General features: G+C 58.2%; 219 protein-coding genes (2 of these 219 cut by a window edge). 144 read left to right on the top strand and 75 right to left on the bottom strand.

The window, feature by feature from the left end:
• The 4 genes in view from B9Z40_RS04790 to B9Z40_RS04775 are tightly spaced (at most 34 nt apart) and all read left to right on the top strand, a layout consistent with a single transcriptional unit that may run on beyond the window.
• Positions 1-779, top strand: partial view of a tripartite tricarboxylate transporter substrate binding protein gene (locus tag B9Z40_RS04790; protein WP_100172923.1) — the 3' portion only. Its footprint begins 193 nt before the window's first position; only the last 779 of its 972 coding nucleotides appear in the window; its start codon lies beyond the left edge, outside the window; its stop codon occupies positions 777-779.
• A gap of 15 nt (positions 780-794) precedes the next feature.
• Entirely contained in the window at positions 795-1,583 is a 789-nt protein-coding gene (locus tag B9Z40_RS04785; protein ID WP_100172126.1) for a class II aldolase/adducin family protein, read from the top strand.
• Between the two features lie 34 nt (positions 1,584-1,617).
• On the top strand, positions 1,618-2,598 hold the full coding sequence (locus B9Z40_RS04780) for a tripartite tricarboxylate transporter substrate binding protein (RefSeq protein WP_100172125.1): 981 nt from the start codon (positions 1,618-1,620) through the stop codon (positions 2,596-2,598).
• A gap of 25 nt (positions 2,599-2,623) precedes the next feature.
• Positions 2,624-3,625, top strand: a complete 1,002-nt coding sequence (locus B9Z40_RS04775; RefSeq protein ID WP_233204786.1) for a D-2-hydroxyacid dehydrogenase — start codon at positions 2,624-2,626, stop codon at positions 3,623-3,625.
• 16 nt (positions 3,626-3,641) lie between these two features.
• On the opposite strand, the gene B9Z40_RS04770 is transcribed toward B9Z40_RS04775, so the two are convergent.
• Positions 3,642-4,118 carry a YqaA family protein gene (locus B9Z40_RS04770; protein WP_100172123.1) on the bottom strand — a complete coding sequence of 159 codons (477 nt, stop codon included), beginning with the start codon at positions 4,116-4,118 and terminating at the stop codon, positions 3,642-3,644.
• A gap of 153 nt (positions 4,119-4,271) precedes the next feature.
• Between B9Z40_RS04770 and dusB the strand changes: the two genes are divergently transcribed.
• Genes dusB through B9Z40_RS04750 form a run of 4 tightly spaced genes read left to right on the top strand, consistent with a single transcriptional unit; the run spans position 4,272 to position 8,401 of the window.
• Entirely contained in the window at positions 4,272-5,303 is a 1,032-nt protein-coding gene (gene dusB, locus B9Z40_RS04765) for a tRNA dihydrouridine synthase DusB (protein ID WP_100172122.1), read from the top strand.
• Complete coding sequence (locus B9Z40_RS04760; protein ID WP_100172922.1) at positions 5,300-5,539, top strand: Fis family transcriptional regulator; 240 nt, start codon at positions 5,300-5,302, stop codon at positions 5,537-5,539. Before dusB ends, B9Z40_RS04760 begins: the two co-directional genes overlap by 4 nt.
• 20 nt (positions 5,540-5,559) lie before the next feature.
• Positions 5,560-7,146: a bifunctional phosphoribosylaminoimidazolecarboxamide formyltransferase/IMP cyclohydrolase gene (purH, locus tag B9Z40_RS04755; RefSeq protein WP_100172121.1), complete on the top strand. Its 1,587-nt coding sequence runs from the start codon at positions 5,560-5,562 to the stop codon at positions 7,144-7,146.
• A 10-nt stretch (positions 7,147-7,156) separates the two neighbouring features.
• Positions 7,157-8,401: a DEAD/DEAH box helicase gene (locus tag B9Z40_RS04750; RefSeq protein WP_100172120.1), complete on the top strand. Its 1,245-nt coding sequence runs from the start codon at positions 7,157-7,159 to the stop codon at positions 8,399-8,401.
• On the opposite strand, the gene B9Z40_RS04745 is transcribed toward B9Z40_RS04750, so the two are convergent.
• The 5 genes from B9Z40_RS04745 to B9Z40_RS04725 all read right to left on the bottom strand — a co-directional run bounded on the left by B9Z40_RS04745 (position 8,398) and on the right by B9Z40_RS04725 (position 15,017).
• Positions 8,398-9,717, bottom strand: coding sequence for a TRAP transporter large permease subunit (locus tag B9Z40_RS04745; RefSeq protein WP_100172119.1), 1,320 nt, complete (start codon positions 9,715-9,717; stop codon positions 8,398-8,400). The genes B9Z40_RS04750 and B9Z40_RS04745 overlap by 4 nt on opposite strands.
• A gap of 43 nt (positions 9,718-9,760) precedes the next feature.
• On the bottom strand, positions 9,761-10,288 hold the full coding sequence (locus tag B9Z40_RS04740) for a TRAP transporter small permease (RefSeq protein WP_233204785.1): 528 nt from the start codon (positions 10,286-10,288) through the stop codon (positions 9,761-9,763).
• Complete coding sequence (dctP, locus tag B9Z40_RS04735; RefSeq protein ID WP_100172118.1) at positions 10,288-11,256, bottom strand: TRAP transporter substrate-binding protein DctP; 969 nt, start codon at positions 11,254-11,256, stop codon at positions 10,288-10,290. The genes B9Z40_RS04740 and dctP overlap by 1 nt, the downstream gene beginning before the upstream one ends.
• Before the next feature lie 72 nt (positions 11,257-11,328).
• Positions 11,329-12,873, bottom strand: a complete 1,545-nt coding sequence (locus B9Z40_RS04730; protein WP_100172117.1) for an indolepyruvate oxidoreductase subunit beta family protein — start codon at positions 12,871-12,873, stop codon at positions 11,329-11,331.
• Positions 12,870-15,017, bottom strand: coding sequence for an indolepyruvate ferredoxin oxidoreductase subunit alpha (locus tag B9Z40_RS04725; protein ID WP_100172116.1), 2,148 nt, complete (start codon positions 15,015-15,017; stop codon positions 12,870-12,872). Before B9Z40_RS04725 ends, B9Z40_RS04730 begins: the two co-directional genes overlap by 4 nt.
• 162 nt (positions 15,018-15,179) lie before the next feature.
• Between B9Z40_RS04725 and B9Z40_RS04720 the strand changes: the two genes are divergently transcribed.
• Positions 15,180-16,094 (top strand): LysR family transcriptional regulator, encoded by a 915-nt coding sequence (locus B9Z40_RS04720; protein ID WP_100172115.1) that lies wholly within the window; start codon positions 15,180-15,182, stop codon positions 16,092-16,094.
• Positions 16,095-16,146: 52 nt separating this feature from the next.
• Here the strand turns inward: B9Z40_RS04720 and B9Z40_RS04715 are convergent, their stop codons facing one another.
• The 5 genes from B9Z40_RS04715 to B9Z40_RS04695 all read right to left on the bottom strand — a co-directional run bounded on the left by B9Z40_RS04715 (position 16,147) and on the right by B9Z40_RS04695 (position 20,302).
• Positions 16,147-16,485, bottom strand: a complete 339-nt coding sequence (locus B9Z40_RS04715) for a DUF6172 family protein (protein WP_100172114.1) — start codon at positions 16,483-16,485, stop codon at positions 16,147-16,149.
• Between the two features lie 104 nt (positions 16,486-16,589).
• A complete protein-coding gene (locus B9Z40_RS04710) occupies positions 16,590-17,576 on the bottom strand; it encodes a tripartite tricarboxylate transporter substrate binding protein (RefSeq protein WP_100172113.1) in 987 nt (328 codons plus the stop codon).
• A complete protein-coding gene (locus tag B9Z40_RS04705) occupies positions 17,573-18,037 on the bottom strand; it encodes a hypothetical protein (RefSeq protein ID WP_100172112.1) in 465 nt (154 codons plus the stop codon). Before B9Z40_RS04705 ends, B9Z40_RS04710 begins: the two co-directional genes overlap by 4 nt.
• An 8-nt stretch (positions 18,038-18,045) precedes the next feature.
• Positions 18,046-19,341 (bottom strand): glutamate-1-semialdehyde 2,1-aminomutase, encoded by a 1,296-nt coding sequence (hemL, locus tag B9Z40_RS04700; protein ID WP_100172111.1) that lies wholly within the window; start codon positions 19,339-19,341, stop codon positions 18,046-18,048.
• A 16-nt stretch (positions 19,342-19,357) separates the two neighbouring features.
• A complete protein-coding gene (locus tag B9Z40_RS04695) occupies positions 19,358-20,302 on the bottom strand; it encodes a bifunctional hydroxymethylpyrimidine kinase/phosphomethylpyrimidine kinase (protein ID WP_100172920.1) in 945 nt (314 codons plus the stop codon).
• Between the two features lie 104 nt (positions 20,303-20,406).
• Between B9Z40_RS04695 and B9Z40_RS04690 the strand changes: the two genes are divergently transcribed.
• Complete coding sequence (locus B9Z40_RS04690; RefSeq protein WP_019427587.1) at positions 20,407-20,577, top strand: rubredoxin; 171 nt, start codon at positions 20,407-20,409, stop codon at positions 20,575-20,577.
• Here the strand turns inward: B9Z40_RS04690 and B9Z40_RS04685 are convergent, their stop codons facing one another.
• The gene (locus tag B9Z40_RS04685; protein ID WP_100172919.1) at positions 20,578-22,053 is read right to left on the bottom strand and encodes a deoxyribodipyrimidine photo-lyase; all 1,476 of its coding nucleotides are present in this window, start codon (positions 22,051-22,053) and stop codon (positions 20,578-20,580) included. It lies immediately after the preceding gene.
• A 96-nt stretch (positions 22,054-22,149) separates the two neighbouring features.
• On the opposite strand from B9Z40_RS04685, the gene B9Z40_RS04680 reads away from it, so the two are divergent.
• The 6 genes from B9Z40_RS04680 to B9Z40_RS04655 are packed head-to-tail and all read left to right on the top strand — an operon-like array spanning position 22,150 to position 26,718.
• Positions 22,150-22,749: a YqgE/AlgH family protein gene (locus B9Z40_RS04680; protein ID WP_100172110.1), complete on the top strand. Its 600-nt coding sequence runs from the start codon at positions 22,150-22,152 to the stop codon at positions 22,747-22,749.
• Positions 22,746-23,162 (top strand): Holliday junction resolvase RuvX, encoded by a 417-nt coding sequence (gene ruvX / locus B9Z40_RS04675; RefSeq protein WP_100172109.1) that lies wholly within the window; start codon positions 22,746-22,748, stop codon positions 23,160-23,162. The genes B9Z40_RS04680 and ruvX overlap by 4 nt, the downstream gene beginning before the upstream one ends.
• Positions 23,159-23,659 (top strand): bifunctional pyr operon transcriptional regulator/uracil phosphoribosyltransferase PyrR, encoded by a 501-nt coding sequence (gene pyrR, locus B9Z40_RS04670; RefSeq protein WP_100172108.1) that lies wholly within the window; start codon positions 23,159-23,161, stop codon positions 23,657-23,659. The genes ruvX and pyrR overlap by 4 nt, the downstream gene beginning before the upstream one ends.
• A 16-nt stretch (positions 23,660-23,675) precedes the next feature.
• Positions 23,676-24,641 carry an aspartate carbamoyltransferase catalytic subunit gene (locus tag B9Z40_RS04665; RefSeq protein ID WP_100172107.1) on the top strand — a complete coding sequence of 322 codons (966 nt, stop codon included), beginning with the start codon at positions 23,676-23,678 and terminating at the stop codon, positions 24,639-24,641.
• 10 nt (positions 24,642-24,651) lie between these two features.
• A complete protein-coding gene (locus B9Z40_RS04660) occupies positions 24,652-25,947 on the top strand; it encodes a dihydroorotase (RefSeq protein WP_100172106.1) in 1,296 nt (431 codons plus the stop codon).
• A gap of 27 nt (positions 25,948-25,974) precedes the next feature.
• Positions 25,975-26,718, top strand: a complete 744-nt coding sequence (locus tag B9Z40_RS04655; RefSeq protein ID WP_100172105.1) for a 1-acyl-sn-glycerol-3-phosphate acyltransferase — start codon at positions 25,975-25,977, stop codon at positions 26,716-26,718.
• Positions 26,719-26,741: 23 nt separating this feature from the next.
• Here B9Z40_RS04655 and B9Z40_RS04650 read toward each other — a convergent pair whose 3' ends face one another.
• Both B9Z40_RS04650 and B9Z40_RS04645 read right to left on the bottom strand, forming a co-directional pair.
• Positions 26,742-27,143 carry a surface-adhesin E family protein gene (locus B9Z40_RS04650; protein ID WP_100172104.1) on the bottom strand — a complete coding sequence of 134 codons (402 nt, stop codon included), beginning with the start codon at positions 27,141-27,143 and terminating at the stop codon, positions 26,742-26,744.
• Between the two features lie 61 nt (positions 27,144-27,204).
• A complete protein-coding gene (locus B9Z40_RS04645) occupies positions 27,205-28,188 on the bottom strand; it encodes a polyprenyl synthetase family protein (RefSeq protein WP_100172103.1) in 984 nt (327 codons plus the stop codon).
• Positions 28,189-28,404: 216 nt separating this feature from the next.
• Here B9Z40_RS04645 and rplU point away from each other — a divergent pair, with 216 nt between their 5' ends.
• The 4 genes from rplU to proB all read left to right on the top strand — a co-directional run bounded on the left by rplU (position 28,405) and on the right by proB (position 31,411).
• The gene (rplU, locus tag B9Z40_RS04640) at positions 28,405-28,716 is read left to right on the top strand and encodes a 50S ribosomal protein L21 (protein ID WP_019426390.1); all 312 of its coding nucleotides are present in this window, start codon (positions 28,405-28,407) and stop codon (positions 28,714-28,716) included.
• Between the two features lie 12 nt (positions 28,717-28,728).
• Complete coding sequence (gene rpmA, locus B9Z40_RS04635; RefSeq protein ID WP_019430604.1) at positions 28,729-28,989, top strand: 50S ribosomal protein L27; 261 nt, start codon at positions 28,729-28,731, stop codon at positions 28,987-28,989.
• 103 nt (positions 28,990-29,092) lie between these two features.
• Positions 29,093-30,217: an Obg family GTPase CgtA gene (cgtA, locus tag B9Z40_RS04630; RefSeq protein WP_100172102.1), complete on the top strand. Its 1,125-nt coding sequence runs from the start codon at positions 29,093-29,095 to the stop codon at positions 30,215-30,217.
• Positions 30,218-30,274: 57 nt separating this feature from the next.
• Positions 30,275-31,411 (top strand): glutamate 5-kinase, encoded by a 1,137-nt coding sequence (gene proB / locus B9Z40_RS04625; protein ID WP_100172101.1) that lies wholly within the window; start codon positions 30,275-30,277, stop codon positions 31,409-31,411.
• A gap of 36 nt (positions 31,412-31,447) precedes the next feature.
• On the opposite strand, the gene B9Z40_RS04620 is transcribed toward proB, so the two are convergent.
• Positions 31,448-32,074, bottom strand: a complete 627-nt coding sequence (locus B9Z40_RS04620; protein ID WP_100172100.1) for an RNA pyrophosphohydrolase — start codon at positions 32,072-32,074, stop codon at positions 31,448-31,450.
• Positions 32,075-32,173: 99 nt separating this feature from the next.
• On the opposite strand from B9Z40_RS04620, the gene B9Z40_RS04615 reads away from it, so the two are divergent.
• Entirely contained in the window at positions 32,174-33,919 is a 1,746-nt protein-coding gene (locus B9Z40_RS04615; protein ID WP_100172099.1) for a proline--tRNA ligase, read from the top strand.
• Between the two features lie 33 nt (positions 33,920-33,952).
• Here B9Z40_RS04615 and B9Z40_RS04610 read toward each other — a convergent pair whose 3' ends face one another.
• Positions 33,953-34,387, bottom strand: coding sequence for a DUF1841 family protein (locus tag B9Z40_RS04610; protein ID WP_199172527.1), 435 nt, complete (start codon positions 34,385-34,387; stop codon positions 33,953-33,955).
• 310 nt (positions 34,388-34,697) lie between these two features.
• On the opposite strand from B9Z40_RS04610, the gene pcaF reads away from it, so the two are divergent.
• On the top strand, positions 34,698-35,900 hold the full coding sequence (pcaF, locus tag B9Z40_RS04605; RefSeq protein ID WP_100172098.1) for a 3-oxoadipyl-CoA thiolase: 1,203 nt from the start codon (positions 34,698-34,700) through the stop codon (positions 35,898-35,900).
• A 28-nt stretch (positions 35,901-35,928) separates the two neighbouring features.
• Positions 35,929-36,801, top strand: coding sequence for an amidohydrolase family protein (locus B9Z40_RS04600; RefSeq protein ID WP_199172526.1), 873 nt, complete (start codon positions 35,929-35,931; stop codon positions 36,799-36,801).
• 11 nt (positions 36,802-36,812) lie between these two features.
• Here the strand turns inward: B9Z40_RS04600 and B9Z40_RS04595 are convergent, their stop codons facing one another.
• Together B9Z40_RS04595 and B9Z40_RS04590 are read right to left on the bottom strand one after the other, a co-directional pair.
• Complete coding sequence (locus B9Z40_RS04595; protein ID WP_100172096.1) at positions 36,813-37,223, bottom strand: hypothetical protein; 411 nt, start codon at positions 37,221-37,223, stop codon at positions 36,813-36,815.
• The gene (locus tag B9Z40_RS04590; protein ID WP_100172095.1) at positions 37,220-38,611 is read right to left on the bottom strand and encodes an acyclic terpene utilization AtuA family protein; all 1,392 of its coding nucleotides are present in this window, start codon (positions 38,609-38,611) and stop codon (positions 37,220-37,222) included. Before B9Z40_RS04590 ends, B9Z40_RS04595 begins: the two co-directional genes overlap by 4 nt.
• Before the next feature lie 164 nt (positions 38,612-38,775).
• Between B9Z40_RS04590 and B9Z40_RS04585 the strand changes: the two genes are divergently transcribed.
• The 7 genes from B9Z40_RS04585 to B9Z40_RS04555 all read left to right on the top strand — a co-directional run bounded on the left by B9Z40_RS04585 (position 38,776) and on the right by B9Z40_RS04555 (position 46,732).
• Positions 38,776-39,651, top strand: a complete 876-nt coding sequence (locus B9Z40_RS04585; protein ID WP_100172917.1) for a branched-chain amino acid ABC transporter permease — start codon at positions 38,776-38,778, stop codon at positions 39,649-39,651.
• A gap of 9 nt (positions 39,652-39,660) precedes the next feature.
• Positions 39,661-40,737: a branched-chain amino acid ABC transporter permease gene (locus tag B9Z40_RS04580; RefSeq protein WP_100172094.1), complete on the top strand. Its 1,077-nt coding sequence runs from the start codon at positions 39,661-39,663 to the stop codon at positions 40,735-40,737.
• The gene (locus B9Z40_RS04575; protein ID WP_100172093.1) at positions 40,734-41,564 is read left to right on the top strand and encodes an ABC transporter ATP-binding protein; all 831 of its coding nucleotides are present in this window, start codon (positions 40,734-40,736) and stop codon (positions 41,562-41,564) included. The genes B9Z40_RS04580 and B9Z40_RS04575 overlap by 4 nt, the downstream gene beginning before the upstream one ends.
• Positions 41,561-42,349 (top strand): ABC transporter ATP-binding protein, encoded by a 789-nt coding sequence (locus B9Z40_RS04570; protein ID WP_100172092.1) that lies wholly within the window; start codon positions 41,561-41,563, stop codon positions 42,347-42,349. The genes B9Z40_RS04575 and B9Z40_RS04570 overlap by 4 nt, the downstream gene beginning before the upstream one ends.
• Positions 42,350-42,352: 3 nt before the next feature.
• Positions 42,353-44,209 carry a long-chain fatty acid--CoA ligase gene (locus B9Z40_RS04565; protein WP_100172091.1) on the top strand — a complete coding sequence of 619 codons (1,857 nt, stop codon included), beginning with the start codon at positions 42,353-42,355 and terminating at the stop codon, positions 44,207-44,209.
• Positions 44,210-44,245: 36 nt separating this feature from the next.
• Positions 44,246-45,412, top strand: a complete 1,167-nt coding sequence (locus tag B9Z40_RS04560; RefSeq protein ID WP_100172090.1) for an ABC transporter substrate-binding protein — start codon at positions 44,246-44,248, stop codon at positions 45,410-45,412.
• A 372-nt stretch (positions 45,413-45,784) separates the two neighbouring features.
• Positions 45,785-46,732 carry a TerC family protein gene (locus B9Z40_RS04555; protein WP_100172089.1) on the top strand — a complete coding sequence of 316 codons (948 nt, stop codon included), beginning with the start codon at positions 45,785-45,787 and terminating at the stop codon, positions 46,730-46,732.
• 57 nt (positions 46,733-46,789) lie between these two features.
• On the opposite strand, the gene B9Z40_RS04550 is transcribed toward B9Z40_RS04555, so the two are convergent.
• The 10 genes from B9Z40_RS04550 to B9Z40_RS04505 all read right to left on the bottom strand — a co-directional run bounded on the left by B9Z40_RS04550 (position 46,790) and on the right by B9Z40_RS04505 (position 58,613).
• The gene (locus B9Z40_RS04550) at positions 46,790-47,683 is read right to left on the bottom strand and encodes a LysR family transcriptional regulator (RefSeq protein ID WP_100172088.1); all 894 of its coding nucleotides are present in this window, start codon (positions 47,681-47,683) and stop codon (positions 46,790-46,792) included.
• Between the two features lie 191 nt (positions 47,684-47,874).
• Positions 47,875-49,032 carry an acyl-CoA dehydrogenase family protein gene (locus B9Z40_RS04545; RefSeq protein ID WP_100172916.1) on the bottom strand — a complete coding sequence of 386 codons (1,158 nt, stop codon included), beginning with the start codon at positions 49,030-49,032 and terminating at the stop codon, positions 47,875-47,877.
• The gene (locus B9Z40_RS04540; protein ID WP_233204784.1) at positions 49,029-51,023 is read right to left on the bottom strand and encodes a biotin carboxylase N-terminal domain-containing protein; all 1,995 of its coding nucleotides are present in this window, start codon (positions 51,021-51,023) and stop codon (positions 49,029-49,031) included. The genes B9Z40_RS04545 and B9Z40_RS04540 overlap by 4 nt, the downstream gene beginning before the upstream one ends.
• A complete protein-coding gene (locus tag B9Z40_RS04535) occupies positions 51,020-51,823 on the bottom strand; it encodes an enoyl-CoA hydratase/isomerase family protein (RefSeq protein WP_100172087.1) in 804 nt (267 codons plus the stop codon). Before B9Z40_RS04535 ends, B9Z40_RS04540 begins: the two co-directional genes overlap by 4 nt.
• Positions 51,820-52,992 (bottom strand): acyl-CoA dehydrogenase family protein, encoded by a 1,173-nt coding sequence (locus B9Z40_RS04530; RefSeq protein WP_100172086.1) that lies wholly within the window; start codon positions 52,990-52,992, stop codon positions 51,820-51,822. The genes B9Z40_RS04535 and B9Z40_RS04530 overlap by 4 nt, the downstream gene beginning before the upstream one ends.
• Positions 52,993-53,014: 22 nt before the next feature.
• A complete protein-coding gene (locus tag B9Z40_RS04525) occupies positions 53,015-54,154 on the bottom strand; it encodes a DNA alkylation repair protein (protein WP_100172085.1) in 1,140 nt (379 codons plus the stop codon).
• A 10-nt stretch (positions 54,155-54,164) separates the two neighbouring features.
• Complete coding sequence (locus B9Z40_RS04520; protein ID WP_100172084.1) at positions 54,165-55,787, bottom strand: acyl-CoA carboxylase subunit beta; 1,623 nt, start codon at positions 55,785-55,787, stop codon at positions 54,165-54,167.
• Positions 55,784-56,677, bottom strand: a complete 894-nt coding sequence (locus B9Z40_RS04515) for an SDR family oxidoreductase (protein ID WP_100172083.1) — start codon at positions 56,675-56,677, stop codon at positions 55,784-55,786. The genes B9Z40_RS04520 and B9Z40_RS04515 overlap by 4 nt, the downstream gene beginning before the upstream one ends.
• A complete protein-coding gene (locus B9Z40_RS04510; protein WP_100172082.1) occupies positions 56,674-57,372 on the bottom strand; it encodes a TetR/AcrR family transcriptional regulator in 699 nt (232 codons plus the stop codon). Before B9Z40_RS04510 ends, B9Z40_RS04515 begins: the two co-directional genes overlap by 4 nt.
• 77 nt (positions 57,373-57,449) lie before the next feature.
• Complete coding sequence (locus B9Z40_RS04505; RefSeq protein ID WP_100172081.1) at positions 57,450-58,613, bottom strand: acyl-CoA dehydrogenase family protein; 1,164 nt, start codon at positions 58,611-58,613, stop codon at positions 57,450-57,452.
• Between the two features lie 123 nt (positions 58,614-58,736).
• Here B9Z40_RS04505 and B9Z40_RS04500 point away from each other — a divergent pair, with 123 nt between their 5' ends.
• The 4 genes from B9Z40_RS04500 to B9Z40_RS04485 all read left to right on the top strand — a co-directional run bounded on the left by B9Z40_RS04500 (position 58,737) and on the right by B9Z40_RS04485 (position 63,003).
• A complete protein-coding gene (locus B9Z40_RS04500; protein ID WP_100172913.1) occupies positions 58,737-59,942 on the top strand; it encodes an acetyl-CoA C-acetyltransferase in 1,206 nt (401 codons plus the stop codon).
• Between the two features lie 22 nt (positions 59,943-59,964).
• Positions 59,965-62,118 carry a 3-hydroxyacyl-CoA dehydrogenase NAD-binding domain-containing protein gene (locus B9Z40_RS04495; protein WP_100172914.1) on the top strand — a complete coding sequence of 718 codons (2,154 nt, stop codon included), beginning with the start codon at positions 59,965-59,967 and terminating at the stop codon, positions 62,116-62,118.
• Between the two features lie 176 nt (positions 62,119-62,294).
• Entirely contained in the window at positions 62,295-62,672 is a 378-nt protein-coding gene (locus tag B9Z40_RS04490) for a type II toxin-antitoxin system RelE/ParE family toxin (protein WP_100172080.1), read from the top strand.
• Entirely contained in the window at positions 62,662-63,003 is a 342-nt protein-coding gene (locus tag B9Z40_RS04485; RefSeq protein ID WP_100172079.1) for a DNA-binding transcriptional regulator, read from the top strand. Before B9Z40_RS04490 ends, B9Z40_RS04485 begins: the two co-directional genes overlap by 11 nt.
• 819 nt (positions 63,004-63,822) lie before the next feature.
• On the opposite strand, the gene B9Z40_RS04480 is transcribed toward B9Z40_RS04485, so the two are convergent.
• A complete protein-coding gene (locus B9Z40_RS04480; protein WP_100172078.1) occupies positions 63,823-66,792 on the bottom strand; it encodes a DEAD/DEAH box helicase family protein in 2,970 nt (989 codons plus the stop codon).
• Positions 66,789-68,954: a site-specific DNA-methyltransferase gene (locus B9Z40_RS04475; RefSeq protein WP_100172077.1), complete on the bottom strand. Its 2,166-nt coding sequence runs from the start codon at positions 68,952-68,954 to the stop codon at positions 66,789-66,791. Before B9Z40_RS04475 ends, B9Z40_RS04480 begins: the two co-directional genes overlap by 4 nt.
• 102 nt (positions 68,955-69,056) lie before the next feature.
• On the opposite strand from B9Z40_RS04475, the gene B9Z40_RS04470 reads away from it, so the two are divergent.
• The gene (locus B9Z40_RS04470) at positions 69,057-69,470 is read left to right on the top strand and encodes a transcriptional regulator (RefSeq protein ID WP_100172076.1); all 414 of its coding nucleotides are present in this window, start codon (positions 69,057-69,059) and stop codon (positions 69,468-69,470) included.
• Between the two features lie 88 nt (positions 69,471-69,558).
• On the opposite strand, the gene B9Z40_RS04465 is transcribed toward B9Z40_RS04470, so the two are convergent.
• Genes B9Z40_RS04465 through B9Z40_RS04440 form a run of 6 tightly spaced genes read right to left on the bottom strand, consistent with a single transcriptional unit; the run spans position 69,559 to position 75,696 of the window.
• Positions 69,559-70,521, bottom strand: a complete 963-nt coding sequence (locus B9Z40_RS04465) for a DMT family transporter (protein ID WP_100172075.1) — start codon at positions 70,519-70,521, stop codon at positions 69,559-69,561.
• Positions 70,522-70,539: 18 nt separating this feature from the next.
• The gene (locus B9Z40_RS04460) at positions 70,540-71,178 is read right to left on the bottom strand and encodes a trimeric intracellular cation channel family protein (protein WP_100172074.1); all 639 of its coding nucleotides are present in this window, start codon (positions 71,176-71,178) and stop codon (positions 70,540-70,542) included.
• Between the two features lie 11 nt (positions 71,179-71,189).
• The gene (locus B9Z40_RS04455; RefSeq protein ID WP_100172073.1) at positions 71,190-72,509 is read right to left on the bottom strand and encodes a DASH family cryptochrome; all 1,320 of its coding nucleotides are present in this window, start codon (positions 72,507-72,509) and stop codon (positions 71,190-71,192) included.
• A 4-nt stretch (positions 72,510-72,513) separates the two neighbouring features.
• Positions 72,514-74,112, bottom strand: a complete 1,599-nt coding sequence (locus tag B9Z40_RS04450) for a cryptochrome/deoxyribodipyrimidine photo-lyase family protein (protein WP_100172072.1) — start codon at positions 74,110-74,112, stop codon at positions 72,514-72,516.
• The gene (locus B9Z40_RS04445) at positions 74,109-74,675 is read right to left on the bottom strand and encodes a hypothetical protein (RefSeq protein WP_100172071.1); all 567 of its coding nucleotides are present in this window, start codon (positions 74,673-74,675) and stop codon (positions 74,109-74,111) included. The genes B9Z40_RS04450 and B9Z40_RS04445 overlap by 4 nt, the downstream gene beginning before the upstream one ends.
• A gap of 22 nt (positions 74,676-74,697) precedes the next feature.
• Positions 74,698-75,696, bottom strand: a complete 999-nt coding sequence (locus tag B9Z40_RS04440) for a MerR family transcriptional regulator (RefSeq protein WP_100172070.1) — start codon at positions 75,694-75,696, stop codon at positions 74,698-74,700.
• Between the two features lie 124 nt (positions 75,697-75,820).
• Here B9Z40_RS04440 and B9Z40_RS04435 point away from each other — a divergent pair, with 124 nt between their 5' ends.
• From B9Z40_RS04435 to sixA, 5 genes are all read left to right on the top strand, one after another.
• On the top strand, positions 75,821-76,315 hold the full coding sequence (locus tag B9Z40_RS04435) for an Rrf2 family transcriptional regulator (protein WP_100172912.1): 495 nt from the start codon (positions 75,821-75,823) through the stop codon (positions 76,313-76,315).
• 115 nt (positions 76,316-76,430) lie between these two features.
• Entirely contained in the window at positions 76,431-77,276 is an 846-nt protein-coding gene (locus B9Z40_RS04430; RefSeq protein ID WP_100172069.1) for a GNAT family N-acetyltransferase, read from the top strand.
• Positions 77,276-78,196 (top strand): UDP-2,3-diacylglucosamine diphosphatase, encoded by a 921-nt coding sequence (locus B9Z40_RS04425; RefSeq protein WP_233204783.1) that lies wholly within the window; start codon positions 77,276-77,278, stop codon positions 78,194-78,196. The genes B9Z40_RS04430 and B9Z40_RS04425 overlap by 1 nt, the downstream gene beginning before the upstream one ends.
• Before the next feature lie 175 nt (positions 78,197-78,371).
• Complete coding sequence (gene ppk1 / locus B9Z40_RS04420; RefSeq protein WP_100172068.1) at positions 78,372-80,456, top strand: polyphosphate kinase 1; 2,085 nt, start codon at positions 78,372-78,374, stop codon at positions 80,454-80,456.
• Between the two features lie 5 nt (positions 80,457-80,461).
• Positions 80,462-80,923 carry a phosphohistidine phosphatase SixA gene (gene sixA, locus B9Z40_RS04415; protein WP_100172067.1) on the top strand — a complete coding sequence of 154 codons (462 nt, stop codon included), beginning with the start codon at positions 80,462-80,464 and terminating at the stop codon, positions 80,921-80,923.
• Between the two features lie 3 nt (positions 80,924-80,926).
• Here sixA and B9Z40_RS04410 read toward each other — a convergent pair whose 3' ends face one another.
• From B9Z40_RS04410 to B9Z40_RS04390, 5 genes are all read right to left on the bottom strand, one after another.
• The gene (locus B9Z40_RS04410; protein WP_100172066.1) at positions 80,927-81,427 is read right to left on the bottom strand and encodes a hypothetical protein; all 501 of its coding nucleotides are present in this window, start codon (positions 81,425-81,427) and stop codon (positions 80,927-80,929) included.
• Positions 81,428-81,546: 119 nt separating this feature from the next.
• Positions 81,547-83,049 carry a Ppx/GppA phosphatase family protein gene (locus B9Z40_RS04405; protein ID WP_100172065.1) on the bottom strand — a complete coding sequence of 501 codons (1,503 nt, stop codon included), beginning with the start codon at positions 83,047-83,049 and terminating at the stop codon, positions 81,547-81,549.
• Positions 83,050-83,178: 129 nt separating this feature from the next.
• Positions 83,179-83,511: a helix-turn-helix transcriptional regulator gene (locus B9Z40_RS04400; RefSeq protein WP_100172910.1), complete on the bottom strand. Its 333-nt coding sequence runs from the start codon at positions 83,509-83,511 to the stop codon at positions 83,179-83,181.
• Between the two features lie 23 nt (positions 83,512-83,534).
• Positions 83,535-84,785 carry an organoarsenical effux MFS transporter ArsJ gene (gene arsJ / locus B9Z40_RS04395; protein WP_100172064.1) on the bottom strand — a complete coding sequence of 417 codons (1,251 nt, stop codon included), beginning with the start codon at positions 84,783-84,785 and terminating at the stop codon, positions 83,535-83,537.
• Position 84,786: 1 nt separating this feature from the next.
• A complete protein-coding gene (locus B9Z40_RS04390; protein ID WP_100172063.1) occupies positions 84,787-85,830 on the bottom strand; it encodes an ArsJ-associated glyceraldehyde-3-phosphate dehydrogenase in 1,044 nt (347 codons plus the stop codon).
• Positions 85,831-86,007: 177 nt separating this feature from the next.
• Between B9Z40_RS04390 and B9Z40_RS04385 the strand changes: the two genes are divergently transcribed.
• The 10 genes from B9Z40_RS04385 (at position 86,008) to lplT (ending at position 97,656) form a co-directional block, all read left to right on the top strand.
• Positions 86,008-88,233 (top strand): PhoX family phosphatase, encoded by a 2,226-nt coding sequence (locus B9Z40_RS04385; RefSeq protein ID WP_100172062.1) that lies wholly within the window; start codon positions 86,008-86,010, stop codon positions 88,231-88,233.
• Positions 88,234-88,398: 165 nt separating this feature from the next.
• Positions 88,399-89,418, top strand: coding sequence for a phosphate ABC transporter substrate-binding protein PstS (gene pstS / locus B9Z40_RS04380; RefSeq protein ID WP_100172061.1), 1,020 nt, complete (start codon positions 88,399-88,401; stop codon positions 89,416-89,418).
• A gap of 82 nt (positions 89,419-89,500) precedes the next feature.
• Complete coding sequence (gene pstC, locus B9Z40_RS04375; RefSeq protein WP_369823398.1) at positions 89,501-90,478, top strand: phosphate ABC transporter permease subunit PstC; 978 nt, start codon at positions 89,501-89,503, stop codon at positions 90,476-90,478.
• 7 nt (positions 90,479-90,485) lie between these two features.
• Entirely contained in the window at positions 90,486-91,340 is an 855-nt protein-coding gene (gene pstA / locus B9Z40_RS04370; protein ID WP_100172909.1) for a phosphate ABC transporter permease PstA, read from the top strand.
• A gap of 59 nt (positions 91,341-91,399) precedes the next feature.
• On the top strand, positions 91,400-92,173 hold the full coding sequence (gene pstB, locus B9Z40_RS04365; protein WP_100172059.1) for a phosphate ABC transporter ATP-binding protein PstB: 774 nt from the start codon (positions 91,400-91,402) through the stop codon (positions 92,171-92,173).
• 13 nt (positions 92,174-92,186) lie between these two features.
• Positions 92,187-92,885 carry a phosphate signaling complex protein PhoU gene (gene phoU, locus B9Z40_RS04360; protein ID WP_100172058.1) on the top strand — a complete coding sequence of 233 codons (699 nt, stop codon included), beginning with the start codon at positions 92,187-92,189 and terminating at the stop codon, positions 92,883-92,885.
• Positions 92,882-93,577 carry a phosphate regulon transcriptional regulator PhoB gene (phoB, locus tag B9Z40_RS04355; protein ID WP_100172057.1) on the top strand — a complete coding sequence of 232 codons (696 nt, stop codon included), beginning with the start codon at positions 92,882-92,884 and terminating at the stop codon, positions 93,575-93,577. Before phoU ends, phoB begins: the two co-directional genes overlap by 4 nt.
• A 12-nt stretch (positions 93,578-93,589) precedes the next feature.
• Complete coding sequence (gene phoR, locus B9Z40_RS04350) at positions 93,590-94,915, top strand: phosphate regulon sensor histidine kinase PhoR (protein WP_100172056.1); 1,326 nt, start codon at positions 93,590-93,592, stop codon at positions 94,913-94,915.
• A gap of 85 nt (positions 94,916-95,000) precedes the next feature.
• On the top strand, positions 95,001-96,446 hold the full coding sequence (locus tag B9Z40_RS04345) for a UDP-glucose/GDP-mannose dehydrogenase family protein (RefSeq protein ID WP_100172055.1): 1,446 nt from the start codon (positions 95,001-95,003) through the stop codon (positions 96,444-96,446).
• Positions 96,439-97,656 (top strand): lysophospholipid transporter LplT, encoded by a 1,218-nt coding sequence (gene lplT / locus B9Z40_RS04340; protein ID WP_100172054.1) that lies wholly within the window; start codon positions 96,439-96,441, stop codon positions 97,654-97,656. Before B9Z40_RS04345 ends, lplT begins: the two co-directional genes overlap by 8 nt.
• Positions 97,657-97,664: 8 nt before the next feature.
• Here the strand turns inward: lplT and B9Z40_RS04335 are convergent, their stop codons facing one another.
• Entirely contained in the window at positions 97,665-98,855 is a 1,191-nt protein-coding gene (locus B9Z40_RS04335; RefSeq protein ID WP_233204782.1) for a glycosyltransferase family 1 protein, read from the bottom strand.
• Positions 98,856-99,016: 161 nt separating this feature from the next.
• Here B9Z40_RS04335 and B9Z40_RS04330 point away from each other — a divergent pair, with 161 nt between their 5' ends.
• Positions 99,017-99,625 (top strand): hypothetical protein, encoded by a 609-nt coding sequence (locus B9Z40_RS04330; protein ID WP_100172053.1) that lies wholly within the window; start codon positions 99,017-99,019, stop codon positions 99,623-99,625.
• A gap of 49 nt (positions 99,626-99,674) precedes the next feature.
• Here B9Z40_RS04330 and B9Z40_RS04325 read toward each other — a convergent pair whose 3' ends face one another.
• Positions 99,675-101,306 carry an aminotransferase class III-fold pyridoxal phosphate-dependent enzyme gene (locus B9Z40_RS04325; protein WP_199172489.1) on the bottom strand — a complete coding sequence of 544 codons (1,632 nt, stop codon included), beginning with the start codon at positions 101,304-101,306 and terminating at the stop codon, positions 99,675-99,677.
• Between the two features lie 53 nt (positions 101,307-101,359).
• On the opposite strand from B9Z40_RS04325, the gene asd reads away from it, so the two are divergent.
• Positions 101,360-102,241: an archaetidylserine decarboxylase gene (gene asd / locus B9Z40_RS04320; protein ID WP_233204781.1), complete on the top strand. Its 882-nt coding sequence runs from the start codon at positions 101,360-101,362 to the stop codon at positions 102,239-102,241.
• 72 nt (positions 102,242-102,313) lie between these two features.
• Here asd and ppk2 read toward each other — a convergent pair whose 3' ends face one another.
• On the bottom strand, positions 102,314-103,216 hold the full coding sequence (gene ppk2 / locus B9Z40_RS04315; RefSeq protein ID WP_100172906.1) for a polyphosphate kinase 2: 903 nt from the start codon (positions 103,214-103,216) through the stop codon (positions 102,314-102,316).
• A 156-nt stretch (positions 103,217-103,372) separates the two neighbouring features.
• Between ppk2 and B9Z40_RS04310 the strand changes: the two genes are divergently transcribed.
• From B9Z40_RS04310 to B9Z40_RS04290, 4 genes are all read left to right on the top strand, one after another.
• Positions 103,373-104,470 (top strand): magnesium transporter CorA family protein, encoded by a 1,098-nt coding sequence (locus B9Z40_RS04310; RefSeq protein ID WP_100172051.1) that lies wholly within the window; start codon positions 103,373-103,375, stop codon positions 104,468-104,470.
• 128 nt (positions 104,471-104,598) lie between these two features.
• Positions 104,599-105,483, top strand: coding sequence for a sterol desaturase family protein (locus B9Z40_RS04305; protein WP_100172050.1), 885 nt, complete (start codon positions 104,599-104,601; stop codon positions 105,481-105,483).
• 230 nt (positions 105,484-105,713) lie between these two features.
• Positions 105,714-106,313, top strand: a complete 600-nt coding sequence (locus B9Z40_RS04300) for a cytochrome b/b6 domain-containing protein (RefSeq protein WP_233204780.1) — start codon at positions 105,714-105,716, stop codon at positions 106,311-106,313.
• 759 nt (positions 106,314-107,072) lie between these two features.
• Positions 107,073-107,528 carry a MaoC family dehydratase gene (locus B9Z40_RS04290; protein WP_100172905.1) on the top strand — a complete coding sequence of 152 codons (456 nt, stop codon included), beginning with the start codon at positions 107,073-107,075 and terminating at the stop codon, positions 107,526-107,528.
• On the opposite strand, the gene trmL is transcribed toward B9Z40_RS04290, so the two are convergent.
• Positions 107,519-107,998 carry a tRNA (uridine(34)/cytosine(34)/5-carboxymethylaminomethyluridine(34)-2'-O)-methyltransferase TrmL gene (trmL, locus tag B9Z40_RS04285; RefSeq protein ID WP_100172048.1) on the bottom strand — a complete coding sequence of 160 codons (480 nt, stop codon included), beginning with the start codon at positions 107,996-107,998 and terminating at the stop codon, positions 107,519-107,521. The two genes, B9Z40_RS04290 and trmL, sit on opposite strands and share 10 nt — an antisense overlap.
• 20 nt (positions 107,999-108,018) lie before the next feature.
• Complete coding sequence (locus tag B9Z40_RS04280; RefSeq protein WP_100172047.1) at positions 108,019-108,765, bottom strand: ComF family protein; 747 nt, start codon at positions 108,763-108,765, stop codon at positions 108,019-108,021.
• Positions 108,766-108,852: 87 nt separating this feature from the next.
• Between B9Z40_RS04280 and B9Z40_RS04275 the strand changes: the two genes are divergently transcribed.
• The 8 genes from B9Z40_RS04275 (at position 108,853) to B9Z40_RS04245 (ending at position 115,136) form a co-directional block, all read left to right on the top strand.
• Positions 108,853-109,767: a biotin synthase gene (locus B9Z40_RS04275; RefSeq protein ID WP_100172904.1), complete on the top strand. Its 915-nt coding sequence runs from the start codon at positions 108,853-108,855 to the stop codon at positions 109,765-109,767.
• A gap of 95 nt (positions 109,768-109,862) precedes the next feature.
• Positions 109,863-110,339 carry a DUF2244 domain-containing protein gene (locus B9Z40_RS04270; RefSeq protein ID WP_100172046.1) on the top strand — a complete coding sequence of 159 codons (477 nt, stop codon included), beginning with the start codon at positions 109,863-109,865 and terminating at the stop codon, positions 110,337-110,339.
• A gap of 77 nt (positions 110,340-110,416) precedes the next feature.
• The gene (gene coxB / locus B9Z40_RS04265) at positions 110,417-111,589 is read left to right on the top strand and encodes a cytochrome c oxidase subunit II (RefSeq protein WP_100172045.1); all 1,173 of its coding nucleotides are present in this window, start codon (positions 110,417-110,419) and stop codon (positions 111,587-111,589) included.
• A 32-nt stretch (positions 111,590-111,621) separates the two neighbouring features.
• Positions 111,622-113,238 (top strand): cytochrome c oxidase subunit I, encoded by a 1,617-nt coding sequence (gene ctaD, locus B9Z40_RS04260; RefSeq protein WP_100172044.1) that lies wholly within the window; start codon positions 111,622-111,624, stop codon positions 113,236-113,238.
• 11 nt (positions 113,239-113,249) lie between these two features.
• On the top strand, positions 113,250-113,360 hold the full coding sequence (locus B9Z40_RS17325) for a cytochrome oxidase small assembly protein (RefSeq protein ID WP_233204779.1): 111 nt from the start codon (positions 113,250-113,252) through the stop codon (positions 113,358-113,360).
• Positions 113,361-113,370: 10 nt separating this feature from the next.
• Positions 113,371-114,000, top strand: coding sequence for a cytochrome c oxidase assembly protein (locus tag B9Z40_RS04255; protein ID WP_100172043.1), 630 nt, complete (start codon positions 113,371-113,373; stop codon positions 113,998-114,000).
• Entirely contained in the window at positions 113,997-114,212 is a 216-nt protein-coding gene (locus B9Z40_RS04250; RefSeq protein ID WP_100172042.1) for a DUF2970 domain-containing protein, read from the top strand. The genes B9Z40_RS04255 and B9Z40_RS04250 overlap by 4 nt, the downstream gene beginning before the upstream one ends.
• Positions 114,213-114,254: 42 nt before the next feature.
• Positions 114,255-115,136, top strand: coding sequence for a cytochrome c oxidase subunit 3 (locus B9Z40_RS04245; protein ID WP_100172041.1), 882 nt, complete (start codon positions 114,255-114,257; stop codon positions 115,134-115,136).
• Positions 115,137-115,268: 132 nt separating this feature from the next.
• Here B9Z40_RS04245 and B9Z40_RS04240 read toward each other — a convergent pair whose 3' ends face one another.
• Complete coding sequence (locus B9Z40_RS04240; protein WP_199172488.1) at positions 115,269-115,502, bottom strand: twin transmembrane helix small protein; 234 nt, start codon at positions 115,500-115,502, stop codon at positions 115,269-115,271.
• A gap of 14 nt (positions 115,503-115,516) precedes the next feature.
• Between B9Z40_RS04240 and B9Z40_RS04235 the strand changes: the two genes are divergently transcribed.
• From B9Z40_RS04235 to B9Z40_RS04215, 5 genes are read left to right on the top strand one after another with little or no spacing between them, the layout of a single operon-like run.
• Positions 115,517-116,260 carry an SURF1 family protein gene (locus B9Z40_RS04235; protein ID WP_100172039.1) on the top strand — a complete coding sequence of 248 codons (744 nt, stop codon included), beginning with the start codon at positions 115,517-115,519 and terminating at the stop codon, positions 116,258-116,260.
• The gene (locus tag B9Z40_RS04230) at positions 116,211-116,924 is read left to right on the top strand and encodes a hypothetical protein (RefSeq protein ID WP_100172038.1); all 714 of its coding nucleotides are present in this window, start codon (positions 116,211-116,213) and stop codon (positions 116,922-116,924) included. The genes B9Z40_RS04235 and B9Z40_RS04230 overlap by 50 nt, the downstream gene beginning before the upstream one ends.
• Positions 116,925-116,927: 3 nt before the next feature.
• The gene (locus B9Z40_RS04225; RefSeq protein WP_100172037.1) at positions 116,928-118,058 is read left to right on the top strand and encodes a heme A synthase; all 1,131 of its coding nucleotides are present in this window, start codon (positions 116,928-116,930) and stop codon (positions 118,056-118,058) included.
• On the top strand, positions 118,055-118,951 hold the full coding sequence (cyoE, locus tag B9Z40_RS04220; protein ID WP_100172036.1) for a heme o synthase: 897 nt from the start codon (positions 118,055-118,057) through the stop codon (positions 118,949-118,951). The genes B9Z40_RS04225 and cyoE overlap by 4 nt, the downstream gene beginning before the upstream one ends.
• A gap of 9 nt (positions 118,952-118,960) precedes the next feature.
• Positions 118,961-119,566 (top strand): SCO family protein, encoded by a 606-nt coding sequence (locus B9Z40_RS04215; RefSeq protein ID WP_100172035.1) that lies wholly within the window; start codon positions 118,961-118,963, stop codon positions 119,564-119,566.
• A 101-nt stretch (positions 119,567-119,667) separates the two neighbouring features.
• Here B9Z40_RS04215 and B9Z40_RS04210 read toward each other — a convergent pair whose 3' ends face one another.
• From B9Z40_RS04210 to ftsY, 3 genes are all read right to left on the bottom strand, one after another.
• Entirely contained in the window at positions 119,668-120,660 is a 993-nt protein-coding gene (locus B9Z40_RS04210) for a tripartite tricarboxylate transporter substrate binding protein (RefSeq protein ID WP_100172034.1), read from the bottom strand.
• A gap of 109 nt (positions 120,661-120,769) precedes the next feature.
• On the bottom strand, positions 120,770-121,702 hold the full coding sequence (gene rpoH / locus B9Z40_RS04205; protein WP_100172033.1) for an RNA polymerase sigma factor RpoH: 933 nt from the start codon (positions 121,700-121,702) through the stop codon (positions 120,770-120,772).
• 171 nt (positions 121,703-121,873) lie between these two features.
• A complete protein-coding gene (gene ftsY, locus B9Z40_RS04200) occupies positions 121,874-122,911 on the bottom strand; it encodes a signal recognition particle-docking protein FtsY (protein ID WP_100172903.1) in 1,038 nt (345 codons plus the stop codon).
• Between the two features lie 28 nt (positions 122,912-122,939).
• Between ftsY and B9Z40_RS04195 the strand changes: the two genes are divergently transcribed.
• From B9Z40_RS04195 to coaD, 5 genes are all read left to right on the top strand, one after another.
• On the top strand, positions 122,940-124,388 hold the full coding sequence (locus tag B9Z40_RS04195) for a pitrilysin family protein (protein ID WP_100172032.1): 1,449 nt from the start codon (positions 122,940-122,942) through the stop codon (positions 124,386-124,388).
• 14 nt (positions 124,389-124,402) lie between these two features.
• Entirely contained in the window at positions 124,403-125,800 is a 1,398-nt protein-coding gene (locus B9Z40_RS04190; protein WP_100172031.1) for a pitrilysin family protein, read from the top strand.
• A 187-nt stretch (positions 125,801-125,987) separates the two neighbouring features.
• Complete coding sequence (locus B9Z40_RS04185) at positions 125,988-126,302, top strand: hypothetical protein (RefSeq protein ID WP_100172030.1); 315 nt, start codon at positions 125,988-125,990, stop codon at positions 126,300-126,302.
• Between the two features lie 147 nt (positions 126,303-126,449).
• Complete coding sequence (rsmD, locus tag B9Z40_RS04180) at positions 126,450-127,187, top strand: 16S rRNA (guanine(966)-N(2))-methyltransferase RsmD (RefSeq protein WP_100172029.1); 738 nt, start codon at positions 126,450-126,452, stop codon at positions 127,185-127,187.
• Positions 127,184-127,690 (top strand): pantetheine-phosphate adenylyltransferase, encoded by a 507-nt coding sequence (coaD, locus tag B9Z40_RS04175; RefSeq protein WP_100172028.1) that lies wholly within the window; start codon positions 127,184-127,186, stop codon positions 127,688-127,690. Before rsmD ends, coaD begins: the two co-directional genes overlap by 4 nt.
• 12 nt (positions 127,691-127,702) lie before the next feature.
• Here coaD and recJ read toward each other — a convergent pair whose 3' ends face one another.
• The 3 genes from recJ to B9Z40_RS04160 are packed head-to-tail and all read right to left on the bottom strand — an operon-like array spanning position 127,703 to position 131,164.
• The gene (recJ, locus tag B9Z40_RS04170; protein ID WP_100172027.1) at positions 127,703-129,412 is read right to left on the bottom strand and encodes a single-stranded-DNA-specific exonuclease RecJ; all 1,710 of its coding nucleotides are present in this window, start codon (positions 129,410-129,412) and stop codon (positions 127,703-127,705) included.
• A gap of 19 nt (positions 129,413-129,431) precedes the next feature.
• Positions 129,432-130,400 (bottom strand): hypothetical protein, encoded by a 969-nt coding sequence (locus B9Z40_RS04165; protein WP_100172902.1) that lies wholly within the window; start codon positions 130,398-130,400, stop codon positions 129,432-129,434.
• 56 nt (positions 130,401-130,456) lie between these two features.
• Positions 130,457-131,164 carry a DUF2076 family protein gene (locus B9Z40_RS04160; protein WP_100172026.1) on the bottom strand — a complete coding sequence of 236 codons (708 nt, stop codon included), beginning with the start codon at positions 131,162-131,164 and terminating at the stop codon, positions 130,457-130,459.
• Between the two features lie 131 nt (positions 131,165-131,295).
• On the opposite strand from B9Z40_RS04160, the gene B9Z40_RS04155 reads away from it, so the two are divergent.
• Genes B9Z40_RS04155 through B9Z40_RS04145 form a run of 3 tightly spaced genes read left to right on the top strand, consistent with a single transcriptional unit; the run spans position 131,296 to position 134,310 of the window.
• Positions 131,296-132,480 (top strand): MFS transporter, encoded by a 1,185-nt coding sequence (locus B9Z40_RS04155; RefSeq protein ID WP_158238054.1) that lies wholly within the window; start codon positions 131,296-131,298, stop codon positions 132,478-132,480.
• An 18-nt stretch (positions 132,481-132,498) separates the two neighbouring features.
• The gene (locus B9Z40_RS04150) at positions 132,499-132,966 is read left to right on the top strand and encodes a CoA-binding protein (protein ID WP_100172024.1); all 468 of its coding nucleotides are present in this window, start codon (positions 132,499-132,501) and stop codon (positions 132,964-132,966) included.
• 60 nt (positions 132,967-133,026) lie between these two features.
• A complete protein-coding gene (locus tag B9Z40_RS04145) occupies positions 133,027-134,310 on the top strand; it encodes an O-acetylhomoserine aminocarboxypropyltransferase/cysteine synthase family protein (RefSeq protein ID WP_100172023.1) in 1,284 nt (427 codons plus the stop codon).
• A gap of 55 nt (positions 134,311-134,365) precedes the next feature.
• Here B9Z40_RS04145 and B9Z40_RS04140 read toward each other — a convergent pair whose 3' ends face one another.
• Positions 134,366-135,208 carry a phosphatase PAP2 family protein gene (locus B9Z40_RS04140; RefSeq protein WP_233204777.1) on the bottom strand — a complete coding sequence of 281 codons (843 nt, stop codon included), beginning with the start codon at positions 135,206-135,208 and terminating at the stop codon, positions 134,366-134,368.
• Between the two features lie 112 nt (positions 135,209-135,320).
• Entirely contained in the window at positions 135,321-136,532 is a 1,212-nt protein-coding gene (nhaA, locus tag B9Z40_RS04135) for a Na+/H+ antiporter NhaA (protein ID WP_100172021.1), read from the bottom strand.
• A 90-nt stretch (positions 136,533-136,622) separates the two neighbouring features.
• Between nhaA and B9Z40_RS04130 the strand changes: the two genes are divergently transcribed.
• The 10 genes from B9Z40_RS04130 (at position 136,623) to B9Z40_RS04085 (ending at position 146,839) form a co-directional block, all read left to right on the top strand.
• A complete protein-coding gene (locus B9Z40_RS04130; RefSeq protein WP_100172020.1) occupies positions 136,623-137,891 on the top strand; it encodes a lipoprotein-releasing ABC transporter permease subunit in 1,269 nt (422 codons plus the stop codon).
• Positions 137,884-138,582 carry a lipoprotein-releasing ABC transporter ATP-binding protein LolD gene (lolD, locus tag B9Z40_RS04125; protein WP_100172019.1) on the top strand — a complete coding sequence of 233 codons (699 nt, stop codon included), beginning with the start codon at positions 137,884-137,886 and terminating at the stop codon, positions 138,580-138,582. Before B9Z40_RS04130 ends, lolD begins: the two co-directional genes overlap by 8 nt.
• 15 nt (positions 138,583-138,597) lie before the next feature.
• Positions 138,598-139,428 (top strand): TatD family hydrolase, encoded by an 831-nt coding sequence (locus tag B9Z40_RS04120; protein ID WP_100172018.1) that lies wholly within the window; start codon positions 138,598-138,600, stop codon positions 139,426-139,428.
• Between the two features lie 11 nt (positions 139,429-139,439).
• Positions 139,440-140,210, top strand: coding sequence for a spermidine synthase (locus B9Z40_RS04115; protein ID WP_100172017.1), 771 nt, complete (start codon positions 139,440-139,442; stop codon positions 140,208-140,210).
• A 147-nt stretch (positions 140,211-140,357) separates the two neighbouring features.
• On the top strand, positions 140,358-140,846 hold the full coding sequence (locus B9Z40_RS04110; RefSeq protein ID WP_100172016.1) for a tripartite tricarboxylate transporter TctB family protein: 489 nt from the start codon (positions 140,358-140,360) through the stop codon (positions 140,844-140,846).
• 13 nt (positions 140,847-140,859) lie between these two features.
• Positions 140,860-142,371 carry a tripartite tricarboxylate transporter permease gene (locus B9Z40_RS04105; protein ID WP_100172015.1) on the top strand — a complete coding sequence of 504 codons (1,512 nt, stop codon included), beginning with the start codon at positions 140,860-140,862 and terminating at the stop codon, positions 142,369-142,371.
• Between the two features lie 151 nt (positions 142,372-142,522).
• Entirely contained in the window at positions 142,523-143,497 is a 975-nt protein-coding gene (locus tag B9Z40_RS04100) for a tripartite tricarboxylate transporter substrate binding protein (RefSeq protein WP_100172014.1), read from the top strand.
• 1 nt (position 143,498) lies between these two features.
• Positions 143,499-145,121, top strand: coding sequence for a gamma-glutamyltransferase family protein (locus B9Z40_RS04095; protein WP_100172013.1), 1,623 nt, complete (start codon positions 143,499-143,501; stop codon positions 145,119-145,121).
• Positions 145,121-146,020, top strand: coding sequence for a DMT family transporter (locus tag B9Z40_RS04090; RefSeq protein WP_100172012.1), 900 nt, complete (start codon positions 145,121-145,123; stop codon positions 146,018-146,020). The genes B9Z40_RS04095 and B9Z40_RS04090 overlap by 1 nt, the downstream gene beginning before the upstream one ends.
• A gap of 18 nt (positions 146,021-146,038) precedes the next feature.
• Entirely contained in the window at positions 146,039-146,839 is an 801-nt protein-coding gene (locus B9Z40_RS04085) for an SDR family oxidoreductase (RefSeq protein ID WP_100172011.1), read from the top strand.
• 16 nt (positions 146,840-146,855) lie between these two features.
• Here B9Z40_RS04085 and B9Z40_RS04080 read toward each other — a convergent pair whose 3' ends face one another.
• Positions 146,856-148,181 carry an NAD(P)/FAD-dependent oxidoreductase gene (locus B9Z40_RS04080; RefSeq protein ID WP_100172010.1) on the bottom strand — a complete coding sequence of 442 codons (1,326 nt, stop codon included), beginning with the start codon at positions 148,179-148,181 and terminating at the stop codon, positions 146,856-146,858.
• Between the two features lie 910 nt (positions 148,182-149,091).
• Here B9Z40_RS04080 and B9Z40_RS04075 point away from each other — a divergent pair.
• Genes B9Z40_RS04075 through hemP form a run of 7 tightly spaced genes read left to right on the top strand, consistent with a single transcriptional unit; the run spans position 149,092 to position 155,226 of the window.
• Positions 149,092-151,362 (top strand): TonB-dependent siderophore receptor, encoded by a 2,271-nt coding sequence (locus B9Z40_RS04075; RefSeq protein ID WP_100172009.1) that lies wholly within the window; start codon positions 149,092-149,094, stop codon positions 151,360-151,362.
• 9 nt (positions 151,363-151,371) lie between these two features.
• Positions 151,372-152,058 carry a Fe2+-dependent dioxygenase gene (locus B9Z40_RS04070; protein WP_100172008.1) on the top strand — a complete coding sequence of 229 codons (687 nt, stop codon included), beginning with the start codon at positions 151,372-151,374 and terminating at the stop codon, positions 152,056-152,058.
• An 11-nt stretch (positions 152,059-152,069) separates the two neighbouring features.
• Positions 152,070-153,176, top strand: a complete 1,107-nt coding sequence (locus B9Z40_RS04065) for an alpha-hydroxy acid oxidase (RefSeq protein WP_100172901.1) — start codon at positions 152,070-152,072, stop codon at positions 153,174-153,176.
• 2 nt (positions 153,177-153,178) lie between these two features.
• Positions 153,179-153,889, top strand: a complete 711-nt coding sequence (locus tag B9Z40_RS04060) for an energy transducer TonB (RefSeq protein WP_100172007.1) — start codon at positions 153,179-153,181, stop codon at positions 153,887-153,889.
• Between the two features lie 35 nt (positions 153,890-153,924).
• A complete protein-coding gene (locus tag B9Z40_RS04055; protein WP_100172006.1) occupies positions 153,925-154,623 on the top strand; it encodes a MotA/TolQ/ExbB proton channel family protein in 699 nt (232 codons plus the stop codon).
• Positions 154,613-155,026: a biopolymer transporter ExbD gene (locus B9Z40_RS04050; RefSeq protein ID WP_100172005.1), complete on the top strand. Its 414-nt coding sequence runs from the start codon at positions 154,613-154,615 to the stop codon at positions 155,024-155,026. The genes B9Z40_RS04055 and B9Z40_RS04050 overlap by 11 nt, the downstream gene beginning before the upstream one ends.
• Positions 155,023-155,226, top strand: a complete 204-nt coding sequence (gene hemP, locus B9Z40_RS04045) for a hemin uptake protein HemP (protein WP_100172004.1) — start codon at positions 155,023-155,025, stop codon at positions 155,224-155,226. The genes B9Z40_RS04050 and hemP overlap by 4 nt, the downstream gene beginning before the upstream one ends.
• A 326-nt stretch (positions 155,227-155,552) precedes the next feature.
• Here hemP and B9Z40_RS04040 read toward each other — a convergent pair whose 3' ends face one another.
• Positions 155,553-156,452 (bottom strand): DMT family transporter, encoded by a 900-nt coding sequence (locus tag B9Z40_RS04040; protein WP_100172003.1) that lies wholly within the window; start codon positions 156,450-156,452, stop codon positions 155,553-155,555.
• A gap of 122 nt (positions 156,453-156,574) precedes the next feature.
• Here B9Z40_RS04040 and B9Z40_RS04035 point away from each other — a divergent pair, with 122 nt between their 5' ends.
• Complete coding sequence (locus tag B9Z40_RS04035; protein ID WP_100172002.1) at positions 156,575-157,558, top strand: quinone oxidoreductase; 984 nt, start codon at positions 156,575-156,577, stop codon at positions 157,556-157,558.
• A gap of 155 nt (positions 157,559-157,713) precedes the next feature.
• On the opposite strand, the gene B9Z40_RS04030 is transcribed toward B9Z40_RS04035, so the two are convergent.
• The 4 genes from B9Z40_RS04030 to B9Z40_RS04015 form a co-directional block, all read right to left on the bottom strand.
• Positions 157,714-158,862 (bottom strand): aminotransferase class V-fold PLP-dependent enzyme, encoded by a 1,149-nt coding sequence (locus B9Z40_RS04030; RefSeq protein ID WP_100172001.1) that lies wholly within the window; start codon positions 158,860-158,862, stop codon positions 157,714-157,716.
• A gap of 160 nt (positions 158,863-159,022) precedes the next feature.
• Positions 159,023-159,538 carry a signal peptidase II gene (lspA, locus tag B9Z40_RS04025; protein WP_100172000.1) on the bottom strand — a complete coding sequence of 172 codons (516 nt, stop codon included), beginning with the start codon at positions 159,536-159,538 and terminating at the stop codon, positions 159,023-159,025.
• Between the two features lie 28 nt (positions 159,539-159,566).
• Complete coding sequence (gene ileS / locus B9Z40_RS04020) at positions 159,567-162,473, bottom strand: isoleucine--tRNA ligase (protein ID WP_100171999.1); 2,907 nt, start codon at positions 162,471-162,473, stop codon at positions 159,567-159,569.
• 131 nt (positions 162,474-162,604) lie between these two features.
• A complete protein-coding gene (locus tag B9Z40_RS04015) occupies positions 162,605-163,642 on the bottom strand; it encodes a bifunctional riboflavin kinase/FAD synthetase (RefSeq protein WP_100171998.1) in 1,038 nt (345 codons plus the stop codon).
• 184 nt (positions 163,643-163,826) lie between these two features.
• On the opposite strand from B9Z40_RS04015, the gene B9Z40_RS04010 reads away from it, so the two are divergent.
• The 4 genes from B9Z40_RS04010 (at position 163,827) to B9Z40_RS03995 (ending at position 166,031) form a co-directional block, all read left to right on the top strand.
• Positions 163,827-164,384 carry an HNH endonuclease gene (locus B9Z40_RS04010; protein ID WP_100171997.1) on the top strand — a complete coding sequence of 186 codons (558 nt, stop codon included), beginning with the start codon at positions 163,827-163,829 and terminating at the stop codon, positions 164,382-164,384.
• A gap of 131 nt (positions 164,385-164,515) precedes the next feature.
• Complete coding sequence (locus B9Z40_RS04005) at positions 164,516-165,418, top strand: DNA ligase (RefSeq protein WP_233204776.1); 903 nt, start codon at positions 164,516-164,518, stop codon at positions 165,416-165,418.
• Between the two features lie 63 nt (positions 165,419-165,481).
• Complete coding sequence (locus tag B9Z40_RS04000; RefSeq protein WP_100171995.1) at positions 165,482-165,769, top strand: BrnT family toxin; 288 nt, start codon at positions 165,482-165,484, stop codon at positions 165,767-165,769.
• Entirely contained in the window at positions 165,738-166,031 is a 294-nt protein-coding gene (locus B9Z40_RS03995) for a BrnA antitoxin family protein (RefSeq protein WP_100171994.1), read from the top strand. The genes B9Z40_RS04000 and B9Z40_RS03995 overlap by 32 nt, the downstream gene beginning before the upstream one ends.
• 205 nt (positions 166,032-166,236) lie before the next feature.
• Here B9Z40_RS03995 and B9Z40_RS03990 read toward each other — a convergent pair whose 3' ends face one another.
• Positions 166,237-167,352, bottom strand: a complete 1,116-nt coding sequence (locus B9Z40_RS03990; RefSeq protein WP_100171993.1) for an acyl-CoA dehydrogenase family protein — start codon at positions 167,350-167,352, stop codon at positions 166,237-166,239.
• Positions 167,353-167,362: 10 nt separating this feature from the next.
• A complete protein-coding gene (locus B9Z40_RS03985; protein ID WP_100171992.1) occupies positions 167,363-168,544 on the bottom strand; it encodes an acyl-CoA dehydrogenase family protein in 1,182 nt (393 codons plus the stop codon).
• 119 nt (positions 168,545-168,663) lie between these two features.
• On the opposite strand from B9Z40_RS03985, the gene purN reads away from it, so the two are divergent.
• Positions 168,664-169,266, top strand: a complete 603-nt coding sequence (gene purN / locus B9Z40_RS03980) for a phosphoribosylglycinamide formyltransferase (RefSeq protein WP_100171991.1) — start codon at positions 168,664-168,666, stop codon at positions 169,264-169,266.
• On the opposite strand, the gene B9Z40_RS03975 is transcribed toward purN, so the two are convergent.
• On the bottom strand, positions 169,236-169,472 hold the full coding sequence (locus tag B9Z40_RS03975) for a DUF1653 domain-containing protein (protein WP_100171990.1): 237 nt from the start codon (positions 169,470-169,472) through the stop codon (positions 169,236-169,238). The two genes, purN and B9Z40_RS03975, sit on opposite strands and share 31 nt — an antisense overlap.
• A gap of 54 nt (positions 169,473-169,526) precedes the next feature.
• Between B9Z40_RS03975 and B9Z40_RS03970 the strand changes: the two genes are divergently transcribed.
• Together B9Z40_RS03970 and B9Z40_RS03965 are read left to right on the top strand one after the other, a co-directional pair.
• On the top strand, positions 169,527-170,825 hold the full coding sequence (locus B9Z40_RS03970) for an RsmB/NOP family class I SAM-dependent RNA methyltransferase (protein WP_100171989.1): 1,299 nt from the start codon (positions 169,527-169,529) through the stop codon (positions 170,823-170,825).
• 111 nt (positions 170,826-170,936) lie between these two features.
• Positions 170,937-172,148, top strand: a complete 1,212-nt coding sequence (locus tag B9Z40_RS03965) for a fatty acid desaturase (RefSeq protein WP_100171988.1) — start codon at positions 170,937-170,939, stop codon at positions 172,146-172,148.
• Positions 172,149-172,248: 100 nt separating this feature from the next.
• Here the strand turns inward: B9Z40_RS03965 and rpmG are convergent, their stop codons facing one another.
• The 3 genes from rpmG to trxB all read right to left on the bottom strand — a co-directional run bounded on the left by rpmG (position 172,249) and on the right by trxB (position 173,819).
• On the bottom strand, positions 172,249-172,419 hold the full coding sequence (gene rpmG, locus B9Z40_RS03960) for a 50S ribosomal protein L33 (protein WP_006298735.1): 171 nt from the start codon (positions 172,417-172,419) through the stop codon (positions 172,249-172,251).
• 26 nt (positions 172,420-172,445) lie between these two features.
• Entirely contained in the window at positions 172,446-172,679 is a 234-nt protein-coding gene (gene rpmB, locus B9Z40_RS03955) for a 50S ribosomal protein L28 (RefSeq protein WP_019430503.1), read from the bottom strand.
• 180 nt (positions 172,680-172,859) lie between these two features.
• Positions 172,860-173,819, bottom strand: coding sequence for a thioredoxin-disulfide reductase (gene trxB / locus B9Z40_RS03950; RefSeq protein ID WP_100171987.1), 960 nt, complete (start codon positions 173,817-173,819; stop codon positions 172,860-172,862).
• A gap of 165 nt (positions 173,820-173,984) precedes the next feature.
• Here trxB and B9Z40_RS03945 point away from each other — a divergent pair, with 165 nt between their 5' ends.
• The 7 genes from B9Z40_RS03945 to B9Z40_RS03915 all read left to right on the top strand — a co-directional run bounded on the left by B9Z40_RS03945 (position 173,985) and on the right by B9Z40_RS03915 (position 182,113).
• Positions 173,985-176,387 (top strand): DNA translocase FtsK, encoded by a 2,403-nt coding sequence (locus B9Z40_RS03945; protein ID WP_100171986.1) that lies wholly within the window; start codon positions 173,985-173,987, stop codon positions 176,385-176,387.
• Positions 176,388-176,392: 5 nt separating this feature from the next.
• A complete protein-coding gene (gene lolA, locus B9Z40_RS03940) occupies positions 176,393-177,079 on the top strand; it encodes an outer membrane lipoprotein chaperone LolA (protein WP_100171985.1) in 687 nt (228 codons plus the stop codon).
• A gap of 16 nt (positions 177,080-177,095) precedes the next feature.
• Entirely contained in the window at positions 177,096-178,394 is a 1,299-nt protein-coding gene (locus B9Z40_RS03935) for a replication-associated recombination protein A (protein ID WP_100172900.1), read from the top strand.
• A 186-nt stretch (positions 178,395-178,580) separates the two neighbouring features.
• Entirely contained in the window at positions 178,581-179,510 is a 930-nt protein-coding gene (locus B9Z40_RS03930; RefSeq protein ID WP_100171984.1) for a branched-chain amino acid ABC transporter permease, read from the top strand.
• A gap of 11 nt (positions 179,511-179,521) precedes the next feature.
• Positions 179,522-180,598 (top strand): branched-chain amino acid ABC transporter permease, encoded by a 1,077-nt coding sequence (locus B9Z40_RS03925; RefSeq protein ID WP_100171983.1) that lies wholly within the window; start codon positions 179,522-179,524, stop codon positions 180,596-180,598.
• An 11-nt stretch (positions 180,599-180,609) separates the two neighbouring features.
• Positions 180,610-181,395, top strand: a complete 786-nt coding sequence (locus tag B9Z40_RS03920) for an ABC transporter ATP-binding protein (protein ID WP_233204775.1) — start codon at positions 180,610-180,612, stop codon at positions 181,393-181,395.
• Between the two features lies 1 nt (position 181,396).
• A complete protein-coding gene (locus B9Z40_RS03915; protein ID WP_100171981.1) occupies positions 181,397-182,113 on the top strand; it encodes an ABC transporter ATP-binding protein in 717 nt (238 codons plus the stop codon).
• A 65-nt stretch (positions 182,114-182,178) separates the two neighbouring features.
• Here B9Z40_RS03915 and B9Z40_RS03910 read toward each other — a convergent pair whose 3' ends face one another.
• Positions 182,179-183,144: a tripartite tricarboxylate transporter substrate binding protein gene (locus B9Z40_RS03910; RefSeq protein ID WP_100171980.1), complete on the bottom strand. Its 966-nt coding sequence runs from the start codon at positions 183,142-183,144 to the stop codon at positions 182,179-182,181.
• A gap of 130 nt (positions 183,145-183,274) precedes the next feature.
• The gene (locus B9Z40_RS03905) at positions 183,275-184,315 is read right to left on the bottom strand and encodes a CDP-6-deoxy-delta-3,4-glucoseen reductase (protein ID WP_100171979.1); all 1,041 of its coding nucleotides are present in this window, start codon (positions 184,313-184,315) and stop codon (positions 183,275-183,277) included.
• A gap of 47 nt (positions 184,316-184,362) precedes the next feature.
• Here B9Z40_RS03905 and B9Z40_RS03900 point away from each other — a divergent pair, with 47 nt between their 5' ends.
• Together B9Z40_RS03900 and B9Z40_RS03895 are read left to right on the top strand one after the other, a co-directional pair.
• The gene (locus tag B9Z40_RS03900; protein ID WP_100171978.1) at positions 184,363-185,325 is read left to right on the top strand and encodes an NAD-dependent epimerase/dehydratase family protein; all 963 of its coding nucleotides are present in this window, start codon (positions 184,363-184,365) and stop codon (positions 185,323-185,325) included.
• A gap of 7 nt (positions 185,326-185,332) precedes the next feature.
• Positions 185,333-185,737 carry an RNA-binding S4 domain-containing protein gene (locus tag B9Z40_RS03895; protein WP_100171977.1) on the top strand — a complete coding sequence of 135 codons (405 nt, stop codon included), beginning with the start codon at positions 185,333-185,335 and terminating at the stop codon, positions 185,735-185,737.
• 16 nt (positions 185,738-185,753) lie between these two features.
• Here B9Z40_RS03895 and bchC (B9Z40_RS03890) read toward each other — a convergent pair whose 3' ends face one another.
• On the bottom strand, positions 185,754-186,704 hold the full coding sequence (bchC, locus tag B9Z40_RS03890) for a chlorophyll synthesis pathway protein BchC (protein WP_100171976.1): 951 nt from the start codon (positions 186,702-186,704) through the stop codon (positions 185,754-185,756).
• Between the two features lie 148 nt (positions 186,705-186,852).
• Here bchC (B9Z40_RS03890) and B9Z40_RS03885 point away from each other — a divergent pair, with 148 nt between their 5' ends.
• The 16 genes from B9Z40_RS03885 (at position 186,853) to B9Z40_RS03810 (ending at position 202,022) form a co-directional block, all read left to right on the top strand.
• A complete protein-coding gene (locus B9Z40_RS03885; protein WP_100171975.1) occupies positions 186,853-187,791 on the top strand; it encodes an alpha/beta fold hydrolase in 939 nt (312 codons plus the stop codon).
• Between the two features lie 144 nt (positions 187,792-187,935).
• Positions 187,936-188,883, top strand: a complete 948-nt coding sequence (locus B9Z40_RS03880; RefSeq protein ID WP_100171974.1) for a polyprenyl synthetase family protein — start codon at positions 187,936-187,938, stop codon at positions 188,881-188,883.
• Positions 188,880-190,067 (top strand): methyltransferase, encoded by a 1,188-nt coding sequence (locus tag B9Z40_RS03875; RefSeq protein WP_100171973.1) that lies wholly within the window; start codon positions 188,880-188,882, stop codon positions 190,065-190,067. The genes B9Z40_RS03880 and B9Z40_RS03875 overlap by 4 nt, the downstream gene beginning before the upstream one ends.
• A gap of 60 nt (positions 190,068-190,127) precedes the next feature.
• Positions 190,128-191,081 (top strand): chlorophyll synthesis pathway protein BchC, encoded by a 954-nt coding sequence (bchC, locus tag B9Z40_RS03870; protein WP_100171972.1) that lies wholly within the window; start codon positions 190,128-190,130, stop codon positions 191,079-191,081.
• Positions 191,078-192,088, top strand: coding sequence for a chlorophyllide a reductase iron protein subunit X (locus B9Z40_RS03865; RefSeq protein ID WP_100171971.1), 1,011 nt, complete (start codon positions 191,078-191,080; stop codon positions 192,086-192,088). Before bchC (B9Z40_RS03870) ends, B9Z40_RS03865 begins: the two co-directional genes overlap by 4 nt.
• 4 nt (positions 192,089-192,092) lie before the next feature.
• The gene (gene bchY / locus B9Z40_RS03860) at positions 192,093-193,658 is read left to right on the top strand and encodes a chlorophyllide a reductase subunit Y (RefSeq protein WP_100171970.1); all 1,566 of its coding nucleotides are present in this window, start codon (positions 192,093-192,095) and stop codon (positions 193,656-193,658) included.
• The gene (bchZ, locus tag B9Z40_RS03855; protein ID WP_100171969.1) at positions 193,658-195,124 is read left to right on the top strand and encodes a chlorophyllide a reductase subunit Z; all 1,467 of its coding nucleotides are present in this window, start codon (positions 193,658-193,660) and stop codon (positions 195,122-195,124) included. Before bchY ends, bchZ begins: the two co-directional genes overlap by 1 nt.
• Before the next feature lie 147 nt (positions 195,125-195,271).
• Entirely contained in the window at positions 195,272-195,415 is a 144-nt protein-coding gene (gene pufB, locus B9Z40_RS03850) for a light-harvesting antenna LH1, beta subunit (RefSeq protein WP_100171968.1), read from the top strand.
• A 23-nt stretch (positions 195,416-195,438) separates the two neighbouring features.
• On the top strand, positions 195,439-195,663 hold the full coding sequence (locus tag B9Z40_RS03845) for a hypothetical protein (protein WP_100171967.1): 225 nt from the start codon (positions 195,439-195,441) through the stop codon (positions 195,661-195,663).
• A 14-nt stretch (positions 195,664-195,677) separates the two neighbouring features.
• A complete protein-coding gene (locus B9Z40_RS03840; RefSeq protein ID WP_100171966.1) occupies positions 195,678-195,872 on the top strand; it encodes a light-harvesting protein in 195 nt (64 codons plus the stop codon).
• A 119-nt stretch (positions 195,873-195,991) separates the two neighbouring features.
• Positions 195,992-196,819, top strand: coding sequence for a photosynthetic reaction center subunit L (pufL, locus tag B9Z40_RS03835; protein WP_100171965.1), 828 nt, complete (start codon positions 195,992-195,994; stop codon positions 196,817-196,819).
• Positions 196,820-196,838: 19 nt separating this feature from the next.
• On the top strand, positions 196,839-197,813 hold the full coding sequence (pufM, locus tag B9Z40_RS03830; RefSeq protein ID WP_100171964.1) for a photosynthetic reaction center subunit M: 975 nt from the start codon (positions 196,839-196,841) through the stop codon (positions 197,811-197,813).
• On the top strand, positions 197,810-198,829 hold the full coding sequence (gene pufC, locus B9Z40_RS03825; protein ID WP_100171963.1) for a photosynthetic reaction center cytochrome PufC: 1,020 nt from the start codon (positions 197,810-197,812) through the stop codon (positions 198,827-198,829). Before pufM ends, pufC begins: the two co-directional genes overlap by 4 nt.
• 415 nt (positions 198,830-199,244) lie before the next feature.
• Positions 199,245-199,604, top strand: coding sequence for a hypothetical protein (locus B9Z40_RS17320; RefSeq protein ID WP_233204774.1), 360 nt, complete (start codon positions 199,245-199,247; stop codon positions 199,602-199,604).
• Entirely contained in the window at positions 199,597-201,150 is a 1,554-nt protein-coding gene (crtD, locus tag B9Z40_RS03815; protein ID WP_100171961.1) for a 1-hydroxycarotenoid 3,4-desaturase CrtD, read from the top strand. The genes B9Z40_RS17320 and crtD overlap by 8 nt, the downstream gene beginning before the upstream one ends.
• Before the next feature lie 20 nt (positions 201,151-201,170).
• Positions 201,171-202,022 carry a carotenoid 1,2-hydratase gene (locus tag B9Z40_RS03810; protein WP_233204773.1) on the top strand — a complete coding sequence of 284 codons (852 nt, stop codon included), beginning with the start codon at positions 201,171-201,173 and terminating at the stop codon, positions 202,020-202,022.
• A gap of 15 nt (positions 202,023-202,037) precedes the next feature.
• Here B9Z40_RS03810 and B9Z40_RS03805 read toward each other — a convergent pair whose 3' ends face one another.
• The 3 genes from B9Z40_RS03805 to B9Z40_RS03795 form a co-directional block, all read right to left on the bottom strand.
• Positions 202,038-202,982 (bottom strand): B12-binding domain-containing protein, encoded by a 945-nt coding sequence (locus B9Z40_RS03805; RefSeq protein ID WP_143473921.1) that lies wholly within the window; start codon positions 202,980-202,982, stop codon positions 202,038-202,040.
• A gap of 79 nt (positions 202,983-203,061) precedes the next feature.
• A complete protein-coding gene (gene ppsR, locus B9Z40_RS03800) occupies positions 203,062-204,459 on the bottom strand; it encodes a transcriptional regulator PpsR (RefSeq protein ID WP_100171959.1) in 1,398 nt (465 codons plus the stop codon).
• A gap of 84 nt (positions 204,460-204,543) precedes the next feature.
• Positions 204,544-205,395, bottom strand: coding sequence for a B12-binding domain-containing protein (locus B9Z40_RS03795; protein WP_100171958.1), 852 nt, complete (start codon positions 205,393-205,395; stop codon positions 204,544-204,546).
• Between the two features lie 148 nt (positions 205,396-205,543).
• Here B9Z40_RS03795 and bchF point away from each other — a divergent pair, with 148 nt between their 5' ends.
• From bchF to B9Z40_RS03710, 17 genes are read left to right on the top strand one after another with little or no spacing between them, the layout of a single operon-like run.
• Positions 205,544-206,047 (top strand): 2-vinyl bacteriochlorophyllide hydratase, encoded by a 504-nt coding sequence (bchF, locus tag B9Z40_RS03790; protein ID WP_100171957.1) that lies wholly within the window; start codon positions 205,544-205,546, stop codon positions 206,045-206,047.
• Positions 206,044-207,333 (top strand): ferredoxin:protochlorophyllide reductase (ATP-dependent) subunit N, encoded by a 1,290-nt coding sequence (locus tag B9Z40_RS03785; protein ID WP_100171956.1) that lies wholly within the window; start codon positions 206,044-206,046, stop codon positions 207,331-207,333. The genes bchF and B9Z40_RS03785 overlap by 4 nt, the downstream gene beginning before the upstream one ends.
• Before the next feature lie 13 nt (positions 207,334-207,346).
• A complete protein-coding gene (gene bchB / locus B9Z40_RS03780; RefSeq protein WP_100171955.1) occupies positions 207,347-208,930 on the top strand; it encodes a ferredoxin:protochlorophyllide reductase (ATP-dependent) subunit B in 1,584 nt (527 codons plus the stop codon).
• Entirely contained in the window at positions 208,899-212,696 is a 3,798-nt protein-coding gene (locus B9Z40_RS03775; protein WP_100171954.1) for a magnesium chelatase subunit H, read from the top strand. Before bchB ends, B9Z40_RS03775 begins: the two co-directional genes overlap by 32 nt.
• Positions 212,693-213,601: a ferredoxin:protochlorophyllide reductase (ATP-dependent) iron-sulfur ATP-binding protein gene (gene bchL / locus B9Z40_RS03770; protein ID WP_100171953.1), complete on the top strand. Its 909-nt coding sequence runs from the start codon at positions 212,693-212,695 to the stop codon at positions 213,599-213,601. The genes B9Z40_RS03775 and bchL overlap by 4 nt, the downstream gene beginning before the upstream one ends.
• Positions 213,602-213,612: 11 nt before the next feature.
• Positions 213,613-214,311, top strand: a complete 699-nt coding sequence (gene bchM / locus B9Z40_RS03765; protein WP_100171952.1) for a magnesium protoporphyrin IX methyltransferase — start codon at positions 213,613-213,615, stop codon at positions 214,309-214,311.
• Positions 214,308-215,744 carry a BCD family MFS transporter gene (locus tag B9Z40_RS03760; protein WP_100171951.1) on the top strand — a complete coding sequence of 479 codons (1,437 nt, stop codon included), beginning with the start codon at positions 214,308-214,310 and terminating at the stop codon, positions 215,742-215,744. Before bchM ends, B9Z40_RS03760 begins: the two co-directional genes overlap by 4 nt.
• 21 nt (positions 215,745-215,765) lie before the next feature.
• Complete coding sequence (puhA, locus tag B9Z40_RS03755; protein WP_100172898.1) at positions 215,766-216,527, top strand: photosynthetic reaction center subunit H; 762 nt, start codon at positions 215,766-215,768, stop codon at positions 216,525-216,527.
• A gap of 51 nt (positions 216,528-216,578) precedes the next feature.
• Entirely contained in the window at positions 216,579-217,250 is a 672-nt protein-coding gene (gene puhB, locus B9Z40_RS03750; protein WP_100171950.1) for a photosynthetic complex putative assembly protein PuhB, read from the top strand.
• A complete protein-coding gene (gene puhC, locus B9Z40_RS03745; RefSeq protein ID WP_100171949.1) occupies positions 217,247-217,717 on the top strand; it encodes a photosynthetic complex assembly protein PuhC in 471 nt (156 codons plus the stop codon). Before puhB ends, puhC begins: the two co-directional genes overlap by 4 nt.
• Positions 217,718-217,757: 40 nt before the next feature.
• Positions 217,758-218,834: a magnesium-protoporphyrin IX monomethyl ester (oxidative) cyclase gene (gene acsF, locus B9Z40_RS03740; RefSeq protein ID WP_100171948.1), complete on the top strand. Its 1,077-nt coding sequence runs from the start codon at positions 217,758-217,760 to the stop codon at positions 218,832-218,834.
• 23 nt (positions 218,835-218,857) lie between these two features.
• Entirely contained in the window at positions 218,858-219,664 is an 807-nt protein-coding gene (gene puhE / locus B9Z40_RS03735) for a putative photosynthetic complex assembly protein PuhE (protein WP_100171947.1), read from the top strand.
• Between the two features lie 19 nt (positions 219,665-219,683).
• Positions 219,684-221,267: a phytoene desaturase gene (locus tag B9Z40_RS03730; protein ID WP_100171946.1), complete on the top strand. Its 1,584-nt coding sequence runs from the start codon at positions 219,684-219,686 to the stop codon at positions 221,265-221,267.
• Positions 221,248-222,333: a phytoene/squalene synthase family protein gene (locus B9Z40_RS03725; protein WP_100171945.1), complete on the top strand. Its 1,086-nt coding sequence runs from the start codon at positions 221,248-221,250 to the stop codon at positions 222,331-222,333. The genes B9Z40_RS03730 and B9Z40_RS03725 overlap by 20 nt, the downstream gene beginning before the upstream one ends.
• A gap of 9 nt (positions 222,334-222,342) precedes the next feature.
• Positions 222,343-222,531 carry a hypothetical protein gene (locus tag B9Z40_RS03720; protein WP_100171944.1) on the top strand — a complete coding sequence of 63 codons (189 nt, stop codon included), beginning with the start codon at positions 222,343-222,345 and terminating at the stop codon, positions 222,529-222,531.
• The gene (locus B9Z40_RS03715) at positions 222,521-222,973 is read left to right on the top strand and encodes a DUF2269 family protein (RefSeq protein ID WP_100171943.1); all 453 of its coding nucleotides are present in this window, start codon (positions 222,521-222,523) and stop codon (positions 222,971-222,973) included. The genes B9Z40_RS03720 and B9Z40_RS03715 overlap by 11 nt, the downstream gene beginning before the upstream one ends.
• 16 nt (positions 222,974-222,989) lie before the next feature.
• The gene (locus B9Z40_RS03710) at positions 222,990-223,931 is read left to right on the top strand and encodes a short-chain dehydrogenase/reductase (RefSeq protein WP_100171942.1); all 942 of its coding nucleotides are present in this window, start codon (positions 222,990-222,992) and stop codon (positions 223,929-223,931) included.
• An 11-nt stretch (positions 223,932-223,942) separates the two neighbouring features.
• Here B9Z40_RS03710 and B9Z40_RS03705 read toward each other — a convergent pair whose 3' ends face one another.
• The gene (locus tag B9Z40_RS03705; protein WP_100171941.1) at positions 223,943-225,865 is read right to left on the bottom strand and encodes a VWA domain-containing protein; all 1,923 of its coding nucleotides are present in this window, start codon (positions 225,863-225,865) and stop codon (positions 223,943-223,945) included.
• Positions 225,866-225,874: 9 nt separating this feature from the next.
• Positions 225,875-225,904, bottom strand: the final stretch of a protein-coding gene (gene bchI, locus B9Z40_RS03700; RefSeq protein WP_100171940.1) for a magnesium chelatase ATPase subunit I. 1,011 nt of this gene lie beyond the right edge of the window; 30 of the gene's 1,041 nt are visible here — the last part of the coding sequence; the start codon falls outside the window, past its right edge; its stop codon occupies positions 225,875-225,877.

Here is a 225,904-nt window from a genome sequence, read left to right as displayed (position 1 = left end):
AAAACAAGGCCGGTGCCGGCTCCAGCATTGCGGCAGAAAACGTGGCCAAGGCAGCGCCAGATGGGTACAGCGTTTTGTTGGCCAGCCCCAGCAGCATCTCGGTCAACCCGGCACTCAACGCCAAGTTGAACTACACCCCGAAAGATTTGGTGCCGGTCACCAAAGTCACCGCTTCGCCTTTGGTCATTGCGGTCAATCCCTCACTGGGCATCAATTCGGTGCAAGATTTGATTGCGCGGGCCAAACAGTCACCCGGCAAGATCAACTACGCCACGTCGGGCAACGGCTCTGCACCCCATTTGGGTGCGGCCTTGTTCACCCAATTGACGGGTGTGGACATGGTGCACATCCCTTTTCGTGGGGGTTCGCCCGCCATCCAGTCGGTCATTGCCGGAGACACTCAAGTGACCTTTGGTACACCCCCATCGGTCTTGCCCATGATCCAGGCAGGTCGCTTGAAAGGTTTGGCCGTCAGCACCAAAAACAGCACGACATTGGTGCCCGGTTTGCCAGGCATGCAAGAGGCCAAACTGCCCGAATACGCCATTGAATTTTGGTATGGCCTCTTTGTGCCGGTGGGCACGCCGCCGGCTGTGATCAAAAAGATTTTTGACGCCACCCAATCGGCCATGGCACAACCGTCTGTGAAAGCCGCCTTGGCCCGAGAAGGCACCGACGTGGCTTTGTCCAACTCGCCAGAGAACTTCGCGGCCTTTTTGACCGAAGATGCCAAATTCTGGGTGAACCTGGTCAAGAGCGCAGGTGTCAAACTAGACTGACTTACAGGAGCTGTCATGCTTGAAAACGGATATTTGAAGATCGAGTCGATGCAAGCCCGCTGCACACCCGCAGAGTGGCAAGCGCGCGTGGACTTGGCGGCGTGTTACCGCTTGGTGGCGATCTATGGCATGTCGGACATGATGGCCAACCACATCTCTTCTCGTGTGCCGGGCGAAGATGGTGCTTTTCTCATCAATCCCTACGGCATGATGTACGAGGAAATCACAGCGTCCAGCTTGATCAAGATTGACCACGACGGCAACATCTTGTCCAAGCCCGATTTTGGCGATCTGAATTACGGCATCAACAAGGCCGGCTACGTGATTCACAGTGCGGTGCATGCGGCCCGACCCGAAGTCGATTGCGTCATCCACACGCACAGTTGGGCCTCGATGGCCGTGTCGTCACTTGAATGCGGCCTGTTACCCATCACCCAAACGGCCATGCGGTTTTTGAAGATCGGTTACCACGACTACCAAGGTGTGGTGCTCGATCTGACCGAGCAGGCCTCGCTGGTGCAAGACTTGGGGCAGGGCGAAGCCCTTATTTTGCGAAATCACGGCGTTTTGACGGTGGGGCGCAGTGTGGGTGAAGCCTTCAACTGGATGCACCGCTTGGAACTGGCGTGCCATGCCCAACTGGCGGCCATGGCTTGCAACACACCTCTCGTCAAGGTTGCGCCCGAAGTTTTGGAAGAGACCTGGAACAACTACCAGCCCAGCACCCGCAGGCCCTATGGCCTCATGGAGTGGCCAGCCTTGCTCCGTAAGCTGGACCGCATGGACCCCAGTTACAAAACCTGAACACATTGCTTCTTGTCTCTAACGAAAGACCCGTATGACGTCTTCTTCGCGTTGGTGGGTGGCCACCCTCTCGGCCATGGCCATGGCAATGGCCATGCCTTCTTGGGCGCAGGCGCAGGTGTACCCCCAAAAACCGGTCAAAGTGGTCGTGGCCTTCACGGCAGGCGGCACCACCGACATCTTGGCGCGGACCGTCACGCAGCAGTTGTCCGAAAAACTCAAGCAGCCTTTTGTCATCGACAACAAGCCTGGTGCGGGGGGCAACTTGGGCACCGAGCTGGTGGTCCGCTCTGCGCCGGATGGGTACACCTTGATTGTCAATTCTGTGGGGCCCATTGCGGTCAACCCCACCTTGTATGGCAAGCTGCCCTACAACCCCTTGACCGATCTGGTGCCGATTGTTCAGATTGCGGATGTGCCCAATGTCTTGGTCATCCACCCTTCGGTGCCCGCCAACACCATGGAAGAGCTGATCGCTTACGCCAAGGCCAATCCAGGCAAGCTCAACTACGGTTCAACCGGCATCGGCACCTCGTCCCATTTGTCCAGCTTCATGCTGTCCAAGCGGGTGGGTTTTGAGGCGACCCACATTCCCTACAAAGGTGCTGATGCCTTGAAGGATTTGTTGGCAGGCCGCATCCAGTTCATGTTTGCAACGATCCCATCGGTGATGCCACACATCGCGGCGGGCAAGCTCAAACCGATGGCGGTCAGCTCACTCAAGCGTTCGCGTTCCATGCCTGATGTGCCCACCGTGGTCGAAAAAGGCTTCCCTCAATTTGAGGCTGGATCGTGGTTTGGTTTTTTTGCGCCCAAGGGCACACCAGAAGTTGTGATCAGCATGGTGAACAAAGCCGTCAACGACATCTTGCAAGTGCCCGCCATCGAGCAGCAAATGATTGCCCAGGGCGCAGACCCTGCGGGCGGCACGCCAGCTCAGTTTGGCCAATTCGTTCAGCGTGAGCATGACAAGTGGCGCCTCATCGTGCGCGAGTCGGGTGCCAAAGCCGAGTGATGAAGTGCGCCGACAGGTCCAATCCATGAGCAGCCCCTTGCGAATCCTCATGTCCCGGCAGTCCATTGACCTCTTGGGGGCATCGGTCTCGGCTGCGATGGGGCAGTTTCCCTTTGAGTTGATCTCCTTAGAAGAAGCCGTGGCTGCGCAACGCACCGATGCCGATGTGGCCTTCATTTCGCGTGAGGTCACGGGCACCTCGACCAAGCACGAAATTCACCCCGCCTTGGAACAGGTCTACACACTGCTTCGCCAGTCTGCTGATTTGCAATGGGTGCACATCCATTCGGCCGGCGCCGATCGTCAGATTTACCTCGACCTTTTGGCCAGAGGCGTCCAGGTGTCCACCTCTTCCGGGGCCAATGCCCAAGTCGTGGCCACCGTGGCTTTGGCGGGTATCTTGGCGCTGGCCCGGCGTTTTCCGCAGCTTTGGGCTGAGCAGCGAGACCGGCAGTGGATCCCCATGATGGGTGAGCGCATGCCACGGGACTTGCCGGGGCAGACGGCGACCATTGTCGGCTGGGGCCCCATTGGACAAAAGCTGGGCAGTTTGCTGCAGGCCTTGGGCATGAACGTGCAGGCCGTGCGCCAGCAAGCGCATACCAAGACAGAGGCCGAAAGCGTTGCAATGGTCTCGTTTGAGGATTGGCAGCAGGTTTTGCCCAAAACAGATTGGCTGGTCTTGGCTTGCCCCTTGACCCTCAAAACCCGCCAATTGGTCAATGCCGGGGCCTTGGCTTTGCTGCCCCCCGGAGCCCATTTGGTGAACGTGGCGCGGGGTGAAGTGGTGGACGAACTGGCTTTGGTTGCGGCTTTGCAAAGTGGACGGCTGGGCGGCGCTTTTTTGGATGTTTTCGCCCACGAGCCTTTGCCCGTTGATTCACCTCTGTGGGCCATGCCGCAGGTCATGGTCACACCCCATGCAGCGGGTCACTCCGATGGCAATGAAACCAGAGTGGGGCAGATATTTTTGGACAATTTGCGCTGCTGGACGACAGGTTTGCCCTTGCGCAACAAGGTGGCCTGAGCTTTTGCTGGCCGCATCAAAACTGCCCCGGAAACACCCACAGCAGACTGGCCGTCATGACCACGTAGCGGCCAAACTTCCCGATGGCCATGTACATCGTGCACGGCCAAAATGGCATTTTTAACCAGCCTGCCACGGCACACAGAGGGTCGCCCACGCCAGGCAACCAACTGAGCAGGCAGGCCTTGGGGCCCAACTTTTCCAACCAGACCAAGGCGCGGTGGTGATGGCCCGATGCACCCCTGTGCTTGACCGCCTTGTGTGTACCCCAGCCCATACACCAGCTGAACATACCGCCCAATGTGTTGCCCGCGGTGGCCACCAAGACCGCTGGCCAAAACAACTCGGGGTTGAGTTTGACCAAACCAAACAGCACCGGTTCAGAGCCCATGGGCAGCAAGGTGGCTGAAATGAAGGCGACCACAAACACCGTGCTCAAGCCATGTTGCGGCAGCGCCAGCCATTGCAGCAGTTGATCCATCCAGATGTCCATCGAGCCAGTTTAGCGCCAGTCAGGCCGCAACCCTTTGGTGTCGCCCTGCAAGGGGTTTTGCCTAGCACAGTCCCAGCTGGTTTGCTGAATTATTAAGCAATTACAATCGTGCCTCCTCTACAGGCTCCCCCAAAAAAAGCGCTCTTCCCAGTCATGCAGATTGGCCCATACCTATTGCCCAACAATTTGTTTGTTGCCCCCATGGCGGGGGTGACGGATCGGCCTTTCCGTCAGTTGTGCAGGCAGTTTGGTGCGGGTTATGCCGTGAGCGAGATGGTGACCTCGCGTCCTGATTTGTGGGCCTCGCTCAAAACTTCGCGCCGTGCCAACCACGACGGTGAACCCGGCCCGATTGCGGTGCAAATTGCCGGCACTGAAGCCCAAATGATGGCCGACGCTGCCCGGTACAACATCGATCGGGGCGCACAGATCATTGACATCAACATGGGCTGCCCGGCCAAAAAAGTCTGCAACAAATGGGCCGGCTCGGCTTTGATGCAAGACGAACCGCTGGCGCTGGAGATCATCGGTGCTGTGGTTGAAGCGGCATTGCCCCACGGCGTGCCCGTCACACTCAAAATGCGCACTGGCTGGTGTGACGCTGAAAAGAACGCCCTGAACCTGGCCCGCGCCGCAGAAAGCGCCGGGGTGCAGATGGTCACCGTGCACGGCCGCACACGCGAGCAAGGTTACAAAGGCTTCGCCGAATACGACACCGTGGCAGCCGTCAAGGCGGCCCTGAACATCCCGGTGGTGGCCAATGGCGACATCGATTCGCCAGAGAAAGCCCGCGATGTGCTGAAGTTCACCGGAGCCGACGCCGTGATGGTGGGCCGCGCCGCGCAGGGCAGCCCCTGGATCTTTCGCGAGATGGGCCACTTTTTGGCGACGGGCGAACACTTGGCCGCGCCACTGGTGGCCGAGGTGCGCCGCGCCTTGCTGGAGCACCTGCAAGACCATTACAGCTTGTACGGCGAATACACCGGTGTGCGCTCCGCGCGCAAGCACATCGGCTGGTACGTGCGTGCACTGCCCGGTGGCGAAACTTTCCGTGAACACATGAACACCCTGGACACCGCGCAGCTGCAACTGGCGGCGGTGGCCGATTTCCTGGATGGCCTGGCCAACCAGATGGACCGCTTGCCCGTACAGCGTGCACAGCCGGTTTTGGAGACATGGCCATGAGCGAACCCCAATCGATAGAAAACTGCATCCGCAATAACCTGGAAACTTATTTCCGTGACCTGGACGGCACCGACCCGGCAGGCCTTTACGACATGTTGGTCAAGTTGGTCGAAAAACCCTTGCTGGACGTGGTGATGACCCAGTCGGGCCAAAACCAGTCGCGTGCTGCCGAATGGCTGGGCCTGAACCGCAACACCTTGCGCAAGAAGTTGCTTGAACATGATTTGCTGAAATGAATTTTGAAGAAAGTATCCCTATGAGAGCCCTGATTTCCGTCTCTGACAAAACCGGCATCGTCGACCTGGCGAAAGAACTGCATGCCTTGGGCGTGAGCCTGATCTCCACCGGTGGCACCGCGAAACTGCTTGCCGAACAAGGCCTGCCCGTGACCGAAGTGGCCGAAGTCACCCAGTTCCCTGAAATGCTGGACGGCCGCGTCAAGACCCTGCACCCCAAGGTGCACGGCGGCTTGCTGGCGCGTCGGGACACGCCCGAGCACATGGCGGCTTTGAAGGCACACAACATCGACACGATTGATCTGTTGATCGTCAACCTGTATCCGTTTGAAGCCACCGTGGCAAAGCCTGGTTGCACACTGGCTGACGCGATCGAGAACATCGACATTGGTGGCCCCGCCATGGTGCGCTCTGCCGCCAAGAACTGGAAAGACGTGGGCATCGTCACCGACGCCAGCCAATACGCGGACGTGATTGCCGAGTTGAAAACCAATGGCAAGCTGAGCGACAAACTGCGCTTTGCTTTGTCTGTGGCCGCGTTCAACCGCATCAGCCAATACGACGGCGCGATCAGCAACTACCTCTCAAGCGTGAACTTTGAAGCTGAAAAACTCAGCGAAGAATACGTGCCCGAGCGCGCCCAGTTCAGCGGTCAATTCAACGAGCAATATGTCAAAGTGCAAGACCTGCGCTACGGCGAAAACAGCCACCAGCAAGCCGCCTGGTATCGCGACTTGGCCCCAGAAGCTGGTTCGCTCGCCACTGGCGTGCAGTTGCAAGGCAAGGAACTGTCCTACAACAACATCGCCGACGCAGACGCTGCGTGGGAATGTGTGAAGAGCTTTGATACCACCGCTTGCGTGATCGTCAAACATGCCAACCCTTGCGGCGTCGCTGTGGGTGCAAACCCGCTCGAGGCCTATAGCAAAGCCTTCCAAACCGACCCCACCAGCGCGTTTGGCGGCATCATCGCCTTTAACCGCCCTGTGGACAAAGCTGCGGCTGAGGCCGTGAGCAAACAGTTTGTCGAAGTGTTGATGGCTCCTGACTTCAGTGCCGAAGCGCTGGAAGTGTTCAAGAGCAAAGTGAATGTGCGCTTGATGAAAATCGCCTTGCCCGCCAACTATGGCGACGTGCGCAACGCGCTCGAAACCAAGCGCGTGGGCTCAGGCCTGTTGCTGCAAAGCGCTGACAACCACGAGTTGGCTTTGGCCGATTTGAAAATCGTCACCGTCAAACAACCCACGCCAGAAGATTTGAACGACTTGTTGTTCGCGTGGAAAGTGGCCAAGTTCGTCAAGTCCAACGCCATCGTGTTCTGCAAAAACGGCATGACCATGGGCGTGGGCGCAGGCCAAATGAGCCGCTTGGATTCTGCCCGCATCGCCAGCATCAAGGCTGAAGCGGCCAAGCTCAGCCTGCAACACACCGTGGTCGCCAGCGACGCGTTCTTCCCCTTCCGCGACGGCCTCGACGTGGTGGTGGATGCAGGCGCAACCTGCGTGGCCCAGCCTGGTGGCTCGATGCGCGACCAAGAAGTCATCGACGCCGCCAACGAGCGCGGCGTAGCGATGGTGTTCACCGGTGTGCGTCACTTCCGTCATTGATAGGACTGTTTTGAACTTTGACCAACTCGGTTTGACCCCCGCGCTCTTGCGCGCTGTGGGTGACATGGGCTTGTACGCGCCCACCCCCATCCAGGCCGAGGCCATTCCGGCCGTCCTGAAATCGGCCGATGTGTGGGCCACTGCGCCCACCGGCTCGGGCAAGACGCTGGCCTTTGCGCTCCCTCTTTTGCAGCACTTGCTGGCCGCGCCGCGCCAGACCAATTTCCGCCGTCCTGTGCGTACGCTGGTGTTGGTGCCTACGCGCGAACTGGCGGTGCAAGTGGGTGATGTGCTGGCTAACCTCGCCTACAAGTTACCCCAGTCGCTCAAGGTGATCACCGTGTTTGGTGGCGTCTCGGTCAACCCCCAAATGATGGCGCTGCGTGGCGGTGCCGACATCGTGGTGGCCACACCCGGCCGCTTGCTCGACTTGATCGACCAAAACGCTGTGCGCCTGGCCGATGTGCAGCACCTGGTGCTGGACGAAGCCGACCGCTTGCTTGACTTGGGCTTTGCCGACGAGTTGCAACGCGTGCTGGCACTGCTGCCTGCTCAGCGCCAGACGCTGCTGTTTTCTGCCACGTTTGCGCCCGAGGTGGAAGCGCTGGCGGCCAAGTTGCTGAGCGATCCGGTGCGCATCACGGTAGAGGCCTTTGAAGGCCACAAACCCGACATCACCCAACGCGCCATCGCCGTCGACGAGAAAAGCCGAACCGCTTTGCTGCGCCACTTGATCAACGAAAACGGCTGGAAGCAGGTGCTGGTCTTTGTGGCCACCCGCTACGCCTGCGAGCATGTGGCGAACAAGCTCTACAAAGCAGGTGTTTTTGCTACGCCTTTCCATGGCGAGATGAGCCAAGGCGCACGCCAAGAAGTGCTCAGCGAATTCAAAGCCGGACGCTGGGATGTGGTGGTCACCACCGACTTGGCCTCACGCGGCATCGACATCGCCATGCTGCCCGTGGTGGTGAATTACGACCTGCCGCGCTCAGCCACCGATTACACCCACCGCATTGGCCGCACGGGCAGGGCGGGTGCGCATGGCGACGCGGTTAGCTTTGTGACCGCCGCTGCGCTCGCGCACTGGCAGCTTATCCAGAAGCGAGAAAGCTTGGAACTGCCTTTGGAGCAAGTGCCAGGCTTTGAGCAAACCGAAACACCGCCACCACCGTCGCCCGGCAATGGGGGCATCAAGGGTTCAAGGCCGAGCAAGAAGGATAAATTGCGGGCGGCCGTTGCAAAAGACGGGCCTTAAGCCATCCAGCCTGGCAACCAAGTGGCGATACCCGGCACCATGAACACGGCGGCCAGCAGCACCAAACTCATGACCACATAAGGCGTCACCGCCAAGAAGATGTGAGCCATGGTGACCGATGGGGGCGCGACGCCGCGCATGGTCATGAGCAGCAAACCGTGAGGGGGTAAGAGCAGCCCCAATTGCATGCAGATTAAAAACAGCACGCCAAACCAGACCGGGTCGATGCCCAAGGTGTTTACGATGGGCATGAAGATGGGCAAGGTGATCATCATCATGCTGACCTGGTCCACAAAGATGCCCAGAAAGATCAGCAGTAGCATCATGCCCATCAGAATCTGGTTGGCTGACAGGCCGTGGCCAGTGATGAATTGGACCAACCCAGAGCTGGCACCGGAAAAAGACAAAATCTGCGCGAAGGTGGTGGCGCCAAGGATGATGAACAAGATCATGCCGGAGATGCCTGCTGTGCCTTTGAGGGCTTTGATGACCGCCTCCCAACGCAGCACACGGTAAAGCGCGGCCAAGAACATGGTGGCAAACGCGCCCAGCGCGGCACATTCTGTCGGGGTGGCCCAGCCTGCGGCCAAGGCGCCTACCACCACGCCAAAAATCGACAGCGTGGGCAGAACATAAGCAAACAACAAATGCCAGCGCGCCCAGCCATGGTGCTGTTCGGCCTCGGTGTCGGCTGGGGCCAAGTGCGGACTTATGCGCACACGCACAATGATCCAAACCACAAAGGCCACTGACAACAAAATGCCTGGCACTACGCCGCCCAGCAGCAGCTTGGAAATGGAAATGCCCGAAAGTGAACCCAACAATACCGTGAGGGCCGAAGGAGGGATCAGCATGTCCACCGCGCCAATGGCCATGATGGGGCCTGTGGCGATGGTGGGGTGGTATCCGCGTGCCAGCATGACGGGCAGCATGAGCGAACCCAGCATGGCCGTGGTGGCAATGGTGGAGCCCGAGATGGCCGAGAACACCGTGCCCGCCACCACGGCGACCACTGCCAGGCGTCCCGGTACGCGCACGATGAGTCTCTCTACGCCTTCAATCACTTTGAGGGCCAGACCGGTGTGGAAAAGAATTTCCCCCATCAACACAAACAGCGGAATGGGCGTGAGCGCAAAGGCAGTGACCGAACTCACGCTGTTGCGCATCAGCTGCACCAAACCAGGCTCGCCGCCCATGTAAAGCATAGCCCCGATGATGTTGACGCCCAAAAAAGTCAGGGCTACGGGCATGCCCATGAACAGCAGCAAAGTCGAGCCGCCCAACATCAACCAGGCCGCTATTTGCCAACTGCTCATGTAAAGACTCCAGACGAGAAAATTAAAAACATTTGAAACCTGTTCAAGCTGCGCTCACGGCATCCTGTCGTGGACCGCGTACAGCGTGCAGCAGTCGGTGCATTCGAAACATCATCTCGATGGACAGCAGCACAAAGACAACAGGCAATGGGGCCATAGACCACCACTCGGGTGTGACCAAGGTCTTGATGCTCAGCGAGCCCGCTGCATAACTGGCCCAAGTGGCCTGCGCACCGTACCAGGCCAGTACCAAACAACACATCAGGCCGAGCACATCGCCCACCCATTCCAGCGCCCAGGCGGCGCGCGGTGGAATGGCCTGCAAAAAAATGTCCACCCGGATGTGCTGACCCTGGCGCAGCAACCAAGGAGCAACGCACATGGTGATCAAGTACAGCATCAGTTCAGACACCTCGTTGCTCCAGGATAACCCCAGCGGCATGCCCGGGATGGCCAGGTTGCGCAGTGCCACGTCGGCCACGATGATGAGCATCATGGCCAACAGCAGCAGGCAGCCAAACAGGGCCAGTGTGGACATCCACCGGCCAAACCGTTCGGACAGGGCGTTCATCATTTCGAGAACAAAGACTTGAAGCGCGCAGCCACTTCAGGGCTTTGTTTGGATGCACCGGCCCAGCCAATGTCGTAAGCCTTGTCCCGAAATGCCTTGCTGGTGGCCGCATCAAAGCTGATGGTTTGAATGCCGGCTTTAGCCTGACGGGCGATTTCTTCTGCTGAATACTTTGCCCAGAAGGTGTTTTCTGCTTCCAGGGCCAGCAACTGCTTTTGCAGGTAGTTGCGCTGCGCATCGGTGAGTTTTTTGTAGGCGGGCAGGTTCATGATTAGCGAGACTTCGGCGTCGTAGAAGCCCGGGTCGATGCGGAACTTGGTTTTTTCATGCCAGTTGAAGTCAAAAATGCCGCCAATGGGCCAGCCATAACCATCCACCACACCGCGCTCCAAGGCTGTGTAGACCTCGCCCGGCGGTGTGGTGATCACGTTGGCGTTCAGGGCCTGAAAGAAGTCGCGGTACACAGGCGTGATGCGGATTTTTTGACCCGCCAGGTCGGGCTTGTCGACTTTCTTGTTTGTGTAGATGTGGAAGGGCTGGTTCTCCACCATGCGCGCCAGGTACTGCATGTTGCCTTTTTCATTCCAGACCTTGTTGATGGCATCGAACGCTCCGTTTTTGCGCTGCTCGGCCACCGGAATCTGGGTCAGCTTCAGAAAGTCGGCTTCGGGCATGACGTTGGTGTAGAAAGCGCCCGTGTTCAAGGCCATGTCGACCACGCCGGTCTTGACCGCGTTGCCCAGCTCAAACGAAGGAATGGCGCGTGGCCCGCCGATGAAGTTGATTTGTAAAACTCCTTTGCCTTCAGCATTGACCTTGTTGATCCAAGGCTGTAGCCGCTGAACATAGATACCGTTTTCGGCAAAGCCGCTGATCAAGCGCAAAGTGACTTCTTGCGCCAAGGTGGCCGAACTGGCGCCGAGTGCCAGAACCAGTGCTGTGGCCTGGGTGAGTAAACGTCTTTTCATGGGCTAGTCTCCTTTTGGGTTGCGGGTCTGTGGGGAATTTGAAGGGTAGTCGTATATGCCACTGTGTGGGCGTCACCCAGGTGCCAGTTGCTGCACGGCCTGATCAAGCGCCTTGCCACTGTCGTCGGCCAAGGCTGCTTTAAGCAAAGCGCTCAGCCGATTGGCCGCATCTGGCAGTTGCTGCAGGCGAGGCAAAGTGGTCATGAGTTTTTCAAAATGCCGCCAGCCTCGAGCATGGGTGTCGCCATAACCTTTGACCAGTTGCTGGCCGCGCAGCACCTCCAAGGCCAGGTCCGCGTGTCCAGGCAACAGGTTCATGGCGTTCGCCCACCAGGCTTCGATGCGTTGTTGCTCTATTTGGTAGCGCAAGGACACCGGACGAATCCGGCGCAGGCTGGCCACACCGTACAGCAGCAAAAATCCGCGCAGGGAGCTGGTTTGCACCACGCGGCCTTTTTGTGTGAAACGGCCGACCACGGCGCGGGCAGTCTTGGAGCCTAGCAACCAGCGGCCCAAGCCCGCAGGCAGGGTGTCGGCAATTTCTTCCAAGCGCGGGTGCATGAACTCGTGGATGTCGATCAACTGTTTCTCGCTCAGGCTCACTTCCTGGCTGACGCGTGCAAAACGTGAGCGGCGGGTTTTTAAATCGGCCACACGCACCGTGTCCTCGTAAGACATCCACAGGGCCAAGTGCCGAGCGCCTTCGCGCAGGATCTCGTCGGCCAAAGCCGCTGCCAGCGAAGCCGACACCAAGGCTTGTGCCATGTCCTGCAAACGCCTCGCATACAGGGCGGCGTAAGCCACATCCTGGTAATCGGCCAGACGCGTCAAACCCGAGGCGATGACCTCGTGCGACGCGGGGGCGAACGCGCCTTCCAGACTTTGCGCCAGGTCCTGCAACTTGGGGCCGACTTGGCGGTGCAAAGGCAAAGCCACAGGGGTGGCATCGGCCACGCTGTACGTGCCCGGCTGCAGCACCTGCATGGCCGCATCAAAGCCAGCGGCAAAAGCCTTCAGGCTGGTTTTGACGCCCACGCCACTGCGCTCAATGGTGGCTTCGAATTGCGCCCTTGAAAACGGAAGGCGCTGGCTTGCCGCCAGCGCGCCATACAAAGCGGGCGCAATCAAGCTGCCGGTTTGTTCGGCCAGTTGGGCAAAGTCGGCGCTGATGAATTGCCGTGCGGCGGCTTGCGCCCCCATCAACAGTTTGGCTTCGTCTACACGCCCATCGCCCATGGCGGTGCGCTCGGTCATGGAATAGACGCGGTGAGAGGACGCGATGAAGGTGGTTTTGTGGGGGTCCACCAGCCCGCGTTGCAGGGCGCGACCAGCCTCCATCAATTCTGACGCCAGCACGATGTCGACTTCACCCGGAAACGGGCTCAGCGCCATCACGGGCATTTGCCCTGAAGGCGATGCCGATTGCGGGTACATCTCGATGTAATAGATGGTGGCGCCGGTGCGCTGCGCCACGCCAGGCACCGAGGTGGTCTGGGCCCAGTGGCCGTTCTGTTCAGCCAGGTCGACCAGCCAGTCCGCCAGCACGCCGCCGCCTTCGCCGCCCATGGCCAAAATGGCCAGGCTGATGATGCTTGGGGTTGGGGCGTTGTCGGTCATGCGGCAATGCCCTCCAGGCGACGTTCAATGCGGTTTTGCAGCCAGCCAATCACACGTTCGCGCAGGCCTTGTTTGAAGCGGTCCCAAGCGTTCGGGTTGTTGATGATCTCAGCCCGGTAAAACGACGGGCAAAGCTTCGCAGCGTGCGCGACCTCGCCGCACAAACCGCAGCCCACACAGCTGTCGGCCACGGCCGCTACCGGGTCCTGGCGCAGCGGGTCGGGGTTGGGTTTGATGCTGAGCGAGGGGCAGCCCGACAAGCGAATGCAGGAGTGGTCGCCGGTGCAGGTGTCGGGGTCGATGCCAAAGCGCTCGCGCACCACGCGCTCACCTTTTTGGATGCGCTGGCGAATCAGTGGTTTGACGCGGCGCTGGCGGTTGAGCATGCATTCACTTTGCGCCACGATGACCTTGGGGCCTTGTTGTTTCGTGGTCAGGGCGTCACGCAAGGCCTGGCGCATTTGGTCCAGGCTGTAGGTGTTGGTGACCGTCTTGACCCATTCCACGCCCACGCCGCGCACGGCTTTTTCAATCGGGTTGTTGGTGTTGCGGATCGGGTTGATGGCCTTGGACGACAGCACGTCCTGCCCGCCCGTGGCGGCCGAGTAACCGTTGTCCACCACCAGCAGCAAGTTGTCGGACTGGTTGAACACCGCATTGCCCACGCCGCTGGTCAGGCCGTTGTGCCAGAAACCACCGTCGCCCATGATCGATACGGTGCGTTTGCTGGTCTCGCTGGTGTTAAAGGCCGAAGCGCCCGCCCAGCCCAGGCCATAGCCCATGGTGGTGGCACCAATGTTGAAGGGCGGCAGGATCGAAAACAAGTGGCAGCCGATGTCACAACTCACATGGTGTTGGCCCAGCTCTTTCTCGATCATTTTGATGGCCGTGAAGATGGGCCGTTCGGGGCAACCGGTACAAAACGAGGGTGGGCGAGGGTGCACCTGGGCCACTGCTTCGCTGATCGCCAGTTGGTTGCTCGCATGCACGGCGGGCACCGTTGCTGGCAGCAGGTGCGCCGCGTATTGCGCGATGAACGCCCGGATGCCTTTCAGCAACACCCCGCCGGTGTATTCGCCGCCCATGGGCAGTACGTCTTTGCCGTGGATTTGGGTGTTCAAACCCGCTTTGTGCAAGATGCTGTGGATGTTTTGCTCAATGAAGTCGGGCTGGCCTTCTTCCACCACCAGCAAGCCGCGCTTGCCTGTGCAAAAGCGTTTGAATTCATCGTCGACCAGGGGGTAGGTGATGTTCAGCACATACAACGGAACATCGGTCTTCCCGAAGTCATCGGCCAGGCCCAGCAACTGCAGTGCACGCACCACGCCGTTGTACAGGCCGCCTTGCATGACGATGCCAAAGTCTTGCGCGTCTTCAGAAAAGAATTCGTTGAGCTGGTGTTCCTGAATGAACTTGACTGCAGCGGGCCAGCGCGTGTGGGTTTTTTCTTGCTCGTGCAGGTAACTGGCGGGCGGCAGCACGATGCGGTTGACATCGCGCTTGGGGTTTTCGATGGCGTCTTTGAGCGTGAAGCTGGGCCGCACGTTGTCGCGTGTGGGAAAGCGGCCATGCACATGGCAGGCACGGATGCGCAACTCCAGCATCACCGGCGTGTTGCTGGCCTCGGACAGCTCAAAACCTTTTTCCACTGCATGCACGATGCTGGGCAGGTTGGGGCGCGGGTCGATCAGCCAGACCTGCGACTTCATGGCAAAAGCGTGTGAGCGCTCTTGCATGATGCTCGAGCCTTCGCCATAGTCCTCGCCCACGATCAACATGGCGCCGCCCGTGACCCCGCCCGACGCCAAGTTAGCCAGCGCGTCAGACGCCACATTGGTGCCCACCGTGGATTTGAAAGTGACCGCGCCGCGCAGGGGGTAGTTGACCGAGGCGGCCAAGGTGGCGGCTGCCGTGGCCTCTGAGGCGCTGTGCTCGAAATGCACCCCCAACTCTTGCAGGATGTCGTTGGCGTCGGTCAGCACGTCCATCAGGTGTGAGATCGGCGCACCTTGGTAGCCCGCCACATACGATACGCCCGACTGCAGCAAGGCTTTGGTGACGGCCAGAATGCCTTCGCCGTGGAACTCGTCGCCATCGCCCAAGCGAAGTTTCTGGACCTCTTGCACAAACGAGCGTTCAGCCATGCCCAAAACCTTTCATGGGGGCATGCCCCGTGGTGTTGCCAAATTTAATGAAGCCAATTTAGGCCAGCCGAGGCCTTGCTGCAAATGGATTCTTCCAATGCGCTACATTGACGTTGTGAATAATTGGTAACAACCCTTATTCATGTGAACCATGGGCAAAACATGAATTTCCGACAACTCGACTTGAACCTTTTACGCGTGTTGGTGGCCATCCACCGCACCCGATCTGTCACGGCCGCAGGCAAGGCGCTGGCCTTGTCGCAGCCCGCCACCAGCAATGCGCTGGCGCGTCTGCGTGAATTTTTTGGCGATGACTTGTTTGTGCGCTCACCCGTCGGGCTGCAGCCCACCCGCTTGTGTGAGCAGCTTGCACCCGCCATGCAGTCTCAGTTGCTTGCAATGGAAAGTCTGGTGCTCAACCACCAGCCGTTTGAAGCTTTGAGTAGCCAGCGCCATTGGCGACTGTCTTTGTCTGATTTGGGCGAAATCCTGTTTTTGCCGGGTCTGGCGGCCGCCTTGCGCAGTGAATCGCCTCAGGCTTCTTTGTCCAATATTTCAGTGGATGCCGCCCAGGTGGCCTCGGCGTTGGAGGCGCGTGACATCGACATTGCGATTGGCATCTTGAAGCCACAGCACCGGGGCATTCGCTCCCAGTTGCTGTTCAAGGAACGTTACATGGCCATTTCATCGCAAGATTGGTCACCCACACCCCGTGGACGGGGCAATACGCTGAGCCTGGCGCAGTTGGCGCAAGCCCGGTTTGTCGTGGTGTCGCCCACGGCCACGTTTCACGGTAGCGTTGAAAAAATGCTAACAGCCATGAAACTGCAAGACCGCATTCTGGTCAGGCCCAGGCACTTTGGGGCCATTGCCGTGCTGGCGCAGAGCACCGATTTGCTGTGCATCGTGCCCGAGATGTACGCCCGCGACCTCAGCCAGCGCTTGCAGCTGCAAATGTGGACGATTGAAGATGCGCCTGTCTATGAGGTGAATCTGGTCTGGCACGCCAGCACCGACCAAGAGGCCGATCAGCAATGGATGAGGGGGGCGGTCAAGCGGCTGTTCAGCAGGGCTTGAGGTTCAAACGGCGGCCAGCCATGGCTAGCTGGCGGGGTGGGTGGTCTAGGCTTCAGTGAGGTTCAGACAGGTCGTCGCCCATGTCTGGACCGCCCTCGTCCAAATGGTTGCGCAGCACGCGCACACCGTGCTTGCTCAAAATCTCCACGTACACGGCGGTGGCCCCGGTTTTAGCAGCAGCGTCCACCGCTTCGATCACACCGCTCACGCGCACCACTTCGGCGGTATCGGCGGTCAGGCCCACTTTGCAGTCAAAGTCCCAAAAGTCCACGCCCTTGGGCACGTCGCGGTTGCGCTCGCGCTTGAAGTATTTGCGGATCTCGTGTTTAACAGCTTCAAGCACACGGTCGGGGTGCTTGCCTTCGGCTTGCAGGGGAAAATTCTTTTTCATGGTTTGTCCAGGAGAGAGGCAAGCGCCCGGTCCGGACGTGAATGCAAGGGCGGATTATCGCTGGTTTGGGGGCGTGGCCTGAAAGGCATCATGGCCTCAAGGTGTCAATCTGCCTGTATTTTGGCATCGCGCACGATGCTGCCCATGTGCTTGTATTCGCTGCTCACGGCTTTGGCGAAGTCAGCCATTGAGGCGGGAGCTGCCACGCATTCGGCCGCCAGCAATCGCTCGCGCAAGGCGGGCAGGGCCAGCACCGCGTTGATCTGCCCATTGAGTTTTTCAACGATGGCGCTGGGCACGCCCGCCGGGGCAAAAATGCCAAAACGCGAGCTGAAGTTGGCCGAAGCCAAACCCAGCTCCGCCAGCGTGGGCACGCCAGGCAACGCGTCCAGCCTGGCTGCAGCGCCCACGGCCAGGGCGCGCAAACGGCCTTCTTTGATGTGCTGCAGCACCACGCCCGAGGCGTTGGTCGAGAGCACTTCAAACTGCCCACTGAGGGCATCGGTGATTTGTTGACCGCCGCCTTTGTAGGGCACATGGGTGATGTGCACCTGCGCGCTGCTGCGGATGTTCTCCAGCATCAAGTGGCCCAGCGAGCCCGAGCCCGAAGTCGCCCAGCGCAAGGCATCGGGTTGCTGTTTGGCGCGAGCCAAGAGGGCCTTGAAGTCGCCTTGGGCCAGGGCCGGTGTGGCCGCGATCAGAACAGGCGAGTACATCACGCTGGCCACAGGCGTGAGGTCTTTCGTGGCGTCGTAAGGCAAGTTGCCCAAGTGGGGGCTGAGTGTGAGAGGCGACAAGGCCGTGAACACCAGGGTGTGGCCGTCGGGCGCGGATTTGGCAACCAAATTGACCGCGAGCGAACCGCCTGCCCCCGCGCGGTTGTCGACTAGCACGGGCACGCCCAGCCGCGTGCTAAGTTGCTCGGCCAGGGCGCGTGCCACCATGTCGCTCACACCGCCAGGCGGGTAAGCGACGATCAGCTTGATGGGCTTGGCGGGCCAGGAAGGGCTTTGCGCCCATGATGGCCAAACCGCGCTGCCCATGATGGCCGCTAGCCCTGCGCGACGACTCAGCCCGTGTGTCTGTGTCATGGCAGTCTGAATTTGAGCTGAAAGCTCAACGCGCCATAAAGCCGGTCTTTGAGTGGCGGCACCAAGGCCACATTCAGGCCCCAATGGCCGCTTTCTAAGCTGGCGGTCGGGATGACGGCCGGAAACCAGCCGCCGTTGAACGCCTTGGGGTAGCCATTAAAAACCCCACCCACCACGCCGAGCTTGACCGGGCCCAAATGCCAGGGCTGGTAATAGGCCCCGACGTAGCTGGAATGGGCGCTGTCGCTGTTGATGAAGCGCCCGGCGGTGACGCTCCAGGCGTCATCCAGCTTGTATTCAAAGCCCAGCCCTGGGTTGGCATTGCGCAAACCTTTGTTGGTGTCAAAGTGCGCCGAGTAAAACCCGGCGTTGACCCAAAGGCGGCTGGCATCGAAGTCGGCGCGGGCAGGCGAGCTCAGGCTGGCCATGACCCCACACAGCGCACAAACCAAGTGTTTCATGGGCTGGATCAAAGTGTTTTGAACACGTCGCCTGCCACGCGCACGGTCTCGGCAATGTCGGCTTCGGTGTGCGCAGCGCTGACAAAACCGGCCTCGTACAAAGCAGGTGCGATGTACACACCGCCGTCTAGCAGGCCGTGGAACAACTTGTTGAACTTGGGGCTGTCGCTGGTCATGACCTGGGCGTAGTTTTGCGCCAACTCGGGCAGCAAGAAGAAACCAAACATGCCGCCTTGGCAGTCAGCGCTGAAAGGCACGCCAGCTTGAGCGGCAGCGCCTTTGAGGCCATCGACCAGGCTTTGGGTGCGGGCGCTCAGCGCTTCAAAAAAGCCGGGTTTGGCGATCTCGCGCAAGGTGGTCAGGCCACAGGCCGTGGCCACCGGGTTGCCACTCAGCGTGCCCGCTTGGTAGACCGGGCCGGTCGGCGCGAGCTGACGCATGATTTCCCGTGGTCCGCCAAAGGCTGCGAGGGGCATTCCGCCGCCAATCACTTTGCCCAATACCGTCATGTCGGGTTTGAAGCCGGGGATCAATTGGGCATAAACGCTTTGTGCGGAACCGAGGGCGACACGGAAACCCGACATGACTTCGTCAAACACCAGCAGCGCGCCGTATTCGCTGCACAGCTCGCGGCAGCGTTTCATGAAGGGCACGCTGGCGCGTACAAAGTTCATGTTGCCTGCAATCGGCTCGATCATCACGCAGGCCAGTTCCTTGCCGTGCAGGGCAAAGGCTTCTTCGAGTGCAGCGATGTTGTTGTACTCCAGTACCAGGGTGTCGCGAACCACTTCGGGCGGCACGCCTGCGCTGGTGGGGTTGCCAAAGGTGGCCAGACCAGAACCTGCCTTGACCAGCAGCGCATCGGCGTGGCCGTGGTAGCAGCCTTCAAACTTGATGAACTTGCTGCGACCTGTGGCGCCGCGAGCCAAGCGCAGGGCGCTCATGCCCGCTTCGGTGCCCGAGCTGACCAAGCGCACCATTTCCATCGAGGGGACGTGTTTGAGGATTTCTTCGGCCAGTTCGATCTCGCGTTCGGTGGGGGCACCAAACGAGAAACCATCCAGCGCTGCTTTCTGCACAGCCTCGAGCACGGCGGGGTGGCCGTGGCCCAGGATCATGGGGCCCCAAGAGCCGATGTAGTCGATGTATTTTTGGCCGTTGGCGTCCCAGAAGTAAGCGCCTTGGGCGCGTTGAACAAAGCGGGGTGTGCCGCCCACGGCGCGAAAGGCGCGCACGGGTGAGTTGACGCCACCGGGGATCACTTGGGCAGCGCGGTCAAAAAGGGCTTGGTTGCGGTCGGTCATGGGTTTGTCTCCGGCTTCAATGTTTGGTTTCGTTGAAAGGCATTTCAAAATAATCGGGTCCCGGGCGTGTTTCCGGGTCCGCTTCATCGTCGGTTTCCGCGTCTTCTGGCAAGGCCCAAAACAAGCGGTCTGGAATGACTTGGCCCATGCCCGGCCGAAAGCCCTCGTCCAGGCACCGGTCGAGGTAATGCAGGGCTTCGCTGCTGGCTTCGGGCAAATCCATACCCGTGGCCAAGAGGGCAGACAGCGCAGCGGTCAAGGTGTCTCCAGCGCCCGCAAAAACAGCTTCAATGCGCTCGAATTTTTCGTGGGCCAGCACGGTCTCTGGCGAAGCCAAGACGTTGTCGATGTGTTGCTCGGGCAAGGGCAGCCCAGTCACCAGGGTGTAGGGCACGCCCAGCTCGGCCGCAGCTTTGGCAATGTCGCGTGGGCCAGGGTTGCGCTCGCCTGTCCATTCGGGCAAAAGCCAGCGGCGCAAGGTGCTGTGGTGCCCTACCAAAACGCTGGTTTGTGGCAGCATCAGTTCGCGAAAAGCATCCAGATAGGCGTCAATCTTGTCTTCTTCCCACCACGACAAGTTGGGCATGTAGGCCACCACGGGCACACCGTCGTAGTCATCGGCCAACTCGGCGATGGTGGCCAGGTTTTCTGGGGTGCCCACAAAGCCCACTTTGATGACCTGAACGGGGACGTCCTCGGCCACGGCACGGGCTTGGTCGTGCACAGCTTCTGCGTCGAGGGGGTAAAAATCGGTGATGCCGCTGGTGTCGCGCACATAACTGCCGGTGCAGACCGGCATGCAGTGCGCCCCGACCGAGGCCATGGCCGTGGCATCGCAGGTCAGGCCACCCGCACCACTGGGGTCATTGGCGTTGAAAGACAACACACAAGCCAAGCCATCAGACCCTTCGGCATCAAGGTCTTCGGTTTCGGTTGCGTTGTCGGGGAGTTGTGCGGTCATGAAAGGCAGGTTGAAGAAGGGCTTCAGTCGGTCTTCAGCAGGGCGTTCGGCGGTGCCCGATACAATCAAATCATTCTATTCGACTCTCTGATTGCGATACTGTGATGGAACACAAAACTTGGATGTGCCTGATTTGCGGCTGGATTTACGACGAAGCCGAGGGCGACCCCGAACACGGCATTGCCCCTGGCACCAAGTGGGAAGACGTGCCCATGAACTGGACATGCCCTGAGTGCGCAGCCCGCAAAGAAGATTTCGAGATGGTCGCCATCTGATCAGTCTGCGTTTTTCTTGACCACCGCATACCGGGCCAGCGTTTTCTCGCGGGCTTGGGCGTGGTCAACGATGGGGGCAGGGTAGGTCTTGCCGATCACCACCCCTGCCGCTTGCAATTCCATGGGCTTGGCCAGCCAAGGCGCGTGCAACGCGGCCGTAGGCAACTTTGCCAATTCGGGCACATAGCGGCGGATGAATTTGCCCTCTGGGTCAAACTTTTCGCTTTGGCTGATGGGGTTGAAGATGCGAAAGTAAGGTTGCGCGTCGCAGCCGCTGGAGCTGGCCCACTGCCAGCCGCCATTGTTGGCTGACAGGTCAAAGTCGTTCAGGTGGGTGGCGAAGTACTTTTCGCCCCAGCGCCAGTCAATGCCCAAATCTTTCACCAAAAAGCTAGCCACCACCATGCGCAGGCGGTTGTGCATATAGCCGGTTTGGTTGATCTGGCGCATGGCCGCGTCAACCAAGGGGTAACCGGTGCGGGCCTGGCACCAGGCGTCAAACAGCTTGTGCGCGTGTGGACCGTGCTCCCAATGGATTGCGTCGTAGTCAGGCTTGAAGCTTTTGCCTTGGCCCACATGCGCGAAGTTGTGCAGCACCTGCACATAAAAATCGCGCCAAATCAGTTCTGACAACCACACACTGGCCCCCACACTGCCGGCCAACATGCGCGGTTGTGCCTCGCGTGCCAGTTGCCGGATCGACACCGTGCCAAAGCGCAAATGCACGCTCAAATAACTGGGCCCCTTGACCGCCGGGAAGTTGCGCGTGTCTTCGTATTGGTCAATCCGGGTCAAAAAGTCTTGCAGCAAGGCCTGTGCGCCCGACTCGCCCGTGGGGATCTTCAGAGCTTGCAGGTTGGTGGGTTCAAAGCCCATGTCTTGCAAGCTGGGCACGGGCATGGCCAAGTCGGCCGGGCGCGGGGCCAAGCGCTGAGCCAGTGGGTCTGTCTCGAAAGCCTGCAGGTCTTCAGGGGTGACCTTTTTCAGCCAAGCGTTTTTGTAGGGCGTGAAGACGCTGAAGGGCTTGGCCATTTGCGTCAGCACCTCGTGGCGCTCAAACACCACATGGTCCTTGAAGGTGTGCAGCACGATGCCGTGGTCGGCCAAGTGGCCGCGCACCTGGATGTCGCGGGCCAGTGCCAGGGGCTCGTCGTCGTGGTTGGCAAAAACCACCTGGGCTTCCAGGTGCTGGGCCAGCTTGACGATTTTGTCTTTGGCCACGCCGTGGCGCACGATCAGCCCTGCTTGGGGGTGATTCGCCAACGCTCGCAAGCGGGTGTCCAATTCGACCAGTGACTCGCGGATGAACTCGACCCGCCGGTCAGCGCGGGGCAGCGCATCCAGGATCTCGGTGTCGAACACAAACACCACATGCACCCGCTGGCAGTGTTTCAAGGCGTGAAAGAGGGCGGCATTGTCGGTCACCCGCAAGTCGCGGCGCAGCCAAACCAGGCCACAAGAAAAAGAGGGTTCCATGGCAGTGCGAGGTTCCGTGGGCATCGTGGCCCCGTCAAGGTGGTGAGGATGCTGGCGGTCGGTCATCGGCTCAAGCCAGACCGCTAAAATCAGCGTATGACAGATTGTGCCTCTATCGACCTCAAGCATCATTTCCTGATCGCCATGCCCGGGTTGGAAGATGAGACATTTGCCCGCAGTGTGATTTACATGTGTGAACACAGCGAACGCGGTGCCATGGGTTTGATCATCAACAAGCCTGCCGACATCAGCATGCGCCTGCTGTTTGACAAAGTGGAGCTGCCCCTGCGCCGGGAAGACCTGATGAACATTGCCGTGTCAAACGGCGGCCCATTGCAGACCGAACGTGGTTTTGTCCTGCACGACCCGATCCAGTTGGACAAACCTCCAGAAGAAGGGGGCTCGGTCTACGCCTCCACACTCACCGTGCCGGGTGGGCTGGAGATGACCACATCGCGCGATGTGCTGGAAGCCTTGTCCTCGGGGGCCGGACCCCGCCGGGTGCTGATCACCTTGGGTTACGCCTCGTGGGGCGAAGGTCAGCTCGAATCCGAGTTGGGTGAAAACACCTGGCTCACGGTGCCCGCCTCGGCTGATGTGATTTTTGATGTGCCCATGGCCGAGCGCTATGACCGCGCGTTGGACCTGTTGGGCCTCAAAAGCTGGATGCTCTCGCCAGAAGCGGGGCATGCATGAGCGCTTTGCCAGACAACACCGTCCCTGCTTCGCAACAGACTTTCTTGGCGTTTGACTACGGACTCAAGCGCACTGGCGTAGCCGTGGGCAACCGCTTGATAAAAAGCGCCACCCCGCAAGGCACGATTGCGGCCGAGGGCGATGCCCGTTTTGAGCACATCGCCAAACGAATCAAAGAGTGGCAGCCCGACGCGCTGGTGATCGGCGTGCCCCTCCACCCCGACGGGGGCGAGCACGAAAACACTTTGCGCGCACGCAAGTTCGGTCGTCAGTTGCGCGGCCGTTTTGGCCTGTCGGTGTACGAGGTGGACGAGCGCTACACCACGACCGAAGCCCATTCTTATGGCGCGAAGGATGCCGATGCGGCAGCAGCTGCGATCATTCTGGACCAATTTTTAAGGAACCTGCCATGAGTGCTTTGGCTTTGGATGCAGAGGCCCTGTACCAGGAACTGTTGCGCGGCGTGCGCAGCTTGTGCCAGGCCAACACCCGATTGGTGGGCATCACGTCGGGGGGCGCCTGGCTGGCCGAGCGCTTGCAGCGCGACTTGGGTCTGTCCGGTGAATCGGGTCAGGTGTCTTCGGTCATGCACCGCGATGACTTTGCCCAGCGTGGCTTGTCGGCGGGTGGGCAGACCAGCTTGCCCTTTGAGGTCGATGGTGCCGACCTCCTGATCCTTGACGACGTTCTCTATACCGGCCGCACCATCCGTGCAGTGCTCAACGAAATTTTTGACTACGGCCGCCCCGCCCGTGTGCAACTGGCCGTATTGGTCGACCGGGGTGGCCGTCAGCTGCCCGTCCAGGCCGACTACGCTGCTGCCCGTGTGGCTCTGCCCGAGACGCAATCGCTGGCGCTGGCCCGAGACGCGGCGGGCCGTTTCAGTTTTGACGTGGAGAACAAAGCCTGACTGAGGTGAGAACAACATGCTCTACAAACGCAACAACCCCCAACTCAACAAAAACGGCGAGCTGATTCACCTGCTCTCCACCGAAGGTTTGTCCAAGGACATTCTCACGCACATCCTCGACACCGCGTCGAGCTTTGTCAGCGTGAGCGACCGCGAAGTCAAAAAGGTGCCGCTTTTGCGCGGTAAGAGCGTGTTCAACCTTTTCTTTGAGAACAGCACCCGCACCCGCACCACCTTCGACATCGCCGCCACGCGCCTGTCGGCCGACGTTTATACGCTCGATATTGCGCGCTCTTCGGCCAGCAAGGGCGAATCCCTGCTCGACACCATCGCCAACCTGAGCGCGATGGCCGCCGACATCTTTGTGGTGCGCCACAGCGAGTCGGGCGCGCCCTATTTGATCGCGCAACACGTCGCGCCCCATGTGCATGTGGTCAATGCCGGTGATGGGCGTCACGCCCACCCCACCCAGGCGCTGCTGGACATGTACACCATCCGGCACTACAAAAAAGATTTTTCCAACCTCACCGTGGCCATCGTGGGCGATGTGCTGCACTCGCGTGTGGCCCGCTCGGACATCCACGCGCTCACCACGCTCGGCTGCGCCGAAGTGCGTGTGGTCGGCCCCAAAACGCTGGTGCCCGCCGACATGGCCCAGATGGGCGTGCGCGTCTTCAACAACCTCGAAGAGGGCATCAAGGGCTGCGATGTGGTCATCATGCTGCGCCTGCAAAACGAGCGCATGAGCGGCGCGCTGCTGCCCTCCAGCCAAGAATACTTCGAGAGCTTTGGCCTCACGCCCGAGAAGCTGCAACTGGCCAAGCCCGATGCCATCGTCATGCACCCCGGCCCGATCAACCGAGGGGTTGAAATCGACTCGGCGGTGGTCGACGGTCAGCAAAGCGTGATCCTGCCGCAGGTGACCTTCGGCATCGCCGTGCGCATGGCGGTGATGAGCATCGTCGCGGGCAACGAGGCATAAGGACAAGAACATGAAGATCCTGATTCAAAATGGCCGCGTCATCGACCCCGCCAGCGGCTTTGACCAAACCGCCGATGTGGCGATTGCGGCTGGGCGTATCGTGGCCATGGGCCAAGCGCCTGCCGACTTCACGCCCAACCGCGTGATCGACGCTAAAGGCTGCATCGTGGCCCCCGGCCTGGTGGACCTGGCAGCGCGTTTGCGCGAACCTGGGCAAGAACACGCCGGCATGCTCGAGAGCGAAATGGCCGCCGCCGTGGCCGGTGGGGTGACCAGCTTGGTCTGCTCGCCCGACACGGACCCGGTGCTCGATGAGCCAGGCTTGGTCGAGATGCTGCGCTACCGCGCCGAAAAACTGCACCAGGCCCGCGTGCTGCCTTTGGGTGCACTCACGGTTGGGCTCAAGGGCGATGTGTTGACCGAAATGGGCCAACTCACAGCCGCCGGTTGTGTGGGTTTTTCTCAGGCCGAGGTGCCGATCCCCAGCACGCAGGTGCTGCAACGCGCCCTGCAATACGCCAGCACCTTCGGGTTCACGGTCTGGTTGCGCCCGCAAGATCTGCACCTGGGCAAAGGTGTGGCCGCCAGCGGCCCACTGGCCACACGCATGGGTTTGTCCGGCGTGTCGGTGGCTGCCGAGACGATTGCCTTGCACACGATTTTTGAGTTGGTGCGCAGCACCCGAACCCGCGTGCACCTGTGCCGCATCAGCAGCGCCCAAGGTGTGGATTTGGTGCGCCAAGCCAAGGCCGAGGGCTTGCCTGTGACGGCCGATGTGAGCATCAACTCGCTGCACCTGACCGATGCCGACATGGGTTACTTTGACAGCCGTGCGCGCCTCACGCCCGTGTTGCGCCAGCAGCGCGACCGCGATGCCCTGCGCACAGGCCTGGCCGACGGTACGCTGGACGCACTCGTGTCTGACCACACGCCGGTAGACGCCGACGCCAAGGCCTTGCCTTTTGCCGAAGCCGAGCCCGGTGCCACAGGTCTTGAGTTGCTGTGGAGTCTGGCCCTCAAGTGGGGTCAGGAATCGGGCGTGGCGTTGCCGCAAGTGCTCTCGCGCATCACGGCCGATCCGGCCCGTGTGTTGGGCACGGCCTTGGGCCCTTTGCAAGACTCGGTCGGCCATCTGGCCTTGGGCGGCGTGGCCGATGTGTGTGTTTTGTCCACAGAAGGCCATTGGCCTGTGACGGCAGCGTCTTTGCGCAGCCAAGGCAAGAGCACGCCTTTTTCAGGCTATGAGCTGCCAGGCCGGGTGTTGCTCACGGTGGTGGGCGGTCAAGTGGCATTCGAAGCCCCGTGATTGCTCTGTCGTAGCGTGTTGCTCAGCATGAGTTCTTTCAAAGCCATCTGGAAATTCCTGCGAGGCCTTTGGCATGTCTTCATGGGCATGTGGCTCATTTACAGCCATTTTCCTCGGCTCAGCCCTGAGCAGCGGGAAATGCGCGTGCAGGCATGGTCGCTCCAATTTTTGGCACTTTGGCAAATCCATTTGAAGGTGGAGGGTCAGCCCGTGCTCAACGGCCCAGCGCTTTTGGTGGCCAACCACATTTCTTGGCTGGACATCATGGTCATCCACGCAGCGCGCCATTGCCGCTTTGTGTCCAAATCCGACATCCGAGGCTGGCCACTGGTGGGCATGTTGGCCACAGGTGCGGGCACGCTCTACATTGAACGGACCAACCGAAAGGACGCGCTGCGCATGGTCAAAGACATGGCCAGCGCCATGCAAGAGGGCGATGTGGTGGCCATTTTCCCAGAAGGGACCACCAGCGACGGGCGCGACTTGCTGCCTTTTCACGCCAATTTGATCCAGTCAGCGATTCAAGCCCAGGCCCCGGTGCAGCCCATGTCGCTGAAGTTTGTGGACAGTCAAACCGGTGAAATCACCTTTGCGCCTTGTTACATCGGCGATGACACCTTGATTGGCTCCATGTGGCGCACACTCAAAGCACCTGGCATCACTGCCGTGGTTCATTTTGGTGCCTTGCAGCAGGCCGATGGGCGCGATCGCCGCACATGGGCCCATGATCTGCGCGAAGAGGTGATCAGGTTGCGCGACGCCCGCGATTGACGTTTGTCAAATCGCTGTCTGGCTCAGCAAATCTTTCGAGCAATCTTGTAAATGGGTGAGCTTGGATCGATGTCCATCCATTCGTGCAACATCCCTTGGCGGTACACCGTATCCCCCTTCAGCATGGCTTCGGAGTAATAGGTCATGTGCAAAACACGGGCCATCTTGCGTTTGCAATTGACTTGGACTTGAGACTGCAATGACATGTAGGTTTTGCCATTGCTGGTGGTCTGAGGTTTTTTGTAGTCCAGTGCGCTCCACACCTTTTTCAGCCCGTCTTCCGTGGTGATGGATTGGGTGTCGATGAAAAACAAACCATCCTGGTTGTTCATGATGGGCTCCCACTTGGAAGAGGCATTCGCCCCTGTTCCCACAAGACAAGCCCCGATCAACACTGCCAAAGAGACGAATGGGATGGTTTTCATGGTTGGGCTCTAAAAAATGGGCGCTGAGCCAGACTGAGGGAGTCAGACGTGGTGAAAACCATCATGTCCTGCGGTTGAGCAGCTGAGAGGCCAGGACCACCATGGCTTGACGGTGCGGGTTGTCAGGCAACTGCATGGCGGCATCAATGGCCCGCTGGGCTTCTGCTGCAGCGGCGTCGCGTGTCGCCTCCAAGGCCCCAGTTTCTCGCACGATGGTCACGATGTCGGTCAAACGGTCTACGCTGCCGGTTTCGATCGCCTCGCGCACCATTTGCCTTTGTGTTTCATTACCGCGCTGCATGGCCAAGATCAGGGGCAGGGTGGCTTTGCCTTCGCGCAAGTCGTCACCCAAGTTTTTACCCATTTCAGCGGCATTGCCGTCGTAATCGAGCACATCGTCGATCACCTGAAAAGCGGTGCCGAGGGCTTGGCCGTAATCGGCGCATGCGGTTTCGATGGCCGACGGGCTGCCCGCCAATATGGCTCCCAAGCGGGCGCTGGCTTCAAACAATTTGGCGGTTTTGGAGCGGATGACGCGCAAATAGCCTTCTTCGTCCAGCGAGGCGTCGTGCATGTTCATCAATTGCAGCACTTCGCCTTCGGCGATCACATTGGTGGCATCGGCCAGGGTTTGCATGACCCGCATGCTGTTGGCGTCCACCATCATTTGAAAGGCGCGGGAGTACAAAAAATCGCCCACCAGCACGCTGGCCGGGTTGCCAAAGCTCTCGTTGGCCGTCGGGCGACCGCGACGCAAGGTCGATTCGTCCACCACATCGTCGTGCAGCAAAGTGGCGGTGTGGATGAATTCGACGACCGCAGCCAAGTTGTGGCGCTGGCTGTCTGTGTAGCCCAATGCACCACAAGTCAGCAACAAAAGGACAGGCCGCAGCCGCTTGCCGCCAGCGGAAATGATGTATTGCGCCACTTCGCCCACCAAGGGCACGCCTGAATCGAGCCGTTGGGCGATCACCCGATCGACTTCGGCCATATCGGGGGCCACCAATTCGAGAACGGCGGCAGTGCTGTGTTCAGAGGCAGACAAATGGAGTATCCGGCTGGGTTGCCCGGCTGAACCGGGGCGTCGAGAACGCTTTTTCAAGCGCGGTTTGTGTGGGATTGCATTATAGGGACCGCCTGAGTATTCACACCCTTAGAAGGGCAGTCTCTTTGACCATTTGCCTGATTGGCTTTGGCCGTGCTAAAATCTTGGGTTCCTTGGGGATTAGCCCTTGGAAACTTCCATTCAAAGAGGTCATTTATGTACGCGGTCATAAAAACCGGTGGCAAACAGTATCGTGTTGTCGCTGGCGAAAAAATTAAAGTAGAACAGATTGCTGCGGACGTTGGCCAGGAAATCGTGATTGATCAAGTTTTGGCCGTCGGTACCGGCGCTGAACTCAAGATCGGCACGCCCCTGGTGTCCGGCGCCACAGTCAAAGCCACAGTTTTGGCGCATGGCAAGCACGACAAAGTGCACATCTTCAAGATGCGCCGTCGTAAGCACTATCAGAAACGTCAGGGTCACCGCCAGCAGTTCACTGAACTGCAAATCGGCGCGATCTCTGCCTGAGGAGAATAGGTCATGGCACAGAAAAAAGGCGGCGGCTCTACGCGCAACGGTCGTGATTCCAAGCCAAAAATGCTCGGCGTCAAGGCTTTCGGTGGTGAACTGATCAGCGCAGGCTCGATCATTGTTCGTCAACGTGGCACCAAGTTCCATGCTGGCAACAATGTCGGCATTGGCAAAGACCACACTTTGTTTGCCCTGGTGGACGGCCATGTGTCGTTCTCTACCAAAGGTGAGCTCAGCAAGCACATGGTCAACGTGACACCGGCTGTTTAAGCCTGTCTCGCCCATTGCGAAGAGGAGCCCCGCAAGCCGGGGCTTTTCGCATTTTGGCTCGCTGGTATTTTGACGGCGAGCCCCAAGCTACACTGGAAATCTCATGAAGTTCGTTGACGAAGCCTATATTGACATCTCCGCGGGTGACGGCGGGAACGGCTGCGTCTCGTTCCGCCATGAAAAGTACAAAGAATTTGGCGGCCCCAACGGGGGTGATGGCGGTCGTGGCGGGCATGTGTTCGCTTTTGCCGACATCAACCTGAACACCTTGGTCGATTACCGCTACTCGCGCAGGCACGATGCCAAGCGGGGTCAGCACGGCATGGGTTCTGACATGTTCGGCGCAGCGGGTGATGATGTCACCCTGAAAATGCCCGTGGGCACCATCATCACCGACGCCGAAACCGGCGAAGTGCTTTATGAGCTGCTGGTGCCGGGCGAGACCATCATGATCGCCAAGGGCGGCGACGGCGGCTTTGGCAACATGCGTTTCAAAAGCGCGATCAACCGTGCGCCGCGTCAGAAAACACCGGGCTGGCTCGGTGAAAAGAAAGAGCTCAAGCTCGAATTGAAAGTGCTGGCCGATGTCGGCCTGCTGGGCATGCCCAATGCGGGCAAGTCCACTTTCATTGCGGCCGTCTCCAACGCACGTCCCAAGATTGCCGATTACCCCTTCACCACCTTGCACCCCAACTTGGGCGTGGTCCGCGTGGGCCCTGAGCAAAGTTTTGTGGTGGCTGATGTGCCCGGTTTGATCGAAGGTGCGTCCGAAGGCGCAGGCTTGGGGCACTTGTTTTTGCGCCACTTGCAGCGCACCCGTTTGCTGCTGCATGTGGTCGACTTTGCACCGTTTGACGAGAACGTTGATCCAGTGCAACAAGCCAAAGCCATCGTGGCCGAGCTCAAAAAATACGACCCAGGTTTGTACAACAAGCCGCGCTGGTTGGTGCTCAACAAACTGGACATGGTGCCCGCCGAAGAGCGCGAGGCCCGTGTCAAAGATTTCATCAAGCGCATGCGCTACAAAGGCCCGGTTTTCCAGATCTCTGCCTTGACCCGCGAGGGTTGCGAGCCGCTGATCAAAGAAATTTACAAGCACATCCGTGCCCAGCAAATCATCGAGCAAGGCATTGTGGAGATTGACCCGCGTTTCACCGAGCAGGACAAGCCACAAGAGCCGGATGCCGATGACCCGCGTTTCAAGCCACTCGCATCGGATACCGAGTAACCGGGCCATCAAGCCTAAGTTTGCGGATTACTGCCGCCATTTACACGCCTACTTTCGATGACTTCTTCAGCCATGTCCACCCTGTTGCGTGACGCCCGCCGCATCGTTGTCAAAGTGGGCTCCAGCCTGGTGACCAACGAAGGCCGCGGCTTGGACGAAGGCGCGATTGGCGAGTGGTGCCGCCAAATGGCGCTGCTCAGCGCCCAAGGCAAAGAGGTGGTCATGGTGTCCAGCGGCGCCATTGCCGAAGGCATGAAACGCCTAGGCTGGACCACGCGTCCGAGCGAAGTGCCTGCCTTGCAAGCGGCCGCAGCCGTGGGCCAGATGGGATTGGCGCAAATGTACGAAACCAAGCTGCGTGAAAACGGCATGGGCAGTGCCCAAGTACTGCTCACGCACGCCGATCTGGCTGACCGTGAGCGTTACCTCAACGCCCGCTCAACCTTGCTCACTTTATTGCAACACCGTGTGTTGCCCGTGATCAACGAAAACGACACGGTGGTCAATGACGAGATCAAGTTTGGCGACAACGACACCTTGGGCGCTTTGGTGGCCAACCTGATCGAAGCCGATATCTTGGTGATCTTGACCGACCAAAAAGGCCTGTACACCGCCGACCCGCGCAAAGACCCTGCAGCCACGTTTGTGCACGAAGCCCGCGCCGGGGACCCTGCACTGGAAACCATGGCCGGTGGGGCAGGATCCAGCATCGGTAAGGGCGGCATGATCACCAAAATTTTGGCGGCTAAACGGGCAGCCGGCTCGGGTGCATCCACGGTGATTGCTTGGGGGCGTGAACCCGACGCTTTGCTGCGTTTGTGTCAGGGCGACAACATGGGCACCTTGCTGGTGGCTCAAACCGCCAAGCAACAAGCACGCAAGCAATGGATGGCCGATCACCTGCAGTTGCGCGGCTCGGTCACGGTGGATGCCGGTGCGGCCCACAAAGTGTTGACCGAAGGCAAAAGCCTCCTGCCCATCGGCATGAGTGGCGTGGCGGGCGATTTTTCGCGCGGGGACGTGATCGCCATTCGGGACGAGCAAGGCGCAGAAATTGCCCGGGGATTGGCCAACTACGCCAGCGCCGAGGCCCGTTTGCTGTGCCGCAAGCCTTCACACGAATACGAGGCCTTGTTGGGCTACACGGCCGAGCCGGAAATGGTGCACCGAGACAACCTGATCCTCAGCCGCTGAAGTCAAAAAAGCCCGCAGATGCGGGCTTTTTCTGGTTCATCCTTGGGGGTTGGGGTCGAAGCTGGCGCCAGGCGGCAATTCCATGTGCATCGGTGCCTGCATCTCCATCCCGCCGTTCTGCCCGCTGTCTTGCTCCATGCCTTCGCGTGGGCCACGGTTGCCTCCGCGCAAATAGCGGTTTTGGCGGTCATTGCGGGGCAGGAAACGGGCCAACTCGGTGAGTGCCATTTCGTAAACACCGCGTTTGAACTCGACCACGACATCGAGCGGCACCCAGTAATCGTTCCAACGCCAAGCGTCGAATTCGGGGTGGTCGGTGGCGCGCAGGTTCAAATGATGGTCGTGGGTGACCATCTGCAGCAGGAACCAGATTTGTTTCTGGCCCTTGTAAAAGCCGCGAGCATCCCTGCGGATAAAGCGGTCTGGCACTTCATAGCGCAACCAGTCACGGGTTCGGGCCACGATGCGCACATGCTCCGGCTGGAGTCCCACCTCTTCGTGCAGTTCACGGAACATGGCTTGTTCAGGGCTTTCGCCCCGGTCAATGCCACCCTGCGGAAACTGCCAGCTGTGGGTGCGTATGCGCTTGCCCCAGAAAACCTGGTTTCTCTGGTTGAGCAGAATGATGCCGACGTTGGGCCTAAAGCCTTCACGGTCAAGCATAATCAACCTCAAATTTTTAAATTGTGTCCATTATGCACGGCGCACCGCCGCTGGCTCTTGGATGTTTCCCTGATACCCTGCCAGAGTTAGTTTGACGCGATGAAAGCCTCCCAGTTCCTCATTTCCACCCTGAAAGAAGCGCCTGCCGACGCCGAAGTGGCCAGCCACAAGCTGATGACACGCGCCGGCATGATCAAGAAGCTGGGCGCAGGCATCTACAACTACATGCCGATGGGCTTGCGTGTGATCCGCAAGGTCGAAGCCATCGTGCGCGAAGAGATGAACCGCGCCGGTGCGATTGAGATGACCATGCCCGTGGTGCAGCCTGCTGAACTTTGGCAAGAGACTGGCCGGTTCGACAAGATGGGCCCTGAGCTCTTGCGCATCAAGGACCGACATGGCCGCGACTTCGTGATCCAGCCCACCAGCGAAGAAGTCGTGACCGATGTGGTGCGCCAGGAAGTTCGCAGCTACAAACAGCTGCCCAAAAACTTCTACCAAATCCAGACCAAGTTCCGCGACGAGCGCCGCCCACGCTTCGGCCTGATGCGCGGCCGCGAATTCATCATGAAAGACGCCTACAGCTTTGACCGTGACATGGCGAGCGCCAAGGCCAGCTACCAGGTGATGGCCGGGGCCTATCGTAAGATTTTTGACCGTTTTGGCCTGACTTACCGCGCTGTGGCTGCCGACAGCGGTGCCATTGGTGGCGACCTGAGCGAAGAGTTCCAAGTGATCGCTGCCACGGGCGAAGACGCCATCGTTTACTGCCCAACCAGCGGCTACGCTGCCAACATGGAAAAGGCAGAGGCCCTGGCCCCCGGCCAGCCACGCGGTCCGGCATCGCAAGCGCTGACCAAGACGGCAACTCCGGGAAAAAGCACTTGTGAAGACGTGGCCGCCTTGCTGAGCGTGCCCCTGTTCACCACCGTCAAGTCGCTGGTTTTGGCCACTGATACCCTCAATGAACAAGGCGAGATCGTCAAATCGCAAGTCTGGCTCTTGCTGCTGCGCGGCGACCACGACATGAACGAAGTCAAGGTCGGCAAACTGCCTGGCATGGAAGGCGGCTTCCGCTTTGCGACACTGGCCGAGATCGACGAGCACTTTGGCTGCAAGCCCGGTTACCTTGGCCCCTTGAACCTGAAGAAGCCCGTGCACTTGGTGGCCGACCGCGATGTGGCCGTCATGGCAGACTGGATCTGCGGCGCGAACGAAGAAGACTTCCACATCACGGGCGTGAACTGGGGCCGTGACCTGCCTGAGCCCGCGCTGGTGGCCGACATCCGCAACGTGGTCGCGGGCGACCAATCGCCTGACGGCCAAGGTGAGTTAGCGATCGAGCGCGGCATTGAAGTGGGCCATGTGTTTTATTTGGGCACCAAATATTCCAAGGCCATGAACGCCACTTTCCTGGACGAGAACGGCAAGCCCCAGTTTTTGGAGATGGGCTGTTATGGCATTGGCGTCACGCGCCTGCCTGCTGCCGCTATTGAGCAAAACCACGACGAGCGCGGCATCATCTGGCCCGACGCGATTGCGCCCTTCACCGTGGTGGTTTGCCCCATCGGCATGGACCGCAGCGAAGCCGTCAAGGCGGAGGCTGATCGTATCTACGCCGCCTTGTTAGCCGAGGGTGTGGACGTGATCTTGGACGACCGTGGCGAGCGCCCCGGTGCCATGTTTGCCGACTGGGAGTTGATCGGTGTACCGCACCGCGTCACCATCGGCGACAAAGGCCTCAAAGACGGTATGGTCGAGTACCAGCACCGCCGCGACGCCGAAGCGACAAAGGTGTCGGTCGCTGACATCCTGTCGCACATTCAGAGCCGCACAGCGATTTGATCAAATCCACGGCCTGTGGGGCCGTGCTGAACTTCAGTCTTTTGTCGCGTGACGTTGCACGCAGGCGATATACGCCTCGCCATCGGGCATGCGGCCAGCGCGCTGGCTTTCGTGAACCATGCGGCCCAGGCATTCCATGGACTGGTGATGCGCGTCGTGCAATGAGTTGAGTCGGTGCGTGAGCAGTTCCACAGCTTGGCGAATGCCCCGAGGCTGGTCGATGCTGCATTGTTCGCTGATCGACAGGTGCATGGACAGGTGCAAAAACGGGTTTTCCTTGTTCGGATCGGCTTTGTGCATGTTGGCCAGCGCCGCGTCCACATCGGACAGTTCGGCGTGGTACTCGGGGTGCTCGTCAATCCACTGGCTGACGAGCATTTCCATGGGTTCAAGCGTCGCAGCGGTTTTGGCCTTGGTATAGACACCGCAAAAAAAGCGCCGAACATCGGCTTGTGAAGGTTGGATCAGCATGTGTTCCATTGTCCCTCATGTCTGCCTGGGGTAGCCTGCGATCAGGCCTGGGGGCCGGGGCTCAGAGGCGCTTCGCTTTGCCACATCGCCCCGCCCCCCAGGCCTGATCGCAGGCATGGCAGTCGGATCTTGCCGCGATGCAGTCTGAACAGCGTTTGGCTCTGCTCGCGCGATGTGGCAAAGCGAAGCGCCTCTGAGCGCGGGCATGGCCAAACGCTGTTCGGACGGTTTTAATGCCGGGATCAATCCCGTCAATCACCAAAGTACGCAATAAAATGCATTCAACCTTAATCCGGAGACTCAAAACATGAACCAAGCCTACATTTGCGACGCGATCCGCACCCCCTTTGGCCGTTACGGCGGTGCCTTGAGCAGCTTGCGCACCGATGACCTGGGCGCTGTGCCCCTGCGCGCACTGATGGCCCGCAACCCCAATGTGGACTGGGCCGCCGTGACCGACGTGCTCTACGGCTGCGCCAACCAAGCCGGCGAAGACAACCGCAACGTGGCCCACATGAGCAGTTTGCTGGCCGGTTTGCCCATCGACGTGCCCGGCGCGACCATCAACCGCTTGTGCGGCTCGGGTCTGGATGCCATTGGTACCGCAGCGCGCGCCATCAAGGCCGGTGAAGCGGGTTTGATGATTGCTGGTGGCGTGGAAAGCATGAGCCGAGCTCCGTTTGTGATGCCCAAGGCCGAAACGGCCTTCAGCCGCAACAACGCGGTCTACGACACCACCATTGGCTGGCGCTTTGTCAACAAACTGATGAAAGCGCAATACGGCGTGGACTCGATGCCCGAGACGGCTGAGAACGTGGCCACCGACTACAAGATCGAACGCGAAGCGCAAGACCTGATGGCCTACAACAGCCAGCTGCGTGCGGTGGCCGCCATCAAGGCCGGTCACTTGGCCCGTGAGATTGTGGGTGTGAGCATCCCCCAGAAGAAGGGTGACGCGATCATTGTGGATACCGACGAGCACCCGCGTGAAACCAGCCTCGAAGCGCTGGCCAAGCTCAAAGGCGTGGTGCGCCCTGACGGCACCGTGACCGCAGGCAATGCTTCGGGTGTGAACGACGGCGCTTGTGCGCTGCTGTTGGCTGACGAAGCTACCGCCGCTAAAAACGGCCTGACACCCAAAGCCCGCATCGTGGGCATGGCCACTGCCGGTGTGGCCCCGCGTGTCATGGGCATTGGCCCTGCGCCCGCCACCCTCAAAGTGCTGGCGCAAACCGGCTTGACCATTGACCACATGGACGTGATCGAGCTGAACGAAGCCTTTGCTGCGCAAGGCTTGGCCGTGCTGCGCATGTTGGGCCTGAAAGACGACGATGCCCGCGTGAACGCCTGGGGTGGTGCCATTGCCTTGGGCCACCCATTGGGTGCATCCGGTGCCCGCTTGGCCACCACGGCCATCAACCGTTTGCAGCAAACGGCCGGTCGTTATGCGCTGTGCACCATGTGCATTGGCGTGGGTCAAGGCATTGCCTTGATCATCGAGCGCGTTTGATCAAAACCCAAAATATTTTGCTCAACCCATAACGCCCGTGCGCACTTACCAGGCCCAACCGGTGGCGCCGCGGCTGCGGCTGCCGCCAGGTGCATGTGATGCCCATGTCCATGTGTTTGGCCCGCCAGAACTGTATCCCTACAACCCCTCGCGCCAAATCACCCCCGTCGCTGCACCGCGAGACACCCTGTTTGCATTGCATCGCACGCTTGGCATTGAACGTTGCGTCATCGTCCAATCCATGGTGCATGGTTTGGACAACCGTGTGGTTGAGGACGCCATCGCAGCCGGTGGTGGGCGTTATTTGGGTGTGGCACTTGTACCGCTGGATGTCCCTGACGCAGAGTTGGCGCGCTTGGCGCAGCTCGGCATGCGTGGTGTGCGGTTTAACTTCATGCGCCATTTGGGCGCGGGGGCTGACGTTCGCGATGTGATCGCCATGACCCCACGACTGGCGGCCCATGGCTTGCATTTGCAGGTGCATTTTGAGTCGGAATTGGTGCACGAACTGAGCCCTTGGTTGGTGCAAAGCAAAGTGCCGGTCGTGATCGATCACATGGGGCGTGTGGATGCCCGTTTAGGTGAGCACCATGTGGACTTTCAGGCCCTGATGCGGCTGCTGAATGCACCAGGTTTTTGGGTCAAGCTCAGTGGCATTGACCGGATTGATGCCCACGCCGAGCCCCAACAGCGTTACAGCAAGGGCGTGCTCTTGGCGCAGCAACTGTGGCGCCATCACGCCGATCGCTGTGTCTGGGGCAGTGACTGGCCGCACCCCAACCACACCCATATTCCGGATGATGCAGCGCTTGTGGATGCGATTGCGCAAATCGTGCCCGATGAATCGGGTCGGCAGGCCTTGCTGGTGGATAACCCGCAGCGTTTGTACCGGTTTGTCTGAGCGCGGTTCTTTCAGCTGGCAGGTGATGGGCTGTCCATGAATGGGTCTGGCCACCAGCCCCTTCGGGGGCTTTTTTGTGCCTGCTCGAGTTCTTCGGGGCTGACGTCGATTTCCATGCGCAGCAGGGCTGCACCCATGGCTTTGCCCAGGTTATCGAGGCGCAAGTTGCGTGCACCGCCGCCTTGCAGCGCGCCGTGCAACACGAACTTCAGGGCCAGGATGTTGGGCAGTGCCCAAGCGTCCACCTGCCCCGGGAGCCAAGGCGCAAAGTGGGCTTGCACTTTGGCAGCAGTAACTTCGCGTTCGATGATGCGGTAACCCGCTTCGTTCCAGGCGAACAAGCCAAAGTCCACCCAGTCGGCTTTGTCGCCGCTGCGGGCGTGAGCCAGTTTGACCAAAGGGATGCGCAGTGTGGTTTTCATGCGGGCACCTCCAGCATTTCAACGTGTGCTTTCACCAGATGTCGATCGATGAGCGTGGGCCAAATGCCCAACAACTCGCTGCTGTTGTTCATACCCTGAAAGCCGCAGGTGTAGGCGGGTCCGCTCAGGGCCATCCAAGGGAAGAGCCGTCCAAAGCCATCGGCTGCGGCTTTGCTGGGCGTGCGCAGGACCATGCGCACCCAAATTTCAGGGCGTTCGTTGAGTTCGGCTGTGGGGGGCAAAGGGGCCAAAGCGCCGTGTGCAGAGTTCAGCCCGGGGTATTCCACAAACAATTCGTCGAAGGGAATTTTGCGTTCGTGCAATTGCGTGCGGATGATGGCTTCGGCTGCTTGCACTTTGTCCCAGGCGTCGGGCCAAGAAAAACCCCAAGTCACGTCGGCTTTGAAGCCATCTTTGAAGCCCGCCACCACCTTGAGCTGCGGGGTGGGCGCGCTGCCTTGTGCGCCCGTCAAACGTACGCGGTTGTGGCCTTCATCGTGGAGTTCAATCTGGCCCATATCGAGCACCACATCGGGCGAAAAGTAAGCATGTGGGTTGTGCACTTCATACAGCAGTTGTTGGCGCACGGTGTCAAAGTTGACCAGGCCGCCTGTGTCGGGTGCCTTGGTCAGGATGGCCGTGCCATCGGCAAAAACCTCGGCAATCGGGTAGCCCGTGTGCGCCAAATCGGGGATGCTTTGCCAGTGGCTTTGATCGCCAAAATTGCCGCCACTGCCTTGGCCTGAACACTCCAACAAATGCCCGACCGTGAGGCCTTGGGCCAGGCGGTTGAAGTCTTCGGTCGTTTGTGCATCGCTCAGTTTCCAGCCCAGGCCATGCACCAGTGGGCCTAAAAAAAGGGCCGCATCGGCCACGCGCCCCGTGATCACGATGTCGGCCCCGTGGTTCAAGGCGTCCACGATCGGTTGTGCGCCCAAGTAGGCGTTGCCAAACACCAAACGGTCGCGAATGCTGTTCACCGCGGTGCCATTCATCATGTGGTCAAAGCCAGTCTGCCCCTCTTGCAACTGGGCCAGCACATCATCGCCAGAGACCACCGCAATGCGCGGGTGCCAGCCCTTGGCCGCGAGTGCCGTTTGCACCGCCTGCGCTGCGCCCATGGGGTTGAGGCCGCCCGCGTTGCATACAAAGCGCACACCACGCGGCTGCATCAACGGCCACAAACGCAAAAGCATGGGCACCACGTCGCGGGCATAGCCCAGAGCAGGGTCGCGCTGGCGGTCTTTTTGCAAGATGGCCAAGGTGAGTTCGGCCAAATGGTCGCTGGCGATGAACTGAACGTCGCCCCGCTCAATGCTGGCGACCACGGGTTCCCAGTTGTCTCCGTAAAAGCCTAGGCCCGAACCGATGCGAATGGATTGCGTCATAGGGCGATATTGAAGCCTTGTGTATGGGCCGTAATGGGGGACAACCCCTAGGAAAAGTCTCTTGCAAGACATGCACAATCGCACGACCGTTCGCAAATGCAATTGTTGCTTTTCAAAGCAGCAAATTGCCAAGCAAAACGACAGAAGTACAAAAGGAGACAAGTGTGCAATTGCTGCAACTGCTGATCAGCGGTGTGGCTCAGGGCTGTATCTACGGACTCATCGCCCTGGGTTTTGTGCTGATTTACAAGGCCACCGAAACGGTGAGCTTTGCCCAGGGCGACCTGATGATGGTGGGTGCCTTCGCGGGCCTGGGCGCCATGACATGGCTGGGCTTCCCGTTTTGGGTCTCTGTGCCTGCGGCCATCGTGGCCATGGGCGTGTTCGGCGTTTTGCTCGAGCGGCTGGTCATCCGTCCCATCTTGGGACAACCTGCTTTTTCCATCGTCATGCTCACCATTGGTGTGGGCTATGTGCTGCGTGGCCTGATCACCATGATCCCCGATGTAGGCACCGACACCCACACCATGCCCGTGCCCTATGCCGGGCAGGTCTTGCAAATGGGCACCTTGGTGGTGGCGGCCGAACAGTTGGTGGTGATCTCTTTCACCACCGTGCTTTGCTTGGGGCTGTTTGCCATGTTCAAGTACAGCAAGCTGGGCATTGCCATGCAGGCTTCTTCGCAAAACCAGCTGGCGGCCTACTACATGGGCATCCCGGTGCAAAGCCTCAATGGCTTGGTGTGGGGCTTGGCGGCAGGCGTGGCCGCGGTGGCGGGTTTGCTTTTGGCACCCATTACCTTTGTGCACGCCAACATGGGCTTCATTGGCCTGAAGGCCTTCCCCGCAGCGGTGGTGGGTGGCTTTGGCAGCCTGCCTGGCGCGATTGTCGGTGGGTTGGTGATCGGCATTGTGGAGTCGCTCGCTGGCTTTTATCTGCCTGAAGGCGTGAAAGACATTGCGCCTTACATCGTGGTCTTGCTCATGCTGGTGCTCAAGCCCAATGGTCTGTTCGGCGAAAAACTGCGCAAGAAAGTCTGAGGCCCCAGCATGCGATTCATTTTCAAAACCCAATACAACCAAGACATCACGCTGGCCAAGCACGGAGGCCATGTCTTTTGGTACAGCTTGCTCGCGGTGTTCCTGATCGCGGCCCCCTGGGTGGTGGCCGAATACTGGCTGGCCCAATTGACCTTTGTGCTGATTTACGCGGTGGTGGGCTTGGGCCTGATGCTCCTGGCCGGATTCACGGGGCTGTTCTCCATGGGGCATGCCGCCTTTTTGGGTGTAGGGGCCTACACCGAAGCCGTGATGGTCAATGCCGGTGTGCCGTTTCCGATCGCGCTGCTGTGTGCTGGGCTGTTCTCGGCCATTGCGGGCGTCATCGTGGGCTTGCCTGCGCTGCGCGTCAAAGGCATTTACCTGGGCATGGCCACCTTGTCGTTCGGCTTCATCGTCGAAGAAGGCATCGCCCGTTGGGAGCACATGACCGGTGGCAACGCGGGTCTGAGTGTCAACCCACCCGCCATGATGGGCTGGACGCTGGACAGCACCGAAGAGTTTTATTTTCTGTGTTTGGTGGTCGCGGTGGGGGCCACGCTGGCCATCCTCAACTTGCTGCGCTCGTCCACCGGGCGCGCATTCGTTGCCATCCGTGACTCTGAAATTTCGGCTCAAAGCATGGGCATCCATCTGGCCCGCTACAAGACCTTGTCGTTTGCCCTGTCGGCTGCACTCGCTGGCATCGGTGGCGCTTTGTACGCGCACAAAATCCAGTTTTTGTCGCCTGACCAGTTCAACATCATCCAGTCCATCGACTTGTTGTTGATGGTGGTCATCGGTGGTTTGGGTTCGGTCCATGGCGCATTTTTGGGCGCGATTTTCCTGATCGTCATGCCGCAATTGATTGCCGTGGGCAAAGACTTTTTGCCTGCTGCGATTGGCGGCGCGACTGGCCTGCAGGGCACGGTGTATGGCATGGTGCTGATCGCCTTTGTGTTGTTTGAACCGCTCGGGTTGTATGGACGCTGGCTCAAGGTGCGCACCTGGTTCCAGCTGTTCCCGTTTTACCGCCGTGGCATGTTCAAGCGCCAAAAATCCTTCCAGAAGTCGGACCGCCTCAAATGAACGACGACATCCTCCTTTCTGCTCAGAACCTGAGCGTCCGATTTGGCGGCGTGCTGGCCGTCAACAATGTCAGCTTCGACGTCAAGCGCGGCGAAGTGTTCACCCTGATCGGCCCCAATGGCGCAGGCAAGACCACGGTGTTCAACCTGATCAGCCGCATCTACACGCCCACCACGGGCACGATCGACTACGCAGGCCCCAAGGGCACGCTGCGCTTGACCGATCAACCGGCGCACAACATTGCAGGCTTGGGCATTGCGCGTACCTTCCAGAACATCGAGTTGTTCGAGCACGCCACCGTGCTGCAAAACCTCTTGATTGGCCGTCACACCCACCGCAAAACCGGGATGTGGAGCGAGATGTTTTTCAGCAGCAAAACCCGCGCTGCCGAGATCGAGGCGCGTGAAAAAGTCGAAGAAGTCATCGACTTCTTGGATCTGCAACACCACCGTGATTCGATGGTGGCAGGCTTGCCTTATGGCGTGCGCAAAGTGGTGGAATTGGCCCGCGCCCTGTGCACCGAGCCCAAACTGCTCCTGCTGGACGAGCCCTCATCGGGCCTGAACGTCGAAGAAACCGAAGACATGGCCTTCTGGATTTCTGACATCCAGCATGAACTGGGCATCTCGGTGCTCATGGTCGAACACGACATGGGGCTGGTGTCCAAAGTGTCTGACCGGGTGTTGGCCATGAGCCAAGGCCAAGAGCTGGCCACCGGCACACCTGCCCAAGTGCAAAGCGACCCTGGGGTGATTGAAGCCTATTTGGGTTCGGCGGACGATGTGTCTGCGCTGCGCCGCGAAAACCACCCAGCGGAGGCCGCATGAACACCGCCGTAAACGAGGACATCGTCCTCAAATTGCTCAACGTCGAAAGCGCCTATGGCCCGATCAAGGCCATCCGGGGCGTGAGCTTGCAGGTCAAAAAAGGCGAAATCGCCACCGTGCTCGGCTCCAATGGTGCGGGCAAGACCACCATTTTGAAAACCATCAGCGGCATCATCGATCCGCGCAAGGGCTCCGTGGAATTCAAGGGCCAAAACATCACCGCCATGGACCCGGCGCTCATTGTGCAAAGTGGGCTCATGCATGTGCCTGAAGGCCGTGAAGTGTTTCCCCTGCTGTCGATCCGCGACAACCTGCTGATGGGGGCGTTTACCCGCAACGACCGCGATGGCGTGGCCCTTGACATGGAGGCCGTGTTCAACTACTTCCCCATCCTGCGCGAACGCGCTGCACAAGACGCCGGCTTGCTCTCGGGTGGGCAGCAGCAGATGCTGGCGATTAGCCGAGCGCTCATGGCCAACCCCGATTTGATCTTGTTGGATGAACCCAGCCTGGGCCTCTCTCCCAAGCTGACCAAAGAGATTTTTGAGATCGTGGTGCGCATCAACCGCGAGCGCGGCACCACCATCTTGTTGGTCGAGCAAAACGCCAACATGGCGCTCAATGCCTCGGACTACGGCTATGTGCTCGAAAACGGCCGCATCGTGATGGAGGACACCTGTGCCCGTTTGCGTGAAAAGGACGACATCAAGGAGTTCTATCTGGGCATGAAGGAAGAGGGCGTGCGCGCCGATCGCCGCTGGAAAAAGAAGAAAACCTGGAGATAAGAGATGAGCAACCTCTGGGACGCCTCGGGCATCGCGCCCAACAAAAACATCGTCATGGCAGGGGAGACCATCCCTGCCATTTTCTGGAACGCCGTGGCCGCACGCGGCCCCAATGTGTGGATGCGCCAAAAAAAGCTGGGCATCTGGCGCAGCTGGACCTGGAACGAGACCGCCAAAGCTGTGCGAGAAATCGGGCATGGCCTGATGTCGCTGGGCTTTGAGCCCCACCACACCGCCTCCATTTTGGCGAACACCAACATTGAATGGGTTTTGTGCGATCTGGCGGTGCTCAGTGCCGGTGGTGTCGCCAATGGCATTTACCCGACCGATGCGGCCGACCAGGTGCATTACCTGAGCGAAGACTCGGGCACGTCATTTTTGTTCGTCGAAGACGACGAGCAACTCGACAAGGCATTGGCCGTGCGTGACAGGCTTCCGCTTCTGAAGAAGATCGTCGTGTTCGACATGGAAGGTCTGCGCGAGTTCCATGACCCGCAGGTGATCAGTTTGGATGACTTGCGTGCATTGGGCCGCGAGCATCTGGCGGCTCACCCCGAGATGCTCACACAGCGAACGAACGCCTGCCAACCCGAAGACTTGGCCATTTTGGTCTATACCTCGGGTACTACCGGCAAACCCAAAGGCGGCATGCACAGCCACCGAGGCCTGGTCTACAGCGTGCGGGGTTACAACACCTTGATTGCCCGCGACGAGACCGACGAGTGCATGTGCTTTTTGCCGCTGTGCCACATCGCCGAGCGCATGGGCGGCGAATACTTCTCGCTGTACACCGGGGCCAAACTCAACTTTGTCGAAAACCCCGAAACCGTGCCCGAGAATGTGCGCGAGATTGCGCCCACCGTGTTCACCGGGGTGCCGCGTGTGTGGGAGAAGTTTTACTCTGGCGTGATGATCGCGCTCAAGGAGGCCGGGGGCTTTCAGCAATCGGTTTATGGCTGGGCCATTGGTGTGGGCCAGAAGGTCGCCGAATTGGTGCTGGCGCGCAAGCCTGTGCCTGCGCATTTGAAGCTGCGTTTCCATGTGGCCCGTTGGCTTGCGCTCAACAATGTGCGCAAGATGATCGGCATCCACCGGGCTCGCTTTCTGGTGACAGGCGCTGCCCCCATCTCGCCTGATCTGGTGCGTTGGTATTTGGCGCTGGGCCTGCCCATGCTGGAGGTGTGGGGCATGACCGAAACCTGTGGTGCTGCCACGGGCGTGCCTGCCGACCGCATGAAACCCGGCTCGATTGGCCCTGCGGCCGACTTCAACGAAGTGCGTCTGGACCCGTTGACCAGTGAAATTCTGGTGCGTGGCCCCAACGTGTTCATGGGCTACCTGAACCTGCCCGAGAAAACCACCGAGGCCATTGATGCCGATGGCTGGTTGCACACGGGTGACGTCGGTGTGGTCGATGAGGAAGGGTTTTTCCGCATCACCGATCGCATGAAAGACATCATCATCACGGCAGGGGGCAAGAACATCACCCCGAGCGAGTTGGAAAACGAATTGAAATTCTCGCCCTACATCACCGATGCGGTGGTGATTGGCGACAAACGGGCTTACCTCACAGTGATCATCATGATCGATCAGGAAAACGTGGAGAAATACGCACAAGACAACGATGTGCCTTTCTCCAACTACGCCAGCCTGACCCATGCGGCAGAGGTGCAAGCGCTCATTCAGGGCGAAATGGAGCGTGTGAACAAGAAGTTTGCCCGCGTCGAGCAGATCAAGAAGTTCTGGCTGCTCGACACCCAGCTGAGCGCCGAAGACGAAGAGTTGACCCCCACCATGAAGCTCAAACGCAAACTGGTGGAACAAAAATATTCGCCGCAAATTGAAGCGATGTACCGCTGACCGATTCACCTTTCACTTTCAACAGGAGACAAACCCATGAAAATAAAACCCACTCTGATCGCCGCAGCGCTGGCCTTGACCGCCAGCGCGGGCATGGCCCAAACGCAAGGCGTGTCCAAAAATGAACTTGTTTTGGGTTCGATCCAAGACTTGTCCGGCCCCTTGGCCGGCTTTGGCAAGCAGGTGCGCCTGGGCCTTATGCTGCGCGCCGATGAAGCCAACGAACAAGGCGGTGTCAACGGCCGCATGATCAAATTGCTGGTGGAAGACTCGGGCTACGACCCCCGTCGCGCCGTGTTGGCGGCCCAAAAGCTGGTCAACCAAGACAAGATTTTCGGCATGATCGCCCACATTGGCACCGCCCAGAACATGGCCGCTATGCCGGTGCAGTTCCAGAAGAACGTGGTCAACTTTTTCCCGGTGACCGCTGCACGCGAAATGTACGAGCCCTTCCACAAGCTCAAATACTCTTTTGCATCGACCTATTTCGATCAAATGCGTTATGCCGTGCCGACCCTGGTCAAAGAAAAAGGGGCCAAGCAAATTTGCGCCATGTACCAAGACGATGAGTTCGGCTTGGAAGTGTTCCGCGGTGCCGAGGCAGGCCTGAAAGACACCGGCATGCAGTTTGCCGAAGTCACCACTTACAAACGTGGCGCCACCGACTTTGCCTCGCAGATGCAAAAACTCGCTTCGGCCAAGTGCGATTTCGTGGTCATGGGCACCATCATCCGCGAGACCATTGGTGGCATCGCGACAGCGCGTCGCCTGGGCTTCAATCCCACCTTCTTGGGCTCAAGCGCGGCCTACACCGACCTGATCCACAAGCTCGGCGGCCCCGCCATGAATGGCTTGTACGCCACCATGACGGTGCAACACCCCTACTTGGACGAGTCCGCTCAGAACATCCGTTTCTGGGCCAACAAATACAAAACCAAGTTCAACGAAGACCCGACCGTGTTCTCGGTTTATGGCTACAACGCTCTCGACACTTACTTGCGTGCGGTGGAAAAAGCCGGTGCCAACCTGACGACCGAGAGCTTCATCAAGGCCATGGACACGATGAAGACACCCACAGACATGTTCGGCAGCCCAGAAATGTCCTTCAGCCCTACCAAGCGTTTGGGCAGCAACATTTCTCGCATGTCACAAATCCAAGATGGTCGCTGGAAAGTCGTCGCCGACTATCCCAAGGGCAAGTGATCTGCGCAGCTTGACTGCTGATTGACTTCACCTGTTAGCCGCCAAGTTTCGCCTGGAACTGGCGGCTTTTTTTGTGGTTGTGGTCGGCGGTTTGAAACGGCTGGCGTGACGTGGCCTTGGCCTTGGCCTTCGGCTCAGGACTTGTGAGTGTCTGCACTAAAGCGGCAAGCCAATGAGCAGCGCAAATCCAGTGTTTCAAAACACCATTGATTTTCAGTCAATAACTCTTTTTTTCTCTGAGTATTTTTTCGCATAACTCAGTAAAAATAAGAGCTAAGCGCAGGGCAGAGAGATCGGTGTGAAGGCGTTTCCCTCGGTCACAAGTTGGGTCTTTCTGGTCTTGCGTGGTCTTCAATAACAAAGAGGTGTCTGATGGAAACCGTTGCCCCCCTGTGGCTCTGGGCCACTTTTGTGGCCATTGTGTTGGTGTCGTTGTTTGTGGATTTTGTGGTGCTCAAAAAGCAGGGCTCCCACGACATTGGTGTCAAGGAAGCGCTCAACTGGTCGATCATCTGGATCGCCCTGAGCTTTCTGTTCAATGGCCTGTTCTGGTGGGCCATCAAGGACACCACGGGTTCGGTCGAGATGGCGAACACCAAATCCCTGGAGTTCCTGACCGGTTACCTGATTGAAAAATCGTTAGCGGTGGACAACATCTTTGTCTTCTTGATGATCTTCACTTACTTTGCTGTGCCGACACAGTTTCAAAAGCGTGTGCTCATGATCGGCATCATCGGTGCCATCGTCCTGAGAACCGTGATGATTTTGGTGGGCGGCTGGTTGTTGGCTGAATTCCATTGGGTGCTCTATGTTTTCGGTGCGTTCCTGATCCTCACGGGTGTGAAGATGTGGTGGGCTGCAGGCAAAGAACCTGATCTGGAAGACAACCCGGCGCTCAAGCTGTTACGCAAGGTTTTGCCCGTCAGCAAAAACTACGACGGTGAAAACTTCTGGACGGTAGAAAACGGCAAGAAAATTGCCACCCCGCTGTTCATGGTGATCTGCTTGATTGCTCTGACGGACGTGATTTTTGCTGTGGATTCAATTCCGGCGATTTTCGCGATCACCTCAGATCCCTTCATCGTGCTGACCAGCAACGTGTTTGCGATTCTGGGTTTGCGTGCCATGTACTTCTTGCTCGCAGCAGTGGCCAACAAATTCCACCTGCTCAACTACGGCCTGGCTGTGATCCTCGTGTTCATCGGTACGAAGATGTGCTTGATCGATGTGTTCAAGATTCCGGTGGGTGTCTCGCTGGGTGTGGTGGTCGGTATCCTGGCCACGACCATGGTGCTGAGTGTTCGCTCGGCCAAAGCCTGATGCACTGAATCATCACCAAAGCCCCCGGGCGGCTCAAACCTGGGGGCTTTTTGTATTTCAGACTGAAGGGTTGTTCGACTGCAAGAGACGCTGCACCAAAGGGTGTTGGACTTTCTTTTCGGTGCCGATCGCGAAGAAGTTTTCCTTCACCCCTTCGCAAGGGCCCAGGCGCTGCACGTCATAGTGCGCCAACAATTCATCGTGCACCCATTCGGCAGCCGGGAAGACGCCCATGCCACTTTCACCAAAAGTTTTGAGCAGGGCGCTGTCTTCAAATTCCCCCACAATGCGTGGCGTGATGGCACGGTGCTCAAACCAGTGGTCCAAGCGGGTACGCACAGCAGTGTGGCCGGTGGGCAGCAACACCGGCACTTCGGCCAGGCTGGCCGGAAAATTCTTTTTGGCCGATTTGACCAGCGCAGCCGAGCCATACCAAGACACGCCTGAAGACCCCAGATCGTGGTTGTACAGCTTGATGTTGGCATTGCTCGGGGCAGGCCGGTCCGACAACACCACGTCCAAGCGGTGCAGAGCCAAGTCACCAAGCAGCTCATCAAACTCACCCTCGTGGCAAATCAAGCGCAAATGCGGTTCGCCCATCACCGGTTGCATGAGACGGCGCACCACCAGTTTGGGCAGGCCGTCAGAAATCCCAGCGGCCAGTCTCACAGTGGGTGAGCTCACGGCGTCACGCACTTTAGCCGGCAGGTTTTCACCCAATTGGAAAATTTGGTCTGCTTGTTGCATGGCCGCCAATCCCGCGTCGGTCAATGCCAAGCCTCTGCCAGCGGGTTTGAGCAAGGCATAGCCCAAAGACTTCTCCAACTCACGCACTTGTGCGCTGACCGTTTGCACCGCCATGTCGAGCTTGTCGGCGGCCCGTGTGATGCCCCCCTCTTTGGCAACGACCCAAAAATAATACAAGTGCTTGTAGTTGAAGGTGGTGCGCATGAGCAGTTTTTTTGAGAGGGTTGATCGGCCATTATCTTCTTTTGCAAGATTAAGTGCGATCTTAAATTGGGTTCACATTTCAAGCGCAAGACGTCATGGCTGCATGAGATCTTTGACTGAGCATCAAGTTGGACCCTAGAGGCGTTTTATCGCATTCCCGTTTGGGCCTGCTACGACGGCGAGCTCAGCGCTCAAATGCCCAGCTGTTTGGCAGCCAGCTCTTTCATGATCTCTTCGGCCCCGCCGCCGATCATCATCACCTTGACTTCTCGGTACACCCGCTCGCTGACGGTGCCGCGCATGTAGCCCATGCCGCCCAACATTTGCACGGCGGCATCGGCGCAAAACTGCATGGTTTGGGTGGCGTGGTTTTTCAGCAGGCAGACCTGCGCCACCCACGCGGCACCGGTCTGGCCCGCATCGGCTTGCTGCGTCACGGCATCGACCCAAGCTTGGGTCGACAAGATGCGCATTTGCATGTCCATCAACTTGTGGCGAATCGCCTGCCGCTCGATCAATGCAGCGCCAAAGGTCTGGCGTTGGCGGCTCCAGGCGAGGGCTTCGTCAAAGCAAGCCTGGGCAAAGCCCAGCGCCATGGCCGACATGGCCAGTCGTTCGCCATTGAAGTTGCCCATGATCATCTTGAAGCCTGCGCCTTCTTCGCCCAAGCGGTAGCGCTGAGGCACTCGCACGCCGTCAAAGCGCAGTTGCGCCGTGTCCGAGCTGTGCCAGCCCATCTTGTGCAGGCGTGTGCGTGAGATGCCGGGGGTGTTACCGGGCACCACGATCATCGAGATGCCACTGGCCCCCTTGCTGGCCGGGTTGGTGCGCACGGCCAGCGTGATCCAGTCGGCCCGCAGGCCCGAGGTGATGAACACTTTTTCACCGTCGATCACATAGTCGGCCCCATCGGCTCGGGCGGTGGTGCGCAGGCTGGCCACGTCCGAGCCGCCGCCGGGCTCGGTGATGGCCAGGGCGGCGATGCGTTCGCCGCGCAGCACCGGGGGCACCACTTCGGCTTGCAGCTCTGCGCTGCCATGCGCCATGACGGGCGGCAAGCCGATGTTGTGAGAAAACAGGCTGGCCATCACGCCGCCGCTGCCGCCGTGACGCGCCAGGGTTTGCGACAGCAGGTTGCGTGCACGCCAGGGTGCGGGTGTACCCCCTAAGTGTTCGGGGTAGCCCAGGCCCAGCAGGCCCAGATCGGCGGCTTGCTTGTAGAGGCTGCGGTCAAATTGACCCGCTTCTTCCCATGCGGGCACATGCGGGGCAATGGCTTGTTTGGCAAAGCGCTCCACCGTGGTCTGCAGGCTTTGCAGGTCTTCGGCTGTGAAATCAGCGGTGCTCATGCGGCGTCCTTCCATTGCACCAGCACCTGGCCAGGGCCCACTTGCTGGCCCACGCAGGCCGAAAGGCTGTGCACCACCGCATCGCGTGGGGCGCACAAAATGTGTTCTAGCTTCATCGACTCGATGACCAGCACGGCTTCGCCTTGCTTGACCTGTTGACCTTCTTGCACATGCAGCGCGATCAGCTTGCCGTTGAAGGGCGCGCGCAGAGACTGCGCGGCTTGTGCGCTGGCGCCCGTGCTGGGCGGGTTGTGGCTTTGGTCGGTGAGCCAGAGCTCAAAGCATGCGGGGCCTTGCAGCTGCACATGCCACTGCACAGCGTTGGTGGTGCCCCGGCATGCCACAGCTCGGGCTTGCCAGCGGCAGCCGTTCAAGTCGATGTGCAGTTGTTCAGCGATGCGCTGTACGCTGGCCTCGTGTGTGGCCTCGCTGGTTTGAATGCGCACACGGCCTTGCCCCAGTTCCTGCAGGTTCAGCGAGAGGGTGTCTGAGCCCAGCCCCAAGCGCACCGGCCGTGTGAACGGACTGGGCATGGCGGCGGCGGGTGATTGATCGGCGTAGAGCACAGCCAGCGCGGCCACGGTGCGGGCTTCGCTCGATGCTTGCAGGCTTTGGCGTACCGCATCGGCCTGTTCGGCGAGGAAAGGAATTAAGGCCTCACCCGCACGGAACACCGGGTGCTGCAAGCAGGCGGCCAAAAAGGCGCGGTTAGTGGGCAGGCCCAGAACAGTGGTCTGGTCTAAGCCCGTGCGCAGGCGGTCGATGGCTTCAGCGCGCGTGGGCGCTTGCGCGATCAGTTTGCCCAGCATCGAATCGTAGTGCGGCGTAACCACCGCACCCACATGCAGCGCATGGTCAAAACGCAAACCCTCGGGTGCTACAAACGATTGCACCGTGCCGGTCTGTGGCGTGAAGTGTTCGTCTTCGGCGCACAGGCGCACTTCGATGGCATGGCCTTGCAGGCGCACATCGGCTTGCGCCAGCGGCAAAGGCTCGCCGCGTGCGATGCGCAGTTGCCACTCCACCAGGTCCAGCCCGGTGAGCATCTCGGTCACCGGGTGCTCCACTTGCAGCCGGGTGTTCATCTCCATCAAATAGAAGGGCTTGTCAGCTTGGGCTTCATCCAGCAAAAATTCCACTGTGCCTGCGCCCACATAGCCCGCCGATTGAGCGAGTGCGGTGGCCGCTTGCCCGAGTTGCGCGCGGAGTGCCGCATCCACGGCAGGGCTGGGTGATTCTTCGATGATCTTTTGGTGGCGGCGCTGCACCGAGCAGTCGCGCTCGCCCAGGTGGATGCAGTGGCCATGCTGGTCGGCCATGATCTGCACCTCGATGTGGCGGGGGCGCAGCAAGGCGCGCTCCATCAGCAAGTCGCTATTGCCAAACCCAGCCAGCGCTTCAGAGCGTGCACTGTGCAGGGCGGGCAGAAGTTGCGCCATGTCGGTCACCAAGCGCATGCCCCGCCCACCGCCCCCGGCCACGGCTTTCACCATGAGTGGCAAGCCCAGCTGCTGTGCTTGTGCTGTGAAGGTGGCATCGCTCTGGTCCGCGCCAAAGTAGCCCGGCAGGCAAGGCACGCCATGTGTCATGGCCAATGCTTTGGCGGCCGACTTGCTGCCCAGCGCCCGGATGGCCGCAGGCGGCGGTCCGACCCAGGTCAGACCCGCGTCAATCACGGCTTGCGCAAACTCGGCGTTCTCGCTCAAAAAACCATAACCCGGGTGCACCGCATCGGCGCCGGTGGCCTGCGCGGCCGCCAGCAGCTTGTCGATGCGCAAATACGAGTCAGCGGACAGCGTACCGCCCAAAGCGAAAGTGGTGTTGGCTTCGTGCACATGCAGGGCGTTGCGGTCGGCGTCTGAATAAACGGCCACCGTTTGGATGCCCATGTGACGGGCGGTGCGGATCACGCGGCGGGCGATCTCGCCCCGGTTGGCGATCAGCAGGCGGGTGACTTGGGTGTGTGCGGTGTTAGGCATCGTGGCGGTCATGCGGTGTCCTTGCCAGAAAGTGTCCAAGGCGCAGGCTTTTTGCGTGCAAACGCAACCAGGCCTTGCGCGGCTTCGTTGCTGCGCAGGCCTTGTGCAAATGCGTGTGCAGCGGCATCGCGCAAATCAGGCACCGGGCCTCGCAGCTGCCGCAGCAATTGCTTGGTGCTGGCCACCGCGCCGGGTGCCGCACGCATGAGGCGCGTCAGTGTTTGTTGCCAAGCTTCATCGCTGTCCTCTTCAATCACCTCGTTGACCAGCCCCACTTGCAGCGCTTGCGCAGCGGTGTAGCTCAGGCCTTGCAGCAGGCACTGGCGTGCTGCGCTTTCGCCCAAGCGTTGCCACACAAAAGGCGCAATCTGCGCGGGCGGTAGGCCCAGCGTGACTTCGGGCGTACCCAGCACCGAGCGTGCTGTGGCCACCACATGGTCGGCGCAACACACCAGGCCAAAACCGCCGCCCATGGCCGCGCCATCCACCCGACACACCAGCAGCTGGGGCAGGGCGCTCAGCGCGTGCAACAGGTCGCCAAAGCTGCGGTTCATGGCCAGCAGCGGATCTGTTTCGCCATCCTGCAAAGGCTGGCCGATCAAGCTGGCAAAGCCGCCCAAGCTGCCGCCCGCACAAAAAGCACCGCCTGCGCCGGTCAACACCACGATGCGCAGCGTGGCATCTTGCGACGCACGCGCACAGGCTTGCAGCAAGCCGTCCACCACCGCATCGCTCAGGGCGTTGCGCGTGGCCGGGTCGTTCATCGTCCAGGTCTCGACCGGGCCCTGGCGTTCGGTCAACAAAGTGCTCATGCTTGTGGCCGCTTGGCAATGCCCATCATCTTGGCCAAGATGCCCAACATCACCTCGTCCGCACCGCCACCAATGGAGGCCAAACGCCCGTCGCGGTACATGCGCGAGACTTTGTTCTCCCAGGTGAAACCCATGCCGCCCCAGAACTGCAAGCAGGTGTCGGGCACCGTGCGGTTCAGGCGTCCGGCTTTGAGTTTGGCCATGGTGGCCCATTCGGTCACGTCTTCGCCCGCAATGTAGTGCTCACACGCCTGGTAGGTCAGGGCGCGCAGGCACTCCACATCGGCTTTGAGTTCGGCCAGCTTGAACTGCACCCACTGCTGGTCGGCCAGGGTGCTGCCAAACAACTTGCGCTCTTGTGCCCAGTCCACGGTCCACTGGATGCAGTTGGTCAGCGACTGCAGCGTGCTGGCCGCACACCACAAGCGCTCTTCCTGGAACTGCTGCATCTGGTAGATGAAGCCCTGGCCCTCGGCCCCAATGCGGTAGCGCTGGGGCACACGCACTTCGTCAAAATAAATCAAACCGGTGTCGCTGCTGTTCATGCCGATCTTTTTTATCTTCTTGCCCACCTCGATGCCGGGCAAAAGCTTGCCGTTTTCGCGCATGGGCACCATGACCAGGCTTTTATTTTTGTGGATGGGTCCTTCTCCCGTGTTGACCAGCATGCACATCCAGTCGGCCTGCAGGCTGTTGGTGATCCACATCTTCTGGCCGCTGATCACGTAGTCGTCGCCATCCTTGCGCGCCACGGTTTTGATGCCCGCCACATCGCTGCCCGCACCCGGCTCGCTCACACCAATGCAGCCCACCATGTCGCCCGCAATCGCTGGGGCCAAAAACTGGGCACGCAATTCGTCGCTGCCAAAACGCGCCAGCGCAGGCGTGGCCATGTCGGTCTGCACGCCAATCGCCATGGGAATGCCGCCGCAGTCGATGTGCCCCAGCGCCTCGGCCATGGCCATGCTGTAGGAATAGTCCAGCCCCGCGCCGCCAAAGGCTTCGGGCTTGGTCAGGCCCAAGAGGCCCAAGTTGCCCATCTTTTTGAAGACCTCATGCGCTGGAAAAATCTCGGCCGCTTCCCACTCGTCCACATGGGGGTTGATCTCGGCTTCGATGAAACGCTTGAGCGTGTTCTGGATCTCGCGGTGTTCGTGGGTGTATTGCATGGTGTGTCTCCGTGGGGTGGTTTCAGGGGTGCAGATCGAAGTGGCCAATGCTGTGCGCGTGTCCATTGAGGACGATCTCGACGGTGTGGCGGCCTGGGTGGTGGGTGCGGGTGCTCATTTGGCGCAGCGACAGTGTTTTTTCCAGCACGCCATGGCCGTATGCACCGATCTGTAGGGTGCTGCCTTTGAACACCTTGGGGCTGAGCGTGCCGTTGGCCTTGACGTAAAAAACGCGCCAATCGGCCAGGGCGCTGGCCGCCTGTGCAGTGGGGTTGTAAAGGGTGCAGTGCAGGGTCAGGCTGTCACCTATGCGGACTTTTGACGGGGTGATTTTGGTGCCTTGAATCTGAAGCTCCGACGGTTGCCCGTGGCCGAACAAGGCCAGCGCTTGTGCATCGCCGCGCTTGATGGCGGTGCGCAGGGCATGGCGCAGCAAGGCCTGCCGCGAGGCGGGTACTGGCGCATCGTCCAGCCATTGGCGGGCCGTGCCCGTGAGCAACTCCGGGTGGTCTTTGCCGATGTCATTCAGGTGGTTGGCCACCGAGCGGCGCACATACGATGAGCTGTCGTCACGCAATTGGGCCAACAAAGGCAGCACCGGAGACGGGTCACGGACAAAGTCCGGCAAGCGTGCTGCCCAGGGCAAGCGGGGCCGCGTGGCTTCACTCACGGCGCGGCGCACATGGGCGTTAGGGTCGCTGGCCCATTGCGCCAAGTGCGCCAAGGTGGCTTGTGTGTGCTGTTGCAAAAAAGGGCGCAGGCTGAATTCTGCCGTGAAGCGTTGGGTCAGCGCGTGCTGCGCCTGCATGGCTTCGGTCAAGTGGGCCAAGCCATGCTCGGCTATGTACATGCTGTGGGGCAAGTGATAAAAGCTGCTCGCCACATCGCCAGGGGCCACAGGTTCGCCGCGTGGGTCCAGCCCCATCGGCCGTCCCATGGTTTGGACCAAGAGCGGTGCCGCTTGCCGAAAATCGCCGGGCAAAAACTGCCTCAACACCACGCACAAACGGTGACCCCGGTCCATCAACCCCAGCTGTTCAAAGTCAGCTCCAAGGGCTCGCTGCCATGCAGCCTGGCTCAGCGTCGCACCTGCTGATTTCAGACGCTCACCCAATTGCAGGGCGTCAGTCATGGGCAGCAGGTGTTTCAGTTCGGTGGCCATGCGTCCGTTCTCACATGCGGGCCACGCCAAATGTCATGGCGCGGGGTTGGCGTGCTGCAGCTTCCAAGCAGGTGTCGAGGCAAAAGCTGAGCACGCTGCGCGTATCGCGCGGGTCGATCACGCCGTCGTCAAGCACCAAGCCGCTGGTGTAGAAGGCGTCGGCCTGCGCTTCAAACAGGGCCACGATCTTGTCGAACTGGGCCTGCATTTTTTCGGTGTCTGGCGTGATGCCTTTGCGTGCCATGCCGGCTTCCGCCACGATCTGCATGGTGCGTGCCGCTTGCTCGCCACCCATCACCGCCGTCTTGGCCCCCGGCCAGCTGAACAAAAAGCGTGGTGCATAACCCCGGCCGCACATGCCGTAGTTGCCCGCACCAAACGAGGCCCCGCACTGGATGGTGATCTGCGGCACGGTGGCGCTGGTCACTGCCTGGATCATCTTGGAGCCGTGTTTGATCATGCCGCCTTGCTCGCTGTCTTTGCCCACCATGTAGCCGGTGGTGTTTTGCAAATACACAATGGGGTGACCCAATTGGCACATCCACTGGATGAAGTGCGTGGCCTTGTTGGCCCCGGCCACATCGATGGGCCCGTTGTTGCTGATGATGCCCACGGCATGTCCGCCGATGCGCGCCTGTGCGCACACGGTGGCCGCGCCGAACAGCGGTTTGAATTCCAGAAAATCCGAGTCGTCCACCAAGCGCAAGATGACTTCGCGCATGTCGATGGGTTCGCGGTGGTGTGCGGGCATGAGGCCCAGAAGTTCTTCTGCGTCCAGGCGCGGGGGCTTGAACGTGTTGTTGTCTTTGCGTTGCGTGCTGCGCGCAGCCCAGTCCCAACGCGCCACCACATCGCGTGCGGTCCCCAGTGCCTGGCGGTCGTCTTCGCACAGGTATTCACCCAGGCCCGACACGCTGGTGTGCATCTCGGCCCCGCCCAGTTCTTCTTCGGTGGCCACTTCGCCCGTGGCGGCTTTGAGCAAAGGCGGCCCGGCCAGAAAGGCCCGCGATCGGCCGCGCACCATGATCACGGTGTCACTCAAGCCCGGCATGTAGGCCCCGCCTGCGGTGCCCGAGCCGTGTTGCACCGTGAGCACCGGCAAGCCCGCTGCCGACAAACGTGCCAAGTTGCGGAACAGGCTGCCGCCCAGCACAAAGCCCTCAACCTTGTACTGCATCAGGTTGGCCCCGGCGCTTTCGACCAGGTGCACAAATGGCAATTTGTTTTCGAGCGCCAATTCCTGCACGCGCAAAATCTTTTCAAGGCCGCGCGCCTGAATGGCCCCGGCTTCAATGCCCGAGTCGCTGGCCACCACCATGCAGCGCACGCCACTGATGAAGCCAATGCCCGCGATCATGCCGCCACCGGGCACCGATTTGGTGGGGTCGGGCGTGTCTTGCATAAAGCCCGCCAGCGCGCACAGCGGCAAAAACGGTGCACCCGGGTCCAGCAGCAAGGCCACACGTTCACGCGGCAGCAGTTGCCCGCGTTTGTCGAACACTGGTTTGGATTGGGCCGAGGCAAGCGCTGCGCGGTCTTGCAGGGCATGCCACTGCGCCAGACGGGCCAGCGCCGATTCGCGTCGCTGCTGCGCCACGGGGCTGTGCGGGTTCCAGGTGGATTCGAAGTTCATTGGAATACCTTGGGGGTCACGGCGCGGTGAAAGCCGTTAAACGGTTTGACGGCATCGCGTTCTTGAACATCGGCTTGGGCCACTCCTTGCTGCCAGCCCATGCGCATTTGCGGGCGGGCACCGTCCACACGCAGCACGGTGCCGCTGATGAAACTCGCTGCGGGTGACAACAAAAACACAATGGCTGCTGACGTTTCAGCTTCGGTGCCAAATCGGCCTTGCGGCACCGTGTTGCGCATTTCGCGCAGCATAGGGCCCGCCTCGGGTGGGTAGTGGTCCATGCCGCTGCTGGCGATGTAGCCTGGGGCCACGGCATTCACGCGCACGCCTTGTGCCGCCCATTCGAGCGCGGCGGTTTCTGTAAAGCTGACCATGCCTGCCCGCGCTGCGCCGCTGTGGCCCATGCCCGGCATCGAGCCCCACATGTCGGCCACGATGTTGACCACCGCACCGCCGTGCGCTTGCATGCTTTGGTTGAAGCACTCACGCGCCACGAGAAAGCCACCGGTGAGGTTGGTGTCGATCACCGCTTGCCAGCCTTTGGCGCTGGTTTTTGCCAAGGGCGAGATGTATTGCCCGCCCGCGTTGTTGACCAAGCCATGAATGCGCCCATGCTGCTGCACCACCTGCGCGACCATGGCTTTCACATCGTCTTCGCGCCGGATGTCGCAGCTGTGCCAAGTGGCTTGCCCACCATCACCCGTGATCTCTTGCGCGGTGGCGGTCAACTTGTCGGGGTTGCGGCCCACCAGCACCACATGCGCTCCCAGACTGGCCAGCTCGTGTGCGGTGCAGCGGCCAATGCCCGATCCGCCGCCGGTGACCAGGATGACTTGGCCTGTTAGCAAGCCGGGGGCAAAGACAGAGCGGTATGGCGTGGGTGTTGTCATTTGGGGTCTCTCAAAAACAAGGCCAGTGCGGCATCGGTCAAATCGTCCAGCGATGCACGTACGGGGCTTTTGGGTGTTGTTTGGGGTGCTGCTTTGGTTACGCGTTTGGCTGCTGTTTGAATTGGCGGCTGGTACCACTGAACCGCCCAATTGAGTGCGCCAAAAATCATTAAACGCGCCAGCTGCACCGGGGCCAGCAACTGGCCGCTGGCGTGCAGCGCTTGAAGCACTGGCGTCCAGGCGGCTTCGTAGTCGTCTTTGATTTTTGTGATGGTCTGGCGCTGCTCTGCGCTCAGGGATCGCCATTCGTAAAGCATCACCGGAATGAAATCGCTGTCAGGCCCCAGCAGCACATCGAACTGGTTGCGGATCAGGGCGCGCAATAGTTCTCGTGGGGGCAGGTCATCGGCCAGACCCGCGCGGGCGGTTTCTTGGCGCTGGCTGGCCTGCTTCATGCCTTCGACCATCACCGCCAGCAACAGGTCTTGTTTGTTGCCGAAGTGATAAAACGGCGAGCCCGGCTGCATGCCGACAAGCGCCGCAATCTCCCGGGTGCTGGTGGCGTCGTAACCCTTGCGGTGAAACAGCTGCGCTGCTGCCGAGATGAGCGCCTGACGCCTGTTGCCGTCGTCGCGCTCGCCCTCGGTCTTGCGGGGGCGACCGCGTGCGCGTTTGGGCTCGGCCAGCTCGGTCATGGCAGAAAACCTTCGCGACGAGGGCGTCGCTCCCACAAAGAGCATTGCTCCCACAAGGAGGAAGAAATGGCTGGCATTCAGCGCCCTGCCAAACCCATGCTGCGCGAGATCACTTCTTTCATGATCTCGTTGGTCCCGCCGTAGATGCGTTGCACGCGGGCGTCGGCATAGGCGCGGGTGATGGGGTATTCCCACATGTAGCCGTAGCCGCCGTGCAGCTGCACGCATTCGTCCATCACCTTGCACTGCAAATCCGAGCACCAGTACTTGGCCATGCTGGCCGTTGCCGTGTCCAGCTTGTCTTGCAGCAGCAACTCGCTGCACTTGTCCACGAACACACGCGCCACCTGCACCTCGGTCTGCAACTCGGCCAGGGTGTAGCGGGTGTTTTGGTAGTTGCCCACAGCCTGGCCAAACACCTTGCGGTCTTTCACGTACTGCACCGTCCAGTCGATGGCCGCTTGCGCTGCTGCAATGCCGCCAATCGCGATTTGCAGGCGTTCCCAAGGCAGCTGCTCCATCAGGCAAATGAAGCCCTTGCCCTGCATGGCCGCGCCACCCAGCAGTTGGTCGGCGCTGACCTTCACGTTGTCAAAAAACAATTCGGAAGTGTCTTGTGCCTTCAAGCCCAGCTTCTTCAAGCGCTTGCCTTTTTCAAAGCCAGGCGTGCCGCGCTCGATCAAAAACAAGCTGGTGCCTTTGGCTCCGGCGGCCGGGTCGGTCTTGGCCACCAAAATCACCAGATCGGCGTGCCAGCCGTTGGTGATGAAGGTCTTGCTGCCGTTGATGAGGTAAGTGCCATCCGGCTGCAGCATCGCTGTCGTTTTGACGCCTTGTAAGTCAGAGCCCGCAGCCGGTTCGCTCATGGCAATCGCACCCACCATCTCGCCGCTGGCCAGCTTGGGCAGGTACTTTTGCTTTTGCGCTTCGGTGCCGTAATGCAGGATGTAAGGGGCGACGATCTCGCTGTGCAGGCCGTAGCCAATGCCGGTGAAGCCTGCGCGAGACAACTCTTCCATCTGCACCACCGAATACAGCTTGTCCGCATCCGAGCCACCATAGGCTTCGGGCAATGTCATGCACAAAAAGCCGTTTTCACCGGCCTTGTCCCACACGGTGCGGTCCACATAGCCTTGCTCTTCCCAGGCCTCGTGGTGGGGGGCGATTTCCTTGTCCATGAAGCGGCGAAAGCTGTCGCGAAAGGCTTCGTGGTCGGCGGTAAAAAGGGTGCGTTCGATCATGGGTGTCACCTGTTGGACTGAAGATGGAAGATTTATACAAAGCGTTTGCTTGGTAAAAGTCTATACTGAATGCAGAACCCCACAACACAGGGCAAACCCCTTGATGACCCCCAGGAGACATTCATGAGCGAAGCATTTGTTTATGACGCCATACGCACACCGCGTGGCAAAGGCAAAAAAGACGGCAGCTTGCACGAAGTCAAGCCGATCAGCTTGCTGTCGGGCGTGCTGCGCGAGCTGCAAAGCCGCAACCAGTTCGACACCGCTGCGGTAGACGACGTGGTCATGGGCGTGGTCTCGCCGATTGGTGAACAAGGCTCGGTCATCCCCAAAGTGGCGGCGCTGGCAGCGGGCTGGGACTGGCGCTGTTCGGGCGTGCAGCTCAACCGCTTTTGTGCCTCGGGCCTGGAAGCGGTCAACATGGCTGCCATGAAAGTGCGCAGCGGCTGGGAAGACCTGGTCGTCGCTGGTGGCGTTGAAAGCATGAGCCGCGTGCCGATTGGTGCGGACGGCGGCGCTTGGGCACAAGACCCCGAGACCAACAGCGCCACGCTGTTTGTGCCACAGGGCATTGGCGCTGACCTGATCGCCACCATGAGTGGCTTCAGCCGCCACGATGTGGATGCCTTCGCGGTCGAGTCGCAAAAGCGCGCCACGGCCGCGCGTGCGGCGGGTTACTTCGACCGCTCGGTTGTGCCGGTCAAAGACAAGCTCGGGCAGGTCATCCTGGCGAAAGACGAATTCATCAAACCCAGCACCACGGTGGAAACACTGGGCGGCCTCAAAGCCTCGTTTGAACAACTGGGCGCGATGGGCTTTGACGCCGTGGCCTTGCAGCGTTACCCGCAGGTCGAGCGCATCCACCATGTGCACCACGCGGGCAACTCGTCCGGCATTGTGGACGGCGCAGCGGCGGTGCTGATCGGGTCGGAGGCCGCAGGCAAAACCCATGGCCTCACACCGCGTGCCCGCATCGTGTCGGTGGCTTTGTCGGGCGCTGACCCGACCATCATGCTCACAGGCCCCATGCCCGCTGCCCGCAAGGCGCTGGCCAAGGCGGGCCTGACCATTGACCAGATCGATTTGTTCGAGGTGAACGAAGCCTTTGCCGCCGTGCCCATGAAGTTCATGCAAGAGATGGGCGTGTCGCATGACAAAGTGAACGTCAACGGTGGCGCGATCGCCATGGGCCACCCGCTCGGGGCCACGGGCGCGATGATTCTGGGCATCCTGATCGACGAGCTGCACCGCCGCCAATTGCGTTACGGCTTGGCCACTTTGTGTGTGGGCGGCGGCATGGGCATCGCCACCATCGTTGAACGCGTTTGACAGGGGAGACACCATCATGATTTTGAAAACACTGCGCTACGAACTGGCGAACGGTATCGCCACCATCACCTTTGACGAGCAAGGCTCGCCGGTCAACACCATGTGCCTGCAATGGCAGGCCGACCTGACCCAGGCGGCTGAGCAGGTGGCCAAAGACAAGGCGGCATTGAAAGGCGTCATCCTGGCCTCTGCCAAGTCAACCTTTTTTGCGGGGGCCGACCTCAAGGGCGTGATGCGCTCCAAAGCCTCAGACGGCCCGCGTGTCTTTGCCGACATCGAAGGCATCAAGAAAGCTTTCCGCACCATCGAGACGCAAGGGGTTCCCGTGGTCAGTTGCCTCAACGGCTCGGCTCTGGGTGGCGGCTGGGAGGTGGCGCTGATCGGCCACTACCGCATCGCCACGGCCAACCCCAAAACGCAGTTCGGCCTGCCCGAAGTCACGCTGGGCTTGATTCCCGGTGGTGGCGGCATCACCAAGATGACGCGCCAACTGGGCCTGCTGGCCGCGCAGCCCTATGTGCTGGAGAGCAAACTCTTTGGGCCTGAAGAAGCGCAAAAGCTGGGCCTGGTGCACGAGATCGTGGCCAGCGACGACGAGCTGCGCCCCCGCGCTCTGGCGTACATCGCGGCAAGCCAAGGCCAGCCCGAAGCCGCCCAACACCTGTGGGACCGCAAGGACTACAAAATGCCCGGCGGCACGCCGAGCAACCCCAAGATCGCGGGCATGCTGAGTGTGGCCCCTGCAGTGCTCAAGCAAAAAACACGCGGCCTGTACCCCGCACCCGAAGCGGCGCTGGCCGCCATGGTCGAAGGTGCGATGGTGGACTTTGACACCGCCATGCGCATCGAAAGCCGTTACCTCGCAGGGCTCATGACCAGCTCGGTGGCGCGCAACATGATCAACACCTTCTTCTTCAACATGAACAGCATCAAGGGCGGCCAAAGCCGCCCCAAGGCTGCACCGCGCTACAAGCCCCAAAAAGTGGGCATTTTGGGTGCGGGCATGATGGGCTCGGGCATCGCGTATTCACAAGCCAGTCGGGGCATAGCCACGGTGCTCAAAGATGTGAGCTTGGAAGCCGCAGAAAAAGGCAAGGCCTACAGCCACAAGCTCACGCAAAAGCGCGTGGACAAAGGCCGCATGACGGCTGACAAACAAGCGGCCTTGATGTCACTCATCCAGCCCACGGCCAGCGCCGCAGACCTCAAAGGCTGCGACCTGATCATCGAGGCCGTGTTTGAAAACCGCGAACTCAAAGCCAAGGTCACGCAAGAGGCCGAGCCCATGCTCGCCGAAGGCGGTTTCTTTGCCAGCAACACCTCGACCTTGCCCATCAGTGGTCTGGCCACGGCCAGCGCCAACGCGAACAAATTCGTCGGCATCCACTTCTTCAGCCCCGTCGACAAGATGCAGCTGGTGGAGATCATTCGTGGCGCGCAGACCGACGACGAAACCATCGCCCGTGCGTACGACTACGTGCAGGCGCTGGGCAAGCTGCCGATTGTGGTGAACGACTCACGCGGCTTTTACACCAGCCGCACCTTTGGCACCTTTGTGATGGAAGGCGCGGCCATGCTGGGCGAGGGCATCCCCGCCCCGGTGATCGAAAACCTGGCCATGCAAGTGGGCATGCCCGTGGGGCCGCTGGCCGTGCTGGACGAAACTGCGCTGTCGCTGTCGGTTCATGTGCTGGACCAAACCCGAGAAGACTTTGCCAAAGAAGGTAAAACGCACACCGCCACACCCGGCGAGCTGTTTGTGGAGCGCATGGTCAAAGAACTCAAGCGCCCCGGCCGCGCCGCAGGCGGTGGTTTTTACGACTACCCCGCTGGTCAAAAGAAAGTGCTGTGGCCCGAGCTCAAAACCCGTTTTGAAAAAGCCGACGTGACCTACAGCCAGCAAGACATCAAAGACCGCCTGCTGTACCGCCAAGCCGTGGAAACCGCCCGCTGCCTGCAAGAAGGCGTGCTGACCTCGGTGCACGACGGCAACATCGGTTCGATCTTCGGCATCGGCTTTCCGGCCTGGACAGGTGGCGCGTTGCAGTTCATCTATGGCCAAGGCGTGGATGCGTTTGCCAAGCGTTGTGCTGAACTGGCCGCGAAGTATGGCGCGGGCTTTGTGCTGACGGCGGAAGTGATTGCGAGCTTGAAGCAGCACCAGCCGGTGTATTGAGTTACAGGCCCGGAAGGGCTTGCAAGTCAAAACGCAGCACCCGGGATATTGGGTGCTGCGTTTTTACTTTTGCACACTCCATAGCCGGTTTGCATCAAGCAGCTTGAGAAGGCTTGGGGCCAGTTGAACCACGAATGGTTTTACGATGTATGCCACTTAGTGGCATAATTTAAATCATGCGCCGCGTCTTCAAAACCCGCCAATTTGCCAAATGGATGCGTAAAACCGATCTGACGGATGACGCTTTGTGCTTAGCCGTGAGCGAGATGGTCAGTGGCTTGGTGGATGCTGATTTGGGTGGTGATGTGCTCAAGAAGCGCGTTGCTTTGCCTGGTCGCGGAAAGCGGGGTGGCGCCCGCACATTGGTGGCGACGCGCAGGGCCAGCCGTTGGTTTTTTGTGTTCGGGTTCGAGAAGAACGAAAAGGCCAATGTGTCCCGCGTTGAGCTGGAATCTTTGCAGTGGCTGGCCAAACAACTGCTGGACTTGTCCGGGGCTCAGCTTGAAGTCGCGGTGCAAGACGGTTCATTACAGGAGATTTACCATGAGCACTGAAGCGAAACCCAAGGCCAAACCCCAAACCGCCAGCCGCGTGTTGGAAACGGTTTACGAAACAGCGGCCGATCTGGAGCGTTTGGGATTCATCGACAAGCGCAAGATGCAAAAGCTCGACGCGCTGTGCATGGAGCCGATTGCGCCGTATGACAGCGTGCAAATCCGTGCCTTGCGCGAGCAGCACAACCTGAGTCAGACGGTGATGGCCTCGGTGCTCAACACCAGTGCATCCACAGTTCGCAAATGGGAGATCGGCGAAAAGCATCCCAGCGGCCCGTCTCTCAAGTTGCTGAACTTACTGGACCGAAAGGGGTTGGATGCTTTGCTGTGATGCGTCTGCGCGAGTTCAAAGGCGCGGTGGACGAGCGTGTACTCGATTCCATTGGCTGCTGAAAGAACTTCGCGTGAGCTTCTTCGCCTAGTAACTGCACACCTCACAGCCTGCAAGCATCAAGCAGCTGGAGAATGCTTGGGGGCGGTTGAATTCGCCTAGAAAGGAACACCATTCGCTGGTATCTAGGGTGGTGTGAGGTGCTTTTGCAGAAGCTGGAGTTTTTTAACGGCTCATCAAATGTAATAACCGCAACAAGCTTGCAGGAGTTGCGAAAGACTTCAAAGCCTAGGCGCTTACGTCACTTCACGCTGTGCGACGGAGCCGATTTCAACCATTTTGGTGGGGTCAACAAAATGGTCTTCAACTGCATTGCCAGAATTGCCAGCAACTGGTGACAGTTTGTCACCGGTTCAACTGTACGTTTTTCTCGTACGGTTGAACTGTTTCAGTCGGTTACAGCGCGTAACCGACTGAAGTTTTTCCTGAGGCTTCCATTTGGTGACGTTTTGTCACCGACCTCACTACAGATCAACCATCGACAGCATGTCGACGGTTCAGAGCAAGTGGTTTTTAAAGCTGCCCGCTTAGGGCATGGTGCAGTAGCGAAATTTTGCGGTCGGCGAGGGCAGTGAGTTTTTGGTGGTAGATGGATTCGAGGCGTTGAACCTAATCTTTGAAAACTTTAATGTCTATGACTAAACGGTTTAGAGCCGCATGGCTTATCGGGAAATTAACTTCAACTTGTCGGATTTCTTCAAGATGAAGTTTTGGTACTTTAGAACTGTTGGACTGACTTTCAACTTAGAGTTACCCCCCTCAAATCAACCGCTGCTGCAACGAAGCCTCCCCCAGCGGCCGCAGCCTTGCATAGTCCAGCAGCTCCGCCAGCCGCGCACCTTTACCCTGCCACTCATAAACCACTGCCTCACCCAGTAGCACGTAGTGCCAAGGTGGACCGCCGCGTTGTTCTTCAGTCAAGTTATTGATGCGTTCACACCAAGCCAGCGCAGCTTTCAGTTTGCGTTGTACGTTGGGGTGGATGGTCTGTTCTTGGCCTTTGGTTTCGACCAGGTACACCGCGCCAGCAGTGCGCACCAGAAAGTCGGGTGAATAGAAGGCGGGCAGGCCGTCGTCTTTCACATAGCGCAGGCGGGCAAAGGTGTGGCGGTTTTCACTGATTTTGCAAAACGCCAGCACTTGCGTGTCGGCTTGCGCCCAGTGGATGAAGGCGCGCTCCAGTCCGCCGTTGCGGCTGGGCCAGCCCAGCCGGGTGTAGATGCATTTGGACACTTCCAGCGATGCACTTTCGCGCACCATGATTTTGGGCACTTCGCTCAAATAGCGCAGATGCACTTCGGTTTGGCCTGTGGTGTGTTTTTCTTCCGATTCAAGCAAGCCGACCGCAAACACTTTGGTGATGTGGTCCACCACGGGTTGCAACAGCAGCAAGCGCCAGTTCTCATCTTCCAGCGGGTTGAAGGTGCCCGCAAACAGTTGCGTCCAGACGTAGTCGTCAATCCAGCCCGTCAGTTCGGCGGTGTTCACTTGCAGATAGGGCTTGGCCAGGTGCGTGGCGATCTTGTTGCCTTTGGGCAGTGGCTCACTCAGCGCCTGGCTGATGCGCCGCGTCAGGCGTGACAGGTAATCGTTGTAGCCACTCACGTTCATCACCGCGCCATCCACCCGGTAGTCGCCAAACAGCGTGGCGCTTTGCAGGTCTTGCGAGACAAAAGTGTCGCCCTTGCCCAGCATGCCCTTGAGCTGGTCCGCCGTCATGGCCGTGAAGGCTGGCAGCGAGGTCACGTCGATCTGGTTGTGGTCGCGCAGTTCGTCGGCTTCTTGCAGGATGAACGGGATGCCGAAGTCAAAGGCTTCAAAGCCTTCGCGCAGTTCTGCTGCGATCACGTCGCCCGTTGCCGAGGTGCCATCACCGTCGTCATCGCCTGTGGTGCCCGCAAGGCCTTCGTTGATCAGATTGTCATAGAAAGACTGAAACGCCGGGTGCTCCACGATGGACAGCACATCGAGCAAGCTCCCGGGTTCTTTGCTGGCCTCGATCAGTTCGCGGTTTTCGCGTTTGATGTCGTTGTATTCCGCGTCGCGCCACATCAGGCGCAAGCCGCGCCCGATGGTTTGCTCCAGCAGAATCTGCGCTTGGCTGGAGCGCAGCGGCACGATGACGCAGATGTTGTTCACGTCAAAGCCTTCGCGCAGCATCAACACGCTCACGATCACACGCGGGGTGGCGTGGTGGTCCACGCTGAACAGGCGTTCGCGCACAGGAGCCCAGTCTTTTTCGCCCAGCTCGGCCTTTTTGCCCGAGTCGATGGTCATCACCTCGTCTTCGCTCAAGCCTTCCTGGTCGCGCAAGAACTCGGCCACCAGCGGCGACACGGTGGTGTCTTCGCAGACCACCAGCATCTTGGGGTGGCGGTGCGGGTCGATAGCCGCAAAGTCTTTTTCCAGCTTACGCAACTTGGCCAGGCCTGCTCGCAGCATCACGCGTTGCCCTTCGCTCAGAGCCGGGTTGCCCGATTCATCGCGTTCGGCTTTGAACTCCAGCGGCAATGCGCCGATTTCCTTGCGGCGGTCCAGCACCAGCGACTTGACCAGCCCGGCACGCATGGCGCTTTTCAGGTCAAAGTCGGTCACGATGTGCGGAAAGTACACCTTGCGCTTGTTCTTGCCCGAGCCCACGTCGTTGTAGGGTGTGGCCGAAAAGTCCACCTGCACAAAGCGGCGGCCTTTGGTCTGGGCGATGCGGCTGAGGCTCTTTTGCCATTCCACTTCGGTCGTTTCGCCTTCACGCTTGAATTCGTGGATGTGGTGCGCTTCGTCGTTGAACACCATCAGCTCGGGCAGTTGCGCTAAAAATTCCAGCACATTGCCGCGTGCATATCGGCGATCCAGCACGTCCAGGCTGTTGCCTGTTGCGCGTCCGGGCGTCAGTGGCAGCACCCGAGCCACCACGTCTTGCGGGTCCAGCGGTGCGCCCAGTGTTTCGACTTCTTCAATGTCTTCAGTCACATCGCCTTCGGCCAGCAAGTGCCAGTTGGTGATGGCGATCATGCCGTTGCCCGTGGCTTTGAGGCCAATCTCATTCTTGCTGCACACGTTGCCGCGCACAAACGCAAACACCGATTCACGGTGCGCCTCGGGGATGAACAGGTCGGCAAACTTGGCCATGTCCGAGCTGGCGAAGTCACGCGAGCCATTGCCACCTGCAACGAGCTTGCCGCAAAACGCATCGAGCAAACGTTCATAAACAATCAGGCCTGGCGCCACCACCATGAACTGGCGGGTAAAACGTGGGTCGTCAATCCCTTCAGCCAGTGCCGCGCTTTTGTTGAGCAACTGCCAAATCATCAGCGCTTGCAACACCCAGGTCTTGCCCGTGCCCGTGGCCATCTTCAGGCAGTACTTGGGGTGGCCGTGTTTGTCGGCAGACACTTCGTTCAAACGCGTCCCCGTCAGCAGCGCATCGGGCGCGGCGGCGCGGTACAAGTCCAGCAGCGTCCAGTGCTCAAGGCCAGCGCCCAGCACTTCGTGCGCCACGATGGCGTTCAAAATAGCCTGCTTTTGTCCGGAGTGAAAGTTCAGACCGCCACGGGCCATCACCATGTCTTCGCCAAACCACCAGGCCAGCAAATCGGCCGTGGTGGGGGTGACCAGTTCCAGAATGTCTGCTGCGCCCGATTCCAGGCCCAGGCAGAGCTGATTGGTTTTGGTGGTCAGGCCTTCGGCCAGGGCCAATTGGTCATCGGTTTTGTGGGCGGTGGTGCTCATGAGGCCTCCACAGTGGCCACCACTTCGGCTTCAAAGCCAAACACATTGACCACTCGCACGCATACCTTGCGTGGCCCTCTCTTTACCGGCACGGTCACTTGCGCTTGCGTGACCACACGCAGCACATCGGCATCGTTGGCGGTGTTACCCCGGTAGTCTTGCCAGACCGAGCGGAACACCTTGCCGTCGTAGTCTGGGTCCACCGCCCAATATTCGATCAGGGCCAGCGGCTCCTTGTTGGCCACTTGCTGCAAGGCTTGGCGGTTGGCATCGTCCAGGTTGATCGCCTCGGGTGACAGCAACACGTAGTTCTTGAGCTTGATGTTGAGTGTTTCGGTTGGGGGTGCATCGCTTGCATTGGCTGAAACTTGGCGCGTGATTGGCTCGATGGTCAGATATTGCAGCGACGAGAAACGCACTTGCCCGCGCAGCTTGTCGATGCCGCCTTTCTTCTTGAGGCGGTCCATCAGGTCGGGCGGGATCACCAGCACTTCGAGGCGGCTGTCGTTGAGCGCGGTGATGGTCTCGCCAATCGAGGGTTCAAAGTTCCAACCCAACACCACCACACGGTCCCATCCGCCCATGAGGTTGTCGCGCTGAGCGATGGCCTTTTTGAGTGTGGCCATGCCGGTGAGCTTGTTGGGTGAATCGGCCAGCACCAGGGTTTTGCTGCCCTTGGAGTTGCCATAGGCATAGGCTGAAATCTGGCCCAAATTGCGCTGGGGATTGACGTCGGCAGGCAAGGGCAGCGCGCCGTAGAGAGACAAGACGATCTGCGACAAATCGCCAATGCGGAAATCGCGGCCCAGCGTGGCCTTGGCTGCTTCGACTTGGTAGTCGCCAATGGCTTGATAAATGAAGGGCTTGGCTTCTTGGTCGATCAGGCGTTTACGCATGATCATGCAGGCGGGTTTGCCGAGGTCTGTAGTGACCCAGCGGCGACCTAATTTTTCTGCGACGGAGGCGGTGGTCCCAGATCCACCATTGAAGTCAGCCACAACACTGTTCTCTCGCGTTGAAATGCTGATAATTCTTTCGAGTAACCGCTCAGGCTTTTGTGTGGCGTAGTTGGTTCGTTGTGCGCTTTGACTTTGAAGTGGGGCTATGTCCAGCCAAAGGGACTGCAGAGGCACTCCTGGCATTTCGTCTAAATATCGCTTGTAGCGCCAGTCGCTGCCGGTCTTGCTCTTAATCAACCGACCTTCCTTGTAAAGCCGCTCAATTCGTTCTTTTGAATAGCGCCAGTATTTAGAAACTCCCATGAACTCGTAGTATGGATTTCCCTTTTGTGCGCCACCAGGACCGCTAGTGTTGTCTAGCTGGTATTTCCGTCCGGATCGTTCTTCAACATGTTTATAGGCGCTGTCTATGTACTCCTGCGAATAAGGCTCATAGATGGGGTTGACCAAGGCATTTTCAGTCTTTGCAAACCAATAAATCACATCGTGTTGGCGGCCAAGATGCTGGGCTCCCTGGCCGCTGTCGGAATGGCTGGCAGTTCGCTTCCAGATAATCTCGTTCCGAAAGTTATCTTTCCCAAAGACCTCATCCATGACAATCTTCACGTAATGCCCCACATGCCAATCAAGATGCACGTAGATTGACCCGGTATCAGCCAGCAATTCACGCATCAGGATCAGGCGCGGCGTGATCATCGCGAGGTACGAGGCGGTGCCGTCGCTCCATGTGTCTGAATAGGCGAATTGCTCGATGACCGTGGGCTTTTGTTCGATCTCCACACCCGGCAGTGTGACCTTGGTGCGGTAGTCGGCCTTAGAGTCAAAAGGCGGGTCGATGTAGATCAGGTCCACCTTGCCGCGCAGGCTGGGCGTGTTCTCGTCACCCGCAAGCAAGGCGGCCATGGCCAGCAAGTTGTCGCCATAAATCAGCCGATTGGCCCAAGGCGCTTCGGGCGCGGCGCCCAACGTGGCTTGTGGGTTTTCGATCAGGCTGGCTTGCCCCGGTGCAAACACCTCGCGCTGGCTGGTCCTGTTTTGCTGGGTGACCCAGTCTTGCACTGCAGTGTCACGGGCTGGCAGCACCACTTCACGGGTCTGTAGCCCCACACGGTGACGGCTTTCGATGCCCTCCAGGATTTTTTCAGCTTGCTTGCGGCCGTTGGCCACGATGTCGGGGAGTTGTTCGAGGAGGGACTTGGGCATGCAATGGACTCAATAAGCTGTTGATTCAGTTTTCAACTGATTGTTGTAATGATACTCAACAGCTATTTGAGAAAATCATCAAGCGGTTTGTAGTTTGCTTGGATGAATGAAAAAATCGAATTCACAGAGCGTTTGCGGGCCGCCATGCTTGAGGCGGGCTACGTGGCCAGTCCTTCGGTTTTGGAACATGAGTTCAATTTGCGCTGGCCTGGCAAGTCGATCAGCAATCAGGCGGCGTGGGGTTGGCTGAACAACCGTTCAATCCCGATGCAGGACAAAATGAAAGTTTTGGCCGAGTGGCTCAAGGTGGAGCCTGACGTCTTGCGCTTTGGCGATGCCGTGCGTTTGTCGGTGCAGCAGCACAAAAAACGATGGGATGAGGGTGTCGGCTACGTAGAGCGCGAAACCTTCGATGCTTTTTTGCAGCTTCCCGCAGCGCAGCGCAAGATCATTCGCGAAGTGATCTTGACTTTTGCCAAAGCCAACGGTGTGCCAGATACATCTGCCAAGAAGTAAGACTAGCTTTTGAGGGATCAGCTCTGTTCGGTCGTTCTTCTAACGGTCGTCCGCAGCCCAGTGGTTATCCAATGCATTGGGGCTTGGATCACACCGCTTTGACCCTGACCCCGCCAATCACCCCAGCCACCAGCAGCGCAATGCCCGCCAGCGTCAGCGGTTCGGGCCACTGGCCGCGCAACCAGAAGGCGTAAGCCAGCGCCGCCAGGGTTTCGAACACGATGAGCTGGCCCGCCAAGGCGGTGGGCAGGCGTTGGCTGGCGGCGTTCCAGCACAGGGTGCCCAGCCATGAGGCGAACAGCGCAATCGCCATCATCAGGCCGATGAATTCGAGGGGGCGTGGCCCCAGGGGCATGGGCAGCGGGTTGTTCGTGGCGCTGCTCCACAGCCAGAACGCGGCGTAGCCCAGCAGGGCCAGGGGCAGCGTGGCCAGGCCTTGCGCGGTGGCCCACACGCGGGCGTTGCGGTCGGGGTGGCCGCGCAGCCAGTCGGCGTTTTTGAGGGGGTACCAAGTCCAGCAAACCACCGCACCCACGGCCAGCACCGCACCGGTGATGTAGCGGCCGGTGTCGGCCTGCGGGTTTTGCAGCAGGGCGGCCCACTCCACATGGTTGACACACGCAATCCCCAGCAAAATCAGCGCCAAGGGTGGGGCCAGTTTCAGCCACGGGAAACGCCCATCGCGCTGGTGGTTGAGCAAGTTGGCTGCGACCGCAATCACCACGGGCAGCGTGCCGATGATCATGGTGGGCAGCGCGCCGCCCGCACGCTGGATGGCGCTGGACAAAAACAGGTAATACAGCACGTTGCCGATGGCTGCCAGCTTGAGCGCGGCCAGCCAGTCGGCCCGGGTCAGGCGTTTGATTTCAGCGCGGTCGACAAAGGCCAAGGGCAAGGCGATCAGGCCAAAGGCCAGGTAACGGCCAAAGGTGTGCAACGCGGCGGGGTATTCGGGCAGCATGAGCGGGCCGACAAACACCAAGCCCCACATGAGTCCGGCGGCCAAAGAAAAAAAGATGCCGCCCCAGAAAGCGTTGGTGTGGTTGGACATGCGTCTTGAGGAATCGGTTCAGGCGCGCCAAGCGGGCAGTTGCCAGTTGCGCCAAAGTGCCAGCGCGCGCAAGCCCACCGTGACCAACAGGCAGCCGAGCAGGGCCACCCATCCGGGCGCGTCGGTGAACCACAAGCCCACATAAGTCCAGCCGCCCGCAAAGGCGCAGACCGCGTAGGGTCGGTGGTCTTTGAAGGCGGTGGGGATTTCGTTGCACACCATGTCGCGCAGCACACCGCCAAACACGCCGGTGATCAGGCCCATCAGCACAGCCACCACAGGCGGCATGTTCGCTTGCAGAGCTTGGTGCACGCCGGTGGCAGTGAACAGGCCCAGGCCCAGTGCGTCGGGCCAGAGGATGGCTTTTTCGGTGACTTCAAAATGCCGCTGTCGCATGAAGACCATGGCCAGTACGCACAGGGTCAAAACGCCCCAAAGTATTTCGGTGTGTTGCACCCAAAAGAAGGGGCGTTGGTCCAGCAGCAAGTCGCGCAGCGTGCCGCCACCAAATGCTGCCAAAAAGGCAACCACACACACGCCCACCGCGTCCAGCCGTTTGCGCGCCGCTTCCATCAGGCCCGAGAGGGCAAAGGCGGCGGTGGCCGACAGCTCGACCAGCAGGCGAAGGGTGTCTCCCCAGGATTGAATGGCATACATGCCAAGGATTATCAGGCCAGCCAGACTTGCCGATAGCGGCCTTGCGCGTCGTGGTCTTGGGTTTGTTTGGCGGGGTTGAAGCGCCTGCCCACACGCGGGTCGGTGCCACGGCCGCTGACATACAACCAGTTCCCTTGGTTGCTGCACACGTCAAAGTCCACCAATTGCGACTCAAACCAGGCTGCACCTGCGCGCCAGTCGCATGACAAGTCGTGCACCAAAAAGCTGGCCACAATTTGGCGCATGCGGTTGGAGGTGAAACCCGTGGCGGCCAGCTCGCGCATGCCCGCGTCCACGATGGGCTCGCCGGTTTGGCCTTGGCACCAGCGTGCAAAGTCCTTGGGAAAGTGCGAGGGTTTGGGCAAGTTGGACAAACCCCGTGCCGCATAGAGTTGTGGGCCGTGTTGCAAGTGAAGCATCCGGAAGTTGTCGCGCCACAGCAGCTCAAACCAAAGCCAATAGGTGCCGTCGTTGCTGCCGTGTGTTTGCTCATAGGCATGGAGCTCGGCCCAAATGCGGCGGGCCGACACTGCGCCCGTGGCCAGCCAGGGCGACCAGTGGCTGCTGGTGTGCTCGCCTTGCAGGGCGTTGCGGGTTTGTTTGTAGCGATCCGGCCAAGGCGGTGAGAGGTAGCTTTGCAGGTGGGCCAAAGCGCTGGTTTCGCCGCCTCGGTACTGCGCTTGTGTGTATGGGAAGTTGGACCGCGTGTGCGCGTCGCCTTCGGTGTGGGCTTGCAGCAGGCTGAATGGGCTGTCTGTCCAGCCAGGCAAAGCGGTCAAGCTGTCGATCGGCGGCGCAGGCAGCTGGGTGGGCGCGGCCAGCGGCGTCAAGGGTTTGAGCCCCTTGGATTCGATGCGTTGGCGAAACTCGGTGAAGACCTGCGGCATCTCTTCGGCCGCAAAGGGCAGGGCGTCGGGTTCGATCAGGCTGGACTGCCACAGGGTTTTGACGGTGAGCCCCGCGTCGATCAGCGCTTGCACCTGCGCTTCTTCTTCGGGCGCAGCGATGTCCTCGCAAAACACGGTGTCGGCTTGGACCAGGCGTGCACAGGCGGGCAGCACTTGGGCCACGGGGCCGTGCAGCAACACCAAGCGCTGGCCCAGTGCCTGCAATGAGTTTTGCAGGTCTTGCAGCGTGTCAGCCACAAAACGCCTGCGGTGTGCGCCCATGCGGCGAAAGCCCCAGGTGGTGGGCTCGTCTTGCACGGGTTCGTGCACATAGACCAGCAGCAGGGCTTGGCCATGGGCCTGTGCGTGCTCAACGGCTTGCTGAAGTGCGCGTTGGTCGTGCAAGCGCAAGTCGTTTCGGAACCAGTAGATGGTGGTGCGCATGCTTTTAAAAATCAAAGCCCAACTGAGCGCTGGGTGGGGTGTTGTCTGAAGTGGACTTGGCCGACTTTCGGCGGCCGCTCTTAGGGGTGTCGCTGTCACGCGTGAACACATCGCGTTGGTGGCCGCTGCCGTGTTTGCGCGAAGCGTGTTTCTCGACGATGGCTTTTTTGCCTGCCTTCACACCGGGTTCGGCACGACGGGCGTGCAGCGCGGCTTTGGAGTTGCGTGTTGCTTCGGCCAAGTCCACCACGGGCAGGGGGATGTCATCATCTGGCCCGCTGCCCACCGTCAGGCCGCAGTGGCGCTGCACTTCGGGTGGCATGAGCCAAGGCTCGAACAGCCATGTGTCGGGCACACGCCGCATGTGCGGCAGCCAGCGGCGCACAAAGATGCCTTTGGGGTCGTGGTCTTGGGCTTGCTTGATGGGGTTGTACACCCGCGTGGTGTTGATGCCGGTGGTGCCCGATTGCATTTGCAACTGGCTCCAGTGGATGCCGGGTTCGTAGTCCAGAAACTGCGTGGCCAGCCAATGGCCCACGGGCCGCCAGTCCAGCCACAGCGGGTAAGCCGCCACCGACACCAGCATGGCCCGCATGCGAAAGTTGAGCCAACCGGTTTCATAAAGCATGACCACACAAGCGTCCACCATGGGCCAGCCGGTCCGGGCCGAGGTCAGGGCCGCAAAGTTGGCATCGTTCCAGCCGTCTTCACGCAGGCCGTCGTAACCCCGGTGCATGTTGCGCCACTCAATTTCGGGCTCGCTTTCGAGTTTTTGGATGAAGTGGCAATGCCAATACAAACGGCTGATGAAACCGATCAGACCTGCCTTGTGCTTGCCCGCTTGAGGCGGCAAAGCATCGAGCGCAGCGCGGGTGCTTTGCACCACCTCGCGGATGCTGATGCAGCCATAGGCCAGGTAGGCCGACAAGCGCGAACACGCGGTGGGCGAAGACAGCGGCGAGGAGATGCCACCCCGGTAGCCCAAGGCACGCACATCCAAAAAACTGTTCAAGGTTTCAAGACCCAAGCGACGCCCACCGCGCTGGCGCTGGGTGGGGTTGTGTTGCAGGCCGAGAGGGGGTGTCATCACCTCGGGGCCTGAATGGTCCTCCCCATTGAAAAAGTGCAATTCGGGCAAGACCACTTGCGGCGCGGCCATGTGCCCTTCCCAGCGGGCTTGCCAAGTGTTGCGGCTTTTGAGGCGGCGCACCACACCAAACTGCGGCAACTCGGTCCAAGCCACGCCCGCCCTGCGGCACCACGCGCCCACTTGCAGGTCGCGTTCATAAGTGAAAGCATTGCCAGTTTCTTCGTGCGCCACCAATTCGGCAAATGGGGCTTGCGCATGCAGCGCAGCCAGCACCTGCACTGCAGGCCCCATGCGCACTTGCAAGCTGCCGCCTAGCGCTTGCAGGTCTTGGTGCAATTCGATCAGTGATTCGCGCACAAATTCAAAGTGCTGCAAAGCTGCGTCGGGTTGCGCCCACAAATCGGGTTCAACGATGTATAGGCAAAGCACGGGGCCTTGGGTGGCTGCGTGCGCGAGCGCCGCATGGTCGTGCAGGCGCAAGTCGCGTTTGAACCAGACCACGCGGTACGTCATGGTCTGTCTTTCGTGCCCAGGTTCACAGGTCCTAAGCCCCCCGGACCTTGGCCGTAACGGGCCAGGTCAATTGGAAAGCAGGCCAGCAAGGCTTCGGGCAGCTCAGGGGCTTGCTGGCGCAGGTAACGGCGCACAAAGTCGGCGGCATGCCAGGGCGCGGTGGAGCCACTCCAGATCGCGGTGTCTTGGATGTGCCATGCGCCACCCCACTGGCGCAGCACCACGATGCTGGGGTTCAAGGTTTTGAAGGCGACTTCGGCGATGGCCCAGTCGCCTTGCGTTTGCACTTGCAAAATTTGGGCTTCCAGAGAATCGGGCAGGCTGTGCTGCTGAATGACTTGGAAAACGGCGTTGACCGTGGCCATCGGCACTGCTTGGCCATTCACGGCTTGGCACTGGGTGCGCCAGCGCCGCCATTGCTCGGAGGCCCAGCCCCGAGTGTCAAACACTTGGCCGCTCACTTCCAGCAAAGTGCCTTGGTCATGCGGCACCCAATTGACATGACTGTCAATGACCAGCAGGCCCAAAACGCCCAAAAGGGTCGCTGCGACGTGTCGTTTCATGCGGTGTCTTTGTCTGCGATTTTCAAGCCAACTCTTGCAGCGATATGCCTTCGTGTGTGGCCACCATGCGCAAGGCATCTTCAAACAAGGCCCTGGCCGAGGCGGCCATGGTGTTCAGCTGGGCGTGCAATTCCCTGTCTTTGGGGCTTTGGTTCAGGCAATCGCGGCTGTAGTCCTCAAACTGGCCGAGTTGACCAATGAGTTCCGCCACATGGCGTGGGCACTCGCACAGCACTTGGCTGGGGATGTTGGCCACCCGCTGCAAAACCGCATCTGAAAACTGGCGGGGCGGAATGGGCCGGCTGGTCTCAACCCAAGCGCGAGGGCTTGCCAACTGCGCAGGACGTGCGCTTTGAACGATATCGGCCAAAGTGGCATCGTCGAGGGTGTGGCGATGCACCAAGCAGGCGCCCCTTTCCAGCTGGGCCAAGGCATTTGTCTGACCAAAGCCGTAAATCACCACCGTCAATCGCACGCCGAGTTGTTGCGCCAACGCCAAAATTTGCTGGGCTGCCTGGTCGTTCAAACTGTTGACCGACACCATCAACACATCCAGAGGTTCATCCAAGCGCTTGTTTTGTACCTCGTTCAGGTCGGACCAAACTTGGTGGATGGCAAGGGGATGGCCAGGCCTGAGGGCTTGGAAGGCGGGCGATCGAAGGCGTTCGGCCAGGCTTTCACCCACCACGCCCCATGCGCTTGGCATCGTACCCACCGCTGTCTTGCGCAAAGCTGCTGCACGGCCCATCTCGGCGCTGGTTTGCAGCAATTGCTCAAGTTGCGGGTTGCCCAAACCCGCGATCAAACGGATGCCATGACCCTGTCCGGTCAGCGTCTTCAACAAGGCCGCTTTGCGCAAATCTTCGTCGTTGTAGAGGCGATGCTGCCCTTGCGAGGTCGCGGGCGAAAACGCGCTGTAGCGCGTTTGCCAAATGCGCAGGGTCGGCACGGGCACGCCACTGAGCTTGGAGACTGCGCCAATACGGTAGATCGCCGGAGGGGTAAGGAGGGTGTTGGGCATTGTCTTGTTTATGTATTGAGTAGATATTTTATGCTTTATTTCGATTTAAAAACAAATAAAACATATTTTGAGTGGATTTTTTGGCTTTAAACAATACAATGACCACTCAAATGAGGAGCTCAACATGATCTTGAAGAAAACAGCCAAAGCCGTCGACATTGCGGTTTTCATCACTTCTCGTTCTGCTGTGGAACCGGTGACGACCGAAGAAATCGCTTCAGGCCTGGGTTTGTCCTCTTCTTACACCGAGTCGATCCTGAAAGAGCTGCGCGAAGCAGGCTTGATCCGGGCGCACCGTGGCCCAGGTGGCGGTTACCAAATTCGAGGCAACCCAGAGGACATCACTTTGTGGGACGTGGTCAAACACTTTGAAGTGCTGCACAGTTTTGACGAGGTGTATGCAGACGAGGCCCACCCCATGAAGTCGCTGGAGGTCGACATCCAGCGTCACTTGCAACAAGCATTGGCCTCTCAGACTTTGGACGATGTGGCCATTCCTTTTATGCCCCGCGACGCCCGTGTGTCCTCCATGCTCGGCCAGTTCCGCTTGAAACCGCTGCCAGCACCCGTGATGCCCAAAGCACCCAACTCGGTGTTTCAGCTGAGCATGATGCTCTGAGCACCGTGGGTCCAATTCAACGCTTTTTAAACGTCACGGAAACTTAACGAAAAAGACTTTTTCATGTCATCGCTCTTTTGGATCATCGGTCAACAGATTCAAAGGAAGCCAGGCCATGAAAGAGTTGACCCATCCCGCACTTGCGCTACCACCCGTCAGTGCCACCAGCAGCATGGGGCCATCCGGCCAAGGCGCGCTTGGTGTGGACTTTTTGCAGCGTCCAGCGAAAAAAGCCATTGAAGTGACATGGGCCCGGCACCAAGACGAAGTGCGCGAGGCACAGAAACTCCGATTTGAGGTTTTTGGCACCGAAATGGGTGCGCGCTTGTCCACCCTTGTGCCTGGCCACGATGTGGATGTGTTTGACGACTATTGCGAGCACCTGCTGGTCAAACAAGCGGACACAGGCCAAGTGATCGGCACTTACCGCGTACTCACACCCGCTCAGGCCAAGCGGGTGGGCGGCACCTACAGCGACACCGAGTTTGACTTGACCCGACTGCGTGACCTGCGCAAACGCATGGTGGAGTTGGGCCGCAGTTGTGTGCATGCGGACCACCGTCATGGAGGTGTGGTCATGGCGCTTTGGGGCGCTTTGTTCGAGTTCATGGACCGCAACCGCTTGGACACCATGATCGGTTGCGCCAGCATTCCCATGCTGCACAACGGTGTGGTCAGCGGAGACGTGGCGGCCAGCATTTGGCACCAACTTCGCCAGACCCATTTGGCCGATATCCAATACCATGTGCGCCCCCGTTTGCCCCTGCCAGTCGAGGAGTTGGATCACAACTTGCCCATTGCCCCGCCTGCTTTGATCCGTGGCTACTTGAAACTGGGCGCCAAGGTTTTGGGTGCGCCCGCTTGGGACCCAGACTTCAACACGGCAGATTTGCCCATGTTGATGCGCACGGCCGATCTGCCAGCCCGCTACCGCAAGCACTTTTTCCCGGATGTGCAGTGATGGCATCGATCAGCCCCATGCCTGCGCAGCTGCTCCTGAAAACACCTTTGGCAGGTTTGCCTGAGGATTTTTTAGGGGCTTCATTGCCAAGTGGGCATGACCAGGATGCGCACGATGACGAAGATACGACCTCAGGCCGCCAACGTTTGCGGGCCATTTTCATTTCGGACCTGCACATCGGCACGCCCGGCTTTCAGGCCGAGGCCTTGCTCGACTTTTTGAAAAACCACCCGAGCGATGTGTTGTATTTGGTGGGTGACATCGTGGACGGCTGGCAGCTGCGCAGGCGCTGGTTCTGGCCTCAAAGCCACAACGATGTGGTTCAAAAATTGTTGCGCCGCGCACGCAAAGGTTGCCGTGTGATCTATGTGCCGGGCAACCACGACGAGTTTGCTCGCCACTTTGTGGGGCATGCTTTCGGGGGGGTCGAGGTTGAACACGACACCACACACACCACCGCCACCGGCATGAAGCTGTGGGTGGTGCACGGCGATCATTTTGACGGTGTGATTCAGTGTGCCAAATGGCTCGCCTATGTGGGCGACTGGTTGTACGAGTTGACGCTCCGAATCAACCGGCACCTGAACAGTTTCAGGGCACGCATTGGCCTGGACTATTGGTCTTTGTCGGCTTACCTCAAGCTGAAAGTCAAAAAAGCCGTGAACTTCATCAGCGACTTTGAAGTGGCTGTGGCCAGCGAGGCCAAGCGCCGCGGTTTTGATGGTGTGGTGTGCGGTCACATTCACCATGCCGAAATCCGAGAGGTGAACGGCATTTTGTATTGCAACGATGGCGATTGGGTCGAAAGCCGAACCGCCTTGGTGGAGCACATGGATGGCCGCTTGGAAATCATTCACTGGGGTGCAGAGGCGGCGGTGGTGATCAGCCGCGCACCTGCGGTGGACACCGTGCCTGCATGAAGCTGGCGCTGATGAAAAAAGCTTGGTATCCACAAATCAATGGTGTGTTGAGTACGCTGTTTGAATAGTCTGTGACCCAAGGCCTGAGGCAACACCGTGCGTTGGTTCACGGTTCTGTCATCAAATTGACACGAGCGATTCTTAGAATGATTTTTCAATTCATTCATACTGAGCCATGGCTCAAAAAAAAGACGTGACAACACCCGACAACGACCGCACCGCGCTGCTGGACCGGGACCTGAGCATCTTGGCTTTTAATGAGCGTGTGCTCGATTGGGCGCATCGCCCAGAAGTGCCCGTGCTCGAGCGGTTGCGCTATTTGTGCATCGTCTCTTCGAATCTGGACGAGTTCTTTGAAGTGCGCGCAGAGCCTCATGTCATGGGCAGTTTGCAGGGGCTCAAATCAGGTCCCTACACAGAGTCTTCTTTGACCGCATTGGCTGACAAAACCAGCGCCATGGTTGCGCGTCAATATGCGCTTTACAACGACGAATTGTTGCCCACTTTGCAGCGATCGGGCTACCGCATCTTGTCCCACAATGAGCGGAACGCAGCCCAGCGCCAATGGGTGCGCAGTTACTTTCAGCGCGAGGTTCAGCCCCTCCTGGTCCCCGTAGGGCTCGATCCGGCGCATCCGTTTCCACAAGTGGCCAACAAGTCTTTGAACTTCATCGTGCAGTTGTCGGGCAAAGACGCCTTTGGTCGGTCGAACGAGATCGCGATTGTCAAAGTCCCCCGCGTGCTGCCACGCTTGATTCCTTTGCCTGCGCGTGTCTGTGACGGCACCACCGCTTTTGTATTGCTGTCGAGCGTGATTCGTGCCCATCTCGCAGAATTGTTTCCTGGCCGTGAAGTGGGGCATTTTTCTCAGTTTCGGGTCACGCGCAACTCTGAGTTGTCGGTGGACGAAGACGAAATCGCCAACCTGCGCATGGCCCTTCGCCAAGGGCTCCAGCACCGCAATTACGGTCAAGCCGTTCGATTGGAAGTGTCGGCTGGCTGTGCGCCCAAGCTGGCCGAATTTTTACGCAAAGAATTTCAGTTGCCCGAATCGTCTGTGTTCCGTGTGAACGGCCCTGTCAATTTGGTTCGGCTCATGCAACTGATTGATCTGGTGAATGCGCCTGAGTTGCTCTTCCCGCCTTACAAGGCCAGTTTTCCGGCGCAGATTCCCCAAAATGGTTCGATCTTCACGCGCCTCAAAGCCGGCGATGTGATGATCCACCAGCCCTTTGAGACGTTTGATGGCGTGTTGGCCTTTTTGCGCGAAGCGGTCATGGACCCCACTGTGTTGGCCATCAAACAAACCATCTACCGTGCGGGCAGCGATCCGACCATGATGGATTTGCTGCGTGAAGCGGTGCGCCGGGGCAAAGAGGTCACCGCGGTGGTGGAGCTCAAAGCCCGGTTTGACGAAGAGGCCAACATCAACTGGGCAGAGCAGCTCGAGGCGATCGGTGTCCAAGTGGTCTATGGCATTGTGGGTCTCAAAACACACGCCAAAATGTTGTTGATCACCCGCCGAGAAGGCCGCTCACTCAAACGCTATGGCCATTTGTCAACCGGCAACTACAACCGCCGAACAGCCTCTTTGTACACCGACATCAGTTACCTCACGGCCGATCCTTTGATCACGTCCGACATGGACCAGTTGTTTGGCCACTTGGCCAGCCAAAGCCGTTTGCCCAAAATGAAGCGCTTGTTGGTGGCGCCTTTCCACCTTCATGCGGACATGATCCACCGCATTGCCGCCGCTGGTGATGCTGCGGCGCGTGGTTTGTTCGGCCGGATAGTCATCAAGATGAATGCCTTGACCGATGTGCCCTTGATTGAAGCTTTGCTCAAAGCCGGCCAACAGGGTGCCAAGATCGATCTGATCGTGCGAGGCGCATGCATGTTGCCTGCCCGTGTGGCAGGTTTGAGTGAAAACATCCGAGTGCGCTCGGTCATTGGGCGCTTTTTGGAACATTCACGCGTGTTTTATTTTTGCGCTGACCAAGACGAATCGCTTTACCTGTCGAGTGCCGATTGGATGAGCCGCAACATGACACGCAGGATCGAGTTGGCCTGGCCAGTGAACGATCCGGCTTTGCGCCAGCGCATCATCGACGAATGCCTGATCGCTTACCTGCACGATCGCCGTGACGCTTGGGACTTGGCTTCCGATGGCCAATACCATCGGGTGGACTTGACCGGTCCGGGTCATGGCGCACAAAAGGCCTTGATGCAACGCTACAGTGCATCACCTCAAAGGGGCTGAACACCATGGACTTGATTGTTTGGCGACATGCCGAAGCTTATGAGGCCGAGCCCGGCGAGGACGACATGAACAGGGTGTTGACTTCGCGGGGCAAGAAGCAGGCCGAACGCATGGCGGTTTGGCTGGAGAGTCAGTTGCCGCAAGGCACACGCATCCTCAGCAGCCCTGCTGCCCGGGCCGAGCAAACGGTTCGTGCATTGGGGCGCAAATACAAAGTCCGCGATGCCTTGTCACCTGGCGCTTCGGTGGCCGATATTTTGGAAACAGCGGGTTGGCCAGACGCCAAATACCCGGTGTTGCTGGTGGGCCACCAGCCCACTTTGGGTGCTTTGATGGCCGAACTGCTGGGCATGCCAGAGCCCACTTGCACCATCCGCAAGGGTGCGGTGTGGTGGGTTCGCAGGCGTCAAAGAGTAGGGCAGGGTCAGACCTTGCTGCAGGCTGTGCTCTGCCCCGATCGGATCTGAAAATCAGGATTTGGCAGGACGCCCTGTTTTGATGGTGGGCACGTTGGCCAAGGCTTTCTTGAAAGCCGCATCGTTCATGCTGGTCAGTGCTTGCAAGCCGGCACGGATCAATTCACTTTTCTTGATCTCGACGCCCAGAGCCAGCGCACGTTTTTTGGATTCGCCAATTTGCAGCAATTCACTCTTCGGAATGGTGAAGCTGTCGCGCACCACTTTGACTTTTTTGTCTTTCAAAGATCTTTCAGGGCTTGCAGCAGGCTTTTGCACAGCAGTTTTGACTTGGACTGGTGCAGGCGCGGTGGCCGTTGTTTTTGCTGAAGTGCTGGCAGGTGATGCTGCTTTTTGAGCCACTTTGCGAACGGGTTTGTTCGGGACGGCTTTGGTAGCTACTTTCGTGACAGCTTTTTTGACTGCTTTCTTCACTGCCTTGGGGGCAGCCTTGCGAGGTGCGGCTTTTTTGGCAGGAGTGACGACGTCGGCGTTTGCCGTGGTGCTGGTGTTCATGGTGCTGACCTTTCAAAATTAACGGTGCATACAGTTTATACACTTGATTCGTCGTTTGCAAGCACCCCATCCCACCCTGCCATCGCCGATGCGAAAACCCACTTTGTATGGGCTTGAGTTCAATCGGTTTGAACTTGCAGGTTCCAGTCCGTTTTGAGCCAAGCGTTTTTCTCTTCACGCAGCAAGTGTGCCGATTGGGGCCAGAGCTCGGCCCAGTCTGGCTGGATTTTCAACTGAGCCGTTCGGCGACGTGCATCACAAACCAAGCTCAGGCCAGACAAGTCCGGGTCACGGCGTGCGTGGCACAAAATCACGGCCAATCTCAGTGCCAAGAGTTGCTGGACAAAGCTGACGTCTTCCAGTTCGGATTCCAGTTTGCGCAGCTTGCCGCGGTGTCCCAACACCAATTGACTCAAGCGGTGCAACTCATCCATGGTGAAACCTTGCAAGTCGGTGTTGTCCAGGATGTAAGCGCCATGCTTGTGGTAATCGCTGTGAGAAATGCGCATGCCTGTTTCATGCAATTGACAGGCCCAATTGAGCTTTTGGAAATACCGTTGACGTTCGGCCACGGGGTTGTCCAACGAGTCTGGAATCAGTGCGTGCAGCAGGTGTTGGGCGGTTCTGGACACGCGTTCGGCTTGCAAATGGTCGGTACCAAACCGCTGAGCCAACCAGTCCACCATGGAAGAGCGCACATCGTGCATGCCTTCGCGGTCGATCAGGTCAAACAAAGCCCCATGTCGCAGTGCGCCTTGCGCCACATGCATTTCGTCAATCTGTAGCAAATCAAACACCGCCTGCAAGACAGCCAGACCACCGCCAATGACCGGTTTGCGGTCTTCTTTGACGCCGTCCAAGCGCAAGTTGTCCGGCTTGTGCGTTTTGAGCAAGCGGTCTTTGAGCCAGACCAGGCCTTCTCGGGTGATCGAATTTTCAGGCCAACCCGAAGCGGTCAACACGTCGGACACCGCGCCGACGGTGCCAGAGGAGCCGTAGCAAGTGTCCCAATGCTGACGGTTGAACAAAATTTGGGCTTCATCGAGCACCGCTTTGGCGGCGATTTCGGCCGCTTTGAAAGCTTGGGGCGTCCACAAACCGTCTGCAAAGTATTTCATGGACCATCCGACGCTGCCCACCCGGTAAGACTCCAAGGTGGTGGCGTTTTCGTGTCGGCCCAAAATCATCTCTGTGGAGCGACCGCCAATGTCCACCACCAAGCGCCGTTCATCGGACTGGGGCAGGAGATGAGACACACCCAGATAAATCAGCCGCGCCTCTTCTTTGCCCGCAATCACCTCGATTGGGAAACCCAAAATTTGTTTGCCCTTGGCCAAAAATTCGTCGCGGTTGCGCGCTTCTCGCAGCGTTTGGGTGGCCACTGCACGCACTTGGCTCGGCTTGAAGCCTGCAATGCGCTCGCCAAAGCGGGCCAAACACTCCCAGCCCCGTGTCATCGCCTCTTCGGTCAGATTCCGCTCGGCATCCAACCCGTTGCCCTGTCGCACGGTCTCTTTGATGTACTCGACCCGCCGCAGTTGGCCCGCGTCCATTTGACCAATTTCCAGTCGAAAGCTGTTCGAACCCAGGTCGATGGCGGCGTAGAGAGACTTGGTTTGCATGCGGTGTGATCAGCGTTGACGGGTAAGGGCCGGATTATGTGACGAAATTATGAAAACTTGATGACGCGGCGCAATGGGGTTTGAAGTTTTGGCCCGTTCAGGTGGACGGCTTGGGCAGGTGCTTGACGATCAGCAGTTGCCCACTTCGCAAGCCATATTGAGGGCATCACCACAAGGGACGCCTTGGCAGCAATGTGCAGTCAAAAAGTCCATCAGGCTTTGCATGGCGCCCAGGTCAGCGCGGTAGCGCAAAAAGCGGCCTTCGCGCTGCACGCTGACCAAGGCGGAGTGGTGCAGCTCTTTGAGGTGAAAGGACAGCGTGTTGGCGGGAATGTCCAGCGCCACAGACAACTGACCAGGCTGAATACCTTCGGGTCCTGTGCCCACAATGGCGCGAAACACTTTCAGGCGGGAGCTTTGTGCCAATGCGGCCAAGGCCTTCACGGCAACGTCTTCGTCCATGACGCTGAACAGGGAGCTGGGGTTCATTTTGTTGTCTCCGTCTGAGGGGCTTGTGGGTGCAAACCTAAAGGCAAACGCAGCGTGGCCAGCCAGCACACCAGCAGCATGAGCGCCGAGCCCAGCAAGGCATACAACAGGCCGCCCCACTGGTAGAGCAAGCCGGAAAGCAAGGTGCCCACAAAGCGGCCCAATGCGTTCGCCGCGTAATAAAACCCCACGTCTTCGGCCGCTTTTTCTGAGCCCGCATAGGCCAAGACCAAATAGCTGTGCACAGAGGAGTTGATGGCAAATGCAAAGCCAAACAGACTCAGGCCGCCCACCACCCACCACTGCAGTTGCGGCGCTTGCAGCCACATGGCGGCAGCAATCCCCAGCGGTATGAGTGTGAGCACCGCTGACCACCAACGTGCGGCTGGCACTTCGCGACTCAGGCCATCGTCGCTGCGCCGCACCAGCTGCGGGGCCAAGGCTTGCACCAAGCCATAGCCAATCGTCCAGGCCGCTAAAAAGCCACCCACCATGGTGAAGGTCCAGCCCACCGAGTACAAAAACACCGGCACGCCCACCACGAACCACACGTCACGCGCACCAAACAAAGCCACGCGGGCGGCTGCCAAGACGTTGATGCCCTGATTCTTCGCAAACAGCTCTTTGGCCGAACCTGAAGGCTTGCTCTTGCCCATCATGGGCGGCAGGCTGCTCACGACGCCGACCAACACCAAGGCGAGCAGGCCCGACATGGCCCAAAGCGAGCCCTGAAAACCCAGCGTCTCCAGCAGCAAACCGCCCAGAAAAAAGCCAAAACCTTTCATGGCGTTTTTGCTGCCTGTGAACCAGGCGACCCACTTGAAGAGTTGCCCGTTGCCTTGGTCTTTGGCTTGCGCTTGTGTGATCTTGATGGCCGATTTGCTGGCGGTTTTGGTCAGGTCTTTGGCTACACCGCAAACGCCTTGCGCCAGCACCACCCAGGCCACCGACATGGTAGCTGTCCATTCCGGCTGCAAGGCCGAGAGCAAACCAAAGCCCATGATCTGCGTGACCAGGCCCACGGTGAGCATGCGGGCAATGCCAAAGCGTGTGGCCAGCCAGCCGCCAATCAGGTTGGCCAAGACGCCTGCGCCTTCGTACAGCAAAAACAAAAAGGCCAACGTGAACGGGGAATAACCCAGCTTGTAAAAGTGCAGCAGCACCAACATGCGCAAAGCACCGTCGGTCAGGGTGAAGCCCCAATAAGCTGCGGTGACGATGCCGTAGTGGCGTTCAGCGGCGTTCATTTCAGATGCCGACGTCGTTCATGTGGCAAGCCAGGTCCACCATGCGGCAGGCGTAGCCCATCTCGTTGTCGTACCAAGCGTAAATTTTCAGCAGCGTGCCGTCGGTGACCAAGGTGGACAGCGCATCGACTATGGCGCTGCGTGTGTCGCGGGCGTAATCCACGCTGACCAGTGGGCGTGTCTCATAACCCAAAATACCCGCCAAGGGGCCTTGGGCCGCAGCGGCAAACAAGGCGTTGACCTCTTCGGCGCTGGTCTCGCGTTTCATCTCAAACACGCAGTCGGTCAGCGAAGCGTTGAGCACGGGCGCACGCACCGCGTGGCCGTTGAGCTTGCCCTTGAGTTCGGAGTAAATCAAAGCAATCGCTGTGGCGCTACCGGTGGTGGTGGGGGCCAGACTCATCATGGCGCTGCGTGCGCGGCGCAGGTCTTTGTGTGGGGCATCGACCACCAAGTTGGTGTTGGTCGGGTCGTGGATGGTGGTGATCTGGCCGTGCTTGATGCCAATGGCCTCGTGCACGACTTTGACCACCGGGGCCAGGCAGTTGGTGGTGCAGGATGCGGCCGTGACGATGCGGTCTTTGGACGGGTTGTACAGCGTGTGGTTGATGCCGACCACGATGTTCAGCACATCGCCCACCTTGATGGGGGCTGCCACGATGACACGCTTGGCCCCACGGTCCAGGTGGCCCTGAATGGTCTCAGGCGTCAAAAACTTGCCCGTGCACTCCAGCACCAAATCCACGCCCATGTCGCCCCAAGGGATGTCGGCCGGGTTGGCATGGGAAGAAAAGCCCAGGGTCCGATCACCGATGCTAATCTGGCTTTCGCCGTCGGCTTCAATGCGCTCGCGCCACTTGCCTTGCACGCTGTCAAAAGCCAGCAAATGCGCGGTGGCCGCTGCGCCACCTTTGAGTTCGTTCAGGTGCACCACCTCCAGGCGGTTGCCTGCGCGAGGGTCATCTTGCTGTCGCTCGGCAGCGCCCATGGCTGCACGCAAGGCCAAGCGGCCAATGCGGCCCATCCCGTTGATGCCGACTTTCATGCTCTATCCTTCGATGGTTCTGGAAATGTGAATGGGTGAACTTTGCCACGTCTTTGTGACGAAACCATGACAAGTTTTGGCCCGCCTTGCAGGCGCTGCCTGATGGCAGAGTTGCTTGTTTTGACATCAAAATGTCATAGAAATGACCTTCAATCGGTGCTTTCCAATGGAGTTTGCATGTCACACCACGACCACGATCCCGTCCACAACACCTCCAACAACCCGCATTTCCAAGACGTATTGGCCCAATCCCTGCAAAACCCGTCGCGTCGGGGCTTGTTGCGGGGTGGTCTGGGTTTGGCGGGTCTGGCCATGCTGCCCGGTTGCGCCAGCATGGTGTCTGGCATGGCCGCAGCACCCTCGGCGCTGGGTTTCCCTTCGGTGGACAAAAGTTTGCTGGACAACGTGGTGTTGCCACCTGGTTACCAATACAGTGTTTTGCACGCCACGGGCGATGCGCTCGATTCGGCCCTGCCTGCTTACTCCAACAAGGGCCTTGAATCTGACGACTGGTCGCGCCGCATCGGTGATCACCACGATGGCATGGACATTTATTACATCGATGCCAATGGCCGCTACACCGAGAAAGAAACGGGCCGTGCCGTGCTGTGTGTGAACCACGAAAGCTCGGCCGATGCGCACTTCATGCACCCCAATGGCCAAACGTCTAACGGGGTGAGCGGCAAAAAATTTGACCAATTTGGCTCTTGGGACCTGGGGGTGCGACCCGAATTGGAAGTGCTCAAGGAAATCAACCACCACGGCATTTCGGTGGTGGAAATGGTCAAAACCCCCCAAGGTTGGCGCATCCAGCAAGACTCCCCTTTGAACCGCCGCTTCAATGCGCAAACGCCCGCCCGCATCAGTGGCCCGCGTGCACACATCGAAGACATTCGCAGCCAGTTGGTGACCCGTTGGGACACGGCTGGCGCCATGTCGCGCGGCACCTTGAACAATTGCGGCCACGGCAAAACCCCATGGGGCACCTATTTGGGTTGCGAGGAAAACTGGGCGTTTTACTTTCAGGCCACGGGCACGGGCACCGGGCTGTCTGCCAAAGAAGTGACTGCGCGCCGCCGTTATGGCGTCGCTTTTGCAGCACCCTCTGCCGGTGTGCAAAAAGCCATCAGCCAGGGCTGGCACACGGTTTCTGCCACCGACGACCGGTTTGCACGTTGGAATCTGGCCGCTGTGGGTGCCAACGCTGAAAGAGATTTCCGCAACGAGGCCAACACCTTCGGCTACAACTTCGAGATCGATCCGCTGTCGCCTTCTTCCACACCCGCCAAGCGCGTGGCCATGGGCCGTTTTGCCCACGAAGCTGCCGTTTGTGGCAACCCCAAAGCGGGTGAGCCCTTGGCTTTCTATATGGGTTGCGACTCGCGCAATGAATACATCTACAAGTTCGTGAGCACCGCGGTGTGGGACCCGCGCGATGTGGGCGGCGGCATGCTGGCCGGGGACAAGTACCTGAGCGAAGGCAAGCTGTTTGCGGCCCGTTTTGATGCCACAGGCCAAGGCGAATGGTTGGAGCTGAACATCGCCGATCCACGCATCGCCAACCACGCAGCCTACAAATTTGCCAACCAGGGTGATGTGTTGGTCCATGCGCGTCTGGCCGCGGATGCTGTGGGTGCCACCAAAATGGACCGACCCGAGTGGGGCGCAGTCAACCACCGCAATGGGGAGATTTATTTCTCGTTGACCAACAACAACGCCATCAACCGTACACCCACCAAAGTGGATGCGGCCAACCCGCGCGCCTACATGGATCTGGACGGCAACAAAGGCATGGGCAATCCCAACGGCCACATCATCCGTTTCAAAGAGGCCGACAACAAGTCAACGGCCAAGGCCTTTGCATGGGACATCTTCTTGTTTGGTGCAGAAGAGGATGCGGGCGATGCCAATCTGTCGGGCCTGACGGCCAAAAACGCATTTTCATCGCCTGATGGCCTCTGGTTCAGCAAGGCCACAGGCATTTGCTGGATCCAGACCGATGACAACGCGATGACCGATGAGACCAATTGCATGTTGTTGGCTGCCATTCCTGGGCAGGTCGGCGACGGTGGCAAAGTCACCGTCAAAAACAAAATGCTGGTTGGTGGTGTGGAGCAAACCGGCACCCAAGAGACTTTTGTGGGGGCGGCCCTGGGTGAGGCCAAATTGCGCCGCTTTTTGGTGGCTCCTAAGGGGTCAGAGGTCACCGGCATCACGGAAACGGCCGATGGCCGCACGCTGTTTGTGAACATTCAGCACCCGGGTGAGTTGTCCAAGCCTTTGTCCAGTGGCAGCGAGCCGCAAAGCTTGTGGCCCGGCAATCAAGGTTTTGGGCCCCAAGGGCGTCCTCGCTCGGCCACCATCGTCATCACCCGCCAAGACGGTGGAATGATCGGTCTGTGACTTCGCTCACAGAGCGTTCGCAGGCTTGTGGCACTCATGAGCCTCGTCTTGAAACGTTGAAGCAGTTTTTGTGACATCAAATTGTCATAATTGGACATTAAAGTCACCTGAGTTTCTGCTTTACAAGAAACACCAATTTTTCCCCACCCTGAACCAGGAGTTCAAATGTTGAAATTGAAATCAATCATCGCTGCGGTCGGTATGACCGTTGTGGCAGCCACGGCCTTTGCAGCCGACATCACTGGCGCAGGTGCTACTTTCCCATTCCCCGTGTATGCCAAGTGGGCTGAAGCCTACAAAGCAGCCAGCAACGTCGGTTTGAACTACCAGTCGATCGGATCTTCGGGTGGTATTCGCCAGATTCGCGCCAAAACCGTGACTTTTGGTGCCACCGATGCGCCTTTGACAGGTGCTGAGTTGGACAAAGACGGCATGGTTCAATTCCCCATGATCATTGGCGGCACTGTGCCTGTCGTCAACTTGGACGGTTTCAAGCCCGGTGAGTTGCGCGTCACAGGTCCCGTGTTGGCCGATATTTTCTCCGGCAAGATCAGCAAGTGGAACGACCCCAGGTTCGTGGCTTTGAACCCAGGCAAAAACCTGCCCAATGACATCATCACCGTGGTGCACCGCGCAGATGGTTCCGGCACCACCTTCAACTTCACCGACTACCTGAGCGCTGTGAGCAAAGAGTGGGCTGACGGTCCTGGCAAAAACGCCACCGTCAAGTGGCCAGCGCCGACTTCCGTGGGTGGCAAGGGCAACGAAGGTGTTGCTGCCAACGTCAACCGCGTCAAAGGTGCGGTTGGTTATGTGGAATACGCCTACGTGAAAAAGAACAACATGAACTTCATGCAAGTTCAAAACGCCGATGGCAAATACGTCAGCCCAGATGACTTGACTTTTGCTGCAGCTGCCGCCAGCGCCGACTGGTTCAGCGTGCCTGGCATGGGCGTGTCGATGGTGAATGCCAAGGGCGCCAACAGCTGGCCCATCAGCACGGCTTCTTTCATTGTCATGTACAAGAACCCAGCCGACAAAGCCGCCTCCAACGAAGCGATCAAGTTCTTTGACTGGTCTTTCAAGAACGGCAAGAAATTGGCCGAAGATCTCGACTACGTGGCATTGCCTGACAAGCTGACCAACGACATCCGCGCCAAAGTCTGGTCGCAAATTCAGAAGTAATTCTGGTTAATAGATCCAGTGATCCGTCGGTTGGCAAAGTAGGCAACCGACGGTTTTTCTGTTTGATTTGATGGATTCCCGCATGCAAACTTCCCCTTCTGAAGCAAAAGTCAGCAGCCAAATGCTTGCCATGGCCAAACGCCAAAGGCTTCAAGATGTTTTGTTTCACAGATCAACCCAGTTTTTCTCTTTGATCGTGCTGACTGCGCTGGCCGGCATCATCATTTCTTTGTTTGTCAATGCCTGGCCCACCTTTGCCAAGTTTGGTGTGCCATTCCTCTGGTTCGCAGAGTGGGATGTGAACAACCTCCAGTTCGGCGCGGCTTATGCCATCGTCGGCACCATGTCGAGCGCGGGCATAGCCCTGTTGATAGCTGTGCCCTTGGCATTTGGCATTGCGGTCTTTTTGACCGAAACCTGCCCAGTGTGGTTGCGACGCCCCTTGGGCACGGCCATCGAATTGCTGGCCGCTGTGCCTTCCATCATTTACGGCATGTTTGGCTTGTTTGTGTTCGCACCCTTGTTTGCCGATTACGTTCAAGTGCCTGTGCGCGACTTGATGAGCGGCATGCCTTTGATCGGTTTCTTGTTTGGCGGCGCCCCCAACGGCATGGGCATCTTGGCCGCAGGCATTGTTTTGGCGTTCATGGTCTTGCCCTTTGTGGCGGCTGTGATGCGCGATGTGTTTGAAATCACCCCCCCCATCTTGCGAGAGTCCGCCTATGGTTTGGGCTGCACCACTTGGGAGGTCGTGCGCGAGATCGTGTTGCCTTACACCCAAAAAGGGGTGATCGGTGGTGTCATGTTGGGCTTGGGCCGTGCATTGGGCGAAACGATGGCGGTGACCTTTGTGATCGGCAATGCCAACCGCATGCCCACTTCATTGTTCTCTCCAGGCACATCGATCGCTTCGACACTGGCCAATGAATTTGGCGAAGCGGCAGATTTGCACATGTCTTCGCTGTTTGCGCTCGGCTTCTTGCTGTTCGTGATCACCTTCGTTGTCTTGGCTTTGGCCAAGTGGATGATCAATCGGGCTGAAAAAGCCAAGGGGTTCTGATATGGCCATGAACATGGATCAAGGGCTTTACCGCCGCCGTCAAATCGCCAATTCTTTGGGCATGGCCACTTCAATGTTGGCGATGGCTTTGGGCATCGCTGTGTTGATGTGGATTTTGCTGGTGCTTTTTTCCAACGGTTTTGCCGCCTTGGACTGGAACATGCTGACCAAAGACACACCCGCACCCGGCACAGAGGGTGGGGGCTTGCGCAATGCGATTGTGGGCAGTTTGATGATTGTCGGTTTGTCGGTTTTGGTCGCTACGCCGGTGGGTATTTTGGCGGGCATTTACCTGACCGAATACGGTGATCACAGCAAAACGGCGGAACTGACACGCTTTGTGACCGACATCATGTTGTCGGCCCCATCGATTGTGATCGGCTTGTTTGTTTACGCCATCGCAGTGGCCACATTGGGCGGCTTTTCGGGCTACGCCGGCAGCATGGCTTTGTCCTTGATCGCGGTGCCTGTGGTCATGCGGACCACCGAAAACATGCTGCGTTTGGTGCCTGGCAGCTTGCGCGAAGCAGCGTTTGCCTTGGGTGCACCGCGCTGGAAGGTTTCTATTTCCGTGACCCTGCGTGCGGCCAAAAGCGGTGTGATCACCGGCCTGTTGTTGGCTGTGGCTCGCATCAGTGGCGAAACTGCGCCCTTGTTGTTCACCGCCTTGAACAACCAGTTTTACAGCACCGACATGACCAAGCCCATGGCCAATTTGCCTGTGGTGATTTACCAATTCGCCATGAGCCCGTACGACAACTGGATCCGCTTGGCCTGGGGTGGTGCTTTGCTGGTCACTTTGGCCGTCTTGTTGCTCAACATCTTGGCACGCGTGTTCTTCAGGGAAAAGACTTCTGCCTGATGCAGATTTAAAAATCCCCAGTCTCCAAAATTTATTCTTTCGCACACACAGGAATTCCTATGCCTGATAAGAAACCCACGCAAAATGCACTCGAGGTGCGCAACCTTGACTTTTTTTACGGCAAATTCAAAGGCCTTAAAAATGTCAACTTGGACATCGCAGAAAACCGCGTAACCGCTTTCATCGGCCCCTCGGGCTGCGGCAAGTCGACTTTGCTGCGCACACTGAACCGCATGTACAGCCTCTACCCTGGACAGCGTGCTGAAGGCCAGATCAACTTTTATGGTCAAAACATTCTGGACAAAGGCCAAGACCTGAACCTGTTGCGTGCCCAAATCGGCATGGTGTTCCAAAAGCCGACGCCATTTCCGATGTCGATTTACGACAACATCGCTTTTGGCGTTCGCTTATACGAAAACCTCAGCCGCTCCGACATGGACGAGCGCGTCGAATCGGCCTTGACCAAGGCTGCGATTTGGAACGAGGTCAAGGACAAACTGGGTCAAAGCGGATTGTCTTTGTCGGGTGGCCAACAGCAGCGCTTGTGCATTGCCCGCACCATCGCGGTCAAGCCCAAAGTCATCTTGCTCGATGAACCCACTTCGGCGCTGGACCCTATCTCGACCGCCAAAGTGGAAGAGTTGGTCACCGAATTGAAGAAAGACTACACCGTGGCCATCGTCACACACAATATGCAGCAAGCTGCCCGTGTGTCGGACTTCACGGCCTATATGTACCTGGGCGAATTGGTGGAGTTTGGCCAAACCGAACAGATTTTCATGAAGCCTGCCCGTCAGGAAACCGAAGACTACATCACTGGCCGTTTCGGCTGATCAGGAGCAAAAAATGGAAAAACACATTTCGAGTCAATTTGATGCCGACCTGACCAGCGTGTCGTCGCGCGTCTTGGAGTTGGGTGGTTTGGTTGAGTCGCAAACCCGTCATGCCGTTTATGCCTTGGCACAGTTCAGCTTGGAAGTGGCTGATCAGGTCATCGACACAGAAAAGCAAGTGAACAAGCTGGAAGTGGAAATCGATGCTGAGTTGGCGTCCATCATTGCACGTCGACAGCCCACGGCCATCGATTTGCGATTGTTGATGGCCATCTCCAAGATCACCGGTAACTTGGAGCGTGCTGGGGATGAGGCCGAGCGCATTGCCCGCATGGTCAAACAGATTTTGGAGCAGGGCACGCCCCGCAATTTGCCAGCTTCTGAATTGAGAATTGCTGCAGATTTGGCCACGGGTTTGCTGCGCAAAGCATTGGATGCCTTTGCACGGCTGGACGTTGCCACAGCCTTGGTCATTTTGAAAGAAGATGACTTGATTGACGCCGAGTTCAATGGTTTTGTGCGCAAGCTGGTGACTTACATGATGGAAGACCCCCGTACCATCTCGGCCAGCCTGGATTTGCTGTTTGTGGCCAAAGCCATTGAGCGCATTGGTGACCATGCCAAGAACATTGCCGAATTTGTCATCTATGTGGTCAAGGGTGCCGATGTGCGCCACACGGCTTTGACCGAGATTGAAAAAGCGGTGAAATGAGATCTGTTCCTCGTATCTTGATCGTCGAGGATGAACCCTCGATCGCCGAGCTGATTGCGGTCAATCTGCGGCACAACGGTTTTCAGCCTGTCTGGGCCATCGATGCCGAAACCGCACAGCGAGAGCTCGACGAAATACTGCCAGACGTCATCTTGCTGGACTGGATGCTGCCCGGTGAGAGTGGTCTGACTTTGGCGCGCCGCTGGCGCTCGTCCACCCGTACCAAGTTGGTGCCCATTCTGATGCTCACCGCACGCGGTGACGAGGCCGATCGGGTGGCAGGATTGGACGCAGGGGCAGACGATTACATCGTCAAACCGTTTTCACCCAGAGAACTCTTGGCACGTATTCGCGCGGTGTTGCGCCGCCGGGTCCCAGAGGCTTCGGGCGGGGTGGTCAAAATGGGTGAACTGCAATTGGACGCCGACACGCACCGGGTCAACTTGGCCGATAAACCCCTCAAAGTGGGGCCGACCGAGTTCAAGTTGTTGCATTACCTCATGCGTCATCCAGAACGTGTGCACAGCCGCGGTGCCTTGCTGGACAAAGTCTGGGGTGACCATGTTTACATCGAAGAGCGCACAGTGGACGTGCACGTCAAGCGTCTGCGAGAGTCATTGGGTGAAGCCGGTTCCATGATTGAGACGGTGCGCGGTGCGGGTTACAGGTTCACGCACACCCCGGTCGCTTGATTTGGGTTTTGAATGATTTTCTCGGTTGTTGAGTTGTTCATGGGCGTGGCCTTGATCGCCGTGCCCGCTTGGTTTTTTGGCGGTCCCGTGGGCGCATTGTCCGTGGCCGCTTTGGCCTTGTTTGCGCATGCGGTGGTTTTGCTTTGGCGGATTCATCGCCTCAACCAGTGGTTGAGTGCCCCACAGCTCAAACTCGATCCGCCTTGGCAAGGCCTTTGGTTGGAGATGGCCTCACGCATTCAGCGCTTGTTGCGTCTGCAAGAAAAGCAGGCAGCGATGCATGAACAGCGCTTGAAAGATTTCTTGCTGGCCATCCAAGCTTCGCCCAATGGGGTGGTCTTGTTGGATGAGGACTCGCGCATTGAATGGTGCAACGACACCGCGGCCTCCCATCTGGGCCTGGACGTTCAAAAAGACCACATGCAACACATCGTGCATTTGGTGCGAGATCCAGTTTTTGCCAGGTATTTCGCCCAAGACGATCACAGTTCCGAAGTCATCATTGACGGGCGCTCCATCTCGGTGGTCAATGCCCGAAAACTCTCGGCGCAGTTGCACGCTTATGGGGAAGGGCGTTTGTTGCTGTTGACCCGTGACATCACAGCCTTGGCTCAGGCCGATGCCATGCGCCGCGATTTTGTGGCCAATGTGTCGCACGAGATTCGCACGCCGCTCACGGTGCTGAGTGGTTTTGTGGAAACTTTGCAGTCCATCCCGCTCGACATTTCAGAAACGCAGCAGTACCTTCAGCTCATGTCGGTCCAGTCAGAGCGCATGCAGTCTCTGGTGGCTGACTTGTTGACCTTGTCACAACTGGAAGGCAGTCATCCGCCGGGCCTTCAGGAAAAGGTGTCTTTGCCGCCCTTGATGGCGCACATCCATGCCGATGCTTTGGCCTTGACGGAATTGTTGGCGTCCAAAAGCGAGGGTCCGATGCATGAAATTTGCATGGATGCAGTGCCTGAGTTCGCATTGCTGGGTGCTCGGTCCGAGATGGTCAGTGCGGTGTCCAACCTGGTCAACAACGCCATCCGTTACACCCCCTTGGGCGGAAAGATCCATTTGCAATGGTCGCTGACACCTGATGGCGCTGTGTTTGCCGTGAAAGATTCGGGTCCGGGTATTGCGGCCGAGCATTTGCCGCGTTTGTCTGAACGCTTTTACAGAGTGGACCGCAGCCGCTCCCGTGAAACGGGTGGCACGGGTTTGGGCTTGGCCATCACCAAACACGTCATGCAGCGTCATGGCGGCGAACTGCGCATCGAGAGTGTGCTGGGGCAAGGCTCTACTTTCAAGCTTTGTTTTCCCCTCAGTCGCGTGTCGAGCACGCTGGACTGACCTCAGGTTCACAGCAATTTCATCAAACTGACACGGCCATTTCACGCTTTGAATTGAACATGCTGACAACTACAGGAGAGTTGTCATGCGTGTCACAGTCATTGGTTCAGGTTATGTGGGTTTGGTCACCGGCGCTTGTTTGTCAGACCTCGGTTTCAAAGTGGTTTGCATGGACAAGGACGATGACAAAATCCGGGCCTTGCAAGACGGTGAAGTGCCTATTTTTGAGCCGGGTCTGAAAGAGCTGTTGGCACGCAACCGTGCCGATGGTCGCATCCGATTCACCAGCGATGCCAGCGAGGCCATTGATCATGGCGACATTTTGTTCATTGCCGTGGGCACGCCCCCTTCCGAAGACGGCTCTGCTGATTTGGGCCATGTGTTGTCTGTGGCCGCCACCATTGGCCGCCACCTGAAGGGCTTCAAACTGGTGGTCAACAAATCCACTGTGCCGGTGGGCACAGCCGACAAAGTGCGCGCAGCGCTGTCGCATGAACTCGTGAACCGTGGCATGGCGTCCGATTTGTTTGATGTCGTATCCAACCCGGAGTTTCTCAAGGAAGGCGCGGCCATCGCCGACTTCATGCACCCCGACCGGATTGTGGTGGGACTGGACGAAGGGCCTCACCACGCGCGAAGCCAGCGCATGATGGGTGATCTGTATGCGAGTTTCAACCGCCACCATGCGCGAACAGTTTGGATGGATGTGCGCAGCGCCGAACTGACTAAATACGCGGCCAACGCCATGCTGGCCGCACGCATTTCCTTCATGAACGAGATGGCCAATCTGGCCGATGTCTTGGGGGCCGATGTGGACCACATTCGCCGAGGCATTGGTGCCGATACCCGCATTGGCCACAGCTTCTTGTACGCGGGTTGTGGCTATGGCGGCAGCTGCTTCCCCAAAGACACACAAGCACTGGTCAGCACCGCCAAAGCGCATGGCCACACCATGGAGGTGGTCAGCGCCACCGAGTTGGTCAATGAGCGCCAAAAGACGATGTTGGTTGAGCGTTTGGTGCAGCGCATGGGCGACGATTTAAACGGCCGAAAAATTGCGGTGTGGGGTCTGGCTTTCAAACCCAACACCGACGACATGCGCGAAGCCACGAGCCGTGTGGTGATCCGTGAATTGCTCAAACGTGGCGCACAGGTCAGCGCTTACGACCCCGTGGCAGGCCATGAAGCCATGAAAGCCTTACGCCTTGATTTTGAAGGTGAAGAAAATGGGCTGGAGGGTTTTGAGCTCGTTGGCACAGACATGCAAGCGCTGGAAGGTGCAGATGCTTTGATGGTGCTGACGGAGTGGAAAAATTTTCACAATCCAGATTTTGCGGCCATGAAAGAACTGATGCGCTATCCCCTGATTTTGGATGGCCGCAACCTCTACAACCCAGAGGCCTTGCGCGAGTTGGGCATGGCTTATCAAGGGGTCGGGCGGCGCAACGATGTCGTGTTGTCCTTTGATCCTGTTTTGAGTGCAACCCCGATTTTGAAGACCCCGGTGGCAAGTGCTTTGATGCATGCCTAAGGGCTTTTACTATTTGATCTCGGCCCAATTTGCCAGTGGGCTGGCCGACAACGCCTTCATGATTTTGGGCGTCTTCTTTTTGCAAGAACAGGGCTATTCAGGGTGGTGGGCACCGCTGTTGAAGTTTGCTTTCACCTTGTCGTATGTCTTGCTGGCCAGTGTGGCCGGTCCAGTGGCCGATGCCTTTCCCAAAAGCCGTTTGATGGCGGCGATGAACCTCTTGAAGTTGACAGGCGTCTTCTTGCTTTTGACGGGCATTCACCCTTTGTTGTCATTTGCCATGACCGGTTTGGCTGCCGCCTTGTATGCACCCGCCAAATACGGCCTGGTCAGTGAGGCCGTTCCCACAAGATGGCTGGTCAAAGCCAATGCCTGGTTGGAGGTTTCGGTGGTCTTGTCGGTGATGCTGGGTGTCGCGTTGGGGGGTGGCTTGATTCAGTGGCAATTGGGCAGTGGGCCAGGGGCCATTCAGCAACTTGACACAGGGGCGCAGTGGCTGGTGGGCACGCAGATCCTGGAGGCATTTGGGGTGGTGTGCGCCATCTATGGCGTGTCTGCTTTGCTCAATATGGGTGTGACCCCTCTGAAATCCCGGCGGCAATATGCCTTGTCTTGGCAAAGCATTCGATGGTCTGTGTTTTGGAGGCAAAACCGACAACTGTGGGCAGACCCTTTGGGGGGGATGTCCTTGCATGTCACCACTTTGTGTTGGGGCGCTGGCGCAGTGCTGCAATTTGCCGTTTTGCGATGGGCCCAATCCAACGCGGATCTGAGCTTGCAGCAAGGGGCCTATTTGCAAGCGGTGGTGGCATTGGGTGTGATCGGCGGCGCAGGCATGGCCGCTTTCAAGACTCAAATTTTCAATGCCCGCCGCGCATTGCCTTGGGGACTGTTACTTGCGGCTGTGTTGCCTGTCATGGCGCTGACCCACTCACTGCCCTTGGCTGTGGTGTTTTTGCTGCTGTCCGGGTGGGCAGGGGGCATGCTGTTGGTGCCGATGAATGCCTTGCTCCAACATCGGGGGCTCAAGATCATGAATCCAGGTCAGTCGATTGCGGTGCAGGGCTTCAACGAAAATTTGAGCGTGCTGGTGATGCTGGGCATCTACAGTGCCTTGCTGGCGTGGGAGATCCCTTTGTTGCCCATCATGCTGTTGCTGACCTTGCCTTTGTTGTGGGCTGTTTTACCTTGGCGGCGACGCAGGGCATGAGCTTCAAATCAGGCTTTTGAGCCCATGGTCAGTGCGTTGCGGAAAATCGCTTCCACTTGTGAAACGATTTCTTGCCAATCCCAAGGGCGAATGCTTTCAGCGGCGTGCGACTTGGCCGTGCGCAAGGTGGCCGTATTTTGTGTGATTTCAAGCGCTTTGAGCACATAGCGTTGTGCGTCTTCTTCCTGAACCAGCCAGCCGTTATGGCCGTCTTCAATGACTTCCGTGGCTGCCGCACAGTCAAAGGCCAGCACCGGTGTGCCGCTGGCCATGGCTTCGAGCGTGACGTTGCCAAACGTTTCGGTCAGGCTGGGAAAGAGAAACAGATCAGCGCTGGCATAAATGTGGGCCAGCTCAGCGTGAGAGCACATGCCCATGAAAATGGCTTCGGGGCAATCGGCTTGGAGCTTGGCGCGGTAAGGCCCATCGCCCGCAAACACCAGTTTGACGTGGCGGCCGTTTTTCGCCAATGTTTGAAATGCTTTGACGATCAGATCGAGATTTTTTTCTGCGGCCAGTCGCCCCACAGACAACAGAATCACCGTGTTCTCGTCGGCTTGCCACTGCGAGCGCAAGGTCTGACTGCGCTGGCCGGGATGAAACAACTGCGTGTCGACGCCCCTCGCCACAATGTGCAAGTTTTCAAAACCGGCAGCTTGCAGCTGGGTTTTGAGTGCGCGGGTGGGCACCATGGTGCAGTGGGTGCGGTTGTGAAACTTTCGCAAATAAGCCACGATGGGTTTGCTGAGCCAACCCACGCCGTAGTGCTTGCTGTAGCTGTGAAAATTGGTGCGGAAGTCTGAGGTGACAGGCAGGCGCAATACCCGGGCAGCTTGCAGCGCTGACCATCCCAGAGGGCCTTCGGTGGCGATGTGCACAAGATCTGGGCGCTTGACACTCCAAGCCTTGACCAGCGATTTTTTGCTGGGAAAGCCCAATTTGAGTTCTGGGTACTTGGGGATCGGTAGACCTCTGAGCAAGATCTCGGACCAACCGGCATGCTCTGAAGCGGTGTCGAACTTGTCTTGGCGAGGGCGGATCAGTTGAATGGTGTGCTTGCGCAGACTCAACTGGTGAATCAATTTGGACAAGGTCAGTGCCACGCCGTTGACCTCTGGCGGCCAAGTCTCCGTGACGACCGCGATGCGCATGGAGGGATTTTCTGGCTCGATGTTTTCTACCAGGATGCGGTCAGTCATGAAATTTTCCATGGTCGGAATCATGGCTTTCAGATTTAACAACTTGATGACAAAGTCAGATTTGTAAAAATTTCATGTCTTTTTGAATACGCGAGGGATGTCACCGATTTTTCACAAGAATTCATCATGATCGAGACTCCCATAGTTCATAAGGTGATAGCGTGAAAGATTTTTTTGAAGAATTGCGTGTTCAGCGTTGGGATGACCATCGGTACTACCACCACTGCCGCATCAACCAATCCTTGCACCTGTTGAGTGCCATGGCCTTTGTGGTGTCTTATGGGCTTTTGTTCATTGACCCCGCGATCGCCGCCTTGTTGGCTTGGACGGTGTCGATGACATCCCGTCAAGCGGGTCACTTTTTCTTTGAGCCTTTGGGTTATGACCATGTCAACCAAGCCACCAACGACCACAAAGAAGAAATCAAGGTGGGTTACAACCTGCGACGCAAAGTGGTGTTGCTGAGCATCTGGGCTTTGTTGCCATTGGCGATTTACATGAACCCTGGCTGGATGGGCGTTTTGCCTGAGCATGAAACTTTCTTTGAATTCATGCGCGCGGTGGGTTATTCCTGGTTGTTCTTGGGTGCGGCGGCTTTGCTGTTTCGCACCGTGCATTTGTTCTTTTTGAAAGATGTGAAAACAGGCTTGGTTTGGATGACCAAAATCATCACCGATCCTTTCCACGACATCTACCTGTACCACAAGGCACCCTGGCAGTTGTTGCGTGGCGAACGGTTTGCAGACCGAAGCCTGCACGCCAACCCTTGAATCTGCCCAACCCCGGAGCGCCTGAAAAGGCTCTCCGGGGTTTTTTGTTTCAGCGAAACAGGGTTTCTTTCAAGATGCTGCGGCGGATCGTTTTGTTGGTGATCTCCGGGGCATGCCACCACCAGCCATCACGCGCCATGTCTTGAGCTGCCAAGACGAACTTTTGCAGCACGGCCTCAAAGTCAGTATCGCTGTAGTTGAGGCTGAAGATCAAACGACCCGTACCCACCCAACTGAGCGCCAATCCATGCAGCCTGAGGTAGTACTGCAGCATCCAGTTGTACCGGCTGGGCTGTGTGTAAAAGAGTGTCCAGACACTCGACATGTTGGCCGCTTGCAAGGGCAAGCCATGCGCTTGCATGGTGCTGTTGAACAATGCAGCTCGGGCATTCCAGCGCTCGTCGAGCCCTTCGTAAATGGCCTTGACTTCGGGCGTTTCCAGTTCGTCCAAAAATGCCGACATGGCACCCATGACGCCTGGATGGGCATTGAATGTGCCACGCGCAAAGCAGATGTCAGCCGGACGTTTTTCGTCAAACCTGCGCATCCATTCGCGTTTACCGCAGACCACGCCAACGGGAAAGCCGCCGCCAAGCGTTTTGCCGTAAGTCACCAAGTCGGCCTGCACGCCAAAGTAGGCTTGTGCACCACCTGCCGCCAAACGGAAGCCCAAGAAGACTTCGTCAAAGATCAGTGCAATGCCGCGTTCGGTACAGACCTGGCGCAAGGCCTTGAGCCAGGCGGTGTAAGCCGCACGGTCATAAGCGGCTCGGCGGCTGCTGTCGACCAAGGTCGAGTCACCCGGCGCATTGGCGTTGGTGTGCAGAGCCTGCAAAGGGTTGATCAGCACACAGGCGATGTCTTTGCGGCTGCGCAGCACTTGCAAGCTGCGCTCGCTCATTTCACTCAGTGTGTAGGTTTCTCGCGGAGGCATCGGGTTGCCCGGGCCGGGTTGAACGTCTTCCCACCAACCGTGGTAAGCCCCGCAAAACCGGACGATGTTTTTGCGGCGTGTGTGGTAACGCGCCAAGCGAACCGCTTGCATCACGGCCTCGGTGCCCGACATGTGAAACGACACTTCGTCCAAGCCGGAGATGGCTTTGAGCTTTTCTGCATTGCTGGCCACCACCGGGTGGTAAGAGCCCAGAACCGGCCCCAAGCTTTGCGTGCGCGCCATGCCTTCGGCCATGGTGCGTTTGTAAAAGTCAGCGCCAAAAACATTCACGCCATAAGAGCCCGTCAGGTCGTAGAACACCTGCCCGTCCAGGTCGGTGACTTGCACGCCTTGGGCCGATTGCAAAAACGAGCCCACTTTCAGGTGCTCTCGCACCAGGGGGCTGAACTGGAAAGGTACGCGGTAAGCCGCGATGAATTGCATGTCCGAAATGTTCTCGCGGGCTGCCGCGGTGGCTTCGATGCTCAGGCGGTGCCGTGTTTGCAAGGTGTGGGCCAGACCCATGAAGGCCACACGGCGCTGTGCCTGTATGGCGGTGGGGGCACCATCGCAGCCGAAAAATTCGGTCTCATCAAAACTGTAGCCGGGCAGCCAGCGTGCCAAGCGCTTGGCCATGCGCGAATGCCCCGCCAAAGAACGGTGTTTGGCGCGCGAGAGTTGGAGGCGTTGGTGCAGGGCTGGGGCCAAAGCGGCCAGTACGCCCAAACTGATCCAAGTGGGGTTCACAGTCGGTTTCCTTGTGACAACAAAATTTCTTTTTATTCAAATTGAGTGACAACATGATGAAGATTCGCCAACTGTTTCAAAAATGGATGCTGCAAGAAGACCTGAATTTCTTGTTGACCAACCGCATTCCGCGGATCACCCTGACCCGTTTCATGGGTTGGTGGAGCCAGATCCGCCATCCTTGGGTCGTCAAATCGTCCATGGCGGTTTGGCGCATGTTCAGTGATTTGGATTTGAGCGACGCCAAACATCAAAAATTTGACAGCTTGCATGCCTGCTTTACGCGTGAGTTGAGGCCAGGTGCGCGGGTGGTGAACCCAGACCCTGCCTACATGACCTCGCCCTGTGATGCGATCGTGGGCGCTTGCGGAACGATTTCACAAGGTCAGGTGTACCAAGCCAAAGGGTTCCCCTACCAGTTGCAAAGTTTGCTTGGGACATCCGAGTGTTGCCAGCATTGGCCCTCGGTGTTGGAAGGGGGCTCTTACTTGACGCTGCGTTTGACCAGCAGCATGTACCACCGTTTTCACGCACCCTACAACGTGCATTTGGAGCATGTGACCTACATCTCGGGTGACACTTGGAATGTGAACCCGGTGGCGCTCAAACGTGTGCAAGCGTTGTTTTGCAAAAACGAGCGGGCGGTTTTGCACATGAAAACGCAAGACGGCGTGCCTTTTTTGATGGTGCCTGTGGCGGCTGTGTTGGTCGCCAGCATGCGCTTTCATGCGGTCGATGTGCTGCTGAACCTGCGCTACAAAGGTCCGAACGAAATGCCTTGTGGTGCAGACTATGTCAAGGGCCAAGAGATGGGTTGGTTTGAGCACGGCTCCACCATTTTGGTCTTTTTGCCGCCGGGTTTTGCTTGGGCCGACGGTATTGCAAACGGAGAGCGGATTCAGATGGGGCAGGCCTTGTTCAAAAAATTGGCTTGATGGTGGGGTTTCAGTCGACCCCAAAAAAGCAGGCCCAGTCACGGACCTGTTGGTCGATGAGAGCCAGATAGCTTAGTATTTTTCGGGCACGATCATTTCAGCTGGCACAGGGTGGCGAATGTAGTCCGGGTTGCGCACGCGGCCCGGCAACTCGACTTGGGTGTGCGCCACCTCGTGGTAAGGCACTTGGCTGAGCAGGTGGTCAATGCAGTTGAGGCGGGCTTTTTTCTTGTCGACCGCTTGCACCACCCACCAAGGGGCTTCAGGAATATGGGTGCGCTCGATCATGATTTCCTTGGCGTGGGTGTAGTCTTCCCACCGTCTGCGGCTTTCCAAGTCCATGGGGCTGAGCTTCCATTGCTTGAGCGGATCGTGGATGCGGCCTAAAAAGCGGGCATGCTGTTCATCGTCCGTGATCGAGAACCAGTACTTGACCAACTGAATGCCGCTGCGCACCAGCATTTTTTCGAATTCGGGCACCGAGCGGAAGAACTCTTCGTACTCGCTGTCGTTGCAAAAGCCCATGACTTTCTCAACGCCCGCGCGGTTGTACCAGCTGCGGTCGAACAACACGATCTCGCCCGCGGCGGGCAGGTGTGAGATGTAGCGTTGAAAGTACCATTGTGTTTTCTCGCGGTCGTTGGGCGCAGGGAGCGCAGCCACACGGCACACCCGTGGGTTCAGGCGCTGTGTGATGCGTTTGATGACCCCGCCCTTGCCTGCAGCGTCACGACCTTCAAACAAGATCACCATGCGGTGACCTGTTTTGACCACCCAGTCTTGCAACATCACCAACTCGGACTGAAGGCGCAGCAGCTCACGAAAGTAAGTCATCCGGTTTTGCGCATCACCAGGGCCGGCGCTTTGGCCATCGAGCAAACGGTCATCCAGTTCCAGCTCGAACTCCTCGTCCATGCTGTCGAGCAAATCTTCGCGCAGATGGCGCAACTGTTCTTCGGTGATTTCTTGGGTCATGGTGATCGGCCAGTGTTGGATCAAAGTGCCAATTTGACGCACCAACGTGAAACTACCGTGACAACATGAGGCGAGTTGATGCGGATTGTCATGACAATTTCATGACTTTGGCCTAAAAGCAGACTTGGCCCATGCGGGTATGAAGTTAAGGAAGCTATGCAAGTATTTTCAATTCACGCAGATCAAATCGCCGAAACGGCGGTTTTACCCACCGCATTGCCAGACCAGGGCTTTGTATGGCTCTCGTTTTCAAGGCGCGAGTTTGAAATCATGCAGGGCCAAGTGCAACAGGTGCTGAATCAACTGTGCGGCGTGCAAATTTATGATTTGCACCTGCAGGATGTGTTGAACAACCAGTTGCCTTCGCATTACGACTTCACGGGCGATTACGACGTTCTGGTGTTCCGTCGTCTGGCCCAAGGCCGTTCGGAAACCGATGTGTCCAAGCCTGGTGAGATCTTGCACCGTGAAAATGCCCATTCTGGGCCCAGCATCTTGCGAAAAATCGACACCAGCCCTGTGGCTTTTGTGGTGTTTGACCGTGTGGTCATTTCGGTTCATCCCGTCGATTGCGCCGTGCTCAAGGCCTTTGTGGCCAAGTTGATGAGCTCGACTCATTTGTCTTCGGCTCAGGCGGTGCACCGCCTGCCGGCCAACCCGGCTGATTTGATGCTGCGCATGGTCAGCAGCGTGGTGGACGGGTATTTGAACCTGCGCCGTGAGCTGACCCGCCAGCTGGACCATTGGCAAAGTGAGTTGCTCAACCCGAACGCCCGTTTCAACGACTGGAGTGCCTTGCTCAATGCCCGTTTGACACTGCACTACTTGGATGAAATTTGTGAAGACCAGCGAGCGGCCATCACCGACTGGATCGAAGCCTTGAATGCTTGGCCCGCCGACGAATTGTTGAAGCCAAACAGCTTGGAGTTGCTCAAGATCCGAAGCCGTGATGTGCTCGAGCACATCGAGCGGGTGGTGCACCATGTGGGGCGATTGGAACAAAACGCCGAAACGGCCGTACAAATGCACTTCAATGCGCAGAGCAACCGGACCAACCAAGTCATGCGGACTTTGACCGTCTTGACAGCGATTTTCTTGCCTTTGAATTTGATCACTGGCTTTTTCGGCATGAACTTTGAAAACTTCCCGGTGCTCCACTCCGAAAACGGCCTTTTGCTGACCGAGCTGTTCATGGGGTTCGTGGCCATTGGTTTGACAGTCCTCTTTTGGAAAAAGCGCTATCTAAGGGGTTGAACCAGAGGGCGTTCAAGCCATCAGCGAGAGGGAATACCCGGATATTTTTAAAGTGAAGGATTTGTTACCTTCTTGTTGATTCGCCACACACGTTTTTATGGACGGCAGACAAAATAAGGAAAAGAAGCATGACCCCTTCACAGATACAAAACGCTTTGGTGCTGTGCATCATTTTGGGTTTTGCAATGATGGAGTGGGCCAGTCGGCGCTATAAAAACACCGTGAACGCCACGGGCAACGACACGGCATTGGAGTTGTTGATGTTTTTGAGTGTGTTGGCCGTGACGCAGCCGCTGGCCATTTTTGTGACGAGCAAGTTGGGCACAGCGTGGTTCCCGGAATACAAGGGCATTTTGGCGGACATGCCCTGGTGGGGCATGGTGGGTGTTTTGTTGGTGCTGGACGACATGACACAGTACTGGTGGCACCGTCTCTCGCACACCTCATTTTTGTGGCCGCTGCACCGTGCGCACCATTCAGCCGAGTACATGAGCATTCGGGTGACCTTCCGCAACAATTTCTTTTATTACCTGATGATGCCGGGCCTGTGGTTCGCAGGCGCCTTGTTGTATTTGGGTTTCGGCGGCATGGTTTACGCGGGTTACATCGTGGTCAAGCTGTTTGTGATTTTGGGGGCACACAGTGCTTGGCGCTGGGATGAGCCCCTTTACCGCATCCGCGCTTTGAAGCCCGTCATGTGGGTGCTGGAGCGCACGATTTCCACCCCCGCTACCCATTGGGCACACCACGCCATCACCAACGCCGATGGTGTGGGTCATTACAAGGGCAACTTTGGCAATTTGCTGTTTTTGTGGGACATCATTTTTGGCAGTGCGCACATCACCCGTCGCTACCCAGAACAGGTGGGTTTGATCGACGACAAGCTGTTTGGTCAAGAGCGCTGGTACCACCAAATGTGGTACCCCTTGTTGCAATCTCAACGTGAGCACACCGCCTTGAAGTTTGGCGGTCGTGTGTATGAGGGCCCGGAGGGCCATCCACCGCAGGCTTAAGGCGGTGCGGCCTTGGCCTGCAGCTTGTGGGCTTCGGGCTGGGAGTTGAGGAACGACGCCGCTTGTTGATTTGCATCAACAGACGATCCCCATGTTTCGATCTTTAATCTTGGGTATGAGATGCCAAGAAAGGTCGATGCCATGCTGAAATTCAAAAAATCCCGCATCCGATGTTCTGTCCGCAGAGCACATGGTCAGCGGCATCTTGTCTGTGTGTCATGAGTGTGCTGGTGCCCACCCGACGCACGGTGGACGCGTTCACGCGCACTTTGCATGCCTTGATGGCCTTGAGTTTTTTGGGGGCCTACCTCACTTCCGACAGCGAATTTTTCAAGCCTGTGCACGTCAGTTTGGGTTACACGCTGGGCGGTTTGCTGGCGGCACGCGTGCTTTGGGGTTTGCTCGGGCCTCGTCATGCACGGTGGTCTGCACTGTGGGGCAAGTTGCGTGGCATGGCCGATTGGTTCCAAGGTTTGCGCACCGGGCAGGCCTCTTGGCGGCAAGCGCAAAATTTGTACATGGCTTCCTCAGTGTGGGTGATTTTGTTGGCCATTGCACCGGTGGTGCTGTCGGGTTATGTCACCGACCAAGAGTGGACAGGTGATTGGATGGGGGAAGTCCATGAGTTTTTGGGCAATTTCATGCTGTTCGCTGTTTTGGCGCACATCTTTGGGGTGTTGCTGATCAGTGTCTTGCGGAAACGAAACCTGGCCACGCCCATGCTGACGGGACTTGTACCGGGCACAGGGCCCGACTTGATCCAATCCAACCATGGGTTTTTGGCCATTTTGCTGTTGGTGGCGGTGTTCTCTTTTGTGTTTTGGGGTTGAGTCACAGGTGAGCGTTGCGGACGGTTGTGGTCTGATGCAGGTGAGGGCAGCTGGCATCCCATACTGGGTAGAGAGCACCTCGCCATTTGCTGAAAGACGACCATGAACGCCCAAATCAACGAATTTCTGGACCGCATTCGGCAATTGGAGGCGGACATTGAGCAAGAGGTGCAGCGCCGCCGACAGCAATTTCAGGCCGACTTTGACCAGCGCAAGGTGAAGTTTGAAAAAGAGGTGCTGGACCAGCAGCGGCGCTTCAAGCAGGGTGTCGTGAGCTATGTGCTCACGTCTGATTGGCGGCACTTGCTGACCATGCCCCTGATTTACCCGGTGCTCTTGCCCATGCTTTTGCTCGACGCCATGGTCACGCTGTACCAATGGGTGTGTTTCCCCCTGTACAACATGCCGCGGGTCAAGCGTTCCGATTTTTTCGTCTATGACCGCACCCATTTGGCTTATTTGAATTTGATCGAAAAGATCAACTGTGCTTATTGCTCCTATGGCAATGGCTTGATGGCTTATGCACGGGAGGTGGTGGGTTTGACGGAGCAGTACTGGTGCCCCATCAAGCACGCCCGCCGGGTGGTGCAGGCGCACCCTTACTACCATGGCTTTTCTGATTACGGCGATGCAGAGAGCTATCGGGGGCATTTGGCCCATTTGCGCTTGCAGCTTCAGCAGTTGGTGACCGAAACCCAAGGACAAGAGGTGTCACAGCATGGACAGACACCCCAAGCCATGCTGGATAAAGTGGTCAACATGAAAACATTTGAAACTTTGGCCGATTTGGCCGCATGTGTCGGTCAGGATGTGGCCATCACCGAGTGGGTGGAGATCTCTCAGCAGCAGGTGAATCTGTTTGCCGATGCCACAGGCGATCACCAGTGGATCCATGTGGACGTGGACCGCGCCAAACAAGGGCCTTTTGGCGCACCGATTGCGCACGGCTTTTTGACCCTGTCCTTGCTGCCGCAGTTTTTTGACAAAACCATTTTGGTAAATCAAAAACGGATGGGCGTGAACTATGGGCTCAACAAAGTCCGCTTCATGTCACCTGTGCCCGTGGGCAGTCGCTTGCGTGGCCATTTGCATCTGCACTCGGCCACGCCCATTGAAGGCAACGGCATGCAGTTTCAGTGGAATGTTTCGGTTGAGCGCGAGGGCAGCGAAAAGCCGGTGTGCGCTGCTGAATCACTGGTGCGCATTTACGCTTGAGCTGGGGCCCCAGCAAAATCGTTTTGACGCCAGGCTTCAAACACCGTCACGGCCACCGCGTTCGACAGGTTCAAGCTGCGCTGGCCCTCACGCATCGGCAATTTGATGCGCTGAGCGGGTGCAAATTGCTCTCGCAATTCGGGTGCCAGGCCGCGGGTCTCTGAACCAAAGACCAACCAGTCGCCGGGTTCAAAGCGAACATGGTGCGCGGGTCGACTGCCGCGGGTGGTCAAAGCGAACATGCGCTCTCTCAAGGGTTTTTCGACAGCCAGAAAACTGGCCCAGTCGGCATGGCGACGCAGCTCGGCGTACTCGTGGTAATCCAGACCCGCGCGGCGCATGTGTTTGTCGTCCATGGAAAACCCCAGGGGCTCAATCAGGTGCAATTTGCAGCCTGTGTTGGCCGCCAAGCGGATGACATTGCCGGTGTTCGGCGGGATTTCGGGCTCAACCAAGACGATATGGAACATGCCCGGTATTGTGCCTGTGCTCAAGATTCAACGGATGCCTCGGTGCGTGCCAGCACCAAAGCGCTGACCTTGAGCGCACCCGCCTGGCGCAGCACCCGGGCGGCCGTGTGCAGCGAGGCGCCGCTGGTCATCACGTCGTCGATCAAGACCACGTTTTTGCCCCGCAGTTGTGTGGCCCGCAAGGGCTCTACCGCAAAGGCACCGACTAAATTGGCCAAGCGCTCTGCCCTGGGCAAGGTGCGCTGAGAAGGCGTGTCTCGTGTGCGCAGCAGCAAGTGGGCATCGGCTTTGCCCGGGCTCAGTTGCCGCGCCAGCAGCCAAGACTGGTTGTAGCCGCGTTCGGCCAAGCGCCGGGCCGACAGGGGAATGGGCAGCACCCAATCGGCCGCGTCCAAAGCGTCTTCTGCCCCTGGCGCGCTCAGCATCAAGGTGGCCAATGGCCCGTCCCAACCCGCTTGTTCTTGGAACTTGTAGCGTGCGATCAGATCCACCCAGGGCCATTCGTACCCCGTGGCTGTGAGGCAAAGGTCCAAGGGCGGGGGGCTTCGCAAACAGGTTCCGCAACGCTGAATGTTGCCCGGCAAAGTCAGTGCGCAACTGCGGCAGCGGTGTTGGGGCTGCGCAAAGCGGCTGATGCAAGCCTCGCACAAGGGTGCGTGTGGCCAACTCTGGCAGATGGCGCAGCGGCTGGGCAAGGCATGCCCCCAACGACTTGGCCGAAGCCCATCGATTTTTGCGCCTACCCCTTGGAGCCATTGGGACCACATGAAATCAATATACTGCGCCCACGCCCTGACCACAAGCCGACCTGGATGTTGCCTTGTTGCAGGCTCACCTCATCCTTTGTCATGGCCATGTCTGCACCTGAACGCCCCCCCTCGCTGGACCCTGTTGCCGCTCAACGTTGGTCGATGCATTCCACGGGCGCCGCATCGCCTTGGCTGCACGAAGAAGTGGCGTCCCGCATGCAAGAGCGGCTGGAATTCATCAAGCTGCAGCCGACGCGGTGGGTCCATTGGGGGCCTTTGAAGGGCGGATTGCTGGCCCATGAGGCTTTGCAAAAGCGCTACCCTCAAGCGCAAGCTTGGCTGAGCAGCGAGCACCCCCAGCAGGATTTGGCGGCCCATTCGGCTTTAAAAGGTCGATGGTGGCAAGCCAAGCGTTGGCTGCGGCCGAGCCTTCGGTGGGGTTCGCCACCCGATGGCCAGGCCCAAATGCTGTGGGCCAACATGCAATTGCACAATGCTGCCCAGCCCCAAAATCTGCTGAAAACCTGGCATAAGGCTTTGGCTGTCGATGGTTTTTTGATGTTTTCTTGCTTGGGCCCAGACACTTTGCGAGAGCTGCGCGACGCTTATGCCCAGCAATCTTGGCCAGAACCCGCCCACGAATTCACCGACATGCACGATTGGGGGGACATGTTGGTGGAGGCCGGTTTTGCCGAGCCCGTGATGGACATGGAGCGCATCACACTCACCTATGAAACGCCAGAGCGCCTGCTGGCCGAGTTGCGCCATTGGGGGCGAAATCTGCATGTGCAACGATTTGCGGGTCTGCGAGGACGTCGATGGCTTGAGCAACTCAAGCAGGTTTTGATGACTTTGGCCCGGCCCGAGGAGGGTGGGCGTTTGACGCTGAGCTTTGAAATTGTGTACGGACACGCCCTCAAACCCTCGCCCCGCATCCCTGTTAGTGCTCAGGCGGCCATCGGGCTCGACCAGATGCGACAAATGCTGCGCAGCGGCGCCAGGATTCCCGACAAAGTTTGAGATGAATGAAAACACCCTTTGTTCTCGGGTAAAATCCGCCCGGTTTCAGAGGCATTTGATGCCTTTTGGCGTGTTAGTTTATTGAAAGTTGATGCGTGTCAAATCCAACTTATCAGTTTGCTCAAGAGTCAGAGCCTGCCATTCATTGGCAGCTCAGGCGCAATTGCTCGGTCACACCGACCCAATTGGGTTGGTTTTACCTGTCTTTGTGTGCCTTCTCTTTGGCGATTGGTTTGTTCTTTTGGTACATGGGCGCTACGCTGGTTTTGGCTTTTGCGGGTCTCGAGATCGCTGTGGTGGGTTTGGCTTTTTTGATGTATGCACGCCACGCCACCGACGGTGAGAAGATTTCGATCCAAGGTGGCCAGTTGGTGGTGGAGTGTGAGTCTGCCGGGCGTCTAGAGCGGGCAGAGTTTGCGCGCCAATGGGTCAGGGTAGAGCCCAAGTCGGGTGACCACAGCTTGATCGAGTTGTCAGGCCAAGGTCGAACGATCGAGGTGGGGCGCTTTGTGCGACCCGAGTTGCGCCAGGTATTGGCGCAAGAAATCAGAAAAGCATTGCGTTCGGCGTGATGTCTGGTGGCAAATGGGGCGAAGCCCGGTTTGCCTGAGGTGTGAGTTCAACAGTGTCTTGGAAGTTAGTGAGAAACATGAAGAATATTTCCAACCAATTGGCTTCGCTGCTATCCCGCGCGGGCATTTTTGCGGGCGCGTGGGCAACCACTGCAGCTTATGCGGTCAACGACCTGCCGGGCGGTCCCGCTGTCAATCAGCTCAACTTTGCACCAGCAGCGACCAAAATCGCTGAAGAGCAACATTGGCTGCATTGGTTCATGTTGATCCTCTGCACAGTGATTTTCATTGCTGTCTTTGCGGTCATGTTCTATTCCATCTGGAAGCACCGCAAGTCGGTTGGCCACAAGCCAGCCACTTTCACCGAGTCCATCACGGTGGAAGTGATTTGGACCGCCGTGCCCTTCCTGATTGTGATTTTGATGGCCTTGCCTGCCACCAAAGTGCTGGTGGCCCAAAAAGACACCACCAACGCCGATCTGACCATCAAGGCCACGGGTTACCAGTGGAAGTGGGGTTACGACTACATCAAGGGCGAGGGCGAAGGTCTCAGCTACATCTCGACCTTGGATTCTGGCCAGCGCGCCATGTCCAACGCAGGCAAGCCAGAAGGCGACAACTATCTGCTCAAAGTGGACAACCCCTTGGTTGTGCCTGTGGGCCAAAAAGTGCGCGTGATCACCACCGCCAACGACGTGATCCACGCATTTGCAGTACCAGCCTTTGGTATCAAGCAAGACGCGATTCCGGGTTTCGTTCGTGATACCTGGTTCCGTGCAGAAAAAACCGGCGACTTTTACGGCCAGTGCCAAGAGCTGTGCGGCAAAGAGCACGCCTACATGCCCATTCACGTGAAAGTGCTGTCGGCTGAAGACTATGCCGCCTGGGTTCAGGTCGAGAAGAAAAAGCAAGCGGCCAAAGCCGATGATCCAAGTAAAGTTTGGGCTTTGGATGATTTGTCCAAGCGCGGTGAAAAAGTGTATGCGGCCAACTGTGCAGCTTGCCACCAAGCCAACGGTAAGGGTGCAGGCGCGATCAAGCCACTTGATGCTGCTGCTGTGGTTCTGGATGCCGACAAGTCCAAGCAAATCGCTGTGCTGCTCAATGGCCAAAACAACGGTGCCATGCCTGCATGGAAGCAGTTGTCAGACACCGAAATCGCGGCTGTGATCACCTACACCAAAAACAACTGGTCCAACAAGACTGGCCAAATCGTGCAACCGGCTGAAGTTCTGGCCGCTCGCAAATAAGCCGTACCGTATTCAAATCAAAGGAAATCAAGATGAGTGCCGTTCTCGACCATCACGATCACGCCCATGACGACCACGGTCACGCGCCCGCGGGCTGGCGTCGCTGGGTGTATGCCACCAACCACAAGGACATTGGTACCTTGTACCTGTTGTTCAGCTTTACCATGCTCATGATTGGCGGCGTGCTGGCGCTGGGCATCCGTGCCGAGTTGTTCCAGCCTGGCTTGCAAATTGTCAATCCCGAGTTGTTCAACCAGTTCACCACCATGCACGGCATCATCATGGTGTTCGGTGCGATCATGCCCGCCTTTGTAGGCTTTGCAAACTGGATGATCCCTTTGCAAATTGGCGCGTCTGACATGGCCTTTGCCCGTATGAACAACTTCAGCTTCTGGCTGATGATCCCTGCCGCATTGATGTTGGTGGGTTCTTTCTTCATGCCTGGTGGCGCACCTGCTGCCGGTTGGACGCTGTATGCACCTTTGACCCTGCAAATGGGCCCATCCATGGACGCTGGTATTTTTGCCATGCACATCCTGGGTGCTTCGTCCATCATGGGTTCGATCAACATCATCGTGACCATCTTGAACATGCGCGCTCCTGGCATGACCTTGATGAAGATGCCCATGTTCGCTTGGACATGGTTGATCACTGCTTACCTGCTGATCGCTGTGATGCCTGTTTTGGCCGGCGCGATCACCATGACCTTGACAGACCGCCATTTCGGCACCAGCTTCTTCAACCCCGCTGGTGGTGGTGACCCGGTCATGTACCAGCACATCTTCTGGTTCTTCGGTCACCCCGAGGTGTACATCATGATCTTGCCGGCCTTCGGCATCATCAGCCAGATCGTCCCCGCTTTTGCGCGCAAGAAGTTGTTCGGCTATGCCTCCATGGTTTACGCCACTTCGTCCATCGCTATTTTGTCGTTCATCGTGTGGGCACACCACATGTTCACGACCGGCATGCCCGTCACAGGTCAGTTGTTCTTCATGTACGCCACGATGCTGATTGCCGTGCCGACCGCTGTGAAGATCTTCAACTGGATCGCGACCATGTGGCGCGGCTCCATGACCTTTGAAACCCCCATGTTGTTTGCTGTGGGTTTCATCTTCGTGTTCACCATGGGTGGCTTCACAGGTTTGATTTTGGCGATGGCCCCGATCGACATCCAGTTGCAAGACACTTATTACGTGGTGGCTCACTTCCACTATGTGTTGGTGGCAGGCTCCTTGTTTGCCCTGTTCGCCGGTGTGTATTACTGGATTTCCAAGTGGACCGGTGTGATGTACAACGAAACACGCGGCAAGATCCACTTCTGGTGGTCGCTGATTTCGTTCAACGTGACCTTCTTCCCGATGCACTTTTTGGGTCTGGCCGGTATGCCACGTCGCTACGCCGACTACCCCATGCAGTTCACCGACTTCAACATGATCGCTTCGGTGGGTGCCTTCTTCTTTGGTTTCGCTCAGGTGTACTTCTTCTTGTTCGTGGTCTTGCCTTGTATGCTCGGTAAGGGCGAAAAAGCACCGCAAAAGCCTTGGGAAGGCGCAGAAGGTTTGGAGTGGGAAGTCCCATCGCCCGCACCTTTCCACACCTTTGAGAACCCACCCAAGCTGGACGCTACCGCGACCCGCGTGATTGGTTGATTGTTATGGCCATGACACCAGAACAAAGAAAAAACAACGTGCGCCTGGGCCTGATCCTGGCCTCGGTGGCATGTGTTGTCTTGCTTGGTTTTGTGGCCAAGATGATGATCTTGGCTGGCTGAAAGACCCCAGATGAACCTGCGCGGTGAAAATCTGAAGATGGTGGGCAAACTTGCGGTGGTGACCGCAGGCATGTTCTGCTTCGGTTACGCCCTGGTGCCCATTTACAAGGCCATTTGCGAAATGACCGGGATCAACATCCTGTCGATCGCAGAAACGCAAATTCCTGGCAATGCCAAGGCAGGTAAGGCCGCTGAAGTGCTGCGAAACAGCCAGGTGGACACCAGTCGTACCATCACGGTTGAGTTCGATGCGAATGTGCGGGGTCCTTGGGAGTTCAAGCCTGAAAAACGCTCGATGCAGGTTCACCCCGGTGAACTGAGCACCGTGATGTACGAATTTCAAAACGTGCAAAACCGCCGCATGGCGGCACAAGCGATTCCAAGCTACGCCCCCCAACAGGCTGCCAACCATTTCAACAAGCTCGAGTGTTTCTGTTTCAACCAGTACACACTGGAGCCGGGCGAAAAGAAGTCCTGGCCAGTGGCCTTTGTGATCGATCCCAAGTTGTCCAAAGACGTGACGACCATCACGCTGTCCTACACCTTCTTTGAAGTGGGTGGCAAGACGCCGGCAGCACCAACTGCGCCGATTGCAGCAGCCGTGCAAACTTTGCCGGTCAAAACAGGATGGGGCTCATGAACGGGTCAGACCGCAAAGCTTCTTGGCTGCGCACCATTCAAGCGGTGTTGTGGTCGTTTATCGGGCTTCGCAAGAACTCCGAGTACCAGCAAGACATTGAAAAGCTGAACCCTTTCCACATCATTGGTGTGGCCATCGGTGCGGCATTGTTGTTTGTTCTGGGGCTGATTGCCCTGGTCAATTGGGTGGTGGTCCAGCCGACTGGCCTTTAACCCCAAAAGTTTGATTTCGAATAAGAGAGAGCAGGAGTCCCTATGAGTTCAGCAGCACACGGCACCACGCCTTATTACTACGTCCCACACGAGTCGCGTCACCCGGTGATGGCCGCTATCGGTCTGTTTTTCCTGATCCTGGGTGCAGGTCAATGGATCAACGGTGCCGAATGGGGCATGTATTGCCTGTTCTTCGGCATGGCTTGGTGGTTGATCGTTTTGTACCAGTGGTTCTCTGAGGCCGTTCAAGAGAGCGAAGGTGGCATGTACGGTCGCAAGATCGACCTGTCTTTCCGTTGGAGCATGACCTGGTTCATTTTCTCCGAAGTCATGTTTTTCGGCGCTTTCTTCACCGCACTGTGGTGGGCACGTTCACATTCGATTCCTGCGTTGGGTAGCTTGGAAAACGCACTGCTTTGGCCTGACTTCAAAGCTGCGTGGCCGAGTATGGTGGCCGGTGCGACCACGTCGCCTGCAGGTTTTGTTGAGCCCTTCCAAACGATGGGCCCTTTCTGGTTGCCTACCATCAACACCGCTTTGCTGTTGACATCGGGCGTGACCTTGACCATCGCTCACCATGCTTTGCAGGTGGGTGACCGCAGCAAGACCATCAAATTCATGTGGGTCACCGTGTTGCTGGGCCTCACGTTCCTGTTTGTTCAGGGTTATGAATATGCCCACGCATGGGGCGACCTCAACCTCAAATTGTCGTCTGGCATTTATGGTTCGACCTTTTACATGTTGACCGGTTTCCACGGTTTCCACGTTTTCGTCGGCATGTTGATGCTGTTGTTCATCACTTTGCGTTTGCAAAAAGGCCACTTCACCAAAGACCGTCACTTCGGTTTTGAGGGTGCAGCTTGGTACTGGCACTTTGTGGACGTGGTGTGGTTGGGCTTGTACATCCTGGTTTATTGGATGTAAGTTGGCCACTGCCTCACAAAAAAGCGCCCTAGGGCGCTTTTTTGCTGTGAGCGTTGTGTGAAAGGGCTTGAACCCTGTCGCTCAGAGGGTAGGTTGATGGGTCACGAAGAACTTTCTCGCCCTTCGACAGACTCAAGCGCCTGGAGGGATGCCCGTTGGCTGAATCCAGCCCATCTTCCAAGACACCAAAACGCAGATGAAGAGGACAATCGAGAACCCGACCCGAAAGGCGAGGGCTGTGGCCATGTTGCCTTTAGGGCGAACTTGACCTTCCTCAGGCGGCGCACTGCCCCGCATCATGTAAAACAAAGCCGAGCCCAAGCTCAACACAATGCCAATGAAGGCGATGACAACCAGTATTTTCATGAGCACATTATCCAATGACTGACAAATCCCCAAGATGGCAAAGATGGCTGTTGCTGGGTGCGGCGGCTTTGGGTGTGGCCATCACTTTTTCGCTGGGGCTTTGGCAGCTGGGGCGTGCTGCTGAAAAAACAGCCCTGCACAATGCCAAGCAACAACAAGCGGACCAATTGGTTTTGGATGGCCGCAGTTTGGGTTCGGCACTGGAAGAAGCGCCACAACGCCAAGCCTTGGTACATCGGCGCATGACGCTCAAAGGCCACTGGTTGCCTGAACACACGGTGTTTTTGGACAACCGGCAGATGAACGCTAAACCCGGCTTTTTTGCACTGACCCCCTTGAGGCTGGAAGGCACGGGCGCTGTGGTTTTGGTGCAGCGCGGCTGGGCACAAAGGTCATTCACCGACCGAACGGCCTTGCCTGTGCTGCAAACACCCGAGAACTTGGTGGAGGTGCAGGGTCATTTGGCCCCATGGCCATCAAGGCTCTATGACTTTGGCGGGACCGAGACAGGCCCAATACGGCAAAATCTCGACCTAATGGCTTACCGGCAAGCAACGGGCTTGCGTGTGCTTGAAGTCACCTTGTTGCAGTCGGGTCCCGCCTCTGAGGGCTTGCTGCGTGAATGGCCTCAGGTGGCCAGTGGTGTCGAAAAGCACCACGGATACGCTTTTCAGTGGTTTGGCCTGAGTGGTCTGATCGCATTACTTTATGTCTGGTTTCAAATTGTCCAACCCCGTCGAAAAAAACGATCTGACTGACAGCCCTCTGGCGATGACAGTTCACGAGATGCCACGCCCAGGTGATGTGGTGCAGGCCGATGCACAACGTACGCGCATGGGCCGTTGGAAGATGATCGTCATGCTGCTGATCTGCGCATCGCCGGTCATTGCTTCGTATTTCACGTATTACGTCTTACGGCCTGAAGGGCGTCGCAATTACGGTGAACTCATCCAGCCGCAAAAAGACATCCCTCAATTGACGGTCAAAAACCTACAAGGTGAGTCGGTACCTCTGGTCAGTCTGAAAGGCCAGTGGTTGCTGGTGAATGTGAGCTCGGGTGCGTGCACAGAGCGTTGCCAGCAAAACCTTTACTTTCAGCGTCAGCTGAGAGAAATACTGGGTCGTGACAAAGACCGACTTGACCGTGTCTGGTTGGTCACAGACGACTTGCCAGTGCCCGAAACCTTGTTGCCTGCCCTGAACATGGCGCATGTGTTGCGCATGGATGCGAAAGACGTGCAAAGCTGGATCAGTCCTGCTAAAGACCAACAACTGCAAGACCATTTGTACGTGATCGACCCCATGGGCAACTTCATGATGCGCTTTCCCGCCAACATGGATGTGGCCAGCGCTTCCAAAGCCAAGCGCGATCTTGAGCGTTTGCTCAAGGCCTCGTCGTCTTGGGACCAGCCTGGGCGCTGAAGCATGACCGAAGTGGATCTCTACAACTTGGCACCTGTTTTCCAGCTGATGGCCGTGGGCCTGGCCGTGGCGGCTTTGCCTCTGTCCTGGTGGCTTTGGCGTCAACGCAGTGCTGCGCCCGCTGGCCGTCTGAGGGCCTTGACCCTGATCACTTTGTTTTTGACCTTTGACTTGGTGTTGTTCGGTGCGTTCACCCGATTGACCGATTCAGGCTTGGGCTGCCCCGATTGGCCGGGTTGCTACGGCAGCGCTACGCCCATGGGGGCCAAGGTCGAAATCACGGCAGCCCAGACCGTCATGCCCACCGGACCTGTGACCCACGGCAAAGCCTGGATCGAGATGGTGCACCGCTACCTGGCCACTGGCGTGGGGGTCTTGATTTTGAGTTTGGCCAGCATGACTTGGTGGCAGCGACGCCAAAGCCGGGTGCTCAGCCCTTGGTGGCCAACCTTCACCCTGGTTTGGGTGTGCTTACAAGGCGCGTTTGGGGCGCTCACGGTCACCATGAAGCTGTTCCCGGCCATCGTGACCCTGCACCTGATGTTTGGTATCGGCTTGCTGGCCTTGCTGATGGCGCAGGCTGTCCGCTATGACGGGGCAGGCTCGCGACCTTTACCGGCTGGCTTGCGCACAGGCTTGTGGTTGGGTTTTGGTGTGCTTTGGCTGCAAATCGCTTTGGGTGGTTGGGTCAGCACCAACTACGCCGTGCTCGCTTGCCCGGATTTTCCGACCTGTCACGGCCAATGGGTGCCCGAGATGAACTGGCAAGGCTTCAGCGTATGGCGCGAATTGGGCCACACACCTGCAGGCGAGTTGCTGCCTTTCCCTGCGTTGTCCACCATTCACTTTGTGCACCGGTCGGCCGCCTGGTTGGTGCTCGGGATCTTGGGGTGGTTGGGTTGGCGCTTGCGTCAGCAACCCGGCCTGGCGTCTGCAGGACAATGGTTGTTAGCTTTGTCTGCCTTGCAATTCTTGACGGGTCTGAGCAATGTGGTGCTGGGCTGGCCCTTGCTGGGTGCTGTCATGCACACGGGCGGAGCTGCCGCCATGGTCGTCACCTTGACCTGGGCCCTGAGCATCAGTCGCGCCGATAATCCACGGTCACCTTCCACTTTCAAAAAGTCTCTCCCATGACCGCCGTCACAGCCCCATTGCCTAACTCTGCTTGGCGTCAATATTACGCATTGACCAAGCCGCGTGTGGTGCAGTTGATCGTTTTTTGTGCCTTGATCGGCATGGTGCTGGCCGTTCCTGGCGTGCCGAGTCTGGCCGAGTTGAAGCTGGGTTTGTGGTCCTGCATTGGCATTTGGCTGGTGTCGGGTGCAGCGGCGGCCTTCAACTGCTTGGTTGAAAAAACCATCGATTCCAAAATGAAGCGCACCTCTTGGCGACCTACTGCCAAAGGCGAGCTGAGCGACCGCCAGGCCTTGCTGTTTTCAGCCGTGTTGTGCGCCTTGGGGTCGGCTGTGTTGTACGTGTTTGTCAATCCCCTCACGATGTGGCTCACCTTTGCCACCTTTGTGGGCTACGCCATCATTTACACGGTGATTCTGAAGCCGCTCACACCGCAAAACATCGTGATCGGTGGTGCCAGTGGGGCCATGCCCCCGGTGTTGGGCTGGGCGGCCATGACCGGACAGGTCGGGCCTGAGGCCTTGATCTTGTTTTTGATCATCTTTTTGTGGACCCCTCCCCACTTTTGGGCCCTGGCGCTGTACCGGGTAGAGGACTACCGCAAGTCGGGTTTGCCCATGTTGCCCGTGACCCACGGCAATGAATTCACCCGTTTGCAAATTTTGTTGTACACCATCGTGCTCACGGCGTCTTGCCTGATGCCCTTTGTGTACGGCATGAGCTCGTGGCTTTACCTGGCGGCGGCGGTGGTGCTGAGCATCGGCTTCATGGCTTACGCGGTGGCGCTGTACCGCGAATACTCAGACGAGTTGGCCCGCAAAACCTTCCGTTTTTCGCTGCTCCATTTGAGCGCCTTGTTTGCCGCCTTGCTGTTGGACCACTATATTTTTTAAGGCCTGAACATGTTGCGCAGAGTGTTGACGAAAGCCGCTTGGGCCATGAGCTTGGTCGCCGCCGTGTGGGGTTTGGTCGCTTGTGGTCAGGACAAACCCGCTTTTCGGGGGGTGGACATCACCGGTGCTGATTACGCCCAAGGCTTTGAGCTGAGCGACCAGAACGGCCAAGTGCGCACCCTCAAAGATTTTGCAGGCAAGGCGGTGGTGGTGTTTTTCGGTTTCACCCAGTGCCCGGACGTGTGCCCAACCGCTTTGCAGGAAATGGCCCAAGCCAAAGCCTTGTTGGGTGCCGATGGGGCCAAGCTGCAAGGCATCTTCGTCACCGTGGACCCTGAGCGCGACACACCCGAATTGCTCAAAGCCTATGTGGCCAATTTCGGCCCGGATTTTGTGGCGTTGCGCCCCACGGCGGAGCAACTGCCTAAAGTGACCAAAGACTTCAAGATCTATTACAAAAAGGTGGAGGGCAAAACGCCCACCAGCTACACCATGGACCATTCGGCGGGCAGCTTCATGTTCGACCCGCAAGGCCGCATCCGGCTGTACAACCGCCATGCCAGTGGCGCAGAGTCCTTGGCGGCGGACGCGAAAATTTTGCTGAACGGCAAATAAAAATCTGGCCAGCGATCAGGCCAGAGCAAAACCCAAGCCGAGAGCGTGAAGACACCCCGCAATCGATGGGGGGATGTTGTTCCGCGGAACTTTTCAGAGATTCAGTTTTGCTCGATCTTCTGGCTGCGGATGATGCCGCCCAGCGCTTTGGTGTCGGACAGGACCCGGTTGCGCAAGCCTTCGGGCGAAGAGCCCACCACCTGCCAACCTTGCTGGAACAAGCGTGCACGCATTTCTGGCGCCCGCACGATCTCACTCACCACCGCAGACAACTGACTGGCAACCGCTGCTGGCATCGAGGCAGGGGCGGCCACCGCGTTCCAGATTTCAAGTTGGTAATCTTTCACGCCGATCTCTGACAGGCTGGGCACCTCAGCGGCCACCGGGCTGCGGACTGTGCTGGAGGCACCGATGGCCCGCAGCTTGCCGCCGCGCACTTGCGCAGCTGAGAGCGCAGGCGGGAGCAAAGCCAGCTGAACCTGCCCACCCAGCATGGCGGTGATGATTTGCGGGTTACCGGGGTAAGGCACATGCACCGGCGCGATACCGGCCTTGGTTTTGAGCAACTCCATGCCCAAATGCGCCACTGTTCCCACGCCGGGCGAGGCGTAGCTGAGCTGGTCGCCCGCCTTTTGGGCTTGGCTCAACCATTCTGAGGCGGTTTGGCCGGGTGCATTGGATGGGACGGTGAGCACCAAGGGCGCTTTGCCGATCAGGCTGATGGGTGCGAGGTCTTTGAGGGGGTCATAAGGCACTTTGGGGTTCAAGATGCGGGCAATCGTCATGTTGCCGTTGATCATCAGGCCCAAGGTATGGCCGTCGGTGGACTTGGCCACGAAGTCGGCGGCGATGTTGCCGCCAGCACCCACTTTGTTCTCGACGATCACATTTTGGCCCAAGGCTTTTGACAAAGGCTCGGCCAGTGCGCGTGCCGTCAGGTCGGGGCTGGAGCCCGCCGGAAAACCCACCACCAAACGCACGGTTTGGGTAGGCCATTGGGCGGCCCAAATAGGCGCTGAGCCGACCAGCAACATGGCCCCCATGGCTTGGGTCAGCAGACGGCGAGAAAAACGGATGGTGGTGAGATGGGGCATGGTCAAAAATCTCTCATGAAGCAACAATCACTTTAGCCTAAAGCGGGCGAAAAAATACCCGGTCAAAGCCGGGTACTTGAGCGTCAGACGCCAAAAAAGAAGTTGGCCATCAAGCGAACTCGACCAAGGCCTTTTTCATCTTTTTCATGGCCGCGACTTCGATCTGGCGAATGCGCTCAGCGCTCACGCCATACTCATCCGCCAAGTCGTGCAGGGTCATGCCGCCCGAGCCGTTGTCATTGACCTTGAGCCAGCGCTCTTCCACGATGCGGCGGCTGCGTTCGTCAAGCGCATTGAGGGCGGTGGCCAGGCCATCGCTCGCCATCACATCCCGCTGATGCGCTTCGATCATGGCGGTGGGCTCGTGGTTCACATCGGCCAAATAGGCGATGGGGCCAAAAGCTTGTTCACCATCGTCAGAGGGTGCCGGGTCCAGAAGCACGTCGCCACCGGACATGCGCATTTCCATCTCCAGCACTTCCTCGCGTTTGACGTTCAGGCTGTGCGCCATCGAGTCCACTTGGTCGGGTGTCAGCGTGTCGCGGTGCGTGCCTTCGGCTGCATCGGCTTTGAAACCTTGTTTCATGGACCGCAGGTTGAAAAACAACTTGCGCTGGGCCTTGGTGGTGGCCACCTTGACCATGCGCCAATTTTTCAGGATGTACTCGTGGATCTCGGCCTTGATCCAGTGCAGCGCATAACTGACCAGACGCACGCCTTGGTCGGGGTCAAAGCGTTTGACAGCCTTCATCAGTCCCACATTGCCTTCTTGGATCAGGTCGCCGTGGGGCAGGCCGTAGCCCAAGTATTGGCGCGACACCGACACCACCAAGCGCAGGTGTGAGAGCACCAGCTTGCGGGCGGCTTCGAGGTCGTCGTTGGCTTTGAGTTGACGGGCGGCTTCTTGCTCTTCCTCGAGGGTGAGCATGGGCATGCGGTTGACCGCAGAAATGTAAGCGTCGAGGTGGCCGAGCGAGGGCACCACAGCCCATGGGTTGCTCAGCGTGATCGCAGAGGTGGGCGAACCAGTTTGAATATTCATACCAGGACTCCTTTCAGAATGGGTCAATGTTAGCACTCTGGATGAGTGAGTGCCAAAAACCCGGGGTGTTCCTGAATAAAAATCAGGGTTTTCCCTCGGATGGACCCATCTTAGAAGCCGTTCTGGAAAGCTTCCGTGCGCTGAACAACCCTGTTGAAAGAAAAGGGCCTGTCAGCTCAACAGCGCTTGTGCAAATTCGCGGGCATTGAAGGTCTCGAGATCTTCCAGTTTTTCGCCCACCCCGATGAAATACACCGGGATCGGTTTTTCACGGGCAATGGCGCACAGCACCCCGCCCTTGGCGGTGCCATCCAGTTTGGTCACGATCAGGCCCGTCAGGCCCAGCGTGTCGTCAAAAGCTTTGACTTGGGCCAAGGCGTTCTGCCCGGTATTGCCGTCGATCACCAGCAACACCTCATGCGGGGCGGTGCCATCGGCCTTTTGCACCACGCGTTTGATCTTTTTCAGCTCTTCCATCAAGTGCGTTTGTGTGGGCAAACGGCCCGCTGTGTCCACCAGCACCACGTCGCGCCCCCGGGCGCGGCCCGCGCTGACCGCGTCAAAACTGACGGCGGCCGGGTCGCCACCTTGTTGGCTGACGATCTCGACCGTGTTGCGGTCGGCCCAAACGGCCAGTTGCTCTTTGGCCGCAGCGCGGAAGGTATCGGCGGCGGCCAGCAGCACACTCAGGCCTTCGTCGGCCAGGTGCTTGGTCAGTTTGCCAATGGAGGTGGTTTTGCCTGCGCCGTTCACGCCCGCCACCATGATCACGGTGGGGTGGTGGTCGCCAATGCTTAGGGGCTTTTGCAGGGGCGTCAGCAAGTCGGTGATGGCATCGGCCAGCAAGGTTTTGACCTGTGCGGGCTCGGTGGCCTTGCTTTCTTTGACGCGGCGCTTGAGGTCTTGCAACAAATGCTCAGTGGCTTTGACCCCGGTGTCGGCCACCAGCAGGGCGGTTTCAAGCTCTTCATAGAGCTCGTCGTCGATGCGCGTGCCGGTGAAGACGGTGGTGATGCTGGAGCCGGTTTTGCGCAGGCCCGCTTTCAGTCGGTCCATCCAGCCTTGGCGTGCGGCCGGTTCGGGCATGGGCGCAGCGGACGCCACCGAAGCGACAACACCTGTTGCAGGGGGCAATTCGGGCGAAGCCAAAGGTGTGGCGGCGGATTGGACCTCTGGGGCGGGGGATTTTTTTTTGAAGAAACTGAACATGGCGTGGATTTCAAGGATCATGCATTCTATGAAACCGAACTTTCTCTTGGGACTTTCGCTGGCAACAGCCTTTTTGACCAGCAGCTTCAATGCCACCGCGCAGGCTCCGCAAGGCCCAGCCAACGCACAAGCCACAGGCAAAACCCCAGCGTCCAGCGAGGCCCAGGTGCACACCTTCACTTTGGCCAACGGCATGGGCCTGTGGGTCAAGCCCGACCGCCGCGCCCCCACAGCGGTGCACATGGTGTGGCTGCGCGTGGGCTCCATGGACGAGGTGGACGGCACCAGCGGCGTGGCCCATGTGCTGGAGCACATGCTGTTCAAAGGCACGCCCACCTTGGCTGTGGGGGAATTCTCCAGGCGCGTGGCCGCTTTGGGTGGGCGCGAAAACGCCTTCACCGCCAAGGATTACACCGGCTACTATCAGCAGATTCCGTCGAACCAACTCGAAGCCGTGATGCGTCTGGAGTCGGACCGCTTTGCCAACAACCAGTGGCCCGATGCCGAATTTGCCAAAGAGCTGGAGGTGGTGAAGGAAGAGCGCCGCCTGCGCACCGACGACAACCCCCGCGCCCAGTTGCACGAAATGCTGTCGGCCACCGCTTTGTCGGCCTCGCCTTATCGCCGCCCCATCGTCGGCTGGATGAGCGACCTGGAGGCCATGACGGCGCAAGACGCCCGCGACTTCTACCGCAAGTGGTACACCCCGGCCAACGCGGTGGTGGTGGTCGCAGGCGATGTGGACCCGCTGCAAGTCAAGGCACTGGCCGAGAAGTATTACGGCATCATCCCGACCCGCGCCGTGCCTGAGCGCAAGCCCCGGGACGAGCCCGCGCAACAAGGCCTGCGCCGCTTCGAATTCAAGGCCCCGGCCGAGCAGTCGTATGTCGCCCTGGCTTTCAAGGTGCCGCGCTTGGCCAGCCTCGCGGCTTCGCCTGAGCACGACGATGCCCTGGCCCTGACGGTGCTGGCCGCTGTGCTCGACGGTTACAGCGGCGCGCGTCTGGACCGGGCCTTGACCCAAGGTGAGAACCGCCTGGCCGACAGCGCGGGTGCTTACAACGGCCTCATGGGACGTGGGCCGCAGTTCTTTTATCTGGAAGGTGTGCCCGCCAAAGGCCAAACACCACAAGCGCTGGAAGCGGCTTTGCGGGCCCAGGTGCAGCGCGTGGCGACCGAAGGCGTGAACGAGGCCGAGCTGCAGCGCGTGAAAACCCAATGGGTGGCCAGCGAAATTTACAAACTCGATTCGGTTTTTAACCAAGCACGCGAGCTGGGTGTGGCCTGGACGCTGGGCTTGCCGCCCGATTACGGCGCGCAATTGATTGCCCGCTTGCGACAGGTCACGCCCGCCCAAGTGCAGGCCGTGGCGCAAAAGTATTTTGGTGACGACAGCCTCACTGTGGCCACCTTGCTGCCCCAGCCTTTGTCGGGCCAGCCCCGTGCACGCCGCGCTGCGCCGGGAGCCCGGCATTGAACCGCGCTTATCCCATGAAAGTCCCACACCCCATGTTTTTGATTTCATCCTTGTCCATGACCGCAGGGGCTTTGCGGCGTTCAGCTTTGCTGCTGGCCTGCTGGGGCGCGGTAGGTTGGGCGCACGCGTCCTTGCCCATTCAACACTGGACCCAGCCCAGCGGTGCGCGGGTGTATTTGGTCGAGAGCCACGCCATTCCCATGGTCGATGTGCAAATCGACATCGACGCAGGCAGCCGCCGTGACCCGGCGGCGCAGGCGGGCTTGGCTTCGGTCATGACCGGGCAAATGGCCAATGGCACCCGTGCTGAACCCCAAGGTCAAGGCCCTTACCCAAAAGCCATGGACGAAAACCAGATCGGTGAAGCTTGGGCCGACCTGGGGGCGAGTTTTGGCGCGAGTGCAGGCTCAGACCGCATGAGTTTTGGCCTGCGCAGCCTGAGTTACCCCGATCTTTTGAGCAAAGCCGCCGCCTTGGCCGCTCGGCAAATGGCGCACCCGGCTTTCCCCGAAGCCATGTGGCTGCGCGACCGCGAACGCATCAACGCGTCGATCCGCGAATCGCTGACCAAGCCCGGCACCGTGGTCCAGCACCGCTTTGCCGAGGCTGTGTATGGCGTGCACCCCTATGGTTATCGAGTCACACCCGAGAGCCTCTCGCGCATCGCCGCACAAGACCTGAAAAACCTGCACGCCCAGGCCCTGCGCGCTTGCCGCGCCACAGTGAGCGTGGTGGGCGCTTTGACCCGGGCGCAGGCGGACGACTTGGTGCAGCGCCTGCTGGCGCAGTGGCCCCGCGAGTCAGGCTGCCCCAGCTTGCCGCCCGTGCCTGAAGTGGCCCCTTTGGCTGCCGCGCAAACCCTGAACCTGCCCTTTGACTCGGCCCAAGCCCATGTGCTGATCGGCCAGCCCGGCTATAAACGCACCGACCCCGACTTTTTTGCCTTGCTGGTGGGCAATCACATTTTGGGAGGAGGAGGCTTTGTCTCGCGCCTGACCGAGCAGGTGCGCGAAAAACGGGGCCTGAGCTACAGCGTCTACAGTGCATTTGCCCCGGGTCTGCACGCCGGGGCCTTCACGGTGGGGCTGCAAACCCGACCTGACCAGGCCACACAGGCCGTGGCCGTGGCCCAAGAGGTGGTGCAAGACTTTGTGCGCCAAGGACCGACCGAGGCCGAGTTGCAAGCGGCCAAGTCCAACTTGGTGGGCGGCTTTGCCCTGCGCATCGACAGCAACCGCAAGCTGCTGGACAACGTGGCCAACATCGCCTGGAACCGTTTGCCGCTGGACTATCTGAGCCACTGGACGCGGCAAATCGAGCGCGTCAGCGCGGCCGATGTGCAACGCGCCATGGGCCGGGTGTTGCAGCCTGAGCGCATGGTCACTGTGGTGGTGGGGGCGTCTGCCCCTTAAGGGCGAGCCCACATGCTCTGGCGATCAAGACCGTGTGCGAATTCACCGCAGCCTTGGCAAGGCGTCATTGATACACATGGCGTTACAACTGAGCGTTCATTGAAGTCATCAACCCGCCAACAGGGCGCGTTGTAAAGGTAAGTTCAACAAGGTGTTGGACTGAAAACCTGAATCAAGGAAATCTTTCATGAACAAGCTTCTCGCTACCCTCGTTGCCGGTTTTTTTGCTGCCGGTGCATTTGCCCAAGCCCCTGCTGCTGCGCCTGTTGTGGCCACGAAACCCGCTGCATTGACGGCTCCGGCCAAGGTTGAAACCAAGGAGGTCAAGGCCGATGTGAAAGCCGAAGCAAAAGCCGACGTGAAAGCCGATGTAAAGCCCACTGCAAAAGTCAAAGCTGAGAAGAAAGAGGTTGCCAAAGCAGAAAAGAAAGCAGCCAAAGCAGCGACCACAGGCCATGCCCCCGCAGTCAAGGCGGACGCCAAAGTCTCTCCCCTGAAGTGAGCTGAACGATCCAGCCTTGGCCTGCCGCAAGGCTTTAAAAAAAACCAGCGTCATGCTGGTTTTTTTGTGGGTGTGGTGAACAGCGTGTTGATCTTGCTGGACCCGTTCGCACAACGTTGAACGCGATGGCCTTTACACTTGCAGCCTATGCCTTTATCCCCTTCCAAGCGCGCATCGAAAGACAGCGCTGCCCGCCACGCCGCATCTAAAAAGCCCAAAAACCCGGTGCCCAAAGGCCCGTCTTCGCATGAGATCCGAATCATCGGGGGGCAGTGGCGGCGCACACGGCTGAAAGTCATCGACAAACCCGGCCTTCGCCCCACGCCTGATCGTGTGCGCGAAACGCTCTTCAACTGGCTGGGTCAAGACCTGAGTGCTTGGCGCTGTGTCGATGCTTTTGCGGGCACGGGCGTCTTGGGCCTGGAGGCCGCTTCACGCGGTGCAGCCCATGTGTTGATGGTCGAGCAAGATGCTGTGCTGGTCCGTGATTTGCAAGACAACGCCACCCGCCTCAAAGCGGGCATGGTCAGCGTGCAGCGCGGTGATGGCGTGGCCGCCTTGTTGCGTGTGCCTTTGGGCAGTGTGGATTTGGTCTTTCTTGACCCGCCATTTGACGGTCCGTTGTTTGAACCCGCCCTGAAAGCAGCTGCCCGGGCCGTGCCTGTGGGCGGCTGGATTTACCTGGAAGCCCCTGTGGCCTGGTCCCCCGAACTGCTGGGTGCTTTGGGCTTGCAATGCGAGCGCCACCTCAAAGCAGGTGCGGTGCACGCACATTTGCTGCAGCGTGTCAGTCTGGACGCTTTGCCCTCGTACAAGCCACTGGGCACCGATGACGCTGCGGTTTCAGACAACAACACCCCTGTCCATGAAGGAGACGCAGCATGAGCCCCTCTGACCACCCTGTTGTGACCGCTGTTTATTCCGGCACTTTTGACCCGCTGACGCTGGGCCACGAGGACGCCATCCGACGTGCCGCGCAGATGTTTGACCAGGTCATCATTGCCGTGGCCCGGGCGCACCACAAGAACACGATGTTCAGCCTGGAAGAGCGTCTGGCTTTGGCACAAGCGGCGCTGGCGGATTGTCCCAATGTGAAAGCCATGCCCTTTGATGGCCTGATCGTCGAGTTTGTGCGTTCGCAGAATGCCCAGGTGATCGTGCGCGGCCTGCGCTCGGTGACCGACTACGACTACGAAACGCAAATGTCGGGCATGAACCGCCATTTGGCCCCCGAGCTGGACACCGTGTTTTTGCACACCAGCGCACATGTGCAGCACATCAGCAGCACCTTGGTGCGCGAAATCGCCAAGCTCGGTGGCGACGTGTCGGGCTTGGTGTCCACCCCTGTGCTCAACGCCTTGCAGGCCAAGGTAGCGACCAAGCACTGAGCCCGCAGGGGCTTAAAGCTCCGCGCCTTCCACCAAAAAGCGCACACGCTTTTGGCCTTGCCACTCGTCGGCATCCAAGCGGTAAGCCAGTTTCACCTTCGAAGGCAAAGGCTCGGTGCGGCCAAACCAGATGCCGTCCACCGGCTGACCCTGGTGCTTCATCTTGAGGGACAAGTGTTTTTCACCCACTAGGCGCTGGGACACGATTTCGATCTCTTCACAAAACACGGGTGGCGCAAAGCCCTGGCCCCAGACCTCGTGGTGCAGCATGTCCACCAGGTCCACCCGACGGTATTCGGCGGGGAGTGGTCCATCGGTTTCCAGTCGGCGTTGCAGCGTGGCGGCGTCCAGCCATTCCATGGCCACTTGGTTCAGGGTTTCTTCAAACACATCGAGGTGCTCTTCGGCAATCGTGCAACCCGCCGCCATGGCGTGGCCGCCAAAGCGCAGCAGCACGCCCGGGGCGCGTTTGGCCACCAAATCCAACGCGTCGCGCAAATGAAAACCTGCAATCGAGCGGCCTGAACCTTTGAGTTCGTGCTCTTTGCCCGGGGCGCTGCTGGCCGCAAACACAAAGGTGGGGCGGTGCAGCTTGTCCTTGATGCGCGAGGCCACGATGCCCACCACGCCTTCGTGAAAATCCGGGTCGAACACACAAATGGCGGGCGGTGGCTCGTCGCCTTCGTCAAACAAGGACTCGGCCATCTCCATCGCCATCTCGCGCATGTCGCCTTCGATCACGCGGCGTTCGCGGTTGATCGCGTCCAGCTGCTTGGCCAGCTCGTCGGCGCGGCCGGCGTCGTCGGTCAGCAGGCACTCAATGCCGAGTGTCATGTCGGCCAAGCGGCCTGCGGCATTGATGCGCGGCCCTAAGGCAAAACCAAAGTCAAAAGTGGTGGCTTTGGCGGTTTCGCGGCTGGCGGCTCGCATCAACGCCGACATGCCCGGGGGCAGGGCGCCTGCGCGAACACGGCGCAGGCCTTGGGCCACCAGTCGGCGGTTGTTGGCATCCAACTTGACCACGTCGGCCACGGTGCCCAAAGCCACCAGGGGCAGAAGGGCGTCTAGGCGCGGCTGGTTGCTCGCGTCAAACACACCGCGCTGTCGCAGCTCGGCGCGCAGGGCCAGCAGCACATAAAACATCACGCCCACACCCGCGATGGACTTGCTGGTGAAGCTGCAGCCGGGCTGGTTGGGGTTGACGATGACTTCGGCTGTGGGCAATTCGCTGCCCGGCAAATGGTGGTCGGTCACCAGCACCTGTAAACCCAGGGCTTGCGCCGCTTGCACGCCCGCCACGCTGGCGATGCCGTTGTCCACGGTGATCAGTACATCGGCCCCTTGTGCGTGCACGCGCTCGGCAATGGGCGGCGTCAGGCCGTAGCCGTCGACCACCCGGTCGGGCACCAGGTAGCTCACGTTGTGTGCGCCCAGCATGCGCAGGCCCCGCACGCCTACAGCGCAGGCGGTCGCGCCGTCGCAGTCGTAATCGGCCACGATGCACAGGCGCTTGTTCTGCGCCATGGCGTCGGCCAGCAACTTGGCGGCCTCGTGGGTGCCCAACATGCCCGCCGGGGGCAGCAGCAGGTTCAGCGCGTCGTCGAGTTCGTCTTTGGATTGCACGCCGCGTGCGGCGTACAGGCGGGCCAGCAGCGGGTGGATGCCCGCTTGTTCCAGCGCCCAGGCACTGCGGGGAGGCACATCTCGGGTGAGCAAATTCATGGCGTGATTCAGGGGGTGTTCAGGAGGTGATGAGGGCTTGAAGTGCCACTGCAGGTGAGTTTTTTTGAAACAGGCGGGTGATCCGCTGGTGCCATGCAGGTGTTGCGGGCGTGTAGGTGTGAGCTGTGTGTTCGCTGCACAAGCTGAGCGTACCTTTACCGGTGCTTTTGACGTGTTGCAGCAAGTCGGCCACAGCGCTGGCGTCGAGTTGATGCCAAGCTTGTTGCCAAGCTTGTGCATGGCCATGCAGGGCGCTCGAACGCAAGGCCGTGGACACCGTCAACGGCGCATTAACTGCTGCGGTAACTGCCGCGTTAACTGCCGCGTTAAAAGGCAGCGCGCCCGCACCGTGCAGCCAAAAAGCGTTCACGGTGTGCTGCCTCCGGGCATCTCGGGCGTCGTTCACCGGGTGGTTGTAAAGCAGCATCTGCATCTCGCTTTGCAGGCGTTGCAGTGGCCGTGCAGCGGGGTGGTCTGGCAGCCAGTCTTTGACGTTTTGGCCGATGACCCGGTCGAGCGAGGCGGTGGGCAGATCGGCCAGCATCGCCCCTTGGGCGTGCCACATCAAGGCACTGTGCCAAGTGACGTGCAGTCCGTCCTCTTGCAAAAACGGTTGCATGGCCTGCAGCAGTTGCTGCGATTCTTCGTCCGACAGGTGCAAGTGTGCCGGGTCGGCCATCACCACCTGGTCCATGCCGATTTGCCAGTGGCAGGGTGTCATCCAAGCTTGGGGTTCAGCGCTGGGCTGGCCTTGTTGGGCTTGGTGCCAAGCGGCCCAGGGCAGGGTGGTGACCTCAGAAGGCCAGCTCAAGGCCCGCGCTTGCAGACGTTCGTGGGGCAGGTGAAAGGGCGTTGTTTCAGGGTCTTGCAGCACTTTTTGGTGCTGCATCAGGCCCAGCAAGGCTTGCAAATTCGGCAGTTGCAAACCCGCCCAGACTTCGGGGTCGTGGAGGGCATGGCTGGCAGCGAAGGGAATGATCAAGTGCATGGGCCAGATTGTCGCAGGCCCTCCCAATGGCTTGGTGCGCCAGCTGGGGCTTTCGCTCAAGCCCAGTCTTCCCCAGCGTCATCAAAGCTGTCACCTGCATCGTCTGCCGCCGCTTGGGGCGAGACCAAACCGGGCAAGGCCTCTTCCTGTGCATGGCCCAATGGCGATGCGGAGGCGTTTGCAGGGGATGAGCCGGGGGAGGTCTGTGAAGAGTTGTGGTGTCCCATCAGGTTTTGCACCCCCTGAAACAACAAACCACCCGCCACAACGCCCGCTGCAGTGGTGGCCATTTGGGCCATCATGCCGCCACCCCAAGCACTGGCAGGAGCCTGCGCAGGCACGGCTGCGGGGCGTGAGGCCACAGATGAGCTCGGGGTCATATTGGCCGCGTTGACGTTGCTTGTGCCGGGGGATGACAAGGCTTGAACTGGCGTTTCTGCCCCACGGCCCCAAGCTTGGGTGCCCGACATCCAGGATCCATTGGAGGCCTGAGCGGATGGCGGAGTCGCCTGGCCCGTTTTCAATTGGGCCAACTCTTTCAATTGCGCAGCGCATTGCGCCTCCAGTTGGGCCATTCGCGTTTGCGCCGCATCCAACGCAAAGCCCAAACCCATGGCCCGTTGCACCAGCAGATAAGGGGCGTCAGCTTGCGCCTTGACCGCTTCGCTGATGAGGAGATCAGCCGTGGGGTCTTTGGGGTCTGCACGGGTTTGACGCAAAGCATTCAAAAACTGCTGCAGCTGGTCAAGTTCGGTGGCGTTCATCTGGGGAGCCTTTCAGGCATGGGATCTGTCGTTGGATGGGTCATTATGGACAAACGCACACCAACAAACCGATCAAGGTCTCTGGCTTCAAAGGCACAATCCAAGTCAATACAAAAAGAACCGGAGCCAAGATGAAAGAAACCCCCTATGCCTGGGTGGTGGTGTGGGCCACGTTTGTGTGCCTGGCGCTGATTTTTGGGGTGTCGTATTCGTTTGCGGCATTTTTCGAATCGTTTGCAGCCGACTTTTCGGCGCAGCGTGCCGAGGTGTCCTGGATTTTTGGACTCTCGGGCTTTGTCTATTTTGTGTTGGGTGCGGGTGGCGGCATGCTGGCCGACCGCTTTGGCCCCCGCATCGTCTGCTCGGCGGGCATGGCTCTCATTTCTCTAGGCCTGCTGGCCTCCAGTTGGGCCACGTCCTTGCTGGCGGTGTATCTGAGCTACGGCTTGCTGGTGGGGCTGGGCATTGCCTTGGTTTACACACCATCCATTGCCAGCGTGCAGCCTTGGTTCACCACCCGGCGAGGGCTGGCTGGGGGCATCGCCAGTTCGGGCGTGGGCGCGGGCACTTTGCTGGTGCCCGTGCTCTTGGCCATGGCGATTGGCCCCATGCCCTGGCGCGAGGCGATGCGGATGTTGGCGCTCGGCGTCTTGGTGCTGGGCTTGTTGGCGGCGGCTTTGCTGCGGCGCGCACCTGCTGTCAACGCCCCGGGTGCAGCAGGTGCAGCTTCCGGCCTGACTTTGCGCGAGACCCTGCGAACCCCCACCTTCCGCTGGCTTTACCTGGCCACCGTGCTGGCCTCGCCTGTGATGTTCATCCCGTTTGCCCATGTGTCGGCCTCGGCGCGTGATCTGGGGCTGGGCGAAGCTTTTGCCGTCGGACTGGTGGGCTTGATTGGCGTGGGCAGTTTGACCGGGCGTTTTGCGATTGGCCTGATGGCCGACCGTTTGGGGCGGGCGCAGACGCTGGTGCTGATGCAGTTGTCCATGGGTGCGTCTTATGTGCTGTGGGGCAGTGCAGGCGGGGAGGGGCTGCTGGTGGTTTTTGCGCTGTGGTTTGGCCTGAGCTACGGCAGCATCGTCTCGCTTTTGCCTGCCATCTGCATGGATTACTTTGGCGGTCGGTCGGTGGCCAGCGTGGTGGGCACGCTTTACAGTGGCGCGGCTTTGGGCAATTTGTTGGGTCCCGTCCTTGCCGGTGCGGCATTTGACTGGAGCGGGCACTATTTTGGCGTGATGGCCGTGTGTGGCTTGCTGTCGCTGAGCGCCACATGGGCGTCGCGGCAGATGCAGCGCAGTGGGCATGCCAGGTTTTAAGCAAAAAAGAAGGATTCCATGCACAACGATTTGCACGCGCTGCGGCGCATCCTCAAAAGTTGCCCCACCATCGCTGTGGTGGGCCTGTCGGCCGAATGGCACCGGCCCAGCTATTTCGCGGGCAAGTACATGCAGTCGCACGGTTTCAAGATCGTGCCGGTCAACCCGCGTTATGCGGGCGGCGAGATCCTCGGTGAAACCTGTTACGCCAGCCTGAACGACATCCCTTTCAAGGTGGACATGGTGGATGTGTTTCGCCGCAGCGAAGACGTGTTGCCGATTGCCGACCAAGCGCTGCAGATTGGCGCACGCTGCCTGTGGCAGCAGCTCGGGGTGGCCAACCCCGAGGCCGACGCCCTGGCCCGGCAGGCGGGTTTGGATTCGGTGAGCAACCGCTGCGTCAAGATCGAACACGCCCGGTTGTTTGGTGGCCTGAATTGGGTGGGCGTGAACACCGGCATCATCTCGGCGCGCCGCATGGTCTGAGGCCCCGCGGCTGAGACACCCGCTTATGCATCGCCCCTTCACTTTTCAGCCCCGAACACCATGACCGACCGCCAATTCCACCCCGAAACCCTGGCCATCCACGCCGGGCAAATTCCCGATGCTGCCACGGGCTCACGCGCACTGCCCATCTACCAAACCAGCAGCTTTGTGTTTGACAGCGCTGAGCACGCAGCGTCGCTGTTCAACCTGCAGACCTTTGGCAATGTGTATTCGCGCTTGAGCAACCCCACGGTGGCGGTGCTCGAAGAGCGTGTGGCCGCGCTCGAAGGCGGACGTGCCGCCGTGGCCAGTGCCTCGGGCATGGCGGCCGAGACCATGGCGCTGATGACCATCCTGCAATCGGGCGACCATGTGGTGGCGGCCGGGGCTTTGTACGGCGGCTCTGTCACGCTGTTGGCAGTGAGCTTGGCCAAGTTCGGCATCGAAACCACCTTTGTGGACGCAACCAAGCCCGAGGCCTTTGCCGCTGCCATGCGCCCCAACACCCGGGCCGTGTATGCCGAGAGCTTGGGCAACCCGAGCATGGTGGTGCTGGACATTGCCGCCGTGGCCGAGGTGGCCCACGCACACGGCGTGCCGCTCATCATCGACAACACCGTGCCCAGCCCGCTGCTGTGCAACCCGCTGGCGCTGGGGGCCGACATCGTGGTGCATTCGGCCACCAAATACCTGGCGGGCCACGGCACCACTTTGGGTGGCGTGGTGGTCGAGGGTGGCAAATTTCCTTGGGACAACGGCAAGTTCCCCGGCATGACCGAGCCCTCACAGGGCTACCACGGCGTGAAGTTTTACGAGACCTTTGGCGACTTTGGCTTTGCCATGCGCTGCCGCATGGAAAGTCTGCGGGTGTTTGGCGCATCACTCAGCCCTATGAGCGCTTGGCAAATTCTGCAGGGCGTCGAAACCCTGCCGCTGCGCATGAGCAAGCACTGCGACAACGCACTGGGGGTGGCCAAATTTTTGCAGGCCGATCCGCGCGTGGCCTGGGTCAACTACCCCGGTTTGCCCGACCACCCCCAGCACACCCTGATGCAGCGCCAGATGCGCGGTGCTTCAGGCTTGCTGTCGTTCGGCGTCAAAGGCGGTTTGGCCCAGGGCGTGACCTTCATCGAGTCCGCCCAGTTCATGAGCCACCTGGTCAACATCGGCGACACCCGCACCCTGATCAGCCACCCGGCCAGCACCACGCACCGCCAGCTCGACGAGGCCCAGCAACTGGCTGCGGGCGTGCCGCCCGACATGGTGCGCATCTCGGTAGGTTTGGAGAATCTGGACGACATCCTGTGGGACATCGACCAGGCGCTGGACAAGGCCAGCCGCTGAAAGCCCGTGTCGGGGCTGAAGCAGCTGGCCTGCGAAAAATCGCAGGCCTTGTCTTTCAGCGCTTCAAGGCCGCAGCTTCGGCGGTGCAATCTTGACGGTCTGACTTCAGGCCTTTGGCTCGGGCGGCCGTAATCTCGGCTTTGGCCAGTTGGGCTTGCGCTTGGAACACGGGGTCGGCCTGCAAGCGGGCCACAGCAGCAGCCCCCACTGTGCGTCCGGCTTCCACGTCACTTTGCCAGTGCACGCCGCACACCATGCGGCTGTCGCCGAAGGCGTGGCCGCGCTGCAGCAAGGCATTGGCTTTGTCGGGGGCCAGGCCCGCCAAGATCAAGCCCCAAGCCCATCCCAGAGCGGCGTGCCCTGAGGGGTAGGCACCATCTTTGGACAGGTGCGCTTCTTCCTTGGGCGAACAGGTGGTTTCACCCAGCTCCGCAAAAGGGCGCTTGCGGTTGTAGTGGTCTTTGGCTTTGTAGGTGGCAAAACCGGCATCCATCAGACTGCGGCGCAGCAGCATGTTCAGGTGGGGCGTGGCTTCTTGCGAGATGGGCATGTCCAGCGCGCACGAGAACACCCCGGCCGCTTCTGGGAACTTCAGGTTCACGTCCTTCAAAGCGTATTCCCAGCGGGGTGTGTTGCGCAGGGCGCGGGTTTGCTGGTGCTGCTGCAGATCGGCCGCATGGCGGGCCGAGCCGGTAGCTGGCGGTGGCGGGACCAGTGCCAGGCTGTCGGGCAGTTCCTTGCGGTCGATGTAGCCGTTCAAGTAGCCCGTGCCCTTGCGAAATTCCCCCACCACTTCAGGCGAGGTCGGGGGCACGGCGGTTTTGACCGGGGCGATTTGGCAGGCGCTGAGCAGGGCTGCAGCGGCCAGTGCGCTCAGGGGCATGGGTCGATTGATCACGGGAGTGTCTCCTTGTTTGTGCTTTGTGACCCGTTGGGTCTTGGGTTCCTCGGCATTTCAGACCGCAGCGGCTTTTGAAATCGTCACCGCAGTGACTTTTTAAGTGGAAGCACTATGCCTTTTCTTGCCTGTTGATTTTATGGAAAGGGAGAAACGCGGCCATCCACAGCACCAAAGTGCCCAGCAAGCCCGCAACCATCGAGCCACCCAACACCCCCAGTTTGAGCTGAAGTTCAAACTGAGGACCGAGACCTGCAAAGGCCAAGCCCCCAATGAACAAACTCATGGTGAAACCGATGCCACACAAAACGCTCACGCCCAAAAGTTGCAACGTTGTTGAATTGGCTGGCGCTTGGGCCAGGCCGCTGCGGACCATCAGGAGTGCCGCACCAAACACCCCGATGGCCTTGCCCGCAATCAGACCGAGGCCGATGCCCAGTGGCACAGGTGACATCAAGGTGCTGAAGCTGACCCCGTTCAGCACCACGCCCGCATTGGTGAAAGCAAACATGGGCAAGACGCCAAAGGCCACCCAGGGGTGCAAGCCGTGCTCGATGTTTTCCAGGGGCGATTGGCGAAGCGGATCGCGCATGGGGATGGCCAGCGCTGTGATGACCCCTGCCAGGGTGGCGTGGACCCCGGACTTGAGCACGAACACCCACATCAGCAGTCCCACCACGATGTAAACATCGACCCGGGTGATGCGCATTCGGTTCAGCACGAAGAGCACCAAGCCGGACAACAGTGCGCCTGCCAGCATGGGCCAAGACAAGTTGGCTGTGTAAAACAAGGCGATCACGACAATCGCCCCCAGGTCATCGATGATGGCCACTGCGGTCAAAAACACCTTGAGCGACAAGGGCACCCGAGAACCCAGCAAAGCGACGATGCCCAAAGCAAAGGCAATGTCGGTCGCTGTCGGAATGGCCCAGCCGCGCAAGGCCGTGCCGTCACCCCAGTTGATGGCGGTGTAAATCAGTGCGGGCATGAGCATGCCCCCCAGTGCCGCCACAGCGGGCAGCAAAAGCTGGCCTGGCCCAGACAGCTCGCCTTCCAGGAACTCCCGTTTGATCTCCAGCCCCACCAAAAAGAAGAAGACCGCCATCCAAAGGTCATTGACCCACAAAACCAGAGGCTTGGACAGCACCAAGGCCTGCTCGCCAATGACCACTTGGCCGGGGGTGTTCAAAAAGGACTGGTAGCCGGCGCCCCAAGGCGAATTGCTGATCAGCAAAGCCGCTAAGGCGGCCAAAGCCAAGACGATGCCTGGGGTCGACTCTTTGCCAAAGAAACGCACGACAGCCGATGGATGAGGGGTCTTCATGGGGTGATTGTCGACAACTCGAGCCGTGGGTACTTATTTCACGGTGCCCCTGTGGGGCCTTGTGGGGTCTGCACTGCACAATAGCGACCTATGTCTTTTTTCAAAAACATCCCTTACGAGTTGGTGCTGGGCTGGCGCTACACCCGTGCAGGCCGCGCCACCCGGCGAAACGGCTTCATTTCTTTCATTTCAGGGGTGTCCATTATGGGCATTGGCCTGGGCGTGGCGGCCCTCATCATTGTGCTGAGCGTGATGAATGGCTTCCAAAAAGAGGTGCGTGACCGCATGCTCGGTGTGGTCTCGCACATTGAGGTCTATGCCGCCGATGGCGCGGCTGTGGCCGATTTGCCTGCCTTATTGGCCCGCCTGAAGGCGCACCCGCAGGTGTTGGGCGCAGCGCCCTTCATCACCGCGCAGGCTTTGCTGGCGCGGGGCGAGGACATGAAGGGCGTGCTGGTGCGTGGCATCGACCCGGCGCTGGAGCCTGAAGTCAGTGACCTCTCGAGCGACACCCAAGCGGGGGCCTTGAAGGGGCTCAAGCCGGGTGAGTTCAGTTTGGTGCTGGGCCGTGACCTGGCCTACAACCTGGGTCTGCAAAGCGGTGACCCTGTGACCTTGGTGTCGCCGTCGGGCCAAGTCACTCCAGCGGGCGTGGTGCCGCGCATGAAGCAAATGGGTGTGGTGGGCACGTTCTCGTCGGGCCACTATGAATACGACTCGGCGCTGGCGCTGATGCACGTCGATGACGCGGCCCGCATGTTCCGGCTCGATGGCCCCAGCGGCGTGCGCCTCAAATTGCGCGATTTGCACCAGGCGCGGGATGTGGCGCGTGACCTGCAATTGGAACTGGGCCCGCAATTCTTCGTGCGCGACTGGACCCAGCAAAACAAGACCTGGTTTGCCGCTGTGCAGGTCGAAAAACGCATGATGTTCATCATCCTCACCCTCATCGTGGCGGTGGCGGCTTTCAACTTGGTCAGCACCTTGGTGATGACGGTGACCGACAAACGCGCCGACATCGCCATCTTGCGCACGCTGGGGGCCAGCCCGCGCAGCATCATGGGCATTTTTGTGGTGCAAGGCGCCACGGTGGGTGTGATTGGCACGATGAGCGGCTTGCTGTTGGGCCTGTTGGTGGCGTTCAACATCGATGTGATCGTGCCCGCGCTGGAAAAACTGTTCAACGCCAGCTTCTTGCCGCGAGACATTTACCTGATCAGCCGCATGCCCAGCGAGCCGCTGGCCAGCGACATCTGGCCCGTGGCCATCATCTCTCTGGTGCTGGCTTTTGTGGCCACGCTTTACCCCAGCTGGCGTGCCAGCCAGGTCAACCCGGCGGAGGCGCTGCGTTATGAATGACACGAAAAACGTGGGCACTGTGCTGCAGGCCCAAGGCCTGACCAAGCGCTTCACCGAGGGGCGCTTGGACGTGACCGTGCTGCAAGGCGTGGACCTGCAAGTGAACGCCGGGGAGACCTTGGCCATTGTGGGTGCTTCCGGCTCGGGCAAAAGCACCTTGCTGCATTTGTTGGGCGGGCTGGACGCACCTACGCAAGGCTCGGTGCAATTGAAGAGCCAACTGCTGTCGGCCTTGAGCGCGGCCGAACAAGGCCAGTGGCGCAACCGCTATTTGGGCTTTGTGTACCAGTTCCACCACTTGCTGCCCGAGTTCAGCGCCTTGGACAACGTGGCCATGCCACTGTGGATTCGACGTCAAGACCGTGCCGAAGCCGCCGCTGTGGCCACGGGCTGGTTGCAGCGCGTGGGCTTGGGTGAGCGCGTGCACCACAGGCCAGCGGAGTTGTCCGGCGGCGAGCGCCAGCGTGTGGCCCTGGCCCGCGCCTTGGTGAACGACCCGGCCTGTGTGCTGGCCGACGAGCCCACGGGCAACCTGGACCGCGAAACGGCTGACGGTGTGTTTGCGCTGATGCTGCAGCTGGCCCGTGAACGCGGGACCGCCTTTGTGGTGGTCACACACGACCAAGCCTTAGCCGCGCGTTGCGACCGGCAGCTGCATTTGGTCAAGGGTGTGCTGCAAGCGCCGGTTTGAATTTCTCAAGCCAGCATGTGGATCGACACGCACTGTCACCTGGACGCGGCCGAGTTTGATGCCGACCGCGACGCGGTGCGCCACACGGCACGGGCTGCAGGTGTGACGCACTGCGTGATCCCTGCGGTGCACGCCGTCCACTGGCCGCAAGTGGCGCAGTTGGCCGAACGGCATGGCGACGCCTACGCCTTGGGCATCCACCCTTTGTATGTGCCGCAGGCGCAAGAAGCGGACCTGCTGGCGCTGGACCACGCCTTGAACGAGCGTCGTGATGACCCGCGCTTGGTCGCCGTGGGTGAGATCGGGCTGGACTTTTTTGTACCCGAGCTGTGCACGCCCCACATGCGCGAGAGGCAATGGTTGTTTTACACCGCGCAACTGACGTTGGCCCAAAAGCATGGTTTGCCCGTGATCTTGCATGTGCGCCGCTCTGCCGACCTCTTGCTCAAAGGCTTGCGCCAGTGCCGCATCTCTTCAGGCATTGCGCACGCCTTCAATGGCAGCGCCCAGCAAGCGCTGGCCTTTGTCGACATGGGTTTTGCCTTGGGCTTTGGCGGTACCTTGACTTACGAGCGCTCTTTGCAGCTGCGTCGCCTGGCCTGCGAGTTGCCCCTGAGCGCTTTGGTGCTGGAGACCGATGCCCCCGATATTCCGCCTCAGTGGCTTTACCAAACCGCAGAGCAGCGGGCACAAGGGGCTGCTCAGGGTCGCAACAGCCCGGCCGAGCTGCCGCGCATCGCGCAGGTGTTGGCTGACTTGCGGGGCATCCCTTTGTCCGACTTGGCCCAAGCCTCCAGCGCCAATGCCTGCCGTGTGCTGCCCAAGCTTGCCCCACGGCCTCTGTAACATCACGCCCCATGATCCGAAAAAAATCCTCTGCGCCCAGCCCCGAACTGCCGGAAGTCAATTTTTCCGAAGACGGTGAGATTCGTTACCTGCATCTGGGCACCGAGTGGATTCAGGGCTCGATGTTTCTGGACCGACCCTTCGACATTGAGCTGGAGTATGTGCAGCGCATGTTTGCTTGGCTCTTGTTCTTTCCGCCTGGTGAGGTCAAGGGTGCGCACGCGATGCAACTGGGTTTGGGTGCCGGCACCATCACCAAGTTTTGCTATAAAAAACTCAAAATGACCTGCACTGCGGTGGAGTTGAACCCTGGCGTGCTGCATGCCTGCCGGGGCTGGTTTCGTTTGCCACCCGACGATGAACGCTTGCGCGTGGTGCTCGCCGATGCGTCGCTGGAAATCCAAAAAGACGAATGGCGCGGCACGGTCGATGCACTCCAAGTGGACTTGTACGACGAAGAAGCCGCAGCCCCGGTGCTGGACACGCCCGATTTTTACCGCCACTGCCGTGAGCTGTTGACCCTCCAAGGCTGCATGACCGTCAACCTGTTTGGCCGTTCGTCCAGTTATGCCGAAAGCGTGGAAAAGATTTGTGCCGCTTTTGGCGAAGACGCCGTCTGGGCTTTTAAGCCCACACGAGAAGGCAATGCCATTGTGTTGGCGCAGCGCACGGCCAGCAGGCCTTCGCGCGAAGACATGGCCCAGTCCGTGGCTGCGTTGCAAGCCCAATGGGGGTGGCCTGCTTCTTTGTGGCCCAAGGTGTTCAAGCCCTTGGTCAAGTGAGTGTTGCGCAGCCCGAAGCCCGTTTGGAATACCAAGACCTAGGGTAAACCATGTGTTTTTGACCTTCAAAACATAGGTGTAACCCACATCCACAAAACCGGATTGTTCACGCAGAATCTCGTCAACTCAAACCAGAGGAGATATCTCGTGAACATCAAGAGTCAGAAAGACTTTTTTTCCGGACTGTTTTACACAGTGACCGGTGCAGCCTTCGCCTACGGGGCCACCAACTACACGGTAGGTACCGGTGCCCGTATGGGGCCTGGCTACTTTCCCTTGTTGCTGGGCATTTTGTTGGCCATCATCGGGGCCTTCGTCATGTTCAAGTCCTTGACGGTCGAGACCCAAGACGGTGACAAGATTGGCTCATGGGCCTGGAAGCCCCTGATTTTCATCATCGCCGGCAACGTTTTGTTCGGCATTTTGTTGGGTGGCCTGCCCAGTTGGGGTCTGCCCGCAATGGGTTTGATCGTGGCGATCTTTGGCACCACCTTGGTGGTCAGCATGGCGGGTGAAACCTTCAAGCTCAAAGAAGTCTTGATTTTGGCAACGATCCTGTCGATCGGCTGTTACGGCGCTTTCGTGTTGCTGCTCAAGCTGCAGTTCCCCGTTTGGCCCACCTTCATCACCGGTTGAGGAGAAATAATTCATGGAACTGTTTGACAACCTTGCACTCGGTTTTGGGGTGGCATTCACCTTTCAAAACCTGATTTACGCGTTCATTGGCTGCTTGTTGGGCACCTTGATTGGCGTGCTCCCCGGTGTCGGCCCTGTGGCCACCATCGCCATGCTCTTGCCCGCTACCTATGCGCTGCCCCCTGTGGCTGCGCTGATCATGTTGGCCGGTATTTACTACGGCGCGCAATACGGTGGCTCGACCACCGCGATTTTGGTCAACTTGCCCGGCGAAGCTTCGTCGGTCGTGACCATGATCGACGGTTACCAGATGGCCCGAAAAGGTCGTGCGGGTCCCGCTTTGGCGGCAGCTGGTTTGGGCTCGTTCTTCGCCGGTTGCGTCGGCACCTTGATCTTGGCGGCTTTCGCAGGCCCCTTGACCGAAGTGGCTTTCAAGTTCGGTCCTGCTGAATACTTCTCCTTGATGGTCTTGGGCCTCATTGGTGCGGTTGTGCTGGCATCGGGCTCCCTGATCAAAGCGGTCGGCATGATCGTGTTGGGCTTGTTGATGGGCCTGATCGGCACGGACGTGAACTCCGGCGTGGCGCGTTTCAGCTTCGACATTCCTGAGTTGACCGACGGCGTCGGCTTCATCGTGATCGCCATGGGCGTGTTCGGTTATGGCGAGATCATCTCCAACCTGTCCAAGCCTGAAGAAGACCGCGAAGTCTTCACGGCCAAAGTGACGGGTTTGCTGCCTACCGGAGAAGACTTCAAGCGCATGATTCCCGCTGTATTGCGCGGTACTTTCTTGGGTTCTGCTTTGGGCATCTTGCCTGGCGGCGGCGCACTGTTGGCGGCTTTTGCGGCTTACACCATTGAAAAGAAAACCAAGTTGCAGCCTGGTGAAGTGCCTTTCGGTCAAGGCAACATCCGCGGTGTGGCGTCGCCTGAGTCGGCCAACAACTCGGCTTCGCAAACTTCCTTCATTCCTTTGCTGACGCTGGGCATTCCACCCAACGCCGTGATGGCTTTGATGGTCGGTGCGATGACAATCCATAACATCCAGCCCGGCCCTCAGGTCATGACGAGCAACCCCGAGTTGTTCTGGGGCTTGATCGCTTCGATGTGGATCGGTAACGCCATGCTCATCATCTTGAACCTGCCTTTGATTGGCATCTGGATCAAGTTGCTGTCGGTGCCTTACCGTTGGTTGTTCCCCGCCATCGTGTTGTTCTGTGCGATCGGTGTGTATTCGACCAACAACAACACCTTCGACATCTGGATGGTGGCCATGTTTGGTGTGATTGGTTACGGCTTCATCAAGCTGGGCATGGAACCTGCGCCTTTGTTGCTGGGTTTCATCTTGGGCCCGATGATGGAAGAAAACCTGCGCCGTGCCATGCTGTTGTCACGCGGTGACTGGAGCGTGTTTGTGACGCGTCCCTTGTCGGCCAGCTTGTTGGCAGCGGCGGTGGTTCTGTTGATCATTGTGACCTTGCCATCCATCAAGTCCAAGCGCGAAGAAGCTTTCGTCGAAGACTGATCGGCGCAGCTCTCAACGCATCCAACGGCCTCTTCGGGGGCCGTTTTCCTTGGTGCGGCCAAGACCGTTGTCACCCGTGAGCGGTTCATGGCGGGCTGCTCTGCCAAAATCTCCGGTTGAATCCATGGCGCTTGAGTGAAAGCGAGAAAAAATGAACAAACGACACCTGATGCAAGCTTTGTGCTGGCTGTTTGCCAGCGTGGGGGCCTTCAGCCCTGCACAAGCCCAGACTTATCCGACCAAGCCTGTGCGCTTGATCGTGCCCTTTCCCGCAGGCGGAGCAACCGACTTGTTTGCGCGGACTTTGTCGCAAAAGCTCAGCGAAAAAATGGGCACAACGTTGGTGGTTGAAAACCGCCCCGGCGCAGGCGGCACCTTGGGCTCAGACTTGGTGGCCAAGGCCCAAGCCGATGGCTACACCTTGCTGCTGGCGACCTCGAGTACACACTCGATTGGCCCCAACCTCAACCCCCGCATGCCCTATGACGCGGTGAAAGACTTCACGCCCATCAGCCAGGTGGGCAACGCACCCAGCATCATGCTAGTGCCCAACAGCTCTCCCGCCAAAACCATCAAGGAATGGATCGACTACGCCAAGAAGAACCCGGGGCGTTTGAACTACGCCTCGAGCGGCAATGGCACCATCGTGCAATTGACAGCTGAACTGTTCAAAGCGCAAGCCGAGTTGTTTGTCGTTCACATTCCCTACAAAGGCACGGCCCTGGCCATTCCCGATCTGGTCAGCGGCAAGGTGGATGTGCTGTTTGACAGCTTGCCTACAGGCTTGCCCCATGTGCGCGACGGCCGTTTGCGTGCTTTGGGTGTGACCACCCTCAAGCCGACAGCCCTGGCGCCCGGCGTGCCACCGATTGCCGATGTGTTGCCCGGCTACGAATCCAACACTTGGTTTGGCCTGTTTGGACCCAAAGGTTTGCCTGCGGATGTGGTGAGCCGCGTCAACACCGCCGCCAACCAGGTGCTGCAAGACCCTGAAGTCATTGACAAGCTGCAACGCTTTGGCATTGAGCCTGTGGGGGGAACACCCGTCCAATTTGGCAACATGCTGGCCAAAGAGTCGGCCAAATGGAAAAAAACCATCACTGAACGCAAGATCACATTGGATTGACATGAACTTCGATTACCAGTTTCCCTACACCAGCACCCGCTTGCCCCTGTTTGCACGCAATGTGGTGTCCACCTCGCACCCACTGGCCGCGCAAGCTGGCTTGCGCATGATGCTCAAGGGTGGCAATGCGGTGGACGCCGCCATCGCCGCTGCCGCCGTCATCACCCTGACCGAGCCCGTGAGCTGCGGTTTGGGTTCGGACGCCTTCGCCATCCTCTGGGACGGCAAAGAGCTGCATGGCCTCAACTCGTCTGGCCCGGCCCCTGCCACCTGGACCCCCGAATACTTTCACCGCAAATACGGTGCTGAGACCAAAACACCGCCCAAGCGCGGTTTTGACTCGGTCACTGTGCCGGGTGCCGTGGCCGGTTGGGTGGCCCTGAGCGACCGATTTGGCAAGCTGCCCTTTGCCGACTTGATGGAGCCCGCCATTGAGGTGGCTGAGCGTGGTTATTTGATCCCGGTGGTGGTGCAGCAAAAATGGGCTGCTGCCACACCCGAGCTGCAGTCGCAGCCCGGTTTTGCACAAAGCTTTTTGCCATGGGGCCGTGCGCCGCAAGTGGGCGAGTTGTTCCAGTTCAAGAACGCGGCGCGAGGCCTCAGGGCCATTGCCGCCACCAAAGGCCAAGCGCTTTATGGCGGCGAGATCGCCGAAGCCATTGAAAAGTTCGCCAAAGAAAACGGCGGCAGCATCACCGCCAAAGACCTGGCCGACTTCAAGCCCGAGTGGGTCAAGCCCATGGCGCAAGACTACCGGGGCTACACCCTGCACGAGATCCCACCCAACGGCCAAGGCATCGCCGCGCTCATCGCCTTGGGCATCTTGTCTAACTTCGACATGGCCAGCCACAAAGTGGACAGCGCAGATTCGCAGCACCTGCAGATCGAGGCCATGAAACTCGCCTTTGCCGACACTTACCGCTACGTGGCCGATCCGCGCTTCATGGAGCTGCCGCCCGAGCAAATGCTGGACCCGGCTTATCTCGCCAGCCGCGCCAAGCTGATCGACATGAAAAAGGCGCAAGACTTCAAGGCCGGCAATCCGGTCAAGGGCGGCACGATTTACCTCACGGCCGCCGATGAAAACGGCATGATGATCAGTTTCATCCAGAGCAACTACATGGGCTTTGGTTCCGGTGTGGTGGAACCCACTTACGGCATCAGTTTGCAAAACCGCGGTCATGGCTTCAGCACCGACCTGCAAGGCCAAAACCCCGCCAACCTGGTCCTGCCGGGCAAGCGTCCCTTCCAGACCATCATTCCGGCCTTTGTCACCAAAGACGGCCAGCCGGTCATGAGCTACGGCGTGATGGGCGGCAACATGCAGCCTCAAGGCCACATGCAAACCCTGGTCCGCATGCTTGACTACGGCCAGAACCCTCAAGCGGCTTGCGATGCGCCGCGCTGGCGCTTCAACACGGGTCTGAACATCAACGTTGAAGCTGCGATGAATGGCGGCACCGTGCAAGAGTTGATCGCCCGTGGCCACCAGCTCGACATCATCAACGACTCGTACCAAGACTTTGGTGCAGGCCAGTTCATCTGGCGCATGGGTGATCCAGGTGTGGAGGGCTACCAAGCCGCCAGCGACCCGCGCCGCGATGGCCAGGCCGTGGGCTTTTGATGACGACTGCGCGATCGCCTCAAGTCACGGCCGGCCTGCTCTTGGCCGTGGCTGGATCGATCGCTTTTTCGGGCAAAGCCATCATCGTCAAGCTGGCTTACCGCTACGGCGTGGATGCCGTCACGCTGGTCATGTTGCGCATGCTGTTTGCGTTGCCCCTGTTTTTGCTCATGGCCTGGTGGGCTGGGCGCGGCAAGCCGCGCATCGCCGGGCGTGACTGGTTGGGCATTGTGGGGCTGGGCTTTTGTGGTTATTACTTGGCTTCGTTCCTCGATTTTTGGGGACTGGAATACATCAGCGCGTCACTGGAACGCTTGATTCTTTACCTCAACCCCACGCTGGTGCTGGTGCTGGGCTGGTTGTTGTACGGCCGCAAAATCAGCTACCGCCAAGGGGTTGGCATGCTCATCAGTTATGCCGGCGTGTTGCTGGTGTTTGGCCACGAGGCGGCATTGGACGGCAAGAACGCCGCACTGGGCGCAGCGCTGGTGCTGGCCAGCGCCGTCAGTTATGCGCTTTACCTCAGCTACAGCGGCCAGATGGTGCAGCGTTTGGGGTCTTTGCGTTTGGCGGGCTGGGCCACTTCGGTGGCTTGTGTGTTTTGCATTGCCCAGTTTGCGATACTGCGCCCACTGGAAACGGCACAGGTGGCCGAACCCGTGCTTTGGTTGTCCTTGCTCAATGCCACCGCTTGCACCGCTGTGCCCGTGGTGCTGGTCATGATGGCGATCGAGCGCATCGGTGCCGGATTGACGGCTCAAACGGGCATGATTGGCCCCATGTCCACGCTGTTCATGGGCGTTTTCATTTTGGGCGAACCTTTTAATGTGTGGATTGTGGGCGGCACCGTGTTGGTGCTGTCGGGCGTTTTCTGGGTGACACGTTCACCCAAAGTTTGAAATTAACTGGAGAAAAAAATGGATCTGGGTATCAAAGGCAAATGGGCATTGGTGGGTGGCGCGAGCAAAGGCTTGGGCTGGGGTTGCGCACGGGCTTTGGCCCTTGAAGGCGTGAACGTGGTCATGGTGGCGCGCGGCGCCGAAGTGCTGAACAAAGCCGTGGACGACTTGCGTGCAGAAACCGCTGGTCAAGTGCAATTGATCGCCGTAGCGCAAGACATCACCAGCGAAGCTGGCCGCGAAGCAATCTGGAACGTGGCGGGTGGCCCCGGCAAAGACTACGACATCGTGGTCACCAACGCAGGTGGCCCACCCCCAGGCGACTTCCGCGACTGGGACCGCGAGGCCTGGATCAAGGCCATCGACGCCAACATGCTCACACCCATCGAGCTGATCAAAGCCACGGTGGACGGCATGGCCGCTCGCGGTTTTGGCCGCATTGTGAACATCACCTCCAGTTCGGTGAAGTCCCCCATCGACGTTTTGGGCTTGTCTAATGGCGCCCGCAGTGGCCTGACTGGTTTTGTGGCCGGCACATCGCGCAGCAAGATTGCGGGCCAGGGCGTCACCATCAACAACCTGCTGCCCGGCAAGTTCGACACCGACCGCATCCGCTCCACGCTGCCCGCGATGGCGCAAAAGCAGGGCAAGACGGTGGAAGAAATGCGCGCCATCCAGCAAGCGCAAATCCCGGCTGGGCGCTACGGCAACCCGCAAGAGTTTGGGGCGATCTGCGCCTTCTTGTGCAGCCAGCACGCGGCCTACATGACAGGCCAAAACGTGCTGGCCGATGGTGGGGCTTATCCGGGCACGTATTGACTCTGGGCAGTGGGGCTCAATGCAGCTTCACTGTTGGGTTGGTTTGTTTGGTGATCAGGCGTGACAGGGTAAAGAGTGTGGTTTTGATGAGGCCGTGAATGGCCAGCTCATGCAATTTGTACAAAGACATGTACATGAGCTTGGCAAAATAACCTTCGATCATCAAACTCTTGCCTGTCAAGCCGCCCATCATGTTGCCAACCGTGCTGAACTTGCCCAGCGACACCAGCGAGCCAAAGTCTCTGTAGCGGTAAGCTTGAAGCGGCTGATGGGCCATGCGGCGTTTGATTTGCTGCAACATGTGCGAAGCCTGTTGATGCGCTGCTTGCGCACGCGGCGGCACAAAGCCAGCCCGTCCGCCATCGGCATCGGAGCAGGGGCAAGCGGCGCAATCACCCAAAGCAAATACATCGGGGTCGCGCGTGGTTTGCAGGGTATCGAAGACGACCAACTGGTTGATGCGGTTGGTTTCAAGACCGCTGAAGTCTTTCAAAAAATCAGGGGCTTTCACGCCTGCGGCCCACACCACCAGCTCAGATTCGATCTCGCGTCCATCGGCCAAGCGAATGCCGGTGGGCGTGACCTCCATCACCTTGGAACTGGTGAGTACTTGGACACCCAAATGGGAGATGAGTTTCTCTGTGGCTTGGGACATGCGAGGCTGTAAAGCCGGCAAGATTCGATCGGCCGCCTCGATCAAGCTGACTTTGATGTCCTTGTCCACATCAATACGGTCCAAGCCAAATGCCACCACCTCGCGCGTGGTGCGGTGCAGTTCTGCGGCCAACTCGACGCCCGTGGCGCCCGCGCCGATGATGGCCACATGCAATTGACGTTTGTGGATGACATCCAACTGGTTGTGCGCGCGGATACACGCATTGACCATCTTGGAATGAAATGACTTGGCGTCGTGTTGCGTTTCCAACTTCAGGGCGTATTCTTTGACGCCCTGGGTGCCAAAGTCGTTGCTCAAGCTGCCGATGCAAATCACCAGCGTGTCGTAGCTGATCCGCTGGGTGGGTGTGACAGCGACGCCAGCCTCATCCAAATAAGGTGCGAGCTCAATGGTTTTTTGAGACCGGTCAAGTCCCGTGAGCTCACCGATGCGAAAAGTAAAGTGATGCCAATGGGCTTGGGCCATGTAATCCACTTCGTGGTCGCCCAGGTCCATGCTGCCCGATGCAATTTCATGCAGTTTGGGTTTCCAAATGTGCGTGCGGTTTTTGTCGACCAAGGTGACAAGTGCACGCTTGTTGCGGCCATAGGCGTGCCCCAACCGGGTCGCGAGTTCCAGACCCCCAGCGCCGCCACCCACTATGACGATTTTGTGTTGTTTGTTCATCGTTCAGCCCGCGTTTTAGCTATCAGTTCAGTTCGCCCATTCAAACGCTGCAAAGCCATCGCTAAGAAACATTCAATGAAAAATAGTTTCTATCATTTTGAGTGAAAAAACAAAGGCAATGCCTGGGGTGTCCAGAATTTCTATGAAAACGGGAAAGAACGTGTTGACAGATGGTGGGGCATAAACCGGCACGTTTTGATGTTGTTCAATGGCCGGGTCTGAAGTGCTGCAATGGCTGATGGGCCATTTCGGCTGGTTTGTCTCTGTATTGCAGAGTCACTAAGAGTTAGATGTTCGAGGGTCTTCTTTAGGCTGTAAGCAGACCATCGCGGCGAACATGTGACCAGCAATAGACGGCTCATTTTGGACATTTGAAAGCGAGCGAACCCTCATCCTCACAAGGTGAGTTAAAGCGGCATAGCCCTGTTACGCGATGCTTACGCGCGGCTCGCTATGTAGTCCTGCACCACGGAGCAATTCCAGCGCCGAAGGCGTGCGACTGAACACACCCAACGATCGGCGAGTATTTTTCCAGCCTGTGGGTTCGAAGATGAGGTGTTGTTAGCAGCATGGACTTGCTCCTTGATGCCTATATGCAGTGGTTTCATATAGGTTCATACCTGTTGGCTGGGCGTTTTTTCTCAGCAGGGTAGGTTGGTGCAATCGATCACCCAATGTAAATTTTGAACTTTTATCGCCATCAAATGCGAATGATTCGCATTTGATATATACTTTATTTCGGTTTACGGTAAGTCCCAAAACCGCCCCACCTTCAGTGGAATGTAGTGGGAGCTCTCCATACAGCCAGCCATTCGCATCGAGCACCGCTCGGTTGGTGATAGCCAGCCATTGAAGACGACGGCAAACACCGTTTGTCATTTTTCGCTTTTCTCAATGGAATTACATCACCATGAATCAAATAAACAAGCACGCACAGCAACCGGCCACATTCCTGCCCCTCGCCGCGCTGATGCTCCTCGGTTCACTTGGCACTGTGCAGCAAGCCCAGGCGCAGGAAGCTGGCGAGAAAACCCTCAAAACCGTCACAGTCAAAGACAAACTGGAATCGCCCACGGCGTCCAAAGAAGGTCTGCTGGTCAAGAAAAGCGGCATCGCCAAAGGCGATCAAGCATTGAAAGACATTCCACAGACCGTCACCGTCATGACGGAAAAACTCATGAGCGATCGCAACCTGGACGATTTGCGTGAGGTCCTCAAAACCACCTCAGGCGTGACCTTTTTGGCGGGCGAAACCGGTGAAGAAGACGTGCGCATGCGTGGTTTTTCGCTCCAGCAAGCTGGCGACATTTACGTGGACGGCCTGCGCGACGCGCCCCTGATAGAACGCGACACCTTCAACCTGGACCGGGTGGAAGTGCTCAAGGGTTCTGCCTCCATGCTGTTTGGCAAAGGCTCCACAGGCGGCGTGGTCAATCAGGTCAACAAACAACCGTTCCTCATGGATCAAAACGAGGTCAACGTCACCGTGGGCAACGGCAATTCGCGTCGCATCACGGGCGACTTCAACAAACAAACTGGCGAAGACTCGGCCCTGCGCATCAACGCCATGGCCCACAAAGCCGACAACTGGGGTGCTTCTGTTGACAAGAAAGGCGCTGCCCTGGGTTACCGCTGGGGGGGCGGCGGGCGTGACGAGTTCACGGCCAGCCTTTATCACCTGGAAACCGATGGCCGCCCTTTGTACAGCCATCCATGGATGGTGGACAACGGCACCACTGTGAATGCGGGACCGCGCAACGGGGGGGCAAACACGACAGGCACACTGGTGCCAGTTCTGGACGCGAAGAATTTCTATGGCATGGCCAGTGACCACCTGCGCACAGAAACCACTTACGGCACCCTCGCGCACAAACACCGGTTTGACCAGGACAGCGAACTCAAGACCACGGTCCGCATGGGCCGTTACAGCCGCGACCTGCTGGGGACTCAGGTGGGTTTCAAAAACCTGACCACACTTTCGGGATTGGACGGCAACACCGTTCTGAGCCGCAATCCCAAAGCCCGCTATGGCGACAGCGATGTCTTGCAGGCGCAAAGCGACTACTCAAGCAAGTTCCAATGGCTGGGCCGTCAGCACAGCCTGATCACCGGGCTCGATTACAACCACGAACAAGCGCGTCGCAACAACAGCGCAACCACAGGACTGCCCACGCCCTATGCGGAAACCCATGTGGGCACGCCCAACAACGGGCTGGGCATCAACGACAACCGCATCCTGGTGCCCACCATGTCGTTCAAATCCGAGAACCTGGGGGTTTATGCGCAAGACACGGTGCAGCTGACCGATGAAGTCAAACTGCAAGGCGGTTTGCGCGTGGAGCATTTTTCGACGAACTACACCGACGCACAAGGCTATCGCGTGGGCTTGGACAAAACACTGGCCAGCCCCCGCGTGGGCGCACTGTGGCAACCCAACCCCAGCACCACCTACTACACCTCCTGGGGCACCTCGTACAACACCTCGGGCGACACCTACCTGTATGGCGTTGGAACGCAGTTGAGCCCCACCATCACCCAAAACGGGAACACCGTGGCCAATGCCAACTTGACCACCCTCAACACAGCGCCCGAGCAAAGCCGCAACCTTGAAGTCGGTGGCAAGTGGGAGCTGTTTGAGGGTAAATCCCTGCTGGGTCTGGCCTTGTTCCATTCCGAAAAATACAACGAACGCAACACCGACGTGGACTCGGCCACCAACCAGTACCTGTTGTCCGGCAAACGCCATGCCACGGGCATGGAGTTCAACTTTGCAGGTCGCCTCTCGGCGGCGTGGGAGATGTTCTACAACCACACCTGGATTCCAACGGCACGCATCGACGTGAGCAGCGCCACCGGCAACATGAAGCAAGGCGACCGCCCTGGCTTGACCCCCGAACACAGCGCCAGTCTGTGGAATACCTACCGTGTGGCACCGATGTGGCGCGTGGGTGCCGGTGTGAACTACCGTGGCAAACAGACCCCCTTGATCAATTCCACCATCACCACAGCGGCGTTCACCACGGTGGATGCCATGGTCGAGCACACCCTGTCGGAAAACACGGTGCTCAAGCTCAACGTCTCCAATCTGACGAACAAGCTCTACATCGACCAGGTTTATTCGTCCTTCTACATTCCTGGCGCACCGCGTCGCATCGAGCTGAGTCTCAAGGCCCTGTTCTAAGGTCACCCCATGTTGCTGCAACTCAAAAACCTGTTGACCCCGGAGGAGCTTCGCACCGCACAGTCCTTGCTGGGCGAGGATGCCCCCTGGATCGATGGGCGCAGCAGCGCGGGCGGGCAAGCCGTCACGCAAAAGAACAACCAGCAACTGTCGCAAGGCAGCGCTGCGGCGCACACGCTGCAAGTGCTGATCCTGGGCGCACTTCAGCGTGACCCCTTGTTCTTATCAGCAGCGCTGCCACGCCGGATTTTCAACCCGCTCTTCAACCGCTACAGCGGTGAGAGCAACTTTTACGGCCCGCACGTCGATGGTGCCGTGCTGCGTTCAGGCGCGACCCAGGAATGGGTGCGCACCGACGTGTCGTGCACCGTGTTCCTGTCCGATCCTGCGGACTATGAAGGCGGTGAATTGCAGGTGCAAGACACGGATGGCCATCGGGGCATCAAGCTCGCAGCGGGTGACGCCGTGCTCTACCCAGGCACCAGCGTGCACCAGGTCACGCCCGTCACCCAAGGCACGCGCGTGGCCAGCTTCTTCTGGATCGAAAGCATGGTGCGCTCAGGCGAACAGCGCCGCATTTTGTTTGACCTTGACATGAACCTGCTCAAGCTGCGCGCGCAACTGGGCGAGACCGCAGAGACCACCGCCCTGACCGGGGTCTATCACAACCTGCTGCGCCAGTGGGCCAACACCTGAGCCCCTTGGCCATGACCACGCCCATCGTCACTCTGCAAGACCACGAACACGCTGCACAAGCGGTGATGTCAGCGTCTGCCTGGGCTTACTTCAGCGGTGGTGCGGCCGACGAAATCAGCCTGCGCCGCAATGTCCTGGCCTGGCAAAGCCAGGGGCTGGCGCCCCGTGTGCTGCAAGACCTGCGCGGCGGTCACACCCGTTGCAACTTGCTGGGCAAGACATGGCCCATGCCCTTGCTGGTCGCCCCCATGGCCCATCAACGCTGGGCGCATCACGAAGGTGAATCGGGCATGGCACTGGCAGCTGCTGCACAGGGTTGTGGCTTTGTGCTTTCGCACCAAACCAACACCCCGTTGAATAAAGTCGCCTCTTTGATCGCTTCAGAAAAAGACCGTGGCCCGCTCTGGTTTCAGCTGTACTGGCTGACAGACCGAGGCGCCATGCGCGATTTGCTCCAGCAAGTCGAGTCCGCAGGCTACGAAGCTCTTGTCCTCACGGTGGATGCGCCGGTGCATGGTGTGCGCGACCGCGAACGCCACCACGGCATGGCCTTGCCAGAGGGCATCCAAACCCCGCACTGGCCTGCCCCCCTAAACATCCTCGCTGCCAGCCATACCGCTAAGGTGGGCCTTTGCGCAGGCTTGGCAGCTGTCGCCCCCACTTGGGCAGATGTGCAATGGCTGATCGGCCAGACCCGATTGCCCGTGCTGCTCAAGGGCATCACCCACCCCGAAGATGCCCGCCAAGCCATGGCCATCGGCGCTTCCGGCGTGGTCGTGAGCAACCATGGTGGCCGCGTCCTCGACACCCTGCCCGCCACGGCCGAACTGCTCCCCGCCATTGTCGACGTCGTGCACAGCCAACCCCATGGCGGCGCCGTGTTGGTGGACGGTGGCATCCGCCGTGGCACCGATGTGTTCAAAGCTTTGGCCCTGGGCGCGGATGCCGCATTGATCGGACGCCCCGCGCTGTATGGGCTGGCCCATGCCGGGGCCCGGGGTGCGGCCCATGTGCTGCGGCTGTTGCGCGATGAATTTGAAATGACCCTGGCCTTGTGTGGCTGCCCGACCCCGCAGGCCATCCACCGGGGCCATCTGCAAGCGCTCGATCCCCTTTGAACATGCCAGACATGCCTTTGACGTCCAAGCTACCAAGCCCTTTGCCCCATCACAAGCACCGAACCTTGCGTGTGACTGCTGCGGTTTTGCTGGGCCATGGCAGTGTGATCTGGCTGGCCAGCACCGGACTGCTGGGCACGGTAGCCCCCGGAGGCGACACCGAACAAACCATCATGGCCAGCGTGGTCATGGAAATGCCCGTACCGCCCAACCCGGTGACGCAGTCCGTGCTGCCCAAAGCGCCGCCCCAAGCGCGCACGCCAACACCACCGCAAGTCACTCCTGCGTTGATTCCAACGCCCGTCGCGGTTCCGGTCACGACCCCAGCCACAAACAGCACCACTGCACCCGCCTTGCCTGCTTCTGCACCTGCTGCAACTGCAACTGCCACAGGCAACCCACGTCCCGCCCCACCCACCGCAACTGCGGCCGTGGTCTTGCCGTCCAGTGATGCGGACTACCTCAACAACCCCACACCCACCTATCCGAGCATGAGCCGCCGCATGGGCGAGCAAGGCACGGTGCTTGTGCGCGCGTTCATCAACACCGAAGGCCGCGCAGAGAAAGCGGAAATCCGGACTTCCAGCGGTTACAGCCGCCTGGACGACGCGGCGCTCGCCACCGTTCAACGCTGGCGTTATGTGCCCGGCAAACGCGCTGGCGTTGCCGAAGCCATGTGGTTCAACGTCCCGATCCGTTTCTTGTTGGACTGATCCGGTTCCTCATTCACTTTTCAGGAGAATTTTTCATGCCCACTTCTTTCGGTCTGTCCCACATCTGGACCCAAGGTGACGCCGTCACCCGCTTGCTCCTCATCGCCTTGGTGGGCATGTCGGTCATCAGCTGGATCGTCATCGTGCTCAAGGCGCTGGACGTCTGGAAGCACAAACAAAGCGCCTTGGGCAGCGAACAGTTCTGGCACACCACCAGTCTGGCCGAAGGCTTGGCCGTGCTCAGCCAACGCCCGGAGAACATGTTCCACACCCTGGCCCAAGTGGGGCAAGAGGCCACCGAACACCACCAGGCGGCACAAAAACAGTTGCACGACCGTCTGGACATCAGCGACTGGGTCACGCGCAGTCTGCGCAACTGTATTGACGACAACACCAGCCGCCTGCAAAACGGCCTGGCCATCCTGGCGTCCATTGGGTCTACCGCGCCATTTGTGGGTTTGTTCGGCACGGTCTGGGGCATCTACCACGCGCTGGTGTCCATTGGTGCCAACGGCAATGCCAGCATCGACGCCATTGCAGGACCGATCGGCGAGACCCTCATCATGACCGCGATGGGCCTGGCCGTAGCGATTCCCGCCGTGCTGGGCTACAACGCTTTGGTGCGCGGCAACAAATTCATCATTGCCCGCATGAACCGCTTTGCGCACGACCTGCACGCCTACTATGTGACCGGCACCCGCGTCACCCACAGCGGAGTCCAACATGTCGTTTGAAGCCAGCGAAGAACAAGATGAGGTGATGAGCGAGATCAACATGACGCCCTTGGTGGACATCATGTTGGTCCTGCTGATCATTTTCATGATCACCATCCCGGTGGTGCAACATGCCGTCAAGGTCGAGCTGCCGCGCGCCAGCAGCAGCCGCGACAAAACGCCCCCCGAAAATCTGCAACTGGCGGTGGATGCACAAGGCCAGTTCTTCCTGGGCAAGCAAGCCATTGCGGCGGACGCGCTGGAAGCTGCACTGCGGCAACAAGCCAGCAAAGAGCCCCAACCTCAGCTGTACATCCGGGGTGACAAAAAAGTGCCGTATGAATACGTGGCCGAAGCCATGACCGCTGCCCAGCGTGCCGGACTGCTCAAGATTGGTTTTGTCACCGAAGGCAAACGACCATGAGCCACAGCCATGACGACCAAGCCCACACGGACAAGCTGGTGCAGTCCGTGCCGATTCAGGGCAGCAGTTCCCCAAGCGGCCCGCGCATCGTGGACAGCAGTGATCTGCTGGCGGGTCATTCGTCACTGCTCATCCGGCATTTAGCCGAGGTTTACCGATTGCAAACTACTCGGCAAGGGAAATTGATTTTGACCAAGTAGGTGAAGTCAGATACTTTCCTTTACTCACAAAATACTTGTCGCAGAGCCATTGCCTAATACCTATTCAGAAATCAGCTACTTTCAATGTTAAATGTTGTAGGGCGGCTATGGGTCGTTAGTACCCGGTCGCACCCATATAAAGCGGACCGTCATCACCTTGAAGCGATCCAGAGCTTTGCAAGTGTCAGCTGGTCACCTGAAACCGGTCAGCGGACCTAATATTGACGACTGAATTTGAGTGACTGCTTCTGGCAGAAAGCTAACAAGTGACTGCGGGACACGACCGGCAGCTACCGCTGCAAAAGAGTCTTTTATGACCTTGTGGCTTACTGCCTGGCCGACACCACAATTCCGCCCACAATCAGCCCAAACGCCGCAACGTGGTAAAGATGCGGCAGCTCACCCAAAAACGCTGCAGACAACACCGCCGCAAACAGCGGCGTGAGGTTGGCAAAAAAGCCTGCTACTGCTGGGCCCGCTTGCTGGATGCCCAGCCCCCAGCAGCGGTAGGCCAGCACGGCTGGGCCCACAGCCACAAAGGCCAGCGTGGCAATCAGCGGCCAGCCCCACACGATGTGGGCGTCGGCGAAGGTCCACTCCAGCCCGGCAAACAGGCCCGACCAGGCCAAACCGAACACCACTTGCCCCAACAAAAAGGCTGCCCAGTCGCTTCGGATGGCTTCGGGCTCGTCACGGCGTGTGAGCAGCCAGCTGTAGAAAGACCAGCATGCCGTGGCCAGCAGGACGTACATGTCACCCGCCACCAGACGCACGGCCATCAGTTCAGCCCATTGACCGCGCGAGAGCACCACCAGCACGCCGCTGATGGACAGCAGCGCGCCCAGCACTTGCATGCGCCGCACCGGCGCTTTGAAAAACAAGGCACCGATGATGAGCATCCAAAACGGCCCGCTGGCGGCCACCAGCGTCACGTTCAGCGGGGTCGAGGTTTGCAGTGCCAGATATTGCAATGCGTTGTAGCAGCCCACGCCCAGCAAACTGAGCAGGGCAAAGCGTTTCCAATGCGACCACAGGCCGCTGCTCGGGCGCAGCACCTTCCAGGCCAGCGGCAGCAAAATGAACAAGGCCACAAACCAGCGCAAAAAATTGAGCGTGACCGGGGGCACCAAATCGGTGACCAAGCGGCCGACGACCGCATTGCCCGCCCACATGAGCGGCGGCACCGTCAGCAGCAAGGCGGTGAGGGGGGAGAGTTTTTGAGACATGCGGCACTGTATCGGCATTCGGGTTTTCCCGCTGTCGCGGAGCTGTCCCCACCCGTGACGACGGCATCAGAATCGTGGCAAAGTCACGCATCGTTTGTATTTATCCCTTCAGGAGAGTTCCCATGAGCCTTGCAGTCCAGATCGACCAACACGGCGGTCCCGAAGTCATGAAACTGGTCGACGTGACCGTGGGTGAGCCCGGCGCTGGCGAGATCCGCATTCGCCACAAAGCCATTGGCCTGAACTTCATCGACGTGTACCAGCGCAGCGGTCTGTACCAGCTGCCCATGCCACTCAAGATGGGCATGGAAGGCTCGGGCGTGATCGAAGCCGTGGGCGAGGGCGTCACGCACCTCAAGGTGGGTGACCGTGCAGCCTACGCCAGCCAGCCGCCCGGCAGCTACTGTGAAGTGCGTGTGATGCCCGCCAAGTGCGTGTGCAAGCTGCCCGATGCGATCTCGTTCGAGACGGGCGCGGCCATGATGCTCAAGGGCCTGACAGCGCAGTATTTGCTCAAGCGCACACTGCCCCAAGGCGGCCTGAAAGCGGGTGACTTTGTGCTCTTCCACGCCGCAGCAGGTGGTGTGGGCCTGATCGCTTGCCAGTGGGCCAAGGCGCTGGGCTTGCGCTTGATCGGCACGGCGGGCAGCGACGCCAAGTGCGCGCTGGCGCTGGCCAACGGTGCGGAGTTTTGCATCAACTATTCGACCGACGACTTCCAGGCCAAGGTCAAAGAGATCACGGGCGGCAAGGGCGTCAAAGTGGTTTACGACTCGGTGGGCAAAGACACCTGGGACAAGTCGCTCGACTGCCTGGCCCCGTTTGGCCTGATGGCCAGCTTTGGCAATGCATCGGGCCCTGTCGCTCCATTTGCTCCGGGCATCCTGGGCCCCAAGGGCTCGGTGTATGTGACGCGCCAGACTTTGTTCAGCCACATCACCACGCGCGAGAGCACACAAGAGATGGCCGATGATTTGTTCGAGGCCGTGACGAGCGGCAAGGTCAAGATCCACATCGACCAGACCTTCCCGCTGGCCAACGTGCAGGATGCGCACATTGCCCTGGAGGCCCGCAAAACCACAGGCTGCACCGTCATCACTTTGTGATCGGGGCCGGGGCGTTGTAGGTGCAGCGCCCTGTTTTGTGGGAGCGACGCCCTCGTCGCGATGAAGCCTTAGCAGCCCACTGACCATCGCCCCGGGGGCGGGGCTCCTACAAAAGAAAATGGGCGCTCAAACGAGCGCCCATTTTTTTGGGGTGATCAGGCCGCCAGCTTGGCCTTGGGGGCGAGGGTTTCCAGCGCATCGCTCAGTTGCTGCAGTGTGCGCGGCACTTGGTGCCATTTGTCCAAGCCAAACAGACCCATGCGGAAGGTTCGGAAATCGGCGGGTTCGTCGCACTGCAGTGGAACGCCAGCCGCGGTTTGCAGGCCCAGCGCCAGGAATTTCTTGCTGCTTTGGATTTCCGGGTCGGTGGTGTAGCTGACCACCACGCCGGGGGCTTCAAAGCCGGGGGCCGCCACACTGGGAAAGCCATGCGTCAGCAGCAGATCGCGAACTTGGCGGCCCAGCGCCATTTGCTCTTCGCGCACTTTGGCAAAGCCGTAGGCTTCGGTTTCCAACATGGTTTCTTGCAGGCGTTGCAGCGCGTCGGTGGGCAAGGTGGTGTGGTACATGTGGGCACCACTTTCGTAGGTTTCCATCACTTGCAACCACTTTTTCAGGTCCATCGCAAACGTGGTGCTGGTGGTGCTGTCAATGGCTTGGCGAGCGCGCTCGCTCAGCATGACCATGGCGCAGCAAGGTGAGCTGCTCCAGCCTTTTTGTGGGGCGCTGATCAGCACATCCACGCCCGTGGCTTTCATGTCCACCCACATGGCGCCCGAGGCGATGCAGTCCAGCACAAACAGGCCGCCCACCGCGTGCACGGCATCGGACACGGCCTTGAGGTAGTCGTCGGGCAGGATCATGCCGGCCGAGGTCTCGACGTGTGGTGCAAACACCAAAGCGGGTTTTTCAGCGGCGATGGCAGCTTTGACTTCTTCGATCGGGGCGGGCGCCCAGGCCGCTTGCGAGCCAGCGGCGATGCGGCGGGCCTTGAGCACGCTGTGGCTCTTGGGGATCTGGCCCATGTCAAAAATTTGTGTCCAGCGGTAGCTGAACCAGCCGTTGCGGATCACCATGACATGCTGGTTGGTGGCGAATTGGCGTGCGACGGACTCCATGCCAAAGGTGCCACTGCCGGGCACCAGCGCGACTGAGTGGGCACAGTAAACGCTTTTGAGCATGCGCGAAATGTCGGTCATTACGCCACCAAAGCGCTTGGACATGTGGTTCAGGGCGCGGTCGGTGTAAACCACCGAAAATTCGAGCAGACCATCGGGGTCAATGTGGGGCAACAAGCCGGGCATGGGGAACTCCGTGTTTTTTGTTCAAGTTCATAAGCTTAACTGAGTTCGCCCTGAAGGCTCGCAATGGGTCTCAGGCGGTGCGGATGGCCGATTTGCTGGCGCGAAGCGACTGATGAGGTCATCCGCACCGCCTGAGACCCATTTGGGCGGCGAGGAGGACTCAGCGTCCGCGCCGGACCCGCAAAATCTCGTCCAGGATCAGCAAGGCCGCGCCCACGCTGATGCCCGCATCGGCCACGTTGAAGGCTGGGAAGTGCCAGGCACCCCAGTAAAAGTCCAGAAAGTCGACCACATAGCCGTGCAGCAGGCGGTCCACCACGTTGCCAATCGCACCACCCAAGATGAGCGAGATGGCCAGGCTGAAGAGTTTTTGACCGGCGTGCGAGCGCAACATCCAGACCATGAAGATGGCCGCGAACACGCCAATGCCGGTGAAAAACCAGCGCTGCCAACCGCCCGCACCAGCCAAAAACGAAAAGGCCGCGCCGTGGTTGTGCACCCGCACCAGGTTGAAAAACGAGGTGATCGGCGTGCTGTCGCCCAGCTGGAAGGCCCCCAGCACCAAGACTTTGGTGAACTGGTCGATCAGCAGCACCAAAAGGGCAATGCCCAGCCAAAGCGCCATGCCTTGGCTTTTGCTGGCGTAGCTTTTGCTCGTCTTTTTGCTGCTGGCCATTGGGCTGCCTTGTCTTGGTGTGGGTGGATCAGGCCACTTGGCGAGTTTCGCCAGCGCCGTGCAGGTTGCTCACGCAGCGACCGCAGATGGTGGGGTGGGCGGCGTCGCTGCCCACAGCATCGGCATAGTGCCAGCAGCGCTCGCACTTGGTGGTTTGGCTCGCGGTCACTTGAACCGCCAGAGTGTCACCGGCTTGCAAAGTCACTTTGGAGGTGATGAAGACGAATTTGATGTCTGCCCCCAAGCTGGCCAGCAAGGCGTGGTCTGCGGCGGGCGCGGTCAGTGTGATCTCTGCTTGCAAGGATGCACCCACCTGGCCTGCGGTACGTAGATTTTCAATGTCCTTGTTCGCCAAGTCGCGAATCTCACGGATGCGGGACCACTTGGCGAGCAAGGCCGCATCGGCCGAGCCAAAGTCGCTGAAGGTTTCCAGGAAGATGGATTCGGAGGTGCCGAAGGTGCTCCACGCTTCCTCCGCCGTGAACGAGAGGAAGGGCGCCATCCAGCGGAGCATTCCGTGGGTGATGCGGTACAGCGCCGTTTGCGCACTGCGGCGCGCCAGGCTCTTGGGCGCTGTGGTGTACAGGCGGTCTTTCAGCACATCCAAATAAAACGCACCGAGGTCTTCCGAGCAATAAATTTGCAGTTTGGAAACCACGGGGTGGAACTCGTATTGGTCGAAGTGGGCTCGGATGTCGGCTTGCAGTTCGGCGGCGCGGGCCAGGGCAAAGCGGTCGATCTCCAGCAGTTGGTCGTCTGGGACAGTGTCGGTCGCGGGGTCGAAGTCACTCACGTTGGCCAACAAGAAGCGCAAGGTGTTGCGAACACGGCGATAGCTGTCCACCACGCGGGCGAGGATCTTGTCGTCGATGTTCAGGTCGCCCGAGTAATCGGTGCTGGCCACCCACAGACGCACGATTTCTGCGCCCATTTTGGAGGTGATGGTTTGCGGCTCGACGGTGTTGCCCAAGCTTTTGCTCATCTTGCGGCCTTGGCCATCGGTGGCAAAGCCGTGGGTCAGCAGGCCTTTGTAGGGCGCGCGGTTATACAGGGCGCAGCCCAGCAGCAGCGAGCTGTGGAACCAGCCGCGGTGTTGGTCGTGGCCTTCGAGGTAAAGATCCGCTTCAGGGACTTCGTTGTGGGGCGATGCGTGGAAGGGCGCACGGTGGTTGACGCCAAAGTTGTAAGCGTCTTTGTGGCTGCCGCGCAGCACATGCTGGAATGTGGAGCCGGAGTCGAACCAGACTTCCAGAATGTCGGTGCTCTTGGTGTAGCTGGGGGCGTCGGCTGCGCCCAAAATTTCTTCCACGGTCACGCGGCTCCAGGCTTCGATGCCACCTTTTTCAACGATGTCAGCGGCTTGGTCCAGGATCTCCATGGTGCGCGGGTGCAGCTCGCCGCTGTCCTTGTGCAAAAAGAAAGGCACGGGCACACCCCAAGAGCGCTGGCGCGAGATGCACCAGTCGGGTCGGTTGGCGATCATGTCGCGCAGGCGGGTCTTGCCGTTTTCTGGGTAGAACTGCGTGTGCTCGATGGCGTCCAGTGCCAGCTGGCGCAGGGTCTTGGGCGCTTTGTCGGAGGTGAACACACCTTCGCCCTCGTCCATGCGCACAAACCACTGGGCGGCAGCGCGGTAGATGACGGGCGTCTTGTGACGCCAGCAGTGCGGGTAGCTGTGGGTGATTTCCACCGTGGCCATCAGGCGGTCGCTTTGGCCCAGCACCTCGATCACGCGGGCACAGGCTTTCCAAATGTGCTGGCCGCCAAAAAAGGGCAGCTCTGGCGCATACACGCCGTTGCCTTGCACCGGGTTCAGGATGTCGTCGTATTTCAGGCCGTTGGCTACACAGGAGTTGAAGTCGTCCACGCCGTAGGCGGGCGAGGAGTGCACGATGCCGGTGCCGTCGGTGGCGGTCACGTACTCGGCCAAGTACAGCGGCGATTTGCGGCGGTAGGAATATTCACCACCTTCGCCTTCTGCCACAGTGTCGTGCAACGGGTGACGGAAGACCAGGCCGCGCAGCTTCTCGCCCACAGCGGTGGCAATCACAGAACCTTCGAGCTTGTAGCGTTCCAGGCATTTCTCGACCAGGCTCGCGGCCAGCATCAGCACGCCACGGGGTGTGTCCACCAGGGCGTACTCCAGCTCAGGGTGGGCGTTGAGCGCTTGGTTGGCTGGGATGGTCCAGGCGGTGGTGGTCCAGATGACGGCAAAGGCTTTTTTGCTGCCCTCGCCAGGCAGCTTGGGCAGGCCAAAGGCGGCGGCCAGGGCGGCGTTGTTGTCGGCTTCAAAAGCCACGTCCAACGTGTCGCTCTTTTTGTCGGCGTATTCGATCTCGAACTCGGCCAGCGACGAGCCGCAGTCAAAGCACCAGTACACGGGTTTCAGGCCCCGGTAGACAAAGCCGCGCTCGATCACGCGCTTGAAGGCGCGGATTTCACCGGCTTCGTTGGCAAAGTCCATGGTGCGGTAAGGCCGCTCCCAGTCGCCCAGCACGCCCAGGCGCTTGAAGTCTTCGCGCTGCTGGCTGATCTGCTCGGTGGCAAAGGCGCGGCTCTTGGCCTGCATGTCGTCACGGCTCAGGTTACGGCCGTGCAGTTTTTCAATCGCGTTTTCGATTGGCAGGCCGTGGCAGTCCCAGCCGGGGATGTATTGCGCGTCAAAGCCAGCGAGTTGCTTGGACTTGACGATCATGTCTTTCAGCACTTTGTTCAGTGCGTGGCCGATGTGCAGCTTGCCGTTGGCATAGGGTGGGCCGTCGTGCAGTACGAACAGCGGGGCACCCTGGCGGGCGGCACGCAGTTTTTTGTACAGGCCGCCGTCGTTCCACTCGCTCACCCAGCCCGGCTCGCGCTTTGGGAGGTCGCCGCGCATCGGGAACGGGGTGTCCATCATGTTGATGTGGGTGTCGGGGTTCTGGGTTTTGTCGGTCATGGTGCGTCAGGTCGAGAGGGCTTCGACAAGCTCAGCCCGAGCGGCGGGCCGTTCGGAGAGATCAAGATGGGGTGGGCCGTGGAGGTCGTTTGCCCTGAGCCTGTCGAAGGCGGCAAACGCGGGCCGTATCGTCAAATTCGGTCGCGGGTGGTTTGGCGGCTGGTTTCACCATGGCGCGAAGCAAACCACGCCTGTGCGTCGTCGCAGTCTTTGGCGATGCCCTTTGTCAGGGCGTCCAGACCGTCGTATTTGAGCTCGTCGTGTAATTTATGCAGCAAGTCCACGCGGATGATTTTACCGTAGCCCCCTTCGGCTCCCAGTTGGGCCGGCCAGTCGAAGGCATGGGTCTCCAGCAGCACGCGCCCGCCGTTCACGTCATTCGGGTCGAGAGAGGGGCGGATGCCCAGGTTGGCCACGCCCCGCAAGGGTTGGTTGGCCAAGCCATGCACCTGCACCACAAAGATACCGCTGGCGGCGGGTTTCCAGTGGGAGAAACGCAAATTCAGCGTGCGAAAGCCGTCGCCCGCGCCTGCGGCCGTTGCCGCCAACTCTCGGCCCAGTTTGCGCCCGTGCACCACATGGCCGCTGATGCTGTAAGGACGGCCCAGCAGGGCCTGCACTGCTGGCAAGTCGCCTTTGGCCAGAGCATCGCGCACGGCGGAGCTTGACACGCGCAGGCCGCGCACCTCGTAACTGTTCATGCGGGCCACATCAAAGCCCAAGCGCTGGCCTGCGGCGTCGAGCATGGCGTAGTCGCCTGCACGTTTGGCGCCAAAGCGGAAATCGTCGCCCACCAGCACATAGCGCACGCCCAAGCCCTGGACCAACACCTGTTGGATGAAGTCTTCGGGCGACTGGCTCGCCAGCCGCGCGTCAAAAGGCACCACCACCACTTGGTCGACCCCGCAGCGCTCGAGCTCCTGCAGTTTGTCGCGCAGGGTGGCGATCCGGGCGGGGGCCAACTCGGGCTTGTTCAGGGCCTTGGCGAAGTAGTCGCGCGGGTGGGGCTCGAAGGTCATCACACAGCTTGGCACGCCCCGATGGGCGGCCTCGCTGCGCAGGAGTGCCAGCATGGCCTGGTGCCCGCGGTGCACGCCATCGAAGTTGCCGATGGTCACGGCGCAGGCGGGGGCCAGATCTGGGTGGTGAAAACCGCGAAAAACCTTCATGTGCTGGCGCCGATGTGAGTGCTGGACTTGGGACTTTGGGCCCTTGTCATGATTTTGAGAAATTCCAAGCGTATATTGTGACTGAGCCCGCTCCATCAGCGCCTTGGCACCCCGCCCGGCCTGACCGGAACGAGACAGTCCCATTTCCGTGTCCATGCTTTGCATCTGAGCCAAGGAGTTGTGTGTGAAGGTCTTGAAACTCTCAGCCCAAGGGCTGCCCCAGTCGTGGATCACACTGGAGCAAGCGGTGACCCATTACGCTGCTGACGAGGTGCGCTGGGAAGCGGGCCAGCAAGTGGCCGTTTTCCATGGCGGGCACAACGCCCTCACGGGCCAACAGTCGGTGATTGCCGTCAACAGCATCATCGGCACCCAAGGCGTGCCCCGCATCAACCCCTTTGATTTGTGTTCGGGCTTGACCAACCCCAAGTTGTTTGCGCGGGACCGCAATGTCTGCGCCTATTGCGGTTGCACTTTCCATGAGTCGATCCTGACCCGCGAGCACATTGTTCCTGTGTGCCAAAAAGGCCCAGATCACTGGATGAACGTGGTGACCGCTTGCCGCTCTTGCAACCACCGCAAAAGCAGCCGCACACCCGAGCAGGCCCATATGCCCTTGTTGTATGCCCCCTATGTGCCCAGCCTGTGGGAAGACTTCATCTTGCGTAACCGCCGAATTCTGAGCGACCAAATGGCTTTTTTGATGGCGCATGTGCCCAAGAGTTCGCGTTTGATGGCCTGAGCGTGCGGCATGGGGACCCGGCTTGCGCGGATGCGCAAAGCGTCGCATCATCATCTCCTTAAAACAAAAGGCTCCAAACCAGGTTGCGATCAAGGCAATCCGCGTTGATGGCGCCTTCAGGGAGACCGGTCATGCCCCAGCCGTTGAAATCCATCCCCACACCTAGGCCGAGCCGACGGGCCAGCTTGCTGGCGCTGATTTTGTCGCCATGGCTGATGCCCCGTGTTGGAGCCCAAGCCGTGAAGCCCGTTCAGTCAGGTGACGCCATCGGGGTTCAGCTGGCGTTGAATTGGCCCTCAGGACGATCACCGCAAGGCTTTTGGGTGAGTGAAAAATTCGACGGCGTCAGGGCCGTTTGGGACGGGCAAGTCTTGCGTTTTCGCAGTGGCCGGGTGATCGCGGCCCCGGCTTGGTTTTTGTCTGCTTTGCCGCGGGAGAAACTCGATGGTGAGTTGTGGATGGCGCGTGGGGCTTTTGACCTGCTCTCTGGCGTGGTGCGCCAGACCGAGCCCGACGAGGAGGCCTGGCGGGCGGTGAAGTACCTGGTGTTTGACGCCCCCGGTCATGCCGCCCCGTTCGCGCAGAGAGTTGCTTTTGTGCAATCTACGTTGGCGCAAGCGCAGCAGCCCTGGCTGATGCCGGTCGCGCAGCGCGAGATGAACGACACCCGCGCTTTGCAGGCTATGTTGCAGGAGACGGTGCGCCAAGGTGGCGAGGGGCTGATGCTGCACCGTGCCGATTCCCTGTGGCAGCCGGGCCGCTCGGATGCACTGTTCAAGTTGAAACCTGAGTTGGACGAAGAGGCTCTGGTGGTGGGCCACCAACCCGGCAAGGGGCGTTTGCTGGGCATGACCGGGGCTTTGCTGGTGCAAATGCCGTCGGGCCAGCGTTTTGCCCTGGGATCTGGCCTGAGCGATGCCCAGCGCCGCAACCCGCCGCCCGTGGGGGCGTGGGTCACTTACCGCTACCGCGATCGCACACCTTCGGGCTTGCCGCGTTTTGCGTCTTTTTTGCGGGTACGCGAGGTGGAATAAGCCATCAAGGTTATTCGGAACAGATCAAAACTTGCAACCTTTATTTAATGTGCATACAATAAAATGGTACACATTGGATTTGATCCAGCCAAAAACGCCACCAATATAGCGAGCCGAGGTTTGTCGTTTGAGCTTGTCGAGCAGATGGAATGGGCCACTGCGCTGATGGAGGAGGACACCCGCAAAGCGTATGGAGAGCGGCGATTTCAGGTGCTGGGGTTCATCGGGGAGCGCTTGCACGCCCTGGTATTCACGCCGCGCGAAGGCAAGGTGCATGTCATCAGCCTGCGCAAGGCCAATTCGAGAGAGGTCAAGAGATATGCCAAAACGCCCAAATCCAGAACTGATTGATTCCGACAACCCGGAATGGGTGGATGCGGACTTTGCCCGTGCCCGCCCTGCATCAGAGGTCTTGCCTGAGTTGTTTGGAACCCAGATCGCACAGACGATGCTCAAGCCACGCGGGCGACCACGCTCTGAGGTCGTCAAAGAACGCATCACCATCCGATTTGATGCCGATGTGCTGGAAGCCTTCCGGTCCACCGGCAAGGGTTGGCAGACCCGAATGAATGACGCCATGCGTGAATGGGTGCGAGCCCACTCTCCGGTGTAGTTCTCGGACAAACCAACAGGAAGTCTTGAGCAACAAAAAAAGGCCCCTTTTGGGGCCTTTTTGATGGGCTGCTCATTCAGACGATTCTGGTGATGGGCCGCAAGGCGAAAGGGCGGCGCGTTTCGGGCTCAGAGGCGCTTCGCTTTGCCACATCGCCCGACCCGCGCCGCCCTCCCGCCTTGCTCAGGTTTGCAGACCCTTCACCTTAGGCGAACACGCCTGCTGTTTCTTGCATGCGTGCCGACACTTCGCCCAACTGGTGCAGGGTGTCGCCAAAGGTCATGTCCAGTTGCGTCAATTTCTTGAAGTAATGGCTGGCGATGTACTCGTCCGTGACGGCAATGCCGCCATGCAACTGCACAGCCTGCTGGCCGATGAAGCGCATGGACACGCCCAGCTGGTACTTGGCACGGGCCAAGGCCCGGCGGCGCTCGTCGGCGGGCGCGTGCAGTTTCAGGCTGGCGTAGTAGCTCATCGAGCGGCCCAGCTCCAGCTGCATCTTCATGTCGGCCACGCGGTGACGCAGGGCCTGGAAGCTGGCGATGTTCACACCGAACTGTTTGCGGGTGTTCATGTAGTCCACGGTGATGGCCAAGGTTTTGTCCATCACGCCTACGGCTTCGGCGCAGGTGCAGGCGATGCCGATGTCCACGACTTCTTCCAAAGCGGTCAAGCCGTTCAGGGTGATCAGCTGCGCGGGGGCTTTGTTCAGCACCACTTCGGCAGCGCGAGAGCCGTCTTGTGTGCCATAGGCCTGGGTGCTCACGCCGCTGGCGCTGCGCTCGACCAAAAACAAAGCGATTTGGCCATTCACGTTGGCAGGCACCACAAAGGCGTCCGCTTGGTCGCCAATCGCCACCACGCTCTTGGTGCCGCTCACGGTCCATGTGCCGCCCGATTCGGTGGCTTGTGTGGCGCAACGGTTCAGTTGGTAACGGGCACCGCGTTCTTGCTGCGCCAGCACCACGATGGCTTCACCTGCCGCCATGCGCGGCAGCCAAGTGGCTTGCAGGGCTGCAGGGGCGTGGGTTTGCAGTGTGGCGCTGCAGATCAGGGTTTGGGTCAGGGGTTCGAGCACGATGCCGCGACCGAGCTCTTCCATGGTGACCATGGCCTCGGTGGGGCCCATGCCCATGCCGCCGTTGTCTTCGCTCACATACAGGCCCGTCAGGCCCAGCTCGGCCATTTCGCCGTAAGCGGCGCGGTCAAAACCGCCCGCAGCGACGATAGCGCGGCGGCGGTCAAAGTCATAGCCCTTGTCCACCCATTTGCGCACCGCGTCGCGCAGTTGTTCTTGGTCGTCAGAAAAATCGAAATCCATGTGTGTCTCCTTAACCCAGAACTGTCTGAGCGACGATGTTGCGTTGCACTTCGTTGCTGCCGCCGTAAATGGTGGTCTTGCGCATGTTGAAGTAGTTGGCGGCCAGGGGGGCGTTGGCCACCACGCCGCCTGGGAAGTTGCCTTGCCAGCCTGCGTCCATGGCTTCGAAGATGAAGGGCAGGGCAAAGGGACCTGCGGCTTGCATCATCAGCTCGGTGTAGCGCTGCTGGATTTCGCTGCCTTTGATCTTCAAAAGACCGGCGATGTCGAGCGAGTTCTTACCGGACTTTTCGGCCGACAGGACACGCAGCACCAGCATTTCCAGGGCGACGATGTCCACTTCGAGCTTAGCGATTTCGTCACGGAAACGCAGGTCGTCGTACACACCTTCGGCTTTGGCGATGCGCTTCAAGCGCTCCAACTCGCGCTTGGCGCGGTTCACGTCAGCGATGTTGGTGCGTTCGTGGGCCAACAGGTGCTTGGCGTAGTTCCAGCCCTTGTTTTCTTCGCCCACCAAGTTCTCGGCGGGCACTTCGACGTTGTCAAACCAGACTTCGTTGACCTCGCACTCGCCGTCGAGCAGCTTGATCGGGCGCACGGTGATGCCGGGCGACTTCATGTCGATCAGCAAGAAGGAGATGCCGGTTTGGGGCTTGCCTTCGTTGCTCGTGCGCACCAAGCAGAAGATCCACTCGCCGTATTGACCCAGAGTGGTCCAGGTTTTCTGGCCATTCACGATGTATTTGTCGCCCACGCGCTCAGCGCGGGTTTTGAGGGACGCCAAGTCCGAGCCAGAGCCCGGCTCGCTGTAACCCTGGCTCCACCAGACTTCGCCGCTGGCGATGCCGGGCAAAAAGCGCTGCTGTTGCTCGGCATTGCCGAACGCCATGATCACGGGGGCCACCATCACCGGGCCAAAAGGCACTACGCGGGGGGCACCGGCCAGGGCGCATTCTTCTTCGAACAAATGCTTTTGCACGGCGGTCCAGCCCGGGCCGCCAAACTGTGTGGGCCAACCCCAGCCCAGCCAGCCTTTTTTGCCCAAAATCTTGGCCCAGCGCTGCATGTCTTCGCGCGTCAGGCGCATGGCGGCGTGCACTTTTTGTGAAATGTCAGCGGGCAAGTTGTCCTTGACCCAGGTGCGGATCTCGTCGCGGAACGCGAGTTCGTCGGGGGTGAATGCCAAATCCATGGGGTGTTCTCTCAAAATCAAACGGTCGTGCTTTTTATCATGCGCAGGCCTCTGGCCCCTGTCCTTGGGGCGACAAAACACCTTGTCACAAGGTTGCGCAGGGGATAATTCGGCCCTTCATGAAAAACATCGTCATCTTGATTTCCGGCTCGGGCTCCAACATGGCCGCCATCGTGCGTGCGGCGGAGCAGGGCCGTTGGGCGGAGCGCCTGAACGCTCGGGTGGCCGCCGTGCTGAGCAACCGGACCGATGCCCAAGGTTTGGACTTTGCCAAGGACCACGGTATTCCAACGACCGTGCTGGACCACAAGGCCTTTGCCAGTCGGGAAGATTTTGATGCGGCCTTGATGGCCGAGATCGACCAGCATGCGCCCGCCCTGGTCGTGTTGGCGGGCTTCATGCGCATCCTGACCCCCGGTTTTGTAGCCCATTACGCCGGACGCTTGCTCAACATTCACCCTTCCTTGCTGCCCGCATTTCCCGGCCTGAACACACACCAGCGGGCGATCGATGCCGGTTGCAAGTTTGCCGGTGCCACCGTTCATCAGGTCACGTCTGAGCTGGACCATGGCGCCATCTTGGCGCAGGCGGTGGTGCCGGTGCTAGCGGGCGACACCGCCGACACTTTGGCGGCGCGGGTGCTCACCCAAGAGCACTTGATTTACCCGCAAGCGGTCGCTGGGTATTTGGCTCAATCGCCGATGCGTTCAAATCGCGGCTGAACTTTTCCGTTGAATTCGGCCACATCGGCAAACATGGCGGCAGGCCTCACCCACAGGCCTTGCTCGCCATACAGCGCTTGGTACAGGGTCATGGGCTCCAGGTCTTCGCTGTGGCGCACGGTGCCCAGTACACGGTACTGGCCGCCCTTGTAATGTCGGTACAGGCCTTTGGGCGTTTCAATGAGGGGCGGTAATTTTTCGGACATGGATTTCCTCTTGTGTGTCTGTCGCAAGGGTTGGAGATGGGACAATGCACCCCTATGCATCCAAAAGCCCTTTTAGACGCCTGCGCCGATTTGGTCAGGCTGGTTCTCCAATTTGAACATCCTGCCGACGCCGTGGTGTCGCGCTACTTTCGTGAACACCGCTCCCTCGGCCCCCGTGAACGGGCCACCTTGGCTGAAACCGCCTTTGCGGTGCTGCGCAAAAAACTGCTGTTTGAGCAATTGGCCCGCTCGGGTTCTGGTGCTAAAGAGCGCAAGCTGGCCATTTTGGGCTTTTTTGGCCCACGCGACTTCTTGGCCTCAGCCTTGAACGACACCGAGAAAAAGTGGTTGGCCACCTGCGACGCCATTCCGGCCGACGCCTTGATGGCCCCCCACCGCCACAATTTGCCCGAGTGGATGGCACAAGCCCTGCAGGCCCAATTGGGCGAGGATTTCTGGGCCTTGGCCGAGAACCTGCAACAAGCGGGCACGCTGGATTTGCGGGTCAACATGTTTCAGGCCAAGCGCAGCGAGATTCAAAAAGAATTGGCGCAAGCCGGTATCGCGTCCACACCCACCCCTTATTCGCCTTGGGGTTTGCGCCTGGAAGGCAAACCAGCCCTGCAAAAAACCGATGCCTTCACCCGGGGTGCAATCGAAGTGCAAGACGAAGGCTCTCAATTGCTGGCTTTGCTGGTGGACGCGCACCGCGGCGAGATGGTGGTGGACTTTTGCGCGGGTGCAGGCGGCAAAACGCTGGCGCTGGGCGCGGCCATGCGCAGCACGGGCCGTTTGTACGCTTTTGACGTGTCGGGCCACCGATTGGATGCGCTCAAGCCCCGCATGGCGCGCAGTGGCTTGTCCAATGTGCACCCGGCCGCCATTGCGCATGAGCGTGATGACCGCGTCAAGCGTTTGGCCGGCAAGATTGACCGTGTGTTGGTCGATGCGCCGTGCTCGGGGCTGGGCACCTTGCGCCGCAACCCCGACTTAAAATGGCGTCAAAAGCCCCAAGCTGTTCAAGAGTTGACCGAGAAGCAGCAAGCCATCCTGCAAAGTGCTTCGCGCATGGTCAAGTCGGGTGGACGCTTGGTTTACGCCACTTGCAGCGTTTTGCCCGAAGAAAACGAGCTGATCGCGCAAGCCTTCAGCGCCGCCAACCCCGACTTTGTGCCGCTGAATGTGGCCCAAGAGCTGGACAGGCTCAAGGTGCCGAATGCGGCCAGTTTGTGCTCACCTGCGGCCTCGGAAGATGCCGCCCAAGATACCGTGCCGGGCGGCACATTCTTGCGCTTGTGGCCCCATCGCCATGCCACGGACGGTTTTTTCGCGGCAGTCTGGGTCAAGAAGTAATTCTTTTTGATTGCTTCTTGGTGAATTGACTTGAAACAGCTGTCCTTTGTCAGCTGAAAAACTTAAAATTGAGAAATTGCCTGAAATCAGGCTTCGTAGAAAGACAAACGCATGTTCTTGCCTGATTCGGCTTTTTTGGATTCGATCATCCAATGGATGGGCCACGGCTTGTTCGATTTCTCCTGGTGGCAAATGGTGTTGATCACTTTGGGTCTCACCCACATCACCATCGCCAGTGTCACCATTTACTTGCACCGTCACCAAGCCCACCGGGCTTTGGACCTGCACGCTATTCCTTCGCACTTCTTCCGTTTTTGGCTCTGGCTGACAACCGGCCAGGTGACCAAAGAGTGGGCTGCTATTCACCGCAAGCACCACGCCAAGTGCGAACAAGCCGAAGACCCGCACAGCCCGCATGTGTACGGCATCAAGACCGTGTTGTTCACCGGCGCCGAGCTGTACCGCAAGGAATCCAAAAACCTCGACACGATCAAGCGTTTTGGCCACGGTACACCGGATGACTGGATTGAGCGCAATCTCTACACCCGCTTTTCCTGGCAAGGCGTGGCTTTGATGCTGATCATCGATGTGGCCTTGTTCGGTTTCTTGGGCCTGACGGTCTGGGCCGTGCAAATGGCCTGGATCCCGATCACGGCCGCCGGCATCATCAACGGCGCTGCCCACTACTGGGGTTACCGCAGCTTTGAGGCGCACGACGCCAGCACCAACATTTCGCCTTGGGGCATCTTGATCGGTGGCGAAGAGTTGCACAACAACCACCACACTTACCCCACTTCGGCCAAGTTGTCGGTCAAGCCCTATGAGTTTGACATCGGTTGGTTGTACATCCGCACCCTCGAAACTTTGGGTTTGGCGACGGTTAAAAAGACCCCCCCTCGTTTGGCTTACGGCGACATCCGCCCTGTGGCCGACGAAAAGACGCTGGAAGCCCTGATTGCCAACCGCTATGAAGTCATGGCCGGTTATGCCCGCCATGTGCGAGCGGTGATGGCAGAAGAGGCCAGCAAACTCAAACTCGATGCCGATGCCGTACAAACGGCCAAGCGTTGGTTGCACCGCGATGCCGCAAAAGTGCCCGCTGCTGCCCAAGCTCAGCTCAAGCTGGCGCGTGCAGCCAGCCCTGCGCTGGACAAGATGGTGCAAATGCGCGAAGAACTGAGCCAAATCTGGCTCAACACCTCGCACTCGCGTGAGCAGCTGGCAAGCGACCTGCAGGCCTGGTGCCGCAACGCCGAAGAAAGCGGCATCGCCGCATTGCGGGACTTCTCGGTCAAGCTGCGTGCCGTGCGTCAAGCTGCTTGATCGCTAACCGCGTTCAAGTGAAAAGGGCCTTCGGGCCCTTTTATTTTGGGCAACAAAAAACCCGCCAGAGGCGGGTTTTTGTGAGAAGGCTCAGGCCGAATTACTTCAGCTTGATTTCCTTGTATTCAACGTGCTTGCGAGCTTTGGGGTCGAACTTCATGATCGACATTTTCTCGGGCATTGTTTTCTTGTTTTTGCTGGTCGTGTAAAAGTGACCAGTGCCAGCTGTGGATTCCAGCTTGATTTTTTCGCGTCCGCCTTTGGTTGCCATGGTAGATGACTCCTAATGTTCTGGGTTTAGGCTTGACCGCGTTCACGCAGGTCTGCGAGAACGGCATCGATGCCATTTTTGTCGATCAGGCGCAGAGCTGCGCTGGAAACGCGCAGACGCACCCAACGGTTTTCTGTTTCAACCCAGAAACGACGGTATTGCAGGTTCGGCAAGAACCGGCGCTTGGTTTTGTTGTTGGCGTGGGAAACGTTGTTTCCCGTCATTGGGCCTTTGCCCGTTACGTCGCAAACGCGTGCCATGTGGACACTCCGATACTTTTAAAACAGCTGGTGCCGATGGGCCTCATGCAGACTTGCATGGGGCCTGGCGTTCCAGCCTCACCTCGCCAAGATGGGTGGCGGTATCCCAGATCACTGTGCCTGTGGCCCCAAACCAAAGACTCGGGCAGAAGCAGCAAAGCCTTGGATTATAACCAGAAATCAGGCCTCGTTTTGCTCTAAGAAGCGTTGTGCATCGAGCGCCGCCATGCAGCCTGTGCCAGCGCTGGTGATGGCTTGACGGTAAACGTGGTCTTGCACGTCACCTGCGGCAAAAACGCCTGGCACCGAAGTCTGTGTGGCAAAGCCCTTCAGGCCACTTTGGGTCACGATGTAACCGTTTTCCAGCTCAAGCTGACCTTGGAAGATGTCGGTGTTGGGTGAGTGGCCAATCGCGATGAAGCAGCCTTTGAGTTCCACGTCTTCCAGACTGCCATCGACCGTGCTTTTGAGACGCACGCCGGTCACGCCTGAAGCGTCGCCCAACACTTCTTCCAGGGTTTGGAAGGTTTTCAGCACGATCTTGCCTGCGGCAACCTTGTCCATCAGTTTGTCGACCAAGATGGGTTCTGCCTTGAACTTGTCGCGGCGGTGGATCAAATAGACCTTGCTGGCGATGTTCGACAAATACAGGGCTTCTTCAACAGCGGTGTTGCCACCGCCGACCACGCAGCAAAGTTGTTCGCGGTAAAAGAAGCCGTCGCAGGTGGCGCAGCCGCTCACGCCGCGGCCCATGAAGGCGGTTTCAGACGGCAGGCCCAAATATTTGGCCGAAGCGCCTGTGGCGATGATCAGGCTGTCACAGGTGTAGGTGCCGCTGTCGCCGATCAGGGTGAAGGGGCGCTGGTCCAGTTTCACCGTGTGGATGTGGTCAAACACAATTTCGGTGTTGAAGCGCTCGGCGTGTTCCTGAAAGCGCTGCATCAGGTCGGGGCCTTGAACGCCGTGCACGTCGGCGGGCCAGTTGTCCACTTCGGTGGTGGTCATCAGCTGACCGCCTTGGGCCATGCCGGTGATCAACAGGGGTTTCAGGTTGGCGCGGGCGGCGTAGACAGCGGCGGTGTATCCGGCAGGGCCTGAGCCGAGGATCAAGACTTGTGCGTGTTTGGTATTGGCGGACATGTGGGGCAATCGGGTGGGGCAATCGGTGAAAAGACAAAATCGGTGCAAAGCACCGAATGCACCGATTGTAAGAAACACCCAATCACATCGATCACAGAGGGTTACAGGCAGGGCGAGGGAGCGCGCCCATGCAGGGTTTGATCGGGTAAGCTTGCGGCTTAATTTATGACTTACTCACTGCACACATTGACCCATCCCACGGCTCGGGCCGATGCGCTGGAAACACCACCGACTTTTTGGGCGCGTTTTGCCCAAGAAATCGCTTTGTTGATCGGCGGAGCGGTCCTGTTGCTGTGCCTTTTGGCATTGCTCAGCTACCAACCTGGCGACCCGGCTTGGTCGACCTCGGGCAACGGACAGTCAGTGCGCAACTGGACAGGACGCGCCGGGGCCCTGTTGGCCGATTTGGCTTATTTTTCCTTGGGTTACTCCGCGTGGTGGTGTTTGGCAGCCGCGTCGCGGGCTTGGTTGGTGGGCTTGGCGCGTTGGATGCGGGGGGGCAGAACCGATGAAACGCCCCATCCGTCCTCTCCGGGGCGGGGCAATGCATGGTCATTTTGCTTGGGCTTGGTCTTGCTTTTGCTTGCCAGCACGAGCCTTGAATGGGCGCGTTTGTACCGTTTAGAAGCCAACCTGCCAGGTCACAGCGGGGGCGTTGTGGGCTATTTGACGGGCTCTGCCCTGGTCCACTGGCTGGGGTTTACGGGTGCTGCTCTGGCGGGTTTGGTACTCGTGGTCGCCGGTATGGCTTTGGTTTTCCGTTTTTCGTGGGGCCATTTGGCCGAGGCGGTGGGTTCACGCATCGATGGTTTGATCCGCTCTCGCCATGTCAAGCGCGAGATGGAAGAGGACATGGCTTTGGGCCAGCAGGCTTTGCGTGAGCGCGAACAGGCCATGCCTTCGCAACCGATTGAGCCGCAGTGGGATATGAACCCTTTGACCCCCGCACCTGAGGGACAACTGGACCTGGAGCCGGTGCCATTGCCAGTGCCGCCGCCTGCGCCTCGGGTCATTGAACCCGCTGTTGTGGATGTGCCGCGCAGCGATCGTGTGGTGAAGGAGCGTCAAAAACCCTTGTTCACCGAACTGCCTGACAGCAAATTGCCGCAAGTCGATTTGCTCGACAGCCTGTCCATCCGCCAAGAAACGGTGTCCCCCGAAACGCTGGAGATGACCAGCCGCCTGATTGAGAAAAAACTCAAGGACTTTGGTGTGGAGGTGCGTGTGGTGGCCGCTGCGCCGGGTCCGGTGATCACGCGTTACGAGATTGAACCTGCCACAGGCGTCAAAGGCTCGCAGGTGGTCAATCTGGCCAAAGACTTGGCGCGCTCACTCAGCCTGGTGTCTATCCGGGTGATTGAGACGATACCCGGTAAAAACTTCATGGCCTTGGAATTGCCCAATGCCAAACGTCAGTCGATCAAGCTGAGCGAAATTCTGGGCTCGCAGGTCTACCACGAGGCCAAGTCCATGCTGACCATGGGCTTGGGCAAAGACATCATCGGCAACCCGGTGGTGGCCGATCTGGCCAAGATGCCGCACGTCTTGGTGGCGGGTACCACGGGTTCGGGCAAGTCGGTGGGTATCAACGCCATGATTTTGTCCCTGCTGTACAAGGCCGAAGCCCGCGATGTGCGTCTCTTGATGATCGACCCCAAGATGCTGGAAATGTCGGTTTACGAAGGCATTCCGCACTTGCTGGCCCCTGTGGTGACCGACATGCGCCAAGCTGCGCACGGCCTGAACTGGTGTGTGGCCGAAATGGAAAAGCGCTACAAACTCATGAGCAAGATGGGTGTGCGCAACCTGGCGGGCTACAACGTCAAGATCGACGAAGCCACGGCCCGCGAAGAATTCATCTACAACCCCTTCAGCCTGACGCCGGACGATCCCGAGCCGCTCAAACGCCTGCCGCACATCGTGGTGGTGATCGACGAATTGGCCGACCTGATGATAGTGGTGGGCAAGAAGATCGAAGAGCTGATCGCACGCCTGGCCCAAAAGGCCCGTGCCGCCGGTATCCATTTGATCTTGGCCACCCAACGCCCCAGCGTGGACGTGATCACGGGTTTGATCAAGGCCAACATCCCGACCCGCATCGCGTTTCAGGTGTCGAGCAAGATCGACAGCCGCACCATCTTGGACCAAATGGGGGCAGAAGCACTGTTGGGCATGGGCGACATGCTCTACATGCCCTCGGGCACGGGCTTCCCCATTCGCGTGCACGGCGCGTTTGTCAGTGACGAGGAAGTGCACCGCGTGGTCAGCTACCTGAAAAGCCAAGGCGAGCCCGACTACATCGAAGGCGTGCTTGAAGGCGGCACGGTCGATGACGATGGCGGCATGCTCGGCGAAGGTGACGACGCTGAAAAAGACCCCATGTACGACCAAGCTGTCGAGGTGGTTTTGAAGAACCGCAAGGCCAGCATTTCACTGGTGCAACGCCACCTCAAGATTGGCTACAACCGAGCCGCCCGCTTGGTGGAAGACATGGAAAAAGCCGGTTTGGTCAGCAGCATGAGTGGCAGCGGCCAGCGTGAGATTTTGGTGCCCGCAAGGGCAGAGTGAGCGCCATGACAAACAATTTTTGCTCGCGACGTCTTGCCTTGGGTTTGCTGGCGAAGGCCTGCTTGGGTTGCACGTTTTGGGCTTGGGGCTCTTTGGCGCATGCCGACAGTGTGGACCTGTTGGCCCAGTTCATGAAGCAAGCCCGCAGCGGTCGAGCACAGTTCACCCAAGTGGTCACGTCGCCCACCCGCCCAGGTCAAGTGGCGCGTGCCAAAAACTCAAGCGGCGGTTTTGAGTTTCAACGCCCCGGCAAATTCCGCTTTGATTACCGCAAGCCCTTCGTTCAAACCTTGGTGGCCGATGGTCAGACCCTCTGGCTGCACGATGTGGATTTGAACCAGGTCACAGCGCGACCTCAGTCGCAGGTGCTGGGGGCCACACCGGCGGCTTTGTTGACGTCCGCGTCTGATTTGCAGGCCCTTAAAAACGATTTTCAATTCACCCCCGAGCCCGATCGCGATGGCCTGCAGTGGGTGCGGGCCACCCCCCAATCGCCAGATGGTCAAATTCGATCGGTGATGGTGGGTTTGCGTGCAGTGCCGGCAGGCCCTGAGCTGGTGGTGCTCGATGTGCAAGACAGTTTGGGTCAGCGTTCCTTGCTCACTTTCACGGTTTTTGAGACCAATCCCTTGCTGCCCGCCAGCACCTTCGTGTTCAAGGCCCCAGCGGGCGTCGATGTCATCCGACCTTGATGCCGGCCAACTTGCCATGACCACGGTCAATTTGACGCCCCATGCCCCCTTGGCAGAGCGTTTGCGCCCGCGCCACTTGGGTGAGGTGATCGGTCAACAGCACTTGCTCGGCGAAGGCATGGCGCTTCGCCTTGCATTTGAGTCAGGCCAACCCCACAGCTGCATTTTGTGGGGGCCGCCCGGCGTGGGCAAAACCACCATCGCCCGTTTGATGGCCGACGCGTTTGATGCCCAGTTTTTGAGCATCAGCGCCGTTTTAGGGGGCATCAAAGACATCCGCGAAGCCGTGGAAAAGGCCGAGGCCGCCAGAACGGGTTTGCATCCGCAGCGGACCATCATGTTTGTGGACGAGGTGCACCGCTTCAATAAGAGCCAGCAAGACGCGTTTTTGCCGCATGTGGAAAGCGGCTTGTTCACCTTCATCGGTGCGACCACCGAAAACCCGTCTTTCGAGGTCAATTCGGCCTTGCTCTCTCGGGCAGCGGTCTATGTGTTGCAGCCTTTGACCGAGGACGACCTGAGCCACATCGTGGAACGTGCCCAGGGTATTCAAGCGATCCCTGCTGTCGAGCCCGAAGCCTTGACGCGTTTGTTGGCCTACGCCGATGGCGATGCCAGGCGGTTGCTCAACACGCTCGAGACCTTGGCCATGGCGGCCAAACAGGAAAGCATCGATCCGGTGACGGACGCCTGGCTGATGCGGGTTTTGGGTGAGCGCATGCGGCGCTACGACAAAGGCGGTGAGCAGTTTTACGACACCATCAGCGCCTTGCACAAGTCGGTGCGCGGCTCAGACCCCGACGCCGCGCTGTATTGGTTTGTGCGCATGCTCGATGGTGGTGCAGACCCGCGTTATATGGCCCGTCGCCTGATCCGCATGGCCAGTGAAGACATCGGATTGGCCGACCCGCGTGCGCTGCGCATGGCGCTGGACGCCGCCGATGTGTACGAGCGTTTGGGCAGCCCCGAAGGGGAGTTGACGCTGGCGCAATGTGTGATTTATCTGGCCATGGCGCCCAAGTCCAACGCGGCTTACAAAGCCTTCAAAGAAGCCAAGGCTTGGGTCAAACAAGATGGCACCCGACCTGTGCCCATGCACCTGCGCAACGCCCCTACAAAGCTGATGAAAGACCTGGACTACGGCAAAGGCTACCGCTACGCCCACGACGAGGAAGATGGCTTTGCGGCGGGTGAGCGTTATTTGCCCGATGGCATGCCCGATCCTGGTTTTTACAGGCCGGTTCGCAGAGGTCTTGAAATCAAAATTGCCGACAAATTGGAATCGCTGCGCAACAAAAATGCGGCCACAGGGTAATTCCTGACCGATATGAATACTGTAGGGATACTTTCTTTCACTACAATCCCGCCACCCCGCCCGGTGTCTGCAATCTCTGGCGGGGTTTTTTGCTAATGGTCAGGGCTCGCCCAAAAGGTGGGCCTGGCTTAGAACAACAACCAAAGCGAAGCCCCGTTAAGCGCGGGTCAAAACACGGAGAAATTTATGGACGTCTTCCTCCAGCAGGTCATCAATGGCCTGGTCATGGGCAGCATGTACGCCTTGGTGGCCTTGGGCTACACCATGGTGTACGGCATCATCAACCTGATCAACTTTGCGCACGGTGAGGTGCTGATGGTGGGCGCTTTGACCAGCTGGTCTGCCATCGGCATGATGCGCGACGCCATGCCTGGCGCACCAGGGTGGGTCATTTTGATTTTGGCCACCTTGATCGCTTGTGTGGTGGCTGTCATTTTGAATTTCTCGATCGAAAAAATCGCTTACCGGCCGCTGCGCAACAGCCCCAAGTTGGCCCCCCTGATCACCGCCATCGGCATGAGCATCTTGCTGCAGACCTTGGCCATGATCATCTGGAAACCCAACTACAAGGCTTACCCCACTTTGCTGTCGAGTACACCCATCAACATGGGCGGTGTGGTCATCACACCCACCCAAATCATGATTTTGGGCGTCACGGCCGTGTCACTGGCCGTATTGATGTGGTTGGTCAATTACACCCGCTTGGGTCGTGCCATGCGGGCCACGTCTGAGAACCCGCGTGTAGCGGCCTTGATGGGCGTCAAGCCCGACATGGTGATTTCGGCCACCTTCGTGATCGGTGCGATCTTGGCGGCCATTGCAGGCGTGATGTACGCCTCCAACTACGGTACGGCGCAACACGCCATGGGTTTCTTGCCGGGTCTCAAAGCATTCACTGCCGCGGTGTTCGGTGGCATTGGCAACTTGTCTGGGGCCGTGATTGGCGGTATTTTGCTGGGCCTGATCGAGGCCATCGGTTCGGGCTACATCGGTTACCTGACCGGCGGGGTGCTGGGCAGCCACTACACCGACATTTTTGCTTTCATTGTTTTGATCATCGTGTTGACCCTGCGCCCCTCGGGCCTCATGGGTGAACGTGTGGCCGATCGCGCTTGATGGAGGGGAGCATGAAAAACAACAAAACACTTCAATTTTTGCTGATCGGTGCGGCCCTGTTGGCCTTGCCTTTGGTCTTGCAGATTTTTGGCAACGCCTGGGTGCGCATCGCTGACATGGCCTTGCTCTACATCTTGCTGGCCATTGGCCTGAACATCGTGGTGGGCTATGCCGGTTTGCTCGATTTGGGCTATGTGGCTTTCTTTGCGGTGGGGGCCTACATGTACGGCTTGCTCTCGTCTCCCCACTTGTTCAACACCTTTGCGTGGGTTGCGGCAACGTTTCCACAAGGCATGCACATGCCGATTTGGCTGATCGTGCCCGTTGGGGCCGCATTGGCGGGTTTGTTTGGCATGTTGCTGGGTGCGCCCACGCTCAAGCTGCGCGGTGACTACCTGGCCATCGTGACCCTGGGCTTCGGTGAAATCATCCGCGTGTTCATGAACAACCTGGACCACCCCGTCAACATCACCAACGGGCCCAAAGGCTTGGACCAAATCGATCCTATTTCGATTTTTGGTTTGAATCTGGGCAAAAAGCTGATGATCGGTGACTTCGAAGTCGCTTCGGTATCGCTGTACTACTACCTTTTCCTGAGCTTGGTGTTGGTCACCATTCTGGTTTCGCACCGCTTGGAAGTGTCCCGCATTGGCCGCGCCTGGATGGCGATCCGCGAAGACGAAATCGCCGCCAAAGCCATGGGACTGAACACCCGCAACTTGAAGCTGTTGGCTTTCGGCATGGGCGCTACCTTCGGTGGCGTGTCGGGGGCCATGTTCGCAGGCTTTCAGGGCTTCATCTCGCCCGAGTCCTTCAGCCTGATGGAGTCGGTGATGATCGTGGCGATGGTGGTGCTGGGTGGCTTGGGCTATTTGCCTGGCGTGATTTTGGGCGCGATCTTGCTGTCGGCTTTGCCCGAAGTGCTGCGCTATGTGGCGGGTCCTTTGCAGGAGATGACGGGTGGTCGTCTGGACGCCTCCATCATGCGCCAGCTGCTTGTGGCTTTGGCCATGATCGTGATCATGTTGATGCGTCCTCGTGGGCTGTGGCCTTCGCCTGAGCATGGCAAATCGCTCAAGACGAAATGAAGGAGCAGAACATGAACCCCACAGCCAACCAAGACACCGTTCTGAACGTCTCTGGTATCTCCAAGCGATTTGGCGGTTTGCAAGCCCTCACCGACGTGGGCATGACCATTCAACGCGGTCAGGTCTATGGCCTGATCGGCCCCAACGGCGCAGGCAAAACCACCTTCTTTAACGTGATCACCGGCCTGTACACGCCTGACAGCGGCACTTTTGAGCTGGCAGGTAAGCCTTACCAGCCCACGGCGGTCCATGAAGTGGCCAAGGCAGGCATTGCCCGCACCTTCCAGAACATCCGTTTGTTTGCGGAAATGACGGCTCTGGAAAACGTCATGGTGGGCCGCCATGTGCGCACCCATTCGGGTTTGCTGGGCGCGATTTTCCGCACGCCCAGCTTCAAGGCCGAAGAGGCCCAGATTGCCCAACGTGCGCAAGAGTTGCTCGACTATGTCGGCATCGGCAAATACGCCGATTACAAAGCCCGCACGCTGTCTTATGGTGACCAGCGCCGCCTGGAAATTGCCCGTGCCTTGGCCACCGACCCGCAGCTCATTGCGCTCGATGAACCTGCAGCCGGCATGAATGCCACCGAAAAAGTGCAACTGCGCGAGTTGATCGACCAAATCCGCAAAGACAACCGCACGATCTTGCTGATCGAACACGATGTGAAGCTGGTCATGGGCTTGTGTGACCGTGTCACCGTGCTCGACTACGGCAAACAAATTGCCGAAGGCACGCCGGCCGATGTGCAGAAAAATGAAAAAGTGATTGAAGCCTATCTGGGCACGGGAGGACACTGAGATGGCCGACATCCTTTTGAAAGTCAAAGACCTGCAAGTCGGCTATGGCGGCATTCAGGCCGTCAAAGGCGTGAGCTTGGAGGTGCGCGAAGGCGAGTTGGTGTCTCTGATCGGCTCCAACGGTGCGGGCAAAACCACCACCATGAAAGCCATCACCGGTACCTTGCCCTTGCAAACAGGCGACATCGAGTACCTGGGCAAAAGCATCAAGGGCCAGGGCCCTTGGGATTTGGTCAAGCAAGGTCTGGCCATGGTGCCGGAAGGCCGTGGCGTGTTCACCCGCATGACCATCACCGAGAACCTGCAAATGGGCGCTTACATCCGCTCAGACGCCAGTGGCATTGCGGACGACATCGAGAAGATGTTCACCATCTTCCCGCGTCTGCGCGAGCGCAAGGACCAGCTGGCGGGCACCATGTCCGGTGGCGAGCAGCAGATGCTGGCCATGGGCCGTGCTTTGATGAGCCGCCCCAAAGTCTTGTTGTTGGACGAACCCTCCATGGGCTTGTCGCCCATCATGGTCGACAAGATCTTTGAAGTGGTGCGCGATGTGTACGCCCAAGGCGTCACGGTGTTGCTGGTGGAGCAAAACGCCAGCCGTGCCTTGGCGATTGCCGACCGTGGTTATGTGATGGACTCCGGCCTGATCACCATGACCGGTGTGGGCAAAGACATGCTCGAAGACCCCAAGGTGCGCGCAGCCTATTTGGGCGAGTGAGTCGCTCTGAGGTTAACAAAAAGCCCGGCATGCCGGGCTTTTTGCATTCAGCGATCAGATCGATCTCAATCCACCCGTGCACCGCTGGCTTTGACCACGCTTTCATAACGTGCCAACTCTGTTTTCATGAACGTACCAAACTGTTCGGGTGTGTTGCCCACAGGTTCGGCCATCAGTTGGGCAAAGCGTGTTTTGGTCTCAGGGGCTTGCAGGGCGATCACAAAAGCCTTGTTCAAACGGTCCACCACATCGCGGGGCGTGGCCGCAGGCGCCACCAGACCCCACCAAGTGTCGATCGAAAAGTCTTTCAGGGTTTCACTCATGCTCGGGATATCGGGCAGGGCGTTGCTGCGCTGTCCAGTGGTCACGGCCAGGGCTTTCAGGCGGCCTGCCTTGATGTTGGCGGCTGCCGTGGCCAAGTTGTCGAAGTTGAAGTCCACCTGCCCCGACAACAAAGCCAGCTGCGCGGGGTTGCCACCGTTGTAGGGAATGTGCACTGCAAAAATACCCGCAGCCCGCTTGAACATCTCGCCAGCCAGGTGACCCGCACTGCCGTTGCCACCGGAGCCGAAGTTCAGCTTGGCGGGGTTGACTTTGGCATAAGCCACCAAATCGGCCAGCGTGCTGATCTTCAGGCGTTGTGCGGTTTCTGCGTTCATGACCAACACATTGGGCACACGCAGCATTTGCGTGATGGGCGCAAAGTCGCGGCTGGCGTCGTAAGGCATCTTGGCAAACAGCCAAGGGTTGATGGCGTGTGTGGCCGTGGCCGCGATGCCGATCGTCAAACCATCGGGCGCAGCTTTGGCCACCAGATCCGCGCCCAAATTGCCGCCAGCACCGGGGCGGTTTTCAATGATCACGGTGCCCAAGCTGTCTTTGACGCGCTCGGCCAAAGCACGCGCGGTGACGTCTATCGCGCCGCCCGCTGCGTAGGGCACGATGATGCGGATGGGCTTGCCTTGCGCCCACACGGGGGTGCTGAGTGCAAGAGACGCGGCAGCAAACTGGCGGCGGGTGATCAAAGTCATTTCAGGCTCCTGGCGAAATAGGGTCAGTGCAAAGGCTTTTTGTGGGAGCGAGCCCCTGCTCGCGAATGTCTGCCGTAGCTGGATCGGTCATTCGGCTGCAGGGGCAGCCTCCCACCAAGACGCTGGTCTATCAAGCCTTCGCCTTGTCCGCCTCGGAGGTGAACGAATCGGCGTAAAACTCTTCTTCGGGCAATCCACCTTGCGCCACGTAGTCGCGCTTGGCCGAATCCACCACGATGGGGGCACCACAGGCATAGACCTGGTGGCCCGACAGGTCTGGGAAGTCCTGCAGCACGGCCTGGTGCACAAAGCCTGTGCGGCCTGTCCAGTGGTCTTCGGCCTCGGCGTTCGAGATCACCGGCACGTAGCGCAAGTTGGGCATCTCGGCCAAGCGGGCTTCCACCCAATCGGCCATGTACAAGTCGGCTGGGCGGCGGCCCCCCCAGTACAAGGTGGCCGGGCGGGTGATGCCGCGGTGTTGCATGTGCTCGATCAGCGCCTTGATGGGTGCAAAGCCCGTGCCCGAGGCCAGCAGCACCATGGGTTTGTCGCTGTCTTCACGCAGGTAAAAACTGCCGTACGGGCCTTCGGCGCGCAGGATGTCTTTTTCCTTCATGGTGGTGAACACCGGGTCGGTGAACTTGCCGCCGGGCATGTGGCGGATGTGCAGTTCTACTGTGGGGGGCGCCACCTCGAGGGTGTGCGGGGCGTTGGCCATGCTGTAGCTGCGGCGCGAGCCGTCACGCAGCAAGAACTCGATGTACTGGCCCGCGTGGAACTTCATCACGTCGTTGGCGGGCAGTTGCAGTTTCAGCACGATCACGTCGTGTGATTTTTTCTCCAAGCTGACCACGCGCACCGGCATTTTCTTGACGGGCAGGGCACCCTCGGCCGTCACTTGTTTGGATTCGAGCACCACATCGCTTTGGGCGGTGGCGCAGCAGGTCAGCACCAGGCCTTGGGCTTCTTCGTCTGCCGACAGGGCTTTGTCTTGGTGTGGACCGTGCACCACCGTACCCGAGAGCTTTTTGCATTTGCACGAACCGCAAGCGCCGTCCTTGCAGCCATAGGGCAGACCAATCCCTTGGCGAATGCCGGCGGCCAGCAGCGTTTCATGGGCGTCGGCGGTGAAATTGCGGCCACTGGGCTGCACAGAAATTTGAAAGCTCATCTTTTCGGTATCCTTGCGGGTGTGAATTCGACCCGGAACCCCTGATTTTGCCTTCAAACCAACCCCCCCTGGGTGCACTGCCTGCCCGCTTCCGTCGCCAACGTTTGCTGATCGTGGGCTGTGGCGATGTGGGATTGCGCACGGCAGGTCAGTTGGGTGCAGCTGGAAGCCGGCGCGTGCGCGTGATGGCTTTGACCTCATCGCCTGAACGAGTGCCCCTGCTGCGGGCCTGTGGCATCACCCCTTTGGTCGGTAATCTGGACGATGCGCACAGCCTCCAGCGCCTGGCGGGGCTGGCACACCGGGTGATTCATTTGGCCCCACCCCCGACAGACCGAAGGGGCGAGTCTGAGCGCGACCCGCGCAGCCTGGCCTTGGTGCGTGTCTTGCGCTTGCGCACACCACCCCAAGCGTTGGTCTATGGCTCCACCACGGGCGTTTATGGCGATTGTGGTGGCCAGCGCGTGAGCGAAACCCGTGCCGTGAACCCCCATACCCCCCGCGCACAGCGCCGGGTGGACGCCGAAAATCTGATGCGTTTTTTGGGCCGCAGCGGTGTGCGGGTCAGCGTCTTGCGCATTCCCGGCATTTACGCCCCCGACCGCGAAGGCGGCACGCCGCGAGGGCGCTTGCTCAAGGGCACACCCGTGCTGGTGGCCAAAGAAGACGTCTATACCAACCACATCCATGCCAACGATCTGGCGCTGGCTTGTGCAGCCGCTTTGTGGCGTGGCAAGCCCCAGCGCATGGTCAACGTCACGGACGATACCGACCTGAAGATGGGCGATTATTTCGACTTGGCTGCCAGCTTGTACGGTTTGCCCAAGCCGCCGCGAATTTCGCGCAGCGATGCCAACACGGCCTTGCCCTTGATGCTGCTGAGTTTCATGAACGAATCACGGCGTCTGGACAATACACGCATGAAACAAGAGCTGAGGCTCAAGCTGCGTTACCCCCATGTTCGAGACGGCTTGAGCCTGCAGGGCGCATTGTTTCCAACAGGGCAGTGAGACCTTCATGAATACGCAACGCATCGACAAATGGCTTTGGGCTGCACGTTTTTTCAAGACCCGCAGCATCGCCAGTGACGAGATCGGCAAAAACCGAGTCCAGGTCAATGGCCAAAATGCCAAGGCTTCGCGTGAAGTGAAAGCGGGCGATACGGTGCAGTTGCGCCAAGGTGCTGTGCAGAGCACGGTGCAGGTCTTGGGCGTGAGCGGGGTGCGTGGCCCGGCACCTGCTGCGCAGTTGCTTTACGAAGAAACCGCCGAGAGCATCACGCTGCGCCAAAAAGCCGCCGAGATGAACCGCTTGGCCCGCGAACCTGCCCTGAGCATTGAACAAGGCCGCCCCACCAAGCACGACCGCAGGCAGATTCAAAAAGATTGGGATGACCGTTGGAGCGCAAAAGCCGTTTGGTGAACCCCTGGAGGGAACCTTACTCGCGCCAATCGATCACCATCTTCAAACATTCCGGATCACCAAAAGCGACTTCGTAGGCCTGCTGCGCCTGTGCCGCTTTTTCGGTGTGGGTGATGAGGCCTTCGAGCGGCAAACTGCCATCGTGGAACATGGCCACAACGGCATCCAGATCGTGTTTTTTCCATTGGGCAGCGACACGTATGCTGGCTTCTCGCATGAAGGCCGGGGCATAGGCAAAAGACAGGTCTTGTTTGTAAAAGCCCGCCAGAACCACTTCACCACCGGGTGCCATTTTGGGAATGACACGGTTCAAAATGCTGGCGTCCCCACTGACATCGCAGATGCAACGGTAATCTTTGCGGGTGTCTTGGTCAGGGTGAATCACGTCGTAGCCTAAGGCACCCGCTTGTCGAACCGCTTGTGTTTCCCAAACCACAGGTGCTGGTTTTCCAGCTGCAACGACCATGCGTGCCAACAACCTGCCCATGATGCCGTGGCCAATGATCAAGTCAGGGTAGGCCAAATGGGTACTTTCACGACCCACGGTGAAAACATGGTGCGCCGTGGCTGCCAAAGCCAAAAGAACGCCTTTGTTGCCCAGAGACGGGTCAAGCTTGACGGCTCGGTCATGCGGCACGACCAAGCGAGAGCCCGATCCGCCAAACAGGTTTTGAACTCCTAGAAAGGCATAGGACCCTGGCAAAAACACCTGATCGCCTTTTTGCAAACCAGAAACATCGGCGCCCAAATTGACGATGGTGCCAACGGTCTCGTAACCGGGGACCAAGGGGTAAGCCAAGCCAGGAAAAGGCGGCATGGTGCCTTCCCACAACAAGCGTTCAGTCCCCGTGCTGATGCCACTGAAAGAGACTTCAACCTCTAAATCAAGTGGGCCCATGGGGGCAAGTTCAAGTTCGCGAACTTGCAAGGATTTGGGCGCTTCAAAAACAATGGCTTTGGCTTTCATGCGCTCAATTCTGACTGAAATGGAGGATGAGTGTCAAAATGATGTGACAGTCAAGATGTAAAAATTGTCCAATGACATGGACGCGGCTGTTCAAAAATAAGGATATCCATCATGATCGGCAAATTCAAGTTGGCAAGCTCGTCATCGCATGTATCAATTTTTTAACCGGGGTGTCGTTTTGTTGGCCAGTGTTGTTTTATCTGCCGGTGCGCTTTATGGTTTGTGGGCACCCGACATCCCGTCTTCCGAGCTCAAGCTGCGTTACAGCGCCGCTTACCAGCAAGTTGTGGACGTTGATGGACTCAACATCCATTACAAAGACACTGGCCCTCGCGATGGGCCCGTTCTGCTTTTGCTTCACGGGTTTGGTTCCAGTTTGCAAACCTGGGATGTGTGGTCGAGCCAGCTGGAGCAAAATTTTCGTGTCATCAGGCTGGATTTGCCTGGGTTTGGCCTCACAGGCCCAAGTCCTGTGAATGATTATTCTGAGAAAAACGATCTCGCCACATTGACGCGCTTTGTCAACAAATTGGGCTTGTCGAGCTTTTCAGTCATCGGGCACTCTATGGGCGGAAAAATGGCTTGGGGCCTTGCTGCGGCCGAGCCAGATCGCGTGAAGGCCTTGGTCCTGATGGCGCCCGATGGTTTCCCCGATGCCAAGGACATTGGCAGCAAGCCTTATGAAATGCCTTCAGTCATGGGCTTGATGAAGTTTTGTTTGCCCAAGTTATTGGTTCGCAAATCCATAGAGCCTGCATTTTTCAACACCAATGCGCTGACCGACCATTTGGTCAACCGGTACTACGACATGCTCAGGGCCCCGGGTGTGCGGGCCGCCATTCTGGATCGGGGGAATCAAACCGTTTACACCGATCCCGTGCCGCGCCTGAAAAGAATAACGGCCCCCACTTTGCTCATCTGGGGTGAGCAAGATCGGCTGATTCCCAGCAGCAATGCCAAAAGTTACGCGGGCGTTTTGCCGGTTTCGAAAACAGTCCTTTTGCCCAATTTAGGCCATTTGATTCAAGAAGAGCAACCCGAAGTGGGTTTGCGGCAGGTGACTGAGTTTTTAACTTCAACCCTCTGACGCTTGCTGCACAGGGCTGACTCATGGGTGGATGGACATGGCTGGGTAAAGTGTCACCCTGTATTTACTTTTTAAACTGTAATGTTATATTGACACCCTGATCTGTCCATTTGATGGTGGCAGATTCCTTCACAAGGGGGGTGTATGAGTCTATTGAACCGGGCCGAAGAGGCGCTGAAATCACACTTTGCCACGGCCGCAGGTTCGGGCGCACCGCCCCTGTTGCAAGCCGCGATGCATTACGCGGTGTTTTCAGGCGGCGCCAGGATTCGTCCGCAGCTTTGTTTGGCTGTGGCCACAGCATGTGGCGATGATGCCCCCGAGTTGACCAACGCCGCAGCGGTGGCCTTGGAATTGATGCACTGTGCGTCATTGGTGCATGACGACATGCCCGCCTTTGACAATGCCGACTTCCGAAGGGGAATCCCCACGGTTCACAAAGCCTTCAGTGAGCCTTTGGCTTTGTTGGCAGGTGACGGATTGATTGTCATGGCCTACCAAGTGTTGATCAACGCCGGAAGGCAGCACCCGGAACGGTTGATTGCACTGATGGACAACCTGTCGCGCGGCGTGGGGCTGCCCAATGGCATTGTGGCGGGTCAAGCATGGGAGTGCGAAACCTCTGCAGACTTGGCTCACTACCAGCGATCCAAAACAGGTGCTTTGTTTGTATCCGCCACATCTGCAGGCGCTATTGCAAGCGGTCACTCACCCGCGCCGTGGGCATCACTCGGGGCCTACTTGGGTGAAGCGTATCAAGTTGCAGACGACATCCGCGATGTACTGGGCGACATTGACATGCTGGGCAAACCAGTCGGGCAAGACAAGCTGAACGAACGGCCCAGCTCAGCCCAGGCCTTGGGTTTGGAGGGGGCCATCCAGCACTTTGATTACTTGATTGGCCAGGCTGGAAATGCCATTCCAGAGTGCGCCTGCAAAGACATGCTCAAGCAATTGGTCTTGTTGGAGTCTCAGCGTTTGGTGCCCAAATCGATGTGCGAAGACTATCGAAAACGCGCTGGCAGTGCGAACCCATCAAAGCCCCGTGCGAACCCGAACAAGAGCATTCAACAAGGGCAAACATCGCCATGACCAAACCCATGAACCTCGATGGAATGCCCAATGGGCTGATGGAAGTGACCACTTGGCAGGACCGCTTGCTGCAATGGCTGGAGCGGCTTTACGCCAGCCCGAAGCTGTACCAGTGGTCTTTGAGCAATCCCTTGACCCGGTGGATCACCAAGCGCCGAACACAACAAATTTTCGACCTGATGTCGGGTTTTGTTTACTCGCAAGTCCTGTTGGGTTGTGTTCGCCTGGACCTGTTCAAAATGCTTTACCAAAGGCCACTGGACCTCCAGCAAATAGCGCTTCAAACCAAGCTGTCTGAACAGGCGTTGCAGCGTTTGTTGTTGTCCGCGGTTTCTTTGGGGCTGTTGGAGCGCCGAAGTCAGCAGCGTTTTGGATTGGGTGCCTTGGGCGTTCCTTTGGCCATGCATCCGGGTATTGGGGCCATGGTCGAGCACAACCACTTGCTCTACCGCGACATGCAAGACCCCTTGGGTTTTTTAAACAATGCTTGGCTGGGAACCATGGCCGACTATTGGCCCTACGCACACGATGAACAAGCGGCAGAAAGAGCCGCTCAAGACAAGTTCAGTCGCTATTCAGATTTGATGGCGTCCTCGCAAGAGTTCGTTGTTCAAGAGATTTTGGGTTCCTACTATTTCGATGAACACAGCTGTGTCATGGATGTAGGCGCAGGCAAAGGCCGATTCGCCAGTGAACTGGCCTTGCATGCGCCACATCTGAAACTCCAATTGTTTGATTTGCCGCCAGTGCTGGAGTTGGCCAAGGCCACTTTTCAGAGCAAAGGCCTGCTGGATCGATTGACCTTGTCTCCAGGCAACTTTTTGCACGACACCTTGCCGCAAGGTGCGGATTTGGTGACTTTGGTGCGTGTGGCGCATGACCATCCGGATGAGGTGGTTCAGCAGTTGTTGCAAAAAATACACGACGCACTGCCCGTCGGTGGCACCTTGCTCTTGGCCGAGCCGATGGCGCAAAGCCAATCCCAAAGTGCTTATGGGCCGCAACAAACCGATGCGTATTTCCATTTTTATTTGCTCGCCATGGGGGCTGGCCGCCTCAGAACGCCTGAAGAGTTGATGCAGATGATGAGCAAGGCTGGTTTCGTCGTGATCGAGAAGCTGCCCAACAACATGCCTATCCATGCGCAAATTCTTTTGGGTCGAAAAGATAAGTGTTTACCCTAAATTGACGCATTGATGTAAATCAAGCTTGACGTTTTGTTGTGTAAGGTGAAAAATACAGTCATGAAATCCATCGCCGTCGTTTTCGACAAACCGAAACAACTCTCCTTGCAGGCGCTCGAGCTGCCAAACCTGCAAGCGGGTCAGTTGGAAGTGGCGGTTGAATACAGTGGCATCAGTACCGCTGCTGAGAGCGTCTTGTGGGATGCAGGCGTGTCCGCCTTCCCTGCCATTGGCTATCCCCTTATCCCGGGGTTTGAAACTTTTGGGCGGGTGGTCAAAGCGCACAAAGGCGCAAAGATCAAAGAAGGTGAAATGGTTTTTGTGCCTGGGGCCAATTGCTTCTCGGGTTTCAAGAGCATGTATGGCGGTGCTGCATCGCGCTTGGTGGTGTCAGATCAACTGGTGCTGCCTGTTTCGGATGAATTGGGCGTTGAGGCTGTCCTGCTGGCGCTGGCTGCTACCGCATACCACGCGGTCTCGGGCGGCGGCACCCATGAACCCTTCACCCCACCCGATCTGATCATTGGCCATGGTGTGATGGGCCGTTTGTTGGCGCGACTCACCGTTGCCGCCGGATGCCCACCACCAACCGTTTGGGAAACACAAGCGGAAATTGCCAAAGGTGCTCAGGGTTATGAGGTCATTTCTCCAGAGGATGACCCACGCAAAGACTACCAAGCCATTTACGACGTCAGTGGCAACACAGGTCAATTGGATCAACTGATTCAGCGCATTCGCCCTGGCGGCGAAGTCGTGTTGGCGGGTTTTTATAAAAACGGTCTTCAGTTCTCCTATCCCCCCGCATTCACGCGTGAAGCCCGAATTCGGGTGGCCGCTGAATGGCAAAGGAATGATTTGTTGGCAGTCAATGAACTGGTGAACAAGGGCCAACTTTCCCTCAAAGGCTTGATCACACATGTGCAAGCCTTTCAATCAGCCAACGCTGCCTATGAGACGGCGTTTGGTGATGTTTCTTGTCTCAAGATGGTTTTGGACTGGAGCGCTCACGCATGAAAAATCAATCAACTTCCAACGAACAAGCGATCCAATTTGTGGATCGCTTGCGTCAAGAGGCAGCTTTGCCCAATGATGCTGTGAGTACAGACGTACCCACCAAAGAAACCCAAATCATTGCCATTTATGGCAAGGGCGGTATCGGCAAAAGTTTCACGTTGGCCAACCTCAGTTACATGATGGCGCAACAGGGCAAAAAAGTTTTGTTGATCGGTTGTGATCCAAAAAGCGACACCACCAGCTTGTTGTTTGGTGGCCGCGCATGCCCCACCATCATTGAAACTTCATCGAAGAAAAAACTCGCGGGTGAGGCGGTGGCCATTGGTGATGTCTGCTTCAAACGCGATGGCGTTTACGCCATGGAACTGGGTGGGCCAGAAGTCGGTCGCGGCTGCGGCGGTCGCGGCATCATTCACGGCTTTGAGTTGCTCGAAAAGCTGGGCTTTCACGAGTGGGGCTTTGACTATGTCTTGCTCGACTTCCTGGGTGACGTGGTTTGCGGGGGCTTTGGTTTGCCCATTGCACGCGACATGTGCCAAAAAGTGATTGTGGTGGCCAGCAACGATTTGCAGTCCCTGTATGTGGCCAACAACGTGTGCTCAGCGGTGGAGTATTTCCGCAAGCTCGGCGGCAATGTGGGTGTGGCCGGCATGGTGATCAACCGCGACGACGGCACAGGCGAGGCGGCCAACTTTGCAGAGAAGGTGGGCATTCCCGTCTTGTCCACCATCCCGGCCAACGAAGACATTCGCAGAAAGAGTGCCAGTTACGAAATCATTGGTCGCCCAGACTCGGTATGGGGCCCCATGTTTTCTGAGTTGGCCGCCAATGTGGCCACCTCGGTGCCGATTCGTCCGAACCCCATGACACAAGACCAGTTGCTGGGCTTGTTTGCCGCTTCGGCCGTGGGTCGCGATGTGGTGCTGGAGCCTGCCACCCAATTTGACATGTGCGGCAAAACAGACACCAGCAAGCCCACGCTCGAAGTGGTGTACGACGAAGTTTGACGCCATGAGCAAAACCATCCCTATCGTCCCAGCCTCGCAAGCACCTGCAGGCATGAGCACCACCATCGAGGGTGATGGCATGGGCTGCCATTCTGGCGGCGAAAAAATGTTGGCGGCAGCCAAAGCCTCGGGCAAATCTGAGGTGCTGGCGCAATACGCCAAGGACTATCCAGTGGACCCCAAAGCGGGCCCGCACGATCAGCCGCAAAGCATGTGTCCTGCATTTGGTTCACTGCGTGTGGGTCTTCGCATGCGCCGCACCGCCACCATTTTGTCGGGTTCAGCTTGTTGCGTGTATGGCCTGACTTTCACCTCGCATTTCTACGGTGCGCGCCGCAGTGTCGGTTACGTGCCTTTCAACTCCGAGTCCTTGGTGACGGGCAAGTTGTTCGAAGACATTCGAGAGTCTGTCTACGACCAGGCCGATCCTGAGAAATACGACGCCATTGTGATCATCAATTTGTGCGTGCCCACAGCCAGTGGTGTGCCACTGCAATTGCTGCCCAAAGAGATCAACGGTGTTCGCATCATTGGCGTGGATGTGCCCGGGTTTGGTGTGCCCACGCACGCAGAGGCCAAAGATGTGTTGGCTGGCGCCATGCTGAAATATGCACGCGAAGAAATCTTGGCAGGTCCCGTTCAAGCGCCGCGCACAGGCCGCTCCGAAAAGCCCACCATCACCATGATCGGTGAAATGTTCCCGGCAGACCCCATGATCATCGGGCGCATGCTCGAACCGATGGGCCTTGCTGCCGGCCCTGTGGTGCCTACACGCGAATGGCGTGAACTGTATGCGGCGCTCGATTGCACGGCGGTTGCAGCCATCCACCCGTTTTACACCGCCAGCATCCGCGAATTCGAAGCGGCAGGGCGCCCCATTGTGGGTTCGGCCCCAGTCGGCCATGACGGCACAGAAGCTTGGTTACAAGCCATCGGCAATGCGGCCAATGTGCCGCAAGCCAAAATCGACATGGTCAAAAATATCATGTTGGGTGCCATCAAAGCCGGCTTGGCCAAGTCACCCATCAAAGGTCGAATCACCCTCAGTGGTTATGAAGGCTCTGAGTTGTTGGTGGCACGTTTGCTGGTGGAAAGTGGCGCCGATCTGCGATACGTCGGCACCGCTTGCCCCAAAACGCCTTGGAGTGCTGGTGACTGTGAATGGTTGCAAGCACGCGGTGTGCACGTTCAATACCGTGCCTCGCTTGAACAAGACCTGGCCGCCATGCACGAGTGGAAGCCCGATTTGGCGATTGGCACCACACCGGTGGTGCAAGCAGCCAAAGAGCTCAGCATTCCGAGCCTGTATTTCACCAACCTCATTTCTGCCCGTCCCTTGATGGGGCCAGCAGGTGCGGGTTCGTTGGCGCAAGTGATCAATGGCGCCATTGCCAACAAGTCGCGCTTCGACGAAATGAAAGCTTTCTTTGGCGACACCGGTAGCGGCCATGCCGCAGGTGTTTGGGAAGCTTCACACGGCGTGCCGCAAAACCGCCCGGAGTTTGAAGCCGAAACACGTCGGCAGCTCGAAAAGCAAGCCAAAAAACGTAAAGCGGAGGCCATGATCTGATGCTAGTTCTTGACCACGATCGCGCAGGCGGCTATTGGGGTGCAGTGTATGTGTTCACCGCCATCAAAGGCTTGCAAGTTGTCATTGACGGCCCTGTGGGCTGCGAGAACTTGCCTGTCACTTCGGTGCTGCATTACACCGATGCACTGCCGCCCCATGAGTTGCCCATTGTGGTGACGGGTTTGGCAGAAGAACAATTGGGCCGTGAAGGCACCGAAGGCGCCATGCGCCGCGCACACGCCACGCTCAACCCCGATCTGCCCTCTGTGGTGGTGACAGGCTCCATTGCAGAAATGATTGGTGGCGGCGTGACGCCGGAAGGCACCAACCTACAACGCTTTTTGCCGCGCACCATCGACGAAGACCAATGGCAATGTGCCAACCGCGCCATGTACTGGCTCTGGCAGCAGTACGGCATCAAGCATGTGCCCAAGCGTGAGCGCAAAGAGGGCGAGCGTCCTCGTGTCAACATCATTGGCCCTAGCTACGGCACCTTCAACTCGCCCAGTGATTTGGCTGAAATTCGCCGCCTGGTGCAAGGCATTGGCGCCGACGTCAACATGGTCTTTCCTTTGGGTTCACACGTCGCGGATGTGTCGCGATTGGTCGAAGCCGATGTGAACATTTGCATGTACCGCGAATTCGGCCGCATGTTGTGTGAGGCCCTAGAGCGCCCTTATTTGCAAGCGCCCATCGGTTTGCACAGCACCACCAAATTCTTGCGTTCTTTGGGTGAGTTGCTCGGCCTCGATCCAGAGCCTTTCATTGAACGAGAAAAGCACAGCACCATCAAACCCATCTGGGATTTGTGGCGCTCAGTGACACAAGACTTTTTTGGCACCGCCAACTTTGGCGTGGTGGCCAACGAAACCTACACGCGTGGTATCCGCCATTTCCTAGAAGACGAAATGGGGCTGCCTTGCAACTTTGCGATATCTCGGATTGCGGGTGCCAAAACCGACAACGCCGAAGTGCGCAAACTGGTCACCGAAAAAACGCCGCTCATCTTGTACGGCAGCTACAACGAGCGCATTTATTTGGCAGAGTGTGGCGGCGGCGGCATGATGAAAACCAGCTTCATCCCAGCCAGTTTTCCCTTGCCCATCATTCGCCGTCATACGGGAACGCCCTTCATGGGTTATGCCGGTGCCACGTACATCATCCAAGAATTTTGTAACGGTCTTTTTGATGCGCTGTTCCACATCCTGCCATTGGGAACAGAGATGGACAAGATCGAAGGCACCTTGGGCCGCTCTGCACCCAACACCACCGTACCGTGGGAGCCTGAGGCACAAGACAGATTAGACGCATTGCTGGAACAGCAACCTGTATTGGTTCGAATTTCAGCCGCCAAGCGCATGCGCGACCAAGCAGAGCGGGATGCACGGGAAACCGGCCGCTCTCATGTCGAAGCAGAAAGATTCACTGAATTGTTCGGCAAAGCGAACGAAGGGGCACATGCATGAAAGATGTGAACTGGAATTCGCCGATCCGATCAATCCTTCGGCCTGGCCGAGGGTCCACCTGTTGCGGTGTCAAAGCCACAACAGTCCGTCCTGAACTCGCAAGGGTTCAGGGAGTTGCCGAAAGGCATTTAAAAAGAGGCATGAACTATGACTGATGCAGCTAACCCTTCAGGGCTGACAGACGAAGAAGCCCAAGAGTTCCATACGTACTTCATACAGGGTTACCTGTTGTGGGCCGCAGGAGCTTTCTTCGCCCACAGCTTGGTGTGGATCTGGCGTCCCTGGTTCTAAAAGAACCAAAAAAGGAGGTATGTATGACGAACCCTAACGATGTCAAAACAAACAGTGATCCGATTGACCATTACGAAGGTTATTGGATGATTTTTGTTTTGCTCTTCACGATGTTCATTGTGATCGCTTTTGTTGGCCAAATGTTCTTTATTGATTGGCGCATTTGGCTCCCTGGAGCGGAAAAATCGATGACCATGTTTGAAGGCGTGAGTGCTTCTGTGCATACCGTCATTTCTCAGGTTATTTAATAAAGGAAATTACTATGTGGCGCATTTGGCGTGTGATAGATCCGCGAGTCGCGATTCTCGGTGTTGGACTCTTGATTGCTTTTGTCTCAACAACGATTCACCTGATTCAAATCAGTGGCGATCGTTACAGCATCAACAACTGGCATCCCGATACGGCCAAGATGGCAGCGAAAGCTCAGCCTCAGAACGCGGCTCTGCCGCAAAAGTAAGGACCATTGGTCTTTATTCAAACAGACGTACTTGGTTCAATTGAACCGTACGTCTGTTATTTGATTTGTCAATTTGAAGCCTAGACCTCACAAACAGTCACCGGTCGGAGGATGCAACCATGTCCATGTTAAGTTTTGAACGCAAATACCGTGTGCGCGGCGGTACTCTTTTTGGGGGCGACCTGTTTGATTTCTGGGTCGGTCCTTTTTACGTTGGATTCTTCGGAATCACAACCTTGTTTTTTGCCCTCTCGGGCACCATGATGATTTTGTGGGGCGCGGCCATGGGGCCCACCTGGAACGTCTGGCAAATCAACATTGCACCACCTGATATTTCTTATGGCTTGCGTTTTGCGCCCATGATGGAAGGTGGTCTGTGGCAACTCATCACAGTGTGTGCCTTGGGTTCATTTGTCTCTTGGGCGCTGCGAGAAGTTGAGATCTGCCGAAAATTAGGCATGGGCTTGCATGTGCCTGTGGCTTTCAGCATGGCCATCTTGGCTTATTTCAGTTTGCAAGTGGTGCGCCCCGTGCTCATGGGTGCTTGGGGACATGCTTTCCCCTATGGCATTTACAGCCACTTGGATTGGGTGAGCAATACGGCTTATCAGTACCTGCATTTTCACTACAACCCGTGGCACATGATTGCCGTCACCTTTTTCTTTGCAACGGTGCTTTCACTGTCGATGCACGGCGGCTTGGTGCTTTCAGCCACCAACCCAGGAAAAGGCGAGACGGTGAAATCGCCAGAGCACGAAGACACGTTCTTCCGAGACCTGATTGGTTATTCGGTGGGCACTTTGGGCATTCACCGTTTGGGCTTGTTCTTGGCACTTGCAGGTGTTTGGTTTGGCATTGTCTGCATCGTCGTCAGCGGACCATTTTGGACCGGCGCTTGGCCTGAATGGTGGAGCTGGTGGCTCAACATGCCCATCTGGCGCACTTGATTCATAGAGAGGAATTGAAATGGCTCAGTATCAGAATCTTTTCACCTCCGTGCAGCCCGTAGGGCCCTTGCACGATGGCGTTGAACTACCGCGCGGGGACTTCAAGCGAACCGGCAAACCATTCTTGATGCACCTGTTAGGGCGCATCGGAAATGCCCAGATCGGACCTGTCTATTTGGGTACGCTGGGTGTGGCATCTTTGCTCTTCGGCATGTTGGCCTTCAACATTATTGGTTTCAACATGTTGGCCTCTGTCGACTGGAACCCCATCCAGTTGATCCGTCAGTTGTTCTGGCTTGCGCTTGAACCACCACCTCCGGCATACGGATTGAGCATTCCACCGCTTAAACAAGGTGGGTGGTGGCTCATTGTTGGCTTCATGCTGACCACGTCCATCATGCTTTGGTGGGCACGAACTTACCGGCGTGCTCGTCAATTGGGCTTGGGAACACATGTGGCCTGGGCCTATGCAGCAGCCATTTGGTTGTACTTGGTGTGTGGATTGTTCCGCCCCATCATGATGGGCAGTTGGTCAGAGGCGGTGCCGTTTGGTATCTTCCCCCACCTTGACTGGGTATCTGCCTTGTCTCTGCGTCATGGCAATTTGTTTTACAACCCCTTCCATGCCTTGTCGATTGTCTTCTTGTATGGATCGGTGCTGCTGTTTGCCATGCACGGTGCCACCATTTTGGCGGTGACCCGTTATGGCGGAGAGCGCGAGATTGAACAAATTGTGGACCGTGGTACGGCCTCTGAGCGTGCTGGTTTGTTCTGGCGGTGGACCATGGGCTTCAATGCCACGATGGAGTCCATTCACCGTTGGGCTTGGTGGTTTGCTGTGTTGTGTCCATTGGTCGGTGGTGTGGGTATTTTGCTCACTGGCACGGTGGTGGACAACTGGTACTTGTGGTCGGTCAAACACCATGTTGTGCCTGCCTACCCCTTGGGCAGCCCCATCGTGGTTGATCCTGCATTGATGGGAGTGAAGCCATGAAATTGATGACTAAATTAGCGCTTTTCCTGGGTGCCGTCGCGATGCTTTCGGGCTGCGAACGGCCTCCGATTGAAACGGTTCAAACTGGATTCCGTGGCACGGGCATGGAACAAATCTACAACCCCCGAACCTTGGCCAAGGAAGCGGCTTTGAACCAAGCACCCGTCGCGGCAGATGCTGCATCGGCGGATGGTCCAAAAGCCAATCAGGTTTATCAGAACGTCAAAGTTCTGGGCGATTTGAGTGTGGGTCAATTCAACCGTCAAATGGCGGCCATCACGCAGTGGGTCGCACCCGATCAGGGTTGTGCTTATTGTCATAACCTTCAAAACTTTGCTGAAGACACCAAGTACACCAAGGTTGTGGCAAGGCGGATGATTGAAATGACTCAGAAGGTCAATCAGGACTGGAAGACGCACGTTGCGGACACGGGTGTGACTTGTTATACCTGTCACCGCGGCAACAACATTCCGACGCAAGTTTGGACTGAGCCCAAAGACCGCAAGTATGCGAACAGCTTGTTGGGCGATTTGGCGGGGCAAAACATTGCCACCAAAGAAGCTGGGTTGACCTCGCTGCCGTTTGATTCTTTCACACCCTTCCTGAAGGACGCAGCGCCTATCCGTGTCAATGGCAATGAAGCCATGGCCGGTGTGGGTGCAAACGCCAACCGTGCATCGACCAAGCAAGCGGAGTACACGTACTCCTTGATGGTGCACATGTCAGAGTCCTTGGGCGTGAACTGCACGTATTGCCACAACACGCGCAACTTCCAATCCTGGGAGGAATCCAGACCACAACGTGTCACCGCATGGCATGGTATTCGGATGGCTCGCGAGTTGAACAACGACTACATGACGCCTTTGACCGAGACCTTTCCAGCGCATCGTTTAGGTCCCAAAGGCGATGTGGCCAAGGTCAATTGCACCACTTGCCACCAAGGTGCATTCAAGCCACTTTATGGTGCGCAGATGGCCAAAGACTATCCTGAGCTCCAAGTTTTAGCCAAGCCTTAAACTCTGAAACTCACAAGGCCTGCACCCCTTGTGGGTCAGGCCTTTTTTTATTGGGAATTCAGACATGCGCAATGAACAGCAAGCAAGTGTTAACGACCAAACGGCCGTTGTCTTGTTGGCAGACATTGCCCAGGCCTCAAGGCTGTGGGGTTGGTCTCGGATTGTGCGGGGGCCTCGAGCCTTGGAAGGTATTCCAGGTTTGCTGTTTTCAAAAGTATTGGGCAGTGGTTTTGAGGGCGGCTTTGGCTTGCGGCCCAGTCCCTCGCGTCAAGGTGTTTTTGCCTTGTTTGAGTCTTTTCACGCAGCGCAAGATTTCATTGATCACTCGCCTCTTTTTCACGCATATCAAGAGCGATCGCAAGAGTTTTGTTGGGCAACTTTGAAAACATTTTCTTGCCGTGGCAGCTGGGATGGCATGAGCTTTCAAGCCAATACCGAGCCACCGATACAAGGTCCTGTTGCCGCACTGACCAGAGCTTCGATCAAGTTCAGCAAAGCCCATGCATTTTGGCGTCATGCGCCACCTTCACAAACATCACTCGAGGGGGCCAAGGGGTGTCAGTTGGCGGTTGGCTTGGGTGAGGCACCGTTCTTCCGACAAGCCACGTTCAGCCTATGGGATGGCTTGGCCGACATGAATGCTTACGCGCGAACGGGTGCGCACCTTGAGGCCATTCAAGCGGCGCAACAGCACGGCTATTTTTCTGAATCCATGTTTGCCCGTTTTGTGCCTTTGAGGGTTCACGGGCAATGGCAGGGCAAACACTATGAATGAAATCATGCGAACACCCCGGGTGGTGGTGGTGGGCGCTGGCATAGGTGGTTTGGTCAGCGCCTTGGTTCTGGCGCACCGTGGCCTCGATGTCACTTTGGTGGAAAGCGCCCATCAACCCGGCGGAAAAATCAGGCAAGTCCAAGTCAACAGTGTCGGCGTGGACAGCGGCCCGACGGTCTTTACGATGCGGTGGGTACTGGACCAAATGCTTGAAAACCTGGGCACCTCGCTCGAGGATATCTTGCAATTGGAGCCCATCGGTGTTCTCGCCAGGCATGCTTGGGATGCCAGTCCTCAAAGACTCGATTTGTATTCGGACACAGGCCGCACCGCCGATGCGATTGCACAATTCAGCAGTCCTCAAGAGGCGAGGCGGTTCCTCGGCTTTTGCCAGCAAACGCGCCGCTTGTATGACACGCTGGAGAAACCTTATATCCGCAGTGAGCGTCCGAGCCTCTTGAGTATGGTGGGCGATTTGGGCCTGAGTGGCATGGCCACTTTGAGTGGCTTGGGCCCATTTGCCACGTTGTGGCGCAGCTTGGGTCGGCATTTTCACGATCCGCGCTTGCAACAGCTGTTTGGCCGTTATGCCACCTACTGCGGTTCATCGCCTTGGTCTGCCCCTGCCACGCTCATGCTGGTGGCGCAGGTCGAATTGGATGGCGTTTGGTCCGTCAAGGGCGGGATGTTTCAAGTGGCATCTGCCCTGGCCAACTTAGGCGAAAAGCACGGTGTCAAAGCACGTTATGGCGTGTCGTGCACCAAAATCCAAACCCAGCAGGGCAGGGTGAGTGGTGTCGAGCTTTCTTCGGGTGAACACTTGGCGGCTGACCATGTGATTTTCAACGGCGATGTGGCGGCATTGGCCAAGGGCATGCTGGGTCAAAGCATCAGCCCAAGCTTTAAGGCTGTGAGCCCAGATCAAAGGTCTCTTTCGGCGATGACCTTGTCGATGCATGCAAAAACCAGCGGTTTTCCCTTGGTGCGGCACAACGTGTTTTTCAACCAAGACTACCGCGCAGAGTTTGAAGATATTTTTCACAAACGCCAGTTGCCTTCTCAAGGAACTGTTTATGTGTGTGCGCAAGATCGCAACGACAGCGGATTGGCCCAGGACGAATTGGAGCGCCTATTTTGTCTGGTCAACGCACCCGCTGATGGCGACACACATTCTTTCAATAAATCGGAGATACAAGCATGCGAATCGAGCAGTTTGGCACTGATGCGCCGCTGTGGCTTGGAGATCGACGTCTCGCCTCAGCAAGTGGTTCGGACCTTGCCCCAGGACTTCGCCCATCTCTTTCCGGGCAGTGGGGGAGCGCTTTATGGCCAAGCGACCCACGGTTGGATGTCGGCCTTTCGCCGTCCGTCTGCGCGCAGCAAAGTGCCGGGCCTTTACACGGCGGGGGGGAGCGTTCATCCGGGGCCGGGCGTGCCGATGGCCGCCATGTCGGGGCGATTGGCGGCCGCGACGCTGATGGAGGACCTCGGTTTGACCAACAAGTCCCACCGGGTGGTTATCTCTGGTGGTATGTCGATGCGCTGAGTGACGATGGCGAACATGGTTTGTCCATCATCGCTTTTGTGGGCAGCGTTTTTTCGCCTTATTACGCATTGGCTCGTCGTCTCCAAGGGGGTGTGGCCGACCCTGAGAATTTCTGCGCCCTGAATGTCGCTTTGTACGGCAAAGGCGGCAAGCGTTGGACCATGACCGAGCGCGGGCGTCAGCACATCCAGCGCAGCGCTCACCACTACCAAATTGGGCCAAGCAGTTTGCATTGGAATGGTCAAGAGCTGGTCATTGACATCGATGAAGTCAACGTGCCCTGGCCCAAGCGGGTACGTGGCCGTGTGACGGTTCGACCCGAGGGGCTCTGCAGTTTTGTCACCGCGTTGGACAATGATGGCTTGCACCGATGGGGCCCTATTGCGCCTTGCTCACGCGTTCAAGTAGAAATGGAAAATCCAAAACTGAGTTGGCGTGGTCACGCTTACATGGACTCGAATGAAGGTGATGAGCCTGTAGAAAAAGGATTCAATGACTGGGATTGGGCCCGAGCCGAAATGGCCAATGGCGACACCAGCGTGGTCTATGACGTGAGGCCCAAAAAAGGCCCCAACCGCGTGGTCTCGCAAAGGTTCTCTCCCGACGGAAGTCACACACCCTTTGAGCCGCCTGCGCGCTACCCATTGCCATCAACGGCTTGGCGCATTGAGCGGGCCATGTGCAGTGAGCCGGGTGTCGCACCAGAGATTGTGAGTACCCTGGAGGACACGCCGTTTTACGCACGCTCACTGCTCAAAACACGGCTATTGGGGGAAGACCTCACTGCGGTGCATGAAAGCTTGAGCATTCCAAGGCTGGTCTCATGGCCAGTTCGTTGGATGTTGCCTTGGAAAATGCCGAGGCGGGCTTGAGGTTTGCTGGGGATCTTATTTGGCGGCCAAGCTTTTCAGCAAGGCCACGGCTTCCGGCGCGTTTTGGGCAATCAAGTCAGCGCCAAACATCTCCTTGGTCGCATTCACCAGCATGAAAATTGGCCCACCTAAAAGTACCTTGACATTCGGGTTGCCCGAGTTCCTTTTAAGCGCCTGAACCAGCGATTTCAATTCAAGCAATTGAGATTCAATGGCGACGGAGATGCCAATGACATCGAACCATTCGTTCGCCACTGCGCGCACCAGTTCTTGTTCGGTGGGTGACACCTCAATCACCACGCTCGCGCCTTCTCTTCTGAACAAATCGCCCACAATGGTGGCGCCCAAAAAGTGCATGGAGCCGGGGGCGCAGCACATCATCACATTGGTTTTCTCGCCTTGGACATGTGGACCATCACGGAACTCATAACCCAGGCGGTAGATCACATGGTGCATGATGGCCAAGCCACACGTCACATCCGTGAAACTGCACAAGTCTTTGTCCCAAAGTGCCCCCAAGTGCCTGGCCGCTGGGGTGATCAAGTTCAGGAAAATTCTTTCTTGTGTGAATCCCTGAGCGATGAAGGTGTCCACAATCTCATTCACACGCAAAGAATTGCCCAGGCGACATGCATCGGTAAATTCACTGAATTCAGGCAAATCCTGTGCACTGGCGCCGGAAACTTCAGGTGAGCCCATCATTTCGCTGTAGTTTTGCGAATTCAAAAGCCTGGGTATCAGCTGCTGCCCAATCACATCCTCAAGGTATTCCTTGCACTCGTCATTGGCGGATCCTTCAACACTCAACTTATGCAGGCTATTGGATTTAGTCATGCAGTTTCCTAGGGGAAAGTCAGCGTGCCTACATATAGAAGGATGATCGGGGTAACACCTGTCCAGCAAAATAGCATGCCGATCCGCAACTGTGCAGGTATTCTGAATAACTTTCAGAAGACCCACCACTATCAATTACCCTTAGTCATCTGCCCAAAGTTTGGCAAATCCTAGGGTTGTCACCCATTTTTGGCGCAAGCCAGTTTCAAGTATTGGCGTCGACATCCAAATCATTCTCAGACAAGATACCGAATTTCCTGAGTTTGACGTAAAGACTTTGGCGTGAAAGTCCCAGCATTTCAGCGGCCGAAGCGCGGTTGTTGTGGGTCAACTCGAGTGCGGACTCGATGCACATCCGCTCAATCGTGTCTACCGTATCGCCAACGATGTCTTTGATGGGGCGACGACCCACGAATTGGGACAATTCGGCAAACGGATTGGGTACTGACTGTGTGGTGGGTGTGGAAGATGGCAAGCGTCGGTTCAAATCTCTCACGAACATCACAAAGAGTGGCTCCGGTTTGGCCAAATAAACCCCAGAGATTTCGACAGGCAGAGTCATGCCTGAAAGCGTGCGCACTTCAGTCGCAAAATTTCTCAATGGCTTTTGCTGTTTTAAGGAGTTGTTGATCACGCCCCAGTCCACGGCGCCGCGGATGAGCCAGCGCTCCAAGGACTGCCCCAGCACTTGAGAGGTTGCGGTCAACCCCAAAAGCGCCATGCCTTCTTCATTCACACTTTTGACCGTACCTGAAGTGTCTGTCAACAACCAGCCGTCAGGAAAATGCTCCATCAGTTCACTCAAAACCAAGGTTGTGTCGTTTGGCGCGGGCGAGGCTGCTGGCAGCTCCCGCTGCGTCAAACGCACCAAAAATTGCGCACCGCCCTCTTGCCTGAACACGGTGGCAGACAAAGTGATGGGGAAAGTCGATCCCAACAAAGTGGCCGAGCACATTTCAATTCGGCCAGTGGCCAGCGCAGTTCTGAGCAAAGACTGCACTTCGCCTTGACTGCCGGGCTCCAAGCATTCACGGAAATCACGCCCCACCAACCTTTTGCCCGCGTCTTTGAACATCAACTGGGCACCTGCATTGGCTTCAAGCAAGCGGTACGAATGAGCATCCAGCATCAACACCGCTTCAGGCGAGGACTCAAACAAAACGCGATAACGGGCTTCGATGTGCCTGAGGCGCAAAAAGTCACGCTCCATCGATTGTTGTGTTTCAACCAATCGTCGTTGAAGTTCAGCCAAGCGCTCCAGGTTGCGGCCTATCGCCAAAAATTTGTTCCCTTTGAGCGCCACCGTGATGTATTGAATGGCCGCCTCTCCCCCAGAGGGCGTGGGGTGATTCACATGACGCCAAAGTAAGTTTTGAGATTCGGTTTGGACACGCAGCAAATCTTCAATTTTTTTCTTGCTCTCGGATGTGACCGTGTCGATCCACCGTTTGCCGAGCCAGCTTTGACATCCGAGAGTGGTCATGGTGTCTTGCCCGGTTGACACATCTTCGATGATGCCATGGGCGCTGATCACCAAACTCACGTCCGAAACCACGCCCAGAAGCTGGTGAAAAGTAGCGGCTTCAAGATCGGAAAAGTTCATTTTAATTATTTAGTATCCAAGTTAGCGGCTGTTTAAGTTAATTGCCGAATTATATCGACACCATTTTGATACTCAGTGTATTGCCTAACATCCAAGAGGGAATAAGTTCGGTCGAACTGCACTCGCAGGGGAGGTCGCTGTGCGCACCGTTTCCAAAACAATGTCAACAGTTTCTGCAGCTTCAGAATCAAGCGTGACAGTTCCAGTCCAGTTCAATCTGTCAGGCAAGATGGACGCCATAGGGCCGCCCACAAAGATCTTCAAGTTGGGATTGACAGTGTTTGAGTTCAGATCAACCAAGGCCTTCTCGATGTGATCGATTTGGCGGTCAGTGGAAATGGACAGGGCCACGGCATCAAACCAGTCCGATAAGAACCATCGCTTGAAATCAGCGATGTCTTGGGGGGTTGCGAGCGTTACACGCCAGCCTGATCGACGGAAAAATTCACCCAGCATGAAAACGCCCATGCCATGCTGAGAGCCTGGCTCGGTCATCAAAAGCAGACTCAAGCCATTGGCCTCTGCCTTGCCCTCGGCTAAAAATTCAGAGCTGAGTTCGAGCATGGCCATGTGCAGATGTGCATACGCAATGTTGCCATTGGTGAAGTCCAGTTCATCGGACGACCAGAGTTCGCCGATGAGTCTGGCCGATTGGGCAATGCCATAGACGTAAATGTCTGCCAAGGTCTGGCCTTGTCGACGCCAATTCGTCAATATTTTGCGGGTTTCGTCCATGCTCTGGACGGCTGCATCTGCAAGCAGTTTCACTTGAGTGGGATCAAGAGCGGCGTGCTTGACAAAAGTAGTTCCACCCACCAACCGAGGGCTCGTGCTGAACTCGAACTTCCGCTTCGTTTTTTGAGAGTCCAACGCCCAGTCTTGTTCTTTTGGGGTGTTGGACTTTTCAAAATTTAAACGAGTCATGGCTAACTCCATCTTTGAATTGACAAGCCTAGTTTCGTGCAAGTTGCTTGAATCTGGTCTAAGTGTAATCCCTAGCTAACATACTTATTGTCAATTTCTATTGACACTATTTTTTTAAAGCTTTAAAGTGGCCTCAGTTCTTTTGCAATCAAGGGCAGTCATGCAGCGGTCTCAGTCACAGAGTTTGTACACGCCAGAGCAGCGCGCCAAGCGAGATGCCACGCGGTGGACCTTGGTGCAAGGTTTGTTGGCACCTGTCCAATTTCTTGTTTTTTTGATCAGCCTGTATTTGGTACTGAACAGCTTGAAAACAGGCGAACACACCGATTGGGCCTTGGCCTCGGTGGTCCTCAAAACCTTGGTGCTGTACGCCATCATGATCACCGGCTGTATTTGGGAGAAGGTTGTTTTTGGTAAATACCTCTTTGCCCATGCTTTCTTTTGGGAGGATGTGGTGAGCATGGTGGTTTTGGCCTTGCACACCGCCTATTTGTGGGTTTGGTGGGAGGGCAGTTGGTCTTCCAGCGACCAATTGTGGTTGGCCTTGGCTGCCTACATCACCTACGGTGTTAACGCAGCCCAATACATCCGAAAACTGCGCATGGCACGTTTGCAAAAGTCAAATTTCAGCCAGGTCGAATCAGCTGCGCAGGTGAGTGCATGAGTCCTGTCATTCCCATCCGCTCAGACATCAGCAAAGGCTGCACAGATGTCATCCCTCTGGTCGAGCGCGGTCAGCGTGAGGTGTTTTGTGGTCTCACAGGCATCATTTGGCTGCACCGCAAAATTCAAGATGCATTTTTTCTGGTGGTCGGGTCTCGCACCTGCGCGCACCTCATTCAGTCTGCAGCCGGTGTCATGATTTTTGCTGAACCTCGCTTTGGCACGGCCATCATTGATGAGCGTGACTTGGCAGGATTGGCCGATGCGAACGAAGAACTCGACAAGGTTGTGAACCAACTCTTGGCCCGCCGTCCAGAAATCAAGCTGCTGTTTTTGGTGGGCTCATGCCCATCCGAAGTGATCAAGCTGGATTTGTCGCGTGCAGCTTCCCGGCTCTCGGCGCAACATTCACCCTTGGTGAGGGTGTTGAATTACTCTGGGAGTGGCATAGAAACCACATTCACCCAAGGTGAAGATGCTTGCTTGGCATCGATGGTGCCCGAGATGCCACAAACCCCCGCCAATGCGCCACAAGAGTTGGTGATTGTGGGTACTTTGGCCGATGTGGTGGAAGACCAGTTTGTCCGCATCTTGAACCACATGGGCATTGAGCGGGTTCGGTTTTTCCCTCCGCGTCGCGCTCAAGACCATGTGCCCGTTGGCCCCAACACGAAATTGCTTTTAGCGCAGCCGTTTTTGGCTGAAACCGCGCGTTTGTTGCAGGCGCGTGGTGCGAGTTTGTTGGCGGCACCATTCCCATTGGGTATCGAGGGCACAACCGCATGGTTGCAGTCTGCCGCCACGGCCTTTGGTGTGACGCCCGAACGGTTTCAGTCCGCTGTGTCGGCCCCCACGGCCAGGGCAGAGGCGTCATTGGCTCGCGCCAAATTGCATCTTGATGGCAAGCGTATTTTCTTCTTTCCTGATTCGCAACTTGAGATCCCATTGGCCCGATTTTTATCCCGTGAACTGGGCATGAAATTGCTGGAAGTGGGCACGCCGTATTTGCACCGCCAGCACATGGCGGTGGAGTTGGCCATGCTGCCAGAGGGCACTTTCCTATCTGAAGGTCAAGACGTTGAAAAACAGCTGGACCGCTGTCGCGCCTTGCGCCCCGACATGGTGGTGTGTGGCTTGGGCTTGGCCAACCCACTCGAGGCTGAAGGCATGACCACCAAGTGGGCGATCGAGTTGGTTTTCACGCCGATTCAGGGTTACGACCAGGCCGGTGATTTGGCGGAATTGTTCACCCGTCCTTTGACGCGGCGCATGCGCCTCGCTGCCTGAAGGAGTCAACAAGATGCAACTCACACTCTGGACATACGAAGGACCGCCGCATGTGGGGGCCATGCGCGTGGCCACGGCCATGGAGGAAGTGCACTATGTTTTGCACGCACCTCAAGGCGATACCTACGCCGATTTGTTGTTCACCATGATCGAGCGTTTGCAAAAGCGCCCACCGGTGACCTATACGACCTTCCAGGCGCGCGATTTGGGCAGAGATACCGCAGAGCTGTTCAAGACGGCTGCCCGCGAATCTTTTGAGCGTTTTTCGCCCAAAGCCATGTTGGTGGGGTCTTCTTGCACCGCTGAACTCATTCAAGACGATCCGGGTGGTTTGTGCAAAGCACTCAACTTGCCCATTCCTGTCGTGGCCTTGGAGTTGCCCTCTTACCAACGCAAAGAAAACTGGGGCGCATCCGAGACGTTTTACCAATTGGTTCGCAATCTGGCATTGCCCAAAGACACGGCAGCCAAGTCTGAGTCACGCAAACCCCGCTGCAACATCTTGGGACCCACCGCCTTGGGGTTCAGGCACCGCGATGATTTGACCGAAATTCGCCAATTGCTGACCCATATCGGCATTGACATCAATGTCGTCGCACCACTCACAGCCACACCGGGTGACATTGCCCGCTTAGCGGATGCGGATTTTAATGTGGTGCTTTACCCCGAAATTGCGAATTTGAGTGCCCAGTGGCTACAGCGCAATTTCAAACAGCCTTTCACCAAAACCATTCCGATCGGTCATTCCGCCACTTGCGAATTTGTGCGCGAAGTGGCGCAGCTGGCAGGGATTGATCCCGTCGCTGCACTGGAAAGTGCCACGTCTCGTGCCGCTTGGTACACCCGATCGGTGGATTCCACCTACTTGACAAACAAGCGGGTGTTTGTGTTTGGCGATGCCACACATGCCGTGGCGGCAGCGCGTGTTGCGGCACAAGAAATGGGCTTCACGGTGGTGGGCATTGGCACCTACAGCCGCGAGTTCGCACGCGAGGTCAGAGATGCCGCTGCCCTGTATGGTGTTGAGGCCTTGATCAGTGATGACTATTTGGAAATAGAAGCCTGCATTGCAAAGTTGAACCCTGAACTGGTCCTCGGCACGCAAATGGAGCGTCACATCGCCAAGCGTTTGGGAGTGCCATGTGCCGTCATTTCTGCACCCGTCCATGTGCAGGATTTCCCGGCCAGGTATTCACCCCAAATGGGTTTTGAAGGTGCCAACGTCTTGTTCGACAGTTGGGTTCACCCGCTCATGATGGGTCTCGAGGAGCATTTGATTGGCATGTTCCGAGGCGATGCTGAGTTTCATGAAAATGCCGCGCCCTCTCACTTGGGTGGTGGTGTGCATGCGCAAAGTCAGCAAGACACAGCCAATGTGGTGCCTTTGACGCAAGCAGAGCAGACCACAGCCGCCACCTCAGAAACCATCGCCGTATCCGCTTGGGATGCAGGGGCGGAAAAAGAACTCAAAAAAATTCCATTTTTTGTCCGAGGCAAGGCCCGACGGAATACGGAGCGATACGCGTTGGAGCGCGGTGTCAAGCTCATCACCACGGAGACGTTGTATGAATCTAAAGCTTACTTCTCACAGTCCTAAGCTCAATTCGCGAGATACAACGCCCATCAAAATGGTGGTGGTGACCATGGACACGCATTTTGCGAGTTCATTCAACCGTTCTAATGACCAATTGAAACGAGACTTTCCAGGTCTGACCTGGAGTCTCCATGCCGCTTCAGAATACGCAGGCAATGACGCGCTGATTGCCAAATGCAAGGCCGACATTGCCTCAGCCGACATCGTGTTGTGCGGCATGCTGTTCCTTGAAGACCACTTTTTGCCCATCTTGGACGATCTGCGGGCACGCCGCATGAACTGCGACGCCATGGTTTGCATGGCCAGCGCCACCGAAGTGACACAACTGACGCGCTTGGGTCAGTTTGACATGAGCAAACCCGCCAGCGGCCCCATGGCTTTGCTGAAAAAATTGCGTGGCGGCAGCAAAGACAAGCCCGCCACAGGCGGTGCGACACAAATGAAAATGTTGCGCCGCTTGCCCCAATTGCTGCGCTTCATTCCTGGCACGGCGCAGGATGTCCGTTCGTACTTCATCACCTTGCAGTATTGGTTGGGTGGCTCTGACGACAACGTCTTGAACATGGTGCGTCACCTGATTGACCGTGGTGCCGATGGCCCTCGCAAATCATTGCGGGGCAAGGTCAAGGTTCAAGCCCCTGTTGACTATCCCGAGGTGGGTGTGTACCACCCCCGAATGACCGGCCGATTCAGTGAAGACGCCCATGCATTGCCCTTGCCTCAGGGTATTCTCGTCAAAGGCACCGTCGGTGTCTTGTTGTTGCGTTCTTATTTGTTGTCAGGCAATGCCGGTCACTACGACGGCGTGATTGCCGCGCTTGAGGCCAAAGGTTTGCGCGTGATTCCGGCATTTGCAGCAGGCTTGGATTCGCGCCCGGCCATTGATGCATTTTTCATCAAAAAAGGCCAAGTCTGTGTGGACGCTGTGGTGTCGCTCAGCGGTTTTTCGCTGGTCGGTGGCCCTGCCTACAACGATGCCAAAGCGGCTGAAGAGGTCCTGGCCAAACTGGATGTGCCCTATGTGGCGGCACACCCCGTTGAATTTCAGACGCTGGACCAGTGGGGTGGCTCCGACCGTGGTTTGCTGCCTGTGGAGAGCACCATCATGGTGGCCATTCCAGAACTTGACGGCTCGACCAGCCCCATCGTTTTTGGTGGTCGACCAGGCGCAGCGGGTGTAACCTGTGCAGGTTGTCACCACGCTTGTACTTTTGGTGAAAGTACCAGCGCGCAAGACATGCATTCATGTCCAGAGCGCGCCATCATGCTCGCGGCGCGGGTCAGCAAGTTGGTGGCCTTGAAGCGCAGTGAGCGGCAAGACCGCAACGTGGCCATTGTGCTGTTCAACTTTCCGCCCAATGCAGGCAACATCGGCACGGCTGCTTTTCTGTCTGTTTTTGAGTCGTTGTGGCACACCCTCACAGCCATGAAGGCACAAGGCTACCAAGTCGATGTGCCCAATAGCATCGACGAGTTGCGAGATGCCGTGTTGCATGGCAACGCATCGCAATACGGCGCAGACGCCAACGTACACACCTTGATCTCTGCCAATGACCATGTGCGTCGAGAGCGCTGGCTCAAAGAAATTGAAGCGCAGTGGGGCCCCGCGCCTGGCAGTCAGTTGAGCAATGGCAGTTCCATCTTCGTGTTGGGTAAACAGTTCGGCAATGTGCTGATCAGTGTGCAGCCATCCTTTGGCTACGAAGGCGATCCGATGCGCCTGTTGTTTGAAAAAGGCTTGACACCCACCCACGCGTTTTCTGCCTTTTACCGCTACCTGCGTGAAGATTTCAAAGCCCATGCGGTGTTGCACTTTGGCACGCACGGCGCACTGGAATTCATGCCGGGCAAACAATCGGGCATGAGCGGCGCGTGCTGGCCGGATCGTTTGATCGACGATTTGCCCAACATCTATTTATACGCATCCAACAACCCCTCAGAAGGGGCGATTGCCAAGCGTCGTTCTGGGGCGACCTTGATCAGTTACCTGACACCCCCCATTGCACAAGCGGGTTTGTACAAAGGTTTGAACGAGCTTAAGTCATCGCTTGAGCAATGGCGCGCATTAGAAAGCGGCAACAGCGAACGTGTTGCCTTGGCAGCCGTCATTCAAGCCCAAGCTGTTGAACTGGATTTGGTAGCAGCAGAACCTGCATGGGATGTGGCTGGAATGGGTGCTGAGTTGGACCGGACAGTGATGCGTTTGGGCGAAGAAATGCTGGAATTGGAATACGCCCTCATTCCGCATGGTTTGCATGTGGCCGGTCGTGCCCCAAGCCCCGCTCAACAGGTGGACATGTTGTTGGCCATGGCCGATGCCAACCATGGCGTACAACTGGAGCGTACCGCTGTTGAGGCCTTGGTAGAAGGTCAATCACCAGAGCGTGCTTTGACGGCTGCGGGCTTGCCTCGCAACCACGCCAGCTTGGATGTTTTGCGTGCGTTGGTGGAACCCCAGATCCATCTGGCTGTTGACACGGAAGTGTCGGCCATGCTGCGTGCATTGGACGCTTGCTACATACGTCCTGCACCGGGTGGCGATATTTTGCGCACGCCCGCTGTGTTGCCGACAGGCCGCAATATCCACGGTTTTGACCCCTTCAGAATTCCCAGTGCCATGGCCGTTCGGGATGGCAAAGTTCAAGCCCAGTTGTTGATCGACCGCCACTGTGCGGATGGCAATCCTTTGCCGGAATCCATTGCCATGGTGCTGTGGGGGAGCGACAACCTGAAGAACGAAGGCGCGCCCATTGCGCAGGCCTTGGCCTTGATGGGTGCCATGCCGCGTTTTGACAGTTATGGACGCATTGCAGGAGCCTGCCTGATCTCCTTGGAGGAATTGGGACGTCCACGCATTGATGTGATCATGACCCTTTCGGGCATCTTCCGCGATCTCATGCCACTGCAGATCAAGCTCTTGGCCGAGGCAGCTTATCTGGCGGCATCGGCAGACGAGCCCCTGGAAATGAACTGGATCCGCAAGCATGCGTTGGCCTATCAGCAAGAGCATGGCTGCACTTTGGAAACCGCTTCTTTGCGGGTCTACGGCAATGCCGAAGGTGCTTATGGCTCCAACGTCAACAACCTGGTGGAAAGCAGCCGATGGGACGATGAAGGCGAACTGGCAGAAACCTACAAGCGCCGCAAAGGTTTTGCTTACGGTCGCACGGGTCGTGCAGTTCAACATACGGCGCTCTTGCAAACCGCTTTGGCCGATGTGCAACTGACCTACCAAAACCTCGATTCTGTCGAGTTGGGTGTGACCACGGTGGACAACTACTTTGACACCCTGGGTGGCATCACCCAAGCGGTGAAGGCGGCCAGGGGAGGCAAAACACCACCTGTTTACATCGGTGATCAAACCAAGGGCAATGCGGCTGTGCGCTCTTTGAATGAGCAAGTGTCCATCGAAACCCGAACCCGCATGCTCAACCCGAAGTGGTTCGAAGGCATGTTGGAGCATGGTTACGAAGGTGTCAGACAAATAGAAGCCCATGTGACCAACACCATGGGGTGGTCTGCCACCACAGGCCAAGTGCAACCCTGGGTTTACAAGCAACTGTCTGAGACTTTTATGCTGGACCCCGCCATGCGTGATCGCCTGGCCAAATTGAATCCGACGGCCTCTGCCCGCGTGGCCAACCGTTTGATCGAAGCGTCTGAACGCAACTATTGGCAGCCTGATGCAGAGACCTTGCAAGCCCTGCGTCAAGCAAGTGAAGAATTGGAAGATCGCCTTGAAGGTGTCTATGAAGGAGCTCCCGCATGAACGTTGAAACCTTGCCGTTTCCCACAGTGAAACGCAATCCGAAATTGGATGGAGAGGGCAGCTTGCAAGTTCAGCTGGACCCGGATGTGAAGATTGGCAATGCCAAAGTTTTTGCCATTTATGGCAAGGGCGGCATTGGCAAGAGCACCACATCGTCTAACTTATCTGCCGCATTTTCCAAAATGGGCAAACGTGTTTTGCAAATTGGCTGCGACCCCAAGCACGACAGCACATTCACGTTGACCAAGAAGATGCTGCCTACAGTCATTGATGTCTTGGAGACCGTGGACTTTCACGCCGAAGAATTGCGCGTCGAAGACTTTGTCTTTGAAGGCTACAACGGTGTCATGTGTGTCGAAGCCGGGGGGCCACCCGCAGGCACAGGGTGCGGCGGTTATGTGGTGGGTCAGACGGTGAAATTGCTGAAAGAGCATCACCTTCTGGAAGACACCGATGTGGTGATTTTTGACGTTTTGGGCGATGTGGTGTGTGGTGGTTTTGCCGCACCCTTACAGCACGCAGATCGGGCGATGATCGTGACCGCCAATGATTTCGATTCGATCTTTGCGATGAACCGCATTGTGCAAGCCATTGGTGCCAAGGCCAAAAATTACAACGTGCGCTTAGGGGGTGTGATTGCCAACCGCAGCGCTGCCACCGATCAAATTGACAAGTACAACGACCGCATCGGTTTGAAACTGGCAGCGCATTTTCCCGACCTGGATGTGATTCGCCGCAGCCGCCTGAAAAAATCCACACTTTTTGAGATGGAGCACTCGCCCGAACTCGAGGCTGTTCAAAAAGAATACATGCGCCTGGCGGCAAACATGTGGTTGGGTGGAGAGGCTTATTCCGCTGTGCCCATGAAAGACCGCGATATTTTTGATCTCTTGGGTTTTGATTGAGGAGTTTGGCGATGACTGACATCACGTACGAGCAACGCCGTGGACAGATCGAAAACTATTTCGATCGAACGGCCGCTGCCGCTTGGGCCACATTGACCTCCGATGCGCCGGTTGGCCGCATCCGGGCCACTGTGCGTGCTGGGCGGGACCAAATGCGATCGACCTTGGTTTCTTGGTTGGGACAAGACCTCAAGGGCAAGCGCATTTTGGATGCAGGCTGCGGTACGGGTGCTTTGGCCGTCGAAGCAGCCAGACTGGGCGCTGAAGTGGTGGCCATTGATTTGTCTCCTACCTTGGTCGACTTGGCGCGGGAAAGAATCCCGTCTGATGTGGCGCACTTGGTCGAGTTTCACAGCGGCGACATGCTCGACAAAGGCTTGGGCCACTTCGACCATGTGGTGGCGATGGATTCCATCATCCATTACCAAACAGACGATGCGGTCAATGCGCTTGCCCAGTTGGCTGAGCGCACCAGCCAATCGATTGTTTTCACATTTGCACCGCGCACGCCCCTATTGGCCATGATGATTTCTCTGGGTCGCTTGTTGCCCAGAAGCGACCGTGCACCATGGCTGGAGCCCATGGCTGAGAAAAGCATTGCTAACCTCATGAAGACACACGAATCACTGAATGACTGGCAATGCGCCCGGGCGCACAAAGTCTCCAGTGGTTTTTACAAATCCAAAGCCATGGAGTGGGTGCGCTCATGAGAGCCAAAACATTTGCCAAGTTTGCCAAGCAAATGCCTGCGAGTTGGCTGCCGTTTGCGGACGTGGCCAGCCCTGGCTTGCCGATGTCGCGCTTGTTGCGTTTGTCCTTGTTCAAGTTCACCATGGGCATCACGACGGCATTGATGATCGGCACCTTGAACCGGGTGATGATTGTGGAGTTGTTTGTGCCTGCCTGGTTGGTGTCGATGATGCTGGCGCTTCCCCTGCTGGTGGCGCCATTCAGGGCGGTCACAGGCTATCAATCGGATATTCATATCTCTGCATTTGGATGGCGTCGAGTGCCCTACATGTGGGGTGGCACTTTGATCCAGTTCTTGGGTCTTGCAGTCATGCCTTTTGCATTGTTGGTGCTCTCGGGTGGGGGGCAAGTTGCTGTTCCTGGCTGGGTGGGCCAGGGTGCTGCTGCCATCTCTTTCTTGATGGTGGGCGCAGGCCTGCAAACCTCGCAAACCGCAGGCTTGGCCTTGGCCACCGATCAAGCCAGTGAAGAAACACGGCCTCGCGTGGTGGCCTTGATGTACACCATGCTTTTGGTGGGTGGTGTCTTTGGCAGCTTGGTGTACAGCTTTTTACTGGCCAATTTCACACCTGAAATATTGGTTCAAGTGGTGCAAGGTACTGCGCTGGTGGTGTTGCTGCTCAATGGCATCGCTTTGTGGAAGCAAGAGCCTCGCAATCCAGAGCGTGTGAAGGCCATGAAAACAGAAATTCGTCGGCCTTTCAAAGCGGTTTGGGCGGACTTCATCGCCATACCCAACGCCAAGCGCTTTTTGTGGGCCACGGCGTTGGGCACCATGGCCTTCAACATGCAGGACATTGTGCTCGAGCCCTACGGCGGTGAAATTTTGAAATTGAGTGTGGGTGCCACCAGCGCGTTGTCAGCCATGATGTCAGCAGGCGGTTTGTTGGGTTTTTATGTCGCAGGCCGTCATTTGGCCAAAGGCATAGACCCGATGCGGCTGGCAGCTTATGGTGCATTGGCAGGCTTGCCTGCTTTTTCAGCCGTCATTTTTTCAGCGCCACTTGAGGCGGGCTGGTTGTTCAGGTTTGGCGCATTGGGCATTGGATTTGGGGGGGGCATGTTTGCCGTGGGCACTTTGTTCACGGCCATGCGCCTGGAGGTGGCCTTTTTGGGCCTTGCTTTGGGCGCTTGGGGCGCTGTGCAAGCGGCTGCAGCGGGTTCGGCCATGTTTTTTGGCGGTGCTTTGCGCGATGTCGTCAATACACTCGCCTCGCAAGGTGTGCTGGGTAACGGGTTGACGGACCCTTCGGTGGCCTACAGCATGGTCTACCACGTTGAAATGCTTTTGTTATTCCTCACCCTCATTGCTGTGGGGCCCTTGGTCAAACGCAGCACCTCTTTTTCACCCGTTGTCCCCTCAACCCTCGGTATGACCGAGTCACGCATTTAGTTGTTCAAAGGAGAAGTCATCATGCAAACAGTTGGAAACATCACTGGCTACGTCGACCTGGCCCAAATACTGCTCTACGTTTTTTGGATTTTTTTCGCCGGTCTCATTTGGTATCTGGTCAGAGAAAATCACCGCGAGGGCTATCCCATGGAGTCCAGCAGCAGCGGTCGTGCTGTGGTCAAGGGCTTCCCCATCCCGGCTCCTAAAACTTTTTTGCTCGAAGGCGGCAAGAGTGTCACGGTGCCTGACTTCACACGCAAAGAGCCTGCTTACAACGCCGTGGCAACCTATCCAAGTTCAGGCGCTGCTATCGCGCCCGTCGGAAACGCCATGACTGCAGGGGTCGGTCCAGGCGCTTACGCGGGTCGCGAGGATGTTCCCGAGCGGACATCCCATGGTGTGCCGCTGATTCAGCCTTTGCGGATCGCCAGCGATTACACCGTTGCAGCGCAAGATGTCGATCCCCGCGGCCTGCCAGTCATGGCTGGCGACGGCAAACAGGGCGGCACGGTCAAAGACATTTGGATCGATTCCGCTGAAATGATGTTCCGTTATTTGGAAGTCGAAATTGACGGCGGACGCACTGTTTTGCTGCCCATCACGTTTTCCCTAATTCGCAGAAACCAAGTTGAAGTGCATGCTGTCTACGCACGCCATTTTGCGGATGTTCCTGCGCTGAGAAACCCAGACCAAGTCACGAAATTGGAAGAGGAAAAAATCAGTGCTTATTACGGTGGCGGTACTTTGTATGCCGATGCCCACCGCAGTGAGCCGCTGATTTAAGGGTTTAAAGCCTTGCATTGCGGGTTGAGTGAATAGCTGAAGAGGAACAATATGCCGATCGAAAACCTTGGCCATGAATACGAGTTTGAACCCCAGTTCGGTTTGCCCGAGCGCTTGCCTTCGGATGAGTTCATTGTTTGGCAAGGTTCGCCCGATGTTGGTGCGCTCGCCTCTTCGGCCTTTCACATCAAAAAGCTGATGGTTTATTTTTTTGTGCTGATTCTGGCGTGCGCTTGGCCTGCGTTAACAGAAGGCGCTGGCTTCATGGCGGTGCTGCTGTCCATCAAATGGATCACGCCATTGGCCCTCATCGGTCTGGGGTCCGTTTGGATGTTGGCTTACCTGACCTCACGCACAACGGTTTACACCTTGACCAATAAGCGCATGGTCATGCGTCTGGGCATTGTGTTCACCGTGACGTTCAATTTGCCATTGAAGCAAGTTGAAGCGGCCGATGCTCGCCAATTGCAGAACGGCTTTGGCGACATCACTTTGTCATTAAAAGGCTCAGACCGCATCGCATGGGTTCATTTGTGGCCCAGTGTGAGGCCTTGGAAACTTGAAAAGCCTGAGCCTACACTGCGCGCCATAGCGAATGTGCAAGAGGTCTCGGTCAAGTTGCGAGAGGCGTGGTCTCACAACACGGGCATGGCTGCCCATGCCATTTCTTCAGATGAAACCAACAAATCCAAGTCAAATGACTTGCAAGTGAGTTTGACATGAGCCAATTGCACGGATCGGCTATGACACGCAAAGCCTCGCCGGATCATTTTCCTCAGTGGGTTTTGTATTGTGCGGCTGGCATCATCGCGTTTTCGCTCATTTCTGTTGGTTTGATTCGCATCACTGGTAACGGCCCCGACCAAAGAGCCGCAGCACCCACTGTGCAGCGCTCGCTCGTTTTCCAAGACCATCAAGACGGTGGCGTCCGTGTGGCAGACGGTGTGACCGGTAAAACCCTGACGGTATTAGAGGGCGAGCAAGGCTTTGTACGTGGCACTTTGCGCGCTTTGACGCGCGAGAGGTATTCAAGGGGCATTGGTCCTGAATTGCCTTTTGAAGTGATTGCCCGCGTGGACGGCCGTGTCACTTTGATGGACCCCAGCACGGGCCAAAAGATCGATTTGGAGTCCTTTGGTCCCACCAACGTGGCCGAGTTTTCAAGGTTTTTAGCCATGCAAGCTGAATAAGCAGCAGCGCAGTATTTTCCAAAATCAGGAATCACGTTTTATGCAAGCCACCTCAACGATTGACAGCGCCGAAAAAGCATCGCAAAAAGCAGTGGAGAGCACGATGCTCAGTCCACGCTTTTACACGACAGACTTTGCAGCGATGGACAAACTGGACATGTCACCCATGCGTGCTGAGTGGGACAAAATGATGGCGGAATACGAGGGTGACAACAACCACGATCACTTTCAGCGCGATGAAGAATTTGCCAAGGAAGTGGCCGAAAGATTCTCGCAAGTCAGCCCTGAAATGCGCCAAGAGTTTCTGGACTTTCTCATCTCCTCGCTGACCTCCGAATTTTCGGGTTGTATTTTGTACAACGAGATTTTCAAAAATGTAGAGAACCCAGACATCAAGCAATTGATGCGTTACATGGCGCGCGATGAGTCCCGCCATGCCAGTTTCATCAACCAGTCTTTGAAGGACTTTGGCTTGGGCATCGACTTGGGTAACTTGAAGCGCACCAAGGCTTACACCTACTTCAAGCCCAAGTACATTTTTTACGCCACTTATTTGTCCGAAAAAATTGGTTACGCCCGATACATCACCATTTATCGTCAATTGGAAAAAAATCCAGACAAGCGTTTCCATCCTATTTTTCGGTGGTTTGAGCGCTGGTGCAACGACGAATTCCGCCATGGCGAGTCCTTTGCATTGATCATGCGCGCCAACCCGCATTTGCTGCGCGGTGGCAATGTGTTTTGGATTCGCTTTTTCCTTTTGGCTGTGTATGCCACGATGTACGTCCGTGATCACACCCGTCCCATGCTGCACCAGGAGATGGGTTTGGAGTCGGCCACCTACGACTATGAAGTGTTTCGCATCACCAACGAAATCACCAAGCAAGTTTTCCCGGTGAGCTTGGACATCGACAACCCCGCTTTCAGGGATGGCTTGTCACGGCTGTTCTTCGTTCAAACACAAATGGACGCGGCCAAAGCCAAGGGCGGTTTGTTGGGCAATCTCCAAAGAGCACGTTGGGCCATCTCGGGTGGACTCACTTTTGTTCGATTGTACTTTTTGCCGGTCAAGCACCACGCGCTGCCAGCGGATGTTCGCATGGTGCCTGCTTGGTAATGAACAGCCACTGAAAGCCAAGGATGACCGACACCTTGATTGCCTTGGGATTTGCGATTTTTATCTGGTGGTTCAGCACGGGTATCGTGATCCTTTTGAACCGCATGTCCCGCACAGCGATCACCTTGAGCTTGGTCATTTCTTCGGCGTTAGGCCTTGGCGCCTTGGTGGGTTTGGCCCATACGGCTCAGCAAACGGGTGTCACGGGTGCCTATTGCGCCTTCACTTGCGCCTTGCTGGCTTGGGGTTGGAATGAGTTGAGTTTTCTCACTGGGTGGATCACGGGGCCTCAAAAAACAGCCATCCCAAAAAGCACAACCGGTTGGCCACGCTTTGTGGCCTCCTTCAATGCGGTGGTGTGGCACGAATTGGCCATTCTCGTCGTAGGTTTGGCCATTGTGTTCATCACATGGGATGCGCCGAACCAAGTGGGAACGGGGACATATTTGGTGTTGTGGATCATGCGCACCAGTGCCAAGTTGAACTTGTTTTTTGGTGTCCGCAATTTGAGTGAAGAATTTTTGCCTGCGCATCTGGCGTATTTGGAAAGCTTTTTCAAGCGCCGCCGCATGAACGCATTTTTCCCATTTGCGGTGGCATCCGCCAGCGCCTGTTTGTGGTGGTTGGTGGGTTTTGCCAATCAGCCGATGACCACGCCTGCGCAAGTCGTGGGTGTGGTCTTGGTGGGCACCATGTTGACCTTGGCGATTGTCGAACACCTGATGCTGGTGCTGCCGCTGGACACCACGGCTTTGTGGCGTTGGGCCATTCGTAAAAAACAAAACACAGAAACCCCTGCAACCTACGCGGCGCATGTGCCGCCGGTTTAGTCGGCCCCCTTGGATTCACATGACCCATTTGTACAAATCAATTCATTCCGATGCCGGTTCAGGGGGCGGTGGTGGACTTCAAAACCATTCCACAGGTTCAGCGTCTGAGCTGGGCGATCGTGCACCGACCGCCATTGTGATTGGCACAGGTTTTGGTGGACTGGCTGCGGCCATTCGTTTGAGCGTCAAAGGTTACCGCGTTCAAATGCTCGAAAAACTCGATGCGCCGGGTGGACGTGCCTATGTGCACAAACAAGATGGTTTTACCTTTGATGCGGGCCCCACCATCATCACTTTGCCGCACCTCATTGCCGAGTTGTTCACGCTCTGTGGCCGTGAGATGAAAGACCATGTCGATCTGCGCTTGATGTCGCCTTTCTACCGTATCAGGTTTGACGATGGCACGCACTTTGACTACAGCAACAACGACGAGCAAATGCTTGAGCAAATTGCCAAGTTCAGTCCAGAGGATGTGCAAGGCTTTAAGAACTTGATGGTGGCTTCTGAAAAGTGTTTCCAGCTGGGTTTTGTCGAGCTGGGCATGGTGCCCTTTGAAACCATCGGTGACGTCATCAAGGCCATGCCCAATTTGGCCCGCATGCAAGCTTGGCGTTCTATTTACGGTTTGGTGGCCCAGCACATCAAGCACCCTAAATTGCGCATCGTGATGAGCTTTCATCCCTTGCTCATCGGTGGCAATCCTTATTCCGTCACTTGTGTTTATTCCCTCATCCATTCCTTGGAGCGACGCTGGGGCGTGCACTCGGCCATGGGGGGCACTGGTGCCATTGTGAAAGAACTGGTGAAACTGCTCGACGAGAGGCAAGTACCGATTCGTTACAACGCGCCCGTGACGCGCATTCGTGTGGAGGAGGGCAGAGCCAAAGGTGTCGAGCTCGCCAATGGTGAGTATTTGCCTGCCGACATCGTGGTGAGCAATGGCGATGCGGCTTGGACTTACCGTCACCTCATTGAGCCACAGCACCGCAAGCATTGGACGGACAAACGGATTGCCAAAGGCAAATATTCGTCTGGCTTGTTTGTTTGGTATTTCGGCACGGATCGCAAGTACGAAGATGTGCCGCACCACATGATGGTTTTAGGTCCACGTTACAAAGGCCTGCTCCAAGATATTTTCAAAAACCACAAATTGTCCAAAGATTTCAGTTTGTATTTGTACCGCCCAACGGCCACCGACCCCTCTTTGGCGCCTGAAGGTTGCGACAGTTTTTATGCGCTGTCGGTGGTGCCCAACTTGAGCAGTGAGACCGATTGGCCAGCGATTACCGAGCAGTACCGCGATGCCATTGCCACCGTGCTGCAAGAAAGTGTCTTGCCTGATCTGAAGCAGCATGTGGTGTCGTCCAAAGTCACCACGCCACAAGACTTTCAAGACCGCTTGTGGTCCTACAAAGGTGCAGGTTTTGGCCTGGAGCCTATCTTGGTTCAAAGTGCATGGTTCCGACCGCACAACCGATGCCAAGACCTAGAAGGTTTATTCATGGTGGGTGCAAGCAGCCAGCCCGGCGCAGGTGTGCCCAGTGTCTTGATGTCCGCAAAAATGCTTGAACAGGTGGTTCCCGATGTCAAATCTTTCGTTTGACCCAAGCTTGAAGTCGCCGCCCGTGTCTTTGGATTACGACTTAGAGGCCTGCACCGAACTGATGCGCGGAGGCTCCAAATCTTTTTTTGCAGCTTCCAGGTTGTTGCCAGCCCGTTTGCGCCCACCCGCGATTGCCCTCTATGCGTTTTGCCGCTTGGCCGATGACGCGATTGACGATGGCGATGGCGATGACCCTGTTTTGGCCATGGCCGATTTGAACGCGCGTTTGGCCGCCATCTATGCAGGACGCCCTGGTCCTGAAGACGCCGACCGCGCTTTGACGGTGGTGGTTCATCGTTATGGTGTTCCTTGCGGTTTGCTGGAGGCCTTGTTAGATGGTTTCTTGTGGGATTCACAAGGCCGCCGTTACGAAACCTTGGCCGATGTGGAAGCCTATGGCGCCAGAGTCGCTGGCACCGTGGGCGCCATGATGTCCATCATCATGGGTGCGAGCACGGAAACGGCCATTGCCCGCGCAAGCGAGTTGGGGGTGGCCATGCAATTGACCAACATTGCCCGAGACATCGGCGACGATGCGCGCATGGGGCGCTTGTACATTCCACGGGCTTGGTTCCGTGAAATTGGCATGGATGCGGACGCTTGGTTGGCCAATCCGGTTTTTGACTCGCGCATTGCAGGGTTCACGCAGCGATTGTTGTTGCGCGCAGATGCCCTCTACCGCCGCGGTGAGTTTGGCTTGGCTGAATTGCCTTGGGACTGTCGCCCCGCCATTCAAGCTGCCCGCTTGGTCTATGCCGAAATTGGCAAACAATTAGACCGCGATGGCCTCAACTCTGTGAACCACCGCACGGTGGTTTCAACGGCACGCAAACTGGCCTTGATTGCCAAAGCGACCACAGTGGCTGTGAAGGCACCAGCATTGCCCGATGTGCCTTTGAGTCCTGTACCGGCCATTCATTATTTGGTGGACATCGTGAGCAAGGAGCGGCACTTTTTGTCGGCCAACAAGCCTTGGACCATGCCCTCGCGCAGTTTCGATGAGCGTGTGGAATGGATGGTCAATTTGTTTGGTCGTCTCGAGCAACGCGAAAAAATCAACCGCTGACCACTGGTGATGCTGAAAATTGTCGAGGTGGTGGTTTTGGTGCTTGCGGGCGTAGGCTTTGTGGTCTGGCAGTTTCGTGATCTTCGTCGTTCACGCGAGATCACCCGCAAGCAGCGCGAAACTGAGCAAGCCCAATCCATAAATCTTGCTGCATCACCTCCCAAATCGCCAGACCAGAGAGACGCTGATGGGGGCTAATTTAAAAGTTGTGCATTTGGTGTGTGCCTGTTTGTTCATAGGCAATGTGATTGTGAGCGGCATCTGGGCTTTGTTGGCCGAGCGCACGCGCAACCATGCCATCATTCAATTCAGTAATCGCATGGTGTTGATCACCGATGTTCTTTTTACCTTGCTCGGATCCATTGGTGTGGTCTGGACAGGTCATGGCATGGCAGAGAATTTTGGGGGGGCTGCAGGTCATCCATGGATTCAATGGTCCTATCTGCTCTTGAGCTTTTCCGGTTTGATTTGGTTGTTTGTTTTGGTGCCTATTCAGCTCAAGCAGCGCGCTTTGCTGAGAAACACCGACACGGTGTGCGCAGAATATTGGCGACTGTCGCGCATTTGGCAAATTGCAGGGGCATTGGCCACTTTGCTTCCTTTGCCCATCGTGTATTTCATGGTCACCAAGACCTTGTAAGTCAGGCCGCTTGATAATGAGGGAAAACACGGAAAAATCCAAGGCCCTCCCGCTCAAGGGCTTGGTGGTGTTGATCACGGGCGCGGCCTCTGGCATTGGTGCTGCGACAGCCCTCGAAGTGATGAGCAGTGGCGGTATCCCTGTATTGGTGGATTGTGATGAACAGCCGCTGGCCCGAATGGCACAGCAATGCGGCGAAGGCACTTTGTTTGTTGTGGCCGATGTGACAGACCTCACCGCGATGCAGGATGTGGTGGCCCAAACCTTGTCCGTTCACCGTCGCATCGATGTGGTGTTTGCCAACGCGGGCGTGGCTGCTTTTGGACCTGTGGCCTATGTGGACCCACAAGCGTGGAAACGCTGCGTAGAGGTCAATGTTTTTGGTACCTTCAACACGGTCCGATCTGCTTTGCCTGCCCTGATGCGTACGCAGGGTTATGTGTTGATCAATGCGTCCGTGTCTTCTTTTGCCCACCCACCCGCCATGTCGGCTTATGCAGCCAGCAAGTCTGCCGTAGAAGCCATGGGCAATGTGCTGCGTCTTGAACTCCAGGCGCATGGGGTGGGCGTCGGTGTGATGTATGCAGGGTGGGTGCGTACGCCCCTTGTGGAAGAGGGGGCGCTGCATCCCGGTTTTGTGCGCTTAAGAGCCACCATGCCATCATTTTTGAACAAAGAGACGTCTGCCCAAGAAACAGCGCGTGTCATTGTTCACGCCTTCTCAAAACGAGAACGCGCCATTTTTATACCTGGTTGGTTGCGAATTTTGTTTGGTTTGAGGGCATTGCTTCACTTGCCATTTGCCGAGCGCGAATTGGTCAAAGCTGCGCCCGACATCGAAAAGTCTTACCTCGAGGGATTGGCAACAGAAGGTGCTTTGGCCTCGAGCTTTGGACCCAGAGAGCGCGAACGGACATTGGCGCGCACCCGAGGCCCCCACAATGGCAGTGTTTCGTAATTCCTAAAGGATCACGCGGCAAGTCGCCGTATGTTGTCCATGGCCGTTGCCATGCGTTGTGCTTGCACTTGGGGCATGGGCATGTAACTGCCACCCATGGTGTGTGCCAAGTTCTGCACTTGGGCATCGGGCTTGAGAGAGGTGTCAATCCACAAAGCGCGGTGTCCCGTTTGTCGCCATTGAGCGGCCCATTGCAGCGCATCGGCTTGCGCCTGTGGACGCCCACCCAAACCTTGCAAATTCACGTTGGCGCGACCATCGCTGAGCATCACCAAGATCGGTGTCACGCCTTGGCGATGAAGTTGGGTGGCTTGTTCGCAGGCCATTTTCAAGGCCAATGCCAAAGGCGTTCCGCCGCCGCCGGGAAGACCTGACATGGCGCGCTTTGCACGAACCAATGACCGTGTCGCAGGAAGGAGCAGTTGGGCTTGTGCGCCTTTGAAAGCCACAATGCACACGCTGTCTCTTCGGGCGTAAGACTGTTGCAGCAACAGTTCAACCGCACCCTTGGCCTCGGCCAACCTTTGAAGAGCGGCTGAGCCTGAGGCATCCAGCGCCAAAATAAGACAGCTGGAGCTGTGTTGCTGGTAGCGGTGAACATGAAAGTCCTCGGACCGAATGGCGACGCGGCCCAGTTGCGTGCCACTCCTCAAGCGTTGCTTCGGGGCGGCGGCACGCAGGGTGGCCAAGATGTGCAAACGTGAGTTCCCGCCAGGACGCCCCGGTCTTGGAGGCAAAGGTCTCCCGCGTTGGGTTCCTGTGCGGAATTGTCCAGCTTTTCCCGACGTGTTTCCTTGGTTGCGCCCCGGTTTGGTCAGCAAGCCATCCAGCACATCGGGGGGCAAACTGGCCAGCGCTGCCGCCACCATCAACTCTTGCAAGTTCTCCGGCGAAGGTGTACTGGGTGATTGCTCTTCTTCCGTGTTGGGATCTTCTTCAGATTTATCCGTGGAAGAAGCATCTTCTTCCTCTGTGTTTGCTTCTGGCAGCTCAGGTGCTTCAGGAGGATTGGCAGTGCTGTTGTCGTCTTTCGATTGTTCGGGCTCTGATTCAAGTTGGGGACTGTTTTCAGGTTCCGTCTCTGAATTATTTTCAGTGAGGGCGGGCAATTGGGTTGCACGGGGTGCCAACACGCGCCGCGCTGCAAAGGCCAAATCTTCGTCAGTCAGTCGGTTTCGAAAATTCAAAGCGGCATGGGCGCTGGCCACACGCAGAGCCAAGGTGGGGATGCGCAAGGAATCAATGCCCAAACCTTGCGCCGTGACACAAACGGCCAGCACTTGCTCGTCGGTCCATTCAATCTGGGGAAGTGCCTGTTTCATCCGGGCCAGGGCATCTTCTGCAATGTGGATGCTGACAGATGCTTGGCCATTCTGTGGGCTGAGCATGTCAACGGCAACGCCTGTGATGTCTGAAGGCACCAGATCTTGCAAGTCAAACCACAGACCCAGCCGCTCTTGAAGCGATTTGCTTATTGGCGGGTCGTCCTGCATGGATTCGTCCAGAGCCACCACGCTGAACTGGGTAGTTACCCCATTTTCTGAATTGGAGGCATTTCCCAAGGGTGGCAATGACTGGGTGTCCATGGCCTGTGTCAAGGGCGCAACCATGGCCGCTGGAAAGCGTTCGGCCATGCTGATGCAGACCAAGCCTTGGTGGGCTTGCTGCAGCAAACCCGATTGCATGTGTAAATGGCCTGTTTGAAGGGTGCGCGACAAATCGATGCCGCCCAGCAAGCGCTCCGCATCGATGTTGCCGGGTAATTTGACGGTGTTCAAACCTGTTTGCGACAGATGTTGCAACCATTGTTCGCGCACGGGACCAAAGGGCGCACGCAACCAAATGCCACCCAAGCCGTGAGGATCAATTTGCAGCAGTTGCAACGATGTCAAGGCATCGTTCCAAGTCTCCAGTCCTTTCAGGTCATCGGCCATTCACGCGCCTCAAACAGCCAGAATGTCTTGCAGGCTTCT

Origin of the sequence: Limnohabitans sp. 15K (assembly GCF_002778285.1) — a bacterium.
Lineage (GTDB): Bacteria > Pseudomonadota > Gammaproteobacteria > Burkholderiales > Burkholderiaceae_C > Limnohabitans_A.
Note: the sequence above shows the minus strand (reverse complement) of the source record. Positions and strands in the feature narration are given on the sequence as shown.

Coding starts and splice junctions, on each gene's coding strand:
- B9Z40_RS03925 (WP_100171983.1), top strand. CDS start 179,522: ATGAAAAACAACAAAACACTTCAATTTTTGCTGATCGGTGCGGCCCTG.
- B9Z40_RS04720 (WP_100172115.1), top strand. CDS start 15,180: ATGAATTTCCGACAACTCGACTTGAACCTTTTACGCGTGTTGGTGGCC.
- bchB (WP_100171955.1), top strand. CDS start 207,347: ATGCAACTCACACTCTGGACATACGAAGGACCGCCGCATGTGGGGGCC.
- bchY (WP_100171970.1), top strand. CDS start 192,093: ATGAGCAAAACCATCCCTATCGTCCCAGCCTCGCAAGCACCTGCAGGC.
- B9Z40_RS03710 (WP_100171942.1), top strand. CDS start 222,990: ATGAGGGAAAACACGGAAAAATCCAAGGCCCTCCCGCTCAAGGGCTTG.
- B9Z40_RS04485 (WP_100172079.1), top strand. CDS start 62,662: ATGAGCACTGAAGCGAAACCCAAGGCCAAACCCCAAACCGCCAGCCGC.
- B9Z40_RS04015 (WP_100171998.1), bottom strand. CDS start 163,642: ATGAAGGTTTTTCGCGGTTTTCACCACCCAGATCTGGCCCCCGCCTGC.
- purN (WP_100171991.1), top strand. CDS start 168,664: ATGAAAAACATCGTCATCTTGATTTCCGGCTCGGGCTCCAACATGGCC.
- pstS (WP_100172061.1), top strand. CDS start 88,399: ATGTTGAAATTGAAATCAATCATCGCTGCGGTCGGTATGACCGTTGTG.
- B9Z40_RS03795 (WP_100171958.1), bottom strand. CDS start 205,395: ATGGAGTTAGCCATGACTCGTTTAAATTTTGAAAAGTCCAACACCCCA.
- B9Z40_RS03725 (WP_100171945.1), top strand. CDS start 221,248: ATGTCAAATCTTTCGTTTGACCCAAGCTTGAAGTCGCCGCCCGTGTCT.
- B9Z40_RS04490 (WP_100172080.1), top strand. CDS start 62,295: ATGCGCCGCGTCTTCAAAACCCGCCAATTTGCCAAATGGATGCGTAAA.
- B9Z40_RS03885 (WP_100171975.1), top strand. CDS start 186,853: ATGTATCAATTTTTTAACCGGGGTGTCGTTTTGTTGGCCAGTGTTGTT.
- rpmA (WP_019430604.1), top strand. CDS start 28,729: ATGGCACAGAAAAAAGGCGGCGGCTCTACGCGCAACGGTCGTGATTCC.
- bchL (WP_100171953.1), top strand. CDS start 212,693: ATGAACGTTGAAACCTTGCCGTTTCCCACAGTGAAACGCAATCCGAAA.
- B9Z40_RS04055 (WP_100172006.1), top strand. CDS start 153,925: ATGCCCACTTCTTTCGGTCTGTCCCACATCTGGACCCAAGGTGACGCC.
- rplU (WP_019426390.1), top strand. CDS start 28,405: ATGTACGCGGTCATAAAAACCGGTGGCAAACAGTATCGTGTTGTCGCT.
- pufM (WP_100171964.1), top strand. CDS start 196,839: ATGGCTCAGTATCAGAATCTTTTCACCTCCGTGCAGCCCGTAGGGCCC.
- arsJ (WP_100172064.1), bottom strand. CDS start 84,785: ATGAACGCCGCTGAACGCCACTACGGCATCGTCACCGCAGCTTATTGG.
- lplT (WP_100172054.1), top strand. CDS start 96,439: ATGCCTAAGGGCTTTTACTATTTGATCTCGGCCCAATTTGCCAGTGGG.
- pstA (WP_100172909.1), top strand. CDS start 90,486: ATGAACATGGATCAAGGGCTTTACCGCCGCCGTCAAATCGCCAATTCT.
- coxB (WP_100172045.1), top strand. CDS start 110,417: ATGAAGAATATTTCCAACCAATTGGCTTCGCTGCTATCCCGCGCGGGC.
- B9Z40_RS04050 (WP_100172005.1), top strand. CDS start 154,613: ATGTCGTTTGAAGCCAGCGAAGAACAAGATGAGGTGATGAGCGAGATC.
- B9Z40_RS03930 (WP_100171984.1), top strand. CDS start 178,581: ATGGACGTCTTCCTCCAGCAGGTCATCAATGGCCTGGTCATGGGCAGC.
- B9Z40_RS04540 (WP_233204784.1), bottom strand. CDS start 51,023: ATGACCGCCACGATGCCTAACACCGCACACACCCAAGTCACCCGCCTG.
- B9Z40_RS03705 (WP_100171941.1), bottom strand. CDS start 225,865: ATGGCCGATGACCTGAAAGGACTGGAGACTTGGAACGATGCCTTGACA.
- B9Z40_RS04215 (WP_100172035.1), top strand. CDS start 118,961: ATGTTGCGCAGAGTGTTGACGAAAGCCGCTTGGGCCATGAGCTTGGTC.
- B9Z40_RS04470 (WP_100172076.1), top strand. CDS start 69,057: ATGAATGAAAAAATCGAATTCACAGAGCGTTTGCGGGCCGCCATGCTT.
- phoB (WP_100172057.1), top strand. CDS start 92,882: ATGAGATCTGTTCCTCGTATCTTGATCGTCGAGGATGAACCCTCGATC.
- B9Z40_RS04555 (WP_100172089.1), top strand. CDS start 45,785: ATGGAAACCGTTGCCCCCCTGTGGCTCTGGGCCACTTTTGTGGCCATT.
- proB (WP_100172101.1), top strand. CDS start 30,275: ATGACTTCTTCAGCCATGTCCACCCTGTTGCGTGACGCCCGCCGCATC.
- B9Z40_RS04345 (WP_100172055.1), top strand. CDS start 95,001: ATGCGTGTCACAGTCATTGGTTCAGGTTATGTGGGTTTGGTCACCGGC.
- ppk2 (WP_100172906.1), bottom strand. CDS start 103,216: ATGACCCAAGAAATCACCGAAGAACAGTTGCGCCATCTGCGCGAAGAT.
- B9Z40_RS04725 (WP_100172116.1), bottom strand. CDS start 15,017: ATGGCTGAACGCTCGTTTGTGCAAGAGGTCCAGAAACTTCGCTTGGGC.
- B9Z40_RS04225 (WP_100172037.1), top strand. CDS start 116,928: ATGACCGAAGTGGATCTCTACAACTTGGCACCTGTTTTCCAGCTGATG.
- B9Z40_RS04665 (WP_100172107.1), top strand. CDS start 23,676: ATGCTCTACAAACGCAACAACCCCCAACTCAACAAAAACGGCGAGCTG.
- purH (WP_100172121.1), top strand. CDS start 5,560: ATGAGAGCCCTGATTTCCGTCTCTGACAAAACCGGCATCGTCGACCTG.
- B9Z40_RS04155 (WP_158238054.1), top strand. CDS start 131,296: ATGAAAGAAACCCCCTATGCCTGGGTGGTGGTGTGGGCCACGTTTGTG.
- pcaF (WP_100172098.1), top strand. CDS start 34,698: ATGAACCAAGCCTACATTTGCGACGCGATCCGCACCCCCTTTGGCCGT.
- B9Z40_RS04210 (WP_100172034.1), bottom strand. CDS start 120,660: ATGCCCCATCTCACCACCATCCGTTTTTCTCGCCGTCTGCTGACCCAA.
- B9Z40_RS04710 (WP_100172113.1), bottom strand. CDS start 17,576: ATGACACAGACACACGGGCTGAGTCGTCGCGCAGGGCTAGCGGCCATC.
- B9Z40_RS04535 (WP_100172087.1), bottom strand. CDS start 51,823: ATGAGCACTTTGTTGACCGAACGCCAGGGCCCGGTCGAGACCTGGACG.
- rpmG (WP_006298735.1), bottom strand. CDS start 172,419: ATGGCAACCAAAGGCGGACGCGAAAAAATCAAGCTGGAATCCACAGCT.
- pufC (WP_100171963.1), top strand. CDS start 197,810: ATGAAATTGATGACTAAATTAGCGCTTTTCCTGGGTGCCGTCGCGATG.
- B9Z40_RS04120 (WP_100172018.1), top strand. CDS start 138,598: ATGTGGATCGACACGCACTGTCACCTGGACGCGGCCGAGTTTGATGCC.
- B9Z40_RS03935 (WP_100172900.1), top strand. CDS start 177,096: ATGACCACGGTCAATTTGACGCCCCATGCCCCCTTGGCAGAGCGTTTG.
- B9Z40_RS04005 (WP_233204776.1), top strand. CDS start 164,516: ATGCCCCAGCCGTTGAAATCCATCCCCACACCTAGGCCGAGCCGACGG.
- B9Z40_RS04690 (WP_019427587.1), top strand. CDS start 20,407: ATGGAACACAAAACTTGGATGTGCCTGATTTGCGGCTGGATTTACGAC.
- B9Z40_RS03990 (WP_100171993.1), bottom strand. CDS start 167,352: ATGGATTTCGATTTTTCTGACGACCAAGAACAACTGCGCGACGCGGTG.
- dusB (WP_100172122.1), top strand. CDS start 4,272: ATGCAGATTGGCCCATACCTATTGCCCAACAATTTGTTTGTTGCCCCC.
- ppk1 (WP_100172068.1), top strand. CDS start 78,372: ATGGCTCAAAAAAAAGACGTGACAACACCCGACAACGACCGCACCGCG.
- pufB (WP_100171968.1), top strand. CDS start 195,272: ATGACTGATGCAGCTAACCCTTCAGGGCTGACAGACGAAGAAGCCCAA.
- B9Z40_RS04440 (WP_100172070.1), bottom strand. CDS start 75,696: ATGCCCAACACCCTCCTTACCCCTCCGGCGATCTACCGTATTGGCGCA.
- B9Z40_RS04550 (WP_100172088.1), bottom strand. CDS start 47,683: ATGCGCACCACCTTCAACTACAAGCACTTGTATTATTTTTGGGTCGTT.
- B9Z40_RS04080 (WP_100172010.1), bottom strand. CDS start 148,181: ATGAACAAACAACACAAAATCGTCATAGTGGGTGGCGGCGCTGGGGGT.
- B9Z40_RS04145 (WP_100172023.1), top strand. CDS start 133,027: ATGACCGACCGCCAATTCCACCCCGAAACCCTGGCCATCCACGCCGGG.
- ctaD (WP_100172044.1), top strand. CDS start 111,622: ATGAGTGCCGTTCTCGACCATCACGATCACGCCCATGACGACCACGGT.
- B9Z40_RS04410 (WP_100172066.1), bottom strand. CDS start 81,427: ATGAACACCAGCACCACGGCAAACGCCGACGTCGTCACTCCTGCCAAA.
- B9Z40_RS04655 (WP_100172105.1), top strand. CDS start 25,975: ATGAGTTCTTTCAAAGCCATCTGGAAATTCCTGCGAGGCCTTTGGCAT.
- bchC (WP_100171976.1), bottom strand. CDS start 186,704: ATGAAAGCCAAAGCCATTGTTTTTGAAGCGCCCAAATCCTTGCAAGTT.
- B9Z40_RS03865 (WP_100171971.1), top strand. CDS start 191,078: ATGAAAAATCAATCAACTTCCAACGAACAAGCGATCCAATTTGTGGAT.
- cyoE (WP_100172036.1), top strand. CDS start 118,055: ATGACCGCCGTCACAGCCCCATTGCCTAACTCTGCTTGGCGTCAATAT.
- B9Z40_RS04245 (WP_100172041.1), top strand. CDS start 114,255: ATGAGTTCAGCAGCACACGGCACCACGCCTTATTACTACGTCCCACAC.
- bchZ (WP_100171969.1), top strand. CDS start 193,658: ATGCTAGTTCTTGACCACGATCGCGCAGGCGGCTATTGGGGTGCAGTG.
- B9Z40_RS03785 (WP_100171956.1), top strand. CDS start 206,044: ATGAGTCCTGTCATTCCCATCCGCTCAGACATCAGCAAAGGCTGCACA.
- B9Z40_RS03775 (WP_100171954.1), top strand. CDS start 208,899: ATGAATCTAAAGCTTACTTCTCACAGTCCTAAGCTCAATTCGCGAGAT.
- rpoH (WP_100172033.1), bottom strand. CDS start 121,702: ATGAATATTCAAACTGGTTCGCCCACCTCTGCGATCACGCTGAGCAAC.
- B9Z40_RS04035 (WP_100172002.1), top strand. CDS start 156,575: ATGAGCCTTGCAGTCCAGATCGACCAACACGGCGGTCCCGAAGTCATG.
- B9Z40_RS04620 (WP_100172100.1), bottom strand. CDS start 32,074: ATGCTTGACCGTGAAGGCTTTAGGCCCAACGTCGGCATCATTCTGCTC.
- B9Z40_RS04085 (WP_100172011.1), top strand. CDS start 146,039: ATGGATCTGGGTATCAAAGGCAAATGGGCATTGGTGGGTGGCGCGAGC.
- bchM (WP_100171952.1), top strand. CDS start 213,613: ATGACTGACATCACGTACGAGCAACGCCGTGGACAGATCGAAAACTAT.
- B9Z40_RS04405 (WP_100172065.1), bottom strand. CDS start 83,049: ATGCAAACCAAGTCTCTCTACGCCGCCATCGACCTGGGTTCGAACAGC.
- puhA (WP_100172898.1), top strand. CDS start 215,766: ATGCAAACAGTTGGAAACATCACTGGCTACGTCGACCTGGCCCAAATA.
- dctP (WP_100172118.1), bottom strand. CDS start 11,256: ATGAAAAGACGTTTACTCACCCAGGCCACAGCACTGGTTCTGGCACTC.
- B9Z40_RS17325 (WP_233204779.1), top strand. CDS start 113,250: ATGACACCAGAACAAAGAAAAAACAACGTGCGCCTGGGCCTGATCCTG.
- B9Z40_RS03905 (WP_100171979.1), bottom strand. CDS start 184,315: ATGAGCTTTCAAATTTCTGTGCAGCCCAGTGGCCGCAATTTCACCGCC.
- asd (WP_233204781.1), top strand. CDS start 101,360: ATGATGAAGATTCGCCAACTGTTTCAAAAATGGATGCTGCAAGAAGAC.
- B9Z40_RS04235 (WP_100172039.1), top strand. CDS start 115,517: ATGACTGACAAATCCCCAAGATGGCAAAGATGGCTGTTGCTGGGTGCG.
- B9Z40_RS03720 (WP_100171944.1), top strand. CDS start 222,343: ATGCTGAAAATTGTCGAGGTGGTGGTTTTGGTGCTTGCGGGCGTAGGC.
- B9Z40_RS04530 (WP_100172086.1), bottom strand. CDS start 52,992: ATGCAATACACCCACGAACACCGCGAGATCCAGAACACGCTCAAGCGT.
- pyrR (WP_100172108.1), top strand. CDS start 23,159: ATGAGTGCTTTGGCTTTGGATGCAGAGGCCCTGTACCAGGAACTGTTG.
- B9Z40_RS04500 (WP_100172913.1), top strand. CDS start 58,737: ATGAGCGAAGCATTTGTTTATGACGCCATACGCACACCGCGTGGCAAA.
- B9Z40_RS04255 (WP_100172043.1), top strand. CDS start 113,371: ATGAACCTGCGCGGTGAAAATCTGAAGATGGTGGGCAAACTTGCGGTG.
- pstB (WP_100172059.1), top strand. CDS start 91,400: ATGCCTGATAAGAAACCCACGCAAAATGCACTCGAGGTGCGCAACCTT.
- B9Z40_RS04195 (WP_100172032.1), top strand. CDS start 122,940: ATGAAACCGAACTTTCTCTTGGGACTTTCGCTGGCAACAGCCTTTTTG.
- pufL (WP_100171965.1), top strand. CDS start 195,992: ATGTCCATGTTAAGTTTTGAACGCAAATACCGTGTGCGCGGCGGTACT.
- trxB (WP_100171987.1), bottom strand. CDS start 173,819: ATGTCCGCCAATACCAAACACGCACAAGTCTTGATCCTCGGCTCAGGC.
- lolA (WP_100171985.1), top strand. CDS start 176,393: ATGACAAACAATTTTTGCTCGCGACGTCTTGCCTTGGGTTTGCTGGCG.
- recJ (WP_100172027.1), bottom strand. CDS start 129,412: ATGAATTTGCTCACCCGAGATGTGCCTCCCCGCAGTGCCTGGGCGCTG.
- B9Z40_RS04190 (WP_100172031.1), top strand. CDS start 124,403: ATGAAAGTCCCACACCCCATGTTTTTGATTTCATCCTTGTCCATGACC.
- B9Z40_RS04775 (WP_233204786.1), top strand. CDS start 2,624: ATGAGCAGCCCCTTGCGAATCCTCATGTCCCGGCAGTCCATTGACCTC.
- rpmB (WP_019430503.1), bottom strand. CDS start 172,679: ATGGCACGCGTTTGCGACGTAACGGGCAAAGGCCCAATGACGGGAAAC.
- bchF (WP_100171957.1), top strand. CDS start 205,544: ATGCAGCGGTCTCAGTCACAGAGTTTGTACACGCCAGAGCAGCGCGCC.
- B9Z40_RS04695 (WP_100172920.1), bottom strand. CDS start 20,302: ATGACCGCACAACTCCCCGACAACGCAACCGAAACCGAAGACCTTGAT.
- B9Z40_RS03840 (WP_100171966.1), top strand. CDS start 195,678: ATGTGGCGCATTTGGCGTGTGATAGATCCGCGAGTCGCGATTCTCGGT.
- B9Z40_RS03985 (WP_100171992.1), bottom strand. CDS start 168,544: ATGGATTTGGCATTCACCCCCGACGAACTCGCGTTCCGCGACGAGATC.
- B9Z40_RS03910 (WP_100171980.1), bottom strand. CDS start 183,144: ATGACTTTGATCACCCGCCGCCAGTTTGCTGCCGCGTCTCTTGCACTC.
- B9Z40_RS04290 (WP_100172905.1), top strand. CDS start 107,073: ATGAAAACATTTGAAACTTTGGCCGATTTGGCCGCATGTGTCGGTCAG.
- B9Z40_RS04785 (WP_100172126.1), top strand. CDS start 795: ATGCTTGAAAACGGATATTTGAAGATCGAGTCGATGCAAGCCCGCTGC.
- B9Z40_RS04715 (WP_100172114.1), bottom strand. CDS start 16,485: ATGAAAAAGAATTTTCCCCTGCAAGCCGAAGGCAAGCACCCCGACCGT.
- cgtA (WP_100172102.1), top strand. CDS start 29,093: ATGAAGTTCGTTGACGAAGCCTATATTGACATCTCCGCGGGTGACGGC.
- phoR (WP_100172056.1), top strand. CDS start 93,590: ATGATTTTCTCGGTTGTTGAGTTGTTCATGGGCGTGGCCTTGATCGCC.
- B9Z40_RS04560 (WP_100172090.1), top strand. CDS start 44,246: ATGAAAATAAAACCCACTCTGATCGCCGCAGCGCTGGCCTTGACCGCC.
- B9Z40_RS04515 (WP_100172083.1), bottom strand. CDS start 56,677: ATGACAACACCCACGCCATACCGCTCTGTCTTTGCCCCCGGCTTGCTA.
- B9Z40_RS04705 (WP_100172112.1), bottom strand. CDS start 18,037: ATGAAACACTTGGTTTGTGCGCTGTGTGGGGTCATGGCCAGCCTGAGC.
- B9Z40_RS03965 (WP_100171988.1), top strand. CDS start 170,937: ATGTTCTTGCCTGATTCGGCTTTTTTGGATTCGATCATCCAATGGATG.
- B9Z40_RS04475 (WP_100172077.1), bottom strand. CDS start 68,954: ATGCCCAAGTCCCTCCTCGAACAACTCCCCGACATCGTGGCCAACGGC.
- B9Z40_RS04480 (WP_100172078.1), bottom strand. CDS start 66,792: ATGAGCACCACCGCCCACAAAACCGATGACCAATTGGCCCTGGCCGAA.
- B9Z40_RS04310 (WP_100172051.1), top strand. CDS start 103,373: ATGCAAGTATTTTCAATTCACGCAGATCAAATCGCCGAAACGGCGGTT.
- B9Z40_RS04130 (WP_100172020.1), top strand. CDS start 136,623: ATGTCTTTTTTCAAAAACATCCCTTACGAGTTGGTGCTGGGCTGGCGC.
- coaD (WP_100172028.1), top strand. CDS start 127,184: ATGAGCCCCTCTGACCACCCTGTTGTGACCGCTGTTTATTCCGGCACT.
- B9Z40_RS04615 (WP_100172099.1), top strand. CDS start 32,174: ATGAAAGCCTCCCAGTTCCTCATTTCCACCCTGAAAGAAGCGCCTGCC.
- phoU (WP_100172058.1), top strand. CDS start 92,187: ATGGAAAAACACATTTCGAGTCAATTTGATGCCGACCTGACCAGCGTG.
- B9Z40_RS03895 (WP_100171977.1), top strand. CDS start 185,333: ATGAATACGCAACGCATCGACAAATGGCTTTGGGCTGCACGTTTTTTC.
- B9Z40_RS04060 (WP_100172007.1), top strand. CDS start 153,179: ATGCCAGACATGCCTTTGACGTCCAAGCTACCAAGCCCTTTGCCCCAT.
- sixA (WP_100172067.1), top strand. CDS start 80,462: ATGGACTTGATTGTTTGGCGACATGCCGAAGCTTATGAGGCCGAGCCC.
- B9Z40_RS04430 (WP_100172069.1), top strand. CDS start 76,431: ATGAAAGAGTTGACCCATCCCGCACTTGCGCTACCACCCGTCAGTGCC.
- B9Z40_RS03845 (WP_100171967.1), top strand. CDS start 195,439: ATGACGAACCCTAACGATGTCAAAACAAACAGTGATCCGATTGACCAT.
- B9Z40_RS03970 (WP_100171989.1), top strand. CDS start 169,527: ATGCATCCAAAAGCCCTTTTAGACGCCTGCGCCGATTTGGTCAGGCTG.
- ileS (WP_100171999.1), bottom strand. CDS start 162,473: ATGACCGACAAAACCCAGAACCCCGACACCCACATCAACATGATGGAC.
- B9Z40_RS04505 (WP_100172081.1), bottom strand. CDS start 58,613: ATGATCGAACGCACCCTTTTTACCGCCGACCACGAAGCCTTTCGCGAC.
- B9Z40_RS04460 (WP_100172074.1), bottom strand. CDS start 71,178: ATGTATGCCATTCAATCCTGGGGAGACACCCTTCGCCTGCTGGTCGAG.
- B9Z40_RS04740 (WP_233204785.1), bottom strand. CDS start 10,288: ATGAACGCCCTGTCCGAACGGTTTGGCCGGTGGATGTCCACACTGGCC.
- pstC (WP_369823398.1), top strand. CDS start 89,501: ATGCAAACTTCCCCTTCTGAAGCAAAAGTCAGCAGCCAAATGCTTGCC.
- bchC (WP_100171972.1), top strand. CDS start 190,128: ATGAAATCCATCGCCGTCGTTTTCGACAAACCGAAACAACTCTCCTTG.
- B9Z40_RS04680 (WP_100172110.1), top strand. CDS start 22,150: ATGACAGATTGTGCCTCTATCGACCTCAAGCATCATTTCCTGATCGCC.
- B9Z40_RS04455 (WP_100172073.1), bottom strand. CDS start 72,509: ATGCGCACCACCATCTACTGGTTCCGAAACGACTTGCGCTTGCACGAC.
- B9Z40_RS04390 (WP_100172063.1), bottom strand. CDS start 85,830: ATGAAAGTCGGCATCAACGGGATGGGCCGCATTGGCCGCTTGGCCTTG.
- B9Z40_RS04150 (WP_100172024.1), top strand. CDS start 132,499: ATGCACAACGATTTGCACGCGCTGCGGCGCATCCTCAAAAGTTGCCCC.
- B9Z40_RS04250 (WP_100172042.1), top strand. CDS start 113,997: ATGAACGGGTCAGACCGCAAAGCTTCTTGGCTGCGCACCATTCAAGCG.
- puhB (WP_100171950.1), top strand. CDS start 216,579: ATGCCGATCGAAAACCTTGGCCATGAATACGAGTTTGAACCCCAGTTC.
- B9Z40_RS04445 (WP_100172071.1), bottom strand. CDS start 74,675: ATGAAACGACACGTCGCAGCGACCCTTTTGGGCGTTTTGGGCCTGCTG.
- B9Z40_RS04185 (WP_100172030.1), top strand. CDS start 125,988: ATGAACAAGCTTCTCGCTACCCTCGTTGCCGGTTTTTTTGCTGCCGGT.
- B9Z40_RS03880 (WP_100171974.1), top strand. CDS start 187,936: ATGAGTCTATTGAACCGGGCCGAAGAGGCGCTGAAATCACACTTTGCC.
- B9Z40_RS04590 (WP_100172095.1), bottom strand. CDS start 38,611: ATGACGCAATCCATTCGCATCGGTTCGGGCCTAGGCTTTTACGGAGAC.
- B9Z40_RS04510 (WP_100172082.1), bottom strand. CDS start 57,372: ATGACCGAGCTGGCCGAGCCCAAACGCGCACGCGGTCGCCCCCGCAAG.
- B9Z40_RS04650 (WP_100172104.1), bottom strand. CDS start 27,143: ATGAAAACCATCCCATTCGTCTCTTTGGCAGTGTTGATCGGGGCTTGT.
- B9Z40_RS04435 (WP_100172912.1), top strand. CDS start 75,821: ATGATCTTGAAGAAAACAGCCAAAGCCGTCGACATTGCGGTTTTCATC.
- B9Z40_RS04115 (WP_100172017.1), top strand. CDS start 139,440: ATGATCCGAAAAAAATCCTCTGCGCCCAGCCCCGAACTGCCGGAAGTC.
- B9Z40_RS03920 (WP_233204775.1), top strand. CDS start 180,610: ATGAACCCCACAGCCAACCAAGACACCGTTCTGAACGTCTCTGGTATC.
- trmL (WP_100172048.1), bottom strand. CDS start 107,998: ATGTTCCATATCGTCTTGGTTGAGCCCGAAATCCCGCCGAACACCGGC.
- B9Z40_RS04165 (WP_100172902.1), bottom strand. CDS start 130,400: ATGCACTTGATCATTCCCTTCGCTGCCAGCCATGCCCTCCACGACCCC.
- B9Z40_RS04105 (WP_100172015.1), top strand. CDS start 140,860: ATGGAACTGTTTGACAACCTTGCACTCGGTTTTGGGGTGGCATTCACC.
- B9Z40_RS04280 (WP_100172047.1), bottom strand. CDS start 108,765: ATGTGGTCCCAATGGCTCCAAGGGGTAGGCGCAAAAATCGATGGGCTT.
- B9Z40_RS04090 (WP_100172012.1), top strand. CDS start 145,121: ATGACGACTGCGCGATCGCCTCAAGTCACGGCCGGCCTGCTCTTGGCC.
- B9Z40_RS04030 (WP_100172001.1), bottom strand. CDS start 158,862: ATGCCCGGCTTGTTGCCCCACATTGACCCCGATGGTCTGCTCGAATTT.
- B9Z40_RS04760 (WP_100172922.1), top strand. CDS start 5,300: ATGAGCGAACCCCAATCGATAGAAAACTGCATCCGCAATAACCTGGAA.
- B9Z40_RS04525 (WP_100172085.1), bottom strand. CDS start 54,154: ATGGCCACCGAACTGAAACACCTGCTGCCCATGACTGACGCCCTGCAA.
- B9Z40_RS04595 (WP_100172096.1), bottom strand. CDS start 37,223: ATGAAAACCACACTGCGCATCCCTTTGGTCAAACTGGCTCACGCCCGC.
- B9Z40_RS03760 (WP_100171951.1), top strand. CDS start 214,308: ATGAGAGCCAAAACATTTGCCAAGTTTGCCAAGCAAATGCCTGCGAGT.
- B9Z40_RS04275 (WP_100172904.1), top strand. CDS start 108,853: ATGTCTGCACCTGAACGCCCCCCCTCGCTGGACCCTGTTGCCGCTCAA.
- B9Z40_RS04160 (WP_100172026.1), bottom strand. CDS start 131,164: ATGAACGCCACCGAACTTGACCAGCTGCAGCAGTTTTTGAATGCTTTG.
- B9Z40_RS04575 (WP_100172093.1), top strand. CDS start 40,734: ATGAACGACGACATCCTCCTTTCTGCTCAGAACCTGAGCGTCCGATTT.
- B9Z40_RS04730 (WP_100172117.1), bottom strand. CDS start 12,873: ATGACCGACAACGCCCCAACCCCAAGCATCATCAGCCTGGCCATTTTG.
- B9Z40_RS04545 (WP_100172916.1), bottom strand. CDS start 49,032: ATGAGCACCGCTGATTTCACAGCCGAAGACCTGCAAAGCCTGCAGACC.
- B9Z40_RS04520 (WP_100172084.1), bottom strand. CDS start 55,787: ATGAACTTCGAATCCACCTGGAACCCGCACAGCCCCGTGGCGCAGCAG.
- B9Z40_RS04240 (WP_199172488.1), bottom strand. CDS start 115,502: ATGAAAATACTGGTTGTCATCGCCTTCATTGGCATTGTGTTGAGCTTG.
- ruvX (WP_100172109.1), top strand. CDS start 22,746: ATGAGCGCTTTGCCAGACAACACCGTCCCTGCTTCGCAACAGACTTTC.
- B9Z40_RS03915 (WP_100171981.1), top strand. CDS start 181,397: ATGGCCGACATCCTTTTGAAAGTCAAAGACCTGCAAGTCGGCTATGGC.
- ftsY (WP_100172903.1), bottom strand. CDS start 122,911: ATGTTCAGTTTCTTCAAAAAAAAATCCCCCGCCCCAGAGGTCCAATCC.
- B9Z40_RS04565 (WP_100172091.1), top strand. CDS start 42,353: ATGAGCAACCTCTGGGACGCCTCGGGCATCGCGCCCAACAAAAACATC.
- B9Z40_RS03995 (WP_100171994.1), top strand. CDS start 165,738: ATGCCAAAACGCCCAAATCCAGAACTGATTGATTCCGACAACCCGGAA.
- B9Z40_RS04095 (WP_100172013.1), top strand. CDS start 143,499: ATGAACTTCGATTACCAGTTTCCCTACACCAGCACCCGCTTGCCCCTG.
- B9Z40_RS03945 (WP_100171986.1), top strand. CDS start 173,985: ATGACTTACTCACTGCACACATTGACCCATCCCACGGCTCGGGCCGAT.
- lolD (WP_100172019.1), top strand. CDS start 137,884: ATGAATGACACGAAAAACGTGGGCACTGTGCTGCAGGCCCAAGGCCTG.
- acsF (WP_100171948.1), top strand. CDS start 217,758: ATGCAAGCCACCTCAACGATTGACAGCGCCGAAAAAGCATCGCAAAAA.
- B9Z40_RS04305 (WP_100172050.1), top strand. CDS start 104,599: ATGACCCCTTCACAGATACAAAACGCTTTGGTGCTGTGCATCATTTTG.
- rsmD (WP_100172029.1), top strand. CDS start 126,450: ATGCCTTTATCCCCTTCCAAGCGCGCATCGAAAGACAGCGCTGCCCGC.
- B9Z40_RS04040 (WP_100172003.1), bottom strand. CDS start 156,452: ATGTCTCAAAAACTCTCCCCCCTCACCGCCTTGCTGCTGACGGTGCCG.
- B9Z40_RS03715 (WP_100171943.1), top strand. CDS start 222,521: ATGGGGGCTAATTTAAAAGTTGTGCATTTGGTGTGTGCCTGTTTGTTC.
- B9Z40_RS17320 (WP_233204774.1), top strand. CDS start 199,245: ATGAGCTTTCAAGCCAATACCGAGCCACCGATACAAGGTCCTGTTGCC.
- B9Z40_RS04065 (WP_100172901.1), top strand. CDS start 152,070: ATGACCACGCCCATCGTCACTCTGCAAGACCACGAACACGCTGCACAA.
- nhaA (WP_100172021.1), bottom strand. CDS start 136,532: ATGAAGACCCCTCATCCATCGGCTGTCGTGCGTTTCTTTGGCAAAGAG.
- B9Z40_RS04100 (WP_100172014.1), top strand. CDS start 142,523: ATGAACAAACGACACCTGATGCAAGCTTTGTGCTGGCTGTTTGCCAGC.
- B9Z40_RS04770 (WP_100172123.1), bottom strand. CDS start 4,118: ATGGACATCTGGATGGATCAACTGCTGCAATGGCTGGCGCTGCCGCAA.
- B9Z40_RS03730 (WP_100171946.1), top strand. CDS start 219,684: ATGACCCATTTGTACAAATCAATTCATTCCGATGCCGGTTCAGGGGGC.
- puhE (WP_100171947.1), top strand. CDS start 218,858: ATGACCGACACCTTGATTGCCTTGGGATTTGCGATTTTTATCTGGTGG.
- B9Z40_RS04465 (WP_100172075.1), bottom strand. CDS start 70,521: ATGTCCAACCACACCAACGCTTTCTGGGGCGGCATCTTTTTTTCTTTG.
- B9Z40_RS04570 (WP_100172092.1), top strand. CDS start 41,561: ATGAACACCGCCGTAAACGAGGACATCGTCCTCAAATTGCTCAACGTC.
- B9Z40_RS04580 (WP_100172094.1), top strand. CDS start 39,661: ATGCGATTCATTTTCAAAACCCAATACAACCAAGACATCACGCTGGCC.
- B9Z40_RS03975 (WP_100171990.1), bottom strand. CDS start 169,472: ATGTCCGAAAAATTACCGCCCCTCATTGAAACGCCCAAAGGCCTGTAC.
- B9Z40_RS04230 (WP_100172038.1), top strand. CDS start 116,211: ATGTCTGGTTTCAAATTGTCCAACCCCGTCGAAAAAAACGATCTGACT.
- B9Z40_RS04780 (WP_100172125.1), top strand. CDS start 1,618: ATGACGTCTTCTTCGCGTTGGTGGGTGGCCACCCTCTCGGCCATGGCC.
- B9Z40_RS04385 (WP_100172062.1), top strand. CDS start 86,008: ATGTCACACCACGACCACGATCCCGTCCACAACACCTCCAACAACCCG.
- B9Z40_RS04400 (WP_100172910.1), bottom strand. CDS start 83,511: ATGGACGAAGACGTTGCCGTGAAGGCCTTGGCCGCATTGGCACAAAGC.
- hemP (WP_100172004.1), top strand. CDS start 155,023: ATGAGCCACAGCCATGACGACCAAGCCCACACGGACAAGCTGGTGCAG.
- puhC (WP_100171949.1), top strand. CDS start 217,247: ATGAGCCAATTGCACGGATCGGCTATGACACGCAAAGCCTCGCCGGAT.
- lspA (WP_100172000.1), bottom strand. CDS start 159,538: ATGGCCAGCAGCAAAAAGACGAGCAAAAGCTACGCCAGCAAAAGCCAA.
- B9Z40_RS04450 (WP_100172072.1), bottom strand. CDS start 74,112: ATGACGTACCGCGTGGTCTGGTTCAAACGCGACTTGCGCCTGCACGAC.
- B9Z40_RS04685 (WP_100172919.1), bottom strand. CDS start 22,053: ATGGAACCCTCTTTTTCTTGTGGCCTGGTTTGGCTGCGCCGCGACTTG.
- B9Z40_RS04335 (WP_233204782.1), bottom strand. CDS start 98,855: ATGACTGACCGCATCCTGGTAGAAAACATCGAGCCAGAAAATCCCTCC.
- B9Z40_RS04660 (WP_100172106.1), top strand. CDS start 24,652: ATGAAGATCCTGATTCAAAATGGCCGCGTCATCGACCCCGCCAGCGGC.
- B9Z40_RS03875 (WP_100171973.1), top strand. CDS start 188,880: ATGACCAAACCCATGAACCTCGATGGAATGCCCAATGGGCTGATGGAA.
- ppsR (WP_100171959.1), bottom strand. CDS start 204,459: ATGAACTTTTCCGATCTTGAAGCCGCTACTTTTCACCAGCTTCTGGGC.
- B9Z40_RS04425 (WP_233204783.1), top strand. CDS start 77,276: ATGGCATCGATCAGCCCCATGCCTGCGCAGCTGCTCCTGAAAACACCT.
- B9Z40_RS04000 (WP_100171995.1), top strand. CDS start 165,482: ATGGTACACATTGGATTTGATCCAGCCAAAAACGCCACCAATATAGCG.
- B9Z40_RS04075 (WP_100172009.1), top strand. CDS start 149,092: ATGAATCAAATAAACAAGCACGCACAGCAACCGGCCACATTCCTGCCC.
- B9Z40_RS04070 (WP_100172008.1), top strand. CDS start 151,372: ATGTTGCTGCAACTCAAAAACCTGTTGACCCCGGAGGAGCTTCGCACC.
- B9Z40_RS04745 (WP_100172119.1), bottom strand. CDS start 9,717: ATGAGCAGTTGGCAAATAGCGGCCTGGTTGATGTTGGGCGGCTCGACT.
- hemL (WP_100172111.1), bottom strand. CDS start 19,341: ATGACCGACCGCAACCAAGCCCTTTTTGACCGCGCTGCCCAAGTGATC.
- crtD (WP_100171961.1), top strand. CDS start 199,597: ATGAATGAAATCATGCGAACACCCCGGGTGGTGGTGGTGGGCGCTGGC.